The organism is Streptomyces sp. CB02261, assembly GCF_001905665.1.
Lineage (GTDB): Bacteria > Actinomycetota > Actinomycetes > Streptomycetales > Streptomycetaceae > Streptomyces.
Genome location: NZ_LIVX01000009.1, coordinates 1 through 230,686 on the forward strand (window position 1 = coordinate 1; position 230,686 = coordinate 230,686).

Sequence of the window (230,686 nt, forward strand, 5' to 3'; positions counted from 1 at the left end):
GTCGTGCTCCTCGGAAGGCCGGTACAGGTCGAAATCAGCAGAACCTGACACGCTCATTCACTCCCACGCTTGCTAACTACCGTTAAGTAACTCAAATGGTAGGGCGTGCCCCGGCCCGGTACCAGGGCCCGACTATGCTCGGGCAGGCATTCCGCCCGACGTTCCCTGGAGACCCGCATGGCCCTGAAGATCACCGTGATCGGCACCGGCTACCTCGGCGCCACCCACGCCGCGGCCATGGCGGAGCTCGGCTTCGAGGTGCTCGGCCTGGACGTCGTCCCCGAGAAGATCGAGCTGCTGTCCTCCGGCCGGGTCCCGATGTACGAGCCGGGTCTCGAGGAGCTCCTCGCGAAGCACGTCGCCGGCATCGAGGGATCGAGCGGGCGGCTGCGGTTCACCACCTCCTGGGAGGAGGTCGGCGCCTTCGGCGACGTGCACTTCGTCTGTGTGAACACCCCGCAGAAGCACGGCGAGTACGCCTGCGACATGAGCTACGTGGACGCCGCCTTCGCCTCCCTCGCCGGAGTCGTACGCGAAGGGGCCCTGGTCGTCGGCAAGTCGACCGTGCCCGTCGGCTCGGCCGAGCGGCTCGCGGGCGTGCTGCCGGAGGGTGTGGAACTCGCCTGGAACCCCGAGTTCCTGCGGGAGGGCTTCGCCGTGCAGGACACCCTGCACCCGGACCGGATCGTCGTCGGCGTGCGCGGCGAGCGGGCGGAGAAGACGCTGCGCGAGGTCTACGCCGTACCGGTCGGCGAGGGTTCGCCGTTCGTGGTGACCGACTTCCCGACGGCCGAGCTGGTGAAGACGGCCGCGAACTCCTTCCTCGCCACCAAGATCTCCTTCATCAACGCGATGGCCGAGGTCTGCGAGGCCGCGGGTGGCGACGTCGCCAAGCTGGCCGAGGCCATCGGCCACGACGACCGGATCGGCGCCAAGTTCCTGCGGGCCGGCATCGGCTTCGGCGGCGGCTGCCTGCCGAAGGACATCCGGGCCTTCATGGCCCGCGCCGGCGAGCTGGGCGCCGACCAGGCGCTGACCTTCCTCCGCGAGATCGACTCGATCAACATGCGGCGGCGCGGCCAGATGGTGGAGATGGCGCGGGAGGTCCTCGGCGGGAACTCGTTCCTGGGCCGCCGGGTCGCCGTCCTCGGCGCCACCTTCAAGCCGGACTCGGACGACGTCCGCGACTCCCCCGCGCTGAACGTGGCCGGTCAGATACACCTCCAGGGCGGCCAGGTCACCGTCTACGACCCGAAGGGCATGGAGAACGCCCGGCGCGTCTTCCCGACCCTGGGGTACGCGGACTCGGCGCGCGAGGCGGTGCGCGGGGCGGACGTGGTGCTGCATCTGACGGAGTGGCGCGAGTTCCGCGAGCTCGACCCGGCGGAGCTGGTCGACGTGGTCGCGGCGCCGGTGCTCCTGGACGGCCGCAACGCGCTGGACGCGGAGCGCTGGCGGGCCGCGGGCTGGACGTACCGGGCGATGGGCCGCCCGCGCGCCTGAGCGCGGCGGAGTACGGCGTACCACGGCGAGGAGGGGGCGTTTCGGCGCCCCCTCCTCGTGTGCGTACGGGCGGCCCGTCAGGCCGCGGCGGACCGGAGGCGCTTCGTGCGGGCCAGGACTCCGTCTGCCGCAGCGCGCGGACGGCGCGGGCCGTCTCGTCGAGCGGCGGGGGCTCCTCCGGGGGGTCGAGCTCGCCGGCGGCGGCCGGGGCGGCGGAGAGGCCGGGAGGGTCGTCCAGCAGGTCCGCCATGGTCTTGCTCCGAACTCGGGCGATGCGGTACCGCCCCGCCGAGTGCGGCGGGGCGGTACCGTCCGCCGTGCCACCGGCCCTGTAGGGGAGCGCGGCGGACTGAGCCGTCCGGGTGACCTGCCGGTTACGGAGCGCCGACCGCGTCGAGTGCGTCGATGGTCGCGTTCGAGGGTGCCGTACGGCTCCTCAGGTCGCGGGAGACCGCCTCCGCGTCACGGAGGGCGCGGACCGCGTTGGACCAGGTCAGCTTGGCCAGGTCGGGGCGGGACCAGCCGCGGTGCAGCAGCTCGGCGATGAGGTTCGGGTAGCCGGCGACGTCGTCAAGGCCGGCCGGGGTGAAGGCCGTCCCGTCGTAGTCTCCGCCGATGCCGATGTGGTCGATGCCGGCGGCCTCGCGCATGTGGTCGAGGTGGTCGGCGACCGTGGCGGCGGTGGCGACCGGGCGCGGGTTCGCCTCCTCGAAGGCGCGGTGCAGCCTCATCGCCTCGGCGGTGGTGTCGAGGTGGTCGAAGCCGTGCGCCCGCAGGTTCTCGTCGGCGCGGGCGGTCCACTCGACGGCCGCGGGGAGGATGAACTTCGGCACGAAGGTGGCCATCGCGACGCCGCCGTTGGCGGGCAGCCGCTCCAGGACGTCGTCCGGGACGTTGCGGGGGTGGTCGCAGACCGCGCGGGCCGAGGAGTGCGAGAAGATCACCGGCGCCGCCGTGGCGTCGAGCGCGTCCCGCATGGTGGTGGCGGCGACGTGCGACAGGTCGACGAGCATGCCGGAGCGGTTCATCTCGCGGACGACCTGCCGGCCGAAGGCGGACAGCCCGCCGACGCCGGGCTCGTCGGTCGCCGAGTCCGCCCAGTCGTTGTTGTCGTTGTGGGTGAGCGTCATGTACCGCACCCCGAGGGTGTGCAGGGCGCGCAGCGTGGCGAGGGAGTTGTTGATCGAGTGGCCGCCCTCGGCGCCCTTGAGGGAGGCGATACGGCCCTGCCGCCGGGCCGTCTCCATGTCGTCCGCCGTCAGGGCGGGCGCCAGCTCGGCCGCGTACCGCTCGATGAGCTGGTCGACCACGTCGATCTGCTCCAGGGTCGCGCTGACCGCGTCGTCCCCGGTGAGCCGGCAGGGCACGTACACCGACCAGAACTGGGCGCCGACGCCGCCGGCCCGCAGCCGCGCGAGGTCGGTGTGCAGGGCGCCGGTCTGGTCCGCGCCGATGTCCATCCGGTCCAGGTCGTACCGCACGTGCTCGCGGAGCGCCCACGGCAGGTCGTTGTGACCGTCGGCGACGGGCGCGGAAGCCAGCAGCTCCCGCGCCTCCGCCAGCCGGTCGGCAGCGCTCACTTGCCGAAGCCGAAGGAGTCGGCGCCCTCGACCTTGGCCCGCAGCCGCTTGCCCTTCTCGGTCGCCTGGTCCTTCAGCTCCTGCTGGAAGTCGGTCATCCGGGTGAGGAGCTCGGGGTCGTGGGCGGCGAGCATCCTGGCCGCGAGCAGGCCCGCGTTGCGCGCGCCGGCGACGGACACCGTGGCGACGGGGACGCCGGCCGGCATCTGCACGATGGAGAGCAGTGAGTCCATGCCGTCGAGGTACTTCAGCGGCACGGGCACGCCGATCACGGGCAGCGGGGTGACGGAGGCGAGCATGCCGGGCAGGTGGGCGGCGCCGCCCGCGCCCGCGATGATCGCCTTCAGGCCGCGGCTCGCGGCCTCCTCGCCGTACGCGATCATCTCGCGCGGCATCCGGTGGGCGGAGAGGACGTTCACCTCGTAGGGGATCTCGAACTCGTCGAGGGCCTGCGCGGCGGCCTCCATGACGGACCAGTCGGAGTCGGATCCCATGGCGATGCCGACGACGGGGGAGGTGCTGATGCTGCTCACTCGGTGATCGTTCCTCGCAGGTAGCCGGCGGCGTGGCGGGCGCGCTCCAGCACGTCGTCCAGATCGTCGCCGTAGGTGTTGACGTGCCCCACCTTGCGGCCGGGCTTCACGTCCTTGCCATACATGTGGATCTTGAGCTGCGGGTCCCTGGCCATGCAGTGCAGGTACGCGGTGTACATGTCCGGGTAGTCGCCGCCCAGGACATTGCACATCACGGTCCATGTCGCGCGCGGCCGCGGATCGCCGAGAGGCAGGTCGAGAACCGCCCGGACGTGGTTGGCGAACTGCGAGGTGATCGCGCCGTCCTGGGTCCAGTGGCCGGAGTTGTGCGGGCGCATCGCCAGTTCGTTGACGAGGATGCGGCCGTCCGTGGTCTGGAACAGCTCGACGGCCAGATGGCCCACGACGCCGAGTTCCTTGGCGATCCGCAGCGCCAGCTCCTGCGCCTGCCCGGAGAGCTCCTCGGACAGGTCGGGAGCGGGCGCGATCACGGTGTCGCAGACGCCGTCGACCTGACGGGACTCGACGACCGGGTAGGCGACGGCCTGGCCGTGCGGGGAACGGACGATGTTCGCGGCGAGTTCGCGCGCGAAGTCGACCTTCTCCTCGGCGAGGACCGGGACCCCCGCGAGGAACGGGTCGCGGGCGTCCTCCGGCGTACGGACGAACCAGACGCCCTTGCCGTCGTAGCCGCCGCGCACGGTCTTCAGGATGATCGGGAAGCCGCCGACCTCGGCGGCGAAGGCCGCCGCGTCCTCGGGGTCCGCCACGATGCGGTGCCGCGGGCTCGGCGCGCCGATCTCGTCGAGCCGGGCGCGCATCACCCCCTTGTCCTGGGCGTGCACCAGCGCGTCGGGCCCCGGGCGGACGGGGATGCCGTCCGCTTCGAGGGCCCGCAGGTGCTCCGTGGGGACGTGCTCGTGGTCGAAAGTGATCACGTCACATCCGCGCGCGAAGTCACGCAGCGTGTCCAGGTCGCGGTAGTCGCCGATGACGACCTCGCTCACCACCTTGGCCGCGGAGTCCTGCGGGGTGTCGCTGAGGAGCTTGAACTTGATGCCGAGGGGGATACCCGCCTCGTGGGTCATACGGGCGAGCTGCCCGCCGCCGACCATGCCTACTACGGGGAACGTCACCCTCTTAGGGTATCCGCACCATCTGAGAACACTCGTCCGGCTGTGGTTTGGCACAAGAAAACCAGGGGTGAGGCCCGGGTTCCCGGGGGTTTACGAGCTACCCGGGCGGGTGACAGGGCGGCTGGTTAGCATGGTTGGGTTGACGTCATCCGGACGTCACCCGGACGGACGGGACAGAGCCATCACCATGAGTGAACCTGGCGCGCTGCGCACGCGACTCGACCTGCTCGTCCGCGAGGTCGCGAAGTTCGGGGTGGTCGGCGGTCTGGGGGTCCTGGTCAACCTCGGCGTCTTCAATCTGGTCCGGGGCACCACGGACATCCCGATGGTCCGGGCCAGCCTGATCGCGACCGTCGTCGCCATCGTCTTCAACTACGTGGGGTTCCGCTACTTCACGTACCGCGACCGGGACAAATCCGGGCGGACGAAGGAGATGTCGCTGTTCCTGCTGTTCAGCGTCGTCGGCATGGTCATCGAGAACGGCGTGCTCTACGCGGCGACGTACGGCTTCGGCTGGGACGGCCCGCTGGCGAGCAACTTCTTCAAGTTCTTCGGCATCGGGATCGGCACGCTGTTCCGCTTCTGGTCCTACCGCACCTGGGTCTTCCGGGCCCTGCCCGCCAAGGAGGCGGTCCAGACCGCCGAGTCGTTCCTGGAGCAGGCCCCGCGCCAGGTGGCCCGGCGGCAGCCGGACCGCGTCTGACCAGCCCTTTCGTCTGACTTTCCGGCTCCGGGGCCGGCGCCCTCACCGTACGGGGCGGTCCCGCGCGTCCTCCGAGACGCTTCTGACCTCGCGGCTCAGGAAGAGCGCGAAGACCGGCGGCTGCTCCTTGAGCAGTTCGAGCCGGCCCCCGTCCGCCTCCGCCAGGTCCCGGGCGACCGCGAGGCCGATACCCGTGGAGCTGCGGCCGCTGACGGCCCGCTCGAAGATCCGCGCGCCGAGGTCGGCCGGGACGCCCGGCCCCTCGTCGGTGACCTCGATCACGGACTGGTTGCCGATGACCCGGGTCCGCAGGGCGACCGTGCCGCCGCCGTGCATGAGCGAGTTCTCGATCAGGGCCGCGAGGACCTGGGCGACGGCGCCCGGGGTGCCGACGGCCCGCATCCCCTGCTTGCCCGAGTGGACGATGGCACGCCCCGCGCTGCGGTAGGCCGGCCGCCACTCCTCGATCTGCTGCTTGACGACCTCGTCCAGGTCGAAGGCGATGGCAGAGCCGGTGCGGGGGTCCCTGGAGTTGGTCAGGAGCCGCTGGACGACGTCGGTGAGCCGCTCGACCTGGGTGAGCGCGATCGTCGCCTCCTCCTTGACCGTGTGCAGGTCGTCGGCGAGGGCCACCTCCTCCAGGCGCATGGAGAGCGCCGTGAGGGGCGTACGGAGCTGGTGGGAGGCGTCGGCGGCGAGCCTGCGCTCGGCGGTGAGCATCCGGGCGATGCGCTCGGCGGAGGCCTCGAGGACGTCTGCGACCCGGTCCAGCTCGGGCACCCCGTACCGCTTGTGCCGGGGGCGCGGGTCGCCGGAGCCGAGGCGCTCGGCGGTCTCCGCGAGGTCGGTGAGCGGGGAGGTGAGCTTGTTCGCCTGCCGTACGGCGAGGAGGACGGCGGCGACGACGGCGAGCAGGGCCACGGCGCCGATGATCAGCAGGGTGCGGCCGACCTCGGCGGTGACGGTGGAGCGGGACTCCTCGACGATCACGGTCTCGCCCCGCTCGCCCTCGGCGACGCCCCGGATGACGTCCCCGGTGGGGCGGGTGCCGATCTCGATCGACGGCCGGCCGGGGATGCGGATCTCGGCGAACCGCTTGGCGCCGCTCTGCTCGGCGAGGATGTCCGGGTTGACCGGCTCGCCGCCGAAGAGCCGGCTGTCGACGATGGAGGCGAGCCGCACCGCCTCGGTGTCCACGCGCTCCTGGGCGGTGCTGGTGATGGTGCGGGTCTCCACGATGACGAGGGAGACCCCGAACACCGAGATGACGACGAGCACCACGGCGAGCGTGGAGTTGATCAGTCGGCGGCGCATGGTGTGAGGGTGGCTCAGCTCTTCTCGAAGCGGAAGCCGACACCGCGCACGGTGGCGATGTACCGGGGGTTCGCCGCGTCGTCGCCGAGCTTCTTGCGGAGCCAGGAGATGTGCATGTCGAGGGTCTTGGTGGAGGACCACCAGGTGGTGTCCCAGACCTCGCGCATCAGCTGGTCGCGGGTGACGACCCGGCCGGCGTCCCGGACCAGGACCCGGAGCAGGTCGAACTCCTTCGCCGTGAGCTGGAGCTCCTCCTCGCCCATCCAGGCGCGGTGCGACTCGACGTCGATGCGGACGCCGTGGGTCGAGGGGGCGACGGCGGGCTCGCTGGAGCCGCGCCGGAGCAGGGCCCGGACCCGGGCGAGGAGCTCGGCGAGCCGGAAGGGCTTGGTGACGTAGTCGTCGGCGCCCGCGTCGAGCCCGACGACGGTGTCGACCTCGTCGGCCCGGGCGGTGAGCACCAGGATCGGGACGGCGTGCCCGTCGGCGCGCAGCCGCCGGGCGACCTCCAGACCGTCCATGCCGGGCAGGCCCAGGTCGAGCACGACCAGGTCCACTCCGCCCTGGAGTCCGGCGTCGAGGGCGGTCGGACCGTCCTCGCGGACCTCGACCTCGTACCCCTCTCTCCGCAGGGCGCGGGCCAGCGGTTCCGAGATGGAGGCGTCGTCCTCGGCGAGCAGTACACGGGTCATGGAGTGATGGTAGTCCGCACGGGTGGCGGGCAGGAGCGAGATCGACAGGGAGCGGAAGCCCCTTGGAGATCTTGCGACCATCCTGCACATGACCTTGGAATGCGCTTGTACGGTTGCACTTCTACCTGTGATCCATCTCTCAAGTCCTTCCATATCCGACCCTGTCGTGTCGTATGGTGGCGAGACGTCTGTAGCGGTAATCGGGGACCTTTGGCCAGCTTCGCGCGCCAAGGTCCTCTTTCTGCGTGAGGTCGGCCTCGCCGAACCTTGGAGACGGCGAATGACCTGTGGGCCGGGTCCCGGGGCGCGACGACGCATCTCCCGGGGCGTGGATCCCGACGAGGGTGCGACCACCCCCGCCGGTGCCGGCCTCCCCCACCGGGCGCACCACGCTCACAAGGCGCGCGTCCCGACAGAGCAAGGATCGACATGGCGTCCAGCCTGACGACGGCTTCGAGCGGAACCTCCGGTTCCGAGAAGACGTTCCTCGGCCACCCCCGCGGCCTGGCCACCCTCTTCTTCACCGAGATGTGGGAGCGTTTCTCCTACTACGGCATGAGGGCCCTTCTCGTTCTGTACCTGGTCTCCGGCGGCGCGGACGCGGCCACGGGCAGCCAGGGCGGCGGCCTCGCGATGACCGCGGCCACGGCCACGGCCATCTACTCCGTGTACGTGTCGATGGTCTACCTCATGGCCATGCCCGGCGGTTGGTTCGGTGACCGCGTCTGGGGCGCCCGGAAGACCGTCACGATCGCCGGTTTCGTCATCATGGCGGGCCACGCCTCGCTGGCCCTTCCCGGTCAGGCGATGTTCTTCGTCGGTCTGGCGCTCGTCGCCGCCGGCTCCGGTCTGCTCAAGGCCAACATCTCGACGATGGTCGGCCACCTCTACGACGGCCCGGACGACCCGCGCCGTGACGGTGGCTTCACCCTCTTCTACGTCGGCATCAACCTCGGCGCCTTCATCGCGCCGTTCGTCGTCGGCACCATCGGCGAGAAGGTCAACTGGCACCTCGGCTTCATCCTCGCCGCCGTCGGCATGGGTATCGGCCTCGCCTGCTTCCTGGCCTTCACCAAGAGCCTGAGCCCGACCAGCAGCGTCGTCCCGAACCCGCTGTCGGCCGAGGAGCGCAAGCGCATCCTGTTCAAGGTCGCGCTGGTCGTCGTGCTCGCCGCCGTCTTCTACGGCGTCGTCGTCGGCCTCGACCTGTTCACCCTGAACTGGGCCCTGGTCCCGCTCACCCTCGCCGGCCTGATCATCCCGGTCGCCGTCCTCGTCCGCATCAAGCGCGACAAGGACCTCGACAAGTCCGAGCAGTCGAAGATGAACGGCTACATCTGGTTCTTCGTGGCCGCCGCCATCTTCTGGATGATCTACGACCAGGGTGGCTCCACCCTGTCGCTGTTCGCCGACGACAAGACCGGCACGCTCTTCGGCTACGACCCGTCGGCCACCTGGTACCAGGCGCTCAACCCCATGTTCGTCATGGCGCTGGCGCCGGTCTTCGCCTGGCTGTGGCTGTGGCTGGCCCGCAAGAACCAGGAGCCGAACACCATCGTGAAGTTCGCGATGGGTCTGGTCCTGGTCGGCGCGTCCTTCTTCGTCTTCATCGTCCCGATGGGCATGGCGGGCGACGGCTCCCTGGTCTCCCCGATGTGGCTCGTCTCGATCTACATGATCCAGACCATCGGTGAGCTGTGCCTCTCCCCCGTCGGCCTCTCCGTCACCACGAAGATGGCGCCGAGGAAGTACGCCTCCCAGATGATGGGTGTCTGGTTCCTCGCCGTCACCGCCGGTGACTGCACCACGGGTCTGCTCTCGCTGGCCGGTGTGGACCTCAACGGCACCGGGATCATCGCCCTGCAGGCGGCACTCGCCGTCGGCGCCGGCTTCGCGGTCTTCATGTACCGCAAGAAGGTCCAGGCGCTCATGGGCGGCGTGCACTGACGCCACCCCGCTCGTACGAAGGCCGCCGCACCGGACCGGTGCGGCGGCCTTCGCCGTCGTGTCACCTCCTGAGCCGCGCCCACGGGGTGAACGTGAACACCGCGCCGCCGAGCAGGATCACCGTGCCCGCGACCAGGGCGAGGGCGCGCAGGGCGCCGTCGCTCTCGGCGCCGGTCTCGGCGAGGTTGCCGCCGTCGGAGCCGCCGGACGGCGTGCCCGAGCCGCCGCCGGAGGGGTCCGCGCCGCCGCCGGACGCCCCGCCCGCCTGCTTGCTCGTGTCCAGTTCGAGGGAGGCCTGGACGGCTCCCTTCACCTGGCACGGGATCTCCATCTCGGAGCTGCCGAGGGTGACCTCGATGGTCAGCGTGCCGGGGCTCAGCGTGGCCTTGCCGGTCGCGCCGGGTTTGTACGTGCCCTTCATGTCCGGCAGGTTCACCGGATCGCCCATCTTCAGGGCGGTGGCGTTGGGCGGTCCCGTCACGTTCACGGTGCCGCTGTCCGCTCCGCCCACCTTGATCGCCATGGAGGCCTTGAGGGCACCGGCGGGCAGGGGGGCGGGGCTGTCCATGACGCCCTTGGCGGTCTTGACGGTGAGGTCGTAGGAGCCGCCGTTCTTCTTCGCGTCGATCGTCACCTTGGACGTGATGGCGTCGGGGCCGGGGGCCTGGCAGCCGAAGCCGACGGAGACCTCCTTGCCGGGGAACGAGGTCCGGCCGCCGGAACCTCCGCCGGAGCCGGAGCCGCCGCCGGTGCTTGAGCCTCCGCCGGAGCCGGAGCCACCGCCCGAGTTGGAGGATCCTCCCGAGCTGCCGGTGCCGTTCGAACCGCCGGTGCCGTTCGTACCGCCCCCGGTGGTCGCGCCACCCGTCGTGGCTCCCGTCGTCCCGCCGGTCGTGCCTCCCGTCGTCCCGCCGCCTCCCGCCGTCACCTTGATCGTCGCGCCGACCGGTACCGCCACCTTCGGCGTGCACTTCGTGTCCGTCGACAGCGGTTTGGACACGTTGATCGTGTACTTGCCGGGCGTGAGGGTGATCTCGCCGGCCTTCTCCAGCTTCAGCCTGCCCTTCATCTCGGGCAGCACCATCGGGCTGTTCTTGGGGATCGGCGGGTTCTGCCGGGGTCCTTCCATCGCGACGGTGCCGGTCGCCGCGCCGCCCACGGTGAGGACACCGGTCGGCTTGACCGTGTCCTTGCCGAGGTCGAGCACGTCGGGGTTCTTCGACGCGGCCTGGACCGTCTTCCAGACGATCTCGACCTCGTCGCCGACCCTGGCCTCCGCCGGCGCCGTGATCAGCACCTTCGTGGTGCCCTGCACGGGCGGAAGCCCGGAGATGGACGGCGGGATGCACTCCGTCCCGTACGCGACCTCGGCGGCCTGGGCGGGGCCGGCGGAAATCAGGATCCCCGCGCCGCCGAGCATCAGCGCGACTCCGGCCGCGCTCATCCTCCGTTGCGTGTTCACGCATGTCCCTTCGTCGTCGGGCTGCTCTCTGGGGCTGACGGTGCGGAGTCAGGTCGGAACCACGGCAGGGCCGCGGTCGGTTCGTCGTCCCCCGGGCCTCGCCGCGCGGGGACGGGGGTACGGGGACGCCACCGGCGGCGCGCGGGCCGGGGCCGGCCGGGGCTCGCGGCGGGGCGCGCGGCGGGCCGGACGCGGTCCACCACGGCCATCCCGACCCGGAACAGGGCCGCCGGTACGACGACGGCGAGCAGCAGCCAGAACAGCGTCACGCCCCAGGGCCTGCCGACGCCCCACGGCTGCTCGGCCAGGACCTTCCCCCCGTACCGCACGGAGACCTGGTAGTCGCCGTGCGCGCCCGCCGTGAGTTCCACCGGGAGCCGGACGAGGGCCTTCCCGCCGGGTGCGACCGTGCCGCGCCACTGGCGCTCCTCGTACTGCGGCGCGAAGACGCCATGGCTGGAACCGACCTGGAAGACGGGGTCCTTGACGGGTGCGGAGCCGAGGTTGCCGACGGTGAGGACGACCTCGCGGCGCGGGGGCGCCCCGAACCAGGTGAGGAGCCCGCTGGAGCCGTCGAGGCGGACGGCGGCGAGGACGGCGAGCCGCCCGTCGCCCGAGGCCTCCGGGAGCGGTGCGGTGGGGTGCCCGGCGACGGTGAACGCGCGGTCGACGGCGTCCTGCTGACCGGTGACCCCGGCGACGTGCACGACGCAGGGGCAGGGTTCGGGGGGCTCGGCGACGGGGAGTTTCGCGCTGAACCCGCCCCGGGCGTCGACGGTGGCGGCCCGGCCGTCGGTGTTGGCGCAGGAGTTGGTGCCGCCGACGACGCCCCTGCCGGGGGCGGACCGGCCGCAGATCAGGAGCATGAGCAGCGCGCCCGGTTTCCAGCCGCTGCCGCTGACGGTGATCTCCCCGCCCTTGCCGCCCTCCGTCTGCGAGAGCTCCACGGCGGGACCCGGGGCGGCCGCCGCGGGGGCGGCGGGGAGGAGGGCGAGCGCGAGGGCGGTCAGGAGTGCCGCGGCCGTGCGCGCCCGCCGCGTGGTTCCGCCGGGTCTCATGGTGTCGCTCCCGTCGACGCTCGCCGGGTACGGGACCTGCCGCGCCGCCGTACCGCGTACCCGCCGCCGCCCGCCGCCGCGAGCAGCAGGCCGGCCGCGCCGGTGAGCGCCGGGCCCGAGGCGAAGGAGGCCTCGGCGCGGGCGGTGGCCGGGGCGGCGCCCGGGGCGGTGGCGGTGAGCCGGACGGTGACGGCGTCGAGGACGGGCGGGTCGGGCCAGGGTTCGGTCCGGGTGGTCCGCTCGCCGGGGCGGAGGGTGAGCGGCAGGGGGCGGCCCGGCCGGTCGAGGACGGTGCCGAGGACGCCTTCGGCGTGGACCGCGAGGTGCGGGGCGAGGACGGTGGTGCCCCGGTTGACCAGGGTGTACCGGAGGGCGCCGGACACGGTGTCGACGTGGACGTCCTCGACGGTGAGGGCGGCGAGCCGGGGGCCGCTGACCCGCAGCCGCAGGTCGACGCGTATCTCCCGGCCCGCCGCCAGGGCCCGTACGGTCCCGCGGTGCTCGCCGGGCGGGGTGTCGGCGGTGACGGTCACGGCGAACGGCACGTCCGCCCTGGTCCTGGCCGGCACGGTCACCGCAGGGGCGGCGAAGGACACCGGCGCGCCCTGCCCGCTGAGCCGTACGGTGAGCGGGCGGGCGCCGGGGTTGGTCAGCGACAGGGTGTCCTGGAGGACGCTGCCGGCGGGGCCCTCCAGATAGGCGTACGGGCGTCCGGCGGCGGGCGCCGCCGTCCAGCCCTGGGCTCCGGGGGGAGCCGCCGCGACCGCGCCGACGAGGGCGGCCGCGGCGGCGGCGAGACCGGAGCGTGCCGCCGTCCGCATCAGCGTGCCGTGCGCCGGGTGAGCCAGAGGACTCCGGCGGCGCCGGTCAGCAGGACGGTGCCGCCGAGGGTGCCGAGGGCCGGGGCGGAGTCGAGGGGCCCGGTCCTGGGGAGTTCGGCGGGCGGGGCCTCCTCCTCCGCGGCGGGCGGCGGAGGGGTGTCACCGCCGGAGACGCCGGTCACGTCGAGTACGAGCGAGGGCCTCGGTTCGTTGCTCGGCCTGCAGACGGCCGCGTCCATACCGAGGGCGTGCACGGTGAGCGTCCCGGCGGTGAAGGTGACCCTGCCGTTCTTCTTCGGTGTGTACGTGCCCGTCAGGGTGCCGATCCTGATCGGGGTGTCGGGCGGGACGGCGGCCGTGTTCGGCGTTCCCTCGACCTTGACGGTGCCGGAGCCGGCGCCGCCGAGGACGAGTTCGGCGCGCGGGGTCATGACGCCCTTGGGGAGTTCGACCGGGCTGTCGGAGACGCCCTTCTCGAACGACATGGTGATCGTGTAGGCGCCGCCGTTCCTGACGGCCTTGATGTCGACGGGCGAGACGGCGCTCTTGGGTCCGATCTTCGTCTCGCAGGCGTAGGCGACGTCGACGACGGTCGCCCGTGCGGTCGGCGCTCCGGTCAGCACGGCCGTGCCCGCCATCGCGACCGCGGCCGTGAGCACGGCGGCCGCTCTCCTCCGGTTCGGCTCATCGGACACCAGGGCACCCCTCACCGCGACGTAACTGACGGCCTTTCAGATGTGGCGTCAAGGTACGCCCGAGGCCTCACGGAGGGAAGGCAGGGGAGTGGGTGGACTTGTGAAAGTCCTAGACGGGTGAGGCGAGTTCGGCCCAGACCGTCTTACCGGGGGCGCCCGGGGTGCGCTCGATGCCCCAGTCGAGGCAGAGACGCTGCACGATGAACATGCCGTGGCCCCCCGGGCGGCCGGACCGGTGCGGGGTGCGGGGCGCGGGCTGGCCGGCGCCCCGGTCGGTGACTTCGAGGCGCAGGACCTTGGCCAGGCGCAGGACGCGGAGGGACTCGGGGCCCTCGGCGTGCAGGCAGGCGTTGGTGACGAGCTCGGAGACGACGAGGAGGACGTCCTCGGCGGCGGCCCTGCGGTCGGCGGTGGCGGCCGGCAGCCAGCCCCACTCGCGGAGCGCGGTCCGCGTGAAGTCTCGGGCGAGCGGCACGGTGCCGCTGGTCTCGCCGAGGGCGATCGTACGGACGTCGGAAGCTTGGTCCATCAGCGCTTCACCTCACCGATCGACGGGACAGAGGGCAGGACGTGCGGGCGGTGCGGGTGCGGCTCGCGGGGTCGCGCCCGGCAGGGAGGGCCTGGCCGGGGCGAGCGGAGGGAACTCAGTGGGGCAGTGCTGTGGCGAGTGTCTCGTGCACGGTGAAGACGGCCTCCGCGCCCGTGATCTGGAACACCCGGGCCACCGCGGGCCGCATCCCCACCAGATGCACCCCGCCGCCGGCGGCGTCCGCCCTCAGTCGGGCGCCCAGCAGGACGTTGAGTCCGGTCGAGTCGCAGAACTCCAGACCCGAGCAGTCGACGACCAGCCGCGTACGGCCCGCGTCGAGCGCGCCGTCCAGGGGAGAGCGCAACAGCTCGGCGGTGTGGTGATCGAGCTCACCCACCGGTGCGAGGACCTCGCTCCCGTCCACGGTCCGGACTTCGACCCGCAGCCGCGCGGGCGGTGCGCTGCCGATGTTCTCGCGGTCCATGGCCGTGCCTCTTCTCGCTCTCGCGGTGCCGACTGACAGATCTCGAACCCTACAAGCGAGGCACCCCTCCGTGCACACGGGGTGTACCACATATCAGGGCAAAGCGGATTGTCGACACTTGCGACCTTGCGCGTCGAGCAGGTAGGGCTAGAGGAGAACACCCGAGACGACCGGCTTCGGAGGCGCCCACACACCGCAGTAGAAGCACCACGAAGGAGACCCATGTCACCCCGGCTCGACGCCCCGCGTACCCCCGACGCGCCGTCGGCAGCAGTCCCCCTGGACCGACCCGGCCACCCCATGAACCTCTCCCCTCACGCCGTCCGGCTTCCGGAGCAGCTCACCGAGCAGCCCCTCGACCGGATCGGACCGGTCGACGCGCGCGCCCTGTCGAAGCAGCTCTTCGCCCGGCTCGCCGAGCTCGAAGAGGGCACCCACGACCACTCGTATGTCCGCAATACGCTCGTCGAACTCAATCTGGCCCTCGTCAGGTTCGCCGCCTCCCGCTTCGGCACCCGCAGCGAGCCGATGGAGGACATCGTCCAGGTCGGCACCATCGGCCTCATCAAGGCCATCGACCGCTTCGAACTCTCCCGCGGCGTCGAGTTCCCCACCTTCGCGATGCCGACGATCATCGGCGAGATCAAGCGCTTCTTCCGCGACACCTCCTGGTCCGTGCACGTACCCCGGCGGCTCCAGGAACTGCGGCTCGACCTCGCCAGGGCCGGTGACGCGCTCTCCCAGCGCCTCGACCGCGCCCCGACGGCCGCCGAGCTCGCCGAGGAACTCGGCATCTCCCCCGAGGAGGTCGTCGAGGGCATGACCGCGAGCAACGCCTACACCGCGGCCTCGCTCGACGCGCAGCCCACCGAGGAGGACGGCGGCGGCGGCGAGGCCGCGCTCGCCGACCGGCTGGGCTACGAGGACCACGGCCTCACCGGGATCGAGTACATCGCCTCCCTCAAGCCGATGATCGCCTCGCTGCCCGCCCGCGAGCGGGAGATCCTCTCCCTGCGCTTCGTCTCCGGCCTGACCCAGTCGGAGATCGGCGCGGAACTCGGCATCTCGCAGATGCACGTGTCGAGGCTGCTCTCCCGCACCCTCGAAAGGCTGCGTCGCGGTCTCACTCTGGAGGAATGACCTCCACCGCCTCCCCCGAGCGGCGAAGATGGCTGCGGAAAGGGCCCGTTCACGGTCGACCGACCCGGGACGGGCCCTTCCGCCGTGACCGGACGGCCTTGTTGACGGGCCGTCCGGATTGGGCCACATTGAGCCCGGGGGTTCAGGGGGGAATCACATGGTTTCTGCGTACGCGGAACTGGAAGAGCGGATGCGCGACAGGCTGGGGGGCCGGGAGTGCCTCTACGTGCCGTCGTGCCGCTTCGGTCTCTATCTCGCGCTGCGCCACTGGTGCCGTCCCGGCGGCCGGGTGCTGATGTCCCCGGTCAACGACGACGTCATCCTCTTCGTCGTCCTCGCCGCCGGGCTGCGCCCCGTACAGGCGCCGCTCGACCCCCGGGACGGGTCGATCGACACGGCCGCGGTACCCGACTCCGTATGGCAGGACCTGTCCGCCGTACTGACCACCAACCTGTACGGGAACCCCGACCCCGCCCCCGAACTGCGCGCCCACTGCGACCGGTCGGGAATCCCGCTCATCGAGGACGCGGCCCACGCCATCGGCTCCTCCGTGGGCGGGCGACCGGTCGGCACGTACGGCGAGGCCTCCGTCTTCAGCCTCTCGAAGCACACCGCCGCCAAGGCCGGCGGCTTCCTCGCCCTCGCCGACCCGGCGCTGCGCGGGGAACTCGCCGCCGCCCGCGACGCCCTGCTCCACCCGACCCGCGCCACCGCCGAACTCGCCCACCTGACCCGGCCGTACGCCGAGGCCGCCCTGCGCGGGCTCCGTCTCACCCAGGCCGCGCGCGCGACCGTCCGGCTGCTCGGCCTGGAGGAGCGGGAGGAGATCCGGATGCCGCTCCGCGCCGACGAGTTGACGCGGGCCCTCCCGGCCGCGCCCGCGCTCGACCCCTTCCACTCCTGGGTCCGGGTCGACATGCACGACTACCGCCTCCGGCCCGGCCCCGGCAGGCTCCGCCGCATCGCCCGCAGGCTCGCCCGGCTCGACGGCGTCCTCGACGCCCACCGGGACGGCACCGCCCGACTCCTGGCCAGCGAGTACGGCACCCCCGGCAGCCCACCGGCGCAGCCGCTGTTCCGCGTACCGCTGCTCGTCGAGGACCGGGGCACCGCCGTCGCCGCCCTCGCCCGGCACCGGATCACCACCGGCTACGTCTACGACCCGCCCCTGGACCGGTACGCGGGCGAGGCGTTCACCGACCCCTCCCCCGCCCCGGAGCCGGCCGCCTGGTTCGCCCGGCACGCCCTGCCCGTGGACCCGCGCCGCGCCGACCAGGTCCTCGCCGTCCTGCGCGCCGCCCGCATCCGCCCCGCCCACCTGTCGCCGGCCCCCGAGGGCGCCCGGTGAGCGAGACCGTACGGCTGCGGGGCGCGGACCGACCCGAGGCCGGTGGTGAGCCCTCGGGCACACCGCCGGAGCCTCCGGCCGGCCCGGCGGACGGCGTCGAGGCGAAGGGCGACCGCTCGGCCGAGGGCACGGGCTCCGGCGACGAAGGCTCCCTGTTCCGCAACGCCTACGCGCTGATGCTCTCCACCGGCGTCTCCGCCGCCCTCGGGCTCGGCTTCTGGCTGGTCGCGGCCCGCTACTACACCGAGGAGGCCGTCGGGCAGGGCTCCGCGGCCATCGCCGCCCAGCGGATGCTCGCCTCCCTCACCGCGACGACGCTCACCGGCGCCGTCGTCCGCTACGTGCCCCGGGCCGGCCGCGCCACCGGACCGCTCGTGGTGCGCCTGTACCTCGTCAGCACCGTGGTCGTCGCCGTCGCCTGCGGCGTCTTCCTGATCACCCTGGACTGGTGGGGCCCCTCGTACGCCCCGCTCGGCACCCTCTCCGCCGGCCTCTTCTTCACCGCGTCCAGCGTCGGCTGGGCCCTGCTCACCCTCCAGGACGGCGTCCTCACCGGGCTCAGACAGGCGATCTGGGTGCCCGTGGGCAACGCGGTCTTCACCGTCGGCAAGCTGGTCCTCCTGGTCCTCCTCGCCGCCACCGTGCCCGCCCTCGGCGTCTTCGTGTCCTGGTCGGCGGCGATAGCCCTGTCCGTGCTGCCGATCGGCTGGCTGGTCTTCCGGCGGCTCATCCCCCGGCAGGCCCGCGCCGACCGGGACCGCGAACCGCCCAGCCTCCGCGAGATCGGCCGCTTCATGGCCGGGGACTCCGTCGGCGCGTTCTTCAGCCTCATCATGATCAACCTGCTGCCGGTGATGGTCGCCGTCCGCTTCGACGCCGCGCACAACGCGTTCTTCTACACGGCCTACACGCTCGGCGGCACGATGGAGTTCATGGCCATCAACATGGCCACCTCCCTCACCGCGCACGCCTCCCACAGCCCCGAGTCCCTCGCCGAAGGCGTCCGGGGCGCGCTGCGCCGCATGACGCTGCTGCTCGTCCCCGTCGTGCTCGTCCTCGTCGTCTTCGCACCGCTGATCCTCACCCCCTTCGGCGGCGACTACGCCGAGCAGGGCACGACCGTGCTCCGGCTGCTCGCCGCCGCCGCGCTCCCCCGGGTCGCCGTCGAGCTGTACATCGGCGTCCTGCGCGTCCAGGGCCGTACGGGCGTGCTCGCCGCCCTCCAGGGCGCCATGTGCGTCCTGGTCCTCGGCAGCGCGGCCCTCCTCCTGGGACCCTTCGGCATCGCGGGAGCCGGGTACGCCGTGCTGGGGGCGATGACCCTCATGGCCCTGGTGTCCGTACCGGGCCTGCGGGCCGCCCTCAAGGGCCACGTGCCGGCCGAGGAGCCGAAGCGGGCGGCGCGGGTGCGGGAGCGCGCGGAGGACGACTACGGCACGAGCTGGGCGCGCGAGAGCGCCTACCTGCGCGGCGCGCACGACTCCGTGACGCCGGCGTTCGGCATCCCGGTGTACGTACCGCCGCAGCGTGCGGAGGACGTGGGGGGCGGCGCTGGTGGGGCGGGGGCGCGCACGGACGAGGCGGTGGGACGCTCCGGGAGGCCTGCCCCCACGCCCCCGCCCGCGTCGGGGCACGCGCCCGCGCGGGACCGGCAGACCGTGCGCCCGCCCCTGTCGGAGGCCTGGCGGTGGGCGCTCCTCGCGCTGGCCGCCGTCCTCTTCTGGCTTCCGCTCGCCCGCTCCGGCGCGCTCGACGTGGAGCGGCTCTCCGGGACCGGTCTGCTCACCGCGCTCCCGCCCGTGACGCTCCTCGCCGGGCTGCTGCTCGTCGCCCTCCAGGGGGCCGCCGTCGGACTCCGCGCGTTCCGGCCCTGGTTCGCCGGAACGGTCCTGCTCGCCACCTTCCTCGCCCTGCACACGGCGCCGCCCCTCCTCGGCCTGCGGCCGGCCGACGCGGGCGGGCCCGGTGCCACGCTCCTGGGCGAGGGGGTGGGCAGAGCCGTCGCCCCGATCGCGCTCCAGGCGCTGAGCCTGCTGCTCGTGGCGGTGCTGCTGCGCGTGGTCGGCGTGGGCGCGCGGGTCACGACGGGGGTGGTGTGGGTGCTGGTCTGGGCGGGCTGGGCGGGGCAGCAGGCCTTCGCCACCGCCCCGCTGCCGCTGTTCCTCGGCCTGGCCGGGGGCACGATGGCGGTGTGCGCCTTCCGGGGCCTGACGACGGGCAGGGGCTGAGCCGGAGACGGCGGGCCCCTGCGGGCGGGGGCCGTCGTCTCAGCCCTTCGGTACGTCCTGCCGGAAGTACGGGTCCTGGCCGGCGATCCGGTAGCCCTCCAGACCCGGACCGGAGTCGACCGTCAGGTCACAGCCGGGCCCGGGGACGGCGCGGTTCCAGTGCACGTACGCCTTCACCTCCGGCAGCGTCGGAGCGACCTCGGGGATGGCGGTGTACCAGTCGCGCTGCCGCTCGGGCCGCTTCGGGTCGGGGGCGGTGGAGAACTCGGAGAGCATGACGGGCTTGTCGGCGGAGATGTTCTTCCGCAGCCATTCGTAGCTGGGCCGCTGACTCCGGTCGAAGTCCAGCCAGTTCGTCGAGCCGTGGCAGAGGTAGTAGTTGTACTGGTCCATGCCGATCCAGTCGACGTAGTCGTCGCCGGGGTAGAGGCGTTTCATCGTCGCCGCGCTCCCCAGGTAGCCGGAGACCGTCCAGACCCAGACGACGTTGTCGGCGCCGAGTTCCCGGAACCGGTCGTGGATGTGGCGGTAGGCGGCGACGTACTCGGCGGGGGTGCCGGCCCCCTCCTTGATCCGGGCGTCGGCTTCCTGGTCGAAGGAGAGGAAGACCCGCTTGCCGTAGTCCTTGATGCGGCGGATCTGCGGGTCGAGGATCTCGGTGTCGTACTGCCCGGACGCGATGTTCTTCCAGCCGAGCTGCGTCTCGGTGTAACCCGCGTGGTGCGGTTCCTTCCACACCGTGGACTCCCAGGCGAGCATCAGCATCCGGTCGCGGCCGAGAGCACGCTCGTCTGGAGTGAGGAGGGTTCCGTCGAGCTCGTTGCCCGACATGTCGTGGTACGTGTAGACGAGGTCGAGACGACGGCCGATCTTCCTCTCGAAGGCGAGCACCGGCCGGGTCAGCGAACTGTCTTCGTCGTACGGGATGTAGGCGCCCCACCAGGCCCCGCAGGGGGCGACGAGCCGGGCGTCGGCGGCGCACCGGTCGTCGCCGCTCTCGGCGACGGTCGCATACACCCCTATGCCGGCGGTCAACGCGCCGACGGCGGCGAGCGCCACCGCGAGCCGTCCGGCCGGGCTGCCGCCCCTGGTGTGCCGACCGGTCATCGGCCCCCACCGTGCCCTCGTTTGCGGAACCTGCGGAACCGGAAGGAGCCGGAGCCCTCGGGTTCGACCGCGCCGCGGGTGGCGGCCGGCAGGGGCAGACCCGGAAGCAGGGCGACGACGGTGGAGAACGCGGCGAGCGGGACGAGGAACGCGGTCACGGAGAACCCTTCGACCAGGAAGAGGACGGTGGCGGTGAGCGTGGCGAGGGAGAGGCTGAGCGGCGCGGCCAGCGCGAACGCCTCCAGACGGGCGCCGGGGCGCAGTCCGCTCGGCTGCGGGTGGAGCAGCGCGAGCCCGGGTCCCAGACAGACGAAGAGCAGCACGGGCAGCCAGCGCAACGGCGAGCCGCCGGGCAGCAGGGTCGCCGCGTACGCCACCCATCCTGAGACGGCGACGGCTCCTCTGATCCGGTTCTGGGTCATCTTCACGGTGTACCGCCCGAGGTGGCCGGGGTCGCTGTGGACGCCGGGGTGTAGGCGAGGACGACCCCGTACGGGGTCTCCTCGACGGTCTTGAAGAGCGGGGACGCCTTCAGACGGGTACGCAGGGTCTCGAAGCCCCCCGACGGCAACAGGCCCTCGCCCGCCGTGTAGATGTCCTGGGTCCGGGTGAGGACGACGTGGGCCGTGGTGCCGGGCGGGATCCCGTCGGCGAGGTAGCGCGCCGGGTCGGCGAGCATCTTCTCGTTCTCGGGCAGCTCCTGCTCGGCGAAGAACCAGTGCTCGACCTGGTCGTAGCGGTGCAGAGCCTGCGGGAAGGAACCCGCAGTGGCGAGGAGCAGCCCGCCCTCGGGCAGCCGGTCGATGGCGCGGGTGACCAGCTCCGTCTCGGCGGGCGGGGTGTAGTACATCGTCTCCTTGCCGTAGTACGAGGGCAGGAAGCCGGCTGTCAGGGCGACGAGGACGACGGGCAGGGCGACGGCCGCGATGCGACGCCGGACGAGAGCGCCTCGGCTCCGGGGGGCGCCGGCGGCGGGGACCAGTGCCGCCGCGGCGAAGAACGCGGCGCCCGGCAGCCCGAACAGATAGACCCGGAACAGCATTTCGCCGCCGTAGTCGTTCACGGCGAAGAGCGGGACGGGGGCGATCGAGACAAGCAACAGCGGCAGCGCGCTGTGCGTCAGCCGGCGACGGCCGAGCACGGCGATTCCGGCGAGCACGACGACGGCGAGGGCCATGGCGATGTTCGCCTGGCCGGCCAGCTCGGGTCCGGGACCGGTGAGCTGCCCGGCGTATCCGGCACGGGAGTTCTCGGTGAGCCGGCCGATCGATTCGCGGAGCGTGCCCAGCATCTCCAGGAACAGCGGCCGGCCCATGGTGAGATTCCACGTCAGCATCAGTAGTCCGGCGACGACGAGGAGGCCGTAGTTGCGGTAGCGGCGGGTGAGCGCGAGCACGAACAGCGCGGCGCACAGCATGACCGGCGTGAGCTGGTGGACGGCGTTGATCGCGAAGATCAGCGGGGAGATGATCGCCACGCACACCGCGCGCTGCCGCACGCCCGTGGGCGGCGGCACGGCGGTCGCGGCCGGGTCGAGATACGCCCGGTCACGCAGTCGGCCGGCCGACCCGGGCCGGACGAAGTGCCGCATCACGACGGCGAGTACGGTCAGGTGCAGGATGTACGCGAGGCCCTGCGGCGCCAGGTAGTCCTGGCCGACCCAGTTGGCGAGTTGGAAGATCCAGACGGCGGTCCACACCAACCGCCAGTCCTCGGCGAAGGTGCGGTAGATGAGCACGAGCAGGGGCAGGGCGATCAGACCGAGGACGATCGGCGCCCAGTTGAGGTAGACGGCGGTGCTCTCGACGCCGAAGGCACGGACCAGCGCCGCGTTCAGGGTGAAGAACCCCGGCCACTGCTCGTAGGCGGACATGTTCCCGGACAGGCCGGCGTTCGGCCGCAGCTCACCGGCGCCGAGGATGACGTTGACGACGGCGTCGTGCTTGGAGGCCCAGGGGTAGCGCACGGAGTCGTACAGGACGGCCGGGGGCGCCTTCAGCGCGACGAGCAGGGCGACGCAGTAGGCGAGCGGCCAGGCGCGCGAGGTCCCGGCGCGCCTCAGCGTCAGCAGGAACCCGGCGGTGAGCACGAGCAGGGAGGCGTGGAAGGTGACGGGCAGCCGGTCCAGGAGCCCGTAGTCGCCCATGGTGCGGAAGTCGATCTCCGGCAGTGCGGAGACCCACAGGCCGAGGCCGAGCACGAGAAGGGCGACAGGCAGCCAGACGAGGTCTGCCAGTGCGGGACGCCCCGGGAGCGTTCCCCGACGGTCGCCGACGGGCGCGGGCACGCCGCTCCGAGGCGAAGTACCGCGCTTTGGTGACACGTTGCCCTGGGGCGGCACGAGGGTCTCCGGCGGCTCACTGCTGCCGGACGTCCGGCTGCTCTCCGAGAGCACACCGCTCTCGGACGTCCCGTTGCTCTCCGGTGGCACATCACTCTCCGGCTTCGGTGTGAACAGGTTCTTCGTCACCCCGCGAACTCCGCTCCGCGCACCAGCGCGCGCGTCCGGCGGTACATCCGCCACCCGACCGTCGCCGGCGAGTCCGGGTACGGCGCGGTCTTCTCGCCCCGGCCCTCCATCCACCGCTCCACGTCGGCCGCGGTGTGGGTGCGGCGCACGATGAGCCGGGCGATGCGGTAGAGCTCGTCGCGGCGGGAGCTCAGCGCGTGCCGGACGGCGACGGCCGAGGTGTAGCCGGCGGCCGCGGCGGCGCGGCGGACGGCGGGGCTGTTGTAGCCGTGGGGGTAGGCGAGGTGCCGTACCTCGTGGCCGAGGGTGTCCTCGAGGACCGCCTTCGACTCCCGCAGTTCGCGCCGGAGGGCCCCCGGGGCCAGGGTGTCGAGCTGGGCGTGGGTGGCCGTGTGGCCGCCGACCTCCATCCCGTACTCCTCCAGGCGCGGGGCCTGCGCCAGGGTCATCATCGGCGCGGGCGGAAGCAGGCACGGCCGGCCCCGGGTGATGGCCCCGGTGGTGAGGTACGCGGTGGACGGCAGGCCCCGGGAGGCGAGTGCCTCGGCGGTCGGCCCCACCAGATCGGCGAAGCCGTCGTCGAAGGTGATGACGACGGGCCGGTCCGGCAGCGCGGCACCGGAGGCGAGGTGCGCGGCCAGGGTGCCGACGGTGACCGGGGTACGGCCGCTGGCGACGATCGCGTCGAGCTGGGAGGCGAACTCCCCCGGGGCGACCGTGAACTCGGCGATCCAGTCCGGCGGGTCGTCCATCACGGCGTGGTAGAGCAGGACGGGTATCCGGGTGTGGAGCGGGACGTTCGTCATCGGCCCGCCCCCTTCAGCTGAGCGGCCTGCGCACGGGCCTTGGCGTATCCGATCGGGCCGTAGAGCATGCCGCGTCGCTCCAGTCGGGAGAGGCTGCGAGGCCAGGGGTGGTGGTGGGTGCCGTGCTCGCCGGGGACGCCGCCCTCGGGGGTCTCCCCGCGCCGGGCGGTCATCGCGCGCGCGTGGGCGAGGCCGCGCGGCAGCCGGGTGAGCAGCGCGGGCAGCAGCCGGGGGTGGCGTACCAGGGTCGCGGTGAGATAGGCGGTGAGGCCGGCGCCGTAGCCGTACGCCTGGTTCCGCAGGTCCTGCCAGGTGTCGCGGTGGTGGTGCCAGACGAGGGCCTCGGCGGTGTACCGGAGCCGGAAGCCGGCGGAGAGGACGGCGACGAAGGCGTACAGGTCGTCGCCGCCCCTGGCCGCCGTCCCGGTGCCCGTCGCCGGGTCGAAACCGCCGGCCTGCCGGAGGGCTGCCGCCCGGAACGCCATGTTGGCGCCGGAGCCGAAACTGCCCGCGGTGAACGGGAAGAGCGGTTCGTCGGCGGGCGGTTCCGCCGGGTCGTACAGCCGGGGCTCGAAGCCCTTGGCGAACCCTCCGTGCGATTCGAGGAGGATCTGGGCGGGGGTGGCGAGCCGGGCCGGCAGGATCAGGCCGGTGACGCAGCCGAGCCCGGGATCGGCGGCGAACGGCTGGGTGAGCGCGGTCAGCCAGTGCGGGTCGGCGATCACGTCGTCGTCGGTGAAGGCGAGGACCTCGCCCTCGGCGGCGGCGGCACCGGCGTTGTGGGCGACGGCGAGCCCCGGGGTGTCCTCCCGGACGTACCGGACGCGGTCGGCGTACTTCCGGGTGACCAGGTCGTGGGTGTCCGTGGTCCGGGGCGCGTTGTCGACGACGACGATCTCGACGTCCGGGTGGTCCTGGACGAGGAGCGAGTCGAGGGCGCGGGCGAGCTGCTCGGGGCGCTCGCGGGTGGCGACGACGACGGAGGTACGGGGCGGGGTGAGCCCCTCGCGGGCCCGGGCCGGGAGGTCCGTTCGGCCGATCGGCCACGCGGCGGCGAGGCGTTCGGCGTCGGTGCGCGGCCCGGTCTCCGCGAGCCGCGCGCGGGCGAGCGCGCCGAGCACCTCGGCGGGGTCATCGCCGTCCGCCACGGTGCCGAGGACGGTGGCGGCGGGCCGCCCCTCGACCCGGACGAGGGCGTAGACGGCGCCCGCCCGGAGGGCCGGCCCGCCGGGCACGGGCCGGAGGGAGAGGACGGGCCCGTCCGGCCCGGCGAGATCGAGCTCGACGACGGAGATCGGACGGGGCGGTGGGCTGCTCAACGGGGATCCCCCAGGGAGGTACGGCGGTGGGGTGGGAGGGCGGGCGGGCGGGGTACGACGGCGGGGTCTGGCGGTGGGGGGCGACGGCGGGGTCTGGCGGTGGGGGGCGGCGGCGGGCGTCTGGGCGGGGGCGGTGGGGTCGGGCAGTGGGGTGGGCGGGGGCGGTGGGGTCCGGCAGTGGGTCGTGCGGCGGCGGCCGGCTCGACGGCTACGAGGAGGGGGCGGTCGTGGCCGGTCGGGATACGCGCCCCGCGGGCACCCACCCGCTCCACCCGCGACCCCGGAACCGACCCCGCTCCCGGCCCCCGTCCGCCACGGCTACCGGTTCCCCCGCAGCCGGGCGACCCCGTTGAGCGTGGCGCGGGCGCGGGCGGCGAGGGCGGGACGGTCGCGGACGAAGCGGTGGACGCGCCGGGCGGGCTCGCGCCCCAGCCAGTGCAGGGCGGCCCGAGCTTCCGGGACGTAGACGGCCCCCTCGTACACCGTCAGCTCACCGGTCTTGAGGGCGTCCTTGTACTCGGCGTCGCCGCGCCCCAGGTCGAGCAGCCCGATCCCGGCGGCGGCCGCCGCCTCGGCCATCCGCAGGTGCAGCACGAGGCCGGGCGAGTACTTCGCGAACTCGGGGTCGTACGCGGGGAACCAGCAGGAGAGGACGGTCGCGGACCGCAGCCCGAAGTGCGCGGCGATCGGCCGCTCCCCCACGTACAGCACGGACAGCACACCGGAGCAGCCGGGCGTCCGCTGCTCGTGGAGGCGCCGTACGAGGGTGGTGATCCACTCCTTGGCGAAGCGGTCACCACGGCCGGTCCTGCGGTACTGGGCGGACTTCCAGTCCATGAGGGTGCGCAGGGCCGCCGGATCGCGCTCGTCGAAGACGAACCGCACCTCGCCGTCGGCCTGGCGGCCGAGCCGGCGCTCCTTGGCGAGAGTGGTCCTGAGGAACTTGGGCGACTGGGCGCGCAGCAGCGTCTCGTAGGCCGCGTACCCCTCGCCGACGTCGATCACGGGCGAGGCGAAGGACTCGGAGGCGGCGCCCGCGAAGACGGGCTGGCCGTCCTCCAGGTTGTCGAACTCCCAGACCGCGATGCCGCAGGCGCGCAGCACCGCGCGGGCGCCGGGCCGCAGTCCGGGACGGAGGACGGCGCCCTGGCTGTCGGAGACGCCGAAGCCGATGGCGCGGCCCTGGCCCAACGGGCCCTTCTCGAAGGGGAAGAAGCCGACGGGCTCGTCCCCCTCCCACCACACGGCGACCCGCGACCGGGGCCGCACCTCGGCCACCGCGCGCGTGAACTCCGGTTCCATGAAGGGGTTCGCCGGCGCGCCGGACTTGGCGCGCAGCTCCCGCCACGCCTCGATCTCGCGCTCGCTCAGCTCCCCCGGCCTCGCGATCCGCACACGAAAAGCGCTCACCTAGCCGACCCCCCGGTCTTCCCCCTGAGTGCTATCAGGACAGGACGGTACCGGTCCGGAACCCTCCGAGACAGGGATACTCGGTCTTTCCACGACGAAGCGGGCCCGGCGGTCCGGCGCGGGCGGCCAGGCCGTCCGGCTCACCAGCCGATCTGGACGTCCCCCAGGACCTCGCCGCCGATCAGGGCGGCGAGGCCGGCCGCCCTGGCGGCGTCACCCGGCTTGCGGACGTGCACGAAGACGGTGTGGTGGGCGGTCCTCTCCGTCCACTGCGCCTCGTCCGCGTGGAAGACCACCTGCACGCCGTCGTACTGGGCGGAGGGGGAGCCCTCCGCCTCCGGATCCTCAGGCCACAGCCCGCGCCAGTCCATCGACGCGGGCCCGTCGCCCAGACCCCGCAGGAACTCCTCGTCGACGCTCCCGACGGGCACGTCGGCGGCCACCACCAGCGGCAACTCCGCCTGGATGGCGGCGTCCGTGGCGGTCGCCATGTCGGGAGGGCACGGGACGCAGGCGCCGGTGTCGGGATCGAAGGCGGTCTCCGCGTGGTCGACCGTCGCGCCCGGCAGCAGCGCGACCATCCGGCGGGCCTCCGCCACCGTCCTCACCACGGTCTCGACGTACATCGCCGCCTCGACGCGCGCCAACAGCCCGACGAGCCGCCACGCGCGCGCGTACGCCTCCCGGGCGTCGGTGGTACGGAAGACGGCGTACGCCCGTGAGTGCCCCATGCCCACCACGATGGCACGCCGCCCGGGACCGTCCGGACGCGAGCGCCCCCGGCTACGGCTTCCGCTTCACGTCGGTGACGCGGACGTCCTCCGTCTCGGGGGCCCCGAAGGGTTCGACGAGCACCTGGTCGGGGGTGCCGGTGACCTCCAGGGCCAGGTTGCCGCCCATGAAGCGCAGGTCGATCCGGGCTCGGGGCGCGCCTCCGTGGTCCGGCATCCGGTGGATGCGCGACGGCGGGTAGTCCAGGCTCGTCAGCTTCTTCTTGAGCGCCGGGTAGTCGGCCGGGCCCGCGCCGTCGAACGCCGTGCGGACGCGCGCGGCGTGGGCGTCACCGGCGCACTTGTCGACGGCGGTCAGCGGCACCTCCTCGACGGGCCCGGACCGGGTGGGCGCCGGCTCCGGGGCGGGCGGCGGCTCGGGGGCGCCCGAGGGGACCGAGAGGTCACCCGGCTCCTCCGGCATCGGCCGGCCCGGCAGGTTCTGCGGCGGGGGCACGTCCTCCGGGGGCACGGAGGGCGGCTGCGGCAGACCGCCGGGCACACAACCGTCCAGGACGCGGGACGACAGCGCCAGGAAGCGCATCTCCGGGTCGGGGTGCTCCGCCAGGGCGTCCGACGGAAGCGACCGCACCGGAGTCGGCGTCGGCTTCGGCTTCGGCTTGGCGCCGGGCTCCACGGCGGACGCCCCGGCAGTGGTCCTGCCGGAGGGGTCCGCCGTGCCGCAGGCGGTCAGGGCCATGCCTGCGAGCGCGGCTGCCAGGACGATCTTCGCGAAGCGGTTCCGCGTTCTCATAGTTCCCATGCGGGAATCATGCGAGCGGCGCCCGGTCGCCCACATGAGTACCCGTACTCAACACCGGCCGTGAGCAACTGGACTGTCGCCTGCCGCTTCTGATGTCACGTCATGGCGTCAGGCCACGCGCGCGCCCCTTCGCCACACCTCCGCCACCAGCGGGACCCCCGGCCTGTACGCCAGGTGGACGTGGGACGGGGCGTCCAGGATCGTCAGGTCCGCCCGGGTGCCGGGGGTGAGGCGGCCCACGTCGGTGCGGCGGAGGGCGGCCGCGCCGCCGGCCGTGGCGGACCAGAGGGCCTCGTCGGGGGTCATGCCCATGTCCCGTACCGCGAGGGCGATGCAGAACGGGACCGACGAGGTGAAGGACGAGCCCGGGTTGCAGTCCGTGGAGAGGGCGACCGTCGCGCCCGCGTCCAGGAGGCGGCGGGCGTCCGGCCACTGGGCGCGGGTGGAGAACTCCGCGCCCGGCAGCAGCGTGGCGACCGTCGACGAGTGCGCCAGGGCGTCCACGTCCGCGTCCGTCAGGTGCGTGCAGTGGTCCGCGCTCGCCGCGTCCAGCTCCACCGCCAGCTGGACGCCGGGGCCGTACGTCAGCTGGTTGGCGTGCACCCGGGGGTGGAGGCCCTTCGCCTTGCCGGCGGTGAGGATCGCGCGGGCCTGGTCGCCGTCGAAGGCGCCCTTCTCGCAGAAGACGTCGATCCAGCGGGCGTACGGGGCGCAGGCGTCCAGCATCTCGCCCGTCACGAGCGCCACATACGCCGCGGGGTCGTCCGCGTGGTCCGGGGACACGATGTGGGCACCGAGGTAGGTGACCTCGTCGGTGTGGGCGGCCGCGATGCGGAGGGCGCGGGCCTCGTCCTCGACGGTCAGGCCGTAGCCGGACTTCGTCTCGAAGGTGGTCGTGCCCTGGCGGAGGGCCTCGTCGAGGTAGCGCGTCAGGTTGCGCTCCAGGTCCGCGTCGCTCGCCGCGCGGGTCGCCGCGACCGTGGTGCGGATGCCGCCCGCCTTGTACGCCTGGCCGGACATGCGGGCGTTGAACTCCGCCGTGCGGTCGCCCGCGAAGACGAGGTGCGAGTGGGAGTCGACGAAGCCCGGGACGACCGCCCGGCCGCCGGCGTCGACCCTGTTGTCAGTGGCGGGTGCTTTGCTGGATTCACCGACCCAGACGACACGGTCGCCTTCGATGACGACGGCCGCGTCCTGGATCAGGCCCAGGGGGGTTCCATCACCGAGGGAGGGGTCGTTGGTGACGAGACTGGCGATGTTGACGATGGCCGTGGCGGCCGTCGCCACGGGGCTGTTCGCGCTCGTGGGGGCGGAGGTCGCCGCCGGGTTGTTCCTCGCCGCGGGGCCGGTGTTCATGGTGAGGGGTGTCTCCTTCAGCCGCGCAGGGCGGCGATCGAGTCGGCGAGGGCCCGTGCCACGTCCGGTACGGAGGAGTGGGCCCCGTCCCGTACGACATGGCGTCCGGCCACGACCGTGTGCCGCACGTCCGCGGCCGACGCGGCGAATACCGCCGTCTCGGCTGCCAGACGCGGTACCGGTCCCGCTGTCCTGACGCTGTCCAGGGCGATCGTCGTGAAGTCGGCGAGCGCGCCCGCCTCCAGGGTGCCCGCGTCCGCCCAGCCGAGGGCCGCGTGGCCGTCGGCGGTGGCCGCGCGGAGCAGTGCCGCCGCCGTCCAGTGACCGCGGGTGCGGGTGCGCAGGCGCTCGTTCAGTTCCATGGCCCGCGCCTCCTCCAGGAGGTCGATGACCGCGTGGCTGTCGCTGCCCAGGGACAGCGGCGAGCCCGCTCGCTGGAGCGCCACGGCGGGGCCGATGCCGTCGGCCAGGTCGCGTTCGGTCGTCGGGCACATGCAGGTGCCGGTGGTCGACGAGCCGAGGAGGGCGATGTCGCCGTCCGTCAGATGGGTGTTGTGGACGCCCGTGGTGCGGGCGCCGAGGACACCGTGCTCGGCGAGGAGCTGGGTGGGGGTCATGCCGTGGGCCGCGAGGCAGGCGTCGTTCTCGGCGGTCTGCTCCGACAGGTGGACGTGAAGGGGCGCCTCCCGGTCCCGGGCCCACCGGGCCACCGTGGCGAGCTGGTCGGCGGGGACCGCCCGGACGGAGTGGATCGCCGCTCCGATCCGTACGCCGTCGCGGTCCTTCAGGCGCTCGACCCGTTCGGCCCAGGCGTCCGCCGTGCCGTCGGTGAAGCGGAGCTGGTGGTGCTCGGGCGCCGCGCCGAAGCCGGAGGAGAGGTAGGCGGTGTCGAGGAGGGTGATGCGGATGCCGGCGTCGGCGGCGGCGGCGATCAGGGCCTCGCCCATGGCGTTGGGGTCGGCGTACGGGGTGCCGCCGGGCGCGTGGTGCAGGTAGTGGAACTCGCCGACGGAGGTGATGCCCGCGAGCGCCATCTCCGCGTACACGGCGCGGGCCAGGGCGAAGTAGGTGTCGGGGGTGAGGCGCTGGGCGACGGTGTACATGACCTCGCGCCAGGTCCAGAAGGTGCCGGAGCCGACCTGGACGGTGCCGCGCAGGGCGCGGTGGAAGGCGTGCGAGTGGGCGTTGGCGAGGCCGGGGACCGTGAGGCCCCGGAGGACCACGGCGCCGGGCGGGGGCGTGTCGACCCCGGTGCGCACGGCGCTGACGCGCCCGTCCCCGAACCCGGGCCCGGCGGTGGAGCCGCCCGTGGACACGTCCAGGGCCACGCCCGGCTCGACGTTCGCGCCGAGCCAGGCGTGCTCCAGCCAGTACGTCGTCAGCGGCACGCCAGCTCCTCCAGTACGTCGGCGAGTGCGAGGACCCCGGCCACGCAGTCGTCCTCGGCCGCGAACTCGGCCGGGGAGTGCGAGACGCCGGTGGGGTTCCGTACGAACAGCATGGCGGTCGGGATCGATTCGGACAAAATACCCGCGTCGTGTCCGGCGCCCGTGCCGAGGACCGGCACCTTGCCCGCGGTCCCGTCCCCCAGGATCCTGGACAGCTCGTCGCGCAGGGCGTGCGAGAAGTCCACGACCGGGGTGAAGGACTCCTGGACGACGGTGAGGTCGATGCCGTGGCGTTCGGCGTAGGCGCGCGCCTCCGTCTCGATGCCGGTGACGACCTGGTCCAGGGAGGCCTGGTCGGCGGCGCGGGCGTCGAGCCAGCCCCGGACCAGGGACGGGATGGCGTTGACGCCGTTCGGTTCGACGGCGATCTTGCCGAAGGTGGCGACGGCGCCGGCGAGTTCGGCCTCGCGGCGGGCGGCGAGGACGGTCTCGGCGTAGGTGAGCATCGGGTCGCGGCGGTCGACGAGCCGGGTGGTGCCGGCGTGGTTGGCCTCGCCCGCGAAGTCGTACCGCCAGCGGCCGTGCGGCCAGATGGAGGAGGCGATGCCGACGGCGTCCCCGGACAGGTCGAGGGCGCGTCCCTGCTCGACGTGCAGTTCGACGAAGGCACCGATGCGGGAGAGGCGCTCCGGGTCGGGGCCGATCGCCTCGGGGTCGTACCCGGCCGCCTCCATGGCCTGCGGAAGGCTGGTCCCGGAGGCGTCGCGCAGTTCGTACGCCTGCTCCTTCGTCAGCCGGCCGGCGGTGAGGCGGGAGCCGACGCAGGCGAGGCCGAAGCGGGCACCTTCCTCGTCTCCGAAGTTGGTGATGGCGAGCGGCCGCTTGAACCGGACGCCGCGGGCGCGCAGTTCGTCGAGCGCGGCGAAGGCGGAGACCACGCCGAGGGGGCCGTCGAAGGCTCCGCCGTCGGGTACGGAGTCGAGGTGCGAGCCGGTGACGACGGCGTTCCCCGCGGTGGGGTCGCCGAGCCAGGCCCACTGGTTGCCGTTGCGGTCGGTCTCGACGTCCAGGCGGCGGGCCTCGGCCTGCATCCGGAACCAGAGCCGGCAGTCGGCGTCGGCCTCGGTCCAGGCGTGGCGCCGGTAGCCGCCGGAGGCGGCGCTGCGGCCGATGGGCCGCAGCGACCGCCACATGGCGTGGAAGCTCGCGCTCACGCGGAGCCGCCCTGACCGGCCGCGCCGCCGTCGTGCGCCGCGTCGCCCTCGCGCATCGGGACGCGGACGCCCTTCTCGTCGGCGACCCGCTCGGCGATGTCGTAGCCCGCGTCGACGTGGCGGATGACGCCCATGCCCGGGTCGTTCGTCAGGACGCGGCGGATCTTCTCGCCGGCGAGGGCCGTGCCGTCCGCGACCGAGACCTGGCCGGCGTGGATGGAGCGGCCCATGCCGACGCCGCCGCCGTGGTGCAGCGACACCCACGAGGCGCCGGAGGCGACGTTGACCATGGCGTTGAGGAGCGGCCAGTCGGCGATCGCGTCGGAGCCGTCGAGCATGGCCTCGGTCTCGCGGTACGGGGAGGCGACCGAGCCGCAGTCCAGGTGGTCGCGGCCGATCGCGAGGGGAGCGGCGAGGGTGCCGTCGGCGACCATGTCGTTGAACATGGCGCCGGCCTTGTCGCGCTCGCCCTGGCCGAGCCAGCAGATGCGGGCCGGGAGGCCCTGGAAGTGGACGCGCTCCCCGGCCATCTTGATCCAGCGGTGGAGGGACTCGTTCTCCGGGAACAGGTCCAGGATCGCCTTGTCGGTCTTGTGGATGTCCGAGGCCTCGCCGGAGAGGGCGGCCCAGCGGAACGGGCCCTTGCCCTCGCAGAACAGCGGGCGGATGTAGGCCGGGACGAAGCCGGGGAAGGCGAAGGCGCGCTCGTAGCCGGCCAGCTGGGCCTCGCCGCGGATGGAGTTGCCGTAGTCGAAGACCTCGGCGCCCGCGTCCATGAAGCCGACCATGGCCTCGACGTGGCGGGCCATCGACTCGCGGGCCCGCACCGTGAACCCGGCCGGGTCCTTCGCCGCGTACGTCGCCATGTCGTCGAAGGCGACGCCCACCGGCAGGTAAGAGAGCGGGTCGTGGGCGCTCGTCTGGTCGGTGACGATGTCGATCGGGGCGCCCTCGGCCAGCATCTGCGGGACCAGTTCGGCGGCGTTGCCGAGGAGGCCGATGGAGAGCGGGCGGCGGGCGTCGCGGGCCTCGGTGGCCAGCTGGAGCGCGTGGGCGAGCGAGTCGGCCTTCACGTCGAGGTAGCGGTGCTCGATGCGGCGCTCGATGGCGCGCGGGTCGACGTCGACGCAGATCGCGACGCCGTCGTTCATCGTCACGGCGAGGGGCTGGGCGCCGCCCATGCCGCCGAGGCCGGCGGTGAGGGTGATCGTGCCGGCCAGGGTGCCGCCGAACTTCTTGGCGGCGACGGCGGCGAAGGTCTCGTACGTGCCCTGGAGGATGCCCTGGGTGCCGATGTAGATCCAGGAGCCGGCCGTCATCTGGCCGTACATGGTGAGTCCGAGCTGCTCCAGGCGCCGGAACTCCTCCCAGTTGGCCCAGTCGCCGACGAGGTTGGAGTTGGCGATGAGGACGCGCGGGGCCCACTCGTGGGTCTGCATGACGCCGACGGGACGGCCGGACTGGACGAGCATCGTCTCGTCCTGCTTGAGGGTGCGCAGGGTGCGGACCATCGCGTCGAAGGAGCGCCAGTCGCGGGCGGCCTTTCCGGTGCCGCCGTAGACGACGAGCTTGTCGGGGTGCTCGGCGACCTCGGGGTCGAGGTTGTTCTGGAGCATCCGGAGGGCGGCCTCCTGCTGCCATCCCAGGGCGCTCAGTTCCGTACCGCGCGGGGCCCGTACGGGGCGGGGTCCTGACATGGCGGTGCCTCCTCGAATGTCGTTCAGATATTCACATCCTCGCGTTATGAATAGATGTAGTCAACAGGGCGACTTCCCCGCGTGGCGGTGAGGACATCGGTGAGGATGGACCGCATGGCCTCCTCCCGTCGCGATCTCGCCGTCCGAGCCTCCGTCGATCAAGGACTCCTCACCCCCGCCGAGCCGGTCGTCGCGCTCCTCGACACCGCCGGCATCCGCGCCTCCGCCACTGCCCTGACCAGCGCGTTCGCCGCCGTCACCGACGCGCCCGTGCTGCACGCCTTCGCCGTCAAGGCCGCCCCGCTCGTGCCGGTCCTGCGCCTGCTGCACGAGGCCGGACTCGGCGCCGAGGTCGCCAGCCCCGGCGAGCTGGCCCTCGCGCGCGCCGCCGGGATCCCGTCCACCCACACCGTGCTCGACTCGCCCGCCAAGACCCCCGCCGAGCTCCGCCAGGCCCTCGCGCTCGGCATCGCCGTCAACGCCGACAATCTCCAGGAGCTGGCCCGGCTCGACGCCCTGGTCGCCTCCGCGCCCACCGCCTCACCGCTCGGCCTCCGGGTGAACCCGCAGGTCGGAGCCGGTTCCATCGGCTCCCTCTCGACCGCGACGGCCACCTCCAAGTTCGGCGTGGCCCTGCGCGACGAGGGCGCCCGCGCGGCCGTCGTCCAGGCCTTCCTGGACCGGCCCTGGCTGACCCGGCTGCACACCCACACCGGCTCCCAGGGCGTCCCGCTCGCCCTGATGGCCGAAGGGGTCGGAGAGGCCTACGCCCTCGCCGAGGAGGTCAACCGCGCGGCGGGCCGGCAGCGGATCGACACCCTCGACATCGGCGGCGGGCTGCCGGTCAACTTCGACTCCGACGAGGAGACCCCGACGTACGCCGAGTACGCCCGGCTGCTCGCCGACACCGTCCCCGGCCTCTTCGACGGGCGCTACCGCCTGGTGACCGAGTTCGGCCGCTCCCTGCTCGCCAAGCACGGCACGGTCCTCGCCCGGGTGGAGTACACCAAGAGCTCCGGGGGCCGCCCGATCGCCGTCACCCACGCGGGCGTGCAGCTGGCCACCCGAACGGTCTACGCCCCCGAGTCCTGGCCGCTGCGCGTCCTCGCGTACGACTCCGAGGGCCGCCCCCACACCGCGGAGAGCACCGTCCAGGACGTCGCGGGCCCCGCCTGCTTCGCCGGGGACCTGCTCGCCACCAGCCGGAAGCTGCCGCTGCTGTCCCCCGGCGACGTGGTGGCCGTACCGGACACCGGCGCGTACTACTTCGCCCACCACTACGCGTACAACAGCCTGCCCCGGCCCGGCGTCCACGGCTTCACGGTGGCCGACGACGGCGCGGTCACCTTCGCGACGGTACGGACGCCCCAGACGCTCGCGGAGATCGTCGCCGATTCGGGCGGGGCGCACGCCGACGCGCTGGTGCGGCAGCCGGGGCCCGGGACGCCGTCCGGTAGCGGAGGCCCCGCGGTCCGGCTTCCATGAAGCCATGACTGGAACCGGTACGGACACCCCCTCCGTCGTCGTCGAGCGCCGGGTCGACGCCTCCCCCGGCCGGGTCTGGGAGGCGATCACCGACCTGCCGGACATGCCCCGCGTCCTCTCGGGCGTCGAGAAGGTCGAAGTGCTCACCGAGGGCGGCTTCGCGGTGGGCACGCGTTGGCGCGAGACGCGGCGGATGCTGGGCAAGGAGGCCACGGAGACGATGACCGTGACGGAGTGCGAGCCGCCCGACCGGTACGTCGCGGTCGCCGACTCGCACGGCATGCACTACGTCTCCGAGATCACCCTCACGCCCGACGGGGCGGGGGCCACCCTCCTGCGGATGACGTTCTCCGCGCGGCCGGCGCACGACCGCACCCCGGGATTCCTCACCCGGCTGATGGCCCGATTCGGCGCGAAGGCCGTCGCCAAGGCGCTCGCCAAGGACCTGGCCGACATCGCGCACGCCGTGGAGTCACGCCTCTGACCGGCGGAGAAGCCGCCGGAAGCCGGCCGTGAACCCCGCGGGCCGCCCCCCGCCCGGCCGATGATCCTTTGGATCAAATTCCGTCAGAGGCTGGCATGTTCCGATGGAAAATGCCAGAACGCCTCCCCCGGAGCGCAGCGTTCAGTAACGTCACCGTCACTGCCGCACGTTCGCACGCCGCATCGGGAGGGGAATCCGCGTGCCCGGAATCGACGAGTGCCTTCTGGAGGCCATGGCCCTGCCGGGCGCTCGCGGAGCCTCCCTGGTCGACTGGACCAGCGGGCTCGCCCTCGGGACGGCGGGTGACTCACCGGTCGGCGACCACGAGACCACGGCCGCCGAGACCGCCGAACTCGCCCGTTCCGCAGCCGAGTTCGACACCTTCGTGGCGGCCGGCGACAGCGCGGGGGACGGGCCGCCCGTCGAGGACCTGATCGTCACCACCCGCGCCGGCTACCACGTCCTCCGCTTCGTCCACACCTCCTTCGACAGCAGCGTCTTCCTCCATCTCTGGCTCGATCGCGACACCGGAAACCTCGCCCTCGCCCGGCACCGCCTCCGCGACCTCGCCGAGAGGCTGGTCCTCGGATGAGCGCCGTCGCCACCCCCGTCTCCCCCATGCTGGTCCGGCTCGCCGCCGAGAAGGCCACCGGGGCCCTGCTCCGCGACCACGGCACGCTCTACCTCGTCGACGGCCGCGTCGTGCACGCCGAGAGCCCCGCCGCCCCCGGCGTCGACGTCCTCCTCACCACCGGCGGGCGCCTGCCCCGCGAGGGCTGGGACGAGGCCGTCGACCGGGCCGGCGCCCACCGCGCCGTCGGCCGCTTCCTCGTCGACAGCGGCCGGCTCCACGACGGCGAGCTGGAGATCTGCCACCTCGGCGCCGTCTTCGACGCGGCCTTCTTCGCCCTCTCCCCCGCCAGCGGACCGACCCGCTTCCGCTACGGGGTCGGGCACTGGTTCGGGACCGTACGACCGGTCTCCGCCGAGGCCGTCGAACGCGAGACGGTACGCCGCCGCGAACTCCTCGACGCCGTCTGGCCGTACGCCTCCGTGGACACCGCCCCGGTCGTGCCCCGCCCCGCCGCCCCCGGCCAGACCGTGGGCACCCGCCAGCGCGCCCTGCTCGCCGCGGCGGACGGCGAGCGGACCCCGGCGGAACTGGCCCGGCTGCTCGGCAGACCCGCCTTCCACACGCTCCTCGACGTACGGCGGCTCGCCGCCGCCGGGCTCGTCGAGACCCCGCTCGACCCGGGACCCGAACCCGCGCCACCGCCCCCCGTACCGGCGCTGCCGGTGGCCGACCCCGACATCGCCCTGCTGCGCCGGCTCCGTGACGCCCTGGAGGCACACCTGTGATGAGGCGTGCCCTGCGCCTGCGCGCCGAAAGGAAACAGCTCATGACGGCAGAAGCCGAGGTCCTCGGCGAGCTCAGACGGCTGCGGGCCCGACTGCCCCAGCTGACCGGCGCGCTCGCGGCCAGCGCCGACGGCCTCGTCCTGGCCCACGACACCGTGGACGGCGAGGCGGAGAGCGTCGCCGCGCTGACCGCCGCGGCCCTCGGGGTCGGCCAGCGCCTGACCGACTCCACCGGCCAGGGCCGCTTCCGCGAGCTGCTCGTACGCGGCGACGACGGCTACGTGGCCACCTACGCGGCGGGCGGCGCGGCCGTCCTGACGCTGCTGGCCGAGCCCCGGATCAACGTGGGGCGGCTCCATCTGGAGGCCCGCAGGTCCAGCGCCCGGATAGGCGAACTCGTCGACGGCGCGCTGGAGCGCAGAGACCTGAACCGACCCGCACACCAACCGAACCCGTAACCCGAGAAGGAAGAAGTACGACACCATGGCGAACACCGAGACCTCCCTCAAGGAAGCGGCCTCCATCGACGGCGCGATCGGCGCGGCCCTCGTCGACTACACCAGCGGCATGGCGCTCGGCACCATCGGCGGCGGCAAGGACCTCGACCTCAACGTGGCCGCGGCCGCCAACACCGACGTGGTCCGGGCCAAGGTCCGGGCGATGGAGATGCTGGGGCTCAACGACGAGATCGAGGACATCCTCATCACGCTCGGCCAGCACTACCACCTGATCCGGCTGCTCAAGGGACGCGGCACCAACGGCCTCTTCCTGTACCTGGCGCTCGACAAGAGCCGCGCCAACCTGGCGATGGCCCGCCACCAGCTGAAGAAGATCGAGAACGAGCTGGACGTCTGACCCGGCCACCGGCGCGCGCGTGGGGGCCTATTCGACGAACAGGCCCCGCGCCGCCGCCTTCGTGTCGAACTCCTCCAGGCGCGCCTGCGCGTCCGGGAGTCCGTCGGCCATGGCCTCCAGGAGGACCCGGCCGAGCATCATCGGCGCGCAGGCGGTGTCGAAGGCGAGCCCGGTGCCGACGGCGGCCGGGATCAGCAGGTCGCTGTGGGCGGCGACCGGCGCGAACGCCGACTCGGCGACGGTCACGACGGTGAGCCCGGCCGTCCGCGCGTACTCCAGGGCCTCGACGACCTCCCGCGGGTGCCGGGGCAGCGCGAAGCACAGCAGGGCCGTGGCACCGGCCCGTACGGCCGCGTCGACGCGGTCCGTGAGCATCGACCCGCCCTCGTCGAGGAGGCGGACGTCGGGGTGCACCTTGGCGGCGAAGTAGGCGAAGCCACGCGCCTGCGAGGAGGCGGCCCGCAGCCCGAGGACGAGCAGCGGCCGGGAGCCGGCGAGCAGCCGGCCGGCCCGCTCGACGGGCGCCGGGTCGGCGAGGAGCCCGGCGAGGTGCCTGAGGTTCTCGATCTCGGCGAGCACGGCCGTCTGGTACTCGTTGAACGTCTCCCCGCCGTCCCCGCCGCCGGCCTCGGGCGGCGCGACCTCGCGGAGGTGCCGGCGGAGCGCCGGGTACCCGTCGAAGCCGAGGGCGACGGCGAACCGGGTGACGGACGGCTGACTGACCCCGGCGAGTTCGGCGAGCTCGACACTGGACAGGAACGGCACGTCACCGGCGCGCCGCACCATGCAGTGCGCGATCCGCCGCTGCGTCGGCGTCAGCCGGTGCCCCTCGAAGAGCGCCTGCAGCCGGCCGGCCGGGCTGTCGCTCATGCCGCCCCTTCCCGTATTCACCCACCAAAAACTCTGCATAAGGATATGCAGCCGGGTGACGGGAGGGAAAGGAGTAGCGCGGGGACCGCCGCACCCCCGTGACCGGGGGGCGGGACGACGGCGGTCCCCGCGAGGGACGCGGGCCCGGGTCAGGACCGGTCTCCGCGTCCGCGACGTCTGTGGAGGCCCGGGAGCCGCTCCGGAAGTCCGTGACGCCGACAACCACCAATGTGCCGGACGAGTGTTAAGCGGGTGCTGCCGATACGTGTCGCCCTCGTACCGGTTGTACGAACTGCTTCACGGACGGCCGCACGACCTACTTCGTGCCGCCGTTGGCCAGGAAGGCCAGCAGGTCCTGACGGCTGACGACACCGGTCGGCTTGCCCTCGACCAGGACGATCGCCGCGTCGGCCTCGCCCAGGACGGACATCAGGTCGGCGACGGGCTCGCCGGAGCCGACCTGCGGCAGCGGCGCGCTCATGTGGCGCTCCAGCGGGTCCTCCAGGGAGGCGCGCTTCGTGAAGAGCGCGTCGAGGAGCTCGCGCTCGACGACCGAGCCGACGACCTCGGCGGCCATCACGTCGGGGTGGCCGGCGCCGGGCTTGACGATGGGCATCTGGGAGACGCCGTACTCGCGCAGCACCTCGATGGCCTGGCCGACGGTCTCGTCCGGGTGCATGTGGACGAGGGAGGGCATGACGCCCTCCTTGTGGCGCAGGACGTCCGCGACGGTGGCGGTGGAGGTGTCCTCCAGGAAGCCGTGTCCGGCCATCCACTCGTCGCTGAAGATCTTGGACATGTAGCCGCGCCCCGAGTCCGGCAGCAGGACGACGACGACGTCGTCGGGGCCGAGCTCCCTGGCGACCTCCAGGGCGGCGACGACGGCCATGCCGCAGGAGCCGCCGACGAGGAGGCCCTCCTCCTTGGCGAGGCGGCGGGTCATCTGGAACGAGTCCTTGTCGGACACGGCGACGATCCGGTCCGTGACGTTCCGGTCGTACGCGGTCGGCCAGAAGTCCTCGCCGACGCCCTCGACGAGGTACGGGCGGCCGGAGCCGCCGGAGTAGACGGACCCCTCCGGGTCGGCGCCGATGACCTTGACGGAGCCGCCGCTGACCTCCTTGAGGTAGTTGCCGGTGCCGGAGATGGTGCCGCCGGTACCGACGCCCGCCACGAAGTGGGTGATCTTCCCGTCCGTCTGCTCCCAGAGCTCGGGACCGGTGGTCTCGTAGTGGGAGCGCGGGTTGTTCGGGTTGGAGTACTGGTCGGGCTTCCAGGCACCGGGCGTCTCACGGACCAGCCGGTCCGAGACGTTGTAGTACGAGTCCGGGTGCTCCGGGTCGACCGCCGTGGGGCAGACGACGACCTCGGCGCCGTACGCCCGCAGTACGTTGATCTTGTCGAGCGACACCTTGTCCGGGCAGACGAAGATGCACTTGTAGCCCTTCTGCTGGGCCACGATCGCCAGGCCGACGCCGGTGTTGCCGGACGTGGGCTCGACGATGGTGCCGCCGGGCTTCAGCTCTCCGCTCTGCTCGGCCGCCTCGATCATCCGCAGCGCGATGCGGTCCTTGACCGAGCCGCCGGGGTTGAAGTACTCGACCTTGGCCAGGACGGTCGCCTGAATGCCCGCTGTGACGTTGTTGAGCTTCACCAGCGGGGTGTTGCCGACGAGGCTGATCATCGAGTCGTGGAATTGCACCGTAATCTCCGGGGTCTCCGTAATGGTGTGGCCAGCGTATGCGTAGTCGGAGCGGGTTACGGGGCAGTTAGACCCTGAACGGCTTGAAGGAGGTGACGGCCTCATGTCGAGGGCGAGGGTGGCGCGGCGGATCGCGGCGGGCGCGGCGTACGGCGGCGGGAGTATCGGGCTGCTGGGGGTGGCGGCCGTGGGCGTCCTGCTGGCCGAGATGCAGCTCGCGAAGCGGACGGTGGGCGGGGGCGCGGCCCCTCTGCCGCCCGGCGCGGACGGCCTGTACGGGCGCGCGTTCGGCACGGACGACCCGCTGCGACTGGCCCTTCTGGGTGATTCCACGGCTGCGGGCCAGGGAGTGCGCCGCTCGGGCCAGACGCCGGGCGCGCTGCTCGCCTCCGGGCTCGCGGCGGTGGCCGAGCGGCCGGTGGTGCTGCGGAACGTGGCGCTGTCCGGGGCGCGCTCGGACGATCTGGAGCGCCAGGTGTCGCTGCTGCTCGCCCAGCCGCTGGGGCCGCCGGACGTGTGCGTGATCATGATCGGGGCGAACGATGTGACGCATCGCATGGCGCCGACGGAGTCGGTACGGCTCCTGGCGTCGGCGGTGCGGCGGCTGCGGACGGCGGGGGCGGAGGTGGTGGTCGGCACGTGCCCTGATCTGGGGACGATCGAGCCGGTGTACCAGCCGCTGCGCTGGCTGGCCCGGCGGGCTTCCCGGCAGCTGGCGGCGGCGCAGACGATCGTGGTGGTGGAGCAGGGCGGGCGGACGGTGTCGCTCGGTGACCTGCTGGGCCCCGAGTTCGCGGCGAACCCGCGCGAGATGTTCGGGGTGGACAACTTCCACCCCTCGGCGGAGGGGTACGCGACGGCGGCGATGGCCGTCCTGCCGACGGTGTGCGCGGTGCTCGGGGTCTGGCCGGAGACCGACCGCCTCGAGCCGGCGCGCCGGGAGAACATGCTGCCGGTGGCGAAGGCCGCGGCGGAGGCGGTGCGGGAGGCGGGTACCGAGGTGACGGGGGCGCGGGCCCCGTGGGCGCTGCTGAAGCACCGGCGGCGGAGGAGGCTGCCGGCCGCGGAGACCCCGGCCCCCGCCCCGGAGGACGCCCAGACGTGACGCTCTCTCCCGGGCCGTACGGGTGGTGCGGGTGGGGACGGAGGGGCGGGATGACTGAGCGCTCGCTTAGAAAAGAGGCCCGCGTCACACCGTCTGGGCGGTGACCACCGCGGTACGTACGGGTAACTTCCCTTTCAGTCCGCCCCCTCCGCACCCTCATGGAGCCGTGATGCCCGAAGCCGTGATCGTCTCGACCGCCCGTTCCCCCATCGGCCGGGCCTTCAAGGGCTCCCTGAAGGACCTGCGGCCGGACGACATCACCGCGACCATCGTCCAGGCCGCCCTGGCGAAGGTGCCCGAGCTCGACCCGCGCGACATCGACGACCTGATGCTGGGCTGCGGTCTGCCCGGCGGCGAGCAGGGCAACAACCTGGGCCGGATCGTCGCCGTGCAGATGGGCATGGACCACCTGCCGGGCTGCACGATCACCCGCTACTGCTCCTCCTCGCTGCAGACCTCCCGCATGGCGCTGCACGCGATCAAGGCGGGCGAGGGCGACGTCTTCATCTCGGCCGGTGTCGAGATGGTGTCCCGCTTCGTGAAGGGCAACTCGGACTCGCTGCCCGACACGCACAACCCGTTCTTCGCCGAGGCCGAGGCCCGCACCGCCGAGGTCGCCGCCTCCGAGGGCTCCACCTGGCACGACCCGCGCGAGGACGGCGTCGTCCCGGACGCGTACATCGCGATGGGCCAGACCGCGGAGAACCTGGCCCGACTCAAGGGCATCAGCCGCCAGGAGATGGACGAGTTCGGCGTCCGCTCGCAGAACCTCGCCGAGCAGGCCATCAAGAACGGCTTCTGGGAGCGCGAGATCACCCCGGTGACGCTCCCCGACGGCACGGTCGTCTCCACGGACGACGGCCCGCGCGCCGGCGTCACCCTGGAGGGCGTGCAGGGCCTGAAGCCGGTGTTCCGCCCCGACGGCCTGGTCACCGCCGCCAACTGCTGCCCGCTGAACGACGGCGCCGCCGCCCTCGTGATCATGTCGGACACCAAGGCCCGCGAGCTCGGCCTCACGCCGCTGGCGCGGATCGTCTCCACCGGCGTCTCCGGCCTCTCCCCCGAGATCATGGGCCTCGGCCCGGTCGAGGCGTCGAAGCAGGCCCTCCAGCGCGCCGGCCTGACCATCGGCGACATCGACCTGGCCGAGATCAACGAGGCCTTCGCCGCCCAGGTCATCCCGTCCTACCAGGAGCTGGGTCTGGATCTGGACAAGGTGAACGTCAACGGTGGCGCGATCGCCGTCGGCCACCCCTTCGGCATGACCGGCGCCCGCATCACCGGCACGCTGATCAACAGCCTGCAGTTCCACGACAAGCAGTTCGGTCTCGAGACCATGTGCGTCGGTGGTGGCCAGGGCATGGCGATGGTGATCGAGCGCCTGAGCTGACCCCGCGGGTCCGGGGCCTGAACGGACCGTTCCGCCCGCGCGCCTCTCCGGGCGGCCCCGGCGCCAACCGCCCCGCGTCCGAGCCGTGACCGAATCTCCCCCAGGATGTGACCTACGTCCCGGGGGAGTTCGTTTTCCCAGGTCAGAGTGGTTTCGGGACTAAACACCTGGCAGAAATACCTGTCCAATTCGTGACGTAATGCACTGACAACAGGCCCCACCCCAGGACAAGCTGATGTAGGAAGTCGGGGGATCGACTCGGAATCGGGAGTACGTCAGTGAGCACCATGCCTCTTGCCCTGCTGCTGACCACGGCCGCTGCCACGGCCGTGGGCGCTGCCGCCCTGCACGCCGTCCACGGTCTCCGCAAGCAGGTCACCGCCCTGCGCGGCGAACTGGCGGCCGGGCGCGCCGTCACCGTTCCCGCCGCCCGCGCGACGCCCGCCGCGGAGATACGGGCCGCGGTCGCGGACGCGCTGGCCGAGGAACGCGAGCGCGAGCTCGCGGAGGCGCGTGCCTTCTGGGCCGCGCAGGAGGCCCGTGACGCGGCCGACGCCCCGTCGCTGCTCGGCGGCCTCGGCGGCCCGGCGGAGGACGGCTCCTTCTTCATGCCGCGCCAGGCCGACTTCGTGGGTCTTGAGGCGATGGCCCTGGAGGCCATGGAGGCGGAGGCCGCCTCGCTCGACGGCCCCGACGCGTTCGACGTCTTCGACGAGTACCCGGAGGACTCGGCGGAGCTGGCGGCGGCCCGCCGCCGTCACCCCTCGCACCCGGACTTCGTCCCGGTGCAGACGCCGGTCGTCACCGACCACGAGCGGACGGTGTCCCGTCTGGAGGAGCTGGCCGACACCGGCACGGCGCTGACCGACGTGCGGCCGGGCCCGCTCGGCACGCTCGACGTGTACGTCTTCGCGGACGGCACGACGCTCTGTATGACCCCGGGTCACCGCGAGACCGCGGAGCGTCTGGCCGAGGCCCTGCGCTCCGGGCGCACCCCGGTGCTGCTCGGCGGCTCGGGCGTCTCGGGCGCCTTCGCCCTCACCTTCTCGTACGGCGATTCGGACGAGGAGAACGTCTACATCCTGGCGGACCGCGTCATCGCCTCGCTGTAGGTCCGAGACCCCCGGCTACAGCCCCGAGCGTTCCGCCGCCTCACGTACCAGCCTCACGGCCTCGCCCAGTTCCCCCTCGCGGGAATCGGCCGGGGCCGTTCGCAGGATCTCGGCCAGATCGTTCCCGGCGACGACGAGCTGGTCGGCGACGGTGAAGACGCCCGCGTCGGGCATGAGCGCGGGCTCCCGCTCGGGGTCCTCGGCGCGCTGGGCCCGCACGGCGAGCTCGCGGGCGAGGGCAAGTCCTTCGGCCGCCGCGCCGCGCTGGAGGCGGCTCTGCGGGGCGGCCCGCAGCCGGTCGGCGAAGCGCTCGACGGCGGCGGTCAGTTCACTCGTATCGCGCACCCCGCGACCCTACGCGCCGTCCCGGCCCCCTTGCCAACGGGCGAACGCTTCGGCACGGTGACGTGAAGGAGTACGAGGAGCACACGGTACGACGCGTCCGGAGGCGCCGATGTCCCACACATTCTCCGCTGAGACCCACCGCAACATGCTGGCCCGGATCCCGCGCCGCACCGGCCGTGAGATCGCCGACTGGATGCGCACCGTCGACGAGGGCCCTTCCCTCCTCCGTTTCGAGGACCGGGTGAACTGGCTCCGCGGGGCGCACGAGCTGACGTACGGCCACGCGAAGGCGATCCTGCACGAGTACGACCTGCGGCGGGCGGCCCGCAGGCTGCTCTGATCCGGCCGCGGGCCCGCCCCCGGCTCACCTCACGTGACGGCCGAGGAAGTCCCGGACGAGTGCGGCGATCTCCTCGCCGTGGGTCTCCAGGGCGAAGTGCCCGGCGTCCAGGAGGTGGATCTCGGCGTCCGGCAGGTCGCGGGCGAAGGCCTCCGCGCCGGCGGGCCCGAAGATCTCGTCGCCGCGCCCCCAGGCCGCGAGCAGCGGCGGGCGGTGGGTGCGGAAGTACTCCTGGAAGGCGGGGTAGCCGTCCAGGTTGAACTGGTAGTCCCAGAAGAGCTGGAGCTGGATCTCCTTGTTGCCGGGCCGGTCGAGGCCGGCCTGGTCGAGGGTCCAGGTCTCGGGGGCGATCCGGTCGAGGCGGTCGGCGGGTACGCCGTGGGTGTACTGCCAGCGGGTGGCCTCGGCGGTCAGCAGCTCCCGCACCGCCGCCTCGTTCGCCGCGCGGTCCCGGGCGTGGGCGAAGAGCACGTCCCAGAAGGGCGTGAAGCCCTCCAGGTAGGCGTTGCCGCTCTGGCTGACCAGGGCGGTGACCCGCTCGGGGTACCGGGAGGCGATGCGCAGGCCGATGGGGGCGCCGTAGTCCTGGAGGTAGAGGGCGAACCGGTCGGCGCCGAGCCGGTCGAGCAGCTTCAGGGTGATCTCGGTGAGCCGGTCGAAGCTGTACGTGAAGTCGTCGACGGCGGGCGCGGCGGAGGCGCCGAAGCCGATGTGGTCGGGGGCGATCAGGTGGTACGCGTCGGCGAGCTCGGCGATCAGACCCCGGTACATGTGCGAGCTGCTCGGGAAGCCGTGCAGCAGGACGAGGGTGGGGTTCGCCGGGTCGCCGGCCTCCCGGTAGAAGACGTCGAGTCCGTCGACGGTGACGGTGCGGGTGCGCTGGGCGAAGGCGGACATGGCTGACTCCCCGTTTCGGGTGTGCGGTTCCGACCGGGAGAACGATCGTTCTCCCGATGCCCTGTAGGCTACGAGAACGATGGTTCTCCACGCAAGGGGTGATCGGACGATGGACGCGGAATCCGCCGAGCTCAAGGTGCTCGACACCGCCGGGCGGCTCTTCGACGAACGCGGGGTGCAGGCGGTCGGCATGGACGCCATCCGCACCGCGTCCGGCGTCTCGCTCAAGCGGCTCTACCAGGTCTTCCCCTCGAAGGACCTCCTGGTGGAGGCCGTCCTGCGGCGCCGTGACGAGGCCGTGCGCGCCGCCCTCACCGCGCACGGCGAGCGGGTCGCCGACGGGCCGTACGAGCGGGCGCTGGCGGTCTTCGACTGGCTGGCCGGCTGGTTCGCGGAGCCCGACTTCCGGGGGTGCGCGTTCATCAACACCTTCGGCGAGCTGGGCGGGGTCACGCCCTCGGTCGCCGCCCTCGCCCGCGACCACAAGGAGGCCCTGCGGGCGTACTTCGCCGAGCAGACGGACGCCCTCGGCGCCCCGCCCGTCCTCGCCGGCCAGCTGTCCCTGCTCGCCAACGGCGCCATGGCCGTCGCGGGCATCACCGGCTCCCCCGAACCGGCCGCCCAGGCGAAGGCGGCCGCCCGCGTCCTCCTGGACGCCGCCACCCGCTAGACCGGCCCGGACACACGGAAGGGCCCGCCCGGCGTGAAGCCGGACGGGCCCTTCCCCCGAGTCAGGGGTACGTCAGTCGTCGCCCTGCAGGATCGACAGCAGACGCAGCATCTCCAGGTAGATCCACACCAGGGTCATGGTGAGACCGAAGGCGGCCAGCCAGGCCTCCTCGCGCGGCGCGCCGTAGTTCACGCCGTCCTCGACCTGCTTGAAGTCGAGGGCGAGGAAGCAGGCGCCCAGGATGACACCGATGACACCGAAGAGGATGCCGAGGCCGCCGCTGCGGAAGCCGAGGCCGTCACCGCCCGCGAAGACGGAGAACAGCAGGTTCACCACCATGAGCAGCATGAAGCCCATGGCGGCGGCCATGACGAAGCCGTAGAAGCGTCGGTTGACGCGGATCCAGCCCATCTTGTAGGCGATCAGGACACCGGCGAAGACCGCCATCGTGCCCAGGACCGCCTGGATGACCACGCCGTCGGCGATGTACGTCGAGACGGCGGCCGAGATCACTCCGAGGAAGACACCCTCGAAGGCCGCGTAGCCCAGGATCAGCGCGGGCGACGCCTTGCGCTTGAAGGACTGCACGAGCGCCAGCACGAGCGCGACCAGGGCGGCGCCGATGGCGATGCCGTAGGACTTGCCCAGGTTGGCCGGGTCCACCGGCAGCAGGAACCAGGAGAGGACGGCGGTGAGCACGACCGTGCCGAGCGTCATGGCCGTACGGCTCACGACGTCGTCGATCGTCATCACGTCGCCGCGGGCCTGCTGGGGCGCGCCGAGCTGCGTGTCCTGCGGGGCGTACGGGTTGGTCGCGTACGGGTTCGTCGCACCTTCGGCATACGGGTTGCCGGTGGCGTACGGGTTCGCTCCGACGGCGGGGCCCCCGGCCTGCGGCTGCTGGCCGTTGAAGCCCGCGGTGCCGGTGTCGCGGCTGAACCCCCGTCGCGAGAAGACCGGGTTGCTGCTCCTCATCTCACTCCTCCATGGCGTGCCGCATGTGCGCGGCCTCTCGTCAAGAGTAATGCGTAGGCAAAAGAAACTCTCTAGTGCTCGGGGAGGATCTTTTTCCGCGCGCGCGAGGGTGCGCGGGCGGCCGTCGTGTGAGGGGAGCGGCTTCGCCGGGCCGCAGGCTCGGACCTGGGGCTCGGGTGGTGCCCGGAACCGGACTCGAACCGGTACGGCCCGAAGGCCAGCGAGGTTTAAGCTCGCCGTGTCTGCATTCCACCATCCGGGCGTCGCGAAGCTCCGCGTTGGCACATGAGCCTATCGGGACGCTTCCCTCGTTCAGCGGAACCGTCCGTCCGATGTTGTCTTATTTTATTGACGTCTGAGGGTGCGTCAGTGCAGGTGGGAGCCATTTCGCCAAACTGTGACAGGGGTCGCAGGCGCAAAGCCGCACCCCCCGGAATGACGAAAAGTCGTCGCACTTCTGTCACGTCGGCCGGACGCCGCCGCGAGCCGTCCGTCAGGGACGCCGTCATACCTCAGGAGGACGATCCGGACCCCCGGTCCGACTCCAGGCTGCCCCGGGAACGGGCACGTGGACGGACGCCCGGGCCCGGAACGCTCGACACGATGGAGGGGTTCCCGCAACAGCCCCGCAGTGACAGGAGTCCCTCGTGACCACCACCCCCACCGTGTCCCGTGCCACCGCGGTGGCCGCCCGCGCCTCGGATCTCTCCAAGGTCTACGGACAGGGAGAGACCCAGGTGGTCGCGCTCGACCGGGTCAGCGTGGACTTCCGTCAGGGCGAGTTCACCGCGATCATGGGCCCCTCCGGCTCCGGCAAGTCGACCCTCATGCACTGCGTCGCCGGTCTCGACTCCTTCTCCTCCGGTTCGGTCCGGATCGGTGAGACGGAGCTGTCCACACTGAAGGACAAGCAGCTCACCCAGCTCCGCCGGGACAAGATCGGCTTCATCTTCCAGGCCTTCAACCTGCTCCCGACGCTGACGGCCCTGGAGAACATCACGCTGCCGATGGACATCGCGGGCCGCAAGCCCGACAAGCAGTGGGTCCAGCAGGTCATCGACATGCTCGGCCTCTCCGCCCGCCTCAGCCACCGCCCGACCGAGCTCTCCGGCGGCCAGCAGCAGCGCGTGGCCGTGGCCCGCGCCCTCGCCTCCCGCCCCGAGATCATCTTCGGTGACGAGCCCACCGGAAACCTGGACTCCCGCTCCGGCGCCGAGGTCCTCGGCTTCCTCCGCAACTCGGTGCGCGAGCTGGGCCAGACCGTCGTCATGGTCACCCACGACCCGGCGGCCGCCTCCTACGCGGACCGCGTCATCTTCCTCGCGGACGGCCGGATCGTCGACGAGATGCTGCACCCGTCGGCGGACGGCGTGCTCGACCGCATGAAGGCCTTCGACGCCAAGGGCCGCACGAGCTGACGCCCCCCGCCGGAACCGGACCCGAACCGGTCCGGCCCGCGTCGCCCCGCCCTCCGCCCCCCTTTCCTTCAGGACACACCCATGTTCCGTACCGCCCTGCGCAACGTCCTCGCGCACAAGGCGAGACTGCTGATGACCGTCCTCGCCGTGATGCTCGGCGTGGCCTTCGTCTCCGGCACCCTCGTCTTCACCGACACCCTCTCCCAGGCCTTCCGCAGCCAGTCCGCGAAGAGCTACGACGACGTGGCCGTCGCCGTCAGCATGCACCCGAGCGAGGCGGAGGCCCAGAAGACCCCCGGCCTGTCCCAGGCGGTCGTCGACCGCGTCGGGAAGCTCGACGGGGTCGCCTCCGTAACCCCCCGCGTCGACGGCTTCGCCGGTGTGCCCGACAAGGACGGCAAGCTGATCGGCGTCGGCTGGTCCAACAAGGGCACCAACTTCGCCCCCGGCAAGGACGGCAAGGACCGCGCGTACACCTTCGTCACGGGCAGCGGGCCGGTCCGGGACGGCCAGGTCGCGCTCGACAGGGACTCCGCGGACAAGGGCGGCTACAAGGTCGGTGACACCGTCCGCGTCGCCACCAACGGCCCGGTGAAGGAGTACGTGCTCTCCGGTGTCTTCACCACCGAGGACGGCGCCGTCAACGCCGGCGGCAGCCTTGTCCTCTTCGACACCTCCGTGGCCCAGAAGCTCTACCTGAAGCCCGGCTTCTTCCGCGAACTGACCGTCACCGCCACCCCCGGCACCGACGCGGACACGCTCGTCCCCGAGGTCCTGAAGGTCGTCCCGAAGGCGGCCACCGCGCAGACCGGCCAGGCCCTCGCCGACCAGGAGGCCAAGGACATCGAGGCCGGCCTGGGCGCGCTCAACCAGGTGCTGCTGGGCTTCGCGGGCATCGCCCTGTTCGTCGGCGTCTTCCTGATCTCCAACACCTTCACCATGCTGGTCGCCCAGCGCACCAAGGAACTGGCGCTGATGCGCGCGGTGGGTGCCTCGCGCAAGCAGATCACCCGCTCCGTCCTGGCCGAGGCCGGTCTCGTCGGCCTGGTCGCCTCCGCCGTCGGCTACGTCCTGGGCATCGGCATGGCCGTCCTTCTCCGCTCGGCCATGAGCGCCTTCGAGATGAAGCTCCCGGACGGCGACCTCGTCCTCGGGACCACCCCGGTCCTCTCCGCCTTCGCCGTCGGCGTCCTCATCACCATGTTCGCCGCCTGGCTGCCGGGCCGCCGCGCCGCGAAGATCCCGCCGGTCGCCGCCATGAACAGCGTGCACGCGACCCCCAACGCCAAGTCCCTCGTCGTACGGAACGCGATCGGCGCGGCCGTCACCGCGCTCGGCGCCGTGCTCATCGTGCTCGGCGCGGGCCAGGGCGGCGACGACGGCCGGATGCTCATCGCGGGCGGCGCGTTCCTCACCCTCATCGGTGTGATCGTGCTGATCCCGTTCCTGTCCCGGCCCGTGATCGCCGTGATCCGTCCGGTCTTCGTGAACTTCTTCGGGGTCTCCGGCAAGCTCGCCGGCCTGAACGCGGTCCGCAACCCGCGCCGCACCGGCGCCACCGCCTCCGCCCTCGCCATCGGCCTCACCCTCGTCACCGGTCTCTCGGTGCTCGGCTCGACCGTCGGCACGGCCCTCGACAAGATGACGGTCGACCAGATCAAGGCCGACTACATGATCACCATGGCGAGCGGTGACGGCCTCAGCAAGGAGGCGCTGGCCGCCCTGGAGAAGGCTCCGGGCGTCACGGCGGTCTCCCCGCAGCAGGCCGGCGCGCTGGAGATCAAGGGCGACTTCGTCTCGGCCTCCGGCGTCACCCCCGGCGCCATCGAGAAGGTCCTCAAGGTCACCGTCGTGAACGGCTCGCTCGCCTCCCTCGGCGAGGGCAAGATCGCCGTCGCGGACAAGACGGCGGCCAAGCGCGGCCTGAAGGTCGGCGACACCGTCCCGGTCGAGTACCTCGACAAGGTCAAGGGCAAGCTCACCGTCGGCGCGGTCTACGAGGACAGCGAGTTCCTCTCGCCCGTCATGATCGACCACAAGGTGATCGACGCGCACGAGCAGCAGGCCCACACGCCGCAGATCTTCGTCGCGACGGAGGGCGGCCCGTCCGAGGCGCACGAGAAGGCCCTGTCGAAGGCCCTGGGTGAGAACCCCGCGATCACCGTGATGGACAAGAAGGACATCCGCGACGCGTTCGGCGGGCAGATCAACATGCTCCTGAACATCGTCTACGGCCTGCTCGCGATGGCCCTGGTCATCGCCGTCCTCGGTGTCGTCAACACCCTCGCGATGTCCGTCTTCGAGCGGCAGCAGGAGATCGGCATGCTGCGGGCGATCGGTCTCGACCGGCGCCGTGTGAAGCGGATGGTCCGTCTGGAGGCCGTGGTCATCTCGGTGTTCGGCGCGGTCGTCGGCATCGGCCTCGGCTCGTTCCTCGGCTGGGCCATCGGCGAGACCTTCAAGAACAGCCTGCCGGGCTACGCCCTGGTCCTGCCCTGGGACCGGATCGGGATCTTCCTGGTCCTGGCCGCCCTGGTCGGCGTCCTCGCCTCCCTGTGGCCGGCCCGGAGCGCGGCGAGGCTGAACATGCTGGCCGCCATCAAGGCCGAGTAGGCACCGCGCCCCGGACGAAGGGCCGGCCTCCCACCCCGGGAGGCCGGCCCTTCGCCGTACGTCAGGCCTTCTCGTTCCAGACGCGCGGCCGCAGCGCCGTACCGCTCCGCCCCGACACCGGGGTCTTCACGGCGAGGAACTGGTTCACGCCGATCCGGTTGCGCTCGAAGGAGACGGCGGAGGCCGCCATGTAGAGCCGCCAGATCCTGGCGCGGCCGGGCGAGGTGAGCCGGACCGCCCGGTCCCACTCGCGCTCCAGGTTGGCGACCCAGCGGCGCAGGGTGAGCGCGTAGTGCTCGCGGATCGCCTCCACGTCCCTGACCTCGAAGCCGGCCGCCTCCAGGGTGCTCAGCGTGCGGCCCATCGGGGCGAGTTCGCCGTCGGGGAAGACGTACGCGTCGATGAAGGGGTCGACCTCGTACGCCTCCTCGTCGGGCTCGGGGCGCCGGGAGATCTGGTGGTTGAGGAGCCGTCCGCCGGGCTTCAGGAGCCCGTACAGGATGTCGGCGTACTCCCGGTAGCGGACCTCGCCGACGTGCTCGGCCATGCCGATCGAGGAGATCGCGTCGTACGGGCCGTCGGCGACGTCCCGGTAGTCCTGGACCCGGATCTCGATCCGGTCCGTCAGGCCCTCGTCGGCGATGCGCTTGCGGGCGTACGCGGCCTGCTCGCGGGAGAGGGTGATGCCGACGACCCGGGCGCCGTACTCGCGGGCGGCGTGGAGGGCCATGGAGCCCCAGCCGCAGCCCACGTCGAGGAGCCGGTCGCCCTCCTGGAGGTTCAGCTTGCGGGCGATGAGGTCCAGCTTGTCCCGCTGGGCGTCCTCGAGTGAGCCGTCCGGCGTCCAGTACGCGCAGGAGTACACCATCGACGGGCCGAGGACGATCTCGTAGAAGTCGTTGCCCACGTCGTAGTGGTGACTGATCGCCTGCTTGTCGCGCCGCTTGCTGTGCCGGCCGCCGCTGCGGCCCCGGATCTCCTCGGCCGGCGGCCGCGGCAGCAGCGGCAGCGGTCCCGCGAGCCGCAGCAGCGACCGGGCGGCGGCGCGGAGCCTCGGGTCGCGTACGGAGTCGAGGAGGCCCCTGGTGTCCTCGGCGCGCTCCCACAGGATGCCGGAGAGGCCGTCCAGGAGCGCGTAGAGGTCGCCCTCGACGTCGAGCTCACCCGCCACCCAGGCGCGGGCCAGGCCCAGTTCGCCGGGCTTCCAGATCATCCTGCGCAGGGCGCGGCGGTCGCGGACGATGAGGACGGGGCCGCCCACCGGGCCGGCTTCGCTGCCGTCCCAGGCTCGCAGTCGGACCGGGAGCGGTCCTCCGAGGAGTTCCTCGGCGAGAGTCGCCAGCCGCGACGCGGCATCGGCCATGGTGCACACCTCCGTGATCTCGTGCCCCAGAAATGCTCGTCACCAAGGGAACACCGTCCGTAGGCATTTCCAGTCCCGCCGCAACGCAATCCGTCCGGAAAACACGCGAAGGGCCGTCCGCACCACGGATGGCGGACGGCCCTTGCGGGGGTACTGCGGGTCCTGCTGGTACTGCGCTCACCGCGGCCGCGGTCAGGAGGCCTTGGCCTTCTCCTGCACCGGGGCGGCCGGGGCGGGGGCGGGCTTGGCCGCCTCGTAGAACTCCTCGCGCGGCGTCTCGATGGCGCCGAGGGAGACGACCTCACGCTTGAGGAACATCGCGAGGGTCCAGTCGGCGAAGACGCGGATCTTGCGGTTCCAGGTCGGCATCGCCATGCCGTGGTAGCCACGGTGCATGTACCAGGCGAGACGGCCCTTGAGCTTGATCTTCACCTTGCCCATGACGATCATCGCGACGCCCTTGTGCAGACCGAGTCCGGCCACCGCGCCCTTGTTGGCGTGGCTGTACTCCTTCTGCGGGAAGCCGCGCATACCGGCCACCACGTTGTCGCCGAGGACCTTGGCCTGGCGCAGGGCGTGCTGGGCGTTCGGCGGGCACCAGGCGTTCGGGTTGCCGGCCTTGCGGCCGACCATGTCCGGGACCTGGGCGTTGTCGCCGGCGGCCCACGCGTAGTCGAGGCCGTTGATCTGGAGCTTCTCGTTGCAGTCCACGTGGCCGCGGGGGCCGAGCGGCAGACCGAAGCGGGAGAGCGCCGGGTTCGGCTTCACGCCGGCGGTCCACACGATCGTGTTGGAGTCGACCTCGAGGCCGTTCTTCAGCACGACGTGGCCGTCGACGCAGGAGTCCATGGAGGTCTCGAGGTAGATCTCGATCCCGCGGCTCTCCAGGTGCTCCTTGCCGTACTGGCCGAGCTTGGGGCCCACCTCGGGGAGGATCTTGTCGGCCGCGTCGACCAGGACGAAGCGCATGTCCTCGCGCGACACGTTCTGGTAGTACTTCGCGGCGTCACGGGCCAGGTCCTCGACCTCGCCGATGGTCTCCGCGCCGGCGAAGCCGCCGCCCACGAAGACGAAGGTCAGCGCCTTGCGGCGGACCTCCTCGTCGGTGGTCGAGTCGGCCTTGTCGAGCTGCTCGAGGACGTGGTTGCGCAGGCCGATGGCCTCCTCGATGCCCTTCATGCCGATGCCCTGCTCGGCGAGGCCGGGGATCGGGAAGGTACGGGAGACGGCGCCCATCGCGATGACGAGGTAGTCGAAAGGCAGCTCGTACGCCTCGCCGACGAGCGGCGCGATCGTGGCGACCTTGCGGTCCTGGTCGATGGTGGTGACCCGGCCGGTGAGCACCTCGGCTCCGCGGACGACGCGTCGCAGCGGGACGACGACGTGGCGCGGAGAGATGCTGCCGGCGGCGGCTTCGGGGAGGAAGGGCTGGTAGGTCATGTACGACCGCGGGTCGACGACCGTGACGGTCGCCTCCGCGTAGCGCATCTTCTTGAGGATGCGCCGAGCTGCGTACAGGCCTACGTACCCGCCGCCTACTACGAGGATCCTGGGACGCTCCGTGGTGCTCATGCCATCGAGTATCCACCCCGTCTGAGGGGGGTGCTCGTGCGCCCCTTCACAAGCTCTCCGGGTACCTCTGCTACACTGCGCCGCCCACGTGATCCATGTCATGGTGCTGCAAAGGAACCGGGGTGCAGGGGCGAACGTTGTTCACCCCTTGTGAACTGGCCCGGAGAGCCGCCGTTAACGCTGAACCGCAGGGCCCGTTCACGCGATGGAAACATCGAGCGAATCGGCCTCCGCACCTGCGAAAGGGCCCCGGAGCACCCCTCGGAGGGCCCAACGGCCCCCTTCGGACGCCCTCGGGGCCCTTTTCCTTGTGAAGAACTTCACGAACTTTCCCGACGGGGGTGCCGTCGGCAGGCCCGATAGCCGCCTTCTATGCCACGGATAGGGCGATCCCATCGAGGATGTCGTGCTCGCTGACGACGACCTCGGAGGCTCCGACGCGCTCCACGATCTCCCTCAGGACGAGCGCTCCGGCGATGATCACGTCGACCCGGCCCGGGTGGATGACCGGGATCGCGGCCCGTTCGTCGTGGGTGGAGGCGAGCAGCCGCTCGGTGACCTCGGCGACCTGGGCGGCGGAGATCCGGGCGTGGTGGATCTTCTCGGAGTCGTACTCCGGGAGCCCGAGCGCGATCGCGGCGACCGTGGTCACCGATCCGGCGAGGCCCACGAGGGTCCCCGCGGTGGCGATCGGCACGGTCTCGGCGGCCAGGTCGAGCGCCGCGCGGACGTCGGCGCGGATCGCGTCGGCCTCCTCGGCGGTCGGCGGGTCGTGCCGGACGTGCCGCTCGGTGAGCCGGACGCAGCCGATGTCGACGGAGCGGGCCGCCTCGACGTGCCGGTTGCCGGTGACGAACTCGGTGGAGCCGCCGCCGATGTCCACGACGAGGTACGTCTCCGTGCCGTGCAGTTCGCCGGTGGCGCCGGTGAAGGAGAACTCGGCCTCCTGGTCGCCGGTGATGACCTCGGGCTCGACGCCCAGGATCTCCACAACCCCGTTCACGAACTCGTCGCGGTTCTCGGCGTCGCGGGAGGCGGAGGTGGCGACGAAGCGGAGCCTCTCGGCGCCGAGCTCCCTGATGACCTCGGCGTACTCGCGGCAGGCCGCGAAGGTGCGCTCCAGGGCCTCGGGGGCGAGCCGGCCCGTCCTGTCGACGCCCTGGCCGAGCCGGACGATCGTCATCCGCCGGTCCAGCTCGACGAGGTCGCCCGTCTCGGGGTGCACGTCGGCGACGAGCAGGCGGATGGAGTTCGTACCGCAGTCGATTCCGGCGACCCGGGTCATTCCGCGGTCTCCTTCTCCTCGCCGCACGGCGTGACGCAGGGCCCCTTCGCCCACCACTCCGGCAGCATCGCGAGCGCCTCGTCGCCGAAGGGGTTCACGCCCGGGCCGGCGGCCAGCGAGTGGCCGACGAGGACGTGCAGGCACTTGACCCGGTCCGGCATGCCGCCGGCGCTCGGGAAGCCTTCGAGGACCTCGATGGCGTCACGGCGGGCGATGTAGTCCTCGTGCGCGGCCCGGTAGGCGGCGGCGAGCTCCGGGTCGGTGGCGAGCCGGGCCTGCATCTCCTTCATGACCCCGTTGGCCTCCAGGGTCCCGATGGCCGAGGCCGCCCGGGGGCAGGTCAGGTAGTACGTGGTCGGGAACGGCGTGCCGTCGGGAAGCCGGGGCGCGGTCTCGACGACGTCCGGGTTGCCGCACGGGCAGCGGTGCGCGATGGCGCGCAGGCCGCGGGGCGGCCGGCCGAGCTGGAGCTCGAAGGCGGCGATGTCCGCCTCGGTGGGCTCGGTGCGTTCGGTCTGCGGAGGGGGCGTTTCCATGTCTGCCTTGCTCGTCAGGTCGTTTCGGGCTTACGGACGGTCGGCGTGGTCGACGCCGTCCCAGAGGTTGTCGTACCAGGGGCGGTCCGCCGCGCCCTGGTCGGTGCGGGGCCGCTGCTCCGCGCCGGGGTCGTTCACGGTGAATCCGGTCTCGCCGGGGAGCACGTAGTGCAGGTGCTCGCGGGCGAGGCGGCGGACGTAGGCCGGGTCCTGGAGGCGGGCCTTCTCGTCCTTCAGTTCCTCGACCCGCCGGGCGGCGTCGGCGGCCTTGCGCTCCTGCTCGGCGATCTCGCCCTGCTGGGAGACGTAGCTCCGCATGGGGTAGGCGAGCGCCACCACGAGGGAGCAGACGACCAGGGCGAGGAAGGCCGCGCGGCCGGTGAGCCGGGAGCGGCGGGCCTGGCGGCGGGTCTGGGAGCGGTAGACACGGGCGGCGGTCTGCTCGCCGAGCAGCCTGATCCGGGTCGCGGTCGAGAACCGGTCCCGGTCCTTCGCGGCCATGTCGTGTCGCCTCCCCTGTTCACGCGGACGTCCCCGCACACGGTACGTGACCGAGTGCGGGGACGGACGGAACTACCAGGTGTGAAGCTGTCAGCCCTTGCGGTGGCGCGTCAGTTGGCGGAGCGGAACCGCGGGAAGGCGCTGCGGCCGGCGTACACCGCGGCGTCGTCGAGGATCTCCTCGATGCGCAGCAGCTGGTTGTACTTGGCGACGCGCTCGGAGCGGGCCGGGGCGCCGGTCTTGATCTGGCCGCAGTTGGTGGCGACGGCGAGGTCGGCGATGGTGACGTCCTCGGTCTCGCCGGAGCGGTGGGACATCATGCACTTGAAGCCGTTGCGCTGGGCGAGCTCGACGGCGTCCAGGGTCTCGGTCAGCGAGCCGATCTGGTTGACCTTGACGAGCAGGGCGTTCGCGGAGCCCTCCTCGATGCCGCGGGCCAGGCGCTCCGGGTTGGTGACGAAGAGGTCGTCGCCGACGAGCTGCACCTTGGAGCCGAGCTTCTCGGTGATGGCGTTCCAGCCGTCCCAGTCGTCCTCGAAGAGCGGGTCCTCGATGGAGACGAGCGGGTACGCGGAGACGAGCTCCTCGTAGTACTCGGTCATCTCGGCGGCCGAGCGGGACTTGCCCTCGAACTCGTACGAGCCGTCCTTGTAGAACTCGGAGGCGGCGCAGTCGAGGGCGAGCGCGATGTCCTTGCCCGGGACGTAGCCGGCTTCCTTGATGGCCTCGAGGATGAGGTCCAGGGCGGCGCGGTTGGACTCCAGGTTCGGGGCGAAGCCGCCCTCGTCGCCGAGGCCGGTGGACAGGCCCTTGCGCTTCAGGACGCCCTTGAGGGTGTGGTAGACCTCGGTGCCCCAGCGGAGGGCCTCGGAGAAGGACTCCGCGCCGATCGGGGCGATCATGAACTCCTGGATGTCCACGTTGGAGTCGGCGTGCGACCCACCGTTGAGGATGTTCATCATCGGAACGGGCAGCAGGTGCGCGTTCGGGCCGCCGAGGTAGCGGAAGAGCGGGAGGTCGGAGGCCTCGGAGGCGGCGTGCGCGACGGCGAGGGAGACGCCGAGGATGGCGTTGGCGCCGAGCGAGGACTTGTCCGGGGTGGCGTCCAGGTCGAACATGGCCTGGTCGATCAGGCGCTGCTCGGTGGCGTCGTAGCCGACGAGCTCCGGGCCGATCTGCTCGATGACGGCGAGGACGGCCTTCTCGACACCCTTGCCCTGGTAACGGTTGGGGTCACCGTCGCGGAGCTCGAGGGCCTCGAACGCACCGGTGGAGGCGCCGGACGGAACAGCAGCACGGCCGGTGCTGCCGTCGTCGAGGCCGACCTCGACCTCGACCGTGGGGTTGCCTCGGGAGTCCAGGATTTCCCGGGCTACGACGACGTCGATGGACGGCACGAGCATCTCCTTCTGGGATGTGACGCGGGATGTGACGCAAGGTCGGTGCAGGGTCGCTTGGCCTTGCGGCAAGAGCCTAACCGGCGCGGGGGCTCCGGCCTGCCGGGCGCCCGCCCCCTGGGACGAAAAAGGACCCAAGGGCATGCATCTCGGGACGAAGGACCCCAGATCTACTGGACGGTAACCATCAGGTCCTCCCGAACGGGTGTGCCGGGGCACAGCCACGCCCCGAGAAGGGGCCCGCGCGGGTCCTCCCGAGAACGGGGGAACCCCGGACCGACGCGCACGGGGGAAGGCGCGCCGGCCCGGGGTGGTCACCGCGGGAGGGTCATGGGGACCGCGTGAGCCGCCGGACTCACGCGGACCGCCGGGCTCACTTCAGGTGGAGCTGCTGGCCCGGGTAGATGAGGTCGGCGTCCTCGACGACGCCCTTGTTCAGCTCGAAGAGCTTGGCCCAGCCGCCCTTGACGGCGTGCGCCTGGGCGATGGTGCCGAGGGTGTCACCGGCGACGACCTTGTACTCGCCGTCACCCTTCTTGACCGACTTGCCGGTCGGGGTGGTGACGGTCTTCTTGGTGGCGGCCTTCGGCGTGGCCTGCGGGGCCTGCTGCGCGGACTTCTGCGGGGCCTTGCGCTGCTCGCTGCGGGTGGTCGGCTGCTCGGCCTTCCGCTCCTGCTTCTGCGGGACGGACTCGGCGGAGCCGCCGTCGTAGGAGGCGTTGGAGAGGCCCACGCCACAGCTCGGCCAGGCACCCTTGCCCTGGCCCGCGAGGACCTTCTCGGCGATGGCGATCTGCTGCGACTTCGACGCCTGGTTGGCGGTCGAGGCGTAGGCGGTGCCGCCGTACGCGGCCCAGGTGGAGGCCGAGAACTGCAGGCCGCCGTAGTAGCCGTTGCCCGTGTTGATGGACCAGTTGCCGCCGGACTCGCACTGGGCGACGCGGTCCCACTCGGAGGCCGTGGCGGCCGAGGCGGTGCCCGCGGTCATCAGCGGGGCGGCCACGGCGACACCGGTGACGCCGACGAGCGTGACGACCTGGGTGGCCTTGGAGGGACGGCGGTGTTTGCCCTTGCCGGAAAACAGCATGGAGATTCTCCTCACCGACGCCTGTGAGGTGAGCTGTCGGGTTCGGGCCGGAAAGTTGCCCGGCCGCGTGTCCTAGCACGCGGCTTCACCCCAAGCCGGTCTTCGGCCGTCTTTCTCAACGGCCGGGACCGGCACTTACCTTGGGTCCCCCACTCCTGCCTTCGGCGCTTACGCGACGACTGTTCCCATCGGCCGACGGCAGGATTCGGCGTTTCGGTCGACGGGGCCCGCGGTGGCGAGCGGTGACGACCGTAGACACAGACCCACCGGAAGTTCAAAGAGGCGCATTGCGGAAATATCGCCCCTGCTTGCCTTCCGATGAGTGGCATTTGTGCAGGTGAGAGGTGACGGGAGCAAACATCGCGGGCGGGACACGCCAGTTGGGGCGAAGAGACCCATGTCTCACTTGCCCAGAACCGGACATACGCCCCCGAATCAACCGGCCGCCGCGACCGAACCGTCCGTCAGATCGAGGCTCTGACCAGGGAGGATGAGGTCCGGGTCGATGCCGACCGTCCGCCGGTTGGCGTCATAGAGGGCGGTCCAGCCCCCGGGGAGCTCCTTCTCCTGCGCGATGTCCGACAGGCTGTCGCCCGGCTGAACGGTGTACGCGCCCGAAGTGCCCTGACTGTCCGTTGCGTCCGACTTCTTCGCGTCGTCGACCGGTGTCACGGCGAGGGGGCTTTCGGTCAATGTGTTGCTGGGCGAGGCATGTCTACCCGATTCGGATGAACTGTCCGGCTTGCCGGTTTCCTCCGGCGCGGCGTCACCGCGGTGCTTGCCGGTGCCGGGGGCGGCCGACGCCGCGTCACCTTCCGGCGCGCCGGGCGTAACGGACACATCGGGCGTTCCGGGCATGACGGAGGTGTCAGGAGTGCCGGGGGTGACCGGAGTGACCGGCGCCGCCGGGTCGGTCGAGCCGGACGGGACGCCCGGCGTGCCCGGGGCGGAGGGGCTCACCGGGGCGGTCGGCGCGACGGGGTTCACCGGCGTGACGGGCGCGGCGGGCGTGACGGGCGCGGTCGGGGCGGTCGTCCCCGTGGCCGGCTTCGCGGCCGCAGGCGCCTCCGTGGCGCCCGAGGAGGCCTCCGGCAGCCCCGAGGTCCGGTTCGACTCGACGACCGGCCCCGTGGGGTCCTTCGGGACGGACGTCGGACCGGGGTCCACGCCGGGGGCCGTGCCGTCGTTGGTCAGGCCGGCGATCGGCGCGCAGGTGGCCCACTCGGTGGAGCCCTTCGAGAGGGCCTTCTCGGCCACCGCGATCTGCTGGGCCCGGCTGGCCAGGTCGGCGCTGGGCGCGTACGCCAGGCCGCCGTGCCGCTCCCAGCTGTCCTGGGTGAACTGGAGCCCGCCGTACATGCCGTTGCCGAAGTTCGCGCTCCACTGACCGCCGGACTCGCACTCGGCGACGCGGTCCCACGTGGCGGCGTCGGCGGCGGAGGCGGACCCCGTGGCGAGCAGCGGCAGCGCCATGGCGGATCCGGTCACACCGGCTGCGACGACGATGGCGGGGGCCTGACGGGGGCGACGGTGTCGTCCGTTCCCGGAACGCATAGGAGCGCCTTTCGCGTGACGGCTGAGAGTGCGGTGAACGTAGCGGTATTCGAACGCTCGTCACAAGTCGATGGCCGCACGATCACGCGAAGATCACATTTCTGATACGCCGTCAGCGTGATGGAGCGGTACGGACGCGGAGAACTCCACCGGAAGCGTGCGCAATCCACGCATGATGAGCCCGCCGCGCCACCGCAGTTCGGCCGGATCGGCGGCAAGGCGCAGGTCCGGAAGGCGCGTCAGAAGGGTCGCGAGCGCCGTCTGCCCCTCCAGCCGGGCGAGCGGCGCCCCGAGGCAGTAGTGGATGCCGTGCCCGTACCCGAGATGCTGGTTGTCGCTCCGGGTGAGGTCGAGCGTGTCGGGCGCCGTGAACCGCTGCGGGTCCCGGTTCGCCGCGGCCAGCACGACGAGCACAGGGTCACCCGCCGGGATCTCCTGCCCGCCGATGGTCAGCGCCCGCGTCGCGTACCGCCAGGTCGCCATCTCCACGGGCCCGTCGTACCGCAGCAGCTCCTCCACCGCGGTCTCCAGGAGCCCCGTCTCGCCCGCCGCGATCGAGGCCTGGAGCCGCTCGCGCCGCTCGGGGTCGCGCAGCAGCGCGTAGACGCCGTTGCCGATGAGGTTGATGGTCGTCTCGAAGCCGGCGAAGAGCAGCACGAAGCACATGGCGGTGGCCTCGGCCTCGGTGAGGTGGTCGCCGTGGTCGCTCGCGCGGATCAGCCCGGAGATCAGGTCGTCGCCGAGGTCCTGGCGCTTGCGGTGGATCAGCTCCGCGAGATAGCCGCGGATCTTCTTCACCGACCGGGCGACCCCGCCGCGGGGCCCGCCGCCGTGCCGGATCATCATCCCGGCCCAGTCCCGGAAGTCGTCCTGGTCCTCCCGGGGCACGCCGAGCAGATCGCAGATCGCGTAGATGGGCATGGGGAAGGCGAACTCGTGGATGAGGTCCGCGCTCCCCCGCTCCGCGCCCCCCTGCCGGGAGACGATGTCGTCGATGAGCCGGTCGGTCAGCTCCTGGACGCGCGGGGCGAACTCGGCGACCCGGCGCGGGGTGAACGCCTTCGACACGAGCCGCCGGAGCCGGGTGTGGTCCGGCGGGTCGATGTTGAGCAGATGCGTCATGAGGCCCGCGCTGCGCTCGCCGGGGATCCCGGTCTTGCCCGGCTCCGCGTGGTGCACCGGGTTCTTGGAGAGCCGCTGGTCGGCGAGGGCCTGCCGGGCGTCCGCGTACCGGGTCACGAGCCAGGCGTCGACCCCGCTCGGCAACGTCGTCCGGTGCACCGGCGCGTGCTCCCGCAGCCAGGCGTAGGCGGGGTACGGATCGCTCGCGAACTCCCAGGTGAAGAGCTCGGGAGCGGGGTGCGCGGCGGGCGGGGGGGCGGGGACGGGGCCGGGGGTGGTGCTCACCCCCCGACCGTACAGGGCGGCTCCGGCGGTGAGGTGTGTGGAGATCCTGTGATCACGAAGGGGGGCCGTGCCCTAGATTCGTGTCGGTGGATCCCCAGATGCTCAGAAGCACGTTCGCGGTCGTCGAACGACGGGCCGAACACGCCGTCACCTTCTTCTACTCGCATCTCTTCTGGCACAACCCCGGCATGCGCGCGCTGTTCCCCGAGGACATGCGCCCCCAGCGGGACCGGCTCTTCGCCGCGCTCACGCACGTGGTGTCCCACCTCGGGGAGCCGGGGCTCCCCGCGTACCTGGGGCGCCTGGGCCGCGACCACCGCAAGTTCCTCGCCTCCCCCGCGCTCTACGCCGCCGTCGGGTCGAGCCTGCTCGCCGCGTTCGCGCACGCCGCCGGATCCGCCTGGACGCGCGAGGCCGAGAAGGCCTGGGCCGAGGCGTACGGCCATGTCGCCGATCTGATGCTGGCGGGCGCCGACGAGGCGGCGGAGGCGGGGGAGCCGGCCTGGTGGGACGCGGACGTCGTCCGGCACGAGCGGTACGGCGAGGACCTGGCCGTCCTCACCCTGCGGCCCCGGCAGCCCCTGCCGTTCCTGCCCGGCCAGTACGTCAGCGTCAGCTCGCTGCGCGTCCCGCGCGTCTGGCGCACCTACTCCCTGGCGGACGCGCCCCGCCCGGACGGCACGGTGGAGCTGCACGTGAGCCGGGTCCCGGGCGGCTCCATGAGCACGGCGCTCGTCGAGGAGACGGGTCCGGGCGAGACCCTGCGGCTCAGCGCCCCCGGCGGCGGCCTCACCGCGCGGGGCGCGCCGGGCGGACTCCGCACCTATATATGCGCGGGTACGGGCTGGGCCCCGGTGCGGGCGCTGCTCGCGCAGGCGGCGGAGGCCGAGCCGGAGCTGACGGGCCGGCTGTTCGTCGTGGCGCGCGCCAGGGAGTACCTGTACGGGCGGCGGGAGGCCGAGCGGCTGAGAGGACGGCTCCCCGGCCTCAGCGTCACCTACATCACCTCGGCGCCAGGCCATCCCAGGGACCAGGCGACCGAGCGGCTCCTGCAGTCGCTGCGGGCCTGCGTCCACTGGGCCGCGCACGAGGTGTACCTCGCCGGGCCGCCGGGCTTCCTCACGGAGGTCACGGAGGCGCTCGTGGAGCTGGGCACCGACCCGGCCCGCGTCCACCACGACGCCCTGCCGCCCGTGGACGGCCTCACCGTCCGCCCGGCCTCCGCGGCCGAACGCCTCCTGGCCCCGCCCCGACCCCCCTGGCACGACCCGCAATCCCGCGCACCCAGGCCGTAGGCCGGGCCCCGGCCTCAGGCCGCGACGCCCTGCGAGCCCGAGTGCTGAGCCCGCACCCCGAGCCCGAGTGCTTAGCCCGCACCCCGAGCCTCAGGCCGTGACGCCCAGCGCAACCCGCGCCCCCGGCCTCAGACCGCGACGCCCAGCGAGCCCGAGTGCTTAGCCCGCACCCCGAGCCCGAGTGCTTAGCCCGCACCCCGAGCCTCAGGCCGCGACGCCCCGCGCAACCCGCGCCCCCGGCCTCAGGCCGTGACGCCCTCCGTCGCGCGGATCGCGTCGCGGTAGGCCCGGGCCGCCGCGCGCAGGGCCGCCTCCGGGTCCACGCCCTCCGTCTCCGCACGGGCGGCGAGGGCGAGCAGCTCGTACCCGATGCCCTCGCCCTTCGGCAGCGGCACGTCGAGCCCGGCCGTCCGCACCCGGCTCGCGAGCTTCGTCGCGAGCGCGAGTCCCGGCTGCCCCAGCGGCACCCCGTCGGTCACGGACTCCCGCTGCTTCTCGATCGCCTTGGTCCGGAGCCAGTGCGCGCGGACGTCCTCCGGCGTCTCGGCGGTCTCGTCGCCGAAGACGTGCGGGTGGCGGAGGATCAGCTTCTCGACGAGCGTCCCGGCGACGTCGTCCACGGAGAAGGGCTCCTCCGGGTCCTCCTCGGCGATCCGGGCGTGGAAGACGACCTGGAGCAGCACGTCCCCGAGCTCCTCGCGCAGCTCGCGCCGGTCGCCGTCCTCGATCGCCTCGACGAGCTCGTACGCCTCCTCGATGGCGTACTTGGCGAGCCCCCGGTGGGTCTGCCGCGAGGACCAGGGGCACTCGCGCCGGATGCGGTCCATGATCTGCACGAGGTCGAGGAGCCGGGCGCCGGGCAGGTCGTACGAGCCGGGCAGCAGCTCCAGGTCCGGCATCGTGAGGCGGCCCGAACCGGCCAGCCGGGCGAGGCCGTCGGTCAGCGCCCGGTCGCCCTCGCCTGAGGGGAGCAGCAGCACCGTGCGGTCACCGGCGCAGGCCTCGACGAGTTCCTCGGCGGTGGGCCTGAGGTGCTCGACGGTGACCCCGGCCTCCCGCAGGTACGGCAGCTGGGGGTGGTGCTCGTCGGGGCAGAGCACCCGGTCCGCGCCGCGCAGCGCCTGCCAGGCGGGCCAGGACAGGAGTCCGGGCGCCACACGGTGGCTGGCGGTGAGCAGGACGACGCGGCCGGGGCTCTCAGATGTCACCCCTCGAACCTACCGCTCAGCCGGCGGCCGGGGCGGCGCCGGGGTCCTGGCTGATCTGCCGCAGCCAGGGCGCGGTGGTGGCGCCGAGCCGGACCTGGGCGTCGTCCCAGGCGCCGTAGCGCGGGTTGACGTCGATGGCGAGGGCCTTGGAGGCGGCGGAGAAGACGTCCGTCAGCTTCTTCTGGCCCTCGGGGGTGTCCGTGACGCCCAGCTTGGCGGCGATCTTGTTCATGAGGACGTTGCGGCGGACGACGTCGTCGATCTGGCCGGGGGCCACGCCCTGCTCCTGGAGGAGGGCGCTCGCGAGCCGCTCCTCGCCGCCGCTCTGGCGGACGAAGGCGGTCCTGGTCTGCTGGAGTTCGGCGCGGGTGGCGGTGACCCCGTTGTCCGCTGCGACCTTGTCGACGACCCGGTCGAAGATCATGACGTTCAGCGTGCGGCGGGACAGGTCCCCGGTGGCCTGGACGAGCTGGGCGGCCTGCGGGGAACGTTCCTGCGCGGTGCGCACGTCCTTCACCTGGGCCTGGAGGCTGGAGACGTCGATCCGTTCGCCGCCGACGACGGCCGCCGCTCCTGGGTGGGCGTCACTGCCGCAGGCGGTGAGCAGCGGGGCCGCGGCGAGGAGCGCGGCGGAGACGGTGAGCGCGGTGCGGCGGTGCAAAGGAGCCTCCCGGGCGGTCGTGCGTCAGTGGAACGACCTTGCGGTGATCGATGGTAGGGAGTCGCCGGGGCCGGAGCCACTACTTCGGTGCGACTGTTTCCCACAACGACTCACCCGCACGCCGGGTGTCGGCCCGCACCACGCCTGTCTCGGGTCCCTCGTGGCCCGCGCGTGTCCCCGCGGCCGTCCCTCCGGAGGGCCCCTCGTGGGTCTCCTGCACCAGGTAGTGGGGCCGTCGCTTGACCTCGTAGTAGATGCGGCCGACGTACTCGCCGATCAGTCCGACCATCACCATCTGCACGCCGGCGAGGGCGGTGACGGCGACGAGGAGGGTGACGTAGCCGGGGGTGTCGACGCCGTTGGCGAGGGCGTCGACGACGATCCAGGCCGCGTAGCCGAGGGCGAGGAGGACGAGCAGGAAGCCCAGGTGGACGGCGGCCCGCAGCGGCTTGTTGTTGAAGGAGAGGAGGCCGTCGAGCCCGTAGTTGAGGAGCTTGCCGAAGGTCCACTTGGAGCGGCCCTGCTCGCGGACGGCGTTCTCGTAGGAGAAGGTCGTGGTGCGGAAGCCGACCCAGGAGAAGAGGCCCTTGGAGAACCGGTTGTACTCGCCGAGGCCGAGGACCGCGTCGACGGTACGCCGGGACAGGAGCCGGAAGTCCCCGACGCCGTCGACGAGCTCGACGTCCACGAGCCGGTTGATCGCCCGGTAGTAGAGGCGGGCGGTGAGGGTGCGGGTGACCCGGTCGCCCTCGCGGGTCCGGCGGGCGACGACCTGGTCGTATCCCTCGGCGTGCAGCGCGACCATGCGGTGCACCAGCTCGGGCGGATGCTGGAGGTCCGCGTCCATGATCACGACGGCGTCGCCGGCGGCGTCGCGGAGCCCGGCCAGCATCGCCGCCTCCTTGCCGAAGTTGCGGCTGAAGGAGACGTAGCGGACGTGGCGGGGGTCGCGCGCGGCGAGCTCCTGGAGGAGGGGAAGCGTCCCGTCCCGGCTTCCGTCGTCCACGTAGACGATCTCGAACTCCCCGTCGAGACGGACGAGTTCGGCGGTCACGTGGTCATGGAAACGGGCGAGGACGTCCTCTTCGTTGAAGCACGGGACGACGATCGAGAGCAGCACGCCGACCACGACAACGGAGCGCGGTGACCCGGCCGGTCCACGGGGATGGCCTTCAGTCGACCATTCGATGAACTGGGCGGCGGCGCCCGGTTCCTCCCGTCCCGGCGCTGGCATATTCGGACCGTCATGTCGCACACCAGTCGCTCGCCCCGGTTCTCCGCGCCTCTCCCCATGCTCCTCGCCGCCCTCCTGACGGTGGCCGCCGTCTGCGGCGGGGACGCCGCCGCCCGGGTCTTCCCCTTCGGGCCGCGCCACCGGGCCGTCAACGACCTCGCGAACCAGTTCGTGCCCTTCCACGCGCACCTGTGGGACCTGCTGCGCGGCCGGGCGGACGGCGGGCTGCTCCTGGACTGGCGGGCGGGCTGGGGCACGAGCTTCCTCCCCGACTACGGCACCTATCTGTCGAGCCCGCTCGCCCCGCTGGTCGCGCTGTTCCCGCGCGGGGACATCGAGTACGCGGTGTACGCGGTCACCGTCCTGAAGACGGCGGTCGCGGCGGCGGCCATGACCTTCCTGCTGCGTCGGCTCGGGCCGGGCGCCTGGTGGTGGGCGGCGGTCCTGGGAGCGTCGTACGCGCTGTGCGGCTGGTCGCTGGCGGAGGGCACGTACAACCCGATGTGGCTGGACGGCCTGATCGCCTTCCCGCTGCTGTGCCTGGTGGGCGAGTGGGTACGGGAGGGCCGGCGGCCGCTCCTCGGCCCGCTGGTGGTGGCCGTGTGCTGGGCGGCGAACTTCTACACGGCGTACATGGCGGCCCTGGGCGCCGCGCTCGTGCTCCTGGTCCGCCTGGCGGCGACGGACTCCTTCCGGTGGCGGACCGCGGGCAGGGCGGCGCTGACCGCGGCCCTGGGGACGGGTCTCGCGGCGCCCGTCCTCGTCCCCGTCCTCCTCGGCTCGCGCCACGCCCACCCGGGCCTGGTCCGGGAGTTCGACCCGGCGCCCGCGACGGACGTCCTGGCCCGGCTGCTCCCGGTGACGTACAGCTTCGCGACCCCGGCGGCCTTCGTCTGCACGGCGGTGCTGCTGCTCGTGGCCACGCTGCTGTTCCGCCGGGACCTGCCGGGCCGGGAGCGGTGGCTGTGGGCGGGGCTCTGCGCGGCGGTCACGGCCTCGATGCAGTGGGGGCCGACGCATCTGCTCTGGCACGCGTTCGCCACGCCGAACGGCAGCCCGTACCGGCAGACCTTCGTCCTCTCCGGGGTCCTCGTCCTCGCCGCCTGGACGGGCCTCACCCACGGTCCCCCGGACCGCCGGTCGCTGCTCGGCGGGGCGGCCGTCGTCCTGGCCCTGACGGCGGGGGCGCTGCCCAGCCCCTTCGTCACCGGCTGGGCGCTGCTGCTCGCGGGCATGGGCCTCGCGGCGGTGGCGAGCGCGCTGCTGCTGCCGGGGCGGGGGCGGTACGGGGTGCTCGCCGCGCTCCTGGTGACCGGCACGCTGCTCGGCCAGTCGGCGGCGACGACGGCGTACGCCGACCGGGAACGGACGGCGCGGCTCGACGACTACCCGCCGTGGGGCGTGGAGCACGCGCGCCGGGCGGCGGCCCTCGCGGCGGCCGACGGCTGGCCCGCGTACCGCACGGACCCGGGCCTGCCCCGGGTCGCGGGCAACGATCCCCTGCTGCTCGGCGGGCAGGGCGCCGCCTACTACAGCAGTCACACCCCGGCAGTCCTGACGGAGACGCTGACCGCGCTCGGCGGAGGCTGGACCTCCCGGGGCCGGAACCTGCTGAGCCTGGACAACCCGGTGACGGACGCACTGTTCGGAGTGGGGGCGCGGTGGCGGGACGGCGCGGTCGCGCGCACCGGCGCGTACCTGCCCCTGGTGACGGTACGGCCCCCGGGACCGGCCCCCGTCTACGGCCCGTCGCCCTTCCGCAACCAGGAACTCCTCCTCGGCGCGCGGGTGTACGGGGCTCCGCACGCGGGCGCGTGCCCGGTCGGCACCGAGGTCTTCCTCTGGGCCCCCGACGCGACGGGCCCGGCCCGCCTGGGCGACCGGGAGACCCGGCTGCTCGGCGGCGGGCCGAAACGGCGCGCGGCCCTGACGTCCCTGGGCGTCCAGCGCGTCCCCGGCCTGCGGCCGGTCCTGCCGGGCCCCGGCGGTGCACTCGGCTGCCTGGACCACGAGCGCCTCCGGGCGGCGGTCGCGGCCCTCCGCGCGCGGGCGGCGACCTCGGTCCGGGTCACCTCGGACGGGATACGGGCCGACCTCCCGCCCGGCACGACGGGCACGGCCGTCGTGGCGGCCCCCCGGATCGCGGGCTGGACCTGCGAGGGCGGCCCCGCCACGTCCTACGCGGGCCTGCTCGCCGTCCCGGTCTCGGACGCGTCCTCGGTCTCCTGCTCCTTCCGTCCCCCGGGCCTCCGGGCGGGCCTCGCGACGGGCGCGCTGGCGGCGCTGCTGCTCGTGGGGGTGGCCGGGGCGGGTCAGCGGGCGCGGGCGGGTGGCCCGGTCGGTGGGGCGGGCCAGCGGCGCGGGGCGGGTCATGCGGTAGGCGGGCCGGGGCGGGTGGCCCGGTCCGTGGGATGGATCAGCGGGTCGGGGCGGGTGACCCGGGCGGCGGGGCGGGTCAGCGGCGCGGGGCGGGTCATGCGGTAGGCGGGCCGGGGCGGGTGGCCGGGGCGGCGGGGCGGGTCAGCGGGCCGGGGCGGGTGGCCGGGGCGGGTCAGCGGGCCGGGGCCCGCCTCTCCCAGCGGATCTCGCCGTCCTCCACACGGTCCGTCGGGCTGAGGCCGGCCGCGCGGGCCACGGCGGCGGAGGCCGTGTGGTCCGGGTGGACATGGGCGACGACGGTCCGCACGCCCCGCCCCAGGAGCAGGCCGACGAGCCCTTCCGCCGCCTCGCGGGCGATCCCCCGGCCCTGCCAGGGCACGCCGACCACCCAGGCGACCTCGGCGGTCAGACCGCCGTCCGTGACGGTCGCCTGCACGGTACCGACGAGCCGGTCCTCCGGCCGGAGCCGCAGCACCCAGTTCCGCCAGACGACCGCCGGGTCGGGCGATCCGGCGACCAACCGCTCGTACCGGGCCCGCAGTTCGGCGGGGCCGAGCGGGACGCCGCCGATGAAGGAGTGCAGGGCGGGATCGCCCAGCACCTCCGCCATCTCCTCGGCGTGCCGGACGGCGAGCGGTTCGAGGGCGAGCCGGTGCGTGGGGGACCGCTGGCCGTCGGCGTCGATCGCCGCCTGGGCGCCGTCGTCGCCGACGACTATCCGGGGTGAGGGCATGCCGGGAACCTACCGCGACGGGGTCATGGCCCGACGGCTCAGCGCCTGAACCGGCGGACCAGCAGCAGGCCGGCCACCGTGCTCAGCACGGCGAGGGTGGCCGCCGCGTAGGTCCGGGCGCTCGTCCCGCTCTCCGCGAGACCGGGGGTCAGGGGGGTGGTGGGGGCGGTCGGGTGCGGGGACGTCGACGGTGCCGGGGTCTCGGGCCGCGTCGGGGTCGGGGTGGGGGTGGGCTTCGGGGTCGGGCCGCCGTCGCAGGCCAGGTGCGCCGAGAACGGGACGTGGTGGATCTCGCCCGCGTTCGCCGGGGCCCGTGAGGTGCGCTGGGCGCCGCCCCGGCCCCTCGCCGCGCGGGTGTCGAGGTCGTCGAGGGGGCCCGCCGTCAGGGAGCGGACGACGACGGCGCCGTCGATGGCGTCCGGGTCGCGGTCGGTGAGGTGGGCGCGGGGGGCGTAGATCGTTCCCTCGACCGTGCCGCCGCCCGCGATCGTGAGGTGCGTGGCGTCCGCGAAGTTCCACAGGACGTAGGGGGCGCCGGGACGGCCGACCCCGGCGAGGTCGGGGACGTCCCAGGTGAGGACCGACCCGGTGCCGGTCGTGTCGACGTCGATGACGAGCGGGCCGGAGGCGGTGGGGCGGCGCGGGAAGGTGAGGGCGGAGAGCCGGTTCAGCTGCTCGCCGGTGAGGCGGAGGACGTTCGTCCGGTCGCCGTCGAGGGTGACGCGGCCGGTGCCGGCGGGCGCGACGGTGGGCGCGCAGCCGGCGAGCGCGTCGGCGCGGTCGCGGTGGGCGCCGAAGAGGGCGGCGGGGTCCAGGAGGCCGGGGGCGGGGCCGACGGAGGCGGCGGGCTGCCGGGTGGTCAGTTCGATGCGGGGCGTGGAGTCGTGGCCCGTGCCGGTCGCGGTGACCCGGGTGTCGGCCGCGGCCCCGTCGGCGCCCCGCGTGACGACGTCGCCGCCGGTGAGGTCGCCGATCTTCACGTGACCGTCGGACAGGACCTTCAGGACGCCGACCGAGCTGCTGGCGGCGTACGCGATCCGGCCGCCGACCAGGAGGGCGGTCGGCCGGGCGTCGCCGGGGGCGGTGAAGGTCCCGGCGGTCCGGCGCCCGAGGGTGAACCCGGGCCCGAACGACAGGTCGCCGCCGACGGCGACGGGTCCCTCGGTCCCCGTACTGCCGAGCAGGGCGTCCTGCTCGGTGACGACGCCGAAGCCGTGGTTCCCGGCGAGGGGATCGCCCACGTCGACCGTGGCGGCGGCATGCGCGTGCGGTGCGGCCGCCCCGGCGGGGAGGGCGGCCAGCGCGCCGGCGGCGCATACGGCGGCGCAGGCGGTGAGCCGGAGGGGCCTGCTCGACTTCGTCATGCGAGGAACATGCGCCCGCCCCGCCGCCGCCGCCGGTCGGACACGCCTGGACGCCGGTCAGATGCCGTAACGAATCCACGCGCGGGAGCGGCGCGGGCTCCTGGCTGCCGCGACGCGGTTCGGGCGGGCGCCGATCAGGCCGGTGCGATCCGGTGCGTCCCGGTCGGCGCCGCCGAGGCCGCCGATCAGGCGGCCGTGCTCCGGTTCGACCGGGCGGCCGCCAGTTCGGCGTTCGCGCGCTCGGTGATCAGGGTCAGCACGCGGCCCGCGGCGGCGAGGTCCTCGGCCGGGATGCCGGCGTACAGCCGGGTGGAGATCTCTGCGGACTCGGCGCCGGTGGTCTCGTACAGCTCCCTTCCGGCGTCCGTGAGCCGCAGCCGGGACGTGTCCGCCGGGTCCGCCTCCAGCAGGTGGGCGTCCGTCAGCTCGTCGATGACGCGGAGCGCGTCCGAGGTGTCGCTCTTCAGGGAGCCGGTGACGGCGTCGGCGAGCGCGTCCCGGCCGACGGACGCGCCGGCGGTCCCCCCGGCGAGGACGACGGCCCGGAGCGTCACGCTCTGCTCGAACGTGATGCCGTGGCGGGTGAGGACGCCCTCCAGGAGGGCGCGGGCGGCGTAGTGCGCCAGGGCGATGACCCGTCCGTCGGTCGTGGGCGCGGTGGCGGGTGCGGTGGTGGTGGTGGGTGCGGTGGTGGTCATGACTGCTCCTCGTTCTCGGTGGGCGGATCGAGAGGTGCGTCGAGCAAGGTCGCGAGGTCGCGGGTGAACTGCCGGGCGCGCGGGTCGTCCTGCCCGCCGAGCGGTGCGAGCAGCTGGTCGAGGAGGCCCTGGACGACCCGGATCGCGCGGCGGGTGACGTCGCGCCCTTCCTCGGTGAGCGTCAGCTGCATGGCGCGCGGGTCGTCCGGGTCCCGGGTGCGGGTGACGAGTCCGGCGGCCTCCAGGGCGCGGGCGAGTTTGGAGACGTACAGCGCTTCGAGCCCCGTGTGGTCGGCGAGGCGGCGCTGACTGGGCCGCAGCCCGGCGCGCGACATGCCGTACAACGACGCCATCAGCGCGTACTGGGCGTGGGTCAGGCCCAGCGGTCCGACCGCCCGGTCGACGGCGACTCGCCACTTCATCGACAGGCGCCAGACCAGGAACCCTGCCGTAGCTCTTTCGGCTGCTTCACTCACACGAGATACCGTACATAGCTACTGTAGCCATGGCTACTATCTTTCTCGAAACTTTCCCGGCCTAGGTCGCAACCTCGGGTGGCGACGCACGTCTGGTGGGTTGAAGGCGCCCTTCAGACCGTGTTTCCGTCCCACTCCTCGGGAGAACCCCATGTCCAGCCACGCCAAGCGGACGTTCCGCGCCCGCCCCCGGATCCTGGGCGCCGTCACCGGTGTCGCCCTGCTCCTCGGCGGCGGCTTCGCCGCGCAGGCCGTCGCCGACTCCGGAGCGAAGCCCACGCCCGCCCCCGCGCCCGCCGTGCCGGACGCCGCCCCGGCGGCGGACGGGGACTCGGCCGCAGCCCCGGCCCCCGCCGCCCCGGCCCCGGTCCCCGCCCCGAAGGTGGTCGAGGCGGGCAGGCCCACCGCCGCACCCGCCCCGGCCACGCCGGCGCCCGCCGCTCCCGCGCCCGCTCCCGCGCCCGGCGTCGCGGTGAAGCCCACCGCCGCACCCGCGCCGGCGGCTCCGGCCGCTCCGGCCGCCCCCGCCCCGTCCGTGCGGCCCGACGCCGGCCCCGCCCCGGCCCCCGCGCCCGCCCCGGCCCAGGACGCGCCCCGCGTGGTCGCCCCCGGCACCGGCATCGGGAAGTAGCACCAGCACCACGGAGCGGGCGGCCGGGCCGGGCTTCCACGGCCGCCCCGGCCGCCCCTCCGCCGACGCAGTGAGGACCTCGCCGTTGTCGTACGCCATACCCGCCGCCGCACCGCCGACCTGGTGGTCCCGGCTGCTCGCCCGCATGTCCTCCCGCACCGGGAACGCACCGGCGTGGGAGCGCCGGCCGCGGGACCTCGGCCACGCCCCCGGCGCTCACGAGCCGCCGCCCACGCTCACCGACCTCTACCGGGCGCGCCGGCTCGACATGGTGCGGCTCGCGCTGTTCCTCGTCGACGACCTCCCCACCGCCGAGGACGTCGTCCAGGACGCGTTCGCCGCCGTGTGCAGGACGTACGGCACCTCCCTCCGCGGACTCCAGGACCCGGGCGCGTACCTGCACACCGCCGTGGTCAACGCCGCCCGTTCCGTACTGCGCAGGCGCCGCACCGCGCGCGCGTACACCCCGCCCCACCCGGGTGCCGGCGCACCCGTCGACGAGGGGCTGCTGCTCGCCGAGGAGCACCGGCACGTCCTCGACGCGCTCGCGGAGCTGACCCGGCGCCAGCGCGAGGTGCTGGTCCTGCGCTACTGGTCGGAGCTGACCGAGGCACAGATCGCCCAGGCGCTCGGCCTTTCGCGCGGCACGGTGAAGTCCACCGCGAGCCGCGCCCTCGACGCCCTGGAGAAGAAGCTGGAGGCGGGCCGATGAGACCGCTGACACCGCACGACGAGGACCGCCGCTCCCCCGTCGAGGACAGGCTGCGCGCCGCGTTCGCCGCCCGGGCCGCCCTCGTCACCCACCGCGACCTGCGGCGCGACGCGCCCCCGCGGGGGCGCGCCTGGGGCGCGCGCCGGGTGCGCGGGGTCGTCCTCGCCGGGCTCGGCGCCGCCGTCGCCGTGGCCGCCGCGTATCTGCTCGTCCTGGCGCCCGGCGGTCCGGTCACCCCCGCTCCCGTGCCGCCCGCCCGCTCCCCCGGCGTCGGCGTGCCGACGACACCGCCGACACCGCGGCCGGCCGCCCCGCCCACGCCGTCCGTGGCCGGGTCGGGCGCCCCGGGGCCGCTGGGACTGCCGTAGCCGGTGAGGGCATGGCAAAGGGCCGGAACCCCCCGTGGGATCCGGCCCTTTCCCGGCCTCGCGGCGCGCGACCGCTTCGCGCGGACCGCCCGACTACTTCGCGGGGACCGCTTCGAGGCAGAGGACGAACTTGTCCGAGTTCAGCTGCTGAGCGAGGGCCGTGACCTCCGCGCCGCACTTGTTCACGTCGAAGGTGTCGTCGTGGACCTTGACGACCTTGTACAGGTCCGGCTTGCCGGAGGAGCAGTCCGTGGTCTCGACCTCGGGGGCGTTGTCCGGGCCGGTCACGGTGACGCACTCGCCGGTCTGCGCGTGCACCGGGGCGTCGCCCGTGAGGTGCGGGAGGCCGAGCTTCACGGCGATGGCGACGGCGATCGCGATGACGACTCCGCCGACCTTCTTGAGGATGCGGCTGCCCTTCTTCGCGGGGGCGGCGGGCTGCTGCTCGGGAGCGGCGGGCTGCTCGGGAGCGGGGGGCGCGGACGGCGTCGTCATGTGATGTTCCTTGCGAGCGCGGACATGATCAGACGCGAACGTTACATGCACCAAAACGGGCAAAAAGGATCACGAAGATCCACTTGCTGATCAGTTGCACAGTCGTGACTCTGTCGTTCCGTCAGGAACCCGGTCCCAGCCGCCGTTGGTGCTCAAGCACGCGCCGCACGTCCACCGGAAGCGGGTGATACGGGCCGTACGCGCGCTCGGCGTCGAACAGCAGCCGCTGGAGCTGGTCCTGCCCCGCCGTGTGCTCGCCCGCCGCCACGAGGAGCAGCGCGATCCGCTGCCGGATGTCGAAGACCCGGGCGGCATCCCCCTCGTAGTACGGCAGGACCGCCCGGAACTCGGCGAGCGCGGCGGCCGTCTCCCCGAGCTGCTCCAGGCACAGGCCCGCGTCGTACCGGAACTGCACCGCCTGCGGGTCCGCCGGGCCCGCCTCCGCCTCGCGGTCCGCCGCGAGGCGGCGCAACTCCGGCAGGGCGCGCCGGTACTGACCGTCGTCCATCAGTGTCGACGCGTACTGCTTGCGCAGGATGCGGACGACCGGCGAACGCTCACCGTGCTCGGCCGACGCGGCGGGAAGGATCCCGCCGAGGACGTCCACGGCCTGCGTCAACGAGCCCTCCCCGAGCAGCCGCTTGACCTCGTCGACGGCGGCGGCGACATCGGGCCGGGGCGGCGCGGGCGGAGGAGTGGGGGCGACCGGCGAAGGGGTGGGCATGGCCGGTGCCTGGACCGCCGGCACGGGGACCGCCGGTGACGGGACCGCCGGTGTCGGGACCGCCCCCGCGGGTGCCGTCGGGCGGTCGGGCCAGGGGGCGTGCGGGCGGAGGAACGGCCGGGTCGGGTCCATCGGTCCCGCCGGGGCCCCGCGCGCGGGGAGCAGCGGCAGCAGGTGCTCGTACACCTCGTGCGCGCCGGACGGGCGCTCCCGCGGGTCCTTGGCGAGCAGCCGCAGCACCAGCGCCTCCAGGGACTCGGGGACCTCGGGCCGCAGCTGCCGGAGCGGTACGGGAGGCTCGTACAGGTGCCGGTGGAGGACACCGAGCGCGGTGGACCCCGCGAACGGCACGTCGCCGCTGAGGAGTTCGTGGAGCAGGACCCCGAGGGCGTACAGGTCGGTGGACGGGCCGACGGCGCCGCCCATGGCCTGCTCGGGCGCCATGTACGAGGGGCTGCCGATGGGGGAACCGGTGTGGGTGAGCCGCGTGGTGTCCGCGTCCAGGACGGAGGCGACGCCCAGGTCGAGGACGACCACCGAGCCGTCCGGGCGGACGATCACGTTCCGCGGCTTGAGGTCGCGGTGCACGATGGGCACGGCGTGGACGGCCGCGAGCACCGCGCACAGCTGCGCGGCGACCGAGACCGCCCAGGGCCACGGGTACGGGTCGTGCTCGGCGAGGTGGTCGGCGAGGTCCGCGCCCTCCACGTACTGCATGACGAGATACAGGTCGTCGCCCTCGCTGCCCGCGTCGTGCACGGTGACGAGACCCGGGTGGGCGACGCGCGCGGTCACCCGGCACTCCCGCACGAAGCGGCGCCGCAGCTCGTCGGCGGCGGTCGCGGGTCCCGCCATGGTGGCGGGCCGGAGCAGCTTCACCGCGACCCGGCGGTCCAGCCTCCCGTCGTACGCCGTCCAGACCTGGCCCATGCCGCCCTGACCGATGACGGTGGCGAGCTCGTAACGCCCGCCGATGACACGCCCGTTCACGCCCGGCCTTCGCCCTCTCCGCGGGTACGGAGGAGATCGCTCAACTCGTCCAGCTCGGCTCGGACCTGGTCGATCCGCTGCCCGCCGGGCGGCTGGGGCGCCGGCACGTGCCCGATCGGCTGATACGGGTACGGCGGCCGCGCGGGCGGCGGCGGCACCACGATCACGACCGGGGCGGGCTGGTGGTGCCGGATGTCGACCACCAGGAAGTAGCAGGTCACGATGGCCATCTGGACGAGCAGGGCCACCATGCCGGCGGTGTTCATCCACGTGCCGGCGAACCGCTGCTCCAGCGGCACCACGCAGGCGATGTTGAGGACCAACTGGCCCCAGAACAGGACCCAGTCACGGCCCGACCGCCGCATGATCGCGATCCTGAGCATGGCCACCCACGCGAGGAAGCCCAGGGACAGGACGACCAGGACCGTGAGGAGCACGCGCACGGTGATGGTGGCCGCGGACGGGCCGGTGGCCCGTACCGGCGCGGGCAAGGGTGTGGGCGCGGGTGTGGGCACCTGACCGTACATACGACGCTCCCCCAGACGGATGATCAGGCTAAGAGAGTAAGACGCGCACGGCTCCTGCTCCACGCCCTTACGTCACCGGGGCTCCACGCCTGTACGACCCCGGGTTCGCGCCGGTACGTCACCCCGGTCCCACGCCCGTCCGGCTCCGGGTCCCACGCCCGTCCGGCTCCGGGTCCCACGCCCGTACGAACCCCGGTTGCACCCCGGTACGTCACCCGGGTTCCACGCTCCCGTCGGCGAGCCCGTCGTACAGGCCCTGCACCAGCTGCTCGCCCAGGCGGGCCGCGAGCCGCAGGGCCTCCTCGAACTCGGCGAGGGACTTGAAGTGGGCGCCGTGGCGGCGCTGGTCGGCGAGGGGCAGCCGGGGCAGCTGGAGGCGGCGCACGTCGAGCCTGGTCGCGGTCGACGCGAAGCTGCTGGCCTGCCGGTTGTTGGCGGTGCCGCGCAGGAAGCCGGCGAGGAACCAGGGGTCGAGCGCGGCCGGATCGGGCCGCAGCAGCTGGAGGTTGCGGCCGAGGGCGGCGCCGGCGGTGGCCGCGTCCACGACCCGGGCCACGGAGCCGCCGCCGAGGACGGGGACGACGACGTCGCCCTCGGCCACGAGTACGGGCTCCTCGGCGGGGGCGCCCGCACCGGAGGCCGCACCGCCCGGCAGGGTGCCGGAGGGGGCGCCGCCGGACAGGACGTCGTGCTCGGTGAGGACGGGGACGTCGTCTCCGTCGGAGGCCGTTCCCGAGCCGCCGGTACGGAGCTGGAGGGCGCCGGTGCGGGCCAGTTCGCCGACGGTGGTGAGGGGGCGGGGCCCGGAGCGCGCGGGGACGGGGCTGGGAGCGAGGCCCTGGGTCCTGCGCAGCGTCTCGTCCAGGCGGGCTCGGACGGCGGCGAGTTCGGGGGCGGTGCCGCCGGCGGCGGGGGCGGTGAGGTAGCGGGCGGGCGCGAGGTCGACCTCGTCGTCGAGGAGTTCGATGACGGGGACCGCGCGGGCCACGGACTCCTCGCCGCCCCGTCCGGCCCAGGCGTCGAGGACCGTGGTGCGCAGGGTCGCCCACGGCAGTTTGTCGCGACCCGCGTCCGGGACGAGCCCCGCGGTGTCCACGAACAGCGTCTCCGCCGGCGGCCGCTGGTCCCCGCCCGGCCGGACGAGGACCCAGAGGTGGAGCGGGATGCCGTACGGGGGCGCGGCGCCGGCCGGCAGGGCGACGACGGCCCGGAGCGCGCCGCGGCGCAGGAGGTCGGCGCGGATGCGGCGGCCCGAGCGGCGGGAGGCGACGGCGGGCGGCATGAGGAGGACCGCGGCCCCGTCGGTCCGGAGCCGGGCGAGGGCGTGCTGCACCCAGGCCAGCTCGGATTCGGTACGGGCGGGGAAGCCGTACTCCCAGCGTGCGTCGTAGGCGAGTTCGTCGTGACCCCAGGCCCGCTCGTTGAACGGCGGGTGGCACAGGACCGCGTCGGCGGCCAGGTCGGGGAAGGCGTCGGCACGGAGGGTGTCGGCGGTGGCGGCGCGGATGTCGGCGTCACCGTGGAGGGCGAGCCGCAGGGCGGTGAGGGCGGCCAGGTCGGGGTCGGTGTCCTGGGCGAACAGCGCGGTGGCGTGCGGGACGGCGCGCAGCAGGCCGCCGGTGCCGGAGGCCGGGTCGACGACGGTGGCGAGGGGTCGGCCTTCGGGGGCCGCGGCGGCGGCGAGCTCCGCCATGAGGTCGGCGAGCGGGGGCGGGGTGAGCGTGTACTGACGGGGATTGGCGTCCAGGTGGCGGCCGAGCAGGAACTCGAAGGCCTCGCGCGGGCCCCCCAGCTCGTCGGCGAGCTCGACGGCGGCCCGCAGCAGGGGGACGGCGGGGACCGTCTCGGACGGGGTGGGGGTGCGGACGGCCCTCGGCACGCCGAAACGGGCGGTGAGGGTCTCTTCGAGGGCGGTGGGGAGGACCTCCGCGAGCCGGGCGTCGGGGAGCGCGCCGAGCGCGGTCCAGGCGCGGGGGCGCTCGCGGCGCAGGAGCAGGACGCAGCCGGCGTGGACGAGGGCGGCGACGGTGCCGGAGGGATGGCCGGCGAGCTGCTGCCAGACCCGCTCACGCAGCGGGACCTCCGCGAGTTTGCCCTGGTCGCGGAGCCATTGCTCGATCTCACCGAGGGCGAACGAGGGGCTGGTCTCCGTCCCTCCGACGGGCTTGGGGAAGTCGGCGTGGCGGCGGCGCCAGTTGCTGACGGCGGCCCTGCCGACGCCTGCGAGCCGGGCGATACCCGCGGCGGTGACCTCTGTCGTGCTGTCTTCGGGCACCTGGCCGACTCCCCTCGTACGTGTGCGAACACACCGAGCATACTGCGCACCCTCGTTCACAGCGTGAGCGAACTCAGAATCCGTGAACAGTGTTGACTCGGTTCACAGTCTCTGTTGTGATTACGTCATCGAACACGGAGTCCTCACAGCGCCCCGGAAGGTGCCACAGCCATGTCTCAGCAGCAGCGCAACTGGTTCGCCCGCCACAAGGTCCTCACCGCCGCCGGCGCGGTCGTCGCCGTCATCGTGATCGGCGCGGCGGTCGGCGGGGGCGGCGACAGCGAGTCCCCCACGGCCGGCGCGAAGCAGGAACAGCCCGCGAAGCAGGGCGGCGACGCGAAGGCCCCAGAGGGCAAGGCCCCCGCGGCCCCGGAGAAGAAGGCCGTCACGATCGACGGCGACGGCGACTTCGAGGTGGGCGCGGACGCGAAGCCCGGCCTCTACCGCTCCACGGGCAACAAGGACGCGGGCTGCTACTGGGAGCGCGCCAAGGACGCCTCGGGAGAACTGGAGTCGACCCTCGCCAACGACAACGTGACGGGCACCGCCTACGTCGAGATCAAGGCCTCGGACAAGCTCTTCAAGTCCTCCGGCTGCGGGACGTGGGAGGCCGTCGACCCGAAGGCGAAGGGCACCCCGCAGACCACGCTCAAGGGCGACGGCGGCATGTTCAAGGTGGGCGTCGACATCGCCCCTGGCACCTACAAGTCCACGGGCAACAAGGACGCCGAGTGCTACTGGGAGCGCTCGAAGGACGCGAGCCACGGCACGGACTCGATCCTCGCGAACGACAACGTGACGGGCACGGCGATCGTGAAGGTCACCGCGAAGGACGCCTACTTCAAGACCTCGGGCTGCGGGGACTGGGTGAAGGCGGGCTGAGCCGGACCACCGCCCCGGCGCGACCCGGAGCCACGGTCCGGGTCGCCGGAGAACGAAGAAAGCCCCGCCGAACGCCTCGGCGGGGCTTCCCCGTGCCCCCCCTCGGCGGCCCCACGGGCCGGCCGCTAGAAGAACGTCATGTCCCAGTCGCCCGAGATCAGGGCGCGTACGGACTCCTCGAACCCGTTCGCGACCCGCTGCACCACCCCTTCACCACCGAGGACGATGTCACCGTTCTCCGCCAGGAGAACGCTCTCCCCGGTACTGAAGGCGACGCCCACCGGAAGCGCCGACATGCCCAGGCGCTTCTCGTAGAACCGGAGGTTGAACTCAGCCGCGGCCTCCTCGACGGAGATCGTCAGCGAGGACTCGTCCCCGGTGACGTGCGACGGCCAGAAGACCGTCGTCTCGCCGTACTCCCGGAGGAACGCCACGAGCGCGTCGGTGACGCCGAACCCCGCCTCCTGATAGGCCAGGCGGGCGGCCTCGACGTCCACGGCACCGCAGACGACGCGCGATGCCCCGGTAAACGCCCGCCGGAGAGCCTCTTCCCTCGCCGCGCTCCGGTGGCCACTCATCACGCCTGAACTCCACTGATCATCGCGAACTGCTCGTCGACGGATCATAGGCCGAGGCGCCAGTTCCCGTCGCTTACCGGTACGTGCGTACGGTGCCGATCATCGCCTCCGTCTCGGACGGCCGCCCGGCCTGCTCCCCTGCCCTGCGAATCTGGCTGTCGGTCAGGCGCTTCGCCACCTCGACCGCCCCATGGACGACGTCCGCGTCTCCCGCGCCGATCGCCGCCAGGTACCAGCGCATCGCCTCGGCGTCCTGGCCCGTGGCCACCAAGAGGTCCCCGAGCGGGGTGTACGCCTCGTCGAGGCCGCCCTCGGCCGCCGACCTCAGCAGGGAGGCCACCGTTCGCACGTCACCCTTGCCCCACCACAACTGGGCCAGGTTGAACTGTGCGTACCCGTCCCCCGCCTCGGCCGCCGCCCGGAACAGGCTCTCCGCCCGCTCCAGGTCCTGGACCACCCCGAGGCCGTTCGCGTACAGGAAGCCCAGGCTGCGTCGCCCCACGGCGCTGCCGCGCCCGGCGGTCCGCTCGAACCAGGTGGCAGCGGCGGAGGGGTCCTCCTCGACGTCGAGGAGGACCCCTCCCCAAACGTTCTGCGCGCTGATGTCACCCGCTTCGGCCGCCGCGCGCAAGGCCGGCAAAGACTCGTCGAGCCGGTCGGCGAAAGCGGGGTCGTCGCCGCGGGAGTCGAGGAGGTCCTTGACGCTCCGCGCGACGTCGGAAAGCTGTTCGACCATGGCACAGGACCCTATCGTCGTCCCGCCTGCCCGCAGGGACGGAGCATGCTCTACTCGGCGACCCCGAAGGCCCTCAAGGTCTCGTACGCGGCCAGCCGCTCGGCGAAGTTCGGGGAGCGGCGCGGTGCCACGGCGACGATCGAGTCGAACGGCGTCCCGTCGAAGCGATCGACGGCGATCTGCGCGAAGAGAGGCAAAGCCTGCGCGTCCACGTCGGCGATCCGGTCCCGGTGGAGCAGGAACTGCGTCTCCGGATCACGGCGCACCAGATGGCCGGGAACGTAGTACAGATCGGCCTCGGCGAACTCCGCCTCGCTGATGTCGAGCGCCCACTCCGTCGCGGGATCGGCCTCGGCGTAATACCGCAGCGCCCCTGCCAGAAAGGCCTCCCGGACATCCTCGGACAAGCCGAAGTTCGGCGAGGTCGCCATCAGCGGACCGATGCGCCCCCGCAGGGTGACCCGACGGAACACGCAGCCCGTCAGATGCGTCAGCGACGACAGGGCCAGCCCGTCCACGCGTACGTCCTCGAACCGGACCCCGTCCGCGGCGGACCGCTTCACCGTGAGCTTCTCCGCTACGACGTTCCGCACCACGAGCCCGAACCCGGGGTCGTCGAACTGGGCCACCGAGCACCCGTGGAACTCGCACCTCACGAACTCCACGTCCGCGAGCTCGCGGCCGGAACCGATGACCTTGCGGCCCTGGAACTTCTGCTTCTCGATGCGCACGCCCACCGCCTGATGAGGAGCCCGCGGACCGGGCGACACCCTAACGCCGTTATAGCCCTGAAGCGACTGCACCCCCGTCACGGTCTAGCGTTCGGCAGGGGATCGACAGAGGTCTACGGAAAGGCGGACGGTGGCGCTGTCCTTGGCAGAGGCTCTCCTGCGACTCGACGACCGGGCATCGGCGAAACGCCGCTCGGCCGCGCGGCGGCTCCACGCGCTGGCGGACGAAGCGGCGGGCCCGGCGCTGTTCGAGGCGCTGCGACGCGAGGTCGGCAATCGCCGCACCTGGGAGACGAAGTACGAGATGGTCATGGCGCTCGGGGCGTGCGGTCACGTGCCCGCCGTCGGATTCCTGTCCGAACTGGCTCAGCGGCCCACGGACGACACCGCGCTCTATGCGGCCCTGGGGGACGCGATCGTGCGACTGCGAGGTCCTCAGGAAGGATTCGCCGCACCACTGGAATGGTGCCTGGACAGCGGGAATCCCCTGCTCATCGACGGCGCTCTCCACGCCGTCGCCGCAGTACGCGCCCCCTTGGACGCCGCGACCGTCGACCGCGTCCTGGACGTCCTCGATCCGCTGGACCCCTACGACGGACTGCGCTACTGGGCCGCCGTCGCGGCGGCGGAATGGCCCGGCGACCGGGTGACCACGTTTCTGGCGACCTGTGCCGCCGGCCCCCGCGCGGACGTGGCCGACGCGGCGGCCACGTCCCTGGAGGCCCGGCGCCGACGGCTGGAGGATCAGACCTGAAAAACCGTCTCCTCCGGCCGCCACCAGCGCGTCGGCCCCGTGCTCCGTTGCGCCCCCCGGCGGCCCCTAGGCCCGGAGCCAGCGCTTCAGCGCGTTGCGGTACTCCATGGACGACTCGCCCGCGGCGAAGCGGACGTCGTACGAGCCCGCCGCCGACAGGTCCGCGTCGGCGGCCAGCAGGCGGGCGGCGAGCTCCGACTGACCGGCGCACTCGAACGCCACCCAGCTGGTCCACTCATCGGGCGCCTCGACCCCGTGGCGGTCGAACTCCAGGGCCACGTCGATCGCCGCCGCCATGACGTCCGCGACCCCCGCCTCCCCGGACCGGTGCCAGGAGGCCAGTCCCTCGACGGCCCGTACGGCCGCGTCGACCGCCGGGGCACTCGCGTGCGCCACCGGCGAGACCTTCCGCCGCACGGCCGCGAGGAGCGGTACGGATTCGAGCTGGAATTCCCGCTCGTCCCCCGTTCCGCTCTCCTCTCGCCAGCCGGACTCCACCATCTGCGTGACGGTGAAGGATTCCTCCCTGGCGGCGAATTTCTCACAGAAGGGCGAGACGACCGAACTCACCCGGGTCGCCACCGCCAGAGCGAGCCACCGCTCTCCCCGCCGCTCGGGCCCCACCCCTACTCCTTCAGACATGCGAGCAAGCCTGCGTCGAGCGCCTGCTCGAGGATGTTCTCCCGCGCCTCGCGCCGGTCGTGACTCGTCCCCCGCGCACCTCGCTGATCCATGCGAGCTGCTCGTCGACGGCCCTGCGGCAGAGGTCGTTCTCGTGTTCGTCCTCGACGCTGACGACCCTTCCCAGCGCCGCGAAGGACAGCACCGACTCGTAGAACGAGGAGAGGGCCTCCACGAGCTCCTCCGCGTCCCGACCGACGAGGAAGCCCGCGTACTGGGCGACCCCCTGACTCAGGGAAGCGGCCGCGAAGGGAGCCTTGCCGTCCTCCCAGTCATAGCCCTCAAGGAACGGCTCGCGCCGGGCAGGAGTGAAGTCCGCGACATTCCGGACGGATCGGAACTCTTCCAGGGCGCGCCGGCAGAAGGCCACCGTCTCCTCGACGAAGAGGTCCTCCAAGGGCCGACCGAAGACGTCGAGGGTCGCCTCGAACACCCTCAGTCCGAGAACACGAAGGGGCTCGGGCGGCAATTCCAGCAGATCATCCGCGAGTCGGCCGACCTCGACGTCCCACAGAGTCACCGCTTCCCCTCGGGGCTTTGCTCGGCGGCCGACCAGGCTCCTCGGAGCCCACCCAGCCGTGCTTCGAAGTGGTCGAGACAGCCCCACCGAGCGACTCGGAGGGACTGTCCGGATCGTCCTCAGCCCTGGAAGAAGAACCGCGGTGCGTGCTCCGCATCGTCCGGGCAGGAGAAGACGTTCATCGAGCCCCAGCGGCCGACCGTGACGTGCGTCGGAATGTTGGCGTCCATCGCGTCGGCCGTCGCCTGGTCCTCCAACGGGATCCAGCTGCGGCTGCCGGCATCCCATTCGCGGCTCGCCACCGTGAGCAGCAGGTCCATCGGACGGCCGCACGCGCACACCACCGGACCCGCGTCCGTGGAGTTCCAGGCGGCGAATCCGCCCGTCTTCCAACCCGGGGCGACCGACAAGTCGGACCAGTACAGGACCGAGTCCTCGTCCTGTTCCTCCTCGTCGCCCTCCCATTCCTCGATACGTGCCTGGAGATCCGCCGGCAGCAGGTCGAAGTCCTGGTGCTCGACCACAGTCTCCGGGTCGAGGACGCACGGCGAGGGGACGTAGCCCTCCGACCCGACCACCACCGGCTCCGGCTGGTCGGCCAGCACCTCACCGACCTCGGCCGCGCTGCGCCACAGCAGCCGCACCGCCGGCTCGTGCTTACCGTGATGCGCGTCGAACGGGCACCAGAGGACCTGGAGCAGGTCCCGATCGGCAGGACCCCCGAGTCCCGGAACGTCCCTGCGGTACAGCTGCGCCACAGCCAGCAGCGGGATGGGGTCCGTGTCCTCCAGCCATGGGGCGTGTCGCCCACGCTTGAAGGAGCTCAGGATCTCCCCCTCCTCAGCCGTCGGACCCGGCTGAGCCCCGGGCGCGGGCGTCCTGCCCCACGCCTCGGCAAGGATGCGGCGGGTGGTCCGCACGTCCTCCGTCCGGTCGCCGTAGCGGCGCCGGTGAGGCTCCGTGCACACCGGCCACGGCTCGTCCGCGGGCCACAGGAAGGGGCCGCCCACCGAGCTGTCCCCGACTCCGGGCGTACCGGGCCTGGGGTGCAGCCGCGTCGCTGTCGCACGGTACGCCGCGAGCTCCGGAAACAGCGCTTCGGCGTCGACGGGGCGGGGCGGGGTCGTGCGGGTCATGGAGCTCCTCAAACAGTACGGGCGCAACAGGTTAGTACCTGTTGCGCCCGTACTCATGTGGGGAGCCCCTCTTCCTCCTAGTCGTGCCTCACCTCACCGGCGTCCGCACACCGGCGGCCGGATTGTCCAGGAATCCGCTCAACTGGAACCCCCGGTTACCGAAGGCCTCGAACTCCAGCCTGATCGGGATCGGATTGCCCGCGCCGTAGATGGGCTTGACCGAGTACTGCACGGTCTCGCCCTTCTTCACCGCGTTGTAGATGGGTGCCTCGATCAGGTCACGCATCAGCGGGCTGTTCACCGGATCCTGGGTCAGGGTGACCAGGTTCCTGCGGGCGTACTTGCCCTTTCCGGCACCGCCGAGGCGACCGGCGAGGAGATGACCGCGCGCCTCGTTGAAGTTCGTGCCGTGGCCACGCCAGCCGGGTGTCCGGGTCTTGCCGGCCTCGGTCCCCTTGTCCAGCATGCTGGGCGTGACCGAGGCGTCGATGCCCTGCGGACGCCCGAGGTCGTCCAGGCCGCGGTAGCGCACCTGACCGCCCCAGGCGAACTGGTCCTGCTTCGCCTTGGCGTTGCAGTTGTGGACCAGGAGCGCCGCGTCGCCGGCCACCACGAAGTACGTGTGGAGACCGTCGACGGTCAGGTCGTACGTGACGGCCGTGTCGACGTACATCCGGGTGTTCACGACGACGGCCGAGGAGCCGTCGGCCGTCTGCAGCCGGTCGCCGCCCTTCAGGTCCATGGCGCGCTTCCACGTGTTCGTGGACGCGTCGTAGATCTGGTGGAGCGCCGTCGTCTGCAGCTTCTTCTCGCCGCTCACGGTCTTGACGGTCACCGTCACGTAGTCACGGTCGTGATTCGTGACGTGGACCTTCGTGACCTCGTGCGTCTCCTTGGCCTTCTTGCCGGGTTCGGAGGTCAGGACCTTGTCGCCGGTCTTCACCTTGCTGATCGGCTTGACCTCGCCAGACGCGAGGACCACGGGCGTCGCACCGGTGAAGCTGTGGCAGCCTCCGCCCTTCGCGGTCGCGGCGCCGAAGACACCGCCCATTCCCGCGCCGATGGCCGTGGCCTTCGCCGCGCCGCCGACGCTGCAGCCCTCCTCGCTCCTGACGCAGGAGGTGCCGTACTCGACCGCACCCGTCGCCGCGCCTTCGGCGGCGCCCTCGGCGGCGCCGGAGACGATCTTGCCGAGGGTGCCGGACATCAGCTTCCCCGCGGCGTTCGCCGCGAGCCTGCCGCCCACGCCGCCGACCGCGCCGGTGAGCGCGCCGACGCCGACAGCCATCGCGAAGCCGCCCAGCGTCTTCGGACCGTCGCTCATCGCGTAACCGACGGCGTTGCCCGCGGCTCCCGCCAGAGCGGCGCAGCCAATGGCACCGACACCGGCCGTGAGCGCGGTACAGCCGGCGAAGACCGCGATGCCGACGGCGACCGAGGCGATGGTCGAAGCGTGTTGCTTGACGAAGTTGGCCGTCGCCTTGGCCGCCTTCTTGACGGCCTTGCCGACCTTCTTGGCCGCCTTGACCACCTTCTTGGCGACGTGTTTGACCGCCTTGGCGACCCTCCGCACGGTCTTCTTGACGTGCTTGACGACCTTGTGGACGACGCGTTTCACCCGGTGATACGTCCTCTTGACGTATCTCTTGACCTTTCTGACGCTGTCGGCGACGTACCGGACGGCCTTTCTGACCGCCCGCTTGGCCCGCTTCACCACCTTCTTCACGGCCCGCTTGACGGCCTTCGCCGCCCTCTTGACGACCTTGGCGGCCTTCTTGACCGTGGCCTTCGTCTTCTTGTAGGCCGACTTGACGGTCTTCTTGACCTTCTTGGCGACCTTCTTGACGGCCTTCTTCGCCCACTCGAACCAGTGGCCCGTGGGGTCGACACCGGTCAGCGGGTTGCCGTTGGCGTACGCGTAACGGTTGGCCCCGATGGAGTTCGGGAGACCGCCCGTGGCGACCGTGTCACGGCTGTTGAACTGGCCGGTCTGGGGCGAGTACCAGCGCGCGGCCATGTTGACCTTGGACGTCTCCGGATCGGTCCAGCCCGACTGATAGCCGAGTGCTCCGAGCATCCCGGAGGTCTGCAGGACCTTTCCGAACGGTGAGTACGTCGTCGATCCCGTCAGCGCCTCACCCGTCGCGGTGAACTGCGCCACCACGTCGTCGTGCATGTCCGTCAGGGCGAGCACCGACGACACCGCCGTCTTCACGCCCATCAGTGAGCCGTCGGCGTTGCGGCTGTAGGACGTCACACCGTCCGAGGCCACGTCGTTGCCGGCGCCGCTGTACTGGAAGGAGTGAATGGCCGCGCCGGTCTCGTCCTGGGCTGAGAGCAACCGGTCCATGCCGTCGTAGGCGTAGGTGCGGTCCCCCTCCTGGATGACCCGGTTGAAGGCGTCCGCCTTCACCTGCGTCGTGCGGCCGCCCTCGTCCGTCACCGCGCTCATCGTGCCGCGAGAGGTGTAGGCGTAGGAGCTGTGGCCGTCGGACGTGAGGCGGTTCCTGGCGTCGTACGTGTACGTGTCGCCGCCCACGCGGGTCCGGTTGCCGGACGCGTCGTAGCCGTAGGCCTCCGTCGTCGTCCCGTTGTTCCAGGACGTCAGACGGTTGGCCCAGTCGTACGTGTACGTGTTTGTCGTAGCGCCCGCGACCCCCTTGGTGATCTTGGACGTCTCGTTGTCGTTGGCGTCCCAGCCGTAGGTGGTGGAGGCGAGCTCCTTGCCCGACGGCGAGATCAGCCGGTCGCTGGTGAGTCGCTGCAGCGCGTCGTAGCCGAAGCTGCGCTTCGACTTACCGGCACCGTAGTCGATCGATGTGACCTCGTCGTTGACGCCGTAGGCGTACGTCGCCGTCGTGCCGGTCGCACCGTCGTTGACGGTCTTGAGCCGGCCGGCGGTGTCGTAGCCGTACGTCGACGCGCCCGAGGCGTCCGTCCGCGCGGTCATCGCGCCGTCGCCGTTCCAGGCGAACGACGAGGATCCCGACGGGCCGGAGGCCGACAGGAGCAGGCCCCGGTCGTCGTAGGTGAAGGTGTTCTTGGTGTCACCCGCACCCGCGACGGCCGTGATCTGGTCGTCGGCGTCGTAATCGTAGGTGTGGTCGACCGTGACGGCCTCCGCACCATGACCGGACTGCCGCACCAGGCGGCTCTTCACGTCGTACTCGTAGGTGACACTCACGCCACCCGGCGAGCGCATCTCCTTGGCACGGCCCGACGCGTCGTACACCGCGGTGAACGTGCGGTCCGCGAGGTTCGGGTGCGTCGGCGTCGACGGCTCGATGGTCGATTCCGGCATGCCCCACGTGTTGTACGTGGTGATGAACGGGTTGCCTCGTCCGTCGGTGAACCGGGTGAGATTGCCGGCCACGTCATAGCCGTACGTCGTGGTGATCGACTCGGTCGCTGAGACCGGCTCCACCAGCTTCGTGACGAGACCTGTCGGGTCGTACGTGAAGGTCTTCGTGTGACCGCGGTAGTCCGTCAGCGTGACCGGGTTGCCCATGCGGTCGTACGTGGAGGAGCTGGTGCGCAGCGTGTTGCCCTGCGCGTCCAGGTCGCTCGTCGCGACCAGCAGCCCGAATCCGTCGTAGGTGTTACGGGTGCTGGTGCCGTCCGGGTCCGTCGAGGTGAGGACCTGGCCGTCCATGTCGTACGTGAACTTGGAGGTGTTGCCGGCCCCGTCGGTGGTCTCGATGACCTCGCCCACCGAGTTGTACTTGTACGACTCGGTGACTCCGGTCGCGGAGATCGTCCGGGACAGCTCGCCGCCCGGGGCGTTGTACTCGTTGATGTCCGTGTACGCCCGCTGGGTCGGCTGGCGCACGATGTCCGTGCTGGTGACCGGCCGCTCCAGGTAGTCCCAGGTGGTCTCCTGCCGGGCACCGCTCGGTCGGGTGGCCGAGAGCTGGTCGCCGTTGGTGTCGTAGGTATACCTGGTGGTGCCGCCGCCGGGCTCCGTGACCGAAGCCAGGTCGCCGAGCTGCGTGTAGCTGTAGGTGGTGCGGTTGCCGAGCGGGTCGATCTCCGCGGTCACCTGGCCGAGCTTGTTGTACTCGTTCCAGGACGTGGCCCGCATCGGGGTGGAGGTCCCCGGCGCCACGTACTCTGGCGAGGTGTTGGAGGCCTCCTGCCCCTCGGCGTCGTAGGCAGTCACCGTCACGTTGCCGAGCGCGTCCGAGGACTCGGTCGGCTCACCGAAGGTGTTGTAGCCGGTCATGGAGACGGGGCGGACGGAGACCGGGGTCCCGCCGTTCTGCTCCGCGTTGACGGCCGGCTCCGTGACGGAGGTCTGCTGACCCGCCTCGTCGTAGCCGTAGTCGGTGCTGTTCCCGACCTCGTCCGTCATCTGGACGGGCAGGCCGCGCTGGTCCAGCTTCCAGCTGGTGGTGCGGACGCTGCTGCCGGCAGCCGGCAGGGTGCCGCCCTTGACAGCGGTGATCTGCGCCGCGGTCAGGGCCTCGGAATAGACCTGGACGTCGTCGAGACCACCGAGGTGGTTCTCGGCGTAGGCGTCCTTGTACCAGCGGCGGCCCAGCTGCAGGGGTCCGGTGGACTCCCACGGCGTGGTGAAGGCGGCCGGGGTGCCCGTCGCGACACCGTTCACGTACAGCCGGAGCTGCGCGCTCGCCTGGTCGTACACGCCGACCAGGTGGGTCCACGTGTTGACCGCGACCGCGGCGGTGCCGGACGAGACCCGGACGATCGCCGGATCGTAGGTGTCGGTGGCGTGCCGGTTGAAGGTCCAGCCGGAGGCCGTCGAGTAGTACAGCTGGAAGCCGCTGGCCTCCTCGCCGTCCTGGGCGACGAACGTGCGGTTCGCCGCGGTCGACGTCAGCTTGACCCAGGCGGAGACCGTGAAGCTGCCCGCCGTGTTCACCACGGGGCCCGAGGTCTGCGCCCACGAGTTGGCGTCACCGTCGAAGGCGGCGCTGCCGCTCCGGTCGGTGTTCCAGTGCATACCGGTGCCGTGGGTGCCGGTGCTGTTGCCGCCGGAGGAGTCCGCCAGGCCGAAGCCGGTCGTCTCGTCCAGCTTGTAGCGGGCCACCGGGGCCGTGGTGCCGTCGTGGACGGTGTTGCCCGTGACGTTACCCATGCCGTCGTAGCGCGTGTCCGTGGTGGAGGTGTCGCCCGTCGCCGGGTCGTACTCCGTCTCGGTCACCACGTTGTCGTCCGGGTCGTACGAGACCTTCGTCGACCGCGCGAGCCCGTTCGGGTCGAGGACCGAGGAGGTCGTACGGTCGGACGCGTCCACCGTGAAGGTGGTGCGCGTCTGGCCGTCGTCGGTGATCTGCTCGATCAGGTTGCCGGCGGCGTCGTAGGTGTTCGCCTGCTCCGTGAAGGACTTCCCGGCCTGCGGGTCCTTCCGGACCACGGTCGCGGAGAGGCCGTCGTCGGTGTAGGTGTACGCCGTCACCCACCCCATGGCATCGGTGATGGATGCAAGGCGACCCGCCGGGTCGTACGCCCGCGACTCCTGGACCAGGGTCGTCGGCGGCGACGGGTTGTACGGGTCGCCCGTGTAGTTCAGCAGGTTGGTGGTGAGCGGCCGCTGTTCGGCGTCGAAGGTGTAGGTGTTGACGTTCCCCGCGGGGTCCGTCTCCTTCACCTTGTTGCCGTAGGCGTCGTACTCGAACGACGTGGTGTCGCCGCCCGGGTCCGTCCTGGTCGCCATCCGGTTGTACGCGTCGTACGTCATCGACGTCGTGCGCGCCGTGTCGCCACCGGTAAGGTCGACGACCGACTGGGACAGGATGTTGCCGTCCGCGTCGAACGCCGTCGTCGTCCGCGCCTGGTGCACCGCGCCGGTGACCCGGTTGGTGACCTTCGGGTCGGTGTCGGTGACGACCTGGTCGTTCTTGTCGTACGTCTGCGAGGACGTCAGTCCCGCGGGGTGGGCGTCGGAGATCTCGGTCTTGCTGATCTGCCGGCCGAGGTTGTCGTACGTATACCGCACCTTGGCACCGTTGGCGTCGGTGATCTCCGCGAGGTCACCGTTCGCGTAGTACGTGTACGACGTCTTCTTGCCGCCCGGGGTCGTGACCTGGGCGACGAGCCCCGCGGGGGCCTTCGCCGTGCCGCCCTCCATCGCCGGGGTGGCGGTGGTGGTGTACGTGGTCGTCGCCGTGCGGCCCGCCGGGAATCCGGGGACCGGCGGCGTGGTGACCGCGGTCAGGTTGCCGGCCGTGTCGTAGCTGTACGACGTCTTGTACGTGTCGTCCGTCGGGCCCGACGACCGCCCGTCCCGCTCGGTGAGCACGAGGTCGTTACGGAGGTCCATCGGCGGGAAGGCCGTGGTCGCGTCCGGGAAGTACGTGTAGTACTCCGTCGAGCACTTGCCCGCGGCCGTGTTCTGGCAGGTGGTCTGGGAGACCGCGTTGCCGCGCACGTCGTGGCCGGTGATCGAGCGGTTGCCGTTGGCGTCCGTGATGGTGTGGAGGAAGCCGCCGGTGTCGTAGCCGTAGGTGGTGCGCTTGCCCTCGGTGTCGATCGCGGTGAGCAGGCGGTTGCCCATCTCCGCGTCGTACACGTAGGTCAGCGTCTTGTTGGTGGGGTCGGTCAGCTTGACCGTGCGCACCGGGGCGATCCCGGAGGACGCCTTGTAGCCGGACCAGTGGGTGGCGACGTCGGCGTCGGTCAGGCCCTTGGCGTGGACCGCGACCTCGGCGATGGAGCCGGTGAAGTAGCTGACGGCGCCCGGCGAGCTGTACCAGTTGGTGCCGAAGCCGGCGCCGACGAACGTCCGCGACGTCGTCTGGTCGCTGGGGGCGCCGGTGCAGGTGCCCTGCTTGACGCCGTCGAGGTAGAGCGTCTGCGTGGTGCCGGCGGCCGACAGGACGGCGTGGTGCCACTTGTCGTCCGTGACCGTGCCCGTGGATCCGAGCGTGGCCGCGCCGTTGCAGGTGGAGCTCCACCAGTGGCCGTGCAGCTTGTTGTCCGCGCCGACGTAGAGCAGGTTGCTCCAGCTGCCGGTGACCCCGCCCGGGTTGTTCGGGGCGACGCTCTGGTCGCTCATGATCACGCCGGGCTCGGCCGTCTTGAACCACAGCTCGACCGAGCGGTCCGGCTTGGCGTGCAGCGGGCCGTACGGGATCTCCACGAAGGAGCTGGTCCCGTCGAAGGTCGCCGCCGTCACGTCGTCCGCGCCGAAGGGGCCTTCGGCGCCCTGGGTGACGTTGTTGTAGGTGCCGAAGCCGGTGTTGACCTGGTTGGCGGCCTGCGCCGCGGCCTGGGTGTCGTCCAGGCGCCAGTAGCCGGCCGGGGCGGTCCCCATCACCGAGGAGCGGTAGACCTGCGAGGAGCCGGTGATCGTGGCCGGGTTGAGCTTCCAGGTGCCGCCGTTGCCGTCGGTGGCCTGGAGGACCAGGTCGTCGGTGGTGCCGTAGACGACGGAGGTCTGGGTCTTGCCGCCGGGCGTGGTGATCGTCTGCAGCAGTCCGGCGGACCGCTTGGCGGCCTGGTGCTGCGTGGCGATCACGGCCGCGCTGAGCGGCTCGGAGTAGACGGCCACCTCGGCCATCTGGCCCGCGAAGTGCCCGAGCTGGTCGTTCGGGTTCATCGACGGCCAGCCGTCGGTGTTCACGCCGGCGCCCAGGGTGATGTAGGGCTGCACCCAGTCGTTGATGGTGCCCGCGAGGGAGCCCTGCGCGACGCCGTCCAGGTACAGGGTCTGGGTGGTGGCCATGCCGGTGAGGACCGCGTTGTGCCACTGGCCGTCGGTGACGGTGGCGGTGGACGTGATCGTCGACATGCAGCCGGGCGACATGGCGAGGCAGCCGCGCAGCTTGCCGTCCATGCCGACGTAGACCGCCGGGGTGTTCTTCGTGGTGTTGGCGACCGGGTTGGGGTCGCTCAGCGGCTTGTCACCGTAGTAGAAGAGGACACCGCCGGCCTGCGTGGTCTTGAACCACAGCGAGACCGTCGTGTAGGAGGGCGTCGCGCCGGGGGCGCTCGGCATCTCCACGTACGAGGTCGTGCCGTTGAACGTGGCCGTCTTCTGGGTGGAGCCGGCCAGCACCGAGGAGCTGCCCAGCGTCACGTTCCTGTACGTGCCGTTGTAGCGGCCCTGGTTGGCGGAGATCGTGTCGGACGCGAGCGTGCCGGAGGTCTCGCCGAGCCGCCAGTAGGCGAACGGGTCGGCGTCCAGGACCGTGGTGCGGTAGTGGTTGCCGGTGGCGTAGGTGTACGTCGTGCACTTGGTCCAGTCGGCCGGCGGGCACACCTTGGTGAGCTGGTCACCGGTGTAGCCGTACTGCCAGGTCTGGACCGTGGTGGCGTCGCCCGCGGTCGACGGGTCGGTGAAGACCGTCTGGACGTGCGGCACCGTCGCGCCGGCCGGGGTGAACCAGGTCAGGCCCAGCGAACGCTTGGACGTGGTGTTCGTGATCTTCGTCAGCTGGCGCGAGGCGTTGTACTCGAACGTCTCGGCGCGTCCCGCGAAGTCGACGATGCCGGAGATCGCGTAGACCCCGGTCTTCCCGGTGGGCTGCCTGAGGGAGTAGGCGGTGAAGTCCTTGTCCGTCAGCTTGTAGCCGACGGGTGAGGTCGTCACCGCCTCCAGGCGCGCGTACCGGCCCAACGGGGGCACGAACGTGCCGTCGGTGTTGCGGCCGAAGGCGACCTGCTCACCGCCGGGGTAGGTGATGACCACGCTGGTGACCGTGCCCGCGCCGTCCTTGACCTCGGTCGCCTTCATGTCGGCGATCGTGGACCAGCCCGCGCCGAAGGCGCCGTCGATCCGCGGGTCGAGGCTGTTGTAGGAGCGGTCGATCTCCAGGGACGGGCCGATGACGGGGACGTCGGCGTCGGTGTCCTCGGTCGTGTAGTTGCCGTCCGACGGGTCGAACTCGTGGCCGTCGGTGTTCTGCGCCAGACCGGAGGTGACCGGCGGCTGGGGGACGGCGGTGGTGAAGCTGCCCGAGTGGACGATCTCCGTCGTGCCGTCGCTGACGCCGACGAGCCACTCGTAGTTCGTCGACCACTTGAGCTTGCCCGCCGGGATCTTCCAGTTGCTCTTGGTCAGAGCGCCGGAGGAGACGACGAGGGTGGTGCCGTCGTAGACCTCGTAGGTGTACGACAGCGGGCTCGGGCCCTTGTCGGCGTCGCTCGCGTAGACGAGCAGCTCCGGCTGGAGGGAGTTGGCCTGGAAGTTGTCCGGCGGGTACGAGGCGTTGACCTGCGGCGCGGTGTTGGCCGTGTACGTCAGGTCGAGGGCCGGGCGGAAGCCGGCGGTCGCCGAGTTGTCGGAGTGGAACTTCTTCCAGTGCAGCATGTCGTTGGTCGGCGCGGTGAGCGCCAGGCCGTAGTTCGCCGCGCCGCCGGCGACCTGGTTGAACCAGGTCGTGTTGAGGGACACCGGCATCTTCACGCCGACGCTCGCCGAGTTCCCGGTGTTGGAGCAGGAGGCTCCGGGGGCGGGCGTCGCCGAGCCCATGGCCGCGCCGAAGGCGGGGCCGGGGTAGCTGGTGACACCGGACGGGGTCCAGGACTGGGTGACGGGGTGCACCGAGAACGACTGGGCGGCGCAGGTCGAGGACCAGAGCGCGTAGACGTTCAGGGTGGCGGCGGTGACCCGCTTCCCGGCGAGGGTGGTGCCCAGCGAGGAGAACTGCAGGAACGAGTTGGTCTTGTTCGTACCGGAGTCGTACGAGCCGACCTTGATCTGCGTCTCGGTGGAGTGGTCGCCGCCGATGGTGTTCTGCGTGTACGTCGAGTTCGACGCGGTCACCGTCGGGTCGACGGTCACCGGGTAGACCCGGGCCGGGTCGTCGAGCCACGTGCGGTCCGCGGTCATCCGCAGGGCCGGCTCGCCGTCCACGGTGATGAGCTCGTAGGTCACGGCCCGCGACTGGGCGGGGTCACCCGAGCGGGGGTCGATCTTGGAGTCCTCCATGAACGCGTGCGGGATGGTCGCGGTGACCTTGCCGTTCGCGTCGGTGAACTCCACGTCGCCGTCGGCGGCTATCCGGGGGGTGAGCCCCTTCACCGCGAGCGGGAAGACCCAGGAGTTCGCGGCCCGCGGCGAGCGCAGGACGATGTTCTCCTTGAAGCCCTCCGCGAGCGGCACGAGCTGCACGTCGGTCTCGGGCAGGACGCCCGGGTAGGTCACCGTGCCGTTCGCGGCGACGGTGGGCTCGGACCCCGCGGCGTCCTTCAGCGCGTACGCCAGCGAGCGGCCCGCGCCGAAGTCGACCGAGGCGAGCTGCTCGTCGGCGGCGTCCGGGGCGAACTCCACGTCGAGCGAGTTCGCGCGCTGCTGGAGCCGGCCGTCGGTGTCCTCGGTCAGCCGGGTGTCGATCGGCTTCCACGAGCCGTCGGCGCCCTTGAAGTTCGCGCGGCCGGGGAAGTGGCGCACGGTGGTGGAGCCGTCGGCGTTGACGTAGAAGTCCGAGGTCGCCGTCGACTTCTTCGCGTCCCGCTTGCTGGTGCGGGCGTCGAAGCTCTTGGCGTCGCCCCGGGCGGCGCCGGTCTTCGACGTGCCGGGGCGGTCGGTCTCCCGCTCGAACGGGTCGAGTTCGCCCTTGCCCTTGCCCGGCTTGCGCCCGGCCTCGCCTTCGAGGCTCGTGGCGTCGGCGGAGGCGTGGTGGCTCTTGCCACGGGCCGTGCCGCCCTGCTGGTCAGGGGTGTCGAGGGGGTTCTCGTGGAGCCACTTCCACAGGCCCGAGAGGGACATCTGGGGCATGCGCACCGGTTCGAGCGTGACCCCCAGGGCGAGGGCCGACTCGGTGGTGAGCATGAGGAAGAACGAGATGAGTACGGAAAGAGCCGTAGCCCTCAGCCTGCGTCTGCCGGTGCGACCCGGTGGGAACAGGCGAGGGCTACGGACCCGGCGTATACGCATGGGCCAGCCTTTACTAACGCGATGCTTACAAAGCCTCGCGAGCCTGCCCGATGACGGTTCACCAGTTCGCACCAGGGTAGCGCTTTTTACCGTCCCTTTACCCAAGGGATGGAACTCTTCCGGATTGTCCCCGCCCCCGGTCCCGCGCGGGCGACCGGGAGCCGTCAGCCCTCGGCGACCAGTCGCTTCAGCGTCGCCGTGATGTCGCTCTTCAGGGACGCTCCGGGCGCCACCCGGACCAGGTTGTCGTGCGCGGCGCCGCCCTCCTGGGCCACCGTCACGAACCGGACCTTCGGATTCTTCTCCACCGCCGCTTCGGCCGCCGCCACCTGCGGGGCGCCCGAGGCGACGACGATCTCGCAGTCCCGCTGCACCAGACCGTTGAGGAACGGGCGGGCGTTCGCCACCGACTGCTCGCCCATCACGGGCACGAACGTCACACGGATGCGCTTGTCCACGGACGCCGCCTGCATCCCCTCCCACACCGGGGCCGCGGGCGCGCCCGACACGATGCCCCGCTCGTCGGTCAGCAGGCAGGCGTCGTAGTCCTGGTAGGCGCGGGCCCGGGGGTCGGGCGGGGTGCCCCGCTCCTCCGACTGGGCGAACATCCGGGCGCCCAGGAGTCCGAGGACCAGGACCAGGACGGACCCCAGCGCCCAGCCGACCCGGCCGCGCAGCGCCCCCGCCCCGGCGGCGAGCACCCCCGAGACCCTGGTCCCGGACTGCGCCGCTTCCTTCCTGGCCGCCTGCCGCTCCGTCTCGCGCCAGGCACGACGGGTCTTCATCGGCCGGTCTCCCTGGCGAACAGGCAGTGCGCGGCCGCACCGACGGTGGAGGTCGCGAGCAGCACCAGGTCGAGGAGGTACGGGAAGCCGTGCGTCTCCTCGGGGGTCAGCGCGATCTGGAAGCACCAGCCGACCGAGACCGCCGTGAAGAGCAGGGCCGCCAGCCAGTCGCCGCGCGTCCCCCGGCGCAGGGCGAGGGTGAGCGACGGGACGAACCCGAGGACGCCCAGGCTCAGCGGCGGGACGAGCGCGAGGGCCGACCGGGCCCACCGGCCCGGCAGCTCCTTGGGCCGCGGGGACTCCGCGCCCTTCTCCCAGTGGACGGCCTCGTTCACGATCGTGGGACCTCTCGCGGATGCGCGCGCCGGGGCGCACGGGTGTACGGCAGGGGACGCCGTACGGTACATCCCCGGCCGTGGAGATCACCCTCCGGGCCCTCGCTCAGACGGCGAGACGGTGCCTGACCCACACGTTGGGCTCGACGTAGACCGCGTAGCCACGCGCGGCCTCGCAGTGGACGGGGACGAGCGCGCCCTCGACCTCGACCGGGCCGTCGGTGTCGAAGGGGAGGCCGGTCCACTGCCGCCACTGCCCGACGGATCCGGCGACGGTCATCGAGGCCGGTGCGACCGCCTCGATGACGCCGCCGGCGCGCACGTGGACGCGGAGCCACGGGTCGTGCGGCAGGCCGTCGGCCTCGCGGGTACGGAAGGCGTACTCGTGGATGGAGGCGTCGGCCTCCAGGTGCTTGCCGTTGGGGCGGACGGGCGCGACGAGCTCGGAGAAGCCGCGCGCGGTGACGTTGGCCCGCATGGCGGCCAGCATCCGGTGCGAGACGCCCTGGCCGAGGGCGGTCGTGTCGACCGTGATCTCGATGGCGCTGACGGTGTCGGCCTCGCGGCCGTGCTTCAGGTCGGAGAACGCCCAGAGCAGCACCTCGTCCCAGCCCCGGGCGGGCAGCTCGCGGCGGCCGTCCATGTCCAGGCGGAAGGGGACGCTGAAGCCCCGGGCGACGACCTTGCCGTCGGCGTCGGTGGCGACGAGGACGAACTCGGGGAGGTGGCGCACGATCTGCCCGATGTTCGCCCAGCCCACCGGGTCGTACATCATGAACTCGGGCCAGAGGTCACGCATGCCCCACATCGGCCCTTCCAGCTCGGGGCGTTCGGCGAGGGTCGATATGTTGAGGTCCATGGGGGCAGGGTAAAGATCGCTTCCGACCCGGCCAACCGGTTTTCCCGGCGAGGGCCCCCGCCACGGAAGGTCCTCCGTCCGCACGGCCCCGGCCACGGAGGCTTCTTCTTCCGCACGGCCCCCGGCCACGGAAACCTCTTCGTCCACGCGGGCCCCGACCACGGCAGGTTCTCCGTCCGTGCGGGGCCCCGACGACGTAACGTTCCTCCGCTACGGAAGCCTCTGCTGCGGGCAGGTCCTCAGGACCCGCTTCATCGCGTCCCGCTCCCCGGCCGTCACCCACACCCCGTACTTCTTCTTCACCGCGATCTGCCGGGCCACGTACGCGCAGCGGTACGCCTTGTTCGGCGGCAGCCAGGTCGCCGCGTCGCCGTCGGACTTGCGGCGGTTGGTGACGGCGTCGACGGCGAGCAGGTTGAGCGGGTCGTTGGCGAAGCGGCGCCGGGTCCCCGCGTCCCACTTCCCCGCGCCCTTCTGCCAGGCGTCGGAGAGGGCGACGACATGGTCGATGTCGACCTTGCTGCGGCCGCGGACGTAGGTGACGGCGGTGCCGGTGTACGGGTCCTCGGCGAGGGTGCCGGAGGCGACCTTGCAGCGGCCGTCGGTGAAGCGGACGCCGGTGAGGTCGCGCTTGAGTATGTCGTCGCGGGTGCCGCAGCCGTTGCCGTCGACGTCGGCCCAGGCGCGGCCGAACTTCTCCCGCTCGTAACCGGTCTTCGGGGCCCGGCCCTTGACGGTGAGCGTGTCCACGGCGGCGAGGGCCGTGCCGCGGGCGGCGGGCTTCCCGCCGGCGCCGCCGCCGGCGCCCGGGGCGTCGGCCCCCGGCGTGCACGAGGTGGTGAGGAGCGCGGCGACGGCGAGTGCCGAGGCGGTCAGGGTCCTTCGGTACGTCAACACGCTGGAATCGTAGGCCGGACGGTCGCGGCCCGCCGCGTCCCTCCCGTGAACCCTCACACCTTGCCGATGCCGAGCGTGTTCTCGGCGGGCAGCAGGCCGGAGCCGATCGCGGCGAGCCAGGGGGTGCCGAGCAGGTCGGCGAGGCGGTTCGTGGCGTCCGGGCCGAGGGCGGTCCAGGGGGCGGCGGCCGCCTCGTCCGTGCGCCGTTCGACCTCCGCGCGCAGCGCCCGGCCGGTCTCGGTGGCCGTCCCGTCCGGGTGCAGGAGCCCCCGGGCGGCCAGCCGGTCGCGGGCGGCGGACCATTCGGCGGGGCTCCAGCCACGGCTCTCGAAGACGGGTTCGGGTGCGGCGCCGATCGCCGCGAAGGACACGAGCGTCTCGACCGGGTCGAGGCCGGCGGCGGCGACGGCGGCGAGGTGTCCGTCGCCCCGGTGTTCGCGCAGGATCGTCGCGGCCTGCCAGAGGACGAGGTGCGGAGCCGTGGGCCAGGGCAGTCGGGCGTTGGCCTCGGCGAGCGGGCGGGCCCCCGGGCCGGACGGGCCGGAGGGCACGGCGGTTTCGGCGGCGCGCCGGGCGAGGGCGGCGGCCTCGGCGAGGTCGGGTCCGGTGACGGTGTCGTCGCCCAGGACGGCCCGGTAGGTGCGGTCGACGGCACGGAGCCGGGCGGCGAGGACCTCGGCCGGGTCGGCGGTGTCCCAGACGGCGGGGACGTACCGGGCGACCATGGCGGGGCTGAAGCTGTGGAAGGCGGAGGTCACCCGGTCGCGGCCGGGGGTGCCGAGGGGCGCGGCGCGCCAGGCGAAGTAGCTGGGCCAGCGCTCCCCGGTGTCGTAGCCGAGGGCGGCGGCCTCGTCGAAGGCCTCGGGGGCGTAGTAGAGCAGGGCGTGCAGGGGTTCGAGCAGGTGCCACATCTGACGTACGCGTCCGGATTCCACGACGTGCTCCCTTCACCGCATCTTGTCACTGACAAGATGGTGCGCCGACGCGCCCGAACTTGTCAATGACTAGATGAGGGATACGCTGCTGCCATGACGAGCCGGAGCACCTACCACCACGGCGACCTGCGGCAGGCCGTCCTCGCCGCCGCCCTCGACGTCATCGCCGCCGACGGCCCCGGGGCACTGAGCCTGCGCGACCTCGCGCGCCGCGCGGGCGTCTCCCACGCCGCGCCCGCCCACCACTTCAAGGACCGCACCGGCCTCCTCACGGCCGTCGCCGCCCAGGGGTACGAGCTCCTGGCCGAGGCCCTGGCCGCCGCGCCCGACCTGCGGGAACGCGGAGTGCGCTACGTCCGCTTCGCGGTCGAGCACCCCGCCCACTTCCAGGTCATGTTCCAGCCGGACCTGCTGCGCGCCGACGACCCGGACCTCCTCGCCGCCAGGGAACGCGCCTCCGCCGGCCTGCGCTCGGGCATCGCCGAACTCCGCGACGTCCCCGACGCCCGCACGGCGGGCGTCGCCGCCTGGTCGCTCGCCCACGGCTTCGCGACCCTGCTCCTCACCCACAACGTCCGGGACGCGGTGGGCGACCGGGACCCCGAGGAGTACTTCCGCGACCTCGCCGGCCTGCTCTTCACCGGCCAACTCCCCCCAGGAGACGGCGAGAAGTGAGCGGCACCCGGCCCGACGTCCGGGAATAGCAGGCGTCAGCCCGTAATTGACGCAAGCATGCAATCTACGAACACCCTGCGCCGCGCCGCCCTCGCCCTCGTCACCACCGCCGCCCTCGCCTTAGCACCGACCGCCCTCGCCGAGACCGGGCACCACGGCCCCGCCTGGCGGGCCGCCTGGGCCGCCTCGCCGCAGTCGCCGACCGCGCCCCTCGGCCCCAACTGGTCGCAGCAGGGCTTCGACAACCACACCGTCCGCCAGGTCGTCCGCGTCACCACCGGCGGCACCCGGGCCCGGATCGAGCTGACGAACCGTTACGGCTCCACCCCGCTGCGGATCACGGGAGCCACCGTCGCCCGCTCCGGAGAAGCCGGTGCGATCCGCCCCGGCTCCCTGCGCCACCTCCGCTTCGACGGCCGCCCCGCCGTCACGATCCCGGCCGGCGGCACCCTCCTCAGCGACCCCGCCAACCTCCCCGTCGAGGCCTTCGGATCGGTGACCGTCACCCTCTACCTGGCCGGCGAGACGGGCCCCGCCACCTTCCACCACTTCTCCTCGGCCACCAGTTACCGCGCCACCGGCGACCACCGCGCCGACGTGACCGGCGGCGCCTTCACCGAGTCCAGCGCCTCCTGGTACTTCCTCTCGGGCGTCGAGGTCACCGGCGGCCGCGACACCGCACGGCGGAACGGTGTCGTCACCTTCGGCGACTCCATCACCGACGGCGTCGGCTCCACCCAGGACACCGACCACCGCTACCCCGACGAGCTCGCCGAACGCCTGGCCGCCGCCGGCCGCCCCCGCGCCGTCCTCAACCACGGCATCGCCGGCAACCAGGTCGTCAACGACACCACCTGGGCGGGCGAGAAGGCCCTGACCCGCTTCCGGCAGGACGTCCTCACCGAACCCGGCGTGCGGACCGTCGTCGTCCTCGAAGGCATCAACGACATCGGCGGCAGCACCGTGGACTTCCCCGCCGCCGCCACCCCCGACGTCTCCGTCGAGCAGCTGATCGCGGGCCACCGCACCCTGATCCGCGAGGCCCACGCCAAGGGCCTCAAGGTCATCGGCGCGACCCTCACCCCGGTCAAGGGCTCCTTCTACGACACCCCGGCCAACGAGGTCAAGCGGGACGCCTTCAACGACTGGGTCCGCACCTCGGGCGCGTACGACGCGGTCGTCGACTTCGACCGCGCGGTGGCGGACCCGGCCGACCCGGACCGCATCCTCCCCGCGTACGACTCGGGCGACGGCCTCCACCCGAACGACGCCGGGTACACGGCGATGGCCAAGGCCCTGGACCTCGACGAGCTGTGACCGCCCGTCCCCCGGCCGGTTCCGTCGAACCGGCCGGGGACGGCCTCAGGACCCGAGGATCGTCGTCAGGAACTCGCCCGTCCACGCGAGGAGTTCGCGGCCCACCACCGGCTTGCCGCCGATCTTGCCCGTCGTCGGGCGCGGGACCAGGATCTGGTGGACCGCCGGCTTGATCACCGTGCGCGGGTGGAGCCGCTTCAGACGCAGCTCCTGCGACTCGCGCAACTCCACCGGCGCGAAGCGGATGTTGGGGCCCTGGAGGACGATCTCGCCCACCCCGCACGCACGGGCCAGCATGCGCAGGCCCGCCACCAGGAGCAGGTTCTCCACGGGCTCCGGCAGCTTGCCGTAGCGGTCGGTGAGCTCCTCCCGTACGGCCCTGATGTCCTCCTCCGAGTTCGCCGAGGCGATCGAACGGTACGCCTGGAGCCGCAGCCGCTCCCCCGGCGCGTAGTCGTGCGGCATGTGGGCGTCCACCGGAAGCTCGATCTTCACCTCCAGCGGGGCCTCCTCCTCCGCGCCGCCCTCCATCTGCGCCCGGTAGTCCGCGACCGCCTCGCCGACCATCCGCACGTACAGGTCGAAACCGACGCCCGCGATGTGACCGGACTGCTCGCCGCCGAGCAGATTGCCCGCGCCCCGGATCTCCAGGTCCTTCATCGCCACGTACATGCCCGCGCCCATCTCCGTGTGCTGGGCGATCGTCGCGAGCCGCTCGTGCGCGGTCTCCGTCAGCGGCTTCTCCGGCGGGTACAGGAAGTAGGCGTACCCCCGCTCCCGGCCACGGCCGACCCGGCCGCGCAGCTGGTGCAGCTGCGACAGACCGAAGTTGTCGCCGCGCTCCACGATCAGGGTGTTGGCGTTCGAGATGTCGATGCCGGACTCCACGATCGTCGTGGAGACGAGGACGTCGAACTTCTTCTCCCAGAAGTCGACCACGACCTGTTCGAGGGCCGACTCCGACATCTGGCCGTGCGCGGTCGCGATCCGCGCCTCGGGCACGATCTCCCGCAGCCTGGCCGCCGCCCGGTCGATCGAGTCGACCCGGTTGTGGATGTAGAAGACCTGGCCCTCGCGCAGCAGTTCACGCCGGATCGCGGCGCCGATCTGCTTCTCCTCGTACGGGCCCACGAAGGTGAGGACCGGGTGCCGCTCCTCCGGCGGGGTGGTGATCGTCGACATCTCACGGATGCCGGTCACCGCCATCTCCAGGGTTCGGGGGATCGGGGTCGCCGACATGGTGAGGACGTCGACGTTGGCGCGGAGCTTCTTCAGCTGCTCCTTGTGCTCCACGCCGAAGCGCTGCTCCTCGTCGACGATGACCAGACCCAGGTCCTTGAACTTCGTCTCGGACGAGAAGAGACGGTGGGTGCCGATGACGATGTCGACCGAACCGTCCCGCAGCCCCTCCAGGGTCGCCTTGGACTCGGTCTCCGTCTGGAAGCGGGACAGGGCCCGGACCTTCACCGGGAACTGCGAGTAACGCTCGCCGAACGTGCCGAAGTGCTGCTGCACGAGCAGCGTCGTCGGGACGAGCACCGCGACCTGCTTGCCGTCCTGGACCGCCTTGAAGGCCGCCCGCACCGCGATCTCCGTCTTGCCGTACCCGACGTCGCCGCAGATCAGCCGGTCCATCGGGACCGTCTTCTCCATGTCCTCCTTCACCTCGGCGATGGTGGACAGCTGGTCGGGGGTCTCCGCGTACGGGAAGGCGTCCTCCAGCTCCCGCTGCCACGGGGTGTCGGGACCGAAGGCGTGACCCGGCGCCGCCATCCGGGCGCTGTACAGCTTGATCAGGTCGGCCGCGATCTCCTTGACCGCCTTCTTCGCGCGCGCCTTCGTCTTCGTCCAGTCCGCGCCGCCGAGCCGGTGCAGGGTCGGCGCCTCGCCGCCCACGTACTTGGTGACCTGCTCCAGCTGGTCCGTCGGGATGTACAGCCGGTCGCCGGGCTGGCCGCGCTTCGCGGGGGCGTACTCCACCAGGAGGTACTCGCGGGTCGCGCCCTGCACGGTCCGCTGGACCATCTCCACGTACCGGCCGACACCGTGCTGCTCGTGCACGATGTAGTCCCCGACCTCAAGGGTCAGCGGGTCGATCGTCTTCCGGCGCTTCGCCGGCATCCGCTGGCCGTCCTTGCCGGCCGCCTTCTGGCCGGACAGGTCGGTCTCGGTGAGGACGGCCAGCTTGAGCGCCGCGTCCACGAAGCCGTAGTCGATGGAGCCGCAGGCCACGTGGACGACGGCCGGGGCGATCTCCGTCAGGTCCCCGGCGAGCCGGGCCGCGATGCCCTCGCCGCCCAGGACCTCGACCGTACGCGCCGCCGGACCGTGGGCCTCCGTCACGTACACCGTGCGCCAGCCGTCGGCCAGCCACCCCTTGGTGTCGGCGAGCGCCCGCGCGGTGTCGCCCCGGTACGACTCCGGGGCGTGCATGCCGAGCGTCAGGGTGTCCCCGTCGGCGTCACCGGCGTCCGCCGCGAACGGCGACACCGACCACCACGCCATGCCCAGTTCGCGCGCCCGGTCCCGTACGTCCGCGATCCCCCACAGCGAGGCCGCGCCGACGTCGATCGGGGCGACGCCGCCGCCGGCGGTCGCCGCCCACGAGGCCTGGAGGAACTCCTGGCTGGTGGCGACCAGGTCCGAGGCCCGCGTCCGCACCCGCTCCGGGTCGCAGACGACGGCCATGGACCCCTTGGGCAGGACGTCGAGCAGCAGCTCCATGTCGTCGACCAGGACCGGCGCCAGGGACTCCATGCCCTCGACCGCGATGCCCTCGGCGATCTTGTCGAGCAGCTCGCCCAGCTCGGGGTGCTCCTCGGCGAGCACCCGCGCCCGCTCCCGTACGTCCGCCGTCAGGAGCAGCTCGCGGCAGGGCGGCGCCCACAGCCCGTGCTCCGCGACCTCCAGGGACCGCTGGTCGGCGACCTTGAAGTAACGGATCTCCTCGACGTCGTCGCCCCAGAACTCGATCCGGAGCGGGTGCTCCTCGGTCGGCGGGAAGACGTCCAGGATGCCGCCGCGCACGGCGAACTCGCCGCGCTTCTCGACCAGCTCCACCCGGGAGTACGCCGCCGCCGCAAGGCCCTCCACGATGTCGTTCAGGTCCGCCGTCTGCCCGCTGCGCAGGCTCACCGGCTCCAGGTCCCCGAGGCCCTTGACCTGCGGCTGGAGTACGGAGCGGATGGGCGCGACGACCACGTCGACGGGGCCCGCGGCCGGGTCGTCGTCCCTCGGGTGGGCGAGGCGGCGCAGCACGGCGAGGCGTCGGCCGACGGTGTCGGAGCGGGGCGAGAGGCGCTCGTGCGGCAGGGTCTCCCAGGAGGGGTACTCGACGACCCGGTCCGGGTCGAGCAGCGACCGCAGCGCGGCGGCGAGGTCCTCGGCCTCCCGGCCGGTCGCCGTCACCGCGAGCACCGGGCGCCCCGAGTCCCGGGCGAGCGCGGCGATGGCGAAGGGCCGTGCGGCGGCCGGCCCGACCAGGTCCACGTGCGGACGGTTGCCGTCGGCGGCGGCCTTCACCGCCTCGGCGAGGGCAGCATCCTTGACGACGACATCAAGCAGGCCGTGCAGGCTCATGGACTTCCATCCCGGGTTCGTACGACGGGGGCGGGCAACGCGAACAGCCCGACACGTCATACGGGCCGGGGTGCTCCCGGACGCGCGGGGCCCGGGCACCCCCAGCCTACGACGCCCGACCGACACCCGCCCCCGAACCCGCCCGCGCCGGACGCGACGGAGTGCCGCCCCCCGTGGGGGGCGGCACTCGAAGCGGCCGCGCCGCTAGTCGCTCGCGATCGCGTTCAGGACGTTCATCCGGCCCGCACGGAACGCCGGGACCAGCGCCGCGAACAGCCCCACGAACGCCGACCCCACGAACACCGTCAGGATCGTCGGCCACGGGATCTCCAGGACCCCGAGCCCCTCCAGGGCCAGGAGCTTCTGGGCGGCCGTGCCCCAGCCCATGCCCAGGCCGAGGCCGAGCAGGGCGCCGAAGAGCGCGATGACCACCGACTCCAGGCGGATCATGCGGCGCAGCTGGCGGCGGGAGAGGCCGATGGCCCGCATGAGGCCGATCTCGCGGGTCCGCTCGACGACCGAGAGGGCGAGGGTGTTCACGACGCCGAGGACGGCGACGACGATCGCCAGGGCGAGGAGCCCGTACACGATGTTGAGCAGCTGTCCGACCTGGTCCTTCAGCTCCTCCTTGTAGTCGGCCTGGTTGCTGACCTTGTACTGCGGGTAGGGCGCGAGGGCGTCCTTGAGCGCCTGGTACGTCCGCGTCTCCTGGCCGTCCTTCGCGGAGGCGAGGAGGAACCCGGTCTGCGGCATGCGGTCGGCGGGGACGTGCCGGGCGGCGGTCGCGATGTTCGTGTACATCGCGCCCTTGTCGACGTTGGCGGCGTCGGAGGTGATCGCCACGACCTTCAGCTTCGCCGTCGCGCCGCGCTTGAAGGCGACGGTGAGGGTGTCGCCGACCTTGACGCCGTGTTCGGTGGCGTAGTCGCTGCCGACGGACATGGCGCCGGGGCCGTAGGCGTCCGCGAGGCGCCCTGCGGTGGTCTCCCGGCGCAGGTCCCGCGGGTACGTCGGGTCGGTGGCGGCGAGGCCGTGCTCGTAGGGCTTGCCGTCGGGGCCGGTGATCGTGGCGTCGACCCAGATGTACCGGGTGACGTGGTCGAGGCCCGGGGTCTTCTCCACGGCGGTCTGCGCCTGCGGGACGATCGGCTGTCCGGTGGCGTTCTGCACGATGTAGTCGGCGCCGACGGACCGGTCGAGTTCCTCGGTGGCCGAGGCGACCATCGAGGAGCCGACGACGGACAGGCAGGCGACCAGGGCGAGGCCGATCATGAGGGCGGCGGCGGTGGCGCCGGTGCGGCGTGGGTTGCGCAGCGCGTTCCGCTCCGCCATCCGGCCGACGGGGCCGAAGATCCGCAGGACGACGGCGCCCAGGGCGCGGACGACTCCGCCGGCGAGGAGCGGGCCGACGACGATGAACCCGAGGAGGGTGAGGACGACGCCGAGGCCGAGCCAGAGGGACCCGGGTCCGGCCTCGTCGGCGCGGGTCGCCGCCACGAGGGCGGCCGCTCCGGCGGCGGTGAGGGCGAGGCCGATCCCGCCCCGTACGCGGCCTGCGCTGCCGTCGGCGGGGGTGCCCGCGTCGCGGAGCGCGGCCATCGGGGAGATCTTCCCGGCGCGGCGGGCCGGGATGTAGGCGGCGAGGACGGTGACGACGATGCCGAGGGCGAGGCCGACGGCGGGGGTCGTCCACTTCACGGTGAGGTCGCGGGTGGAGAGCTCCATGCCCATGGAGGACATGAGTTCCATGAGTCCGACGGCGAGCCCGACGCCCGCCGCGACCCCGGCGACCGAGCCGACGACGCCGAGCAGCACCGCTTCGACGAGGACGGAGCGGTTGACCTGCCGGCGGCTCGATCCGATGGCCCGCATGAGGCCGATCTCGCGGGTGCGCTGGGCGACCAGCATGGAGAAGGTGTTGACGATGAGGAAGATGCCGACGAGGAAGGCGATTCCGGCGAAGCCGAGCATCGCGTACTTCATGACGTCGAGGAAGCCGGCGACGTCCTCGCGGCCGGCGTCGGCGGCCTCGGCGGCGGTCTGGAGCTGGTAGCCGTCGCCGACGGCGGCGGCGATGTTCGCCTTGAGGGTGTCGTCGCTGACACCGGGCTTCGCGTCGGCGGCTACCTGGGTGAACAGGCCTTCCTTGCCCAGGATTTCACGCTGCGCGGTGGGGGTGTCGAAGTAGACGACGGTGGCGCCGGGGTTGGTGACCTTGAAGTCGACGATGCCGGAGATCTTCGCGGTGAAGTCACCGGTGACGGAGATCGTCCGCAGTTCGTCGCCGAGCTTGAGGCCGTGCTTCTCGGCGGTGGCGCCGTCGACGACCACGTCGGTGGGGCCGCGCGGCTCGTGGCCGGAGACGATCTCCACCGAACGCAGCTCGTTCGGGCTCCAGTTGACGGCGATGGTCGGGGCGCCGCTGGTGGGCCCGACGTTCCTGTTCCGCGCGTCGACGACGGTGACGCTGGTGGAGGCGACGGCGCCCTGGGCGGCCTGGACGCCTTCGGCCCCGCGGACCTCCTCGACGACGGAGGCGGGGAAGGCGTCGGGGCGCCCGCTGTCCGGGCTCTCGTCGCCCTTGTCGTCGTTCTTCGCGCTGAGGGTGACGTCGGAGGCGGTCGACGCGAAGAGCTTGTCGAACGTCGTGTTCATCGTGTCCGTGAAGACGAGCGTCCCGGAGACGAAGGCGACGGAGAGGAGGACGGCGACGGCGGAGAGCGCCATCCGGCCCTTGTGGGCGAAGAAGTTGCGCAGGGAGGACTTGAGGACGCTCATGACGTCCGCCCGCGCGCGTCGAAGTCCTTCATGCGGTCGAGGACGGCGTCGGCGGTGGGCCGCTCCATCTCGTCCACGATCCGCCCGTCGGCGAGGTAGAGCACGCGGTCGGCGTAGGAGGCGGCGACCGGGTCGTGGGTGACCATGACGATGGTCTGGCCCAGTTCGTCGACGGAGGTGCGGAGGAAGCCGAGCACCTCGGCGCCGGCCCGCGAGTCCAGGTTTCCGGTCGGCTCGTCGCCGAAGATGATCTCGGGCCGGGCGGCGAGCGCGCGGGCGACGGCGACGCGCTGCTGCTGGCCGCCGGAGAGCTGGTTCGGGCGGTGCTTCAGCCGGTCGGAGAGGCCGACGGTGTCGACGACCCGGCGCAGCCACTCGGCGTCCGGCTTGCGGCCCGCGATGTCCATGGGGAGCGTGATGTTCTCGATGGCGTTCAGGGTGGGCAGCAGGTTGAACGCCTGGAAGATGAAGCCGATCCGGTCCCGGCGGAGCTGGGTGAGCTTCTTGTCCTTGAGCCGGGTGATCTCGGTGTCGTCGAGGTGGATCTCGCCGCTGGTGACGGTGTCGAGCCCGGCGAGGCAGTGCATCAGGGTCGACTTGCCGGACCCCGAGGGGCCCATGATCGCGGTGAACTGTCCGCGGGCGATGTCGACGTCGACGGAGTCCAGCGCGACGACCCGGGTCTCCCCGGAGCCGTACGCCTTGACGACCTGACGCGCCCGCGCGACGACGGCCGTACTTCCTCCCGTACCCCCGTGCTTGGGGATGGTCACAGCCGTGGTCACGGTTCTCTCCTAGGAGCAGTGGGTGGGTTTGTAAGGTCAAGTTAAGAACGCCCGACCCCCCGTTCTCCTCCTCCGCCGGTACGAACGGCCCCTGGCCCGTATGGGGGAGAGGCCCCTAGGGGTTCCTCCACCCCTGGTACGGATGAGACTCTGTCCGCGGCCATTTAGGTGTACGAAGAAAGGAACTGCGCGGTGACCGAGTCCTCCCCGACACCAGCCGGAACGGCCGGGCCCACCGCGTCCACCGCCCCCGACGCAGGACAGGCCTCACGCCGCCGTCCCGTCGTCCTCGCGCTCATGCTGGCCATGGGTCTCGCCGCCCTCGACGGCACGATCGTGTCCACCGCCGTCCCCCAGATCGTCGGCGACCTCGGCGGACTCTCCGTCTTCTCCTGGCTGTTCTCCGGCTACCTGCTCGCCGTGACGGTCACCCTGCCCGTGTACGGGAAGCTCAGCGACACCTTCGGCCGCAAGCCGGTCCTCATCGCCGGGACCGTCCTCTTCCTCGTCGGCTCCCTGCTGTGCGCCGCCGCCTGGGACATGGCCTCCCTGATCGCCTTCCGGGTCGTCCAGGGCCTCGGCGGCGGGGCCCTCCAGGGCACCGTCCAGACCATCGCCGCCGACCTCTACCCGCTGAAGGAACGTCCCAGGATCCAGGCGAGGCTGTCCTCCGTCTGGGCCGCCTCCTCGGTCGCGGGACCGGCCGCCGGCGGCCTCCTCGCCGGATACGCCGACTGGCGCTGGATCTTCCTGATCAACCTGCCCGTCGGCCTGCTCGCCCTCTGGCTGATCCACCGTCACCTCGTGGAACCGGCCCGCAGAGAACAGGCAGGCGGGGAACAGGCCGGCGGGGAAGGGGCACGGGGGGAACAGGCACGCGGGGAACAGGCCCGCACCCGAGCGGGCGGACCGGTGCTGAAGCGGGCCGAGCCACGCGCGCGCGTGCGGATCGACTGGGCCGGGGCCCTCGCGATCTTCGCCACCGGCGCGCTGCTGCTCACCGCGCTCGTCCAGGGCGGCGTCGCCTGGCCCTGGCTCTCCGCCCCGTCCCTCGGCCTCCTCGGCGGGGCCGCCGCCCTCGGCGCCCTGACCGTCGTCATCGAGCGGCGCGCGGCCGAACCGATCATCCCCGGCTGGGTCTGGCGCCGCCGGACCATCGCCGCCGTCAACCTCTCCCTCGGCGCCCTCGGCCTGCTCATGGTCGCCCCGACCGTCTTCCTGCCCACGTACGCCCAGTCCGTCCTGGGCCTCGGGCCGATCGCCGCCGGGTTCGTCCTCTCGGCGTGGACCCTCAGCTGGCCCATCACGGCCGCGCTCTCCAACCGGGTCTACACCCGCATCGGCTTCCGGCTCACCGCCGTCCTCGGCATCTCGCTCGCGCTGGTCCTGCTGCTCGCGTTCCCCTTCCTGCCGTTCCCCGGGGAACCCTGGCAGCCCGCCCTCCTGATGCTGCTGCTCGGCGGCGCGCTGGGCCTCTTCCAACTGCCCCTGATCGTCGGCGTGCAGTCGACCGTCCCGTACGAGGAACGCGGCACGACCACCGCCTCGGTCCTCTTCTGCCGCCAGGTCGGGCAGAGCCTCGGCGCGGCCCTGTTCGGCGCCGTCGCCAACGGCGTCCTCGCCGCCCGCCTCGGCGGCACCGGCGACCTGGACGCCCTGGCCCGCTCCCTGGACGATCCCGGCTCCCTCACCGCCGAGGCCACGGACCACCTGCGGCGGGCCGTCGACGCGGCGGTGGACTACGTGTACCTGGGCGCGGCGGCGGCCGCCGCACTCGCCCTCCTGGCCCTCCTGACGCTGGCCCCCCGCCGCTTCCCGGTCCTGGACGAGGGGGACCGCCGCGGCCCGGAGTGAGGACCGGGGCCGCCCGGACCCCCCGGACCGCCCGGCCGCCCGGACCGCCCGGACCGCCCGGACCGCCCGGCCGCCCGGACCCCCCGGACCCCCCGGACCGCCGGGACCGCCCGGCCGCCCGGACCGCCCGCCGACGCCGACGGAGCCGACGCACCGGATACGGAGGGACTCAGCCGCGCTCGCGAAGGTACGCCTCCAGTTCCGCGGCGCCGGTCAGCATCGCCCTCCCCCGCGCGGAGAGCCGCCCGTGCCAGTCGCCCAGCGCGGCCTCCAGGGGTGCGAGCCCGCCGGCCGCCCGTACCTGCGCGATCAACGGCGCGATCTGACCGAGGAGGTAGCCGCCCCGCCGGAGCTGGTGGACCAGTCGGGCGTCCCGCACGTCGGCCTCGCCGTACACGCGGTACCCGGTCCGGGGGTCGCGGCGGGGGCGCACGAGCCCGGCGCGTTCCCACTTCCGCAGCGTCGCGGGCCGGATGCCGAGCTGCTCCGCCAGCGGCCCCACGAACGTCTCACCGGACTCGGGCGGCGCGGCGGGCTCCAGGTCGCGGAGGGCGCTCTCCACGGCCTCCAGGGTCCGCCGGTCGTCGAGGAGTTGGGCATGGCTCTCGTCGAGGGCACGGAACGCCTCGTCGAGCGCGCCCCGGTTCACAGCCCGCATGATCGCCGTCGCCGTCTGATGCCCGTGGCCGGGCACGAGCGCCAGGAACGCGTCCAACGCACGCGCGTGCAGCGTGGTGTAGGCGCGGTATCCGGCCGGGGTGCGGTCGGCGGCCGGAAGGATGCCGGCCTCCTCGTAGTTCCGGACGGCCTGCGTGGACAGACCGTGCCCCCGCGCCAGATCGACCGGCCGCAGCCGACCCGCCGTTTGAAGGTTACGCCCCACCGAGCCCCCCGCATCGAGGAAAAGTCTCCACCGAAGGTTCAACGATACCGTTGAAGGCATGGCCACTGACATCAAGGAGACCACCCACCCCGTCGACGCCGCCGCCGTCATGCGCGTACTCCCGGCCCGGCCCCGGCTCCTCGCCCTCGGCGAGCCCACCCACGGCGAGGACGAGCTGCTGGACCTGCGCAACGACCTCTTCCGGCAGCTCGTCGAAGAGGAGGGCTACCGCACGATCGCGATCGAGAGCTGCTGTGTGCGAGCCCTGATCGTGGACGACCACGTCACCTCGGGTACCGGAACACTCGACGAGGTCATGGAGCACGGATTCAGCCACGACTGGGGCGCCTCCGAGGCCAACCGCGCCCTCGTACGCTGGATGCGCGCCTTCAACGAGGACCGGCCCGCGCCCGACCGGCTGCGCTTCGCGGGCATCGACGGCCCGCTGGAGATCACCGCCGCCGAGAGCCCTCGCCGGGCCCTCACCGCACTCCACGACCACCTCGCCGCCCGGGTCGACGAGGCACTCCTCCCCTGCACCGGGGAAACCCTCGACGACCTCCTCGGCGCCGACGACCGCTGGACCGAACCGGCCGCGATGATGGACCCGTCCCGGTCCTTCGGACGGTCGCCCGAGGCCGGGGAGCTGCGGCTGCTCGCCGACGAACTCGTGGCCCTGCTCGACGCGCAGACCCCGCACCTGCTCGCCACGACCTCACGGGACGACCACGACAGGGCCCGCCTGTACGGCGCCACCGCCCTCGGCCTGCTCCGCTACCACCACGCGATGGCCGACCCCTCCCCCGCCCGCATGACCCGGCTGTGCGCGGTACGGGACGCGATGATGGCCCGCAACCTCCTGGCCGTCGCCGCCCGGGGCCCGGCCCTCGTCCACGCCCACAACTCCCATCTCCAGCGGGAGAAGAGCTCGATGCGGTTGTGGGAGGGGCCCGTGGAGTGGTGGGGCGCCGGGGCGCTGGTGAGCGCCGAACTCGGCGAGGAGTACGCCTTCCTCAGCACCGTCCTCGGCACGATCCGGCACCAGGGAGTGGACGCGCCGCCGCCGGACACCCTCGAAGGACTGCTGTACGCGCTCCCGGACGACCGCAGCGTCGTCGACGCCCGGCGCCTGGCAGCCACCCTCGACAGCACACGGCTGACGCCCCGGGTCTCCCCGTGGTTCGGCTACGCCGCCTTCGACCCGGCCCATCTGGCGGACAGCGACGGCCTGGTGTTCGTCAGGGACGTCCGCCGCGCCACGGAGTGACGACAGAGCCCTGCCGGTCCGACACGGACGGGCAGGGCTCTTCGGCGTACAGGGGCCGGCTGTACTACTCCGCCGAGGCGAGCCCGACGAACCCCGCCCACGCGTCACGCGAGACCCGGAGGGCCGGACGGGCCACGTCCTTGGAGTCACGGATGTGCACGGCTCGCGCGTCGGCCGCGACCTCGATGCACTGGCCGCCCTCGGTTCCGCTGTAGCTGCTCTTGAACCAGGCGAGGGGCTCAGCGTTGTTCATAGCTCTCCCAGCAACTTCTCGATGAACGCCAGCGACTCTCGCGGGGTGAGAGCCTGTGACCGGATAATCCCATAGCGCGCGGCGGCAAGGACGGTCTGTTCCGGGTCGGTTGCCATGGAGCTGGTGTTCTGCGCCTCGACGTAGAGGAACTTCTTGCCGTCCTTCCGCGTGACGACCGTGAACGGGCCGTTCACACCCGCGTTGTCCTCGCAGTCGGTCGGCATGACCTGGAGCTCGACGTTCCGTCGCTGGCCGACCAGGAGCAGGTGCTCCAGCTGCCCGCGAAGGACCGACTTCCCCCCGTACCGGTGGCGAAGTACCGACTCATCCATGACGAAGCTCAGCAGAGGCGCGGGGCGCCGGTCGAAGATGACCTGCCGTGCCAGTCGGGCCGTCACTCGCTGCTCGATCGTTTCCTGGTCCAGCGGCGGGCGCCTCATGGCGAGGAGACCCCTCATGTACTCCTCGGTCTGGAGCAGACCGTTGACCACCATCGTGTCGTACATCAGCAGCTCTATGGCCTGCTTCTCCAGCTCGGCCATCCCCTGGAAGAACGCCGGATACTGCGCCTTCTCCAGCTGGTCCTTCCACACCCGCAGCAGCCCGCCCGCGTCCAGCACCTCGTCCGACCGGTCGATCGCGCGCGGGGGCGGGATCCTCCGGCCCTGCTCGAACGAGGCGATGGTGGACGCCGAGTAGCCAAGCCGCTTGCCGAACTCCTCCCGCTCCATCCCCGCCCGCGTCCGCAGCGTCTTCAGGCTCTGTCCGAACGCCGCCACCACGCCCTGGCCGGACTTGTCCGCCGTCTGGCCCGCGTCCGCCTCGGGCCCTGTCTCCGGCGCCGCACCCGCCTGTTCCTCCGCCATCGCACCCCGCCTCTCGTACGTGCACCGACGCACCGCGTACAAGGCGGTCGCGTCGGTGCGTCACCACTGGTCACGCTACGCCACCAAGAGGACCTTGGGAGGCATGACGAGCAACAACCAGAGCCCCACGGGCACCGACCAACTCAGCTCCATCTCGCCTTACTTGGGTGGCCGGATCTTCGCCCTGCGTTTCACGTCCACCACGCGGGGTGCGCGGCTCGCGCGGCGCCTCGTCGGCGTGCGGCTGGACGAGTGGGGTGTCCCGTACGGGACGGGGGCGCACGAGACCGTGGTCCTGGTGGCCGCCGAGCTGGCGGCGAACGCGGTGCGGCACGGGCACGTGCCGGGGCGGGACTTCCGTCTGCTGCTGCGGGTCACGGACGGGCCCCGGCCGGTCGCGCGGATCGAGGTGAGCGACACCCGGGCCGAGCGCGTACCGCCGAGGCCCGGCCGGCTCCCCGGCCCCGGTCCGGAACTGACGGACGGGGGCCGGGGGTTGCTGCTCGTCGAGGCACTGGCCGACCGATGGGGGTGGTGCCCGAGGCTCCGGGCGCCGGGGAAGACGGTGTGGGCGGAGTGCGCGCTCGACTGAGGGAACGGGTCAGAAGGCGGCGTCGTACGGCACTCCGTTGGTGACGTCGGTCCTCAGGCCGGCCTTCAAGGGCGCCTTCCAGTCGCCCGTACCGGCGTAGAACGTGGCTCCGCCGGCCGAGGCGATGAGGTCGGCGCGCCCGTCGCCGTTGGCGTCCCCGACGCCGACGAGGTCGGTGAAGCCGCCCCAGCCGCCGCCCACGCGGGTGCGGGGGGCGAACGTACCGTCACCCTTGCCGAGGTGGGACCAGAGGACACCGGCCCTGTCGCGGGCGAGGAGGTCACCGGCGGGGCCTCCGGCGATGTTCCCGACGGCGACGACCTCGTTGTAGACGCCCCAGCCGCCACCGAGGCGCTTGCGGGCGGCGAAGGGCGTGGTGGCGTTTCCGGTGCCCGGGTGCAGCCAGAGGACTCCGGCCTTGTCGGTGGCGACCAGATCGGGCCGGCCTTCGCCGGTGACGTCGCCGCCGGCGGCGATCCGGTCGTACACCTGCCAGCCGGCACTGACCAGGGTCCGGCCGGAGAAGGGCGTGCCCCGGTCGCCGGTGCCACGGTGGAGCCACAGGGCGCCGGAGCGGTCGCGGGCGAGGACGTCGGGCGCGGACGTGCCCGCGATGTTCCCGGCGGTTTCGAGCCGGTCGTAGACCTGCCACCCGGCGCCGATCCGCGTCTGGCCCGCGTGCCGGATCGAACCGCCCACCGCGACGGGCTGCGACCGGTACGACCACAGGTCGCCGCCGGGCACCCGGGTGAAGAGGTCGGCGGAGCCGTCGCCGTCGAAGTCGTGGGGCGCGGCGGGCCGGGTCACGGTGAACCGCCCGGTGGTGACCAGCCGGGGACCGATCCCCTCGTCCGGCACGGCGACGATCTGCCACTCGTACTCGCCGGCACGGGCGGGGCCCGACAGGCCGTACGGGCTCTCCAGGTCCCTGCCGTCCCAGCGCCAGGCGAATCGGCGCGGCGTCCCGGCGGTGAGACCGTACGGGTTATGCCACCTGAAGTCGAAGGACGCCCCGCTGCGCACATGGGTCAGGGTCAGGGTCACGTTGCTGTCGGCCCGCGACAGGTCCCAGCTGAGGGGCACACCGCGCGCGACCTGGTCGCCGGTGAGCGTCTTCGGGGCGGCGGAGCCGAGGAGGGTGACGACCGTCGACTGCCGGGTGGACGCGACCAGTTCGACGTCCGGTCGGCCGCCGTCGTCGCGCGGCGAGATGCGGTAGAGACCCTCCCCCTGCTCGGGGGTGCCGCCGCGCACCAGGAGGCTGCCGCCGGGGCCGGGGACGGCGGACGAGTGGGCGGTGAGGAGCTGGGCCTTCTCACCCGTCTCGACGGACTCGGCGGTGAAGGGCCGCGACTGGAGTTCGGACCAGCCGTTGGGGTTGACGGTGGCCTCGATGTGCACCTGCTGGCCCTGGGCGATCCAGCCGCCGACGAGGTGGAGCGCGTCGTACGAGCTGCCGCTCGCCTTGATCAGCTTCCGCTCGGACGTGCCGCGCCGGTGGACTCCGAACCAGTCGGTGGTCCCGTCGTGCTCCCGCCACACCGCGTGGGTGTCGGAGATCGCGTTCTGCCACTGGGCCGGGCCGCCGGCATCCTGCGCCTGCGAGAACACGGTCGTCGCCGTGGTGAGGTCGACGACCGCCTTGGTGAACGGTATGTCGTCACGGTCCCAGCAGTCGAAGACCGCCGCGTCGGCGGTGTGGCCGCCGTGGATGCTGGGGTAGCAGTCCTCGGGCAGCCCGGTGATCGGACGCTCGAACAGCTTGCCGTTCTCGAAGGCGAGGAGGCCCGTTCGGTGGCTGTCCTCGTCGGTCGGCACGAGAACGGCGAGCCGGGAGCCGAAGACGCCGGCGAAGCTGTATCCGGGGCCGAGCCGGTCGAGGTCCACGACGATCGGGGCGGCCGCCGCCGAGGCGGGCGTCGACATGTCGTGGAGCTGCACGACGCGGCTCTCCGACAGGTAGGTGCGGTCACCGGTGACGACGAGGTCCGAGGACGCGTCGGCGGCGACGGCTCCGGGCAGGACCGCCGAGGAACCGTCGGCGTACCAGGTCCAGCGGACCTCGGGCTTGCTGCCACGGGTCTTCGACAGGAAGCCGCTCGGGCCCGCGCCGACCACGTCCGCGTCGCGCGGGAACGGCACGGTGGCGGTCTGCTGCTCCTGCTGCGTGGCCGCCGGCGCGGCCGCCGTGGCCGGGAGCGCGGTGAGCGTGCCGCCGGTGGCGGCGAGGACGACGGTGACGGCGGCGGCGGCGAGACGCCGGCCGCTCGTACGTGCGTGATTCAAGTAGGTGTTCCCTCCCCTGGGAGACGGGAGGCTATCGGACGGACGGCGCCCGCCTTCCGGCGGCTGCCGCTACACGCCCCGCCGCTGCCGGGGCGATACGCAGAACGGGTGGCCCGCCGGGTCGAGGACCACCCGCCACAGGTCCGGGCGGGGCTGGTCCGGCGGGATCGTGGCGCCCCATTCCCTGAGGCGCTCCACGGCCTCGTCGAGGTCGTCGACGTCGAAGTCGAGGTGGAGTTGCTGGGGTGTGCCGGACGCCGGCCAGGTCGACGGGCGGTGGTCCTCGACCCGTCGGAAGCCGATGACCAGACCGTCCGCCCCCACAAGCCCCGCGAAGCCCTCGTCGGAGCGCTCGTGCAGGGGCAGCCCGGTGGCCTTCGCGTAGAAACCGGCCAGCGCGAGCGGGTCGGGGCAGTCCAGGTTCACGGCCGTGAGTGTCATCCGCATGGCCGAGAGCCTAGGACCGGCCCTTCTCGCCGTCGCGGGAATTCCCGAGCGGGCGGGCGGTCCTCCCCGGCGGCCTGGGCCGCCTGGGAGGTGGCGGGGGGGATTACGGGGTGATCCCCCGGGGCCGCCGGATCGGTCAGGCGAGGCTGGAGTAGGCGGGGCCCTCGCCCGGGCCGTCGTAGAGCTGCGTGGTCACCCGCGTGAAGGACGTCTCCCAGCCGCCGGTCGCGCGGTAGAGGTACGTGCTCTCGGCGCCGTAGCCGATCAGGTCGGGGCGGCCGTCGCCGTCCACGTCACCGGCTCCGACGAGCTGGCCGAACATGTTCCAGCCGCCGCCGACGCGGGTGCGCGGGGCAAAGGTCCCGTTGCCCTTGCCGAGGTGCAGCCACAGCACGCCGGAGGTGTCGCGGGCGACGAGATCGCCGGCGGCGCCGCCCGGCGATGGTTCAGCTGTCCTCGTCCGCGCGCGCGTCCCCGTCGGGGTCCGGTTGCGGCCGCGCGTCCGCGTCCGTCTCGCGCCCGGGTTCCGAGCGGCGACCCGGCTCCGCGCGGCCGCCGGGCTCCGCGCGACCACCCGGCTCCGCGGGGCCCGGCACCGTCGGTTCCGTCGCCCTCCCCGTCAGCGCCGCCAGCGCCGCGCGGATGTGCTCCATGTGCGCGTGGATGTCGTCCCGCGCCTCCTCGTGCTCCCGCAGGACCCGTTCCGTCTCGCGCTCGATCCGCTCCGCCGTCAGCCGCGCCGCCGCGAACATCTCGCCCGCGCGGGCCTCCGCGTCCTCCTGGCCGTGCCGGGCCTCCTCCTCCGTCTTCGCCAGGAACCTCCGGGCCTCCGCGAGCCGGCCCTCCGCGGCGGCGAGCAGCTCCGCGTGCCGGGCGTCCAGGGCCGTCGCCTCGCCCTCCGCCGCGCGCTCGGCCTCCTCCCGTACGGCGGTCTGCTCCGCGTGCTGGTCCGCCAGGAGCTCCGCCGCGCGCCGCTCCGTCGCCTCGAAGACCTCCCGGGCCGCGCCCCGCAGCTCCGCCGCCTCGCGGTCCGCCTCCGTCGTCAGCTCCTCGGCCCGCTTCCGCGCCGCCTCCAGCGTCGCGCGGGCCTCCGCGTCGGCCGCCGCCCGGACACCCTCCGCGTACGCCCGCGCCGCCTCCGCCGCCTCACGGCCCGCCGTCTCCGCCGCCTCCGCCAGGGACTGCGCCTCCGCCTCGGCCTCACGTACGAGCGTCTCGTCCTCCAGCTCGGCGAGCTCCAGGATCTTCCGCGCCCGGTCGCTCAGGGACTCGTACCGCTGCGGCGGAAGCGCCTCGACGACCGCGCGCAGCCGGGCGAGCTCCGCCTCCATCTCCTTCTCCAGGACCGTGAGCCGCGCGGCCCGCTCCCAGGCCCCGTCACGGTCCTCGGACAGTGCGGCCAGGTGGCGGTCGACCTGCTCGGGGCGGTAACCGCGCCCCCGTCCGACGGCGAAACTCATCCCTGACACCCCTTCCGCGTGACCCGAACGTCCAGGATGCGCCATCAGAACGGACAAAAGGCGCCCAACGTGCACACACGTCGAGCGCCCTTCATCACATCCGTTCAGCCGCCCCTACAGGAGGCTGCCCCGTCAGCCCCTACAGCAAGCCGTCCCACATCTGCTCGAGCAGCACCGACCACCAGTTCTCCGGGGACGACAGCGCCGCAGGGTCCAGCATCGCCAGCTGCGCCTGGAAGTCGACCGTCCAGCGGCCCGCCTGCTCCGGGTTCAGCCCGAACCTCAGCCGCCACATCCGGCCGAGCAGCGCCATCGAGCGGGTGAACTCGGGCAGCCCCGTGTTCACGAACTGCGGCGGCACCACCTGCCCGCCCGGACCGGCCTCCACCGGCACCGCCACGATGTGCGCGGTCCCGTACTGGACACACAGCGCCCGCCCGAAGTCCGAACCGAGCACCAGGTACGAACTGGCGTCCGGCGCGGCCTGGACCTGCCGCTGCGCCGCCAGCTCGGCCAGCGTCGGCACCACCGGCACCGCCGGCTGCGCCCAGAAGAACGGCCCGAAGTCCGCCGGCAGACCCGCCCACACCAGCGTCCGCGCCACCAGCTCCGGCACCCCCTGACGGGACACCGCGCGCTGGTCGAAGCGGAGCACACCGGGACCGAACGCCCCGGCCAGCTCCTGCGCGATCGCCTCCGGCGGCACCGGCGGCGCGGGCTGCACCTGCGGCAGCGGCGCCCGCACCGGCGCGGGCCGCGCCGGACCGTCCGCGACCTGGTGCAACTCACCCTGATGGGTCAGGAGTTGCCGCATGCCCTGCTGCCGGCCCGTGTGATCACGGCCGTACGGGGCGATGCTGGTGATCCGCGCCTGCGGCCAGGTCTCCCGGATCATCCGCGCGCAGTAACCGCCCGGCAGCTCACAGGACTCCAGCTCCGTGTGCAGTTCGAGCACCTGCTGCGGCGGCACGTTCATCGCCCGCAGCTCGTGCAGGATCTGCCACTCCGGATGCGGGGTGCCCGGCGCCGAACGCCGGATGATCTGCGCCTCGGAACCGTCGGGCGCGCGGTAGCGCAGCACCGCCTGGTAGCCGGGGCCGACCGTCGGCTGCCCCGACGGCTGCGGATAGCCGTACGCCGGCGGCACGGGCGCGGGCGGCGGCGTCTGCCCCCCGTGCGCGGGCGGCGGCGTATGTCCTCCGTGCACCGGCGGCGGCGGAGCCGGCGGCCCCGGAGGCTGCGGCGCCGAAGGCCCGCCAGGACCCGGGTGGGCCAGCATCGTCGCGGCATGCGCCACCCCGCCCGCGGGCGTGCCGGGCACACCCGGCGGCGGCGGGGGCGGCGGAGGCGCGCCCGGACCGCTCTGACCCGGGTGCGCCAGCATCGTCGCGGCGTGGTGCACCGGCTGCGGCGGCGTCGGCGGACCCGGCGGCGCCGGAGCGGGCGGCGGACCGGGAGCCCCCGGCCGGGCCGGCGGCCCGGGCGGCTGGACCCCGTCGGGGCCGAGCTGCGACACCAGCTGCGTGGGGATGTAGGCACCGGCGCCCGACGAGGCTCCCGGCACCCCGGGGGCTCCCGGCGGCGGCGGAGGCGTCGCAGGGCCACGCCCGGCCTTCGGCGGCAGCGCGGCCTTGCTGGTCGCGGCGTCCGCGATGTCCCCGGCACCCGGCGCGGACGGCGCGGGCGGCGGCACTCCCGGACCACCCTGACCGGCCGGACCAGCCTGCGGCGGCAGCGGCGAAGGGCCCGGACCGGGAGGACCGGGAGGCGCCGCCGTCACACCGGCCGGCGGCGGCGCGGCCGGGTCGAGCCGGGGCGCCACGGCGGTCGGAGGCAGCGCGCTGCCCCCCTTCATCAGGGCGGTCGGCGCGTCGGCACCCACCTGCGGCGACGGGGCGTCCTCGTCGTCCGTCCCCGACAGCGGCGGCGCGAAGACGGTCGCGGGCAGCGGCACCGCCCCGTCCGCACCACCGGCGCTCGCGTTGGCGTCGACCCACGGACCGCCCACGGAAGCGGCCGGACGCGGAGGCGCGACCGGCGGGACGGCGGGCGTCTCGGCCGGGACACCGTCCATCGCCGTCGGCTCGTACGCGACGCCCTCCGCCGAAGCCGAAGCCGACGACGGCGACGGCGACGGCGACGGCGACGGCGACGGCGAGGGCGTGGCCGAGGACGGCGCAGGCGTGACCGAAGACGGCGCGGGCGCAGAGGGCGTGGACACGGACGCAGAGGGCGTGGACGACGGCGACGAAGCCCCCGCACCCACACCCGCACCCGCATCCGCACCCGCCACCGACAGCGCCGACGACCCCGACGAGGGGAAGCCCGACGACGCCACCGAAGCCGACGGCCCCGCCGAACCCACCGGCTCCGACGCGTCGTCCGTCGACGCCGAGAAACTCCCGCTCTCCTGCGACGCGTTCGGCTGCTTCGGCAACCCGATCCGGTCCGCCGCGTCCTGCAACCACTCCGGCGGACTCAGCAGGAACGACGTCTGGTTCAGATCGATCCGGGCCGCCGGCACGGCCGCCTGGGCCGGAATCTCCTCCGCCGCCCCGTACTCCTCCTCGTACCGCCGGATCACCTCACCCACCGGCAGCCCCGGCCACAGCGTCGCCTCACCGCTGTCCCGGGCGATCACCAGGCGCTGACGCCCACCGTCCGACGTCGGACCGCCCTCGCGGTCCTCCGCCCACACCACGAAACCCAGCTCGAACTCCCGGACCCGCACCTCACGGTGCTGGTACGACGGCAGCTCGCCGTTGATCCACTCCTCGGCGCGCTCCTGCGCCTGCGCGAACGTCACCACAGCCCACTCACTCCCCCACCGGGACCACGGGCACCGCACGCGCGAAGCCACCGTCCACCATCAGGTTCGCCACCGTCTCCAGCTCCGGCGGATTGCCCGCCAGCCGCTGCAGAAACGCGTCGAAGTCCGCACCGCAGGGCAGCAGCAGACGCTCCACCCGCTCCGCCACCGACCAGCCCGCCGCCACCTCGCCGGAGTCCCGCGCGTCGTCGTACGCGCAGAACCACACCGAACCGACCGCCTCACCCCGCACCTTCAACGCGATCAGACCGCCCTGGACGAACGCAACGCCCAGATAGTCCTTCGTCAGATGGTCCCGGAGACACTTGTTGACGTAGACGAGGTCGTTGACCCCCGCCTCCTCCCGCACCGTGAAGAACGGCTGGTCGACCAGGAGCCCCAGCTCCGCGTCGAGCGCCGCACCCACCGGGGCGCAGCCGCCCGCGGCCTTCAGGAACGAGCGGTACGCACCGGGCAGCCGGTAGCCGAGGTCCTCCTCGACACCCTGCAGCTGCTGCTCCGACACCGACACCAGACCCTTCGGCAGCCCGAAGTGCGCCGGCCGGGTCTCCTGCAGCGGACGCGTCCCCCGCTTCAGGTGGTCCACGGCCGCCGTCGCCACCCCGCCGTGATGCCGCAGCAGGGCCTTCACCTCGACCGGCACCAGCTCCATCCGGCGACTGCGCGCCACGTGGTGCCACGTCCACCCGTGCGGCGTCGCCACCGCCGGAATCGTGTCCCACAGCTCATGACCGGTCGCCGCCATCGCCGCGTTCGCCGACACGTAGTCCGTGAGCCGCAGCTCGTCGACCCCGAAACCCTCCGGCGGGTCGGCGATCTCCGCCGCCGCGCGCGCGTACGGCGAGAAATCCGGGTGACCGTACTCGTCCACCCGTACCCCTCTCGGGTGACGGGAGGCGCGGACCGGGTCCGGGAAGTGCACGACCTGCCCGGCGTAGGCCGCGTTCGGTGGCGCGGTGTCCTGCCCGAGCCGACCTGTCGTCATGGCGGTTGCCCCCTGCACTGGCGTCGCTGCCTGCTACTACCCGCAGCCGCTGGCTGCTGCTGACTGATGCCGCACAGCCTATGCGCTGCCACAAGAGCCCGAACCGGCCCGATCCGGCGGTCACGAAGTGTCACGACCCCATGACAGGTGCACCATGATTCCGACACACCGAAGCCACGTTTCGCCGCCCCAGCTTCCCCATATGGCTCCCTATTTGGCAGGCTGTCCACGCAACTCGGGGGATTGCAGGAGGGGAAGACCAGCACCATGCCAGCAGCACCGACACCCACACAGGGTGACCCACGCCTCAACTGGAGCAGCAGCGCCGAGGCCACGCGCGCGCCGTTACTGCGACACCGCCGCGACGGCATCCTCCCCACCGTCGGGGCCGCGCTCTCCGTACGCGGCGAGACCCTCACGTGCACCGCCGGCCGAGGCGACCGCCCGCCGGCCCTGCACGCCCTCGTCCAGGACTTCCTGGACACCCTCACCAGCAGCCAGCGGGAACGCTTCACCGGCCGCTGCCCCGAGGCGATCCTCCTGTCCCGGCACCTCGCCGCCACGGAGACCGGCCGCTCCAAGCGCGCCCAGCGCAAGCCCCTCACCCACGGGGAGGCGCGACGCTCGCTCAAGAACGCCAAACTCACCGCCCGCCGCATCCGCGAGGACGGCGACCCGCTCCACGGCAGCTACGCCGCCCCCTGCCGCTCCTGTACGGCGATGCTCGCCCACTTCGGCGTCCGCGCCGTCGACCCCACCACGCCTGTCGAGAACGGCTGACCGCACACCCATGCCCGACCACCTCAGCACCACGCGCTTCCCCGTCAACGTCGACGCCGCCCTCCGCGAGGCCGGCTGGCAGCCGGGCCGCTGGGACATCAAGCTCGCCGAGGAGTGGGCCGACACCCTGCGCGCCCACGTCTCCCCCGCCGGCCACCGGCACAGCGTCTTCCCCGCCGTCGTCGAGGCCTGGGCCGAATTCGGCGGACTGCGCATCACCGCGCCCGGCCACGGCCGGCAGATAGCGCCCGCCGCCGTCCGCTTCGACCCCCTCGCCGGACTCCACCTCTCCCGCACCCTCGCCGACCTGGGCCGCGCCCTGGAGACCGAACTCGCACCGCTCGGCGAGGAGGGCGACCACCAGGCCATCCTCGCCATGGACATGGAGGGCAGGGTCTACAGCCTCGACCACGCCGGCGACTGGTACCTCGGCAAGGACATCGACGCGGCACTCTCCACCCTCGTCACCGGCGCCCAGCCCACCCGCCTCACGGCCGGCTAGCCCCCGGCCGGGACCCGTCGGCAACAGGCCAGACCCCGACCTACAGGCCCCGCGGTCGGCAACGCTCAGACCCCGACCGACGGCCCCCGGTCGGCAACGGTCAAACCCCGACCGACGGGCCCCCCGTCGGCAGCACCGCCGACACCTTGAACCCCCCGTCGTCCGTCGCCCCCGAGACGAACACACCCCCGAGCCGCAACACCCGCTCCCGCATCCCCACCAGACCGTTCCCCCCACTCGGCAACCGGACGTCCGCCGCACCCGCGTCCGAAGGACACGGACCGTTCTCCACCTGCATCGCGACCTCGGCCTCCCGATGCGCCAGACGCACCACGACCTTCGCCCCCGCCGCATGCTTGTGGACGTTCGTCAGCGCCTCCTGCACCACCCGGTACGCCGTCCGCTCCACCTCCGGCGGATACGCACGCGCCTCACCGATCACCACGAACTCCACCACCGCCCCCGCCAGCCGCGACTGCTCGCACAACCCCTCCAGGGCGTCCAGACACGGCCCGTCCCCCTCCGCCGCGGCCTCGGCGGCCGCAGCGGCCGCCCGCCCGACAGCAGCCAGCGGCGGCACGGCCGGAGCCGCCGGAGCAGCCCCCTCCCGAAGCACCCCCAGCATCTCCCGCAACTCCGTCAACGCCTGACGCCCCATGTCCCCCACAAGCGCCGCGTTCCTCACCGCCTTCTGCGGATCCTTCAACGCCACCGCCTGCAACGCCGCCGCGTGCACCACCATCAACGACACCCGGTGCGCCACCACGTCGTGCATCTCCCGCGCGATCCGCGTCCGCTCCTCCTGCCGCGCCCACTGCGCCCGCTGCTCCGCCCGGTCCGCGAGCAGCGACAGCTCCTGCTCCAGACTGTCGGCCCGCTCCCGCAAGCTCTCCATGAGCCGGCGACGGGCCCCTATGTACAGGCCGAAGAGCAGCGGCGGAGCGTTCAGGCCGAGGGTCATGAAGAGCGAGACGACCGGCACGTACCAGCCACTCGGGTCGAAGTCCCGCGCGTCGACGTCGGCCTGGGCGACGTCCTGCCGCAGCCGGACGACGGTCACGACGAACACGGCCACCGTCGACATCCCGGCGAGCACGGCCGTGATCCGCCGGGGCACCTCGGAGGCGGCGAGCGAGTACAGCCCGACGATCCCCATGAGGTAGCCCATCTCGGCGGGCGCCACGGCGATCGACACGAGCACGACCCCGACCGGCCACCGCCGCCGCACGAGCAGCACGGACCCGACGACCAGCCCGAACAGCACCCCCACGGGCACCGGCAGGCCGGCCTCCCCGGCGAACCCGACACCCTCCAGCGCGCACTCCAGCGCGGACACGACGGCGAGCCCGACATCGAGGACGACACTCCTGCGTCTCCCCCACCACCACCAGCCCCCGACGCCCCCAGCGCCCCGATCCGCCCCCGTTGTGGTCATGCCTCCACCCTACGGGCGAGCCCCTTTCCCGAGCGCGCGACGTCAACGCTGCGCACACCTGTCCCTCGAACTGTTGAATCGCCAGCGCTTTCGACCCGGACGTCCGCATTCCGGACGACGGTGTTCGCATGACCACCGAGATGAGCCGGTACGCCGACTTCGAATCCCTCCGGGAACAGGCCGTCGCCCTCCGCCGCGAGGGCCTCAGCCGCCGCCAGATCCGCGACCGCCTGCAGATCCACAACAACGACCTCCTCAACCGCCTGGTGAACGGCGAGCCACCCCCGGACTGGACGAAACGCCCGAACGCCAAGGACGACCTCCGCGCCCGCGCGAGGGAGCTCCGCCTCCAGGGCATGACCTACGACCAGATCCAGGTGGAGCTTGGCTGCTCGAAGAGCTCGATCTCGCTGTGGGTGAGGGACCTGCCGAAAGTGGATCGCAGAACCCCTGCAGAGCAGGGCAGGGAGGCAGCGCTGAAACGATGGGCTCACGAAGGCCCCCTTCGCGAGGCCGCGCGCAATGCGGCTATTCGCGAGGCACGGGAGGCAGTCGGGACCCTCAGCGATCGAGAGCTCTTCTTGGCCGGAGTGGCCCTCTACTGGGCGGAAGGATCCAAGAGCAAGCCCTATCGCCGCGACGAAACCGTCGCCTTCATCAACAGCGACCCCGGCGTCATCGGCGTCTACCTCGCCTGGCTCGACCTCTTGCAGATCCCACGCGAGCGGCTTCGGTTCCGGGTGATGATCCACGAGTCCGCCGACGTGAGCGGAGCGGAGCAGTACTGGGCAGACCTCGTCGGAACCTCGAGGTCACAGCTACAGAGGACGACGCTCAAGAAGCACAACCCGAAGACAGTCCGCAAGAACACCGGGTCCGACTATCGGGGATGCTTGATCATCCGGGTGTCCGCCGGCTGCGACTTGTACCGTCGCATCGAGGGGTCCTGGTACGGCATAGTGGGGGCCACCACGCCAACGGACTGACGAATTGTCCGTTTTGGCAGGCAATGCCATCCCCTGTGGTGTAATTGGCAACACGGGTCACTTTGGATGATTTGTTCCAGGTTCGAGTCCTGGCAGGGGAGCCACACGCCACGGGTCCTGACCATCACGGTCAGGACCCGCACTCATGTCCGCCCCCCGGCCCCCCGGTATCCTTCGTGCGTCCACCACCCAAAGCCGAAGGGCATTCCCGTGAGCGCCAATCGCCCGGCAGCCGTCGTCGTCCTCGCAGCGGGTGAGGGCACCCGCATGAAGTCGAAGACCCCCAAGGTCCTGCACGAGATCGCCGGACGGTCGCTCGTCGGGCATGTCGTGTCCGCCGCCCGGGAGCTGGAGCCCGAGCACCTCGTCGTGGTCGTCGGGCACGCCCGGGAGCAGGTCAAGGGGCACCTGGAGGAGCACTACGCCGGGACCCGGACCGCCGTCCAGGAGGAGCAGAACGGCACCGGGCACGCGGTGCGGATGGCCCTGGAGGAGCTCGGGCGGGCGCCCGAGGGGACCGTGGTCGTGGTCTGCGGCGACACCCCGCTGCTGTCCGGGGAGACCCTGCGGGCCCTGGCCGGTACGCACGCGGCCGACGGCAACGCCGTCACCGTGCTGACCGCCGAGGTGCCGGACTCCACCGGCTACGGGCGGATCGTGCGCGACGCCTCCGGCGCCGTCACGGAGATCGTCGAGCACAAGGACGCCTCCGAGGCGCAGCGCGCCATCCGTGAGATCAACTCGGGCGTGTTCGCGTTCGACGGGCAGCTGCTCGCCGACGCCCTGGGCAAGGTGCGGACGGACAACAGCCAGGGCGAGGAGTACCTCACCGACGTGCTGTCGATCCTGCGCGAGGCCGGCCACCGGGTCGGCGCCTCGGTGGCGGCCGACCACCGCGAGATCCTCGGGATCAACAACCGGGTGCAGCTCGCCGAGGCCCGTTCGCTGCTGAACCGGCGACTGGTCGAGCGCGCGATGCTGGCCGGTGTGACCGTCGTGGACCCGGCGTCGGTGTTCGTCGACGTGACGGTGACCTTCGAGCCCGACGCGGTGATCCTGCCGGGTACGCAGCTGCTCGGTGTCACGCACATCGGCGAGGACGCCGAGGTCGGGCCGAACACGCGTCTGAAGGACACCACGGTCGGCCGGGGCGCCCGGGTGGACAACACGGTGGCGGATTCGGCCGTCATCGGTGACAGCGCCTCCGTGGGGCCGTTCGCGTACCTCCGTCCGGGCACGAACCTGGGCGCGAAGTCCAAGGCGGGCACGTACGTCGAGATGAAGAACGCGACGGTCGGCGAGGGCACCAAGGTCCCCCATCTGTCGTACGTGGGCGACGCGACGATCGGCGAGTACACGAACATCGGCGCGGCAAGCGTCTTCGTGAACTACGACGGTGAGGCGAAGCACCACACCACGATCGGTTCCCACTGCCGGACGGGCTCGGACAACATGTTTGTGGCTCCCATCACGATCGGGGACGGTGCGTACACCGCCGCCGGGTCCGTGATCACGAAGGACGTGCCGGCCGGTTCGCTCGCCGTCGCCCGGGGCCAGCAGCGGAATATCGAGGGTTGGGTGGCACGGAAGCGGCCGGGAAGCGCCGCCGCGCAGGCCGCTCAGGCCGCCTCTGAGGACTCCGCCGGCGAAAGCTGACCGGAAACGGGTACGTCGAACTCGGCGTACCGTGATACGTGCACACAAATTCGGCTGGCTCGCACACGCGCACGACAGCTCGTGGATCGCGACCAGACAACACGTCTGAGGAGACAGTGCTGTGACCGGGATCAAGACGACCGGCGAGAAGAAGCTGATGCTCTTCTCCGGCCGCGCCCACCCCGAGCTGGCCGAGGAGGTCGCGCACCAGCTGGGCGTCGGTCTCGTTCCCACCAAGGCGTTCGACTTCGCCAACGGTGAGATCTACGTCCGCTTCCAGGAGTCGGCCCGTGGCGCGGACTGCTTCCTGATCCAGAGCCACACGGCTCCGATCAACAAGTGGATCATGGAGCAGTTGATCATGGTCGATGCTCTGAAGCGGGCTTCGGCCCGGAGCATCACGGTGATCATCCCGTCGTACGGCTACGCCCGTCAGGACAAGAAGCACCGTGGCCGCGAGCCGATCTCGGCCCGTCTGGTCGCGGACCTGCTGGAGACGGCGGGTGCGGACCGCATCCTGACGGTGGACCTGCACACGGACCAGATCCAGGGCTTCTTCGACGGCCCGGTGGACCACCTGTCGGCGCTGCCGGTGCTGGCGGACTACGTGGGTGCGAAGGTCGACCGCTCGAAGCTGACGATCGTGTCTCCGGACGCGGGCCGTGTGCGGGTCGCCGACCGCTGGTGCGACCGTCTGGACGCCCCGCTGGCGATCGTGCACAAGCGTCGTGACAAGGACGTCGCCAACCAGGTCACCGTGCACGAGGTCGTCGGTGACGTGAAGGGCCGCGTCTGTGTCCTGGTGGACGACATGGTCGACACCGGTGGCACGATCTGCGCCGCCGCCGACGCGCTGTTCGCGCACGGCGCGGAGGACGTCATCGTGACGGCCACGCACGGCATCCTGTCGGGTCCGGCGGCGGACCGGCTGAAGAACTCGAAGGTGAGCGAGTTCGTGTTCACGGACACGCTGCCGGTGCCGGGTGCGCTGGAGCTGGACAAGATCACGGTGCTGTCGATCGCGCCGACGATCGCGCGTGCGGTGCGTGAGGTGTTCGAGGACGGTTCGGTGACGAGCCTCTTCGAGGAGCACTGAGTCTCCCGAGCGTCGTGTGTAAGGGCCGTTTCCCCGTTCGGGGGAGCGGCCCTCCGCCGTGTTTCGGTGATCGAATTGGGTGGTAGGGGGGTCGGCCGGTAGACTGCCGTAGTTGCTCGGCGAGGGAGGCCGTACCCGTACGGATGTACAGGGTCACGGCGGTCCGTTATCGACGCGCTCTTCGTAGCAGGCCATCGCCAGTCGTGGCCGGGTGACCACTTTTTTCGTCACCTTTCTACGAGGAGTGCACCATGTCCGAGGTCAAGCTCGCCGCTTCCGTCCGTTCCGAGTTCGGCAAGGGTGCCGCCCGCGCCATCCGCCGTGACGGCCAGGTTCCGGCCGTCGTCTACGGCCACGGCTCGGAGCCGGCGCACGTGACCCTGCCGGCCCACGACCTGGCCCTGGCCCTGCGTACGCCGAACGTCCTGCTGTCCCTGGACGTCGACGGCAAGACCGAGCTGGCGATCCCGAAGGCCGTCCAGCGTGACGCCATCAAGGGCTTCCTGATCCACGTCGACCTGCTCCTCGTGCGTCGTGGCGAGAAGGTCACCGTCGAGGTCGTCGTCGAGACCGAGGGCGACCTGGCCCCGGGCAGCTTCCTGGTCGAGAACGTGCTGAACACGCTTTCCGTCGAGACCGAGGCCACGCACATCCCGACCTCCGTCACCGTCTCCATCGAGGGCCTGGAGGCCGGTAACTCCATCCTCGCCAAGGACATCGAGCTGCCGTCCGGCACCACCCTGGTGACCGACCCCGACGCCGTCGTCATCCAGATCCTGGCCGCGCAGGCCGAGGAGCCGGCCGCCGAGGGCGAGGCGGCCACCGAGGGTGCCGAGGCCTGAGCCTCGGGCTCTGCCTGACGGGCTCTGCCCGTCGTGACGGGGTGACGGGCCGGACGGCCCGTCACCCCGTTTCTCTTGTACGGAAGTACGGGAGTACGGATGACGGATGTACGGACGCGCGTGGACGGACACGAGGAGACCTGACGCACATGACGGACGACGCGAACGCCCCCTGGCTGATCGTCGGGCTCGGCAATCCGGGGCCGGAGTACGCGGCCAACCGCCACAACATCGGCTTCATGGTGGTGGATCTGCTGGCGGACCGGATGCGCGGCTCGTTCAAGCGGGCGCAGAAGGCGCAGGCGCAGGTGGTGGAGGGCCGGATGGGTCCGCCGGGGCCGGAGAGCCGTCGGGTGGTCCTGGTGAAGCCGATGTCGTACATGAACCTGTCGGGCGGTCCGGTGACGGCGCTGCGTGATTTCTACAAGGTGCCGACGGCGCGGGTGGTGGCGGTGCACGACGAGCTGGACATCGACTACGGGGTGCTGCGGCTGAAGATCGGCGGCGGGGACAACGGGCACAACGGTCTGAAGTCGATGACGAAGGCGATGGGTGCGGAGTACCACCGGGTGCGGTGCGGGATCGGGCGTCCGCCGGGGCGGATGCAGGTCGCGGACTTCGTCCTGAAGGACTTCTCGTCGGCGGAGCGCAAGGATCTGGACTGGTTCGTGGACCGGGCGGCGGATTCGGTGGAGTGCCTGGTGGCGGAGGGTCTGGAGCGGGCCCAGTCGGCGTACAACTCGTAGCCCTCTGGTCATCGGAACGTACGACTGTACGATCGCGGGTCATGACGCACGTCCGTAACGCCGCCATGGCCCTGGTCGCCCTTCTGCTGCTCGTCGCGGGCGCGTGGGCGTCCTGGAACTCGGCCCAGCACGTCCTGCTCTCCAAGGGCCGGGAGCACGGCACGCTGACGGTGACCGGCTGCGGCGAGGAGACGTGCAGCGGCCGGTACGCCCCGGAGGAACCCTCCTCGCCGCGGCGGACGCTGACGATCGCGCGATCGGTCGCGGCGGAGGAGGGCGCGACGATCCCGGTGGTGGTGAAGCCGGGGACGGACGAGGGTGTGCGGACGGGCTGGGGCGGCGGTCTGCACGCGTGGCTGCCGCTGGGCGGGGCGTTGTTGCTGGCGGCTCCGTTGATAGGGGGCGGGATGCGGCTGCCGCGGGTGGCGTGGTCGGCGGCGGCGGTGGGTGGTGCGCTGCTGGTGGCGGCGTTCCTGGCGCTGTGAGGGTGTCCCTCCGGTAGGGCCCGGTCGGTTTCCGGCTCTGGGTCAAGGCTCACTCACGGCGACGGATAGGCTGCCCCTCTGCCACCCCCCACGGCATCCCTCATCCACAGATGGACGATTGCTCATGCGACGCTCCCTCATTCCCGCCGCCGCGCTCGTCGCGGCCATGGCGGGCTCCCTCGTCCTGGCGCCGGTGGCCTCCGCCTCGCAGGGGCCGAAGCCGCTGCCGCTGCACCAGATCGAGGATCTTCCGCTGACCGCCGAGGAGTTCGGCGGCGACGGCGACTGCCCGCCGGTCCCCGCCGACAAGGACGGCTGGCACTTCGTGCTGCCCGGCAGCGGCAAGGGCGACGACTCCGCCGTCTTCACCAAGCTGACGGTCGAGTTCGAGCCGGGTGGCACCCAGACCATCACGGTCTTCGGTCCGCCGAGCGACAAGCACGCGTACGCGATCTCGGAGCCGGGCGCGAAGCTGGTCTCGGCCACGGCCGAGGTCTCCGGCGTGGTCGAGCAGGGCTGGTTCAACCTGTCGCACACCTGCGCGGCGGACACCACCACCCCGACCGGCACCCCCACCGGCACCCCCTCGGGGACGCCGTCCGGGACGCCGTCCGGGACCACCTCGGGCACACCGTCCGCCACCCCGTCCGAGACCACCTCGGGCACCCCCTCGGGTACGCCGAGCGCGTCCGAGTCCTCGACCGGGACCCCGGGCTCCTCGGAGACCCCCGGTGGTACCGGGTCGCCGTCCGCGACCGCCCCCGCGGGTGAGACCGGCGGCACCGGCGGTACCGGTGGCGACCTGGCCGAGACCGGTTCGAGCGCGCCCGTGGGCGTTCTCGCGGCCGTGGCCGTGGCCCTCGCGGGCGCCGGCGCGTTCCTGGTGACCCGCCGCCGCAAGGCGGCCCAGCAGGGCTGACGCACCCCGTCGTGACGGTGCCCCCGTGGAGAGTCTCCACGGGGGCACCTTCGTGTCGGCGGGCAGGTGTCAGCCGGTGTTGCGGAGACCGGCCGCGACGCCGTTGACGGTGAGGAGCAGGGCCCGTGCGAGCAGCGGGTCCGGCTCTTCGCCGCGCTCGGCGGCGCCGCGCTGGCGGGCGAGCAGGGCGACCTGGAGGTAGGAGATCGGGTCCAGGTAGGCGTCGCGGATGGCGAAGGTCTGCTGGAGGACCGGGTTGGAGTCCAGGAGCTTCTCGCCGCCGGTGATCTTGAGGACTTCGGCGACGGTGAGCGCGTGCTCGGCCTCGATGGTGTCGAAGACGTGCTTGAGCTCGTCGGGGACCAGGGTGTCGACGTAGTGGCGGGCGATCCGCAGGTCGGTCTTCGCGAGCGTCATCTCGACGTTGGAGAGGAAGTTGCGGAAGAAGTGCCACTGCTCGTACATCTCGCCGAGGACCGGGTCGAGTCCGGCCTCGCGCAGGGCCTTGAGGCCGGAGCCGACGCCGAACCAGCCGGGGACGATCTGCCGGGACTGGGTCCAGCCGAACACCCAGGGGATGGCCCGCAGGCCGTCGAGGGAGACGCCCGAGCCGGGGCGGCGGGAGGGCCGCGAGCCCAGGTGCAGGTCGGCGAGCTGGTCGACCGGGGTCGAGGCGAGGAAGTACGTCGGCAGGTCCGGGTCCTCGACGAGCCTGCGGTACGCGGTGTGGGCGGCGTCGGAGACGGTGTCCATGGCCGCGTCCCAGCGGGCGAGGGACTCGTCGGACTGGCGCGGGGCCGTGTGCAGGGCGGAGGCCTGCAGGGTGGCGGCGACGGTCAGTTCGAGGTTCTCGCGGGCGAGCGAGGGGATCAGGTACTTGTCGGAGATGACCTCGCCCTGCTCGGTCACCTTGATCTCGCCCTCCAGGGTGCCCCAGGGCTGCGCGAGGATCGCGTCGTGCGAGGGGCCGCCGCCGCGGCCGACGGTGCCGCCGCGGCCGTGGAAGAGGCGGAGGCGGACGCCGTAGCGGTGGGCGACGTCGCGCAGGCGCCGCTGAGCGCGGTGGATCTCCCACTGGGAGGTGGTGATGCCGCCGAACTTGGAGGAGTCGGAGTAGCCGAGCATGACCTCCTGGACGTCGCCGCGGAGCGAGACGAGGCGCCGGTAGGAGGGGTCGGCGAGCATGCCGTCGAGGATGACGTCGGCGGCCTTGAGCTCGTCGGTGGTCTCCAGGAGCGGCACGATGCCGATCTTGGCCCAGCCGGCGTGGAGGTCGATCAGGCCGGCCTCGCGGGCGAGGACGGCGGCGGCGAAGACGTCGTCGGCGCCCTGGCACATCGAGATGATGTACGACTCGATGACCTCCGGGCCGAAGCGCTCGAAGGCCTCCTTGATGGTGTGGAAGACGCCGAGGGTCTTCTCGCCGGCGGCGTCCAGCGGGGCCGGGGTCGGGGCGAGGGGGCGGCGCGAGCGCAGCTCCTTGGCGAGGAGCTTCTGCCGGTAGTCGCGCGGCATGTCGGCGTACCGCCAGGACTCCTCGCCGAGGCGGTCGAAGAGCTGGCCGAGGGCGTGGTGGTGGGCGTCGGCGTGCTCGCGGACGTCCATGGTGGCGAGCTGGAGGCCGAAGGCCGACAGGGTGCGGATGGTGCGGTCCATCCGGCCGTCGGCGAAGAGGCCGCCGCGGTGCTCGCGCAGGGAGGTCTGGATCAGGGTGAGGTCGCGGACGAGTTCGGCGGTGCCGAGGTAGTCGCGGCCGTCCTGGTGCGGGGTGCCGTGGGCGAGGCGTTCGCGGGTGTTGACGAGCTTCTGCCGGATGCAGGTGGCCTTGAGCCGGTAGGGCTCCTCGGCGTTGAGGCGCTTGTAGCGGGGGCTGATCTCCGGGAGGAGGTCCAGGTCGTGCTGGAGGGAGTCCAGGAGTTCCTGGGTGGCTCCGGTGTAGCGGATGGAGTTGGAGAGGAGTCCCCGGAGGTGGTCGACGAGTTCGAGGGCGTCGGTGATGCCGTGCTCGTGCTGGAGGATCAGGACGTCCCGGGTCACCTGGGGGGTGACGTTGGGGTTGCCGTCGCGGTCGCCGCCGATCCAGGTGCCGAAGGTGAGCGGGCGGGTGCCGGAGGGCAGTTCGACGCCGACGCGCTCCAGCTCGGCGGCGAGGTCCTCCAGGACGTCGCCGACGGCGTTGGCGTGCAGCTCGTCGAGGTAGTAGATGGCGTTGCGGGCCTCGTCGGCGGGCTCGGGGCGGACGACCCGGAGCTCGTCGGTCTGCCAGATGAGGTCGATGTTCTCGGCGAGCCGCAGGTCGACGCGGCGCCGGTCGGCCTCGATGACCGGGGTCTCCAGGAGGGCGGCGATCCGGCGGAGCTTGTTGAGGACGGAGCGGCGGGCGGCCTCGGTGGGGTGCGCGGTGAAGACGGGCCGTACGTTGAGGTTCCGGACCGTCTGGCGTACGTGCTCGGGGTCGCCGTCCTTGAGCATGTCGGCGGTGCGGGCGAGGAGGCCGCCTTCGGCGGCACGCTTCTCGCGCATCTCGCGGCCGCGGTGGACCTGCTCGGTGACGTTGGCGAGGTGGAAGTACGTGGAGAAGGCGCGGACGAGCTTGGCGGCCGTCTCGAGTTCGACGCCGCGGAGCAGCTCGGCGGCGGCCTCGCCGTCCTCGCGGGTGAGGCTGCGGACCCGCTCGACGAGGTCGAGGAGGTCGTGGCCCTCCTGGCGGACGAGGGTCTCGCCGAGGAGATCGCCCAGTCGGCGGATGTCGGCGCGCAGCTCGGCGCTGGCGGTGGGGGTCTGGTCGGCACTGCTCACAGGTGCGGCTCCTTGCAGTGTTTGAGCACGTCTGGAGGGGTACTGGAGGCTTGCGGACCGCGCTGTCCGACGCACCCAGGATAGGTGTCCGTCTTCTCGGTGGCGGCCTCGCCCCTCTTGCCGCGCGCCCCGGCGCTGCCATACTTACGACGCCGTAGGTTACGGAGTCGTAGCCTCGCTTGTGTATCGCGGTATTTTCGCCCGTTTTCCCCCACCCTCACCCTCACCCCCAGGGGACACCCATGACCACTAGCCCAGAGGTGACGTCGTCCTCCGAGGCGCCCACGTCACCCGATGCGCCGGACGCGGCCGGGGCCCTGCCCTCGGCCACGCTCGGCGGGGACAGCAAGGGTTCGATCGAGCAGGTCACGCTGCTCCTCTTCATCGTGGTGCCGTTCGTGGCGCTGCTCGCCGCGGTGCCGCTGGCCTGGGGCTGGGGGGTGAGCTGGCTGGATCTCGGGTTGATGGTGGCGATGTACTACATCGGCTGCCACGGGATCACGATCGGTTTCCACCGGTACTTCACGCACGGTTCGTTCAAGGCGAAGCGGCCGCTGCGGATCGCCCTGGCGATCATGGGGTCGCTGGCCGTGGAGGGGCCGCTGGTGCGCTGGGTGGCGGATCACCGCAAGCACCACAAGTTCTCGGACGCGGAGGGCGACCCGCACTCGCCGTGGCGGTACGGGGAGACGGTCCCGGCCCTGATGAGGGGCCTGTGGTGGGCGCACATCGGGTGGATGTTCGACGAGGAGCGGACGCCGCAGCACAAGTACGCCCCGGATCTGATCAGGGACCCGGCGATCCGGGGGATCTCGCGCCACTTCCTCTCCTTCACGATCCTGTCGCTCGCGATCCCGCCGCTGGTGGGCGGTCTGGTGACGATGTCGTGGTGGGGCGCGTTCACGGCGTTCTTCTGGGGCTCCCTGGTGCGGGTGGCGCTGCTGCACCACGTGACGTGGTCGATCAACTCGATCTGTCACGCGGTGGGCAAGCGTCCCTTCAAGTCGCGGGACCGCTCGGGCAACGTGTGGTGGCTCGCGGTCCTTTCGTGCGGCGAGTCCTGGCACAACCTGCACCACGCGGACCCGACGTCGGCGCGGCACGGGGTGCTGCGCGGCCAGGTCGACTCCAGCGCGCGGCTCATCCGCTGGTTCGAGCAGCTGGGCTGGGCGTACGACGTGCGCTGGCCGGCGAGGGAGCGCATCGAAGCCCGCCGCCAGAGCGCGTCCGCAGACGCGGCATGATGGAAGACGTGGCGATCGACGGCAGGACCAGCGGTACGGGCAGCGGCGAGCAGAAGCCCCGGCGTGGGCGCCGGGTGCGGATGACGGGCGCGGAGCGCCGGGAGCAGCTGCTCGACATCGGCCGCACGCTGTTCGCCGCGAAGGGCTTCGAGGGCACGTCGGTGGAGGAGATCGCGGCGAAGGCCGGGGTCTCCAAGCCGGTGGTGTACGAGCACTTCGGGGGGAAGGAGGGGCTGTACGCGGTCGTGGTCGACCGGGAGATGCGCCAGCTCCTCGACGGGGTGACGGGCGCGCTGACGGCCGGGCATCCCCGGGAGCTCCTGGAGCAGGCGGCGTTCGCGCTGCTCGACTACATCGAGAACTACACGGACGGCTTCCGGATCCTCGTACGGGATTCGCCGGTGGCTCAGTCGACGGGGACGTTCGCGTCGCTGATCAGTGACATCGCCACGCAGGTCGAGGACATCCTGGGCCTGGAGTTCAAGGCCCGCGGTTTTGATCCGAAGCTGGCTCCGCTGTACGCGCAGGCCCTGGTGGGCAGTGTGGCGCTGACGGGCCAGTGGTGGCTGGACGTCCGCAAGCCGAAGAAGGCGGAGGTCGCGGCGCATCTGGTGAACCTGGCGTGGCACGGTCTGGACGGCCTGGAGGCGAAGCCGCGGCTGATAGGGCACCGGAAGGCCTGACCGGAGCGGTTCCGGAAGGTAAAGCTCTGGCGTGCGCTTTCCGCGAGGGTAGACTCGCGTTCAACATCCGGGGGGGGTGTTCCGCCGTTCGGGCGAGGTCGTCCGCGTGCGCGTCCGCGTGCACCGACGCCGTCCGGGCCCCCGCGCGAGCCCCCGGCCCGGGTTCCGTGTGCACTCTGATCCCTGGGGGGGATCTTCTTGTTCTCTTCTCGCTTCACCCGTGCCCGCCGTCTGGCGGCGTGCACGGCTCTCGCCGTCTCCGCGGGCATGCTGCTCGCGACTCCCGCGTCGGCCGGTTCCCCGGCGCCGCGCCCGCACGCCGAGGCGGACCGTCCGGCCGCCGCGCTGCCGCTGATGCCGCGCACTCCCGCCGCGAAGGCCGACGCCCGCGCGGCGGCGACCGAGGCCGACGAGCCGGTGGTCGCCGGGCCCCGTTCCGACGTCGACGGCGACGGCTTCAGCGACCTGGTCGTCCGTGAGCCCGACGGCACGCTGGCGTTCGTCACGCCGACCACTGCGACCGATTTCCTCCGTACCGGAGGGGTGGACCAGTTCGTCCAGGACATCGTCCCGCTGGGCGACCTGGACCTGAACGGCGGCAAGCCGGAGATCCTGACGCTGTCGGTGCTCGGCGCCGTCGAGCTGTACGGGGACGCCTCCACGACCGACGTCGCGCAGCGCCGCTGGTACGGCGGCGGCTTCAGCATCTACAACAAGCTCTTCTCGCCGGGCGACGTGGACGGTGACCGCCGCGCCGACCTGATGGCCCGCACCCACGACGGTTCGCTGTTCCTCTTCCTGGCCTCCGGCGACCGGACGTATCCGTTCCAGGAGCGGGTCCAGGTCGGCTACGGCTGGCAGGTCTACGACCAGATCGTCGGCGTCGGTGACAACGACGGCGACGGCAAGGGCGACGTCATCGCCCGTACGCCCGCCGGGAACCTGAACTTCTACGGCAGCACCGGCAACCCGCTCAAGCCGTTCAAGGCGCCGCGGAGCATCGGCTTCGCCTGGGACATGTACAACCAGATCCTGCCGGTGGACGACCAGGACGGTGACGGCGACACCGAGGTCTGGGCGCGGCTGAAGGACGGCACGCTGCGGGCGTACGGCGGCTCGGGCACCGGCTCCTACGACACGCTCGAGACGATCAGCGACCCCGGCGGCTGGGCCGGCGTCTCCCAGTTCGGTGGCGCGGGCAACATGCCCGCCCAGGGCAAGGAGGAGATGCTCGCGATCGACAAGGCGGGCGTCCTGTACTGGTACCACACCCTCAACAACGGGAAGCTGAGCACGCGTCAGCAGCTCGGCACCGGCTGGGGCGGGGTGAACCTCACCAACGTCTCCTCGTTCGACCCGAACGGCGAGTCGGACGTCGTGGAGATCTACGCCGGCCGGCTGTACGTCGAGGGTGACGACTTCGGCGGCGGCTGGAACGCGTTCAACCTGCTCGCCGGTCCGGGTGACCTGAACATGGACGGTTCGGGCGACCTGCTGGCCCGCGACCGGTCCGGCAACCTGTACCTGTACCCGACGACGCGCACCGGCTCCACGTTCCACGCCCGGACCCTGGTGAGCGGTGGCTGGCAGACGTACAACTGGTTCTTCGGCGCCGGTGACTACACCAACGACGGCCGGGCCGACCTGCTGGCCCGCACCACGACCGGCACGCTCTACCTGTTCCCGGGTACGGGTGTGCGGGCGAAGCCTTTCAAGCCGAGGATCAAGCTGGGCGAGGGCTTCAACGCCTACTCCAAGCTGGTCGGCACGGGTGACCTGACGGGTGACGGCAAGGGCGACTTCGTCGCGGCCACGCCCGGCGGCGACCTGTACCGCTTCGACGGCGGCGCGGCGAAGAACTACTTCGCCCCGCGCGTCAAGATCGGCTACGGCTACCAGACCTACCGCGGTCTGTACTAGTCGTACCGAGCACCACACGTCACCGTGAACGCCCCGCACCGGTCCTCCGGTGCGGGGCGTTCCGCGTGGGTCAGGCGCCGGTGCGGGCGATCACGAAGACGCGGCGGAACGGGAAGACCGTGCCGTGCGGGCCCGGCGGGTAGGCCTCGCGCAGGAGGGCGCGGTACTGGCCGAGGAAGGCGTCGGCGGCCTCCCGGTCGTCGCCCAGGGCGGTGAGGACGGGCCGCAGGGCGGTGCCCTTGACCCAGTCGAGGACGGGGTCCTCGCCCTGGAGCAGCTGGCAGTACGTGGTCTCCCAGACGTCCGTCTCGCAGCCGAGGTCGGCGAGGCGGGTGAGGTAGTCGGCGGTGTCGAGGATGTGGACGAAGCGGCGGCCCTGGTCGCCGACGCGGTCGCGCCACTCGGGGGTCTCGCAGAGTTCGCCGAGCAGGGCGTGGCTGGGCGAGGTGAAGTTGCCGGGGACCTGGAAGGCGAGGGTGCCGCCGGGGCGCAGTCCTTCGATCCAGCGGGGGAAGGACTCGGGGTGGTTGGGCACCCACTGGAGGGCCGCGTTGGAGACGATCAGGTCGTAGGGCTCGGTGGGGGTCCAGTGGGCGGCGTCGGCGGCCCGGAAGTCGAGCCAGCCGCCGCCGTGGGTGGTGCCGGCCCAGTCCTTCTCGGCGCGTTCGAGCATCTCGGGCGAGAGGTCGAAGCCGGTGATGTGGGCGTCGGGCCACCGGTCGGCGAGGAGGGCCGTCACGTTGCCCGGGCCGCAGCCGAGGTCGGCGATCCGGGCGGGCCGGCCGCGGGCGGGAAGATCCGGTATTCGGGCGAGCAGGTCGAGGAACGGGCGGGTGCGGTGGCCGGAGTGACGGAGGTACTGCTGCGGGTCCCACGTGGGTGCGGCGGATGCCACGGAATGCATGTTCGAAGCCCCCTTGCTGGAACGAAAGACCGAAGCGGAACGGAGTTCCGGCCGGGTCCCTTCCCCATAGTCCAGCCGAATATATCTCGATATCAAGATGCTTGACGTCGATAAACTCGAACACAAGAGACTTTATGTCAACAGACCCTTTACACTGATCGTCATGGAGGACGAGGTCGACCGACTGGTCGCAGCATGGCGCCGTGAGCGCCCCGACCTCGACGTGGAACCGCTCGAGGTGCTCAGCCGCGTCTCCCGCCTCGCCCGGCACCTCGACCGCGCCCGCCGGCTCGCCTTCTCCGAGCACCAGCTGGAGCCCTGGGAGTTCGACGTCCTGACCTCCCTGCGCCGGGCCGGCGCGCCCTACCAGCTCTCCCCCGGCCAGCTCCTGACGCAGACCCTGGTCACCTCCGGCACCATGACCAACCGCATCGACCGGCTCACCAAGAAGGGCCTCGTCGAGCGGCTCCCCGACCCCAGCGACCGGCGCGGGGTCCTCGTCCGGCTCACCCCGGAGGGCCGTGACCGCGCCGACGAGGCACTCGCCGGGCTCCTCGCGCAGGAGCGGGCCATCCTGGCCCAGCTCTCCCGCGCCCAGCGCGGCGAACTGGCCGCGCTGCTACGCCGGCTGACCGCCCCGTTCGACAACATCCCCGGCTAGCGGGGCCTCACCCAGCTGCGCCGGGCCGACGCCCGCCCGGCGGGCCAGCGCCACCGCCGCCAGGGTCGAGTGCACACCCAGCTTCCCCAGCACGTTCTGCATGTGCGTACGGACCGTGTGCGGCGACAGGAAGAGCCGCTCGGCGACCGCCTTGCGGCCGAGGCCCGCGACCATGCAGCGCAGCACCTCCCGCTCGCGCGGGGTCAGCGACTCCACGAGCCGCTCGCTGTCCGTGCGGTGCTTGCGGGCCGCCGTCAGCTCCCGCAGGACGCCGGTGAGCAGCGCCGGCGGCAGATGGGTCTCGTCCCGCAGCACACCCCGGACGACCGCGAGGAGCCGCTGGAGGGAGCAGTCCTTGGCGACCCAGCCGGAGGCGCCCGCCTGGAGGGCGAGGGCGGCCCGCCGCGGGTCGTCCTTCTCCGCGAGGACGACGGTACGGACCGCGGGCTGGACCTGCCGCACCCCGGCCACCAGGGAGATCCCGTCGACGGCGCCCTCGGCGTCGTCCGGCACCGCCCGGGCCACGAGCGCCCCCTGGGGCGCCGCGCCGAGCTCGGCGTCGACGAGCAGCACGTCGAACCTGCGTCCCTCCGTGACACCCCGCTCCAGGCAGCGCAGGGCGGCCGGGCCGCTTCCCGCGGCGGCGACGTCGACGTCGGGCTCCGCGGCGAGCGCGGCGGCCAGTGATTCGGCGAAGACGCGGTGGTCATCCACCACCAGGACACGGATACGTGCCACGGACACCCCCAAGGGTCGAGGAACGGACCGACGCGGGCACGGCGCCGGGGGCGGGCCCGTCGCTCGCGCGGCCGCCGCCGTGCGATGACGAATACCCCGCTCCCCCGCGCCGTACCCGACCGGGTCTCGCCCCCTGAACAGCACCGGCCCCCACCGGCGCTGCCCCTCAGAGTAGGGCGGGGGCGGGGCGGTGGGGGCCGTTTGGCGGAACTGTCCGAAGTCGTGCGTACCTGATGGGTGATCAGAGCCGGCGGGCACCCGCCGCCGGCACGGCCGGGAAGACACCGGGGGTCGCGTATCCGGCCGCGGCGAAGGCCTTCACGACGGCGGCCGCGACCTCGTCGGCCCGGTCGGTGTCGACGAGGACGAGGGCCGAGCCGCCGAAGCCGCCGCCCGTCATCCGGGCGCCGAGCGCCCCGGCGGCGTTCGCCGCCTCGACGACGAGGTCCAGTTCCGGACAGGAGACGCGCAGGTCGTCCCGGAGGGAGGCGTGCCCCTCGGTGAGGACGGGACCGACGGCGCGGGTGTCCCCGGCGTCGAGGAGCGCGATCGTCCGCTCCACCCGCGCGTTGTCGGTGACGACGTGCCTGACGTACCGCACAGTCGTCTCGTCGCTCAGACGTCCGAGGCTTTCGGGGAGATGCGCGGCGCTCACGTCGCGCAGGGCCTTCACCCCGAGCGCCCGCGCGCCCGCTTCACAACCGGCGCGCCGGTCCGCGTACGCGCCGTCCCCGAGCGCGTGCTTCACGCGGGTGTCGACGACGAGCAGCCGCAGCCCCTCGCGCGCCAGGTCGAAGGGGACCTGGCGGAAGGAGAGGTCCCGGGTGTCCAGGTGGAGGGCGTGGCCCTCCTCGGCGCAGGCGGAGGCCATCTGGTCCATGACCCCGCAGGGGACGCCGACGAAGGCGTTCTCGGCGCGCTGGGCGAGCCGGGCGAGCTCGGGCCGGGAGAGGCCGAGCCCGAACAGGTCGTTCAGGGCGAGCGCCGTGACGACCTCGAGGGCCGCGGAGGAGGAGAGTCCGGCGCCGGTCGGCACGGTCGAGGTGAGGTGGACGTCCGCGCCCGTCACCGGGTGTCCGGCCTCCCGCAGGGCCCAGACGACGCCGGCGGGGTAGGCGGCCCAGCCGCCGCCGGAGAGCGGTTCGAGGGCGTCGACCCCCAGCTGGACGATGCCGCCGTCGATGTCGGCGGAGTGCAGGCGCAGCACGCCGTCGTCGCGGCGGGAGACGGCGGCGACGGTGGTGTGCGGCAGCGCGAGCGGCAGCACGAAGCCGTCGTTGAAGTCGGTGTACTCACCGATGAGGTTGACCCGCCCGGGGGCGGCCCAGACACCGTCGGGGGCGGCGCCGTACAGCGCCTCGAAGTCGGCGGCGACGCTCACGGGCGTGCTCCTTCCTGCTGCTGCGCGAAGGCCCAGGCGTCGGCGACGACGGCCGCGAGGTCGGGCCGGGACGGCGTCCAGCCGAGGCGCTCGCGGGCGGCCTCGGCGGAGGCGACGAGGATCGCGGGGTCTCCGGGGCGGCGCGGCGCGGTGATCTCCGGGACGGGGTGGCCGGTGACCTTGCGCACGGTCTCGACGACCTCGCGGACGGAGAAGCCGTTGCCGTTGCCGAGGTTGCAGATGATGTGCTCGTCCGGGGTCATGGCGTCGAGCGCCAGGAGGTGGGCCTCGGCGAGGTCGGCGACGTGGATGTAGTCGCGGACGCAGGTGCCGTCCGGGGTCGGGTAGTCCTCGCCGTACACGGAGATCGCCTCGCGGCGGCCCAGGGCGACCTGGAGGACGAGCGGGATCAGGTGCGACTCGGGCTCGTGCCGCTCGCCGAGCGAGCCGTACGCCCCGGCCACGTTGAAGTAGCGCAGCGAGACGGCGGCGAGCCCGTGGGCGGCGCACTCGGCGCCGATCATGTGGTCGACGGCCAGCTTGCTCGCCCCGTAGGGGCTGGTGGGGGCGGTCGGCTCCGACTCGGTGATCGGCACGGTCCTCGGCTCGCCGTAGGTGGCGGCGGTGGAGGAGAAGACCAGCTTGCGGACCCCGGCGGTGCGCATGGCGGCGAGCAGGGCCAGGGTGCCGCCGACGTTGTTCTCCCAGTACTTCTCGGGCTTGGCGACGGATTCGCCGACCTGGGAGAAGGCGGCGAAGTGCAGGACGGCGTCGTAGCCGGGGTCCAGCCACTTCGCCGCGTCCTGGATGCGGCCCTGGACGAACTCGGCGCCCTCCGGGACGGCCTCGGCGAAGCCGGTGGAGAGGTCGTCGAGGACGGTGACCCGGTGGCCGCGCTCCAGGAGGTGGGCGGCGACGACGCTGCCCACGTATCCGGCCCCGCCCGTCACCAGGTACTTCTTCGCGTCCGTGCTCACTTGGCGGTCGCCACCTCTCGCAGTCGTCGGGCCGCGTCCTCCGGCCGTACGTCGTTCATGAACGCGCCCATGCCGGACTCGGTGCCCGCGAGGTACTTCAGCTTGCCGGAGGCCCGCCGGACGGTGAAGAGCTCGAGGTGCAGTCCGAAGTCCTCCCGCCGGGCGTCCGTGAACGGCGCCTGGTGCCAGGCGGCTATGTAGGGCGTCGGCGGCTCGTCCGGGCCGAAGATCCGGTCGAAGCGTCTCAAGAGTTCCAGATAGACCTGTGCGCACTCTGTGCGCGCCGCGCCGTCGAGGGCGAGGAGGTCGGGCACCCGGCGCTTGGGGTGGAGGTGCACCTCGTACGGCCAGTGGGCGGCGTACGGGACGAAGGCGATCCAGTGCTCGGTCTCCAGGACGATCCGCTCGGCGTCGGCGCGCTCCCGCTCGATGACGTCGTCGAAGAGGTTCCGTCCGGTCTCGGCCCGGTGCTCGTCGAGCCGGCGGCGCATGGCGGCCGTACGGGGGGACACGTACGGGAAGGCGTAGATCTGTCCGTGCGCGTGGGGCAGGGTGACGCCGATCTCCGCGCCGCGGTTCTCGAAGCAGTAGACCTGCTCGACGCCCGGGAGCGTGGCGAGCGCGGAGGTGCGGTCGGTCCAGGCGTCGAGGACGAGGGCGACCCGCTCCTCGGAGAGGTCGGCGAAGGACGCCGTGTGGTCGTCCGTGAAGCACACGACCTCGCAGCGGCCGACCCCGCCGGAGAGGGACGGGAAGCGGTTCTCGAAGACCGCGACCTCGTAGCTCTCCTCGGGGATCTCGCTCTCCCGGCCGTCGCGGGCGGGGCAGAGCGGGCAGGCGTCGGCCGGCGGGTGGTACGTGCGGGCCTGGCGGTGCGAGGCGATGGCGACGGGGTCGCCGGTGAGGACGTCGTACCGGATCTCGGACCGGGAGACGACGGCGGTCAGGGGACGGGGGTCGACGGCGTCGCGGACGGTGCTCTCGTCCGCGTCGTAGTAGATCAGTTCGCGCCCGTCGGCGAGTGTGGTGACGGTCTTCTTCACGGCGATGCCCTCCGGGCGGATCAAACAGAACCACGCACAAGGAATCATATTCCAACAACACCGTCAACGACAGAGCTCCGGTCCCGCCACCTGGCGGGACCGGAACCCCGGAACACCTCGGATCAGACCGGCCGCCGCGGCCCCGGCACCGCACGGTCGAGCAGCCCCGTACGGGCCGCGAGAGCCGCCGCCTCCAGGCGCGAGCCGACCCCCAGCTTCATCAGGACCCGCTGCACATGCGTCCGTGCCGTGCTCGGCGCGATCCCCATCCCCGCCGCGATCAGCTGGGTGTCCTCCCCCTCCGCGACCCGGACGAGGACCTCCACCTCCCGCTGCGTGAGCAGCCGCAGCAGCCGCAGCCCCTCGTCGTCCGGCTGCGCCGAGGGATGCAGAAGCTCCGCGAACGCCGCCCGCAGCAGCTGCGGCGCCACCGCCGTCTCCCCCGCCCGCGCCTTCACGAGCGCCCGCTCCACGCCCTCGATCCGCTCGTCGTGCCGGACGTAGCCCGAGGCCCCGGCCGCGAACGCCGCCGCGATGCCCCGCGGCGAGGGCACGGGACCCAGCACCACCACCGCCACCTGCGGCCGCTCCCGCTTGATCCGTACGACCACGTCGAAGGCCCCCGGCTCGGCGGGCGCCGCCGTGCCCAGGAGACAGACCTCGGGCGCCCGGCTCACCACCAGCTCCGCCGCCCCCGCCACCGGCGCGGCCGCCGCGAGCACCCGGTGCCCGCGCAGCTTCAGCGCCGAGGCCAGTGCCTCCGCGAGCAGGCGGTGCTCGTCCACCACCACGAGGCGTACGCCCATCCCGGTCATCCCCCATCCTCCGTGCCCGCCGTCCCCCGGCACGCCTGACCCGGCAAGGTACACGCTCCCCCGCCCCCTGCCGAGCCAACCGGATCATCCGCCGACGCGACACGACGTCACATCACCCGCACCGGTGACACGGTGGCGCCGGATCAGCCGGGCGGCATGACGGTGCGGGCCCCTCCGGCATGCCGGAGGGGCCCGCACCTGACGCCGTTCCGCGGGTGTCAGCCCTTGGCGTTGTACGAGACGGCGAGGTGCTCCTGGTAGGAGGCGCCGCCGTCACGGGTCTTGCTCACGTACGTCCGCGACAGGAAGAACCGGCCGTCACCGTAGAGGTACTCGCTGCCGGTGACGCCGAAGCTCCGCTCCGTCTCCCGGATCGACTTCTCCGACGGGTTCTCCAGAAGGAGGGTCTCCTTCATCGTGCCGCCGTTGATGGACACGACCCGGCCGCCCTTGTCGTACGGGGGCACCTTGTACGCGATCAGGTCGCCGCCGTCCATGCGCAGCGGGACCAGCGTGTACTTGTCGCCCGCGTCCGCCTTCTCCGGCACCGTCCGGCCGGTGGCCAGGTCGAAGGCGATGATCTCGTTCGTCTCGTCGCCGTACTCGCCGCTCGCGCCCTCGTGCTCCTCGGTCGGCACGTAGAGCCGGCCGTTCCCCACGAGCGCCTGCGTGCAGGACTCGACCTTCGTCGAACGGCAGCGGGCCGCGTACTGGTCGGCGTCCGCCGTGATCTTCGCCTTCAGCTTCCCGGTCTTCTCGTCGATCGAGAAGAAGTCCGAGATGCCGCTGCCGTCACCGGCGCTGTCGCCGACGTCGGCCGCGACGACCAGGGGCTTGGTGGACACCACCGACGCGTACTTCACACCGGTCGGCATCTTGTACTGCGAGAGCGGCGCGCCCGTCGTCGGGTCCAGGTTCTGGATCATCACGTACTGGCTGTCGTACGAACCGCACTTGCGGACCGCGACGAGGCCCTCGCCGCCGCCGTACCCCAGGTCGTAGCAGCTCTGCTTGTCGGGCTGCGGCTTCCAGCGCGCGTTGCCGTTGGCGATGTCGAAGGCCGCGCCCCCGTCCGTGCCGCCGGCCGCGACCGTCTTCCCGCTCAGCGTGATCTCGCTGAACCGGGCCTTCTGGTCACCGGCGGACCCACCGGTGACCGAGGTGGACCACAGCAGCTTGCCGGTGTCGAGGTCGACCATGCCGACCTCGGTGCAGAGCTGGTAGTAGCGCGGCGCCACGCGCTTGCTGGCCTCGAAGAGGATCGGCACCTTGTGGTCGGCGGTCATGTGCCGGGACGCGCCGCAGACCTGACCGGTCAGCGGGAGCGTCCACAGGACGGTCCCCTTGTCCAGGTCGTAGCCGACGACGGAGTTCACGCCCGTCTTCACGAACGCCTTGTCGGTGATCCAGGAACCCGACACGTCGGTGGTGTCCGGCACCTTCGGCAGGGCGAGCCGGAAGGCCTGCTTCGACTGGGTGACCGCCGGCGCCTTCTCCTTGCCGCCGCCCCCCAGACCGTTCGAGCCGCCGCCGGACCCTCCGTCGGTGCCCTGCGAGGTTCCGGCCGTGCCCTTCGCCTCGCCGCCCGGGTCCTCACCGCCGCCGGAGTTGGCGTACCAGATGCCCGCGCCGACGATCAGGACGACGGCGACGCACGCCGCGATGATGATCTGGAGCTGCGCCGACAGCTTCTTGCCACCGCCCGGCGCCGGGGCCGGCTGCTGGTAGCCGTCGTAGGCGGCCTGGGGCTGGGTCGGGTAGCCGTACGGCGGCTGGACCGGCTGCTGGTAGCCGCCGTAGGGCTGCTGCGGCTGCTGCGGCGCCGTCGGGTAGCCGTACGGCTGCTGCGGAGGCGCAGGCGGCTGCTGCGGATAGCCGTAACCCTGGTCCGGCTGCTGCGGGTAGCCGTACCCCGGCTGCTGCTGCGGGTAGCCGTAACCAGGATCGGGCTGCTGCTGCGGCGGGGGCGTCGGCGCGCCGAAGCCACCCTGCGGGTCCGGCGGCTGGTTCGGCGGGGGCGGGGGTGGCTGCGTCATCGGTCCGTGTACCTCACTTGCTGAAGGCCATCATCGTCTTGACCTGCTTCTCGGCCTCGTCGTTGGTGGCGGACACGCGCCCGCTCGCCACCACGAAGGTGCCCGCGCCGTAGGCGTAGCCCGCGCTGTAGAAGCTGCTCTCGACCTGCGCCGACGACGCCGGGTGCTGGAGCAGGATCTTCGGCGCGCCGCCGGTCGGGGCGATGGTCGCGACGGCGCCGCCCGTGTCGTACGACGGGTCGACGTAGACCAGGACCTGGCCGCCCTCCATGCGCAGCGGGATCATCGACTGCTTGCCGGGAGCCTTGGAGCGCCACTTGGCCTTGCCGGTCTTCAGGTCGAAGGCGATGACCTCGTTGGGCGTGCCGTACGAGGTCTCGGTGGCCATGTAGAAGGTGTTCGCGTCGGCCGCGACACCGGTGCAGCCCTCCAGGTTCCGGCCGAAGATGACGAACCCGCCGCCGCACGACGGGGCGAACTTGTCCTTGCCGCCCTGGATCTGCGAGCGGAGCTTGCCCTTCGCGTCGAGGGCGAAGATGGTCCACTTCTTCTGCTCGCGCTGGGTGGCGGAGACGACCAGCGGGTCGACCGAGTAGACCTTGTCGACCTCCCAGTTCGCCTCCAGCTGGAAGGTGTACAGGGGCTTGCCGGTGGCCGGGTTGACCCAGCCGACCGCCTGGACCTTCTTGGCCGTGCTGCCCGAGGGGCAGTCCATGGCGGCGATCAGCCTGCTGCCGCCCGCGTACGCGAAGGGCTTGCAGCCGCTGGTCGGGCCGGTGAACAGCTGCTTGCCGTCGGCCAGCGAGAAGCCGTAGGCGCTGCTGGTGCCCGCCACCGTGACCGTGTTGCCGCTGATGGCCAGGGTGTTGTCGGAGAAGGCGAACAGGCCCTTGGGCTTGGGCACGGCCTTCTTCCAGCCCGCCTTGCCCGTCTTCAGGTCGACCATCTGCAGCTGGCTGCACTTGGCGCCGTCCTTGGCGCTCTCGGCGTAGCCGAAGACCATGACGCCGTTCGCCGACGGGTTCGCGGGCGCCGCGCACAGCTCGAACGGCAGGTCGACGTTCCACTTGGTGGAGCCGTCGCTCAGGCTGTAGCCGGAGACGCTCTTGTACATGGCCTTGACGACGGTGTCGCCGACGATCCACGGGCCGAAGACGTCGGCGCCGTTGCGGGGCAGGTCGACGTTGTTCTTCAGCAGCCAGTTGATCTTGGCCTCGCCGTCCTTGCGGCCGGCGTTGAGGTCCTCCTCGCCGTTGGCGCCGTCTCCGGAGCCGTCGCCCTTGTCCACCGACTCGGTGGGCGCGGGGGCCGCGGAGGAGGTGGCGGTCGTGGGCGGACCGGCGACCGGGTCCTTCTCGTCGTCCCCGCCGACGACGGCCCAGGTGGTGACGGCGGCCACCAGGACGGCAGCGGCGGCCACGGCCGCGACGACACCGGTCCGGCCCTTGAGCCCGCCGCCGGACGGCGGCGGGGTCGGGGCGCCCGGGTAGCCCGGCTGGGTGGGGTAGCCGCCGTACGGGTTCTGCTGCTGGCCGTACGGGCCCGGCTGCTGCGGATAGCCGGGCTGGCCCTGCTGCGGGTAGCCGTACGGCTGCTGCGGCGGCTGCCCGTACGGGCCGGGGGCCTGCTGCGGGTACCCGTAACCGGGCTGCGGCTGCTGGCCGTACGGGCCGGGCGCGGCCGGCGGCGTGCCGGGCGGGGACTGCGGCGGCGCGGGCGGCACGGGCGGCATGCCCGGGGGCTGCCCGTGGTGGGGACCCTGGTTCGGGTCCTGAGGGGCTCCGAAGCCCCCCGGCGGCTGGTTGCTGGGCGGCTGGGTCATCAGCGGTTCCCCCTTGACGTGAACGGGTTTTCTTTCTACCACTCACGCCGTGGCGCAAAAGCGACCGGTCCGACCCTTGTACCCAAGGGAGGACCGGCCTGTGATGCCCTTGTTATGCGTCCTCGGCCAGTTCGAGCCAGCGCATCTCCAGTTCCTCGCGCTCGGCGACGAGTTCCCGCAGCTCCGCGTCGAGCTTCGCGACCTTCTCGAAATCGGTGGCGTTGTCGGCGATCCGCGCGTGCAGTGTGGCCTCCTTCTGGGAGACCTTGTCGAGCTGCCGCTCGACCTTCTGCAGCTCCTTCTTGGCGGCGCGGGCGTCCGCGGCGGAGACGCCCGCCTTCTGCGGGGCGGCCGCGGCGGCGGGCGCCGGAACGGACGCCTCGATCATCTTCCGGCGCCGCTCCAGGTACTCGTCGATGCCGCGCGGCAGCATCCGCAGGGTCCTGTCGCCGAGCAGCGCGAGCGTCTTGTCCGTGGTGCGCTCGATGAAGAACCGGTCGTGGGAGATGACCACCATGGAGCCCGGCCAGCCGTCGAGGAGGTCCTCCAGCTGGGTCAGGGTCTCGATGTCGAGGTCGTTGGTGGGCTCGTCGAGGAAGAGGACGTTCGGCTCGTCCATCAGCAGGCGCAGCAGCTGGAGACGGCGGCGCTCACCACCGGACAGGTCGCCGACGGGCGTCCACTGCTTCTCCTTGGTGAAGCCGAACTGCTCACAGAGCTGACCGGCCGTCATCTCGCGGCCCTTGCCGAGGTCGACCCGGTCACGGATCTGCTGGACGGCCTCAAGGACCCGCAGACTCCCGGGGAGTTCGGTGACGTCCTGGGAGAGGTAGGCGAGCCGGACGGTCTTGCCGACGGTGACGGAGCCGGCCGCGGGCTGGATCTCGCCCTGGCTGACGGCGGCGTCGGCGAGGGCCCGCAGGAGTGAGGTCTTGCCCGCGCCGTTGACGCCGACGAGACCGATGCGGTCGCCCGGGCCGAGCTGCCAGGTGAGGTGCTCCAGGAGCGTCTTCGGACCGGCGGTGACGGTCACGTCCTCCAGGTCGAAGACCGTCTTGCCGAGGCGGGCGTTGGCGAACTTCATCAGCTCGGAGGTGTCGCGCGGCGGCGGCACGTCGGCGATCAGCTCGTTCGCGGCCTCGATGCGGTAGCGCGGCTTGGACGTACGGGCGGGGGCGCCGCGCCGCAGCCAGGCCAGCTCCTTGCGCATAAGGTTCTGCCGCTTGGTTTCCTCGGTGGCCGCGATCCGCTCGCGCTCGGCGCGCGCGAAGACGTAGTCGGAGTAGCCGCCCTCGTACTCGTGCACGTCCCCGCGCTGCACGTCCCACATGCGGGTGCAGACCTGGTCGAGGAACCAGCGGTCGTGGGTGACGCAGACGAGCGCCGAGCGCCGGGTCTGGAGGTGCTGGGCGAGCCAGGCGATGCCCTCGACGTCGAGGTGGTTGGTGGGCTCGTCGAGGACGATCAGGTCCTGGTCCTCGATGAGGAGCCGGGCGAGCGCGATGCGCCGCCGCTCACCGCCGGAGAGCGGGCCGATGACGGTGTCGAGCCCGTGCTCGAAGCCGGGCAGGTCGAGCCCGCCGAAGAGCCCGGTGAGGACGTCCCGGATCTTGGCGCTGCCGGCCCACTCGTGGTCGGCCATGACGCCGATCACCTCGTGCCGGATGGTGGCCTTCGGGTCGAGCGAGTCGTGCTGGGTGAGTACGCCGAGGCGCAGTCCGCCGCTGTGCGTGACCCGGCCGGTGTCGGCCTCCTCCAGCTTCGCCAGCATCCGGATGAGGGTGGTCTTGCCGTCGCCGTTGCGGCCCACGACCCCGATCCGGTCCCCTTCGGAGACACCGAGCGAGACCCCGTCGAGGAGGGCACGGGTTCCGTACACCTTGCTGACGGCCTCGACATTGACCAGGTTGACGGCCATTTCACTCCTGTACGGGGGGATCGTTCGACATCCCAGAGTAGACGGTGGCCCGCCCCCTCACTCTCGGTGAGAAAGCGCCCGGTCTTGCGCCGCACCCCTGGTTGTGGGCAGGCGTTCCGCGGGGCGGAACGGGTGGGCACAACCCACGACGGCGCCGCACACCTGGTCGCGGGTCAGGTCGGCAGGGCCGTCGCGCCGGGGGCCGGGGACGTCGCGACGCGGGCCGTGCGGCACGTGCCCGAGGCGGTCAGCGCGGCGGCGACCGCCCGCCCCGCCTCCACGTCCTTCACCAGGAACGCCGTCGTCGGCCCCGAGCCGGAGACGAGCGCGGCGAGCGCCCCCGCCTCGGTGCCGGCCGCCAGGGTCGCGGCCAGCGACGGGCGCAGGGAGAGCGCCGCCGCCTGGAGGTCGTTGGCGAGGGCGCCCGCGAGCGCCGCGGTGTCGCCGGTGCGCAGGGCGTCCAGGAGGTCCGGGGAGGCGGCCGGCTCGGGGATCTCGACGCCCTCGGTGAGCCGGTCGAACTCGCCGAACACCGTCGGCGTCGACAGCCCGCCGTCCGCGACGGCGAACACCCAGTGGAAGGTCCCGCCGACCGGCAGCGCGGTGAGCTTCTCGCCGCGTCCGGTGCCGAGCGCCGCCCCGCCGATCAGGCTGAACGGCACGTCCGAGCCGAGCTCCGCGCAGATCTCCAGGAGCTCGTCCCGCGTCGAGCCCAGGCCCCACAGCGCGTCGCAGGCGAGCAGGGCGCCCGCGCCGTCCGCGCTGCCGCCCGCCATGCCGCCGGCGACCGGGATGTCCTTGGCGATGTGCAGGTGGACGTCCGGGGAGATGTCGTGCCGTGCGGCGAGCAGTTCGGCGGCCCGCGCGGCCAGGTTCGTGCGGTCCAGCGGCACCTTGTCGGCGTCCGGGCCCTCGCAGGTGACGGTCAGTTCCGAGGCCGGCGTCGCCGTGACCTCGTCGTACAACGACACCGCGAGGAAGACGTTGGCGAGGTCGTGGAAGCCGTCGGGCCGGGCCGCGCCCACCGCCAGCTGGACGTTGACCTTGGCGGGCACGCGCACGGTGACCGGGCGGGGGGTACTCACGCCTTCGCCTCCGCGATCCGGGCGAACTCCTCCACCGTCAGCGCCTCGCCGCGCGCCTGGGGCGAGATGCCGGCCTTCACCAGGGCCTCCTCCGCCGCCGCGGGCGAGCCCGCCCAGGTCGCGAGGGCCGCGCGCAGGGTCTTGCGGCGCTGCGCGAAGGCCGCGTCGACGACCGCGAAGACCTCCTGCCGGGTGGCCGTCGTCGCGAGCGGTTCGGCGCGGCGGACCAGGGAGACGAGGCCGGAGTCGACGTTCGGCGCGGGCCAGAAGACGTTGCGGCCGATGGACCCGGCCCGCTTGACCTCGGCGTACCAGTTCGCCTTCACCGACGGCACGCCGTACACCTTGTTGCCGGGCTTGGCGGCGAGCCGGTCGGCCACCTCGGCCTGGACCATGACGAGGGTCCGCTCGATGCTGGGGAACCGCTCCAGCATGTGGAGCAGGACCGGCACGGCCACGTTGTACGGCAGGTTGGCGACGAGCGCGGTCGGCGCCGGGCCCGGCAGCTCCTGGACGTGCATCGCGTCGGAGTGGACGAGCGCGAAGCGGTCGGCGCGCGCCGGCATGCGGGCGGCGATCGTGGCGGGCAGCGCGGCGGCGAGGACGTCGTCGATCTCGACGGCCGTCACCCGGTCCGCGGCCTCCAGGAGGGCCAGGGTGAGGGAGCCGAGTCCCGGCCCCACCTCCACGACCACGTCGTCGGGCCGCACTTCGGCCGTGCGGACGATCCGCCGCACGGTGTTGGCGTCGATGACGAAGTTCTGGCCCTTCTGCTTCGTGGGGCGCACGCCGAGGGCGGCGGCCAGCTCACGGATGTCGGCGGGGCCGAGGAGGGCGTCGGGGCTTTCGGGGCCGGTGGTGGTGCTCACCGGTACAGCCTACGGCCGTCCGTGGCGCTCATCGGTACAGCCGCCGCCCGCAGTGGGGCCACGGACTCGCCCCCCGCTGCACGTAGAGCTTCTTGGCCCGGAAGGTCTGCTCGGCGGCGGGCGCGTCCTGGGCGACGCCGCTGCCGCCGAGGGAGCGCCAGGTGCCGGGGTCGAACTGGTAGAGCCCGCCGTACGTCCCGGAAGGGTCGACCGCGCCCGGCCGGCCGCCGGACTCGCAGGCGGCGAGCGCGCCCCAGTCGAGGCCGTCGGCGCCGGCGACGGAGGTCGGCATGGGGCGGGTGCCGACCCGCACCTTGCGGCTGACCGGTTCGCGGACGATCTCCTCGCCGGTGCGGCGGGGCTTCTGCCGGACGCCGTTGACGGTGCGGATGCTGTAGGTGACCCGGCGGACGCCGGTGACGCCCTGCCGTTCGACGACCTCGCTGCCGGCGAAGAGCTCCGGGTCGCGGGTCCGCTCGACGGCGTACGGGATCGCCTCCTCCCGTACCTGCCGGGAGCCGGTGATCCGCAGCACGGAGACGGTCTGGCCGTCGCGGGGGAAGGAGCCGGGGGCGACGGAGGTGGCGTCCTGCCCGGAGAGGGTGATCCCGGCCTCGGCGAGGGCTTCGCGGACGGTGGCGGCGTTGGTGCGGACGGTCCGCTCGCGCCCGTCGGCGAGGAAGGTGATCGTCCGCTCGGTGCGGACGTCGAGGGAGAGCCCCTGGCGGGAGATGGCGGCGGCGCGGGAGACCGAGAGGTACGCGCCCTCGGCGCGGACCCCGAGCTGGCGCAGGGCGCCCTCGACGGTGCGGGCCGTCGTCCACACCTGGCGGCGCTGTCCGTCGAGGGTGAGGGCGACGGGCCGCCCGTACCGGACGACGACCTCGTCGCCGTTGGCCAGGGCCTCGCCGGGGGCGGGCGCGACGATGTCGTGAGCGCCGACGGCGACCCCTTCGTCGGCGAGGAGTTCCTCGACGTCGTCGGCGAAGGTGTGGAAGGTGCGGGGGACTCCGTCGACGGAGAGCCGGACGGCCTTGTCGTCGGCGACGAAGGCGCTGGTGCCACCGGCGAGGAAGGCGACGACGAGGGCCTGCGGGACGAGCCGCCGCAGGCCCTCCCCGGCGGGGCCGGAGGCCTTGCGGCGGCGGGCGGCGCGCCGGGACGCGGCGCGGGAGCCCTGCCCGGGGACGGCGGGGGCGGCGGGCGGCACGAGGGGTGCTGCCAGCGTCGGCTGCTCGTGCACGGGCAGGGTCGCGCCCGCGCCTCGCCGTCCGGCTCGGTGACTGCCCTGGGAAGTGCTCACGAGGCCGGGACCCTAGCCCCGACTCCCGTCACCCAGCAGAACGACCCGACCACGAAACGTAATCGTTATGGAGTGGCGGCCGGTATCGGCGGCCCGCGTCAGTAGTCGAAGGCGCGGGCGGTGTTCACGGCGATCGCCTCGGCCATCTCGTTCTCCCCGATGCCCCGCACCTCCGCCATCGCCCGGAGCGTGACCGGGATCAGGTAGGGGGCGTTCGGGCGGCCCCGGTAGGGCGCCGGGGTGAGGAAGGGCGCGTCGGTCTCGACGAGGACGAGGTCGAGCGGGGCGACGGCGAGCGCGTCCCGCAGGTGCTGGGCGTTCTTGAAGGTGACGTTGCCGGCGAAGGACATGTAGTAGCCCTTGGCGGCGCAGATCTCGGCCATGGCGGCGTCGCCGGAGTAGCAGTGGAAGACGGTCCGTTCGGGGGCGCCCTCCTCGTCGAGGACGCGCAGGACGTCGGCGTGGGCCTCGCGGTCGTGGATGACGAGCGCCTTGTCGTGGCGCTTGGCGATCTCGATGTGGGCGCGGAAGGAACGCTCCTGCGCGGCGATGCCCTCGGGGCCCGTACGGAAGAAGTCGAGGCCGGTCTCGCCGACCCCGCGCACGTACGGGAGGGCGGCGAGGCGGTCGATCTCGCCGAGCGCGTCGTCGAGGGCCGCGTCGCCGCCGCCCTCGCGCGCGCCCTGCCGGGACCAGCCGTCGGGGTCGCCGAGGACGATCCGCGGGGCCTCGTTGGGGTGCAGGGCGACGGCGGCGTGCACGTGCTCGTGGGCGGCGGCCGTCTCTGCGGCCCACCGGGAGCCCTTCACGTCACAGCCGACCTGCACGACGGTGGTCACGCCGACCGCCGCGGCCTTGACCAGGGCCTCCTCGACGGTCCCGGACTGCAGGTCCAGATGGGTGTGCGAGTCCGCGACCTCCACGAGAAGCGGTTCGGGCAGCGGCGGCGGGGCGTCCTTGGCACTCATGCCCCCGATCGTACGAGGGCCATGAGTGCGCGCGTGCGGGGTGTGCGCCCCGTCAGGAGCCGCTCACTGGCGGCGCCGGAAGGGGTGCAGGAGGTCCGACAGGTGCCAGTGGTGCGGCACCGGAGGCCTCTCGGCGTCGTCGTCCTCGGTCAGCTCCTGACCGATGGGTCCCGCCATCGAGACGGGCTTGGTCGCCCTCGCCCCCTGGTGGTGCTTCTCCGTCGCCGCGATCAGGTCGAGCACGGACGACACCTGTCCCGCGCGCATGATGCGGACGACGTGGCCGCCGCAGTTCATGCAGGTGGGGCTGGACAGCGGGGACGGGACCCGCTCCCCCTCGGCCTTGTAGACGACGAACTCGTGGCCGGCGGCGTCGACGTGGTGCTCGATGTCGTACGCCTGCTCCCAGCCGTATCCACAGCGCATGCAGGCGAAAGCGTACGCCTCATGGGCGACGGATATGCCGGTGCCGGTGATCTCGCTCATGCCAGCTCCTCTCCACTGATCAGTGGACGCCTTTTCGGGCCGGAGCGCATCAGCGGGGGACGAACCATGGAAGGCTTTTGGCTCTTCCCTTGCCGAGCGCCCTGAGAAATGTCCCGGCGCCGGGTTCGGCTTTACCTTTCAGCGTAGATCAGCACAGCTCGCCCCCGCCTCCCCGCCGCGGACCGGTGGCCGGTCCGCGGCGGGAGCCGTCAGGCGACGCTGTTGAACGTGGTGCCCTCGCCCGCGAACAGCGACGTCGTCCGACGGCTGAAGGGGGCGTCGACGACGCCCGTCGAGCGGTAGACGTACGTGCCGCCCGCCCCGTACGCGATCATGTCGGGGCGTCCGTCGTTGTCGAGGTCGCCGGCACCGACGAGCTGGGAGAAGACGCCCCAGCCGCCGCCGATCCGCACGCGGGGGGCGAAGCCGCCGTTGCCGTTGCCCTGGTGCAGCCAGAGGACGCCGGAGGTGTCACGGGCGACCAGGTCCCCGGCGGCCGTGCCGGCGATGTTCCCGACGGCGGTGACCTGGTTGTAGATCTGCCAGCCGGGGCCGATCTTCACCCGCGCGGCGAACGGCTTCGCGTAGTCGCCGGTGCCCTTGTGCAGCCACAGGGCGCCCGCGCCGTCCGTGGCGACCAGGTCGGGACGGTTGTCACCGTCGAGGTCCGAGCCCGCGGCGACGGTGTTGTAGACCTGCCAGCCCGGGCCGGCGTTCCCCCGGGGCGCGAACGTGCCGTCGCCCTTGCTCAGGTGGACCCAGAGCACGCCGGAGGTGTCGACCGCGAGCACGTCGCCGTGGGCGGCGCCGCCCACGTTGCCGGCGGCCTCGATGTGCTTGTAGATCTGCCAGCCCGAGCCGGCCTTGGCGCGCTGGGCGCTCACGACCTGGCCGCCGACCGGCCGGTCCCGCAGGTCGTCGCGCCACAGGCCGCCGGCGGCGTCCCGGGAGAGGACGTCCGTGGAGCCGTTGTTCGTGAAGTCGTGCGGCTCGGCCGTGCGGACCACGTTCATGAGCCAGCCCTGGTAGACCGGCTCGCCGGTGCCGTCGAGGGACGTCGCCTCGACCTCCACCCCGTACGAGCCGTTCGGCGCGTCCACCCCGTCGATGGTGCCGTCCCACGTGAAGGAAAAGAGGGTGCCCTCGGCGGGGGCGTTCACGCGCGTACGGAACTCCTTGCCCGTGACGGTGTGGGTGAGCGTGAGGTCCAGGTGGGCCTCGCGGTACGACAGCGTCCACCCCAGCGTCGCCTTGCCGCCGGACGCGTCCAGGTTCACCGTGGCGGGCACGTGGACCTGCTCGATCGTCAGCGCGGGCAGCGGGCCCTCGTCGGCCACCTTGGTGACCGCCAGGCCGCCGTCCGTCGCTGCCTCGACGCGGAAGAGGCCCTCGCCGTCGGAGGCCCGGCCCCCGTGCACCACCACGGTGCCGTCGCTCGCTTCCATGGCGCCCGAGCCGGAGTCCAGGAGGTCGCCGGTCTCGCCCGTGGTCAGGGAGACGGCCCGGACGGGCGTCTCGGGGTTGCCGTACACCAGCCGGTCGCCCACGAGCGAGAAGTACCACTCGGCGGTGTGCGGCCCGAGGACGGTCCGCTTCACTTCGCCCGTCGTGCGGTCGACGGACCGGACGACGCCCCCGGTGCCGGCCTCGTACTCGTACCAGGCCGCGTGCGAACCGGAGAACATCAGCCCGCCGTAGCCGCGCCCGCCCTCGGCGGCGGCGTACGTCGCGGTCACCGTCCCGGCCGCCGCGTCCACCAGGGCGCGGCCGCCGGTCCGCGCGCCCTCCGGACCCGTCTCGTACCCGACGAGGACGGAGCCGTCCCGGGCCGTCGAGCCGAAGAACTCGGTGGCGTCAGCGGGCAGCCCCGCGATCGTGCGGCTGGTCGTCGTGGCGCCGTCCTTGCCGACGACGCGCAGTTCGACGCCGGCCTCCGTCGTCACCTGCGCGAGCACGCTCGTGGGGCTCAGCACGGCCACGAACGTGCCGTTCAGCGCGCCGAGGTCGATGGCGACGCCCGGGGCGGACGGGTCGGCCATGTTCCGCAGCGTGAGCGACCGCATCTCGGAGGCCCAGCTGTGGTCGCCGAGGACGACCACGTCGCCGGCTCCCACGACCCACCCCTTGGACTCCGGGAGCGAGGTCCGGGTGCCGTCGTACGAGGTCCAGAGCACCTTCCGGGCGGTGTCGGAGCCGAAGTGGTACGTGAGGAAGCCGGAGGTGCCCACACCCCCGAGCTCGGTGCCCTCGGGGAAGACGGGCAGGGCGGTGGACTGTTCCGCCGAGGCCGCGGCCGATCCCGCGACGGCGCCCGCGTCCGCGGCGAGGGCGGCCGGGGCGGTGGCCAGCGTGCCGGCGCCGAGGGTGGTGACGGCGAGGACGGCGGTGACGGCCAGGGCGAGACGGGTGGAACGGAACTGCAAGGTGAACCCCCACGAGAAGAACGGACACGGGGAGTGCCGTGCACGATCAGACTCGCGATCGGGTCGAGTGGTTGTACGAGAAGTACGGCGAATCGTTCGACACGGCCCGAACACCACCGCGTCCTCCTCAACGCGGTCGGGCAATCCTTCGCCGCGCCGCCGGGCAGGCCTCGGCCGTCTCGGCCTCAGCGACGCGGCGGGCCCTCGGCCGTCTCAGTCCTCAGCGACGCGGCGGGCCCTCCGCAGGGCCGCCGGACGGTCCGCCGCCGACTCAGCTTCCCGGCGCGGCCGGCCCCCGTGTGCCGGCCGCCGGGCAGCCCTCCGCCGCGCGGCCGGGCCCTCCGCAGGGCCGACGGACGGTGCTCGGCCGTCTCAGTTCTTCGGCGCGTCGCCGGTCAGCCCTTCGCCGGGCCGCCCGGCCCCTCCGCGTTCTTCGCCGCGACGACCGCGTCGAACACCTCGCGCTTGGGCAGCCCCGCGTCGGCGGCGACCGCGGCGATGGCCTCCTTGCGCCGCTCCCCCGCCTCCTCGCGCACCCGCACCCTGCGCACCAGCTCCTCGGCGTCGAGCTCGGCCGGGCCGGTCTCGGGGGCGCCCTCGACGACGACGGTGATCTCGCCGCGTACACCTTCGGCGGCCCAGGCCGCGAGCTCGGCCAGCGGGCCGCGCTTGACCTCCTCGTACGTCTTGGTCAGCTCGCGGCAGACGGCGGCCCTGCGCTCGGCGCCGAAGACCTCGGCCATAGCGGCGAGCGTGTCGTCGAGCCGGTGCGGGGCCTCGAAGTAGACGAGGGTGCGGCGCTCGTCCGCGACCTCACGCAGCTTCCCGAGGCGCTCGCCGGCCTTCCTCGGCAGGAAGCCCTCGAAGCAGAAGCGGTCCACGGGCAGCCCGGAGAGGGCCAGCGCGGTGAGCACGGCCGAGGGGCCGGGGACGGCCGTCACCTTGATGTCCTGCTCGACGGCGGCGGCGACGAGCCGGTAGCCGGGGTCCGACACGGACGGCATGCCCGCGTCGGTCACCAGGAGCACGCGGGCCCCGCCGACCAGGGCCTCGACCAGCTCCGGCGTACGGGCGGACTCGTTGCCCTCGAAGTAGGAGACGACCCGGCCCGAGGTGTGGATGCCGAGCGCCCGGGTCAGACCCCGCAGCCTCCGGGTGTCCTCGGCGGCCACGATGTCCGCGTTCTCCAGTTCGGTGGCGAGTCGGGGCGGAGCGTCCGCGATGTCACCGATGGGGGTCCCTGCGAGTACCAGCGTTCCTGTCACACGGGTCATCCTCCCAGCCCGGACGGGCGACGCGCACAGGCGCGTTCCCTACGATGGCGCGGTGACCAGTACCGCACCCGAGACCCTGGAGGGCCGGCACGCCGTGGCAGAGCCCTCTTCGTGGCAACAGCGGCTGCGGCGTTTCGGCTATGTGCCGCCCGCCGGAAGCGCCGCACCCATCGGGCTGCGGGAGCGGCTCGTCCCCTCGTACACCCGTCCCTCCGAGCGCGTCCTGTCGCTCCTCGGCATCGGCGGCGACCGCGCCGAGAGGCTGTGGCGGCTGACGGCCTGGGGCGGTCCGCTCCTGGTCACGGCGGTCGCCGGGCTGCTGAGGTTCTGGAACCTGGGCAAGCCGAACGCGGTGATATTCGACGAGACGTACTACGCCAAGGACTCCTGGGCCCTGATCAACCAGGGGTACGAGGGGTCGTGGCCGAAGGACATCGACAAGACGGTCCTGTCGGATCCGGGCTCGGTGCTCGTGCCGACCGACCCGGGCTATGTCGTCCATCCGCCGATGGGCAAGTGGGTGATCGGCCTCGGCGAGAAGATGTTCGGCTTCGAGCCGTTCGGCTGGCGCTTCATGGTGGCGCTGCTCGGCACGCTGTCCGTGCTGATGCTGTGCCGGATCGGCCGGCGGCTCTTCCGCTCGACGTTCCTCGGCTGTCTGGCGGGCCTGCTGCTCGCCGTCGACGGGCTGCACTTCGTGATGAGCCGCACCGCGCTGCTCGACCAGGTGCTGATGTTCTTCGTCCTGGCCTCCTTCGGCTGTCTGGTCCTCGACCGGGACCGGACCCGGAGACGGCTCGCGGGCGCGCTCCCGGAGGACGAGGAGGGGGTGCTGCGGCCCGACGCGGAGATCGCCGAGTCGCTGCGCCTGGGGTGGCGGCCGTGGCGGATCACGGCCGGTGTGATGCTGGGCCTGGCGGCGGCGACCAAGTGGAACGGCCTGTACGTCATGGTGGCCTTCGGCCTGATGACGGTCCTGTGGGACGTCGGCGGGCGGCGCACGGCGGGCGCGGTCCGCCCGTACCTCGCGGTGATCAGGAAGGACCTCGTGCCGGCGTTCGTGTCGGTGGTGCCGGTGGCGATCGCCACGTACCTGGTGACGTGGACGGGCTGGATCGTCAGCGACAAGGGCTACTTCCGCGACTGGGCCGCCAAGCAGGACAAGATGGACGGCGGCGGGACCTGGAGCTGGCTGCCGGACTGGCTGCGCAGCCTGTGGCACTACGAGACCGAGGTCTACACGTTCCACGTCGGTCTGACGTCGCCGCACACGTACGAGTCGAACCCCTGGTCGTGGATCGTCCTCGGCCGCCCCGTCTCGTACTTCTACGAGTCCCCCGCCCCCGGCACCGCGGGCTGCCCGTCCACCACGAAGGAGAAGTGCGCCCAGGAGGTCCTGGCCCTCGGCACCCCGCTCCTGTGGTGGGCCGCCTGCTTCGCGATCCTGTACATCCTGTGGCGCTGGGCCTTCCGCCGCGACTGGCGCGCGGGCGCGATCGCCTGCGGCATCGCGGCCGGCTGGGTCCCCTGGTTCCTCTACCAGGAGCGCACGATCTTCCTCTTCTACGCGGTCGTCTTCGTGCCGTTCCTGTGTCTGGCGGTGGCGATGATGCTGGGCGCGATCATCGGCCCGGCGGGCTCGTCGGAGAGACGCCGCACGTTCGGCGCGGTGGCGGCGGGCTGCCTGGTCCTGCTGATCGTCTGGAACTTCATCTACTTCTGGCCGATCTACACGGGCACGCCGATCCCGATAGAGCAGTGGCGGGGGCGGATGTGGCTGGATACCTGGGTCTAGCCGCGTAAGACGAAACGAAAGGGGGGCGCGACCAGTGGTCGCGCCCCCCTTCTTCGTCGCCGCCCACCCGAGCGGGACCGCGAGGTGGTCTCTCTCGGCTACGCCCTGTCGATCGAGAACACGACCCGGACCCCGTCGGTCGAGTTGATCCGCTCGTTGAGGCCCCAGATGCGGCCCGTCGACGGGGCGTATCCGAGGTTCTGGGTGTAGACGGGCGAGGTCGTCAGGACGTGCGGGGCGGCGTTCGCGGCCGTCTTGTGGATGCAGGAGTACCGCGCGCCCGACGCATCGCCCGAGCCGCCGCCCACCCCGGTGGGACAGTCACCGGCGAGGAACCAGCTGGTGCCGTCGGTGGCGGCGCCCTGCATGGCCCAGATCGGGGAGGAGTACGCGACGGTGGCGTGCCCGTAGGGCAGGGCGGTGTTGGCGTCGAGGGCCCAGCGGACGACCCGGCCGCCCGCGGCGCCCGGCTTGTACTCGGCGGACACGAGGCCGTCCTGGCCGGAGCGGTCCAGGCTCAGGGAGTTGAGGCAGGGCCGGTCCTTGGTGGCGGGGTCGGTGGAGCCGGCCACGCAGGCGCCACCGTCGGAGGTGGTGACGTACTGGCCGATCATCGGCAGGGCGTAGTTGCTCCAGCGGGCCGACGAGGTCGTGCCGGTGACGCCGACCGCGTCGGTGCTGGAGTTGACCTGCCAGATGTGCCGCAGGTCGTACACCTGGAGCCAGCGCCCGTTGGCGACGAACAGCTTGTTGCCGTACCAGACGACGCCGTCGCTGTGGCTGGAGACGCCGGTGAAGCTGCCCTTGCCGTTCGCGTCGACCGTGGGGCGCACGAGGAGCAGGTGGTTGTAGCGGATCTGCCCGCCCTCGGTGTTCACGAGGCTGACCCGGCTGAACTCGTTGGCGACATGGGCGCCGCCGGTCTGCATGCCCCGGCTGAAGTGCCAGGAGGCCAGGAAGGCGGTGCGGCCGTCCACCTTGCCGTCGGGCTGGGCGTCATACGAACCGGTGAGGCCCTGCGGGGTCCAGCCGCCCGCGTCGGTGTACGAGTTGGAGGTGTCGTCGCCCTTGTCCCAGCAGAAGCCGCCGGGGCTGAGGGAGGCGGAGAGGCCGGTGGCGTGGCACAGGCCGTTGCGGCCGGTGCGCCCGCCGGAGGTGAGGACCTCGGTGGCGTTGCGGACGGTCACGGCCCCCTGGGCCTCGACGGCCTTGATGGCCGCGTCGTTCTCGGCGAACGTGTTCCCGGCCCGCAGCTGGAACGAGGCGACGGTCGCCGCGTCGACCTGCCCGAAGGGCATGGCGGCCTGCGCCGGGCCCGCGGCCACGAGGCCCGAGGCGACGGCCAGGAGGGCGGCGCCGAGCACGGCGAGATGTCTACGGATTGTCTGAGCCATGCCACGAGATCCTAGGTGGTGGTCAGGCGTCGGCCGGCTTGGCGAATTCCTCGATCAGGACCGGGTACTGCTCGCCGCCGTGCCCGGCGGCGATCGCGCGGTCGGCCATCGCCTTGAACAGCTTCGGCAGTTCCGCGTTGATGCCGACCGCCTCGCTCTCCTCGATGAGGTGGGCCATCGCCCGGGCGTCGGTCTCCAGGGCCGACACCTCCGCCGGGAAGGAGCCGCGGTCGATCTGCTCGGCGTACCCCGGGAGCCAGTCGGCGACCCCGGCGGCGATCTGGCGGGCGAACGGCGCGTACGTCGCCGCGTCGACGCCGGCCGTCCTGAGCAGGGCGGTGCCCTGGAGCCAGGCGTTGAGGACGCTCCACATCATGGCGAGGCCGGCGACGTCGTACAGGGACGCGAGCCCGTGGTCCTCGCCGAGGTGGGTGACGGTGCCGAGCGCGCCGAGCGGGGCCGCGTACTCCTCGAAGACGGACCGCGGCCCGCTGTGCAGGATCACCGCCTCGGCGGTGCCGATCACCGGCGGTACGGCCATGACGGCGCCGTCCAGGTAGTGGGCGCCGCGCTCCTGGGCCCATCGGGCGGTCTCCCGGGCCTGGGCCGAGTCGCCCGAGGTCAGGTTGACCAGGGTCGTACCGTCCAGGTCGACGTCGCCCGTTCCGAGCAGGTCGCGCACGGCCCGGTAGTCGGTGACGCAGACGATCGTCAGGGTGCCCGGCCGGACCGCCGCGCCGACGGTCGGGGCGAGCCGGGCGCCGTCCGCCACCAGCCGGTCGGCCTTGGACGGGGTGCGGTTCCACACGGTCGTGGGGTGTCCGGCCCGCAGGAAGGCGCCGGCGAGTGCCCGGCCCATCAGGCCGAGTCCGAGGACGGTCACGGGAGTAGGGGACGCGGAGGGTGTGTTGTCGGTCATGACGGCATCGTCGACGTTGATACCGGTGTGAAGGTCAAGGGAGGCTTCGGTGCGGATCGGGGAGTTGAGCCGGAGGACGGGCGTCCACACGCATCAACTGCGCTACTACGAGGCCCAGGGCCTGCTCGACGCCGGGCGGCGCGCGAACGGCTACCGCGAGTACGACGAGGACGCCGTGCTGCGGGTGATGCAGATCCGGCACCTCCTCGGTGCGGGGCTGTCCTCCGAGGACATCGCGTATCTGCTGCCCTGCGCGGTCGGGGAGACCCCCGAGCTGCTCGGCTGCCCCGAGCTGCTGGCCGCGATGCGGTCGCGGATGCGGCGGCTCGACGATCGGATGGAGCAGCTGGCGCGCTCGCGCGAGGCACTCGCCGTCTACATCGACGCGGCGGAGCGCATGAGCGCCACGAACTATCCGCCCTTCGACGGTTCCGGCGTGGAGCCGGTGTCCGCCTGACCGTCCCCGGCGTCCCCTCCCGCCCATGTGACGGATGTGTCGATAGTTGCTCGACACAACCAAGGGGCGCTGCTTGACTGGACGGCCACCTGGGGAGGGGAACCGCAGTCATGCGCAGTGGAGCCAAGGTCGCGATCGTCGGGGGCGTGTTCGTCGTCGTGGCGGGCGGGGTCGGGTACGGGGGCTACAACCTGTGGAACGGGGTCACGGGCGGTGACAGCACCGTGGGGACCAAGGCGGAGTCCGCGCCGAGAACAGGGCCCGTCACGCCCGAGGAGGTCGAGACGACCGCCCGGGACTTCCTGGCCGCCTGGGCGGCCGGGGAACCGGAGAAGGCCGGACAGCTGACGAACGACCCGGTGACGGCCGAGCCCGCCGTCGCGGCCTACCGGGAGGGCGCGGCCGTCACGGAGGCCGTCATCACGCCGGGGGCGGCCGTGGGGGCGAAGGTCCCGTTCACGGTGAAGGCGACCGTCACCTACGAGGGCGTGTCGAAGCCCTGGTCGTACGCCTCCGAACTCACCGTGGTGCGGGGGCAGACCACCGGCCGCCCGCTGGTGAAGTGGCAGCCGGCGGTCCTCCACCCGAAGCTGACCGCCGCCGGCACCCTGCGTACGGGCGAGGCGAAGGCCCCCACCGTGAAGGCCGTCGACCGCAACGGCGACGAACTGTCCCTGACGAAGTACCCCTCGCTCGCGTCCGTCGTCGCCGATCTGCGCACCCGCTACGGGGCGAAGACCGGCGGCACGGCCGGCATCGAGACCTGGATCGACTCGGGCAGCGAGGCCGTCCCCGACACCCCGGTCCTGGTCCTGCGGAAGGGCAAGCCGGGCACCCTGAAGACCACCATCGACCCGGAGGTCCAGGCGGCGGCCGAGAAGGCGGTCAAGGCCTACGGCAAGGCGGCGGTGGCGGCGATCGAGCCGTCGACGGGTGCGATACGGGCGGTCGCCAACAGCCCGGCGGCCGGCTTCAACACGGCGTTCCTGGGCATGCAGGCCCCGGGCTCCACGATGAAGATCGTCACGGCGGCGATGATGATGCAGCAGGGTCTGGCGGCTCCCGGCGGCCGGGTCGAGTGTCCCGCCGACGTCACCTGGAAGGGCGTCCCCTTCCACAACCTGGACCACTTCGAGATCGACGGCGGCACGTTCACCGAATCGTTCCGCCGCTCCTGCAACACCGCCTTCATCAAGGCGCTCGGCCCGCTCAGCGACAAGGACGTCGAGGACAGGATCCTCGGCGAGACCGCCCGCCGCTCCTTCGGCATCGGCCTCAGCTGGCAGGTCGGCGTCCAGACCTGGGACGGCGAGGTCCCCGAGTCGTCCGGGGGCGAGACGGCCGCCTCGTACATCGGCCAGGGCAGGATCAGGATGAACGCCCTCAACGTGGCCTCGCTCTCCGCGACCGCCAAGAACGGCGGCTTCCTCCAGCCGTACCTGGTGGAGAGGAGCCTCGACGACCGGGAGTTCGCCCGGGCCGAGCCGCTCTCCCCCGAGGTCGCGTCGGGGCTGCAGACGTTGATGAGGGCGGCGGCGACGGGGAACGGCACCGCGGCGGAGGCGATGGCCGGCGTCCCCTCCCCGAAGGGCGCCAAGACCGGCTCCGCCGAGGTCGACGACCAGGCCACGTCCAACAGCTGGTTCACCGGCTACTCGGGCGACCTCGCGGCGGCGGCGGTCGTGGAGGCCGGCGGCCACGGCGGCGACGCGGCGGGCCCGGTGGTCGCGAGGGTCCTGAAGGCGGGCTGAGGACGGGGTGACCGTGCCGTCGCGCGGGCCCGTACGGGATGGGGCGGCTCGCGGGCGCGGGGCGCCGGCCGTCGCGCGGGCCCGTAGGGGGGCGGGCGGCGCGTAGGGGGGCGGGCGGCGCGCGCCTCGGGACCCGGGCGTACTCCCGCGGGCCCGTACAGGGCCGGGCCGGAACCCGGTCGCGTGCCCCGTACACCGACCGCTAGCGTGCGGGCATGACCGCTGATGACACCGTGTCCGCCGCTCACCCCCAGTTCGCCGCCGCGCTCCAGGAGCTGGGCCTGGAGGTCGAGATCCGGCGCTTCCCCGACGAGACCCGTACCGCTCAGCAGGCCGCCGAGGCCATCGGCTGCGAGGTGTCCGAGATCGTGAAGTCGCTGATCTTCGCCGCCGACGGGGTCCCGGTCCTCGTCCTGATGGACGGCGCGTCGCGGGTGGACGTCGAGCGGGTACGCCAGGAGCTGGGCGCCGAAAAGGTGACCCGGGCCGACGCGAAGGCGGTCCGGGAGACCACCGGGTACGCGATCGGCGGCGTGCCGCCCTTCGGGCACCGGACGCGGACCCGGGTCCTCGCCGACCGGGCCGTCCTCGACCACGACGTGGTGTGGGCGGCGGCGGGCACCCCGCACACCGTCTTCGCGATGGACCCGAAGTCGCTGGTGGCGCACGCCGGCGGCGCCCTGGTGGACGTCCGCGAGCCGTCGGCGTGACCCCCCTCGTCACGCTCGCGGTCCTGATAGCCGCCGTCACGCACGCCGGCTGGAACGCCATCGCGCACGGCATCAAGGACCAGCTGGTCTCCTTCACGCTGATCTCCGGCGGCGGGGCGGCGATCGGCATGGTCACGGCCCTGTTCGTGCCGCTCCCCGCGGCCGGGGCGTGGCCGTACCTGATCGCCTCGGCGCTCCTCCACGTCGGCTACTACGCCCTGCTGATGCGCTCGTTCACGCTCGGGGACTTCGGCCAGATGTACCCGATCGCACGCGGTACGGCCCCGCTGGTCGTGACCGTGCTCGCGGCGGTGTTCCTTCACGAGGTGCCGGACGGCTGGCAGTTGCTCGGAGTGGCGGTGGCGTGCGCGGGCCTGACGGGCCTGGCGCTGTGGGGCATCCGCGGCAAGGGCGCCCGCCCGCACTGGCCGGCGCTGCTCGCGGCGGGCGCGACGGGCCTGTCGATCGCCCTCTACACGGTCGTCGACGGCGTTGGGGTCCGCGCCTCCGGCACCCCGCTCGGCTACATCGCGTGGCTGATGATCCTGGAGGGCCTGGCGATCCCGGCGTACGCCCTCTGGACCCGCCGCGCGGCCCTCCTCCCCCAGCTCCGCCCGTACGCGACACGCGGCCTCCTCGGCGCGGCCCTCTCGGTCGCCGCGTACGCCCTCGTCCTCTGGGCCCAGACGAAGGCCCCCCTGGCCCCGATAGCCGCCCTGCGCGAGTCGTCGATCATCGTGGGCGCGGCGATCGGCGCGCTCTTCTTCAAGGAACGCTTCGGCGGCCCGAGAATCGCGGCGGCGGGCCTGATGGTGGTGGGCATCGGCCTGATGCTGCACGCGGGGTGAGGGGGCGGTGTCAGGCCGACGGCCCGTCCGTGGGATTCCGTCACCCCGGTCCACCGCCCACGGGCAGCTCCGCCCACACCAGTTCGCCGGGTCCGCACTGGTCGTCGACGCCCCACTCCGCGGCGAGGGCGTCGACCAGGGGGAGCCATCAGCCGCCGTTGGCGCCCTCGACCGGCAGCGCCATAAACGGCCTCCGCTCGGACGCGTATGGACCTCGATGCGCGGAGCGTCCGACACCCGGTTGAAGCGGGTCTCGATCTCTCGGCCCGGCACCTGACCGTGGCGTACGGCGTTCGTCAGCGGCTCCGAGAGGACGACCGAGGCGGCGGCCTCGACGGCGCCCCGTCCCACCGTTCCGAAGTCCGTCGGACAGCACCGAGCTGCTGTCTGGGCTTGCGGAAGCAGACGACTGAGACGTCGTTCGCAGCCGGCTCCGCGCCAGGCTCGCCCCGGTCGCCCCCCTCTCAGCCGTCCCCGCGCCCGGCGTCCCGGCCCGAGCCGACCGCGCCGGCCGGCTCCCCCCGCCTCGCGGCGGTGGCCGTGCGCCTCCGTGCGGCGACCGCGGCGAGCAGCACACCGACCGCGATCACCATGAGGCCCCGGAGCCACACCTCGGCTTCGATCTGGGTGGCGAGCACGACACACGAGATCGCGCCGAGGACGGGGAGCGCGGTCGGGGCCCGGAAGTGGTCGGACTCGCCCGGGTCCCGGCGCAGGACGAGGACCGCGGTGTTCACGATGAGGAACACCACGAGGAGCAGCAGGACGAGCGTGGACGCCAGTTCGGCGACGCTTCCGGTCAGAGCGAGGAGCATGGCGAGGCCCGTGGTGACCGCGATCGCGACCCAGGGCGTACGACGGCCCGGCAGGACCTTCGTCAGTCCGGCCGGGAGCAGTCCGTCGCGCGCCATGCCGTAGGCGAGCCGGGACGACATGATGCCGGTGAGCAGCGCGCCGTTGGCGACGGCGATCAGGGCGACGGCGCTGAACAGCCAGGTCGGGACGCCGCCCGCTGCCTTGACGACCTCGAGGAGCGGTCCGCTCGACGCGGCGAGCCGGTCGGTCGGGACGGCGGCGGAGGCCGCGATGCCGACCAGTACATAGACGACGCCCGCCGTCGCGAGTGCGCCGAACAGGGCTCGGGGGTAGGAGCGGCGCGGGTCCCGGGTCTCCTCCGCGACGTTCACCGACGTCTCGAACCCGACGAAGGAGTAGTACGCCAGCACGGCACCGCTCAGCACGGCCGCCGCGGCGCCCTTCTCCGAGGTGCCGAGCTGGAGGAGACGGCTCGGCTCGCCCTCGCCGCGTGCCAGCAGCCAGGCACCGAGGACGACGATGACGGCGAGTCCGCCCACCTCGATGACGGTGGCGACGACGTTCGCGCGGGTCGATTCCTTGATGCCCCGCGCGTTGACCAGGGCGAGAACCGCCAGGAAGAGCACGGCCACCCCCGCGGTCGGAAGCGTCACGAACGCCGACAGGTAGTCGCCTCCGAAGCCACGCGCGAGGGCCGCCACGGACACGACCCCCGCGGCGAGCATGCAGAAGCCCGCGACGAAGCCGACGCCCGGGCCGAACGCCCGCGTGGCGTAGTGGGACGCCCCGCCGGCCCTCGGGTATTTCGTCGCCAGCTCGGCGTAGGAGGCGGCGGTCAGCAGAGCGAGGAGGAGGGCGACGGTGAGGGGCACCCACACGGCGCCGCCCGCGTCGGCGGCGACCTGTCCGATCAGGACGTACACGCCGGCGCCGAGGACGTCGCCGAGGATGAAGAAGAAGAGCAGCGGAGTGGTGAGGGCACGCTGGAGGGAGGGCTCGGTCGCGGCCGTCGGAGGCGCGGTTCTACCGGTCGACATGTCGCCCCGTGTCCCCTGGATGACCGGAAGAACACCCCTCCGACCAGCCCTTCACCCCCCGAGACGCGCATCCGGGTGCGGTGGAGGGGATTCACCATCGCGGAGCGCCACCAGCGGCCGACGCAAGGGAGCTGAGCGTGGTCACCCCGTAGAAGGAACGCACCACCGCGGACACGGACCATGCGCCGGGCCCGCCGGGGACACCGCCCCGGACCCGTCCCGGCACCGGCTCCGGAACGGCCTCGGGGACCCCGTACGGCACCGCCCCCTCATGAACGCCCTATGCCCCCCCACCGCGGCCCGCGACCCGTCACCGCCGCCTACCGCCCCCGTCCCCCGTCCCCCACCACCTCCGCGAAGTGGCTGTTCACCGCGAGCAGTCCGCCGTCCACGCGCAGGACCGTGCCCGTGATCCAGGACGCGTCCCGGGAGGCGAGGAAGGCGACGGCGGCGGCCACGTCCTCGGGGGTGCCGACGCGGCCGAGGGGGTAGACGCGCTCGGCGAGGGCGGCGAGTTGGGCTTCCCTGCCCGCCCAGGCCCTCGTCGCGATCGTGCCCGGGTTGATCTGGTTCACCCGCACCCCGCGTGGCGCCGCGTGGCCCGCGAGCGTGCGGGTGAAGCTCGCCAGGCCGGCCTTCGCGGCGCTGTAGGCGTGGCCGTCGAAGTCCATCTCCGCGTTGACCGAGCCGATGGTGACGATCGCCCCGCGCCCGCCGGCCGCCGCGAGGTGCGGCAGCGCCGCCCGGGAGCAGCGGACCGCGCCCATGAGGGTGACGTCGTGCTGTGCGGTCCAGCCCTCGTCGGGCTCGTCCTCGAAGAGGTCCGGGTCCGGGGCGACGGGCGCGAGGGCGTTGTTGACGAGGACGTCCAGGCCGCCGAAGGCCTCCACGGCGTACGCGACCGCCGCCTCCACCGAGGACCGGTCGGCGACGTCGCAGTGCCGGGACCTCGCGCCGGGGATGGCCGCCGCCGTCCTTCCGGCCTCGTCCTCGTCGATGTCCGTGACCAGGACCCTGGCGCCCTCCTCCGCGAGGCGCCGGGCGCTGGCCGCGCCGATGCCGCGCGCCGCGCCGGTGACCAGTACCGCGTATCCGTCGAACCGCCGGGTGAGTTCCATGGGCCGATCTCAGCACCGAACGGCCCGTCCGCACCAGCGGCCCCGACTGTGTCACCTCGCCCTCGCGCGGCGGGCCGTCGATCGACTAGCGTCGCGAGGTCGTCCTGAAGCGCGGGGCGCGCGGCTGTGTGGGGGGATCGGAACGTGGCTCAGCTGATCGCCGTGGCGATCATCACGGTGCTGGCTGTCATCAGCCCCGGCGCCGACTTCGCGATGACCGTCCGCAACAGCTATCTGTACGGGCGGACGGCGGGGGTGCTCGCGGCCGTGGGGATCGCCCTCGGCGTGCTCGTCCACGTCACGTACACGATGCTGGGCGTGGGTCTCCTGGTGTCCCGTTCGCCGATGCTGTTCACCGCGATGAAGCTGGTCGGCGCCGCGTACCTGGTGTACATCGGCTACAAGACCTTCGTCGCGAAGTCCCGGGTGGACGTGGACCTTTCGGACGACGCCGGCCTGTCGAAGGCGGGGGCGCTGCGCACCGGCTTCCTGACGAACGCGCTCAATCCCAAGACGATGCTCTTCGTCCTCAGCACGTACACGCAGGTCGTCAGCGCCGACACCCCCGTCGTCCAGCAGATCGGCTACGGCCTGTTCATGTCGTTCGCGCACCTGGTGTGGTTCGGCCTCGCCGCCGTCCTGTTCTCCCAGGAGAGCCTGCGGGCCCGGCTGTTGCGGCGCCAGGCCGTGCTGAACAAGGTCATCGGTACCGTCCTCGTCGGCCTCGGCATGGTGCTCGCGCTGACCCCCGCCGTCGCCTGACCCGGCCCCGGCGACGGGCGAGCGGGGGCGGGCGGCGGAGGCGGGCGGCGGCGGCCGGTGTCAGTCCGTCGACACCCGCTCCACGCGCGGCTCCGTCAGCGACCGGTAGTCCTCCGTCGACAGCGCGAGCGACCGGTCGAGGCGGGCCGCGTTGAAGTAGAACTCCTCGTGGACCAGCAGGCCCGGGTCGACGAACAGGTCGAGGCGCTCGTCGAAGGCGAACGGCAGGATGGTGCCGCTGGGGGAGCCCGCGAGTTCCTCGGCGATCTCCGGTGAGGCGAAGGAGACGTACGTGCCGCCGTAGAGCGCCTTCACGGCCGCCAGGTCGATCCGCTTGTCGCCGGGGACGACGACGAGCGCGAAGCGCTTCTCCTTCTTGCCGATCTTCACCATGGCGATGATGCACTTGGCCGCCTGGGCGGGTGCGTGGCCGCGCAGCGCGCTGACCGCCTCGGTGGCGCCTTCGGGGGCGTGCTCGATCACCCGGTAGGAGGCCCCGTGCTCGTCGAGGAGCGCGAGCAGCTTCTCGTACGTGTCGTGCGTCGGTCCTGCGGTCATGCGTCCTGCTCCCCTTACGGCGTGCCGCGTGCGGCTGACGGGCACTGCTGCGTGCTGTCCCGGTGGGTCTTCGGCGCGTCGACCCTACGCGCCGGCCGGGAGCGCCACCGACTTCACCGCCCGCACCAGCGACTGGGCGCGCGGGTCCGCGGTGACCGTCTTGCGCATCCCGTTCGTCACGTATCCGAAGGCGATGCCGGAGTCGGGGTCGGCGAAGCCGAGGGAGCCGCCGCGGCCGGGGTGGCCGAACGACGACGGGCCGAGGAGCGGTGACGCCGGGCCGTGCAGCATGTGCCCGAGGCCGAAGCGGGTGCTGACGAGCAGCACCTCGTCCGGGCCTGCGGACGCCTCGGTCCGTGCCAGCGCGCGGGTCTCGGGCGTGAGGAGGCCGCCGAGGGTGGCGGCGTAGAAGGCGGCGAGGGCGCGGGCGGTCGACACCCCGGCCGAGCCGGGGAGTTCGGCGGCCCGGTAGACGGGGTCGTTCTCGTCGGGCTTGGGGTCGATGACTCCGAAGGCGCGCCGGGTGAGGGAGGCCGGGTCCTTGTAGGCCTCCGACACGGAGCGCTTGGGGCGGAGCTTGAGGGCGCCGCCGCCCGCCGGTTCGATCTCCTCGACGGGGCCGATCCTGCCGACCCGGTGGGCCTCCGTCCCGGGCAGTCCGATCCACAGGTCGAGGCCGAGCGGGCCGGTGATCTCGTCGGCGACCCAGCGGCCGATGGTGCGACCGGTGACGCGGTGGACCAGGCCGGAGAGCAGCCAGCTGAAGGTGTGGGCGTGGTAGCCGTGGGCGGTGCCGGGCACCCAGACGGGCGCCTGGGCGGCGATGGCGGCGGTGGCCGTCGCCAGGTCGGCCGCTTCGGCGAGCGTGAGGGGGCGGTCGAGGACGGGGACGCCGGCCCGGTGCGCGAGGAGGTCGCGTACGGTCACCCGGTCCTTGCCGGCCGCCTTGAAGTCGGGCCAGTACGCGGAGACCGGGGCGTCCAGGTCGAGCAGGCCTCGCTGGTGCAGCAGCAGGGGTACGGCGGCGGCGACGCCCTTGGTGGCCGAGCGGACGACCTGGGCGGTGTCCTCGGTCCACGGGTCGGTGCCGTCGACGTCACGGCTGCCCGCCCACAGGTCGACGACCTTCACCCCGTCGCGGTGGACGGCGACGGCCGCACCGCGCTCGCCGCGCTGCTCGAAGTTGCGCAGGAACGCGTCCCTGACCGGCTCCCAGCCCGCCGCCACCGTGCCCTGGACGTCCACCTGTGCCACGCTCCCTCTCGTTCGACCGGCTCCCATGGTGCAACGCCGCCGGTGGGGGACCGATTCCGGGGTCTCAGGCCACGGACGCCGGGACGAAGCCGAAGGGCAGTTCCAGGCGGTGCCGGGCCATCAGCTCCCCGTCGGCGAGGATGTCGCCGGTCCTGCCGTCGGCGGCGATGACGCCCTCGCTGAGGATCACCGCGCGCGGGCAGAGCTCCAGGGCGTACGGCAGGTCGTGGGTGACCATGAGGACGGTCACGTCGAGGGAGCGGAGGATGTCGGCGAGCTCGCGGCGGGACGCCGGGTCCAGGTTGGAGGACGGCTCGTCGAGGACGAGGATCTCCGGTTCCATGGCGAGGACGGTCGCGACGGCGACCCGGCGGCGCTGCCCGAACGACAGGTGGTGCGGCGGCCGGTCCGCGTACTCCGCCATGCCGACCCGCTCCAGGGCCCGGGTCACGACGGCCTCCAGGTCGGCGCCCCGCAGGCCCGCCGCCGCCGGGCCGAAGGCCACGTCCTCGCGGACGGTCGGCATGAACAGCTGGTCGTCGGGGTCCTGGAAGACGATGCCGACCTTGCGCCTGATCTCGGCGAGGTGCTTCCTGCCGACGGGGAGCCCGGCGACGGTGACGCCCCCGGCGCCGCCGGTGAGGATGCCGTTGAGGTGGAGCACCAGGGTGGTCTTGCCGGCGCCGTTGGGGCCGAGGAGGGCGACGCGCTCGCCGCGCCCGACGGTCAGGTCGACGCCGAAGAGGGCCTGGTGGCCGTCGGGGTACGCGTACGCCAGGCCGCGGACGTCGAGCGAGGGTGCGGTGGTCATCGGAGCGTCCATCCCAGGAGGCAGATCAGGAGTGCGGTGAGCGGCACGGTGGCGGCGTAGGCCCATTGGGCGCGGGTGGCGGTCACCTCGTCGATGACCGGCATGGTGCCGGTGTAGCCACGGCTGATCATGGCGAGGTGGACCCGTTCACCGCGTTCGTACGAGCGGATGAAGAGGGCGCCCGCCGACTTGGCGAGGACGCCCCAGTGGCGGACGCCCCGCGCCTCGAAGCCGCGTGAGCGGCGGGCGACGGACATCCGGCGCATCTCGTCGGTGATGACGTCGCCGTACCGGATCATGAAGGAGGCGATCTGGACGAGCATCGGCGGCAGCTTCAGCCGCTGGAGGCCGAGGAGCAGGGCCCGCAGTTCGGTGGTGGAGGCGAGGAGCACGGAGGCGGCGACGCCGAGGGTGCCCTTGGCGAGGACGTTCCAGGCGCCCCACAGTCCGGGGACGCTCAGCGACACCCCGAGGACGGTCGTCCGCTCGCCGGGGACGACGAACGGCATGAGCAGCGCGAAGGCGACGAACGGGATCTCGATGAGCAGCCGCTTGAGCACGAACCCGGCCGGGACGCGGGCCTTGGCCGCCACGCCCGCGAGCAGCAGGGCGTAGAGGGCGAAGGCCCAGACGGCCTCGCGGGGCGTCGAGACGACGACCACGACGAAGCCGAGGACGGCGGCGAGCTTCGTGTGCGGGGGCAGGTCGTGGACCGGCGAGCGGGCGTGCCGGTAGAGCTTGTGCGCGTGCCCCGCTCCCATGTCAGACCGCTTCCGTACGGCGGCGGCGGACGACCCAGAACGCGCCGGTTCCGACGGCGAGGGTGGCGCCGACGCCGATGACGCCGGCCAGGCCGCCGGAGAGGCGGGGGGCCTCGATGCCCTTGACGCCGTAGTCGGCGAGCGGGGAGCCGGCGGCCGCGTGGTCCTCGGCCTTGGCGTCGAAGCCCTTGTCGGCGGCGACCTTCTCCAGGCCGTCGGGGCTGGCCGAGGCGTAGAAGGAGACGAAGCCGGCGAGGACGAGGGCGGTGACGACGCCGCCGATCCACAGCTTCTTCGGGGAGCCGCCGGTGGCGGGGGCGGCGGCCGGTGCCGCGTCGACCAGCTCGCCGTCGACGCGGAGCTTGAGCGGGGCGGTGAGGCCGCGGGCGCCGTACACGAGGTCGGGGCGGACGGCGATGACCGCGCCCACGGTCAGCATGGTGATGGTGGCCTCGCCGATGCCGATGAGGACGTGGACGCCGACCATGGCCGTGAGGACCTTGGTCACGGGCACCTCGGTGGTCCCGCCGATCGCGTAGAGCAGGGTGAAGGCGGCGGCCGACGCGGGTACGGAGACGAGCGCGGCGACGAAGGAGGCCGCGGTCACCGAGGCGCGGGTGCGGGGCAGCACGAGGACGAGGCCGCGGAAGAGTGCGTAGGCGACGACGACCGTGACGACGCCCATGACGGTGATGTTCACGCCGAGGGCGGTGAGGCCGCCGTCGGCGAAGAGGATGCCCTGCATCAGCAGGACGACGGCGATGCACAGGACGCCGGTCCACGGGCCGACGAGGATCGCCGCGAGCGCACCGCCGAGGAGGTGGCCGCTGGTCCCGGCGGCGACCGGGAAGTTGAGCATCTGGACGGCGAAGACGAAGGCGGCGACGAGCCCGGCGAGCGGGGCCGTCCGCTCCGCCCCCTGGCCGTCGTCCAGCTCGCGGCGGGCGCCGCGCAGGCTCACGGCGACGGCGCCGGCGGCGACGACACCGGCGGCGACCGATACGGGGGCGTTGATGAATCCGTCAGGTACATGCACGTACCGAATGATGAGCGCTCCTGCAAAGAGCTTGCAAGAGCGCACAGGTCACAGAACGGCGGCGCCCGGTCGCGCGACCCGCGCCGGGCCGCGTCGGGCCGCTCGCCCGGGCGCGCGGATCCGCCCCGGCGGTGCGTGACGCCGCACACACATGCCGCCACCGAGGCTTGCGCCGTGCGCCCACTGGGAAGAAGTGGAACATTAGTCGATAAGAGGACAAACCGTGAGGAGCCCCCCGATGGCCGCCGCGCACGACCGGGAAGTCGACGACCACGCCAAGGGCCGGATCATCAGCGACGCACCGCTCTCCCGACCCGTCCCGGTGGCCCTCCGCTACGATCCGGCCTCCTCCCCCGCGACCGTCCGCTTCGTCTTCCCCCACGGCGTCGAATGGTCCTTCCCCCGCACGCTCCTGGAGCACGGACTGCGCGCCCCGGCCCGCCGCGGCGACATCGAGGTCTGGCCCTGCGGCCGGGTGCAGACGGTCGTCGAGTTCCACGCGGACGACGGGGTCGCCGTGGTCCAGTTCGACACCGCCGCCCTGCTGCGCTTCCTCCGGCACACGTACGCCGCCGGTGCGTCGATGACGACACACTGACGGCGTACGGGCGAACGGCGGACGGAGGTCAGGCCTTCACGGACCTCAGGCCCTCACGGACGTCAGACCTTCACGGACGTCAGACCTTCACGAGGTCCGGCTTCGCGGCGCCCTCCGTGGAGATGTGCTCGGCGAGACCCTCGCCCTCCACGTCCACGTTCGGCAGGATCCGGTCCAGCCACTTCGGCAGCCACCAGGCCTTGTGGCCGAGGAGCGCGAGCACGGCCGGGACGATCGCCATGCGGACGACGAAGGCGTCGAAGAGGACCGCCACGGCCAGGCCGAAGCCGATCATCTTGATCATCTGGTCCGTCATGCCGATGAAGCCGGAGAAGACCGCGATCATGATCACCGCGGCGGCGACGACCACCCGGGCGCTGTGCCGGAAGCCGGTCACGATCGCCTCGCCGGGCCGCTCCCCGTGGACGTACGCCTCCCGCATGCGGGTGACGAGGAAGACCTCGTAGTCCATCGCGAGACCGAAGACGACGCCCACCATGAAGATCGGCATCATCGACATGATCGGGCCGGTCTGCTCGACCCCGAAGAGGCTGCCGAGCCAGCCCCACTGGAAGACCGCGACGACCGCGCCGAGGGCCGCGACCACCGAGAGCAGGAAGCCGAGGGCCGCCTTCAGGGGGACGAGGACCGAGCGGAAGACCAGGGTCAGGAGCAGGAAGGCCAGGCCGACGACGAGCGCCAGGTACGGCACCAGGGCGTCGTTCATCTTCTGCGAGAAGTCGATGTTCATCGCGGTGGCGCCGGTGACGAGGACGTCGTCACCGGTGGCGTCCCGGATGTCGTGGACGAGGCCCTCGGTGGCGGTCGAGGACGGCCGGTCCTTCGGGATCACCGTGATCATCGCGGCGTCGCCGGCCTTGTTCGGGGTCGCCGGGGTGACGGCCGCCCAGCCTTCGAGGCCCTTGATCGTGGAGACCGCCCGGTCGGCGGTGGCCTTGTCGCCGTCGACGACGACGAGCAGCGGGCCGTTGAAGCCGGGGCCGAAGCCGTCCGAGAGCGCGTCGTACGCCCGGCGCTCGCTGGTGGAGGTCGGCTTGGCGCCGTCGTCCGGGAGGCCCATCTCCAGGGAGGCGGCGGGCAGCGCGATCGCACCGAGGCCGAGGACGCCGACGACCAGCACCATCACGGGACGGCGGATGACGAAGCGGGCCCAGCGGGTGCCGCCGTTCGGCTTGTCGCTCGCCGTCGCGGTGCCCTTGCGCTGCTTGCGGCCGACGACCTTGTCGCCGGCGAAGCCCAGCAGGGCCGGGATCAGGGTGAGCGCGATCAGTACGGCGATCACGACCGTGCCGGCGGCGGCGAAGCCCATCTTCGTCAGCATCGGGATGTTGACGACGGCCAGGCCGACCAGGGCGATGACGACGGTGAGTCCGGCGAAGACGACCGCGGAACCGGCCGTGCCGACCGCGCGCCCGGCGGCGTCCTCCTTGTCGCGGCCCTCGGCGAGCTCCGCGCGGTAGCGGGAGACGATGAAGAGGGCGTAGTCGATGCCGACGGCGAGGCCGATCATCATCGCGAGGGTGGAGGTGGTGGAGCCGAGGTCGAGGACGTTCGCGAGCGCGGTGATCGACGAGACGCCGATGCCGACGCCGATGATCGCCGTGAGCAGCGGGAGTCCGGCGGCCACGAGCGAGCCGAAGGTCAGGACGAGGACGATGCCCGCGATGACGACGCCGACGATCTCGCCCGCGCCGGTCGCCGGCATGGTCTGGAGCGCGTCGCCGCCGACCTCGACGGTCAGCCCCTTGCCCTGCGCGTTCTCGCCGGCCTGGGTCAGGGCCTCGCGGGTCTCGTCGGTCAGCTCCATCGCGTTGACCTTGTACGCGACGGAGACGTAGGCGGTGGAGCCGTCACGGGAGACGGCCTGCGCGGTGTAGGGGTCGGTGACCGAGACGATCTGGTCCGAGCCCGACTTCAGCGCGGAGACGGTCTCCTCGACGACGGCCTTGTGCCCGGCCTCGGTCATCTTCCGGCCCTCGGGGGCCTTGAAGACGATCCGGGCGGTGGCGCCGTCGGCGCCGGCGCCGGGGAAGCGCTCCTCGAGCAGGTCGAAGGCGCGCTGAGCCTCGGTGCCCGGTATCGAGAAGGAGCTGGAGGTCGCGACGGGTGCGGTGGCGGCGCCGATCCCGGCGACCGCCAGGAGGGCCACCCAGAGGAGGGCGACGAGCCGTCGGCGCCGGAAGGCGGAACGGCCCAACTTGTACAGGAACGTGGCCACGGGGGCGTACTCCCAATCTGGGGTGGGACAGGGCATGGGGAGCCGGCCCGACGGCGTGAGCGGTGCGACGTCAGGTGGAGACGGGTGGAGCTCGGTGGAGCCGGTGGTGCCGGGGAGGTGGTTCAGACGCCGAGTGAGGGGAGCACGACGGCGTCGACGTAGGCGCTGAGGAACGCCCGGTCGACCGGCTGATCGTCGATCAGCGGCCGGGCGACGAACGCACCGATCAGCATGTGGGGAATGAGCTTCAGCGCCGGGTTGGCGGCGTCGACCTCTCCCCTGCGGACCGCTCGGCGCAGCACTTCGTCGAGACCGTTCATCTCGGGTTCGATGAGCAGCTCGCGCAGCGCCCGGTGCAGTTCGGGGTTGGTGTGGACGGCATGGGCCAGGCCCCGCATCAGCGCGGAGTCCTTCTCCATCTGGCAGTCGTCGGTCCGTGCCATCAGCTCGTGGAAGTCGCCGCGCAGCGAGCCGGTGTCGATCTCGGAGAGGTCGGCCGGCTTGTTGGCGCGCAGCGCCCTGGCGACCAGCTCGGGCTTGCTCCCCCACTGGCGGTAGAGGGTGGCCTTGCTGGAGTGGGTGCGGGCGGCGACGGCGTCCATGGTGAGGGCGTCGTAGCCGACTTCGCGGAGGAGGTCGAGCACGGCTGCGTACAGCTCGGACTCCCGCTCGGGAGTGAGTCTGCTGCGTGCCATGGCCGGTGTCTCCGATCCGACGAGGAGCGAACGAAACGGTTTCGTACAGTACGAAGATACCCCCGCCCCCAGCGAAACGAAACCGTTTCGTACGTGTCGTGGGCCACAGCGGGCCCGTATCGGCGTCACACCCCTCCAGACGCCGGCGTCCACGGACGAGTTGCCCTGCGACACATGTACGAGTTGCCACGTCCCCTCCGCGCGGAAAGCATGGGGAGGTGAGTCACGACGTCGCGTACCTCCGATTTCCGCACCTCCACGACGACCTGCTGTGCTTCGCCGCCGAAGACGATCTCTGGATCGCCCCGCTCGTCCCCGAGGGCGACCGCCCCGGCCGGGCCTGGCGCCTGACCGTCGACCGGACCCGGGTCGGCCACCCGCGCTTCTCGCCGGACGGGCGCCGGATCGCGTACACGAACTGGCGCAGCCTCGACCCGGAGATCCATCTCGTCCCCGTCGAGGGCGGGCCCGCCCGGCGGCTCAGCTACTGGGGCTCCACCGACACCCGGGTCTGCGGCTGGACGCCCCCCGACAAGGACGGCCGCTCCGACATCCTCGCCGTCTCCTCGCACGGGCAGCCCTTCTCGTACTACTCCTGGGCCTACACCGTCCCCACCGACGGCTCCCCCGGCAAGCGCCTGCCCTGGGGCCCGGTCTCCGACATCGCCGTCACCGACGACCACGAGGGCGAGCGCCGCAGCCTCCTCCTCACCGGCAAGCCGCCGCACGAACCGGCCGCCTGGAAGCGGTACCGGGGCGGCGCCACCGGACGCCTCTGGCTGCACGGCGAACGGCTGCTGCCCGACATCGGCGGCCACCTGGACTGCCCCATGGCCGTCGACGGCCGGATCGCGTTCCTCTCCGACCACGAGGGCGTCGCCAACCTGTACTCCTGCCGGCCCGACGGCGGCGATCTGCGCCGCCACACCGATCACGACGAGTTCTACGCCCGGCACGCCTCCAGCGACGGCCGCCGGGTCGTCTACCAGCACGCCGGCGACCTGTGGATCGTCGACTCGCTCACCGCCGACTCCCGCCCCCGGAAGCTGGAGGTGCGGCTCGGCGGCCAGCGCGTCGGCCGGCGCGCCTACCAGGTCCCCGCCGCCCACCACATCGACGCCCTGTCCGTCGACGAGACCGGCCGCGCGAGCGCCGTCTCCGTGCGCGGCAGCCTCTACTGGCTGACCCACCGCGACGGCCCGGCCCGCACGATCATCGACGAGCCGGGCGTCCGCGTACGGCTCCCCGAGATGCTCGGCAGCGGCGGCCAGGTCGCGTACGTCACCGACGCCGAGGGCGAGGACACCGTCGAGGTCGGCTATCTGCCGCGCGCCAGCGGCGCCCGACCCCCGCGCCGCCTCGCCTCCGGAGACCTCGGCCGCGTCGAGGAACTCGTCTCCGACCCCGACGGCGAGCGGATCGCCATCGCCTCCCACGACGGACGGCTCCTCCTCCTCGACGCGACCGAGGAGTCCACCGGTGAGGTCACCGAACTCATCAGGTCCGTCAACGGGCCCGTACGCGACCTCGCCTTCTCCCCCGACGGCGACTGGCTCACCTGGTCCCACCCCGGCATCGGCCGCTCCCTGCGGTCCATCAAGATGGTCCGGATCTCCGGCCCCGGCGCCCGGACCGTCGTCGACGTCACCAACGGGCGCTTCGAGGACGAGAACCCCGTCTTCACCCGGGACGGCCGTTACCTCGCCTTCCTGTCCTGGCGGGGCTTCGACCCGGTGTACGACGTGCACACCGGCGACCTGTCGTTCCCGCTCGGCTGCCGCCCTTACCTCGTGCCGCTCTCCTCCGCCACGCCCTCCCCCTTCGCACTGCTCCCCGACGGGCGGCCGGCGGCCGGCGGCCTCGACCCCGCCGACGACGACACGGACACCGGCGACGGCACCGTCACCGTGGAGATCGAGGGGCTCCCCGAGCGGGTCACCCCCTTCCCCGTCGCCGCCTCCAAGTACTCCGCCCTGCACCCGGTCAGCGGCGGCGGCCTCGTCTGGCTGCGCTGGCCCATCTCGGGCGCGCTCGGCGAGACTTTCGCCAACCCGGCCGACACCTCGGGCCGCCCCACCCTGGAGCACTTCTCCATCGTCAAGGCCCGCAAGAGCGAACTCGCCAAGGACCTCGACTGGTTCTCGGTCAGCGGCGACGGCACCCGGCTCGTCGTCGCCGACGAGGGCGACCTGCGGGCCGTACCGGCGACCGAGCCCGGGGACGGCGACTCCACCGTCTACCTGGACCTGCGGCGCATCCTGCACGAGGTCGACCCGGGCGCCGAGTGGCGGCAGGCCTTCGACGAGGCCGGCCGGATCGTCCGCGCCTACTTCTGGGAGCCCGGCATGGGCGGGGTCGACTGGACGGCCGTCCTCGACCAGTACCGGCCGCTCCTCGAACGGGTCGCGTCCCCCGACGAGTTCGCCGACCTGCTCCGCGAGGTCATGGGCGAACTGGGCACCTCCCACGCGTACGTCACCCCCGCCCGCCGCAACGAGGGCCCGCCGCACTACCAGCGGCCCATGGGGCTCCTCGGGGCGAACCTGGTGCCCCGCGAGAACGGCTGGACCGTGAAGCGGATCCTGCCCGGCGAGTCCTCCGACTCCAAGGCCCGCTCCCCGCTCGCCGGCACCGGCATCCGCGAGGGCGCGATCCTCACCCACGTCGACGGCCGGCCCGTCGACCCGGTCGCCGGCCCCTACCCGCTGCTCTCCGGCACCGGCGGCACCACCGTCGAGCTCACCTTCACCCCCGCCGAGGGCGAGGGCCGGGCCCGCCGCGTCGCCGTCGTCCCCCTCGTCGACGAGCGCCCGCTGCGCTACCAGGACTGGGTCGCCAAACGCCGGGCGGTGGTACGGGAGGTCAGCGGCGGCCGCTGCGGCTACCTCCACATCCCCGACATGGGCGGCTCCGGCTGGGCCCAGTTCAACCGCGACCTGCGCATGGAGGTCTCCCGGCCGGCCCTCATCGTCGACGTGCGCGGCAACGCCGGCGGCAACATCAGCGAGCTCGTCATAGAGAAGCTCACCCGCAGGATCCTCGGCTGGGACCTCACGCGGAACGCCCAGCCCGTCGCGTACGCCTCCAACGCCCCGCGCGGCCCCGTCGTCGCCCTCGCCGACGAGGCCACCTCGTCCGACGGCGACATGATCACCGCCGCGTTCAAGCTCCTCGGCCTCGGCCCCGTCGTCGGACAGCGCACCTGGGGCGGTGTCGTCGGCATGACCGGCCGCCACCGGCTCGGCGACGGCACCCAGATCACGGTCCCGATGAACGCGGCCTGGTTCCCCGAGTACGGCTGGTCCCTGGAGAACCACGGCGTCGAACCCGACCTCGCGATCCTGCGCACGCCCCTCGACTGGGCCGAGGGCCGCCACGCCCAGCTCGACGACGCGGTCCACGTCGCCCTCGCGCTCCTCACGGAGACCCCGGCGGCGAGCCCCCCGCCCTACGAGGACCTCCCGGACCGCTCGCGCCCGAAGCTGCCGCCGAGGCCGGACACCCCCTAGGACGTGCCCTGGGACGTCATCCTTCAGGAAGTCAGGACGACGAGCTCTCCCAGGTCCATCTCGTAGGAGGTCCCGGCCCGTCCGTCGATCGTGACGCTCCCGACCGCCCCGAAGCCGACCCGTCCGAGCACGGCCCTCGACCCCTCGTTGTCGAGGGTCGTGACGGCGGTCAGCCGGCTCAGCCCGTACTCCTCGCGCGCCAGCCGGCACACCTCCCTGACCCCGGCCGTCGCGACGCCGCGCCCGGTCGCCTTCTCGGCCACCCGGTAGCCCAGCTCGGCGCCCCCGTCGGCGACGTCGACCAGGTTGAACCGGCCGAGGATCTCCCCGCCCTCCCCCACCAGCACATGGAAGTGGATCGTCCCGGCCATCTGCTCGTCGAGGAGCGCCCGGTGCCGCTCCTCGAAGTGGGTGAAGTACGCGTCGCCCCGGTCGGGCACGGACGCGGCGAAGTACCCCCGGTTCTCCCGCTCGAACACGAGCAGGGCGGGGGCGTGATCGGATCGCAGTCGCTCAAGTACGGCCATGGGCGCCACCGTACGAAGACCGGCCGCTCGACGCGTCCGGTTTTCCGGCCCCCACGCGCGCGAAGGCGCACCCGGTGTCGCGGGTGCGCCTCGCTCACGGCAGGCCGGCGTCAGACGCCGGGCTGCCGGTCCATGCGGTCCCGGTCCGCGCGGTCCCGGGCTTCCTGCTGGGCCTTGCGGGCCTCGTCGGCGGGGCGCTCGCGGCCCTGGGAGGCGCGCTCGGACGCTTCGTCCTTCGCCTTGCCCATGGCCTCCTTGGCCTGCTGCTTGAGCTGCTCCGCCTTGTCCTTGAACTGGTCCTGCATGCCCATGGAAGTTCCCTCCTGGAAGGGTGGTGTGATCGGGAGGGGGCGGTGTGCCCCCTGGCCTCGACCAGCGTGGCACGGGCGAACATTCCCCGCATTTCGATCAGTTACGGACCGTGAGGACCGCCGCCGGCCTCCTCCGTCAGGCCTTCTCCGTCCGCGCCCGCTCGTCGGCCGCGCCGCCCGCGCCCACCAGGCCCTTCGACACCGAGCCGAGCCGCGGCTCGAACCGCTTCATCTCCCGCTGCCCGACGGTGGCGATGAGACCGGGCAGATAGCCGCGGACCGACTGCATCCCGCGCAGCCACCACTGCGCGTACACGTGCGCGGAGCGCCGCTCGATGCCCGCCACGATCCGGTCGACGGCCGGGCCGAGGGGGTACGTGCGGTTCGAGGGCCACGGGAGGCGCTGCCGCAGCTCCTTCATCACGTCGTCCTGGTCGGCGCCCCGCACCATGTCCGTGTCGGTCCAGGAGAGGTAGCCGACGCCGACCCGCACGCCCTTGTACGCGACCTCGGCCCGCAGGCTGTGCGCGAAGGCCTCGACGCCGGACTTGGAGGCGCAGTACGCCGTCATCATCGGCGCCGGGGTGAGCGCGGCGAGCGACGCGATCTGGAGGAAGTACCCCCGGGACTCCATGAGGACCGGCAGGAACGCCCGGCCCGTCACCGCGCCGCCGATGAGGTTGACCTCGATGACCCGCCGCCAGGCGTCGGGGTCGGAGTGGACGAACGGCCCGCCCGCCGCCACACCGGCGTTGGCGACGACGATGTCGACCTTCCCGAACCGCTCCTTCACCTCGGCCGCGACCCTGGCCATCGCCTCGTGGTCGGTGACGTCGGCGTGCCACCAGTCGGCCTCGGTGTGCAGCCGCCCGGCGACCTCCTTGAGCAGCTCCGGCTCCAGGCCCACGAGCGCGATCCTCGCGCCGCGCGCGGAGAGCTTGCGGGCGAGGAGTTCGCCGACGCCGCGGGCCCCTCCGGTGATGACCGCGACCTGTCCTTCCAGGCTCACCCTGCTCATGCCTGCTCCTTCTCCTTCGGCTGCTCCCCGGACTTCACGCCCAGGTACGTGAGGGTCAGTTCGCGGATCTGCGCGGTGACGGCCTCGGGGGCCTCCACCGGTGTCATGTGGCCCATGCCGGCCAGTTCGACCAGACCCGTGCAGTGCGGCAGCGCCTCCGCCATCGCCCGGGAGTGGACGGCCGGGGTGAGCCGGTCGGCGGTTCCGACGAGCACGGCCACGGGCAGCCGCAGCTCCCGCAGCGCCTCGCCGAGATCGAGCCCGGCCAGGACCTGCGACCAGCCGTACCGGGAGGTGCGGGGGCAGGCGTGCACGATCCGCGCGCAGGCGTCGACGCGGTCGGGCGCCGAGCCCGGTCCCATCGTCGCGTACCTGAGGATCTTCTTCGAGACGGCGTTGACCGGGCCGAGCGGCGCCTTCGCGCCGAGGACGGCCTTGGTCAGCCGGGTGCGCAGGCCGCCGGGCCCCAGCGGCACCACGGTGGACTCGGCGGTCAGCCGGGAGGGCCCGGTGGAGCAGAGCAGGACGGCGGCGGCGTGCTGCCGGAAGCCGGGGCGCGTGGCGGCCGCCATGATCGTCATGCCGCCCATGGAGTGGCCGGCCAGGACGGCCCGCTCACCGGGGCCGAGGGTGGCCGCGAGCACGGCCTCCAGGTCGTCGGCGAGCGCGGTCGTCGAGTATCCGCCGGGGCCGGGCACCGGGGAGCGGCCGTGGCCGCGCTGGTCGTAGGCGATGACTCGGTGGTCGGCGGCGAGTGCCCGGATCTGCTCGGCCCAGAAGGTGGTCGAGCAGGTCCAGCCGTGGGCGAGGACGACGGCGGGGGCGCCGTCGGGGCCGTACACCTCGACGTGGATCCGGGCGCCGTCGGCGGAGACGGCGGTGAGTTCGCGGGACACGGGCAGCGGGACGAGGCGCCGGCTCACTTCGCGGCCTCCTTCGTGCGGGACCCACCGGTCGTCGTCGCGGGCGGGGCCGGCCTGGGGGCGCGGAGGATCTCGTACTCGGAGAGGTCGACCTGCCGGGTCTCGCGCCGGAACTCCCCCGTGGTGCCGGGCCACAGGGTGGTGTTGCGGCCGTTGGCGTCGAGGTACCAGCTCTCGCAGCCGCCCGCCTTCCACACGGTCCGCTCCATCCGGGCCTGTACCTTGCGGTTCCAGGCGCCGACGGCGGAGGGCCGGACGGCGAGGGCGGCGCGTCCTCCGAGCACGTTCAACTGGCGCAGGTAGTCGGCCATGTAGTTCAGCTGGGACTCGATCATCAGGATCATCGAGGAGTTCCCGAGGCCCGTGTTGGGGCCGATGATCGTCATCCAGTTGGGGAAGCCGGCGGCGGTGGCGCCTCGCAGCGACTCCATGCCGTCCTTCCACGCCTCGGCGAGCGAGAGGCCGTCGGCGCCGATGACCCGTGGGGCGATCGGCATGTCGGTGACGTGGAAGCCGGTGCCGAAGATGATCGCGTCGACCTCGGTCTCGGTGCCGTCGGCGGCGACCACGGTCGAGCCGCGCACCTCGCGCAGGCCGGAGGCGACGACGTCGACGTTGGGCTGCGCGACCGCCGGGTAGTACGTGCTGGAGAGCAGGATCCGCTTGCAGCCGATGCGGTACGAGGGGGTCAGCTTGGCCCGCAGGACGGGGTCCTTGATGGACTTGGCGATGTTGGCCTTGGCGAGCCGCTCGACGAGCCCGAGTTCGTTGGGGTGCTTGGTGAAGGCCCCGACCTGGAGTTCGCGGATGCCCCAGAGCAGGCCGCGGCGGAGGGTGCCGGTGACGGGCAGGGCCCGGTGGAGCCAGCGCTCGGGGCCGCTGATGGCCCGGTCCATGCGGCGCATCACCCAGGGGGGCGTGCGCTGGAACAGCGTCAGTTTCCCGACCTGGGGCTGGATGGCGGGCACGATCTGGATGGCGGAGGCGCCGGTGCCGATCATGGCGACGCGCTTGCCGGTGAGGTCGTAGTCGTGGTCCCAGCGGGCGGAGTGGAAGACCTTGCCGGGGAAGTCGGCGAGCCCGGGGATGTCGGGGATCTTGGGGTCGGAGAGCGGCCCGGTCGCGGAGACGACGACCTCGGCGCTGAAGCGGCCGCCGCTGGTCTCGATCTCCCAGCGGAGCGCCTCGGCGTCCCACTCCATCCGCAGCACCTCGTGGTTCAGGCGGAGGTGGGGACGGAGCCCGAAGGTGTCCGTGACATGCTCCAGATACGCGCGGATGTGGCGCTGTCCGGAGAAGGTCCGCGGCCAGTCGGGGTTGGGCGCGAAGGAGAAGGAGTAGAGGTGGGAGGGGACGTCGCAGGCGCAGCCGGGGTAGCTGTTGTCCCGCCATGTGCCGCCCACGGAGTCGGCCCGCTCCAGGACCACGAAGTCGGTGATCCCCTCGCGGCGCAGCCGGACGGCGGCGCCGAGGCCACCGAATCCCGATCCGATCACCGCCACCCGTACGTGCTCGTGCTTCGCCATGCCGCCTCCCGTGCGCCCGGCCAATCACGCCAGCAATCACTGGCACAATCGGGACTGTAGAGCAGCGCCATACCGAGCGGTAGGGGTACGGCAAGGGAAAGTTACCGGCGGTACAACATAGGCTGGCGGGCGTGGCAGAAGGATCAGGCGAAGGACCGGGACAGGACGCGGGCGCACGCACAGGCACGGGCGAAGGCCCCCGGGCGGCGGACGGGGACGTCACCGCGCGCGCGGGAGCACGCGAGTACCGCGTGGAGGAGCTGGCGGCCGCCGCCGGCATCACCGTGCGCACCCTGCGCTTCTACCGCGAGCGCGGCCTGATCCCCCCGCCCCGCCGCGAGGGCAGGATCGCCTGGTACGACGAGCAGCACCTGGCCCGGCTCCGCACCATCGCCGCCCTCCTGGAGCGCGGCCACACCCTCAACGGCATCGCCGACCTGACCACCGCCTTCGAGAGCGGCCGGAACGTCCGCGAGGTCCTCGCCCTCCCCGCGCCCAGCGAGGAGGAGCCGGTCCGCCTGACCCCAGAGGAACTCGCCGACCACTTCGCCGGCGAGGTGACCCCGGAGAACCTCGCGGCCGCCCTCGACCTCGGCTACCTCGTCACCGACGGCGAGGAGATCATCCACATCAGCCGCCGCCTGCTCGACGTCTCCGCCGCCCTCGTCCGCGAGGGCGTCCCGCTCGCCGAGGTCCTCACGGCGGGCGCCCGCGTCCGCGAGCACGCCGACGCCCTGGCGGAGCTCTTCACCGACCTGCTGCGCACCCACACGGCCGAGGACGACCTGTGGCGGCTGCGCCCACTCGCGAAGAGCGTGGTGGAGGCCGAACTCTCGATGGCGCTCGACCGCCGCCTGCGCCCCACGCCCCCCGAGACTCAGGCGCCGTAGCGGCGCCCGGGACGCCGTCGCCGTGACGGCCGGGGGCGCCGTCGCCGTGGCGGCCGGGGCAGGGGGCCCGTAGCGGGCCCGGGGACTACAGCTCGTAGACGGCGGTCACGGGCGCGTGGTCGCTCCACCGCTCCTCGTGGGTGGCTGCCCGCTCGACGTACGCCTTCACGGCCTTGGCGGCGAGACGCGGGGTGGCGATCTGGTAGTCGATCCGCCAGCCGCTGTCGTTGTCGAAGGCCCGCCCGCGGTAGGACCACCAGGAGTAGGGCCCCTCCTGCTCGGGGTGGAGCGCGCGCACGACGTCGACGTATCCGCCGTCGCCCTCGTCGAGCACCCGGCCGAGCCACTCCCGCTCCTCGGGGAGGAAGCCGGCGTTCTTCCTGTTGGCCCGCCAGTTCTTGAGGTCGGCCTCGCGGTGGGCGATGTTCCAGTCACCGCAGACGACGACGTCCCGGCCGTCGGCGGCGGCGCGGCCCCTGAGCTCCTTCAGGTAGGGCAGGAACTCCCCCATGAACCGCATCTTCTCGTCCTGGCGCTCGGTGCCGACCTCGCCGGAGGGCAGGTAGAGGCTGGCGACGGTCACACCGGGCAGGTCGGCCTCGACGTACCGGCCGCTGCCGTCGAACTCACCGGACCCGAAGCCGACGCGCACCCGGTCGGGCTCGCGCCGCGTGTAGAGGGAGACCCCGGCGCGGCCCTTGGCGGCGGCGGGCGCGTGCACGGTGAACCAGCCCTCGGGCGCCCGTACCTCCTCGGGCAGCTGGGACGCCTCGGCCCGGACCTCCTGGAGACAGACGACGTCGGCGGAGGTCCCGGCCAGCCACTCGACGAAACCCTTCTTGGCGGCGGCGCGGAGCCCGTTGACATTCACGCTGGTGACAGTGAGCATCCCGGGAGAATACCGACACCGCCGCACCGCATACATGTACGATACTCCGCATGAACATCCAGCCCACGCGCTATGACCACCCCGACGCCGTCAAACTCAACGACGCGGTCCAGGCGGAGTACGCCGTCCGCTACGACGACGAGGGCGATGTCACACCGCTGGACGCCGGGATGTTCGTCCCTCCGCGCGGCCTCTACCTCCTCGCGTACGCCCCCGAGGGCCACCCCGTGGCCACCGGCGGCTGGCGCACCCAGGACAAGAACGACGAGGGCTACGAGGACGGCGACGCCGAGCTCAAGCGCATGTACGTGATCCCCGAGGCCCGCGGCCTCGGCCTGGCCCGCCGCATCCTGGCCGCCCTGGAATCCGACGCCCGCGCGGCCGGCCGCACCCGCATGGTCCTGGAGACGGGCATCGCACAGCCGGAGGCGATAGCCCTCTACACCTCCAGCGGCTACGAACCCTGCGCCAAGTTCGGCCACTACCGGGACTACCCCACCAGCCGCTGCTTCGCGAAGCCGCTGCGCTGACGGCGGCTCAGACCCCCCTCGCCGCAGCGGAAAATCATGGCGGCGATGGCACACCCATGCGATAGAACACGTGCAGCCGCGCAAGCCCGGCCCACAGTCGGCCGGGCGGGCAGCGGCACCACGCCGATCTCTTGGGGGGACTGAAATGTTCAGAACACGGGCGGCCCTGGCCGCCGCAGGCACCGCGGCGTTCCTGGCCGCCGGCATTCCGGCGGCACACGCGGCGGAGGGGCAGGCGCCCACCGTCCAGTGGGCCTCGAGCGTCGCGGACGACCTCGGCACGCTCCAGGTCTCGATCAGCTCCGACAGCGCCGTCACGGGCATCACGGCCCACATCGTCTCCGCCGCCACGGAGCAGGAGGTCGCCGTGGTGGAGACCGAGGCCTTCGTCCTCGGACACGGCACCACGGACGACGGCGTGTGGCACACCAGGGAGCCTCTGTCCCTGCCCGCTCTCGGCAGCTACACCGTGCACGTCGAGGCCACGGACGCCGACGGGGACCACGCCACCAGGAACTCCGCCGGCACCCTGGCGTACTACGTCCAGGCGGTGCTCGAAGACGTGCGCAGCGATCGCACCGAGGTCGACATCGACAACCGTCAGGTACGTGTCGACGGCGTCCTGAAGGGACGCCGTCCGGACACGCGGCAGCTGGAGCCGCTGGTGGACCATCCCGTGGACATCGACGTGGACTACTGGACCGAGAACACCCCCCGCACCGACGCGGAGGGACGCTTCTCCGGCACGGTCACCGTGAACGCCGCCGCGCAGATCCAGGCCGTCTACCGGTACGCGAACGAGTACCCGTACGTGCTGTACGGAGCGTCCCAGGAGATCCCGATCGGTGTCCGGCAGGTGGCCACGCGCTGGGTCGTACAGAGTCCTGCGGAGCCCCGGACGATCGACTTCGGACAGGAGGTCACTCTGACGGCCACGCTGGAACGCGAGACGCCGCAAGGCTGGAAGCCGTTCGCGGGCCAGAGCGGCGGTGTCCTCTTCGAACCCTCGGGCGGCGGCCAGTCCGCGGGCGTGGGGGGCTTCACCACGGACGAGGACGGCAGGGTCTCCTTCCCCCACACTCCCTGGGAGACCGGGACCTTCCTCGTGACGTCACGCACCGAGGACCCCTTCATCGCCCCCGCCTCGGTCAACAGCCCCCTGATCACCGTGCTGCGCTCGTCGGCCTTCACGCGCTTCTCCGCTCTCCGCACGGCGGACCACGGCGTACACGTCGAGGGTGGGATGGACTTCACCGACGGATGGACGCCCGCCACCATCCTGGTACGTGTGCAGCACTCCCGCGACGGCGAGACCTGGACGGACGTGACCACCGTCGAGGCGTACTGGTCCGGCCAGGACTACGCCTTCTCCGCCGACATCGCCGACACGAAGCCCGGCTACTTCCGAGCCCGTTTCGACGCGACGAACGCGTTCCGCGCGGCCACCTCGGACACCGTCCGCCCCACCCGCTGAGCACACCTCCCACCGGGCCCGGCCGGTGCCCCCGGAGCACACGACCTGGGGCCCGTGCCGGGCAGGCCGGCACAGGCCCCGCACAGGGTGCGGCGGCTGCCGGGATCGTTGTCGGTGGTGCCGTGGATGATCGGGCGCATTGACACACGGTTCCCGCGATGACTTCCGCTCTCTCGCCCTGCAGCACCTGTGGCCCGAGGTCGCCGACCAGTGGATCAAGCTGCTCCGGCCAGGCGTGCGGCTCGAGGCAGCGGTCGGTTCCGACAGGGTGGTCGGGCGGCTCGGTGGGCTCCCGGCGCTGCCTGCGGCGTCGGCGTGGCCGGTGTGGGAGGGGCACGGCCCCCTGTCCTTCGTGGCCTCGGTCGACTGCGCGAGTCTGCCGGCGGACGCGCTGGACATCGCACTGCCCGAGGCGGGGACGTTGCTTTTCTTCTACTTCGACGGGCAGCTGGACGACGGCGATGCGCTCGTCCTGGCCGAGGACCGGGAGAGCTGGGCGGGCGCCCGCGTGCTCCACGTGCCGGCGGACGAGCAGGCAGCGGAGCATGAGGCTCCCGCGGGGCTCACGCCGTATCCGGCGGTGCCGCTGACCGCTCGGGTGGAGATGACGGCGACCGAGCCCTGGCATCCGTCCGTCCGGGACGCCTTCGCTCCGGGTGCCCCGCTGGGGAACCGGTACGACCATCCCGTCTGCTCGCAGGACTTCCTCGACGCGCTGTGGGAGTTCGACGAGGTGGTGGGGCATCAGATCGGCGGCCACGCCCACTCGGTGCAGAACCCGGTCGAGATCGAGATCGCGGAGGCGGTCCTGGACTGCGGGGCGTCCTGGGCCGACCCGCGGCTGTCCGAGGAGGCGGGCGCCTGGGTGCTGCTGGCCCAGTTCGACAGCGAGGACGCCGCGGACATGATGTGGGGCGATGCCGGAGCCCTGTACTGGCTGATCCGCCCGGAGGACCTGGCCGCGCGCCGCTTCGATCGGGCGATGTTCACCTGGCAGTGCAGCTGATGCCGGCCGCACCTCCCGCCTGGGGAGGCCCAGGTGGCCCGTGCCCACGGCGGATTCCAGCAGGGGTACGGCGAGGGACATGCCCGCTGCTCTGCGACATCGGCCGCGAGCCGCCCACGCTGTTGTCCCGCTGGGAGGACGAGGGCCAGGCTGCCCGGTTCGCTCCCGCCGCCCTCACGGCGCTCTGCGGCACTCGTGACCGGCGCGCCCTCGCGAGGCTGGCCACTCTGCCGGCTCCAGCGGGCAGCTCCCGTGCCGATGTCGTAGCGCTCGTGGCGGCGGCTGCTCAGCGACGACCGCGAAGGCCGGGTGTCGGCGCTGGACCGGCTGGCGTCCTGGCTGCCCGGCGTCGCGGAGAAGGCAGCCGGCCCCCACGTGGATCTTCGATCTCCGGGACCGGCCCTCCTGCCGGACCTCGTCTTCGACGACGTGGCATCAGGGATCACGGCAGAGCGTGAAATGCCGTGAAACGACGGAAATCCCGCCCGATCTTGCGATCGGACGGGATTCCCGGTGTCTGTGGACCTGTGGGGATTTGAACCCCAGACCCCCTCGATGCGAACGAGGTGCGCTACCAGACTGCGCCACAGGCCCTTGCGACGTGTGAAACATTAGCATCCCGACCGGCTCAGGCAAAAATCCGTTTCCTCGCAGGTCAGCAGGGGGCCGTCGCGGGCCCCCTGGGTCACTCGTTGGCGGCGCGGGGGCGGTCGTCGTCCGCGTACTGGTCGAAGAGCGGGGTGCGGCCGTGGTCGCGGGAGCGGCGGGGGGTCGCGGGGCGCTGGCGGGGGGCCGGGGGCGGGGTGGGGGCCGGGTCGGCCGCCGTGGAGGAGCGGGCGGCGCTCCAGGTGTCCGGGTCCGTGATGTCGATGCCGCTGGTGGCGCGCGGGGCGACCGGGGCGGTGACGTACGTGGGGAGCGGGACGGGCACCGGGTCCCAGCTGTCGCCGCGGGCCGGGCCGCGGTCGCGCTGCTGGTCGACCCACTCCGCGTGGTCGGTCTGCTCGACCAGCGCGCGCCGGTCCGCCTCCTGCGGGGAGGGGGCCTGGGAGGCGTCGGGCGCCGGTTCGGGTGTGGGGGCCGGGCGCCGGCTCTCGCGCAGCCGGGCGGCCGCCGCTTCGGCGCGCCGCCGGTCCATCACGTAGACGAAGCGGCGCCGCTCCTGGATCCGCAGGTGCACGATGTACGCGCTGAGCAGCAGCGCGGGGACGGCGGGCGCCCACAGGAAGGCGACCCCGCCGACGGCCGCGACGACCGCGCCGAGGGTGAAGGCCGCGAAGAGGAGCGTCGTGGTGCGGCGGCGGCGTGCGAGGACCTTGCCGCGGCGGGCGCGTTCGGCGGCGGCTCCGGTGGCGGGGCGGGCCGGCTCCGGTCCCGGGTCCGGGGCGGGCTCCGGGAGTTCCAGGCGCGCCTCGGTCCTGGCCGCGGGCGCGGAGAAGGCCCGGACGTCGACCGAGCTCAGATGCTCGGTCTCCGCGTCCGGGTCCACGTCGGGCGTCGGACCCTCCGCCGTACGGTCCCGCTGCTTGAGCTCCTTGGCGTACCGGCGCTCCATGCCCGCCCGTCCGGAAAGCAGCCGGATGGCGGTGCTGAAGCGTTCCGTCGGACGGGCTTCGTTCAGCTCGTCCTGCCTGCGGAGCCACATCGGCACCAAGTAGGCGGCCCAGGCCCCGACGATGACTGCGTAGATGAGGCCGCTGCTGCTCACGCATCACACGGTAGAGGGGTTCGCGCGACGGCATCGGCCAATTGGGCCGGTGTGTCGCACGATCTGGCTGATATCACTGAACTTTTTTGTGATTGTTCAGATCGATTGGGCGTCAACTACCGATTAAATTCGAACACTTATTTTATTCTCGCCTGATGCCAACGGCGCAACAGCCCCTCCGGCACCTCCTCCACCGTCAGCGCGAAGACCAGATGGTCCCGCCACGCGCCGTCGATATGGAGATAGCGGGGCCGCAGCCCCTCCTCGCGGAATCCCAGTTTCTCCACGACCCGGCGCGAAGGCCCGTTCTCCGGGCGGATGCACACCTCCATACGGTGCAGCCCCACCGCGCGGAAGCAGTGGTCGACGGCGAGCGCGACCGCCGTCGGCATCACCCCGCGCCCGGCCACCTCGCTGTCCACCCAGTACCCCACGTGCCCCGAGCACATGGACCCCCAGGTGATCCCGGCGACCGTCAACTGGCCGACCAGCCGCCCCCGGTACTCGATGACGAAGGGCAGCATCCGGCCCGCGTTCGCCTCCGACCGGAGGTGGCGGACCATCTGACGGTACGTCGGCCGCTGCGGGGCCGGTGCGCCCGGGGGCGGCGGCGGGACCGTCGCCTCCCAGGGCCGCAGCCACTCGCGGTTGCGCCGGTTCACCTCCCGCCAGGCCGCGTGGTCGCGCATCCTTATCGGGCGGAGCACCACGTCGCCGTCCGCGAGGACCACCGGCCAGGACGGGATCACGACGGTCTCGGGTGGTCGCCGCCACGGATCTGGTCGACGGCGTGCCGGAGCAGCGGCTCCAGGACGGCGAGCCCGTCCCGTACCCCGCCGGTCGAACCCGGCAGGTTCACGATCAGCGTGCCGCCCGCGACGCCCGCGAGGCCCCGCGACAGCGCCGCCGTCGGCACCTTCTCCCGGCCGTACGCGCGGATCGCCTCCGGGATGCCCGGGATCTCCCGCTCCAGGACCCGGCGGGTCACCTCGGGGGTCTCGTCGGTGGGTGAGATGCCCGTCCCGCCGGTGGTGACGATCACGTCGTACCCGGCGGCGACCCCGGCGCGCAGTGCCGCCTCGACGGGCTCGCCGTCCGGCACGACCTGGGGGCCGTCCACGGCGAACCGCATCCGGGTCAGGCCCTCGGCGATCAGCGGACCGCCCTTGTCCTCGTACACGCCCGCCGACGCCCGGTTCGACGCGGTGACGACCAGCGCGCGGTAGGCCGCCGCCGGAGTCTCCCGGGGCTCCGCCGGCTCCTCGTGCTCGTGCGCCCCCGCCACCCGGCCCGCGCGCGTCACGCCTCGTCCCTCGTCCAGTGGCCCGACTTGCCGCCCGTCTTCTCCTCCACCCGTACGTCGGAGATGACCGCGCCCTTGTCGACCGCCTTCACCATGTCGACCACGGTCAGGGCCGCCACCGAGACCGCCGTCAGGGCCTCCATCTCGACGCCCGTGCGGTCCGTGGTCTTCACCGTCGCCAGGATCTCGACCGCGTCGTCCGTGACCGCAAGGTCCAGGGTCACGCCCGAGACGGCCAGCGGGTGGCAGAGCGGGATGAGGTCCGGGGTCCTCTTGGCGCCCATGATCCCGGCGATGCGGGCGGTCGCCAGGGCGTCGCCCTTCGGGACGCCCTCGCCGCGCAGCAGCTCGATCACGCGCGGCGAGACGAGCACCCGCCCGCTGGCCCGCGCCGTGCGGGCCGTGACGTCCTTCGCCGATACGTCGACCATGCGGGCCGCGCCCGCCTCGTCGATGTGGGTGAGACCTTGCTGCGTGCTCATCGCCGTGACACTCCCGGTCGCTGTGTGGGACGACACCGTACCCCCACCCTCGCCTCCTCAGCCGAGGAGGACCACTTCCAGCTCGGTGCCCGGCTCCACGCTCTCCGTCTCCTCCGGGACCACCAGCAGGCAGTCCGCCTGCGCGAGGGCCGCGATCAGATGGGAGCCGGCGCCGCCCACCGGGGTGACCGTGCTCGCCTCGGGGTCGTACGACCCCCGGAGGAACTGCCGGCGCCCGGCGGGTGACGACAGCGCCTCGTCGGCGACGAGCTCCGCCCGCACCCGGGGCCGGTGCAGGTCCTCGACGCCCATCAGGGCACGGATCGCGGGGCGCACGAACAGCTCGAACGAGACGTACGACGAGACCGGGTTGCCCGGCAGCGCCAGGAGCGGGATCTGCTCGGCGCCGATCGCGCCGAAGCCCTGGGGCTTGCCCGGCTGCATGGCCAGCTTGCGGAAGTCGACCTGCCCGTCGGCGGTCAGGGCCTCCTTCACCACGTCGTACGCACCGACGCTCACCCCGCCCGTGGTCACGATCAGATCGGCCCGGATCAGCTGGTCCTCGATGGTGGAGCGCAGCGACTCCGCGTCGTCGGCGACGGCGCCCACCCGGTAGGCGAGGGCGCCGGCGTCCCGCGCGGCGGCGGCGAGCGCGAAGCTGTTGGAGTCGTGGATCTGGCCCTCGCCCAGCGGCTCACCGGGCTGGACCAGCTCGCTGCCGGTGGACATGACGACCACCCGGGGGCGGGGCCGCACCCGGACCGTGCCGCGCCCGATGGCGGCGAGGAGCCCGATCTGCGGCGGCCCGAGGACCGTGCCGGCCGCCAGCGCCAGCTCCCCGGCCCGCACGTCGCTGCCTCGCGCGCGGACATGGGCGCGGGCCTCCGCGGCGCGGTGCACCCGGACCTCGCCGGCCGCGCCCTCGGGGGCGGCGCTCGCGGCGGTCATGCCGGTGGCGGCGCCCCCGCCCGTACCGCCGTCGGTCCACTCGACGGGGACGACGGCCTCGGCGCCGGGCGGCAGCGGGGCGCCGGTCATGATGCGGGCGGCCTGGCCGGGGCCGACCTCGGGCAGGCCGTCCGCGCCCGCCGCGACGTCACCGACGACGGTGAGGACGGCGGGGAACTCCTCGGTGGCCCCGGCGACGTCCGCGACCCGGACCGCGTACCCGTCCATGGAGCTGTTGTCGAAGGGGGGCAGCGCGACCGGCACCGTCACGTCCTCGACGAGGACGCAGCCCTGCGCGTCGAGGAGTTGCAGCTCGATGGGTTCGAGCGGGCCGACGGCCGCGAGGATGTCGGCCAGGTGCTCGTCCACCGACCACAGACCGCGGGCGGGACCGGCGCACGGGTCACCGGCCCCCGTCCCGTGGTCGTGGTCGTCGTGGGGCGGCGACGGTGCCGTGCTGCTGCTCAAGGTCCTACATCTCCTCGCTGACGTATCTCCGGAGCCAGGCCCGGAAGTCCGGTCCCAGATCTTCACGTTCGCACGCGAGTCTGACAATGGCACGCAGATAGTCACCGCGGTCACCGGTGTCATAGCGGCGGCCCTTGAACACGACGCCGTGCACCGGGCCGCCGATCTTCTCGTCCGAGGCCAGCTTCTGCAGGGCGTCGGTCAGCTGGATCTCCCCGCCGCGCCCCGGCTCGGTCTCCCGCAGCATCCCGAAGACGGCCGGATCCAGTACGTAGCGGCCGATGATCGCGTAGTTGCTGGGCGCCTCGTGCGCGTCCGGCTTCTCGACCAGATCCGTCACCTTGACGACGTCCGAGTCGATGGTCGCCTCGACGGCGGCGCAGCCGTACAGGTGGATCTGTGAGGGCTCGACCTCCATGAGGGCGATCACGCTGCCGCCCTCCCGCTCCTGGACCTCCACCATGCGCGCGAGGAGGGGGTCGCGCGGGTCGATCAGGTCGTCGCCGAGGAGGACGGCGAAGGGCTGGTCCCCGACGTGCGGGGCGGCGCAGAGCACGGCGTGGCCGAGGCCGCGCGGCGCGCCCTGGCGCACGTAGTGCATGGTGGCGAGGTCGTTGGACTCCTGGACCTTGGAGAGGCGTTCGTCGTCGCCCTTCCGGGTCAGGGCCTCCTCCAGCTCGTAGTTCCGGTCGAAGTGGTCCTCCAGGGGACGCTTGTTCCGGCCGGTGATCATCAGGACGTCGGAGAGGCCCGCCGCGACGGCCTCCTCCACGACGTACTGGATGGCCGGCTTGTCGACGACCGGCAGCATCTCCTTCGGCGTCGCCTTGGTGGCCGGGAGGAAGCGGGTACCGAGGCCGGCGGCCGGGATGACAGCCTTGCTGATCCGGCCGAGCCTGGGGAGCGACTGATTCATGCGGTGCACCTTAGCCGTTCGGAATGAGAGGAAGATGTGGGTTCGGTTAACTTCCTCCGCATAAAGCCAGTTACCAGAGTTTTGTGAACACACACGAGGCCGTCATGTCATCCGAGTTGTCCGAGAAGACCCTGCTCCGCGGTCGCCTTCTGGCCGGCCGCGCCGCGCTGGACGCCGAGTCCCTGGCCGGCACGGCCGCGTCGTTCGCCCGGCACGGACTGGAACTCGGCGAACTCGCCGAGGCGTCCACCGTCGCCGCCTACGTGTCGGTGGGCCGCGAGCCGGGCACGCGCGCGTTGCTCGACGCGCTCCACGCGCGCGGGGTGCGGGTGCTGCTCCCCGTCCTGCTCCCCGACAACGACCTGGACTGGGCCGTGTACGAGGGCCCCGAGCGGCTCGCGAAGGCCGGGCGCGGGCTCCTCGAACCCGTCGGGCCCCGGCTCGGCCCCGACGCGGTGTGCGCCGCCGACGCCGTCCTGCTGCCGGGCCTGGCGGTCGACGGGCGCGGGATGCGGCTCGGGCGGGGCGGCGGCTCGTACGACCGGGTGCTCGCCCGGCTCACGCGCGCGGGTGCAGACCCGGCCCTGGTGGTGCTCCTCTACGCGGACGAGGTGGTCGCCCGGGTCCCGGAGGAACCGCACGACCACCCCGTGCACGCGGTGGTGACCCCGGACGGGGTCACCCGCTTCCCTGCGCCGCCTACGGCTTGAGGACCAGCGTGTCCTTCGTCGCCGCGTCGACCGCCGCCTTGCCGTAGGCCCAGTCGTAGAGCTCGCCCTTGGCCCAGGCGTCGGTCTGGTCGGTGTAGTTCGAGTGGAAGGCGTGGCCCGAGGCCCCGGTCAGGTTGATCCACCGGGACCTGTCCCAGTCGCCGACGTTGACCACCATCCGCATCGACGGCACCCAGATGACCTCGTAGCCGCCGGCCGCGTTCCAGCCGGTGGCGTCGACGGCCGCCTCGCCGCCGCCCAGGTTCCACGGGCCGCGGTTGAGGAGCTGCTGCACGACGCCGGGTCCGGCGGTGCCGAGGGTCTGGTTCTTCAGGGTCAGCTGGTGGAGGCGGCCCCAGCTCCAGGTGGAGACGTCCTTGCCGAGCTTGGCCGTCAGCTCCCAGCGCGCGTCCTTCATGGCGCGGGCGAGCAGCTGGTCACGGGTCTCGGTGGCCGAGTCCAGACGGTTGCCGGGGGTGGTCCACCACTCGCTCTTCTCCTGCTTGAGGAGCGGGCGGACCACCTCGTACCAGCGGTCTCCGCCGTCCGGCTGCGCCGTGTCGGGGTCGCGCTGGCCGCATTCCCGTACGAGCTTGTTCTGCTCGTCGACCGGGCCGGTGGCATCGGCCGGGCGCACGTTGATGCAGTCGCCCTCGACGCGCAGCTCCTTGGGCAGCTTGTTGCCGAAGGCGAGCTTGAGGACGTTGCGCCAGACCGCGTTGAAGTAGGCGGCGGCGGCCGAGTCGGGTTCCTGGGTGTAGTCCCAGCCCTCCAGGAGCTTCTGCGCCTCGCGGACGTACGGGTCGGAGATGTCGATCTTCAGCAGGAGCGGGTTGAGCAGGGTCGCGATCTCGCTGCGGTTGTCCGTCTGCATGGTCCGCATGTCGTCCGGCGAGATCTTCCCGCCGTCCTTGATCTTCGACTCGATGAGGTCGTTGATCCGCTGGCTGCGCGAGCCGTAGCCCCAGTCCTTGGTGAGGAGGTCGGGGTAGGTCGTGGAGTCGATCACGGCCTGGTTGGCGGTGACGACGTAGCCGCGGTCGGGGTTGTACTCGTAGGGCAGCTGCTCGTAGGGGATGTAGCCCTTCCACCTGTACGTGGAGTCCCAGCCGGGCGCGGGCAGGGTGCCGTCGCCCTTGGAGCGCTGCGGGATCTTGCCCGGGGACTGGTAGCCGATGTTGCCCTCGGTGTCGGCGTAGACCAGGTTCTGGGACGGGACCTCGAAGTTCTTCGCGGCGGCCCGGAAGGTGGTGAAGTCCTTGGCGCGGTCGAGGGCGAAGACCGCGTCCATCGACCTGCCGGGCTGGAGGGCGGTCCACTGGAGGGAGACGCCGTAGCCGGTGCCGCGGTCGGGGGCGGCGTTGCCGACGGGGGCCTTCTGGCCGACCTTCTCCATCTCGGTGGAGCGGTCGGAGACCAGCGGGCCGCGCTCGGTGGAGCGGACGGTGATCTTGCGGTCCTTGCCGCCCGCGACCTTGATGATCTCGTCGCGGACCGTGAAGGGCTTCACCTTGCCGTCGACGAGGTAGCCGTCGGGGCCGATCTTCTCCAGGTAGAGGTCGGTGACGTCGGCGCCGAGGTTGGTGAAGCCCCAGGCGATCTTGTCGTTGTGTCCGATGATCACACCGGGCATGCCGGAGAAGGTGTAGCCGGCGACGTCGTAGCGGCAGGTCGCCGAGACCGAGCGGCAGTGCAGGCCCATCTGGTACCAGAGGGACGGCAGCTGGGGCGCGAGGTGCGGGTCGTTGGCGAGCAGCGGCTTGCCGGAGGTGGTGTACCGCCCGGAGACGACCCAGGAGTTCGAGCCGATGCCGTTGCCGTTGGGGCCGAGGAGGGCGGGGACGCCGTCGAGGACCTCGGAGAGCGCGCCCAGCTGGGACTGCGCACCGGAGGAGTCGGAGTCACCGGACCCCGAACCGCCCGGCCCGTTGCCCGGGGTCTCCCCGGTGGTCGCGCCGTCGGTCTCGTCGGCCTTCGCCTTCGGGTCGAACTCTCCGCTGTCCTCGTCGACCGCGCCCTGCGAGACGATCGGCTGGTGCAGCGCGTACGGGTACTCCGGGTACAGCTGCTTGATCTGGCTCGCGCTCAGCCGGCTCGTCATCAGCGAGCGGTCGATCTCGTCCTGCATGTTGCCGCGCAGGTCCCAGGCCATCGCCTTGAGCCAGGCCACCGAGTCGACCGGCGTCCACGGCTCGATCGCGTAGTCGTTGGTCAGGCCGAGGGCCGCGTACTCGACGGAGACGTCCTCGGGCTTCCGGTCCTTCAGATAGGCGTTGACGCCCTCCGCGTACGCCTGGAGGTACTTCTTCGTCTCGGGCGACAGGATCTTGTCGTACTCCTGCTGCGCGACCCGGCGCCAGCCGAGCGTGCGCAGGAACGAGTCGGTCTCGACCTGGCCCTCGCCGAACATCTCCGAGAGCCGGCCCGCGGTCACGTGCCGCCGGACGTCCATCTCGTAGAAGCGGTCCTGCGCCTGGACGTAGCCCTGGGCGCGGAAGAGGTCCGTCTCGGTGTCGGCGTAGATCTGCGGGACGCCGTTCGCGTCGCGCTTGACCTCGACCTGGCCCGAGAGCCTGTCGAGCCGGATCTCGCCCGTGGTCTGCGGGAACGAGGCCCGGACGGTGCTCACACCCCAGTACCCGCCGGCCCCGACGCCCGCGACCAGGGCGAGGACCAGGACGAGGAGGATCAGGCGGGCGCGCCGCCCTTTCTTCTTGGCGGGAGGCGCGGTCGTGTTGGAGGGCATCGCTGTCCTTCGAGGGGCAGGGTGGTCCTGGAGTACGGGAGCAACCTTAGGCGCAGCGTCCGGACGGCCCGGACGCGGTGTCAGGAACAGAACCGTACTGACGAGCGAGCGCGCGCAAAGAAGGCGTCAAGAAAACGTTAAAGATTAGGTAAGGTAACGAAGTGTCGGCCGCTGGAGGAACGATCCAGCTGCATGTGAGGGGAAGGAACGGCCACTGACTGTCCACGAGCTCAACGAACTCCTGCTCATCAGCTCCCTCGTGCTGCTGATCGCGGTCGCGGCCGTCCGGATCTCGTCCCGCAGCGGACTTCCCAGCCTGCTGCTCTACCTCGGCATCGGCATCGCCATCGGCCAGGACGGCATCGGCAACGTCGCCTTCGACAACGCCGAGCTGACCCAGGTCATCGGCTACGCCGCCCTCGTCGTGATCCTCGCCGAGGGCGGCCTCGGCACGAAGTGGAAGGAGATCAAGCCGGCGCTCCCCGCCGCGGTCGTCCTCTCCACCCTCGGCGTCGCGGTGAGCGTGGGCATCACGGCCGCCGCCGCCCACTACCTCGTCGGCCTCGACTGGCGACAGGCCCTGATCATCGGCGCCGTCGTCTCCTCGACCGACGCCGCCGCGGTCTTCTCCGTGCTCCGCAAGGTGCCCCTTCCCTCACGGGTCACCGGCGTCCTGGAGGCCGAGTCCGGCTTCAACGACGCCCCCGTCGTCATCCTCGTCATCGCCTTCTCGACCACGGGGCCGATCGACGAGTGGTACGTCCTCGTCGGCACGATCGCCCTCGAACTCGCCATCGGCGCCGCCGTCGGCCTCGCCGTCGGCTTCCTCGGTGCCTACGGGCTGCGGCACGTCGCCCTGCCCGCCTCCGGCCTCTACCCGATCGCCGTCATGGCCATCGCCGTCGTCGCCTACGCCGCCGGCGCCATGGCCCACGGCTCCGGCTTCCTCGCCGTCTACCTCGCGTCGATGGTCCTCGGCAACGCCAAGCTGCCCCACGCGCCCGCGAACCGCGGCTTCGCCGAGGGCCTCGGCTGGATCGCCCAGATCGGCATGTTCGTCCTGCTCGGCCTGCTCGTCACCCCGCACGAGCTCGTCCACGACTTCTGGCCCGCCGTCGTCATCGGCCTGGTCCTGACCGTGGTCGCCCGGCCCATGGAGGTCCTGGTCAGCCTGCTGCCCTTCCGGATCCCCTGGCAGGAGCAGGCCCTCATGTCCTGGGCGGGACTGCGCGGAGCCGTCCCCATCATCCTCGCCACCATCCCGATGGTGACGGAGGTCGAGGGCAGCGAGCGGATCTTCAACATCGTCTTCGTGCTCGTCGTCGTCTACACCCTCGTCCAGGGCCCCACCCTGCCCTGGCTCGCGCGGGCACTGAAGCTCGGCGACTCCTCGGGGGCCTCCGACCTCGGCGTCGAGTCCGCCCCGCTGGAGCGGCTGCGCGGCCACCTGCTCTCCGTCGCCATCCCGGACGGCTCCCGGATGCACGGCGTCGAGGTCGCCGAGCTGCGGCTCCCGGCCGGAGCGGCCGTCACCCTCGTCGTACGGGAGGAGAAGAGCTTCGTCCCCGGGCCCGCGACCGTCCTGCGGCGCGGCGACGAGCTCCTCGTCGTCGCCACCGACCCGGTACGGGACGCCACCGAGCGGCGCCTGCGCGCGGTCGGCCAGGGCGGCAAGCTCGCCGGCTGGCTCGGGACGGGAGGCGCCACGGCGGCCTCCACGCCCTCGGACACGGCGCCGCGCTTCCACCGCCACGGGCACCACGAGAGGAAGCCGTCCGGCTGAGGCGGGGCGGTCCCGGCCCAGGGGGCGGCCCGGGCGCACCGGGCGTGGCTGACCGGGCGGCCCGGGCCCGCCCACTCCCAGACCCAGGCCCGACGAGCGGGCATCCGGTCAATCCGAGGCATCATTTCGGGGGCGGGAGCGTTTTCTCAGGCGGGAAGACGCTCCTCCCTGTACCATGAAGGCACACCTGATCGAACCAACTCTGCCTGACGCAGAGCTGGCGCGACCGTATGGCGGCCGTGGCGCCCCTCCGCAGTGGGGCCGGCCCGGTATCTACCGCAGTGACGCGCATGAGGACAGCTCTCGGCGACACCCGCACCACCGTGCCGGGACGCGCTACCAGGCGGCAGAAAGGCCAGGACCGTGGCGTCCACGGTCAACTCGGACAAGCGACCCGGCTACGGCCGGCTGCTGCGCACACCCGGTGCGCTGTCCTTCCTGCTCCCCGGCTTCGCCGCACGGCAGCCCTTCGCGATGCTGACCATCGGCATCGTCCTGCTCGTCCAGCACACCACCGGCTCCTTCGGCAGCGCCGGCGCCGTCGCCGCCGTCACCGGCGTCTCCATGGCGCTGTTCGCTCCGCAGAGCGGCAAGCTCGCCGACCGCTTCGGCCAGCGCGCCGTCCTGGTCCCCGGTGTCCTGATCCACACCGCGTCCGTCTCCCTGCTCGTCACGCTCGCGCTGACCGGCGCCCCGCTCTGGGCGCTGTTCCTGGCCGCCGTACCCGCCGGCGCCTCCGTGCCGCAGGTCGGACCGATGGTCAGGGCCCGCTGGGCCGCGAAGCTCGACGGCACCCCGCTGATGCCGACGGCCGCGGCCTTCGAGTCGGTCACCGACGAGTTCACCTTCGTCGTCGGACCCGTCCTCGCCACCGCCCTGTGCACCGGCGTCCACCCGGCCGCCGGACTGATCGCCGAGGCCGCCCTCACCCTCGTCGGCGGACTGTTCTTCGCCGCCCAGCGCGCCACCCAGCCCGCCTTCGGCGTCACCGCGGCCGCGTCGGCCGAGCCCCACCGCTCCGCCCTCTCCATCCCCGGCGTCCGCGTCCTCATCGTCGCGTTCCTCGGCATCGGCTCCGTCTTCGGCGGCATGCAGGTCTCCCTCACCGCGTTCACCGAGGAGATCGGCAACCCCGGCGCCAACGGGCTCCTGTACGGGATCTTCGCCGCCGGCAACATGCTCGCGGGCATCGCCATGGGCGCCGTCGCCTGGAAGACGGGGCCCCGCCGCCGCCTGATCCTCGGCTACGCCGGACTCACCGTCGCCGCCTCCCTGCTGTGGACCGCCCACTCGGTGCTGCTCCTCGGCGCCCTGGGCCTGGTCGTGGGCCTGTGCATCGCCCCGGCCCTGATCACCGGCTACACCATCGTCGAGACCCTGATCCCGGCGTCCGCCCGCACCGAGGCGTTCACCTGGCTCACCGGCGCCGTCGCGCTCGGCCAGGCCGCGGCCGTCACGGTCGCCGGCCGGCTCGCCGACGCCCACGGGTCGAGCACCGGATTCCTGGTGCCGCTGGCGGGCACGGCGCTCGCCCTCGCCACGCTCCTGGCCCTGCGGTCGCGGCTCGCACCCCGCGAGACGAGCCGGGTCGCGGCACGTGGTATCGGTCACCGCGTGCCGGTGACGGTGGACTGATCCCGCGGAATACGTCACTATGGATCGTCGTTAGCACTCGATGAGTGTGAGTGCCAGGAGGAAGACAAGTGCCGACCTACCAGTACCAGTGCACCGAGTGCGGCGAGGGCCTCGAGGCGGTGCAGAAGTTCACCGATGACGCGTTGACCGAGTGCCCCCAGTGCAAGGGCCGCCTGAAGAAGGTGTTCTCGGCCGTCGGCATCGTCTTCAAGGGTTCCGGCTTCTACCGGAACGACAGCCGCGGCTCGTCGTCCAGCAGCTCGCCGGCCGCTTCGAAGTCCACGACCCCCGCGTCCACGTCCTCGACGTCGGACGCGAAGCCGGCCGCGTCGACCGCGTCGTCGTCCGCTTCCTCCTCCTCGACGTCCTCGTCGAGCACCGGAAGCTCGGCCGCCTGACCCAGCCTTTCCCCGAGAGCCCCGTCGCATGCGACGGGGCTCTCGGCATTCCGGGACGTTCCCTCCGGAGGGTGAGGGAGTTGTCCACAGGCTCGGGGTGATCCCCAGGCCGGAGCGGGGACGCGGCGCGACCGGGACAGTGGGAGCGCGGGCCACAGGGGCCCCTTCCGACCAGAACGGGCGGTGCTCCACGATGACGACGTCTCCCTCCCCGTACTCCTCCACTGCCTCCCCGTACTCCTCCGCTCCCTCCGCCTCCCTCACTTCCTCCGCCTCCCTGACCTCCTCCGCTCGCCCCTCCGTTCCGGCGCCGTGCGCGGTGCCGGACTTCGAGCCCCTACGGGTACGGGGCGCCCGGCGGCGGCTGCGCAGGGCGCTGCGGCGGCGGGGGCGGTGGGCGCCGGCGGTACTGCTGACGCTCGCCGCCGTCGCGCTCGCCGTCGCGAGCGGCGCTCCGGCGCCTCCCCCGCCGGGGACCGGAGGGGCTCAGCTCCCCACGGCCGCCGCCCGCGCGCGCCCGCCCGTCGCCGTGCGTCCGGTGTCCGCTCCGGTACGGATCGCCGACGCCGCGACCGTACGGCTGCTGCGCCCCGGCGACCGGGTCGACGTGATCGCCGCCGCCGACTCGCCGCTGGGCACGGAGAGCGAGGCCCGGGTGGTGGCGAAGGGCGCCCGTGTGGTCGACGTCCCGCACCCGGACGAGACGCGGTCGGACGGCGGGGCGCTCGTCGTCCTGTCCGTGCCCCGGTCGACGGCGGCGGCACTCGCGGGTGCCGGTGTCACCTCCCGGCTGGCGGTGACGATGTGCTGATTCGCACGGGCACCCTGTCGAGTCACCGTCCCGTGTGTACCGATTGGACGCCCCCGCGCCGCGCGCGGCCTAATGGCTGGGCAGACAGCAGTACGAGCGACGAAAGGCACCTCGGTGACCGAGAACAAGGAAAGTTTGCTGGCGGGCTTCAAGGCCTTCCTGATGCGTGGCAACGTGATCGACCTGGCCGTGGCCGTCGTCATCGGTGCCGCCTTCACCAACATCGTGAACTCGGTGGTCAAGGGCATCATCAACCCGGTCGTCGGCGCTTTCGGCACGAAGAACCTGGAGAGCTACGCGTCCTGTCTGAAGGACCCCTGCCGGGTGGTCGACGGCGAGATGCAGGGCATCCAGATCCAGTGGGGCCTGGTCCTCAGCGCGGTCCTGAGCTTCCTCATCACCGCGGCCGTCGTCTACTTCCTGATGGTCCTGCCGATGGCGAGGATCCTCGCGAAGCGCGCCGCGCACGACAAGGCGAAGCAGGGCGTCGCGGAGACCATCGAGATCACCGAGCTGGAGGTCCTCAAGGAGATCCGCGACCACCTCGTCGCGCAGCGCGGCCCGCTCACGGGCGCCACGCCGAGCTCCAACGGTTCGGGTTCCGGAGCGGCCTCGGGGACGCACTCCACCTCCTGACCGGCACGGCAGGCCGGGATCAGAGGTGGTGCGGCGGCTTCTCGTCGAGGAAGCGCGCGAGGTCGGTGGCGCTGTCGCCGCCGGCCGGAGGCCGCTCGCCCCACCCACGGTCCGTGTCGTCCGCGGACTGCTGGTCCAGCGGATCGTCGAAGACGAGTACCGGCTTCGTCTCGTTCGTGGGATGCGGGCCGGACCGCTTCGCGTCTCGCGGGCCGTGGGCGGGGGCGGTGCTCATGACTTCAGGGTACGCCCGCGGGCCCGCACCGTACCCCGCTGATCCGGGGGCGCCGGGGTCCGGACCGCGGTCCGCCGTCCAAGGGCCCTTCGCTCAGCGGTCCTTCGGGTCCACCACCCACAGGCCGAGCACCACGAGGAACGACAGGACGAGAAAGCCCGCGCCCCACCAGGCCGTGCCGGTGTCGCCCGTCATCCACTCGTCCACCAGGATCGTCAGCCCCCAGAGCTGGCCGATGACGACCGTGAGCGCCAGCGCCAGACGGGCCGACAGCTTCGAGGAGCGTTCCGGTTCCTGTTCCGTGCCGGCCCCCGGTCCCGGCCCGGTGTGCCGGATGCGGGGGTCGCCGTACCCGCTGGTGGCGCGGATCTGCGGATACCGCTCGTGCACCGGCCGGTTCAGCCGAGGCTGCGCGCTGCCGGGGGTGTACGCGGGGGGCCGGGGGGCCTCCGGGTCCTGCGGGAAGGGGGTCTCCGTCATGTGCGCTCACTCCTCCGCGCCGGCTTCCCGGTCGGGGCGCCGGCGCCGAAGCCGGGACAGCCCGGACGGTCGTCGCCGTTCTGGCGGCAGAAGCCCTCGACGGCGCTCTCGCCCGACCGGGCGGTGCCGACGGCCCAGACGCTGCCGTCGGCCTGCTCGACGAGCAGCACCTTCGGCAGGCCCCTCGGCGGCGGGCCGGCGGCGACCTCGCCGGTGCGGGCGTCGAAGACGCCCTCGTGGCAGGGGCAGTACAGCTCGCCCTCGCTGCCCCGGTCCCTGCGCCACAGCACGGCGCAGGCGAGGTGGGTGCAGACGGCGGAGTAGCCGGCGAGGGTGCCGTCCTCCATGCGGAGGGCGATGGCCCGGTCCTCGTCGCCCGGGTAACGGAAGGCGAGCGACTCCCCCGGTTCGATCCGGTCGGCGATCTTCCTGACCTCGGTGGCGCCTTCGGCGTCCCCGTGCCGGTGGAGGATGCCGGAGGCGACGGCGACACCGCCGACGGCGAGGCCGCCGGAGACGGTCGCGACGATGCGCAGGTAGTCGCGGCGGGTGGTGAGCGAGTCCGCGGAGATCCGGTCGTGGAGCGCCTCCCTGGCCGCGTCGGCGCCGGTGTCCGCGGTGGGCGGCTGGGGGTCGGTGACGCTCAACGGACATCCCTTCCATTGATCTCGACGACGGGGAGCCCGCCGGGGACCGGCCACTGGACCTTGTCGGCGGGGACCACCATCGCCACGCCGGTGGAGACGGTGGTGGTGCCGAAGGTGAAGGAGTCGACCACCTGGACGCCGGGGCGTTCGGCCCGGAGCTCGTCGAGGGTTCCGTAGAAGAGGGCGCCGGTGGGGCAGACGGTGGCGCACATCGGGGCGAGGCCGTAGGCGGTGCGGTCGTAGCAGAGGTTGCACTTCATCTGGAGCTTCGCCTGGAGGTCGATCTTGGGGACGCCGAAGGGGCAGGCGTTGACGCAGTTGGCGCAGCCGATGCAGCGAGTGGTGTCGGCCTGCTGCACGACGCCGTCGGCGGTCACCAGGATCGCGTCGGCGGGGCAGACCTCGGCGCAGGGGGCGACGGGGTCCTCGCAGTGCATGCAGACGGTGGGGAGGGAGGCGACGGAGTGGCCCTCGTCGGGGTAGTCGAGGTGGATCATCGACTTGCCGCGGTGCGAGTCGCATTCGCGGCAGGCGGAGACGCAGGCCTGGCAGCCGATGCAGCGGCCCGGGTCGATGAAGATCGTGCGGCCCATCATGTGCGGTTCAGCTCCTCTCCGAGGTGCCGCGGCCCTGGGGGGAGGTGGGGGGCAGCGGGTCGGTGCGGGAGACCTGGGTCTCGGGGTAGGCCTGCCGGCCGGGGGCGGTCGGCGGGGCGGGGACCTCGTCGATGTGCGGGGCGGCCTCGATGCGGGCGGCGCAGACCTTGTACTCCGGGATCTTGGAGCGCGGGTCGAGGGCGTCGATGGTGAGGGCGTTGGCCGCGGTGGGGACGGGCCAGTGGTACGGGACGAAGACGGTGTCGGGGCGGATGGCCTCGGTGACGAGGGCCGGGAAGACCTCGCTGCCGCGGCGGGTGACGACACGGACGGGGTCGCCGTTGCGGAAGCCGTGGGAGGGGTGGACCTCGACCCAGGGGCGCGGGGTCTGTTCGACGAGGGCGCCGAGGCGGCGGGTCTGGTTGCCGGAGAGGAAGTGGGCGACGGTACGGCCGGTGGTCAGCGACAGGGGGTACTCCTCGCTGTACGGGTCCATCGGCGGGTGCCATTCGACGACCTGGAGGTGGATCTTCCCGTCCGGGTGGTAGGTGCGGCCGTCCTCGAAGAGGCGGGGGGTGCCGGGGTGTTCGGTGGTGGGGCAGGGCCAGGCGATGCCGCCGGTCTCCTCCAGGCGTTCGTAGGTGATGCCGTAGTAGTCGTTGACGGTCCCGGCGGAGGCGACGCGGAGTTCCTCGAAGACGGAGCGGGAGTCGGGGAAGGCGAACTTGTCGCCCGCGCCGAGCCGGCGGGCGAGTTCGCACATGACCCAGGTGTCGGTGCGGACGCCGGCGGGGGGTTCCTGGGCCTTGTTGTGCTTGACGACCCGGGCCTCGGCGTTGGCCATGACGCCTTCGTCCTCGGCCCACACGGTGACGGGGAAGACCACGTGCGCGTTGGCCGCGGTCTCGGAGAGGAAGAAGTCGAACTGGGCGTGGAACTGGAGGGTGTCGTAGCCGTCCTTGACGGTGGCGTAGTTGGGCAGCGACACGAAGGGGTTGTTGCAGATGCCGACGAGTCCGCGGATCTCCTTGCGCTGCATCTGCCAGACCATCTCCATCATGGAGGTGCCGGCGAGGGGCAGCTCGGTCTCGTCGATGCCCCAGATCTCGCAGATCTGGCGGCGGTGCTCGGGGTTGGTGATGGAGCGGCCGCCGGGGAGGAGGTCGGACTTCTGACCGTGCTCGCGACCGCCCTGGCCGTTGCCCTGGCCGGTGATGGTGCCGTAGCCGGCTCCGGGCTTGCCGATGTTCCCGGTGGCGACGCACAGGTTGATGATGCTGAGGCAGTTCTCGACGCCCTGGGAGTGGTGCTCGACCCCGCGGGCGTGCCAGGCCATGGACCTGCCGGCGCCGGCGAACATGCGGGCGACCTGGACGATCTGCTGCTCGGGGACGCCGCAGATCTCGGCGGCGCGGGCGGGCGGGTAGGCGGCGACGGTCTCCTTCACCTCGGCCCAGCCGGTGGTGTGGGCGGCGAGGTACGCCTCGTCGGTGAGGCCCTCGGCGACGACGACGTTCAGGACGGCGTTGAAGAAGGCGGAGTCGGTGCCGGGCTTGAGGGCGACATGGAGGTCGGCGGTGCGGGCGACGGCGGTCTCGCGGGGGTCGACGACGATCAGGGTGGCGCCCCGGTCGCGGGCTCCCCACAGGTACTGGGTCATGACGGGGAAGCACTCGCCGACGTTGGAGCCGGCGATGAGGAGGCAGTCGGTGAGGAGGATGTCGGAGAAGGGGTTGCCGGCGCGGTCGATGCCGAAGGCGAGCTTGTTGGCTCCGGCGGCGGAGACCATGCAGAGGCGTCCGTTGTAGTCGACGTGCCGGGTCTTGAGGGCGACCCGGGCGAACTTGCCGACGAGGTACGTCTTCTCGGAGTAGAGGCTGGCGCCGCCGAGGAGACCGAAGGCGTCGTTGCCGTACTCGCCCTGGATGCGGCGGATCTCGGCGACGGTGTGGTCGAGGGCCTCCTCCCAGCTGACCTCGCGGAAGGCCTCGTCCCGGTTGCGGCGCATGAGCGGCGCGGTGAGCCGGTCGGGGTGGTTGACCTGCTGGTAGGCGTTGATGCCCTTGGGGCAGAGGCGCATCCGGTTGATGTCGTGGTTGCGGGGTTCGACGCCGAAGACCTTGCCGCCGCGGTCGACCCGGAGGTACATGCCGCACTGGACGCCGCAGAAGCAGCAGTGGGTGGGGACGAGGGTCTCGCCGTTCTGGTCGGCGTGCCAGCGGTCGGCGGGGATGCCGCCGGCGTCACGGAAGGCACGGGTGCCGGGCGGGGCGAGGGAGGGGTCGAGCGACAGCGTCCGGGCGGACGGGGCGGCGGGGCGGGACCCGGAGGCGGTCGCGGCCTGGGGCGCCGGGTCGGTCGCGGGGCGGGGCGCCGGGTCGGTCGCGCTCACTTGAAGCCCTTCTTCACGTGGTCGAGGTAGGCGTTGCCGCGCAGGACGCGCTTGCAGCGGGGGCAGTACTCGGCCCACGCGTCGAAGCCGAGGTCGAGGTCGCGCATGGTGCCCCTGAGGTTCTCCACGTACGGGGCGGTGTCGATGGGCTCGTGGCAGCGGCGGCAGGTGAGGGCCTGCTCGTCCTTGCGGCGGGAGGTGTACTTGAAGAGCTGCATGCCGACGGCGGCGGGCCGCTGCACGATGTGGAAGAACTTCCCGAAGGGGATGTAGATGAGGGTGAAGACGACCGCCACCATGTGGAGGATCGCGAGGAACTCGTAGCCTCCGCCGTGCAGGAAGATCGACGAGAAGGTGAGCAGCAGCCCGGTCACGGAGATGACGACGAGGGCGATCAGCGGCACCAGGTCGTAGGCGAAGCGCTGGCCGGTGACGGCTCCGCGGTCCTTCATGCGGCGCCGGAGGAAGTAGGCGGCGCCGGCGATGACGAGGACGGCGGCGATGTCGAGGCCGTGGAACATGAGCCAGCCGACGATGCTGAGCGCGTCGAAGCCGATGATCCTGAAGCCCCAGATCCGCATCTCGTAGCCGGGGCCCGAGCCGGTGGCGGAGGTGAAGGTGAACCAGCCCCAGGTGAGCGGGAAGGTGATCGCGGCGGCGAGCAGGCAGCCCCAGAAGATGAGCTGGTGGGCGGCCCAGCGCGCGTGGGAGCGGGCGCCGAGGAACTTCTGGAAGCCGAGGTAGGTGGCGATCATCCGGGGCAGGGCGGTGGGCGCCGTGCGGAAGTTCGCGACGGAGAAGAAGGAGCGCCAGCCCTGTTTGAAGAGGCGGCGGGCTCCGGGGGCGGAGACCCAGACGGTGTAGCGGTAGGCCACACCGAAGGCGAGGAAGACGGTGGCGACGGCGTAGGGCAGGAGGGCCGAGTCGAAGTCGCGGAGCAGACGGCTGCCGAAGACGATCGCGAGGATCAGCAGGACGGAGACGACGGCGCCGGCGAGGGAGGCGCGGCGGCGCACGGCGGCCGGGGTCTGCGGCGGGGGTACGGCGGCGGCCGGCGCTCCCGTGGTGTGGGCGCCGGGTTCGCCCGGCGGGGGTGTCGCTTCGACTGTCTGCGGTGGCTCGGTCACGCGGCCACGGTAAAGCCATACAGACCCCTTTGCCCGTTTTGCACCCGTCTGGCGGGGAGGCGTCGCTCAGACGGCGTGCAGGCCGTGGGAGCGGAACACCTCCCGGACGCCGGCCAGCTGCCCGGGGGTCGGTGACGGCGTGTCGTGCAGGGTGAACGGCATGGCGAGTGCCTGCCACTTCGCTTCGCCGAGCTTGTGGAAGGGCAGGACGTCCACGCGGGAGACGTTGCCGAGACCCCCGGCGAAGGCGGCGATCCCCTCCACCTCGGCCGGGTCGTCGGTGAGTCCCGGGACGAGGACGAAGCGGACGTGGACCTCCTGGCCGAGGTCGGCGAGCCGCCGGGCGAAGTCCAGGGTCGGCCGCAGGGGACGGCCGGTGACCTTCCGGTACGTGTCGGGGTCCCAGGCCTTGATGTCGAGCAGCACCAGGTCGGTGTCGCGCAGCAGGGCGTCGGTGGCACGGTCGCCGAGGAAGCCCGAGGTGTCGAGGGCGGTGTGGAACCCGAGCTCGTGCTTCAGGCGGTGGAGGAGCTCGCCGGTGAAGACCGGCTGGAGGAGCGGTTCGCCGCCGGAAACGGTGGCTCCGCCCCCGGAGGCGGAGATGAAGCGGACGTACTTGCCCGCCTCGGCGATCACGGAGTCCGCGGAGGTGCGCGTGCCGTTCCGCATCCGCCAGGTGTCGGGGTTGTGGCAGTAGAGGCAGGTGAGGGGGCAGCCGGAGAGGAAGGTGACGAAGCGGGTGCCGGGCCCGTCGACACCGGTGGACAGGTCCCAGGAGTGGACCGACCCCTCGGAGGGCCGCCGGGTCGCTGCGGCGGCGGGGGTGACGGCGGGGGTGACGGCGGGAGTGACGGCGGGCCCGGGGGCGAGGTTGGTCATGGGCATCGGGACACGGCCTACAGGGACCCGTGGAAGGTGCGGTTCAGGACGTCGAGCTGCTGCTCGCGGGTGAGCCGGACGAAGTTGACCGCGTATCCGGAGACCCGGATGGTCAGCTGCGGATGGTTCTCCGGGTGCTCCATGGCGTCCCTGAGCACCGCACGGTCGAGGACGTTGACGTTCATGTGGAAGCCGTCGCTGGCCATGTACCCGTCGAGCACGCCCGCGAGGTTCGTGATCCGCTCCTCGGGGGTGCGGCCCAGACCGTCGGGGGTGACCGTGTGGGTCAGCGAGATGCCGTCCTCGGCGTCCTCGTACGGGAGCTTGGCGACCGAGAGGGCCGAGGCCACGTAGCCGTGGGTGTCGCGGCCGTTCATCGGGTTGGCGCCCGGCGAGAAGGGCTCACCGGCGCGGCGCCCGTCGGGGGTGTTGCCGGTCTTCTTGCCGTAGACGACGTTGGAGGTGATCGTCAGGACGGACTGGGTGTGCTCGGCGTTCCGGTACGTGGGCTGCTTGCGGACCTTCCGCATGAACTCCTCCACCAGCCCGACCGCGATCGCGTCGACGCGCTCGTCGTTGTTGCCGAACGCCGGGTGGTCGCCGTCCACGAGGTAGTCGATGACGAGGCCGGTCTCGTCCCGGACCGGGGTGACCCTCGCGTACCTCACGGCGGCGAGGGAGTCGGCGGCGACCGCGAGACCGGCGATGCCGCAGGCCATGGTGCGGCGCACGTCGCGGTCGTGGAGGGCCATCTCGACACGCTCGTAGGCGTACTTGTCGTGCATGTAGTGGATGACGTTCAGCGCGTGGACGTAGACGCTCGCGAGCCATTCCAGCTGCTCGTCGAACTTGGCCATGACCTCGTCGTAGTCGAGGACCCCGGAGGTCAGGGCCCCGGTGGCGGGCCCGACCTGGGCGCCGGACTTCTCGTCCCGGCCGCCGTTGATCGCGTAGAGGAGGGTCTTGGCGAGGTTCACGCGGGCCCCGAAGAACTGCATCTGCCTGCCGACGGGCATCGCGGAGACGCAGCAGGCGATGGCGGTGTCGTCGCCGAAGCGGGGGCGCATCAGCTCGTCCGACTCGTACTGCACGGAGGACGTGTCGATGGAGACCTTCGCGCAGAACTCCTTGAAGCCCCGGGGCAGCCGCGGCGACCAGAAGACGGTCAGGTTCGGCTCGGGGGCCGGGCCGAGGTTGTACAGGGTCTGGAGGTAGCGGAAGGAGGTCCTGGTGACCAGTGGCCGGCCGTCCTCGCCCATGCCGGCGAGGGACTCGGTGACCCAGGTGGGGTCGCCGGAGAACAGCTCGTCGTACTCGGGGGTGCGCAGGAAGCGGACGATGCGCAGCTTGATGATGAAGTCGTCGACGAGCTCCTGGGCCTGCTCCTCGGTGAGGAGACCGGCCTCGATGTCGCGCTGGAGGTAGACGTCGAGGAAGGTGGAGGTGCGCCCGAGGGACATCGCCGCGCCGTTCTGCTCCTTCACGGCGGCGAGGTAGGCGAAGTACAGCCACTGGATCGCCTCGCGGCCGGTGGTGGCGGGGCCGGAGATGTCGTGCCCGTAGGAGGCGGCCATCGCCTTGAGTTCGCCGAGGGCGCGGATCTGCTCGGCGAGCTCCTCCCGGAGCCGGATGGTCTCCTCCAGGGAGCGGTTCCCGGCGGGAAGGGCGTCGAGTTCCTCCTTCTCCTGCTTCTTCACCTCGACGAGGCGGTCGACGCCGTAGAGGGCGACCCGGCGGTAGTCGCCGATGATGCGGCCGCGGCCGTAGGCGTCGGGGAGTCCGGTGACGACGCCGGCCTTGCGGGCGGCGCGGATCTCGGGGGTGTACGCGTCGAAGACGCCGGCGTTGTGGGTCTTGCGGTACTCGGTGAAGACCTTCTCCAGGTCCGCCGAGACCGGGTATCCGTACGTCTCCAGTGCCCCGGCGACCATGCGCCATCCACCGTTCGGCATGATCGCGCGCTTCAGCGGGGCGTCGGTCTGCAGGCCGACGATCAGCTCCTTGTCGCGGTCGATCCAGCCGGGCGCGTGGGCGGTGATGGTGGAGGGCACGTCGTACGAGACGTCGTGGACGCCCCGGGCGCGCTCCTCGGGGAACCGGTCCGTGAGCGCCTTCCACACGGCGGAGGTCCGCTCGGTGGGGCCCGCGAGGAAGGAGCCGTCGCCCTCGTACGGCGTGTAGTTCCGCTGGATGAAGTCGCGGACGTCGACGGCGTCCCGCCAGAGCCCGCCCTTGAATCCCTTCCAGGCCCGCTCGTTCACCGTTGCCTCAGCCGGGGTCGCCGTCATCGCCCGCACCGCCTCTTTCGATCGGCTTTTCGCTTGCCTCCATTGCACGCCTTCTGATCGATCATTCCGGTCGGCAAGGGTCACCTCCCGACGGTCTTAGGTCCCTCCCCGGGCACGCGGAAAGGCCCCGCCGTGGCGGGGCCTTTCGTGCGGGGGCGGCTCAGCTCGGTGACTCGGCGTTCCCGCGGGCGTAGAACCACCAGGCCACGACCATGCAGCTGAGGTAGAAGGCGACGAAGCCCCACATCGCGCTCGTCACCGCCATCGAGCCGAAGGGGGCCGGGATGAAGAAGAAGCCGAAGGCGGCGACGGCCGAGGTGAAGCCGGTGACGGCGCCGGATTCCCTCTCCGCCCGCTTCAGCGCCCCGGCGTGCTCCGTCGATGGTCGCCGGGTCCCGCCGGTGGAGGGCCGGTCGGCGGGCCGGGACCGCCTGAGGTCCCGTCAGGCCCGCATCCCGTCTGCGTGGCAGACGAGCGGGCGGGCCCGGGGCTCTGATGTGCTGGGGTCATGACACAACCGTTCCTGCCCCTCACCGCCCGCTCCCGCGAGGAGTCCCACCGGGCCGCCACGCCCCTGGAGCTCTTCTTCGACCTGTGTTTCGTCGTCGCCGTCGCCCAGGCGGGCGCGGAACTCGTACACGCGGTGGCCGAGGGGCACACCGGCGAGGGGATCATCGACTACGCGATGATCTTCTTCGCCATCTGGTGGGCCTGGATGAACTTCACCTGGTTCGCCTCCGCCTACGACAACGACGACGTCCTCTACCGGATCGTCACCCTGGTCCAGATCGCCGGCGTCCTCGTCCTCGCCGCCGGCGTCTCCCGGGCCTTCGCCGAGCACGACTTCCTCGTCGTCTACCTCGGCTACCTCGTCATGCGGCTCGCGCTCGCCTCCCAGTGGCTGCGCGCCGCCCACCACGCCACCGACCGGGCCGAGAAGACGATGTGCCGGCGGTACGCGGGCGGGGTCCTCGCCTGCCAGGTCGGCTGGCTCGCGCTGCTCCTCACGCCCGAGGCGGCCCGCCCCTGGGTGTTCCTCGTGATGGCGCTGGCCGAGATGGCCGTACCGCTGTACGCGGAGAAGGAAGCGCCCAGCACCTGGCACCCGCACCACATCGCCGAGCGGTACGGCCTGTTCACCATCATCGTGCTCGGCGAGACCGTCGCCGCCGCGACCGTCGCCGTGAAGTCCGGCATCGTCGAGAACGACGCCCTCGGCGAACTGCTGCCGATCGCCGCCGGCGGTCTCCTGCTCGTCTTCGCCGCCTGGTGGATCTACTTCGTCGTCCCCGCCCACGACCGGCTGACGTCGAGCCGCCAGGGCTTCCTGTGGGGCTACGGCCACTACGTGATCTTCGCGTCGGCCGCCGCCGTCGGCGCCGGCCTGGAGATCGCCGTGGAACAGGCCGTGGGCAAGGCGCACGTCTCCACGCTCACCGCCTCCGCGGCGGTGACGATCCCGGCGGCCGTGTTCCTGCTGTCCGTGTGGCTGCTGCACGCCCGCTACTTCAAGGTCGGCCTCGCCCAGCAGCTCGTCCTGCCCGTCTCCGCGGGCGCGATCCTGCTGTGCTCCTTCGCGGGCCACTGGGCCGTCCTGGCCGCCGGCCTGGTCGCCGCGGCCACGGTCGCGGTGGGCGTGACCCTGACGGCCCGCAACCCGGCGACGAGGACGGGCTCTCGGGCGGAGACCGGCTGAACCGGCGCGCCCACGGCGGCCGCGCCCCCGTGGTAGGCAGGGGGCATGACACAGCCCGAGGGGACGCACGGCCAGGACTCGATCACCGACGTCGGCGGACTGCGCGTGGGGCACGCGCGCGTGGAGGGGCCCGGGGCCCTCAGCGGCACCACGGTGGTGCTGGGGCCCGAGGGCGGGGTCGTCGCCGCCGTGGACGTACGGGGCGGAGGGCCGGGGACGCGGGAGACGGACGCCCTGGACCCGAGGAACGTCGTCCAGCGCATCGACGCGGTCGTCCTGACCGGCGGCAGCGCGTACGGACTCGACGCCGCCGCCGGGGTGATGGCCTGGCTGGAGGAGCGGCACCGGGGCGTGCGGGTGGGGCCCGAGCCGTCCCATGTGGTGCCGGTGGTGCCCGCCGCCTGCGTCTTCGACCTGGGCAGGGGCGGCGACTTCACGGCCCGGCCGGACGCGGCGACGGGACGGGCCGCGGTCGAGGCGGCCGACGCGGGCGGCGACCACGCGCGCGTGGAGACGGGCGCGGTCGGCGCGGGCACGGGCGCGGTGGTCGGCGGCCTCCGGGGCGGGGTGGGCACGGCGAGCACGGTCCTGGAGTCGGGCGTCACGGTCGGCGTCCTCGTGGTGGTGAACGCGGTGGGCTCGGCCGTCGACCCGGCCACGGGCGCGCTGTACGGGAGTTACGGCGACGGCGGCCCGCCCGCCCTGCCCGAGCCGGCGGTGCACGCGGCGGCGGTGCGGCGCCTCGCCGAGGCGCACGCGGCGAGCGCCCCTCCCCCGCTGAACACCACGCTGGCCGTCGTCGCCACGGACGCGGTGCTGACCCGGGCCCAGGCGCAGAAGGTCGCCGGCACGGCACACGACGGCATCGCCCGGGCCGTGCGCCCGGTGCACCTGATGAACGACGGCGACACGGTCTTCGCCCTCGCCACCGGCGTGCGGGACCTGCCGGACGGCCCCGGTCCGCTCGCCCTGAACGAGATCCTCGCGGCGGGGGCGGACCTGGTGACGCGGGCGATCGTGCGGGCGGTGCTCGCCGCTCCCGGGGGCCTGCGCGGGCCCAGCGGGGACTTCCCCTCGTACGGCGAGCTGTACGGGACGGGGGCCGGTGCGTACTCCCCGCGAGCGGACGGGAGTTGAGGGAACTTCCCCCGCGCGCCCTTCGTTTTCCGGAACCCCGGACACGATGTCAGACCCAGGGACTACGTTAAGCAAGCACCGAGTGACATGCGGCGACGGCCTGGAGACCCTCTTGAACGATCCGCAGGATCCTCACGATCCGTACGAGACGACCGAGACGCACGTTGAGCGGCTCCTCGGCCGGGCGCTCAACTCCTTCGACCTGCCCGACTCGACCGTCGAGCGCCTCGGCACGGCGCTCGCCCACTCCAGCGCGCTGCACTCCTCGCACCACAGCGCGTCGCTGCGGCGCACCACCTGGCGCCACACGTATCTGCTCGCCGACGGCGGCGCGCTCTCCCTCTGGGAGCTCACGCACAACGCGGGCCGGGACGGGGCCGAGCAGCACGAGCTGTACGCCGAGGAGGCGGAGGCCCGCCTCGCCGCCTCCCGGCTCCCGACCGGGCCGCCGACCGGCTGGAGCGCGGAGCGTTCCGGCGGCCGCGCCCTCGACGAGGACGGGGACGAGGACCTGGCGCTGCTCGGCGCCCTGCTCGCCCGCCCGATACCGGCGCAGCCCCGGATGTACGTGCCGGACGACTCCGCCGACCACGCGCGCCGCGTCCTGCGGCGCGCGGAGAACGCGGACCGGCCGGGCGAGCGGACGGCCCGCCGGCTCCGGCTGGCCTTCGCCCACCACATCACCCAGGCCTTCGGGCGCCACTGCCCCGCGGAGGGCGGCCGGGACGCCGGCTACACGCTCTACGAGCACCAGTTCCTGCTGCTCGACGGCAGCGAGGTCAGCCTCTGGGAGGTGGAGCACACGTCGACGCCGGACGGCCGGCACATGTGCGAGGTGTACGAGTCCGAGCGTGCCGCCCGCGACGCGATGGAGTCCCGCTCCCGGGTCCGCTGACACCCCGCGCGCACGTGCTGGTGCGCGCGTCCCGCGCCGGTCAGGCTCCCCCGGGGGTCAGACCGGCGCGGGGACGGCGGTCTCGGCGAGCTTGCCGACGGCGAAGGCCCGGTTGGCCCGGGTCTGTTCGCGGTACGTCTCCGGCAGGTCGGGGAGGGTGAGCAGCCGGTCGCAGGCGTCCAGCGAGGCGGCGTGGTCACCCACCCAGTACGCGGTGATCGAGTACTCGAAGAGCAGCCCCCAGCGGTAGACCCACGGCTGGGTGAAGAGCAGGTCGTCGGGGTGCTCCCGGTCCAGGACGGCGGAGACGACCGCGTGGGCGGCCTGGTAGCGGCCCATCTTCCGGAGCCGCGCCGTCAGCTCGTAGCAGGCTTCGAGGCGTCCCGGCCGTGACTCCCAGGCGCGGGACAGGGCGTCCATCGCCGCGGGCCAGTCGCCGGCCTCGGCGCGCAGGACACCGGACTGGAGCAGGGAGTAGTAGACCTCCTCGCCCCAGCCGCCCATGGCCGCGCGCCGCTCGTAGAGGGCGACGGCCTCGGCGGGGCGGCCCATGTCGCGCAGGGTCTGCGCGAGGTAGAAGACCGTACGGGGGTTGGCCGGGTCGCGGTCGAGCTCGGCGCCGAGCAGCCGGGCGTCCCGCTCGAACTTGTCGTGCCGGGAGCCGCCGTCGGCGTGGTCCTGGACGACGAGGGCGTCCATGTTCTCCTGGACGTGGTCCCGGTCGGCCGTCAGGTACTCATGGGTGACGCCCTCGTACCGCCACGGCAGGTCACCTCTGACCAGGCGTTTGATGCGGTACTCCAGGGCCCCCTCGTGGCGGATCATGTACGCGTCGGCGGTCAGCGGCGGCAGCGGGCCCTCCTGCCGGAGGACGTGGTCGGCGTCGAGGAGCAGCAGGTACTCGGCCCGGCCCCGGGCGTGCGCGATGTTCAGGCTGCGGTTGTGGCCGAAGTTCACCCACGGTTCCTCGCACAGCTCGCCGGGGATGCCGGCGAGGGCGGTCCGGATCAGCTCCTGGGTCCCGTCGGTGGACCCGGTGTCCGAGATGACCCAGGTGGCCACGAGACCGCGTACGGAGGCCAGGCAGCGCTCGATGACGGCGGCCTCGTTCTTGACGATCATGCACAGGCAGATGGACGGCTGCACGGCAACACCACTTCCGGTGGGGGCGGGAGGAGCGGTCGGGCGGAGCGATCGGGGGGCGACCCTACGGACGACTCGCCGACGCGCTTGGGCGGCGCGCCGTCGGGCCGTCCGAAGTTCGCCGTGGCGTACGCATCCATTCGGTTGTCCGCGATAGGCCATGGCGTTGGGAGTGCCGCGAGACCGTCAAGCCCCGGCCTGGGCGATCCGATGATCCGATTACGGGAGCGACACCTTCGCTCCCTTCTCGATCTCGCTCACACCGGCCGCGGTGCCGGTGGAGGAAGGAGCATGCATGCGTCCTGACGCCAGGACCCGGTCCAAGCTCGGTCCCGTGCCCCGACGTCGCACATGGCTCGGCGGCGGCGCCGTCGCCTCCGTCACCCTCGTGCTCACGGGATTCGCGTCCCCCGCGGTGGCGGCCTCGTGGGAGGGCGCTCCCGGTACGACGCTCGTGGGGCCGCCCCCGGACGGCCACTGCGAGGAGCGGCCGCACCACCAGGACGGACCGCCGCCGCAGCAGCAGGACGGACCGCCGCCGTGGGAGCAGCAGAACGGCCCCCGCTACATGGGTCAGGACGGCTCGGCGCCGACCGCCGACCTGCGGGAGTTCCTCGACCACCAGATCCGGCCGCTGATCGAGGGCGCGCAGTTCCGGACCATGCCCGCGGCTCCGGTCGGCGGGGACGACTGCCCCGCGGGTCCGGCAGGACCGACGGGCCCGACCGGCCCGCCCGGCCCTGAGGGACCGACGGGCGACACGGGTGCGACGGGTGCCACCGGTGCCACGGGCGCCACCGGAGCGACCGGCCCGACGGGCGCCACGGGCGCCACCGGAGCCACCGGAGCCACCGGCCCGACGGGTGCCACCGGTGCCACGGGTGCCACCGGCCCCACCGGTCCCTGCATCGACATCGACACCTACGCCCCGTCCGCCACCGAGGACTTCCAGGCCGCGCTCTACGACGGCAACGCCTTCGTCGGCAAGGCGGACACCCTGGGCGGCGAGATCGAGTGGCAGGACCTCAGCAACGAGACCGCCGTCGGGGACGACCCGGCGAACCCCGACTACCCGGCCGACGCCTGCGGCATCGCCATCGAGGCGCGGGGCAACAACGCCTACGTCAAGCTGATCACCACCACCGGCGCCGTGTGGCAGACACACGGCGACATCGAGAACAACACCTTCGTCTGGGACGAGGACTGGGACCTGCAGGAGCCCCCGACACCGGTCGCGACCCGCGCGTTCCGGTTCAAGGGTGACCTGAGGCACGCGGGCGTGGTCAACCGCGGCTGACGCCGGACGGACAGCGAAGAGGGGCGGTGCGCCAGGAAAGCGCACCGCCCCTCTCCCCTTGGTCATGAGGTCATGAGGTCATGAGGCCAAGACGGCGAAACCTCAGTGGGTCAGCGCCGGTTCCTTCCCGACCACGACACCGGCGTCACCGTCGTCGTCACCGCCGCCCTCCAGGTGCTGCTTCGGCTTCGCCGGCAGGGCGAACATGACCAGGAAGATCACCGCGAGCACGCCCGCGACCCAGCCCATCGCGTTCTGGAAGGCGTCCGTGAACGCCGCCCCCGCCTCGGCCGGGGACTGCGGGCGGGGCTTCTCGTCGATCACGCCGAAGAAGACCACCGACACCAGGCCGAGCCCGAGCGCGTTGCCCATCTGGCCCGTCGTGTTGATCAGGCCCGAGGCCGAACCCGCGTGCTCCTTCGGCACGTCCGAGAGGACCGCGTCCGTCAGCGGCGCCACGATCAGACCCATGCCCAGGCCCATGACCACCAGCGGCGGGATCATCTGCCAGGACGTGATCCCGGATCCGTACCGCCCCGCCTCGAAGAGGTAGAGCAGAACTCCCGCGACCATCGTCAGGGCGCCCGCCTGGAGCACCTTCCGGCCGAAGCGCGGCACCAGCTTCTGCACCGACATCCCCGCGGCCACCGACACCGCGATCGAGAACGGCACCCCGGTCAGGCCCGCCTTCAGCGCGGTCCAGCCGAGACCGACCTGCATGTACAGCGTCCACACCAGGAAGAAGATGCCCATCACGACACCGAACGTGAGCTGCACCGCGATGCCCGCCGCGAAGCTCTTCACCTTGAACAGCGACAGCTCGACGAGCGGCGAACCGTCCTTCGCCGTCTTGTACTTCTCGTACGCGACGAAGGCGCCGAAGACGACCAGGCTGCCGGCCATCATCAGGTGGCCCCACAGCGGCCAGTCCAGCTCACGACCACGCGTCAGCGGATAGATCAGCATCAGCAGCGCGCCCGTCACCAGGAGCACACCGATCATGTCGAGGCGGAGCGCCTTCGGCGCCTTCGACTCGGTGATGAACTTCCGGCCGAGGAGCAGGCCCGCGACGCCGACCGGCAGGTTGATGAGGAAGATCGGGCGCCACTCCAGGCCCGCGATGTTCCACTGCGTGAGCAGCGCGCCGAGCAGCGGTCCCGAGACCGCGCCGAGGCCGATGATCGCGCCGAACATCCCGAAGACCTTGCCGCGCTCGTGCGCCGGGAACGTGACGTGGATGATCGACAGCACCTGCGGCACCATCATCGCGGCCGCCGCGCCCTGGAGGAGCCGGGAGGCGACCAGCATCTCCGGGTTCGCCGCGAAGCCGCAGAGCGCGGAGGCGAGGGTGAAGCCCGCCGTGCCGAGGAGGAAGAGGCGCTTGCGACCGTAGATGTCACCGAGCCGACCGCCGGTGATCAGGCCCGCGGCGAACGCGAGTGCGTACCCGGCGGTGATCCACTGGATGGCCCCGAAGGAGGCGCCGAGGTCCCGCTCGATGCTGGGGATCGCGATGTTGACGATCGTGGCGTCGACCAGGTCCATGAAGGCGGCGGTCATGACGATGGCGAGGGCGATCCAGCGCCGCTTGTCGCTCGTGTCGGTGGGCGCCGCGTCCGTGACGGCGTCGTGTGAACTCATACGAAGAAGATAAGAGTCATCTAGGTCAGCTCGTGTCCTAGATCGGCCTCATCCTGGAGGACATGACGGACACCCCGGCACGACTCCTGAATCTGCTCTCGCTCCTCCAGACCCCGCGCGAGTGGCCCGGAAGCGAACTCGCCGAACGGCTCTCGGTCTCCCCGCGCACCATCCGCCGCGACATCGACCGGCTCCGTGACCTCGGTTACCCCGTCGAGGCGACGCTCGGAGCGGTCGGCGGCTACCGGCTCGTCGCCGGTACGGCCATGCCGCCGCTGCTCCTCGACGACGAGGAGGCCGTCGCCATCGCGGTCGGCCTGCGGGCCGGGGCCGGGCACGCGATCGAGGGCGTGGAGGAGGCGTCCGTACGGGCCCTGGCGAAGCTGGAGCAGGTGCTGCCCGCGCGCCTCAGGCACCGGGTCTCCACCCTCCAGAACGCCACGATCCCGCTGACCCGGGGCGACGGGGCGACGGTCGCCCCGGCCACGCTCACCGCCCTCGCGGGCACGGTCACCGGCCGGGAGAAGCTCCGCTTCGGCTACCGGGCGGGCGACGGGGCGGAGACGAAACGCCTGGTCGAGCCCTACCGGCTCGTCTCCACCGGGCACCGCTGGTACCTCGTGGCGTACGACCTCGGGCGCGAGGACTGGCGCACCTTCCGGGTCGACCGGGTGAGCGAGCCGCTCGCCACCGGCGCCCGCTTCACCCCGCGCGAACTCCCGGCCGGCGACGCGGCCCAGCTGCTCGTCCGCTCGATGTCCCGGGCCCAGCCCGAGGTCGACCTGGACGTCTCCTTCGAGGCACCCGCCGACTTCGTCACCGCGCGCCTCCCCTCCCACCTGGCCCCCACGGCGACGGGCCCGACCAGCTGCCGCCTCCACGCCCGTGTGACGGACTCGGTCGAGTGGCTTGCCCTGCGCCTGGCCCTGGTGGACGCCCCCTTCACGATCCACGGCCCGGCCCCCCTCCACGCCTACGTGGAGGACCTGGCGAGCCGCCTCGCCGCGTCGACACGCGGGTAGCGGCACGGGGCAGAGTCGGCAGGCAGGACCCGCCACGGGGCAGGCGGCCGACACGGGACAGGGGCCGCCGACACCGGGCAGGGGGGCCGGCGCGGGACAGGAGGCCGACACGGGGCAGGGGCCGCTGGACGGCCCCTGCCGGGTCAGGCCACCGCGTCGAAGCCCGTGTCGCGCGCCATCCTCTTCAGTTCGAGCAGGGCGTGCTTCTCGATCTGCCGGATCCGCTCCCTCGTCAGACCGTGCTGCTTGCCGACCTCCGTCAGCGTCCGCTCGCGGCCGTCCTCGATCCCGTACCGCATGCGGATGATCGACGCCGTCCGGTGGTCGAGCTTGTCGATGAGGTCGTCGAGCTCCTCGCTGCGCAGCAGCGTGAGCACCGACTGCTCGGGGGAGATGGCCGACGTGTCCTCCAGGAGGTCACCGAACTGCGTCTCGCCCTCGTCGTCCACCGACATGTTCAGCGAGACCGGGTCACGCGCCCAGTCCAGGACGTCGATCACCCGCTCGGGCGTCGAGCCGAGCTCCGTGGCGATCTCCGCGGGCTCGGGCTCCCGGCCGTTCTCACGGTTGAACTCGCGCTGCACCCGCCGGATCCGGCCGAGCTCCTCCACGAGGTGGACGGGGAGCCGGATCGTGCGGGACTGGTCCGCGATGGACCGGGTGATGGCCTGACGGATCCACCACGTGGCGTACGTGGAGAACTTGAAGCCCTTCGCGTAGTCGAACTTCTCGACCGCGCGCACCAGGCCCGCGTTCCCCTCCTGGATCAGGTCGAGCAGCGGGAGTCCGCTGCGGGGGTAGCGCCGGGCGACGGCCACCACGAGCCGCAGGTTGGACTTGATGAAGAGGTCCTTCGCCCGCTCGCCCTCGGCGACGAGCGCTTCGAGCTCCTCGCGGGCCGCGCCGCCCGCCTCGCTCTCGACCTCCCCGTCCAGGATCTGCTGGGCGTACACGCCCGCCTCGATCGTCTGGGACAGCTCGACCTCCTTGGCGGCGTCGAGCAGGGGCGTGCGCGCGATCTCGTCGAGGTACATGCCGACCAGGTCGCGGTCGGCGATCTCCCCGCCCACGGCGCGAACGCTGCTCGCCCGTGCGGCCCCGCTCTTGGCGGAGGTCTGACGACGGGCGACGGCACGGGTTGCCATGCGTGCTCCCTTGCTGAGTAGGTCGCGACACCCTTTCGGGTGCCCTGCATCCGACGGAAACAACGACTGGAATCAGGACAGAATTCCCACCCGCCTGATGGATTTTCGCGATCATGCAGTATCCTGCGCGGCCGCCGCCCCTGCGGGCATGACTCCGGAAGCCACGGAGGCGCAGGTCAGACCGGGCACGGAGGATGCCCCGACGCCGCTCGCGGGGTGGACGACCACACTGTCGGTGAGACCGCGATCACATGCGGCGCCGTCTTTCCAGACGCCCGCATGGCCCAAGGGGTTGCCCGGGACCTCGGGCGGACCCCGCACCCCCGAAGGCCCAGGGCGCCTCGGCCTCGCGGTCTAGGTCCCGCGACCGTTACGCCGCGCCCCTTCCCCGCCCTAGCGTCCTCGTCCATGAGCGACTCCACCGGCACCCTCGACGAGGCCCTCGAACGCCTCCACACCACCGGCCCCGAGCGCAACGGCCGACTCACCAACCACGCCCCGATGGCCGTCGAGGCCCTGGTCCACCGGGGCCAGGCCCCGGCCGTGCACCGATGGCTGGATCGCTACGCCCACAAACTGGAGGAACCACCGCCGCCCTCGCGCCCCGTCACGGCCGACGACTGGCGCGAGGCGCTCGGCGACCCGGCGCGGGCCACCGACTGGACCCGCTTCTTCGCCCGCGAGCTCGACGGGCGCCCCTGGCGGGAGGTCCTCGCGGAGTGGTGGCCCCGGCTGCTGCCCGGCATCGCGGGCGGGTCGACGCATCCCGCGATCCGTACCGGCCACGCCGTACGGACCCTCCTGACGACCCCGGAGACGGCCCCGCGCCGCGCCGAGCTCGCGCACGCCCTCGGCTACTGGGCGGCCCGCCACCAGCCCCTTCCGGCGCTGACCCCGCTGGCAGCCGCGCCCACGGCGGCCGCCGCCCTGGACGCCGTACCGCCCGTGTCCGTACAGGAGGGCGGGATGCCCGCGCGGCTCGGCCGGCTGACCGGGTTCCCGGTGTGGGGGACGGCGCCGGACCCGGACACCGCGCGGGAGCGGCTCGTGGAGCTGGTGGCGGCCGCGACGCACCGATACGCGACCCACGGCCACGGTGAGCCGATCATGCTGGTGCACGCGGCGACCGCGCCGAACGCGGTCCTGCGCGCCCTGCCCGCGCTCCCCCGCGAGCTGTGGGCGCCGAGCCTGGCGGCGGCGTGGGCGGCGGCGGCCGCGGTGACCGCCGCGTACACGCCCGCCGTGGCGGCGTCCCCCGCGCCGGCGACCCTCACCCCCGAGGAGGTCTTCGAGCGGGCGGCGGCGCACGGCGACGACCACACGATCAAGTTCACCGACACGGCGCTCGACGTGGGCGACCCGCTCGCGCTCGCCGCCGCCCTCCGCTCGGTCGAGCTGAATCCGCCCGTGTTCTGACGGGCGGGGCTCCTGAGGAGCCCAGCTCCCGACGGCTCAGCTCCTCAGAAGCTCAGCCGAACTGGACGGACCGCTTGGCCAGACCCATCCAGAACCCGTCGATCACCGACCGCTGAGCGTCGAGGTCGCCGGCCGCGTCCGCCGCGCCCATGGTCACGAAGAGGGGCGCGAAGTGCTCCGTACGGGGGTGGGCGAGGCGTCCGGCGGGCGACTTCCGCGTGAAGTCGAGCAGGGCGTCGACGTCGTGCGCGGCGAGGGCCTCGTGGCCCCAGGCGTCGAACTCGGCGGACCAGCCCGGCACACCGCCGCCGGGGTGGCGGAGAGCGGCCAGGTTGTGGGTGAAGAAGCCGCTGCCCACGATCAGGACGCCCTCGTCGCGCAGCGGGGCGAGCCTGCGCCCGATGTCCATGAGCCGGCGCGGGTCGAGGGTGGGCATGGAGATCTGGAGGACGGGGATGTCGGCGGCCGGGAACATCTCGACGAGCGGCACGTAGGCGCCGTGGTCGAGGCCCCGGTCGGGGATGTCCTGCACGGGGGTGCCGGGCGCGCGGAGCAGCTTGCGGACCGCCTCGGCGAGGGCGGGGGCGCCGGGGGCCGCGTAACCGACCCGGTAGTAGTGCTCGGGGAAGCCCCAGAAGTCGTACACGAGGGGGACGGTCTCGGTGGCGCCGAGCGCGAGCGGCGCCTCCTCCCAGTGGGCGGAGACCATGAGGATCGCCGTGGGGCGCGGGAGGTCCGCGGACCAGGCGGCGAGCTGTCCGGGCCAGACGGGGTCGTCGGCGAGGGGCGGGGCGCCGTGGGACAGGTAGAGGGCGGGCATGCGTTCCAGCGTGGCGTCCATGGCGACGACCTCCGGCATCCGTCTACGTAGTTATTGAAACTTCAAGCTCAATACCTGCAGCATAAAGGTATGTAGTTCAACTTTCAAGGATGAGTCGTACGATGGGAACCATGGGAGACATGACCGCACCCCGCTGGCTCACCGACGAGGAACAGCACGTCTGGCGCGCGTACCTGCACGCCACCACGCTCCTGGAGGACCACCTCGACCGCCAGTTGCAGCGCGACGCCGGAATGCCGCACATCTACTACGGACTGCTCGTCCAGCTCTCCCAGGCGCCCCGCCGCCGCCTCCGGATGACGGAGCTGGCCAGGAGTGCCAAGATCACCCGCTCCCGGCTCTCCCACGCCGTCGCCCGCCTGGAGAAGAACGGCTGGGTCAGGCGCGAGGACTGCCCCTCCGACAAGCGGGGCCAGTTCGCCCAGCTGACCGACGAGGGGATGGACGTCCTGCGCCGGACCGCTCCGGGCCATGTGACGGCCGTGCGCCAGGCCCTCTTCGACCGGCTCTCCCCCGAGCAGGTGGAGCAGCTCGGCGCGATCATGCGGGTCATGGCGGAGGGCCTCGAACCCCAGGGCCCGGACGCGGACCTGCCCTGGCTCCGCTGAGCGCACAGCTCGCGGAACCAGGGCAGGGCAGGTCGGCCTGGAGGCCGGGTCCGTGGCCGAGGACCGGGTCAGTGGACGATGACCGGCACCTTCAGCTCGTCGTCCGCGCCCTCGCCGGACGCGGCGACGGCCCCGGTGTCCGGCTTCCCGGTGTTGATCAGGACGAAGGCGATCGCGGCCGAGACGACCAGGATGCCCACGGCCCACCAGATGGCCGCGGTGTAGCCCTCGACCATGCCCTGGAGCTGGAGCAGCCTCTGCGCGGCCGGGGTGGTCGCGCCCGCCGCGTTGTCGGTCAGGTACGCGGTGGTCGCCGAGGCGGCGATCGTGTTCAGCAGGGCCGTACCGATGGCGCCGCCGACCTGCTGCGAGGTGTTGACCATCGCGGAGGCCACACCGGCGTCACGCGGGTCCACGCCGAGCGTCGCGAGCGACATGGCCGGCATGAACGCCGTACCCATGCCCAGGCCGAGCAGCAGCTGCGCGGGCAGGATCAGACCGGCGTACGAGGTGTCGATCTCCAGCTGCGTGAGGAGCAGCATGCCGACGCCCGCGGTCAGGAAGCCGGGGGCCATGAGCAGGCGCGGCGGGACCCGCGTCATCAGACGGGTGCCGATCTGGGTCGAGCCGATGATCATGCCCACGATCATGGGCAGGAACGCGAAGCCCGTCATGACCGGCGAGTAGCCCTTCACGACCTGGAGGTAGTACGTCAGGAAGAGGAAGAGGCCGAACATCGCGATGACGGCGAGACCGAGCGAGAGGTAGACACCGCCGCGGTTGCGGTCGGTCAGGACCCGCAGCGGCAGCAGCGGGGCCTTGACCCGCGACTCGACGAGGACGAAGACGCCGAGGAGCACCACCGAGCTCACGAACATGCCGATCGTGCCGGCGTCGCTCCAGCCCTCGGACTCGGCGCGGGTGAACCCGTACACGAGCGCGACCAGACCCAGGGTGGACAGGATCACGCCGGGGATGTCGAGCGTGGAGCGGTTGCGGCCGCCGGCCGGCTCACGGATGACGAGGTACGCGCCGACCGCGGCGACGATCGCGAACGGGATGTTGACGAAGAAGGTCCAGCGCCAGTTCAGGTACTCGGTGAGGAAACCGCCGAGGATCAGGCCCACGGCGCCGCCACCACCGGCGATCGCGCCGTAGATACCGAAGGCCTTGGCGCGCTCCTTGGCGTCGGTGAAGGTCACGGCGAGCAGCGAGAGCGCGGCGGGCGCGAGGAGCGCGCCGAAGGCGCCCTGGAGCGCGCGGGCACCGAGCATCATCGCCTCGCCGTTCGCGGCGCCGCCGAGGGCGGAGGCGGCGGCGAAGCCGATCAGTCCGACGACGAAGGTGCGCTTACGGCCCCACAGGTCGGCTATCCGGCCGCCGAAGAGGAGCAGACCGCCGAAGGCGAGGGCGTAGGCGGTGATGACCCACTGCCGGTTGCCGTCCGAGATGCCGAGGTCCTGCTGCGCGGAGGGCAGGGCGATGTTCACGATCGTCGCGTCGAGCACGACCATCAGCTGGGCGAGGGCGATGAAGACGAGCGCTTTCCAGCGGCCCGGGTCGGCGTGGGTCACGGTGTGGTCGGGGATTTTCGGCATGGGTGTGGCCACCTCTTGGCGCGTACGGTGAAAAAAGGACGTAAAGGGTGTGCGGGTTAGACAAGCAGGTGCGGGTGAACGCCCGCGCACGTCGTCATGACGTCCGCGACGGGCAGGTGTCGCGTCTCAGGTCCTCCAGGGTGGCGGCCGTGCCGGGCAGCTCGGAGCGCGCGGGCGCTTCCAGGCCGTCGAGGAACAGCTGCAGGTGGCGGTGGACGAACTGGTCGAAGCGGGTGCCGCAGGCCGTTCCCGGCAGCGGGCGGGTCAGCTGGGACACCGCCACCATCAGGTCCCCGACGCCGACGTCGGGTCGGAGCCGGCCGGACCGCTGGGCGCGGTCGACGAGCGCCTGGACGGCTTCCTCGACGCGTTCCCGTTCGACGGTCAGGTCGGGATGGTCCTGGTCGAAGGCCCCGTCGAGCATCGGGCACAGGGCTCCGATGCGCTCCTCGGCGGCGGCGTGGGTGAAGCGCCGGAGGGCGGCGAAGGTGTCGCCCTCCTCCTCGGCGGCCCGGACGGCGATCTCGGTGACGCGGCGCATGATCGAGAGGACGACCTCGTGGACGAGGTCGGCGCGCTCGGGGAAGTTCCGGTAGAGCGTGGCGTTCCCGACGCCGGCCCGGCGCGCGATCTCGTCGTACGGCACCTGGGGGCCGAACTCGACGAACATCTCGCGCGCCGCCGTCACGATCCGCTCGCGGTTGCGCAGGGCGTCGGCGCGCGGGCGGGGTACCCGGCGGGTCGGCGCGGTGTCGGCGGTACCGGTCACGCCACGGCCTCCTCACAGTCGTCACTGGCATCCGGGGAAGGAATCCCCACTTCTTGGAACGCAGGCGTAAACGGGGACGCGCTCCCCGGTTATTTCCCGGGCCGGCTGTGACCCCGGTCACAGGTCGCAGGTCACCGCTCACCGGTCAAGGGTTCCGGCCGGAATACCCACGATCGGGCCACCCGGCGCGCGCGTCCGAACCGCGCGTCACAGGCTGATCGGACAGCGCGGCCCCCGCGAGACCCGGAGGGAGCCGAGCAGCCGACCTGCCCCCACCGGAGAGGCGCCCGTATGCAGCACCCCCGCCGACGGATACGCAGACCCGTCGCCCTGGCCGCGACCACGGCGCTCTCCCTCGCCCTCCTCGCCTCCGCGAGCACCACCCTCCCCGGACCGGCCCCCGCCACCGCCGGCCCCGTGGCCGCCGCGCCCGACGCCGCCCAGCTGGGACCGTGCCGCATCGCCACCACGTTGGGGGTGCAGATGTCGGAGGGGCTGCCCACGGCCCCCGGCTACGTGCGCTCCACGGGCCAGGTCAAGGCCCTCAACCTGATGGTCGACTTCCCCGACGTCCCCGGCGACGGCACGGCGATGGGCCGCTTCCGCGAGTTCTTCCCGCAGACCGCCGACTGGTTCCGCACCAGTTCGTACGGGCGCCTGACGTACCGGGCCGAGACCCCGATACCCGACTGGCTCCGGATGCCCCGGGCGTTCTCCTCGTACGGGATCGAGCGCGGCGCTCCGTACGAGCCGGGCTACCGCGCCCTCGTCGAGGACATCGTGATCGCGGCCGACCCGAAGGTGGACTTCAGCGCCTACGACCTGGTCAACATCCTGGTCACGCCCAACGCCGGCCCCTCGGCCCTCGACACCGTCCTGTCCGTGACCTTCTCCGGCAACGACGACGCCCCCTACGCCGACGGCGTGCCGCTCGCCAACACGTCCTTCGTCTACAGCCGCCAGGACGACGGCTCCGGCAGCTTCGCCGAGACCGGCTACCGGGTCCTGCCGCACGAGAACGGCCACGTCTTCGGCCTGCCCGACCTCTACACGGCGGACGGCGGCGGGACCGTCGGGCACTGGGACATCATGTCCGAGGACTGGGGGGCCAACAACGACCTCCTCGGCTGGCACAAGTGGAAACTGGGCTGGATCGACAACGACCAGGTCGCCTGCGCCTCCCGCTCCGGCACCGTCGACCAGACCCTCACCCCGCTCGCCGTCAAGGGCGGCCCCAA

General features: G+C 72.5%; 197 protein-coding genes, 3 tRNA genes, 1 pseudogene and 1 riboswitch (1 of these 202 cut by a window edge). Of the genes and pseudogenes, 71 read left to right on the forward strand and 130 right to left on the reverse strand.

Features of this window, described 5'->3' with window-relative positions; translation table 11 throughout:
- Nucleotides 1–177 precede the first annotated feature (177 nt).
- Nucleotides 178–1,503, forward strand: coding sequence for a UDP-glucose dehydrogenase family protein (locus tag AMK29_RS26800; RefSeq protein ID WP_073817923.1), 1,326 nt, complete (start codon nt 178–180; stop codon nt 1,501–1,503).
- Between the two features lie 374 nt (nt 1,504–1,877).
- Here the strand turns inward: AMK29_RS26800 and AMK29_RS26805 are convergent, their stop codons facing one another.
- The 3 genes from AMK29_RS26805 to AMK29_RS26815 are packed head-to-tail and all read right to left on the reverse strand — an operon-like array spanning nt 1,878 to nt 4,752.
- Entirely contained in the window at nt 1,878–3,083 is a 1,206-nt protein-coding gene (locus tag AMK29_RS26805) for a dipeptidase (RefSeq protein WP_073817926.1), read from the reverse strand.
- On the reverse strand, nt 3,080–3,577 hold the full coding sequence (gene purE, locus AMK29_RS26810) for a 5-(carboxyamino)imidazole ribonucleotide mutase (protein WP_073818383.1): 498 nt from the start codon (nt 3,575–3,577) through the stop codon (nt 3,080–3,082). Before purE ends, AMK29_RS26805 begins: the two co-directional genes overlap by 4 nt.
- 35 nt (nt 3,578–3,612) lie before the next feature.
- Complete coding sequence (locus tag AMK29_RS26815; RefSeq protein ID WP_073817927.1) at nt 3,613–4,752, reverse strand: 5-(carboxyamino)imidazole ribonucleotide synthase; 1,140 nt, start codon at nt 4,750–4,752, stop codon at nt 3,613–3,615.
- Nucleotides 4,753–4,939: 187 nt separating this feature from the next.
- Between AMK29_RS26815 and AMK29_RS26820 the strand changes: the two genes are divergently transcribed.
- Nucleotides 4,940–5,455: a GtrA family protein gene (locus AMK29_RS26820; protein ID WP_073817930.1), complete on the forward strand. Its 516-nt coding sequence runs from the start codon at nt 4,940–4,942 to the stop codon at nt 5,453–5,455.
- Between the two features lie 42 nt (nt 5,456–5,497).
- Here AMK29_RS26820 and AMK29_RS26825 read toward each other — a convergent pair whose 3' ends face one another.
- Together AMK29_RS26825 and AMK29_RS26830 are read right to left on the reverse strand one after the other, a co-directional pair.
- Nucleotides 5,498–6,769, reverse strand: a complete 1,272-nt coding sequence (locus tag AMK29_RS26825; RefSeq protein ID WP_073817932.1) for an ATP-binding protein — start codon at nt 6,767–6,769, stop codon at nt 5,498–5,500.
- Nucleotides 6,770–6,783: 14 nt separating this feature from the next.
- Nucleotides 6,784–7,461, reverse strand: a complete 678-nt coding sequence (locus AMK29_RS26830) for a response regulator transcription factor (protein ID WP_198942343.1) — start codon at nt 7,459–7,461, stop codon at nt 6,784–6,786.
- Nucleotides 7,462–7,890: 429 nt separating this feature from the next.
- Between AMK29_RS26830 and AMK29_RS26835 the strand changes: the two genes are divergently transcribed.
- Nucleotides 7,891–9,408, forward strand: coding sequence for a peptide MFS transporter (locus tag AMK29_RS26835; RefSeq protein WP_073817934.1), 1,518 nt, complete (start codon nt 7,891–7,893; stop codon nt 9,406–9,408).
- 61 nt (nt 9,409–9,469) lie between these two features.
- On the opposite strand, the gene AMK29_RS26840 is transcribed toward AMK29_RS26835, so the two are convergent.
- From AMK29_RS26840 to AMK29_RS26865, 6 genes are all read right to left on the reverse strand, one after another.
- On the reverse strand, nt 9,470–10,852 hold the full coding sequence (locus AMK29_RS26840; protein WP_073817937.1) for a hypothetical protein: 1,383 nt from the start codon (nt 10,850–10,852) through the stop codon (nt 9,470–9,472).
- A 14-nt stretch (nt 10,853–10,866) separates the two neighbouring features.
- A complete protein-coding gene (locus AMK29_RS26845) occupies nt 10,867–11,928 on the reverse strand; it encodes a hypothetical protein (RefSeq protein WP_073817938.1) in 1,062 nt (353 codons plus the stop codon).
- The gene (locus tag AMK29_RS26850; RefSeq protein WP_073817941.1) at nt 11,925–12,749 is read right to left on the reverse strand and encodes a COG1470 family protein; all 825 of its coding nucleotides are present in this window, start codon (nt 12,747–12,749) and stop codon (nt 11,925–11,927) included. Before AMK29_RS26850 ends, AMK29_RS26845 begins: the two co-directional genes overlap by 4 nt.
- Nucleotides 12,749–13,387 (reverse strand): peptidase, encoded by a 639-nt coding sequence (locus tag AMK29_RS26855; RefSeq protein ID WP_073818386.1) that lies wholly within the window; start codon nt 13,385–13,387, stop codon nt 12,749–12,751. The genes AMK29_RS26850 and AMK29_RS26855 overlap by 1 nt, the downstream gene beginning before the upstream one ends.
- A gap of 166 nt (nt 13,388–13,553) precedes the next feature.
- Nucleotides 13,554–13,973 carry an ATP-binding protein gene (locus AMK29_RS26860; RefSeq protein WP_073817942.1) on the reverse strand — a complete coding sequence of 140 codons (420 nt, stop codon included), beginning with the start codon at nt 13,971–13,973 and terminating at the stop codon, nt 13,554–13,556.
- A gap of 115 nt (nt 13,974–14,088) precedes the next feature.
- Nucleotides 14,089–14,457, reverse strand: a complete 369-nt coding sequence (locus AMK29_RS26865) for an STAS domain-containing protein (protein WP_073817945.1) — start codon at nt 14,455–14,457, stop codon at nt 14,089–14,091.
- A 222-nt stretch (nt 14,458–14,679) separates the two neighbouring features.
- Here AMK29_RS26865 and AMK29_RS26870 point away from each other — a divergent pair, with 222 nt between their 5' ends.
- From AMK29_RS26870 to AMK29_RS26880, 3 genes are all read left to right on the forward strand, one after another.
- Nucleotides 14,680–15,597: an RNA polymerase sigma factor SigF gene (locus tag AMK29_RS26870; protein ID WP_073817946.1), complete on the forward strand. Its 918-nt coding sequence runs from the start codon at nt 14,680–14,682 to the stop codon at nt 15,595–15,597.
- 157 nt (nt 15,598–15,754) lie between these two features.
- Nucleotides 15,755–16,945, forward strand: coding sequence for a DegT/DnrJ/EryC1/StrS family aminotransferase (locus AMK29_RS26875; protein WP_073817949.1), 1,191 nt, complete (start codon nt 15,755–15,757; stop codon nt 16,943–16,945).
- Nucleotides 16,942–19,173, forward strand: coding sequence for a lipopolysaccharide biosynthesis protein (locus AMK29_RS26880; RefSeq protein WP_073817951.1), 2,232 nt, complete (start codon nt 16,942–16,944; stop codon nt 19,171–19,173). The genes AMK29_RS26875 and AMK29_RS26880 overlap by 4 nt, the downstream gene beginning before the upstream one ends.
- A gap of 39 nt (nt 19,174–19,212) precedes the next feature.
- Here AMK29_RS26880 and AMK29_RS26885 read toward each other — a convergent pair whose 3' ends face one another.
- From AMK29_RS26885 to hutU, 12 genes are all read right to left on the reverse strand, one after another.
- Entirely contained in the window at nt 19,213–20,280 is a 1,068-nt protein-coding gene (locus AMK29_RS26885) for a glycoside hydrolase family 26 protein (RefSeq protein WP_198942344.1), read from the reverse strand.
- The gene (locus AMK29_RS26890; protein WP_073817953.1) at nt 20,277–20,702 is read right to left on the reverse strand and encodes a hypothetical protein; all 426 of its coding nucleotides are present in this window, start codon (nt 20,700–20,702) and stop codon (nt 20,277–20,279) included. The genes AMK29_RS26885 and AMK29_RS26890 overlap by 4 nt, the downstream gene beginning before the upstream one ends.
- Before the next feature lie 2 nt (nt 20,703–20,704).
- The gene (locus AMK29_RS26895; RefSeq protein ID WP_073817955.1) at nt 20,705–22,567 is read right to left on the reverse strand and encodes a hypothetical protein; all 1,863 of its coding nucleotides are present in this window, start codon (nt 22,565–22,567) and stop codon (nt 20,705–20,707) included.
- A gap of 179 nt (nt 22,568–22,746) precedes the next feature.
- A complete protein-coding gene (locus AMK29_RS26900; RefSeq protein WP_073817958.1) occupies nt 22,747–23,556 on the reverse strand; it encodes a polysaccharide deacetylase family protein in 810 nt (269 codons plus the stop codon).
- On the reverse strand, nt 23,553–24,875 hold the full coding sequence (locus AMK29_RS26905; protein WP_073817959.1) for a glycosyltransferase: 1,323 nt from the start codon (nt 24,873–24,875) through the stop codon (nt 23,553–23,555). Before AMK29_RS26905 ends, AMK29_RS26900 begins: the two co-directional genes overlap by 4 nt.
- A gap of 318 nt (nt 24,876–25,193) precedes the next feature.
- Nucleotides 25,194–26,285 carry a GNAT family N-acetyltransferase gene (locus AMK29_RS26910; RefSeq protein WP_073817962.1) on the reverse strand — a complete coding sequence of 364 codons (1,092 nt, stop codon included), beginning with the start codon at nt 26,283–26,285 and terminating at the stop codon, nt 25,194–25,196.
- A 140-nt stretch (nt 26,286–26,425) separates the two neighbouring features.
- Nucleotides 26,426–27,016: a hypothetical protein gene (locus AMK29_RS26915; protein WP_073817964.1), complete on the reverse strand. Its 591-nt coding sequence runs from the start codon at nt 27,014–27,016 to the stop codon at nt 26,426–26,428.
- A 52-nt stretch (nt 27,017–27,068) separates the two neighbouring features.
- On the reverse strand, nt 27,069–27,818 hold the full coding sequence (locus AMK29_RS26920; protein WP_143202949.1) for a hypothetical protein: 750 nt from the start codon (nt 27,816–27,818) through the stop codon (nt 27,069–27,071).
- Nucleotides 27,819–27,926: 108 nt separating this feature from the next.
- On the reverse strand, nt 27,927–29,174 hold the full coding sequence (gene hutI / locus AMK29_RS26925; RefSeq protein ID WP_073817968.1) for an imidazolonepropionase: 1,248 nt from the start codon (nt 29,172–29,174) through the stop codon (nt 27,927–27,929).
- A gap of 17 nt (nt 29,175–29,191) precedes the next feature.
- A complete protein-coding gene (locus tag AMK29_RS26930) occupies nt 29,192–30,562 on the reverse strand; it encodes a formimidoylglutamate deiminase (protein ID WP_073817970.1) in 1,371 nt (456 codons plus the stop codon).
- Nucleotides 30,553–31,755 carry an allantoate amidohydrolase gene (locus AMK29_RS26935; protein WP_073818389.1) on the reverse strand — a complete coding sequence of 401 codons (1,203 nt, stop codon included), beginning with the start codon at nt 31,753–31,755 and terminating at the stop codon, nt 30,553–30,555. The genes AMK29_RS26930 and AMK29_RS26935 overlap by 10 nt, the downstream gene beginning before the upstream one ends.
- A 17-nt stretch (nt 31,756–31,772) precedes the next feature.
- Complete coding sequence (gene hutU / locus AMK29_RS26940) at nt 31,773–33,473, reverse strand: urocanate hydratase (protein ID WP_073817972.1); 1,701 nt, start codon at nt 33,471–33,473, stop codon at nt 31,773–31,775.
- A gap of 105 nt (nt 33,474–33,578) precedes the next feature.
- Between hutU and AMK29_RS26945 the strand changes: the two genes are divergently transcribed.
- The 6 genes from AMK29_RS26945 (at nt 33,579) to AMK29_RS26970 (ending at nt 37,656) form a co-directional block, all read left to right on the forward strand.
- The gene (locus tag AMK29_RS26945; protein ID WP_073817974.1) at nt 33,579–34,958 is read left to right on the forward strand and encodes a hypothetical protein; all 1,380 of its coding nucleotides are present in this window, start codon (nt 33,579–33,581) and stop codon (nt 34,956–34,958) included.
- Nucleotides 34,959–34,962: 4 nt separating this feature from the next.
- Complete coding sequence (locus AMK29_RS26950) at nt 34,963–35,442, forward strand: SRPBCC family protein (protein WP_073817976.1); 480 nt, start codon at nt 34,963–34,965, stop codon at nt 35,440–35,442.
- 199 nt (nt 35,443–35,641) lie between these two features.
- Nucleotides 35,642–36,034, forward strand: coding sequence for a hypothetical protein (locus AMK29_RS26955; RefSeq protein ID WP_073817978.1), 393 nt, complete (start codon nt 35,642–35,644; stop codon nt 36,032–36,034).
- Complete coding sequence (locus tag AMK29_RS26960) at nt 36,031–36,801, forward strand: hypothetical protein (protein WP_073817980.1); 771 nt, start codon at nt 36,031–36,033, stop codon at nt 36,799–36,801. Before AMK29_RS26955 ends, AMK29_RS26960 begins: the two co-directional genes overlap by 4 nt.
- A gap of 41 nt (nt 36,802–36,842) precedes the next feature.
- Nucleotides 36,843–37,259, forward strand: a complete 417-nt coding sequence (locus AMK29_RS26965) for a roadblock/LC7 domain-containing protein (protein ID WP_382617629.1) — start codon at nt 36,843–36,845, stop codon at nt 37,257–37,259.
- A gap of 25 nt (nt 37,260–37,284) precedes the next feature.
- Nucleotides 37,285–37,656, forward strand: coding sequence for a hypothetical protein (locus AMK29_RS26970; protein WP_073817983.1), 372 nt, complete (start codon nt 37,285–37,287; stop codon nt 37,654–37,656).
- Between the two features lie 27 nt (nt 37,657–37,683).
- Here the strand turns inward: AMK29_RS26970 and AMK29_RS26975 are convergent, their stop codons facing one another.
- Nucleotides 37,684–38,526: a MurR/RpiR family transcriptional regulator gene (locus tag AMK29_RS26975; RefSeq protein ID WP_073817985.1), complete on the reverse strand. Its 843-nt coding sequence runs from the start codon at nt 38,524–38,526 to the stop codon at nt 37,684–37,686.
- Nucleotides 38,527–38,842: 316 nt separating this feature from the next.
- A complete protein-coding gene (locus AMK29_RS26980; protein WP_073817987.1) occupies nt 38,843–40,228 on the reverse strand; it encodes a cystathionine beta-synthase in 1,386 nt (461 codons plus the stop codon).
- A gap of 118 nt (nt 40,229–40,346) precedes the next feature.
- On the opposite strand from AMK29_RS26980, the gene AMK29_RS26985 reads away from it, so the two are divergent.
- From AMK29_RS26985 to AMK29_RS26995, 3 genes are all read left to right on the forward strand, one after another.
- Nucleotides 40,347–41,333 (forward strand): SGNH/GDSL hydrolase family protein, encoded by a 987-nt coding sequence (locus AMK29_RS26985; protein WP_073818391.1) that lies wholly within the window; start codon nt 40,347–40,349, stop codon nt 41,331–41,333.
- A gap of 169 nt (nt 41,334–41,502) precedes the next feature.
- Nucleotides 41,503–42,723: an acetyl-CoA C-acetyltransferase gene (locus AMK29_RS26990; protein WP_073817988.1), complete on the forward strand. Its 1,221-nt coding sequence runs from the start codon at nt 41,503–41,505 to the stop codon at nt 42,721–42,723.
- A gap of 278 nt (nt 42,724–43,001) precedes the next feature.
- Complete coding sequence (locus tag AMK29_RS26995; RefSeq protein WP_073817990.1) at nt 43,002–43,835, forward strand: hypothetical protein; 834 nt, start codon at nt 43,002–43,004, stop codon at nt 43,833–43,835.
- Between the two features lie 15 nt (nt 43,836–43,850).
- Here the strand turns inward: AMK29_RS26995 and AMK29_RS27000 are convergent, their stop codons facing one another.
- Entirely contained in the window at nt 43,851–44,180 is a 330-nt protein-coding gene (locus tag AMK29_RS27000; protein WP_073817991.1) for a hypothetical protein, read from the reverse strand.
- A gap of 109 nt (nt 44,181–44,289) precedes the next feature.
- On the opposite strand from AMK29_RS27000, the gene AMK29_RS27005 reads away from it, so the two are divergent.
- Nucleotides 44,290–44,520: a DUF4287 domain-containing protein gene (locus AMK29_RS27005; protein WP_073817993.1), complete on the forward strand. Its 231-nt coding sequence runs from the start codon at nt 44,290–44,292 to the stop codon at nt 44,518–44,520.
- Nucleotides 44,521–44,544: 24 nt separating this feature from the next.
- On the opposite strand, the gene AMK29_RS27010 is transcribed toward AMK29_RS27005, so the two are convergent.
- Entirely contained in the window at nt 44,545–45,417 is an 873-nt protein-coding gene (locus AMK29_RS27010) for an alpha/beta fold hydrolase (protein WP_073817994.1), read from the reverse strand.
- A 109-nt stretch (nt 45,418–45,526) separates the two neighbouring features.
- On the opposite strand from AMK29_RS27010, the gene AMK29_RS27015 reads away from it, so the two are divergent.
- Nucleotides 45,527–46,087: a TetR/AcrR family transcriptional regulator gene (locus tag AMK29_RS27015; RefSeq protein ID WP_073817996.1), complete on the forward strand. Its 561-nt coding sequence runs from the start codon at nt 45,527–45,529 to the stop codon at nt 46,085–46,087.
- 72 nt (nt 46,088–46,159) lie between these two features.
- Here AMK29_RS27015 and AMK29_RS27020 read toward each other — a convergent pair whose 3' ends face one another.
- Nucleotides 46,160–47,062: a Bax inhibitor-1/YccA family protein gene (locus tag AMK29_RS27020; RefSeq protein ID WP_073817998.1), complete on the reverse strand. Its 903-nt coding sequence runs from the start codon at nt 47,060–47,062 to the stop codon at nt 46,160–46,162.
- Between the two features lie 177 nt (nt 47,063–47,239).
- Nucleotides 47,240–47,324: transfer RNA gene (locus AMK29_RS27025), tRNA-Leu, on the reverse strand.
- 385 nt (nt 47,325–47,709) lie between these two features.
- On the opposite strand from AMK29_RS27025, the gene AMK29_RS27030 reads away from it, so the two are divergent.
- On the forward strand, nt 47,710–48,480 hold the full coding sequence (locus tag AMK29_RS27030; protein WP_073817999.1) for an ABC transporter ATP-binding protein: 771 nt from the start codon (nt 47,710–47,712) through the stop codon (nt 48,478–48,480).
- Nucleotides 48,481–48,561: 81 nt separating this feature from the next.
- Nucleotides 48,562–51,093: an ABC transporter permease gene (locus AMK29_RS27035; RefSeq protein ID WP_073818001.1), complete on the forward strand. Its 2,532-nt coding sequence runs from the start codon at nt 48,562–48,564 to the stop codon at nt 51,091–51,093.
- 61 nt (nt 51,094–51,154) lie between these two features.
- On the opposite strand, the gene AMK29_RS27040 is transcribed toward AMK29_RS27035, so the two are convergent.
- From AMK29_RS27040 to AMK29_RS27080, 9 genes are all read right to left on the reverse strand, one after another.
- Nucleotides 51,155–52,456, reverse strand: coding sequence for an SAM-dependent methyltransferase (locus tag AMK29_RS27040; protein WP_073818003.1), 1,302 nt, complete (start codon nt 52,454–52,456; stop codon nt 51,155–51,157).
- Between the two features lie 192 nt (nt 52,457–52,648).
- Nucleotides 52,649–54,028, reverse strand: coding sequence for an NAD(P)/FAD-dependent oxidoreductase (locus tag AMK29_RS27045; protein ID WP_055599388.1), 1,380 nt, complete (start codon nt 54,026–54,028; stop codon nt 52,649–52,651).
- 370 nt (nt 54,029–54,398) lie between these two features.
- Nucleotides 54,399–55,313, reverse strand: a complete 915-nt coding sequence (locus AMK29_RS27050) for a Ppx/GppA phosphatase family protein (protein ID WP_073818004.1) — start codon at nt 55,311–55,313, stop codon at nt 54,399–54,401.
- Nucleotides 55,310–55,849: a DUF501 domain-containing protein gene (locus tag AMK29_RS27055; RefSeq protein WP_073818006.1), complete on the reverse strand. Its 540-nt coding sequence runs from the start codon at nt 55,847–55,849 to the stop codon at nt 55,310–55,312. Before AMK29_RS27055 ends, AMK29_RS27050 begins: the two co-directional genes overlap by 4 nt.
- A 30-nt stretch (nt 55,850–55,879) precedes the next feature.
- Entirely contained in the window at nt 55,880–56,350 is a 471-nt protein-coding gene (locus AMK29_RS27060) for an FtsB family cell division protein (RefSeq protein WP_073818007.1), read from the reverse strand.
- Between the two features lie 110 nt (nt 56,351–56,460).
- Nucleotides 56,461–57,753 (reverse strand): phosphopyruvate hydratase, encoded by a 1,293-nt coding sequence (eno, locus tag AMK29_RS27065; RefSeq protein ID WP_073818009.1) that lies wholly within the window; start codon nt 57,751–57,753, stop codon nt 56,461–56,463.
- Nucleotides 57,754–58,120: 367 nt separating this feature from the next.
- Nucleotides 58,121–58,834 (reverse strand): LysM peptidoglycan-binding domain-containing protein, encoded by a 714-nt coding sequence (locus AMK29_RS27070; RefSeq protein WP_073818011.1) that lies wholly within the window; start codon nt 58,832–58,834, stop codon nt 58,121–58,123.
- A 3-nt stretch (nt 58,835–58,837) separates the two neighbouring features.
- A riboswitch (cyclic di-AMP (ydaO/yuaA leader) is annotated at nt 58,838–59,011 on the reverse strand.
- A 258-nt stretch (nt 59,012–59,269) separates the two neighbouring features.
- Nucleotides 59,270–60,322 carry a LysM peptidoglycan-binding domain-containing protein gene (locus AMK29_RS27075; protein WP_274535649.1) on the reverse strand — a complete coding sequence of 351 codons (1,053 nt, stop codon included), beginning with the start codon at nt 60,320–60,322 and terminating at the stop codon, nt 59,270–59,272.
- A 159-nt stretch (nt 60,323–60,481) separates the two neighbouring features.
- Nucleotides 60,482–61,795 (reverse strand): cytochrome P450 family protein, encoded by a 1,314-nt coding sequence (locus tag AMK29_RS27080; RefSeq protein ID WP_073818014.1) that lies wholly within the window; start codon nt 61,793–61,795, stop codon nt 60,482–60,484.
- A gap of 98 nt (nt 61,796–61,893) precedes the next feature.
- Between AMK29_RS27080 and AMK29_RS27085 the strand changes: the two genes are divergently transcribed.
- Nucleotides 61,894–63,090, forward strand: coding sequence for a globin domain-containing protein (locus AMK29_RS27085; RefSeq protein ID WP_073818016.1), 1,197 nt, complete (start codon nt 61,894–61,896; stop codon nt 63,088–63,090).
- Nucleotides 63,091–63,332: 242 nt separating this feature from the next.
- Here the strand turns inward: AMK29_RS27085 and AMK29_RS27090 are convergent, their stop codons facing one another.
- The 3 genes from AMK29_RS27090 to AMK29_RS27100 all read right to left on the reverse strand — a co-directional run bounded on the left by AMK29_RS27090 (nt 63,333) and on the right by AMK29_RS27100 (nt 66,079).
- Nucleotides 63,333–64,298 (reverse strand): nucleoside triphosphate pyrophosphohydrolase, encoded by a 966-nt coding sequence (locus AMK29_RS27090; protein ID WP_073818018.1) that lies wholly within the window; start codon nt 64,296–64,298, stop codon nt 63,333–63,335.
- A gap of 16 nt (nt 64,299–64,314) precedes the next feature.
- Nucleotides 64,315–64,959, reverse strand: a complete 645-nt coding sequence (locus AMK29_RS27095) for a SurA N-terminal domain-containing protein (protein ID WP_073818019.1) — start codon at nt 64,957–64,959, stop codon at nt 64,315–64,317.
- A 79-nt stretch (nt 64,960–65,038) separates the two neighbouring features.
- On the reverse strand, nt 65,039–66,079 hold the full coding sequence (locus AMK29_RS27100) for a glycosyltransferase family 2 protein (protein WP_241845725.1): 1,041 nt from the start codon (nt 66,077–66,079) through the stop codon (nt 65,039–65,041).
- Nucleotides 66,080–66,205: 126 nt separating this feature from the next.
- Between AMK29_RS27100 and AMK29_RS27105 the strand changes: the two genes are divergently transcribed.
- Nucleotides 66,206–68,677: a YfhO family protein gene (locus AMK29_RS27105; protein ID WP_079197165.1), complete on the forward strand. Its 2,472-nt coding sequence runs from the start codon at nt 66,206–66,208 to the stop codon at nt 68,675–68,677.
- 67 nt (nt 68,678–68,744) lie between these two features.
- Here AMK29_RS27105 and AMK29_RS27110 read toward each other — a convergent pair whose 3' ends face one another.
- The 4 genes from AMK29_RS27110 to AMK29_RS27125 all read right to left on the reverse strand — a co-directional run bounded on the left by AMK29_RS27110 (nt 68,745) and on the right by AMK29_RS27125 (nt 71,843).
- On the reverse strand, nt 68,745–69,305 hold the full coding sequence (locus AMK29_RS27110) for a GNAT family N-acetyltransferase (protein WP_079197166.1): 561 nt from the start codon (nt 69,303–69,305) through the stop codon (nt 68,745–68,747).
- 38 nt (nt 69,306–69,343) lie between these two features.
- Nucleotides 69,344–70,669 (reverse strand): collagen-binding domain-containing protein, encoded by a 1,326-nt coding sequence (locus AMK29_RS27115; protein ID WP_073818023.1) that lies wholly within the window; start codon nt 70,667–70,669, stop codon nt 69,344–69,346.
- A 185-nt stretch (nt 70,670–70,854) separates the two neighbouring features.
- Nucleotides 70,855–71,367, reverse strand: coding sequence for a MarR family transcriptional regulator (locus AMK29_RS27120; protein ID WP_073818024.1), 513 nt, complete (start codon nt 71,365–71,367; stop codon nt 70,855–70,857).
- A complete protein-coding gene (locus AMK29_RS27125; protein ID WP_073818026.1) occupies nt 71,364–71,843 on the reverse strand; it encodes a MarR family winged helix-turn-helix transcriptional regulator in 480 nt (159 codons plus the stop codon). The genes AMK29_RS27120 and AMK29_RS27125 overlap by 4 nt, the downstream gene beginning before the upstream one ends.
- A gap of 151 nt (nt 71,844–71,994) precedes the next feature.
- Here AMK29_RS27125 and AMK29_RS35995 point away from each other — a divergent pair, with 151 nt between their 5' ends.
- The 3 genes from AMK29_RS35995 to AMK29_RS27140 all read left to right on the forward strand — a co-directional run bounded on the left by AMK29_RS35995 (nt 71,995) and on the right by AMK29_RS27140 (nt 73,554).
- Nucleotides 71,995–72,474 (forward strand): hypothetical protein, encoded by a 480-nt coding sequence (locus AMK29_RS35995; RefSeq protein WP_073818027.1) that lies wholly within the window; start codon nt 71,995–71,997, stop codon nt 72,472–72,474.
- An 85-nt stretch (nt 72,475–72,559) separates the two neighbouring features.
- Nucleotides 72,560–73,186: an RNA polymerase sigma factor gene (locus AMK29_RS27135; RefSeq protein ID WP_073818029.1), complete on the forward strand. Its 627-nt coding sequence runs from the start codon at nt 72,560–72,562 to the stop codon at nt 73,184–73,186.
- Nucleotides 73,183–73,554, forward strand: a complete 372-nt coding sequence (locus AMK29_RS27140; protein WP_073818031.1) for a hypothetical protein — start codon at nt 73,183–73,185, stop codon at nt 73,552–73,554. The genes AMK29_RS27135 and AMK29_RS27140 overlap by 4 nt, the downstream gene beginning before the upstream one ends.
- 93 nt (nt 73,555–73,647) lie before the next feature.
- Here AMK29_RS27140 and AMK29_RS27145 read toward each other — a convergent pair whose 3' ends face one another.
- The 4 genes from AMK29_RS27145 to AMK29_RS27160 form a co-directional block, all read right to left on the reverse strand.
- Complete coding sequence (locus AMK29_RS27145; RefSeq protein WP_073818033.1) at nt 73,648–74,049, reverse strand: LppU/SCO3897 family protein; 402 nt, start codon at nt 74,047–74,049, stop codon at nt 73,648–73,650.
- 121 nt (nt 74,050–74,170) lie between these two features.
- Nucleotides 74,171–75,763 (reverse strand): serine/threonine-protein kinase, encoded by a 1,593-nt coding sequence (locus tag AMK29_RS27150; RefSeq protein WP_073818035.1) that lies wholly within the window; start codon nt 75,761–75,763, stop codon nt 74,171–74,173.
- The gene (locus AMK29_RS27155; RefSeq protein WP_079197167.1) at nt 75,760–76,290 is read right to left on the reverse strand and encodes a hypothetical protein; all 531 of its coding nucleotides are present in this window, start codon (nt 76,288–76,290) and stop codon (nt 75,760–75,762) included. The genes AMK29_RS27150 and AMK29_RS27155 overlap by 4 nt, the downstream gene beginning before the upstream one ends.
- A gap of 211 nt (nt 76,291–76,501) precedes the next feature.
- Nucleotides 76,502–78,565 carry an N-6 DNA methylase gene (locus tag AMK29_RS27160; protein ID WP_073818036.1) on the reverse strand — a complete coding sequence of 688 codons (2,064 nt, stop codon included), beginning with the start codon at nt 78,563–78,565 and terminating at the stop codon, nt 76,502–76,504.
- A gap of 171 nt (nt 78,566–78,736) precedes the next feature.
- On the opposite strand from AMK29_RS27160, the gene AMK29_RS27165 reads away from it, so the two are divergent.
- A complete protein-coding gene (locus AMK29_RS27165) occupies nt 78,737–79,447 on the forward strand; it encodes a hypothetical protein (protein WP_073818038.1) in 711 nt (236 codons plus the stop codon).
- Nucleotides 79,448–79,572: 125 nt separating this feature from the next.
- Here AMK29_RS27165 and AMK29_RS27170 read toward each other — a convergent pair whose 3' ends face one another.
- The 3 genes from AMK29_RS27170 to AMK29_RS27180 form a co-directional block, all read right to left on the reverse strand.
- Nucleotides 79,573–79,944 (reverse strand): SUKH-3 domain-containing protein, encoded by a 372-nt coding sequence (locus AMK29_RS27170; protein WP_073818040.1) that lies wholly within the window; start codon nt 79,942–79,944, stop codon nt 79,573–79,575.
- A gap of 154 nt (nt 79,945–80,098) precedes the next feature.
- On the reverse strand, nt 80,099–80,761 hold the full coding sequence (locus AMK29_RS27175) for a tetratricopeptide repeat protein (RefSeq protein ID WP_073818041.1): 663 nt from the start codon (nt 80,759–80,761) through the stop codon (nt 80,099–80,101).
- A gap of 50 nt (nt 80,762–80,811) precedes the next feature.
- On the reverse strand, nt 80,812–81,492 hold the full coding sequence (locus tag AMK29_RS27180) for a hypothetical protein (RefSeq protein WP_143202950.1): 681 nt from the start codon (nt 81,490–81,492) through the stop codon (nt 80,812–80,814).
- 142 nt (nt 81,493–81,634) lie between these two features.
- Between AMK29_RS27180 and AMK29_RS27185 the strand changes: the two genes are divergently transcribed.
- Nucleotides 81,635–82,246, forward strand: coding sequence for a HEAT repeat domain-containing protein (locus AMK29_RS27185; RefSeq protein WP_241845726.1), 612 nt, complete (start codon nt 81,635–81,637; stop codon nt 82,244–82,246).
- A gap of 66 nt (nt 82,247–82,312) precedes the next feature.
- On the opposite strand, the gene AMK29_RS27190 is transcribed toward AMK29_RS27185, so the two are convergent.
- From AMK29_RS27190 to AMK29_RS27235, 9 genes are all read right to left on the reverse strand, one after another.
- Nucleotides 82,313–82,888 (reverse strand): hypothetical protein, encoded by a 576-nt coding sequence (locus tag AMK29_RS27190; protein WP_143202951.1) that lies wholly within the window; start codon nt 82,886–82,888, stop codon nt 82,313–82,315.
- Nucleotides 82,881–83,447 (reverse strand): hypothetical protein, encoded by a 567-nt coding sequence (locus AMK29_RS27195; RefSeq protein WP_073818047.1) that lies wholly within the window; start codon nt 83,445–83,447, stop codon nt 82,881–82,883. The genes AMK29_RS27190 and AMK29_RS27195 overlap by 8 nt, the downstream gene beginning before the upstream one ends.
- A gap of 119 nt (nt 83,448–83,566) precedes the next feature.
- Entirely contained in the window at nt 83,567–84,583 is a 1,017-nt protein-coding gene (locus AMK29_RS27200; protein WP_073818049.1) for a hypothetical protein, read from the reverse strand.
- Between the two features lie 88 nt (nt 84,584–84,671).
- On the reverse strand, nt 84,672–95,321 hold the full coding sequence (locus tag AMK29_RS27210; protein ID WP_241845727.1) for a LamG-like jellyroll fold domain-containing protein: 10,650 nt from the start codon (nt 95,319–95,321) through the stop codon (nt 84,672–84,674).
- 269 nt (nt 95,322–95,590) lie between these two features.
- The gene (locus AMK29_RS27215) at nt 95,591–96,211 is read right to left on the reverse strand and encodes a BMP family ABC transporter substrate-binding protein (protein WP_073818050.1); all 621 of its coding nucleotides are present in this window, start codon (nt 96,209–96,211) and stop codon (nt 95,591–95,593) included.
- Nucleotides 96,208–96,546 (reverse strand): hypothetical protein, encoded by a 339-nt coding sequence (locus AMK29_RS27220; RefSeq protein ID WP_073818051.1) that lies wholly within the window; start codon nt 96,544–96,546, stop codon nt 96,208–96,210. Before AMK29_RS27220 ends, AMK29_RS27215 begins: the two co-directional genes overlap by 4 nt.
- A 106-nt stretch (nt 96,547–96,652) precedes the next feature.
- Entirely contained in the window at nt 96,653–97,405 is a 753-nt protein-coding gene (locus AMK29_RS27225) for an N-acetyltransferase (RefSeq protein ID WP_073818053.1), read from the reverse strand.
- Nucleotides 97,406–97,615: 210 nt separating this feature from the next.
- Nucleotides 97,616–98,302 carry an HNH endonuclease family protein gene (locus AMK29_RS27230; RefSeq protein ID WP_198942345.1) on the reverse strand — a complete coding sequence of 229 codons (687 nt, stop codon included), beginning with the start codon at nt 98,300–98,302 and terminating at the stop codon, nt 97,616–97,618.
- Nucleotides 98,303–98,355: 53 nt separating this feature from the next.
- Nucleotides 98,356–99,213: an SCO6745 family protein gene (locus AMK29_RS27235; RefSeq protein WP_073818056.1), complete on the reverse strand. Its 858-nt coding sequence runs from the start codon at nt 99,211–99,213 to the stop codon at nt 98,356–98,358.
- A gap of 117 nt (nt 99,214–99,330) precedes the next feature.
- On the opposite strand from AMK29_RS27235, the gene AMK29_RS27240 reads away from it, so the two are divergent.
- A complete protein-coding gene (locus AMK29_RS27240; protein ID WP_073818058.1) occupies nt 99,331–99,912 on the forward strand; it encodes a TetR/AcrR family transcriptional regulator in 582 nt (193 codons plus the stop codon).
- Nucleotides 99,913–99,969: 57 nt separating this feature from the next.
- Nucleotides 99,970–101,229, forward strand: a complete 1,260-nt coding sequence (locus AMK29_RS27245) for an SGNH/GDSL hydrolase family protein (protein WP_073818060.1) — start codon at nt 99,970–99,972, stop codon at nt 101,227–101,229.
- 45 nt (nt 101,230–101,274) lie between these two features.
- On the opposite strand, the gene mfd is transcribed toward AMK29_RS27245, so the two are convergent.
- The 3 genes from mfd to AMK29_RS27260 all read right to left on the reverse strand — a co-directional run bounded on the left by mfd (nt 101,275) and on the right by AMK29_RS27260 (nt 108,371).
- A complete protein-coding gene (mfd, locus tag AMK29_RS27250) occupies nt 101,275–104,808 on the reverse strand; it encodes a transcription-repair coupling factor (RefSeq protein ID WP_073818061.1) in 3,534 nt (1,177 codons plus the stop codon).
- Nucleotides 104,809–105,012: 204 nt separating this feature from the next.
- On the reverse strand, nt 105,013–107,586 hold the full coding sequence (locus AMK29_RS27255) for an ABC transporter permease (protein WP_073818063.1): 2,574 nt from the start codon (nt 107,584–107,586) through the stop codon (nt 105,013–105,015).
- Nucleotides 107,583–108,371, reverse strand: coding sequence for an ABC transporter ATP-binding protein (locus AMK29_RS27260; protein ID WP_073818064.1), 789 nt, complete (start codon nt 108,369–108,371; stop codon nt 107,583–107,585). Before AMK29_RS27260 ends, AMK29_RS27255 begins: the two co-directional genes overlap by 4 nt.
- Before the next feature lie 192 nt (nt 108,372–108,563).
- On the opposite strand from AMK29_RS27260, the gene AMK29_RS27265 reads away from it, so the two are divergent.
- Entirely contained in the window at nt 108,564–110,225 is a 1,662-nt protein-coding gene (locus AMK29_RS27265) for an MFS transporter (protein WP_073818066.1), read from the forward strand.
- 169 nt (nt 110,226–110,394) lie between these two features.
- Here the strand turns inward: AMK29_RS27265 and AMK29_RS27270 are convergent, their stop codons facing one another.
- Complete coding sequence (locus AMK29_RS27270) at nt 110,395–111,108, reverse strand: TioE family transcriptional regulator (protein WP_073818068.1); 714 nt, start codon at nt 111,106–111,108, stop codon at nt 110,395–110,397.
- Between the two features lie 58 nt (nt 111,109–111,166).
- On the opposite strand from AMK29_RS27270, the gene AMK29_RS27275 reads away from it, so the two are divergent.
- Complete coding sequence (locus AMK29_RS27275) at nt 111,167–112,375, forward strand: erythromycin esterase family protein (RefSeq protein ID WP_073818069.1); 1,209 nt, start codon at nt 111,167–111,169, stop codon at nt 112,373–112,375.
- A 64-nt stretch (nt 112,376–112,439) separates the two neighbouring features.
- On the opposite strand, the gene AMK29_RS27280 is transcribed toward AMK29_RS27275, so the two are convergent.
- Entirely contained in the window at nt 112,440–112,628 is a 189-nt protein-coding gene (locus AMK29_RS27280; protein WP_073818071.1) for a DUF397 domain-containing protein, read from the reverse strand.
- Nucleotides 112,625–113,494 (reverse strand): helix-turn-helix domain-containing protein, encoded by an 870-nt coding sequence (locus AMK29_RS27285; protein WP_073818395.1) that lies wholly within the window; start codon nt 113,492–113,494, stop codon nt 112,625–112,627. The genes AMK29_RS27280 and AMK29_RS27285 overlap by 4 nt, the downstream gene beginning before the upstream one ends.
- 103 nt (nt 113,495–113,597) lie before the next feature.
- Here AMK29_RS27285 and AMK29_RS27290 point away from each other — a divergent pair, with 103 nt between their 5' ends.
- Nucleotides 113,598–114,086: an ATP-binding protein gene (locus tag AMK29_RS27290; protein WP_198942346.1), complete on the forward strand. Its 489-nt coding sequence runs from the start codon at nt 113,598–113,600 to the stop codon at nt 114,084–114,086.
- Between the two features lie 9 nt (nt 114,087–114,095).
- On the opposite strand, the gene AMK29_RS27295 is transcribed toward AMK29_RS27290, so the two are convergent.
- The 6 genes and pseudogenes from AMK29_RS27295 to AMK29_RS27320 form a co-directional block, all read right to left on the reverse strand.
- On the reverse strand, nt 114,096–116,372 hold the full coding sequence (locus AMK29_RS27295; RefSeq protein ID WP_073818073.1) for an FG-GAP repeat domain-containing protein: 2,277 nt from the start codon (nt 116,370–116,372) through the stop codon (nt 114,096–114,098).
- Between the two features lie 69 nt (nt 116,373–116,441).
- The gene (locus AMK29_RS27300; protein WP_073818074.1) at nt 116,442–116,819 is read right to left on the reverse strand and encodes a VOC family protein; all 378 of its coding nucleotides are present in this window, start codon (nt 116,817–116,819) and stop codon (nt 116,442–116,444) included.
- Between the two features lie 136 nt (nt 116,820–116,955).
- Nucleotides 116,956–117,228, reverse strand: a pseudogene (locus AMK29_RS35345) (FG-GAP repeat domain-containing protein); the annotation flags it as partial.
- Between the two features lie 37 nt (nt 117,229–117,265).
- Nucleotides 117,266–118,279: a cellulose-binding protein gene (locus tag AMK29_RS27310; RefSeq protein ID WP_241845728.1), complete on the reverse strand. Its 1,014-nt coding sequence runs from the start codon at nt 118,277–118,279 to the stop codon at nt 117,266–117,268.
- 139 nt (nt 118,280–118,418) lie between these two features.
- Nucleotides 118,419–121,088, reverse strand: a complete 2,670-nt coding sequence (locus AMK29_RS27315; RefSeq protein ID WP_073818078.1) for an SUKH-4 family immunity protein — start codon at nt 121,086–121,088, stop codon at nt 118,419–118,421.
- A 7-nt stretch (nt 121,089–121,095) separates the two neighbouring features.
- A complete protein-coding gene (locus AMK29_RS27320) occupies nt 121,096–122,094 on the reverse strand; it encodes an SMI1/KNR4 family protein (RefSeq protein ID WP_073818079.1) in 999 nt (332 codons plus the stop codon).
- A 267-nt stretch (nt 122,095–122,361) separates the two neighbouring features.
- On the opposite strand from AMK29_RS27320, the gene AMK29_RS27325 reads away from it, so the two are divergent.
- Entirely contained in the window at nt 122,362–122,874 is a 513-nt protein-coding gene (locus AMK29_RS27325) for a YwqJ-related putative deaminase (protein ID WP_073818081.1), read from the forward strand.
- A gap of 10 nt (nt 122,875–122,884) precedes the next feature.
- Entirely contained in the window at nt 122,885–123,376 is a 492-nt protein-coding gene (locus AMK29_RS27330; RefSeq protein WP_073818082.1) for an SUKH-3 domain-containing protein, read from the forward strand.
- Nucleotides 123,377–123,476: 100 nt separating this feature from the next.
- Here AMK29_RS27330 and AMK29_RS27335 read toward each other — a convergent pair whose 3' ends face one another.
- Nucleotides 123,477–124,811 carry a sensor histidine kinase gene (locus tag AMK29_RS27335; RefSeq protein WP_073818084.1) on the reverse strand — a complete coding sequence of 445 codons (1,335 nt, stop codon included), beginning with the start codon at nt 124,809–124,811 and terminating at the stop codon, nt 123,477–123,479.
- Between the two features lie 128 nt (nt 124,812–124,939).
- Between AMK29_RS27335 and AMK29_RS27340 the strand changes: the two genes are divergently transcribed.
- The 8 genes from AMK29_RS27340 to AMK29_RS27375 all read left to right on the forward strand — a co-directional run bounded on the left by AMK29_RS27340 (nt 124,940) and on the right by AMK29_RS27375 (nt 131,541).
- Entirely contained in the window at nt 124,940–125,797 is an 858-nt protein-coding gene (locus AMK29_RS27340) for a hypothetical protein (RefSeq protein WP_073818086.1), read from the forward strand.
- A 29-nt stretch (nt 125,798–125,826) separates the two neighbouring features.
- Nucleotides 125,827–125,901, forward strand: a tRNA-Gln gene (locus tag AMK29_RS27345).
- A 106-nt stretch (nt 125,902–126,007) separates the two neighbouring features.
- Nucleotides 126,008–127,453, forward strand: a complete 1,446-nt coding sequence (glmU, locus tag AMK29_RS27350; protein WP_073818088.1) for a bifunctional UDP-N-acetylglucosamine diphosphorylase/glucosamine-1-phosphate N-acetyltransferase GlmU — start codon at nt 126,008–126,010, stop codon at nt 127,451–127,453.
- A 121-nt stretch (nt 127,454–127,574) separates the two neighbouring features.
- Entirely contained in the window at nt 127,575–128,549 is a 975-nt protein-coding gene (locus tag AMK29_RS27355) for a ribose-phosphate diphosphokinase (RefSeq protein WP_073818089.1), read from the forward strand.
- Between the two features lie 251 nt (nt 128,550–128,800).
- Complete coding sequence (locus AMK29_RS27360) at nt 128,801–129,391, forward strand: 50S ribosomal protein L25/general stress protein Ctc (RefSeq protein ID WP_073818090.1); 591 nt, start codon at nt 128,801–128,803, stop codon at nt 129,389–129,391.
- Nucleotides 129,392–129,540: 149 nt separating this feature from the next.
- Nucleotides 129,541–130,137 carry an aminoacyl-tRNA hydrolase gene (gene pth, locus AMK29_RS27365; protein WP_073818092.1) on the forward strand — a complete coding sequence of 199 codons (597 nt, stop codon included), beginning with the start codon at nt 129,541–129,543 and terminating at the stop codon, nt 130,135–130,137.
- A gap of 41 nt (nt 130,138–130,178) precedes the next feature.
- Nucleotides 130,179–130,622: a hypothetical protein gene (locus AMK29_RS27370; RefSeq protein ID WP_073818093.1), complete on the forward strand. Its 444-nt coding sequence runs from the start codon at nt 130,179–130,181 to the stop codon at nt 130,620–130,622.
- Nucleotides 130,623–130,746: 124 nt separating this feature from the next.
- The gene (locus AMK29_RS27375) at nt 130,747–131,541 is read left to right on the forward strand and encodes an LPXTG cell wall anchor domain-containing protein (protein WP_073818095.1); all 795 of its coding nucleotides are present in this window, start codon (nt 130,747–130,749) and stop codon (nt 131,539–131,541) included.
- 69 nt (nt 131,542–131,610) lie between these two features.
- Here AMK29_RS27375 and ppc read toward each other — a convergent pair whose 3' ends face one another.
- Nucleotides 131,611–134,340, reverse strand: coding sequence for a phosphoenolpyruvate carboxylase (gene ppc, locus AMK29_RS27380; protein ID WP_073818096.1), 2,730 nt, complete (start codon nt 134,338–134,340; stop codon nt 131,611–131,613).
- Nucleotides 134,341–134,582: 242 nt separating this feature from the next.
- On the opposite strand from ppc, the gene AMK29_RS27385 reads away from it, so the two are divergent.
- From AMK29_RS27385 to AMK29_RS27395, 3 genes are all read left to right on the forward strand, one after another.
- Nucleotides 134,583–135,584: an acyl-CoA desaturase gene (locus AMK29_RS27385; RefSeq protein WP_073818098.1), complete on the forward strand. Its 1,002-nt coding sequence runs from the start codon at nt 134,583–134,585 to the stop codon at nt 135,582–135,584.
- Nucleotides 135,584–136,267 (forward strand): TetR/AcrR family transcriptional regulator, encoded by a 684-nt coding sequence (locus AMK29_RS27390; protein WP_073818398.1) that lies wholly within the window; start codon nt 135,584–135,586, stop codon nt 136,265–136,267. Before AMK29_RS27385 ends, AMK29_RS27390 begins: the two co-directional genes overlap by 1 nt.
- Nucleotides 136,268–136,465: 198 nt before the next feature.
- Nucleotides 136,466–138,187 carry an FG-GAP repeat domain-containing protein gene (locus AMK29_RS27395; RefSeq protein WP_073818099.1) on the forward strand — a complete coding sequence of 574 codons (1,722 nt, stop codon included), beginning with the start codon at nt 136,466–136,468 and terminating at the stop codon, nt 138,185–138,187.
- Between the two features lie 70 nt (nt 138,188–138,257).
- Here the strand turns inward: AMK29_RS27395 and AMK29_RS27400 are convergent, their stop codons facing one another.
- On the reverse strand, nt 138,258–139,091 hold the full coding sequence (locus tag AMK29_RS27400; RefSeq protein ID WP_073818101.1) for a trans-aconitate 2-methyltransferase: 834 nt from the start codon (nt 139,089–139,091) through the stop codon (nt 138,258–138,260).
- Nucleotides 139,092–139,254: 163 nt separating this feature from the next.
- Between AMK29_RS27400 and AMK29_RS27405 the strand changes: the two genes are divergently transcribed.
- Nucleotides 139,255–139,752, forward strand: coding sequence for a MarR family winged helix-turn-helix transcriptional regulator (locus AMK29_RS27405; RefSeq protein WP_017241145.1), 498 nt, complete (start codon nt 139,255–139,257; stop codon nt 139,750–139,752).
- Here the strand turns inward: AMK29_RS27405 and AMK29_RS27410 are convergent.
- The 15 genes from AMK29_RS27410 to rsmI all read right to left on the reverse strand — a co-directional run bounded on the left by AMK29_RS27410 (nt 139,711) and on the right by rsmI (nt 158,890).
- Nucleotides 139,711–140,502, reverse strand: a complete 792-nt coding sequence (locus tag AMK29_RS27410; protein WP_198942348.1) for a LuxR C-terminal-related transcriptional regulator — start codon at nt 140,500–140,502, stop codon at nt 139,711–139,713. The genes AMK29_RS27405 and AMK29_RS27410 overlap by 42 nt on opposite strands.
- 229 nt (nt 140,503–140,731) lie before the next feature.
- A complete protein-coding gene (gene galK / locus AMK29_RS27415; RefSeq protein ID WP_073818102.1) occupies nt 140,732–141,871 on the reverse strand; it encodes a galactokinase in 1,140 nt (379 codons plus the stop codon).
- Nucleotides 141,868–142,848, reverse strand: coding sequence for a UDP-glucose 4-epimerase GalE (gene galE / locus AMK29_RS27420; RefSeq protein ID WP_073818104.1), 981 nt, complete (start codon nt 142,846–142,848; stop codon nt 141,868–141,870). Before galE ends, galK begins: the two co-directional genes overlap by 4 nt.
- A complete protein-coding gene (gene galT / locus AMK29_RS27425) occupies nt 142,845–143,891 on the reverse strand; it encodes a galactose-1-phosphate uridylyltransferase (RefSeq protein WP_073818401.1) in 1,047 nt (348 codons plus the stop codon). The genes galE and galT overlap by 4 nt, the downstream gene beginning before the upstream one ends.
- Nucleotides 143,892–144,013: 122 nt before the next feature.
- Complete coding sequence (locus tag AMK29_RS27430) at nt 144,014–144,697, reverse strand: response regulator transcription factor (protein ID WP_073818403.1); 684 nt, start codon at nt 144,695–144,697, stop codon at nt 144,014–144,016.
- A 227-nt stretch (nt 144,698–144,924) separates the two neighbouring features.
- Entirely contained in the window at nt 144,925–146,742 is a 1,818-nt protein-coding gene (locus AMK29_RS27435) for an outer membrane protein assembly factor BamB family protein (protein WP_073818106.1), read from the reverse strand.
- Between the two features lie 13 nt (nt 146,743–146,755).
- Complete coding sequence (locus tag AMK29_RS27440; RefSeq protein WP_073818107.1) at nt 146,756–148,564, reverse strand: outer membrane protein assembly factor BamB family protein; 1,809 nt, start codon at nt 148,562–148,564, stop codon at nt 146,756–146,758.
- A 112-nt stretch (nt 148,565–148,676) separates the two neighbouring features.
- Nucleotides 148,677–150,482, reverse strand: a complete 1,806-nt coding sequence (locus AMK29_RS27445) for an ABC-F family ATP-binding cassette domain-containing protein (protein ID WP_073818108.1) — start codon at nt 150,480–150,482, stop codon at nt 148,677–148,679.
- Nucleotides 150,483–150,655: 173 nt separating this feature from the next.
- Nucleotides 150,656–151,567 (reverse strand): 4-(cytidine 5'-diphospho)-2-C-methyl-D-erythritol kinase, encoded by a 912-nt coding sequence (locus AMK29_RS27450; protein ID WP_073818110.1) that lies wholly within the window; start codon nt 151,565–151,567, stop codon nt 150,656–150,658.
- Nucleotides 151,564–152,436 (reverse strand): 16S rRNA (adenine(1518)-N(6)/adenine(1519)-N(6))-dimethyltransferase RsmA, encoded by an 873-nt coding sequence (gene rsmA / locus AMK29_RS27455; RefSeq protein ID WP_073818112.1) that lies wholly within the window; start codon nt 152,434–152,436, stop codon nt 151,564–151,566. The genes AMK29_RS27450 and rsmA overlap by 4 nt, the downstream gene beginning before the upstream one ends.
- A gap of 28 nt (nt 152,437–152,464) precedes the next feature.
- Entirely contained in the window at nt 152,465–153,739 is a 1,275-nt protein-coding gene (locus AMK29_RS27460; RefSeq protein ID WP_073818113.1) for a resuscitation-promoting factor, read from the reverse strand.
- Between the two features lie 98 nt (nt 153,740–153,837).
- Nucleotides 153,838–154,707 (reverse strand): TatD family hydrolase, encoded by an 870-nt coding sequence (locus tag AMK29_RS27465; protein WP_073818115.1) that lies wholly within the window; start codon nt 154,705–154,707, stop codon nt 153,838–153,840.
- A gap of 63 nt (nt 154,708–154,770) precedes the next feature.
- Nucleotides 154,771–155,193 (reverse strand): hypothetical protein, encoded by a 423-nt coding sequence (locus AMK29_RS27470; RefSeq protein ID WP_073818116.1) that lies wholly within the window; start codon nt 155,191–155,193, stop codon nt 154,771–154,773.
- A 209-nt stretch (nt 155,194–155,402) separates the two neighbouring features.
- Nucleotides 155,403–157,616 (reverse strand): FG-GAP repeat domain-containing protein, encoded by a 2,214-nt coding sequence (locus tag AMK29_RS27475; protein ID WP_073818118.1) that lies wholly within the window; start codon nt 157,614–157,616, stop codon nt 155,403–155,405.
- A gap of 395 nt (nt 157,617–158,011) precedes the next feature.
- Nucleotides 158,012–158,890, reverse strand: coding sequence for a 16S rRNA (cytidine(1402)-2'-O)-methyltransferase (gene rsmI / locus AMK29_RS27480; protein WP_198942349.1), 879 nt, complete (start codon nt 158,888–158,890; stop codon nt 158,012–158,014).
- Between the two features lie 52 nt (nt 158,891–158,942).
- On the opposite strand from rsmI, the gene AMK29_RS27485 reads away from it, so the two are divergent.
- Nucleotides 158,943–160,685 carry a dolichyl-phosphate-mannose--protein mannosyltransferase gene (locus tag AMK29_RS27485; RefSeq protein WP_073818121.1) on the forward strand — a complete coding sequence of 581 codons (1,743 nt, stop codon included), beginning with the start codon at nt 158,943–158,945 and terminating at the stop codon, nt 160,683–160,685.
- A gap of 98 nt (nt 160,686–160,783) precedes the next feature.
- Here the strand turns inward: AMK29_RS27485 and AMK29_RS36565 are convergent, their stop codons facing one another.
- Nucleotides 160,784–162,079 carry a hypothetical protein gene (locus AMK29_RS36565; protein ID WP_073818123.1) on the reverse strand — a complete coding sequence of 432 codons (1,296 nt, stop codon included), beginning with the start codon at nt 162,077–162,079 and terminating at the stop codon, nt 160,784–160,786.
- Between the two features lie 22 nt (nt 162,080–162,101).
- Nucleotides 162,102–162,998, reverse strand: coding sequence for an NAD(P)-dependent oxidoreductase (locus AMK29_RS27495; RefSeq protein WP_073818405.1), 897 nt, complete (start codon nt 162,996–162,998; stop codon nt 162,102–162,104).
- A gap of 49 nt (nt 162,999–163,047) precedes the next feature.
- Between AMK29_RS27495 and AMK29_RS27500 the strand changes: the two genes are divergently transcribed.
- From AMK29_RS27500 to AMK29_RS27515, 4 genes are all read left to right on the forward strand, one after another.
- On the forward strand, nt 163,048–163,455 hold the full coding sequence (locus AMK29_RS27500) for a MerR family transcriptional regulator (RefSeq protein WP_073818124.1): 408 nt from the start codon (nt 163,048–163,050) through the stop codon (nt 163,453–163,455).
- A 110-nt stretch (nt 163,456–163,565) separates the two neighbouring features.
- Entirely contained in the window at nt 163,566–165,206 is a 1,641-nt protein-coding gene (locus tag AMK29_RS27505) for a penicillin-binding transpeptidase domain-containing protein (RefSeq protein WP_073818126.1), read from the forward strand.
- A 215-nt stretch (nt 165,207–165,421) separates the two neighbouring features.
- Complete coding sequence (locus AMK29_RS27510; RefSeq protein ID WP_073818128.1) at nt 165,422–165,916, forward strand: YbaK/EbsC family protein; 495 nt, start codon at nt 165,422–165,424, stop codon at nt 165,914–165,916.
- Nucleotides 165,913–166,764: an EamA family transporter gene (locus tag AMK29_RS27515; RefSeq protein ID WP_073818129.1), complete on the forward strand. Its 852-nt coding sequence runs from the start codon at nt 165,913–165,915 to the stop codon at nt 166,762–166,764. The genes AMK29_RS27510 and AMK29_RS27515 overlap by 4 nt, the downstream gene beginning before the upstream one ends.
- Nucleotides 166,765–167,228: 464 nt before the next feature.
- Here AMK29_RS27515 and AMK29_RS27520 read toward each other — a convergent pair whose 3' ends face one another.
- The gene (locus AMK29_RS27520) at nt 167,229–168,617 is read right to left on the reverse strand and encodes an APC family permease (RefSeq protein WP_073818131.1); all 1,389 of its coding nucleotides are present in this window, start codon (nt 168,615–168,617) and stop codon (nt 167,229–167,231) included.
- A 320-nt stretch (nt 168,618–168,937) separates the two neighbouring features.
- On the reverse strand, nt 168,938–169,735 hold the full coding sequence (locus AMK29_RS27525) for an SDR family NAD(P)-dependent oxidoreductase (protein ID WP_073818133.1): 798 nt from the start codon (nt 169,733–169,735) through the stop codon (nt 168,938–168,940).
- Nucleotides 169,736–169,879: 144 nt separating this feature from the next.
- Between AMK29_RS27525 and AMK29_RS27530 the strand changes: the two genes are divergently transcribed.
- Complete coding sequence (locus AMK29_RS27530) at nt 169,880–170,497, forward strand: LysE family translocator (protein WP_073818134.1); 618 nt, start codon at nt 169,880–169,882, stop codon at nt 170,495–170,497.
- A 60-nt stretch (nt 170,498–170,557) separates the two neighbouring features.
- On the opposite strand, the gene AMK29_RS27535 is transcribed toward AMK29_RS27530, so the two are convergent.
- From AMK29_RS27535 to AMK29_RS27555, 5 genes are all read right to left on the reverse strand, one after another.
- Nucleotides 170,558–171,055 carry a YbaK/EbsC family protein gene (locus tag AMK29_RS27535; RefSeq protein WP_073818136.1) on the reverse strand — a complete coding sequence of 166 codons (498 nt, stop codon included), beginning with the start codon at nt 171,053–171,055 and terminating at the stop codon, nt 170,558–170,560.
- 84 nt (nt 171,056–171,139) lie between these two features.
- Entirely contained in the window at nt 171,140–172,336 is a 1,197-nt protein-coding gene (locus AMK29_RS27540; RefSeq protein ID WP_073818137.1) for a serine hydrolase domain-containing protein, read from the reverse strand.
- Nucleotides 172,337–172,373: 37 nt separating this feature from the next.
- Nucleotides 172,374–173,120, reverse strand: a complete 747-nt coding sequence (locus AMK29_RS27545) for an energy-coupling factor ABC transporter ATP-binding protein (RefSeq protein ID WP_107422704.1) — start codon at nt 173,118–173,120, stop codon at nt 172,374–172,376.
- Nucleotides 173,117–173,881 carry a cobalt ECF transporter T component CbiQ gene (gene cbiQ, locus AMK29_RS27550; protein ID WP_073818141.1) on the reverse strand — a complete coding sequence of 255 codons (765 nt, stop codon included), beginning with the start codon at nt 173,879–173,881 and terminating at the stop codon, nt 173,117–173,119. The genes AMK29_RS27545 and cbiQ overlap by 4 nt, the downstream gene beginning before the upstream one ends.
- Before the next feature lies 1 nt (nt 173,882).
- On the reverse strand, nt 173,883–174,917 hold the full coding sequence (locus AMK29_RS27555) for an energy-coupling factor ABC transporter permease (RefSeq protein ID WP_073818142.1): 1,035 nt from the start codon (nt 174,915–174,917) through the stop codon (nt 173,883–173,885).
- 238 nt (nt 174,918–175,155) lie between these two features.
- Here AMK29_RS27555 and AMK29_RS27560 point away from each other — a divergent pair, with 238 nt between their 5' ends.
- Nucleotides 175,156–175,515 (forward strand): SsgA family sporulation/cell division regulator, encoded by a 360-nt coding sequence (locus AMK29_RS27560; RefSeq protein ID WP_073818144.1) that lies wholly within the window; start codon nt 175,156–175,158, stop codon nt 175,513–175,515.
- Between the two features lie 79 nt (nt 175,516–175,594).
- Here AMK29_RS27560 and AMK29_RS27565 read toward each other — a convergent pair whose 3' ends face one another.
- Nucleotides 175,595–177,754: an MMPL family transporter gene (locus tag AMK29_RS27565; RefSeq protein WP_073818145.1), complete on the reverse strand. Its 2,160-nt coding sequence runs from the start codon at nt 177,752–177,754 to the stop codon at nt 175,595–175,597.
- 122 nt (nt 177,755–177,876) lie between these two features.
- Nucleotides 177,877–178,449: a TetR/AcrR family transcriptional regulator gene (locus tag AMK29_RS27570; protein ID WP_073818147.1), complete on the reverse strand. Its 573-nt coding sequence runs from the start codon at nt 178,447–178,449 to the stop codon at nt 177,877–177,879.
- Nucleotides 178,450–178,667: 218 nt separating this feature from the next.
- On the opposite strand from AMK29_RS27570, the gene AMK29_RS27575 reads away from it, so the two are divergent.
- On the forward strand, nt 178,668–181,958 hold the full coding sequence (locus AMK29_RS27575; protein WP_073818149.1) for a S41 family peptidase: 3,291 nt from the start codon (nt 178,668–178,670) through the stop codon (nt 181,956–181,958).
- 23 nt (nt 181,959–181,981) lie between these two features.
- Here AMK29_RS27575 and AMK29_RS27580 read toward each other — a convergent pair whose 3' ends face one another.
- The 5 genes from AMK29_RS27580 to AMK29_RS27600 all read right to left on the reverse strand — a co-directional run bounded on the left by AMK29_RS27580 (nt 181,982) and on the right by AMK29_RS27600 (nt 186,263).
- On the reverse strand, nt 181,982–182,485 hold the full coding sequence (locus AMK29_RS27580) for a GNAT family N-acetyltransferase (RefSeq protein ID WP_073818150.1): 504 nt from the start codon (nt 182,483–182,485) through the stop codon (nt 181,982–181,984).
- A gap of 110 nt (nt 182,486–182,595) precedes the next feature.
- Nucleotides 182,596–182,796: a hypothetical protein gene (locus AMK29_RS27585; protein WP_073818152.1), complete on the reverse strand. Its 201-nt coding sequence runs from the start codon at nt 182,794–182,796 to the stop codon at nt 182,596–182,598.
- Nucleotides 182,797–182,932: 136 nt separating this feature from the next.
- On the reverse strand, nt 182,933–183,814 hold the full coding sequence (locus AMK29_RS27590) for an SDR family oxidoreductase (protein WP_073818153.1): 882 nt from the start codon (nt 183,812–183,814) through the stop codon (nt 182,933–182,935).
- Complete coding sequence (locus AMK29_RS27595; RefSeq protein ID WP_073818155.1) at nt 183,811–184,737, reverse strand: alpha/beta fold hydrolase; 927 nt, start codon at nt 184,735–184,737, stop codon at nt 183,811–183,813. Before AMK29_RS27595 ends, AMK29_RS27590 begins: the two co-directional genes overlap by 4 nt.
- Nucleotides 184,734–186,263 (reverse strand): flavin-containing monooxygenase, encoded by a 1,530-nt coding sequence (locus tag AMK29_RS27600; RefSeq protein WP_073818156.1) that lies wholly within the window; start codon nt 186,261–186,263, stop codon nt 184,734–184,736. The genes AMK29_RS27595 and AMK29_RS27600 overlap by 4 nt, the downstream gene beginning before the upstream one ends.
- A gap of 251 nt (nt 186,264–186,514) precedes the next feature.
- Between AMK29_RS27600 and AMK29_RS27605 the strand changes: the two genes are divergently transcribed.
- Nucleotides 186,515–187,153, forward strand: coding sequence for a MerR family transcriptional regulator (locus AMK29_RS27605; RefSeq protein WP_073818158.1), 639 nt, complete (start codon nt 186,515–186,517; stop codon nt 187,151–187,153).
- An 85-nt stretch (nt 187,154–187,238) separates the two neighbouring features.
- On the opposite strand, the gene AMK29_RS27610 is transcribed toward AMK29_RS27605, so the two are convergent.
- Nucleotides 187,239–188,042 (reverse strand): exodeoxyribonuclease III, encoded by an 804-nt coding sequence (locus tag AMK29_RS27610; protein WP_073818159.1) that lies wholly within the window; start codon nt 188,040–188,042, stop codon nt 187,239–187,241.
- Nucleotides 188,043–188,092: 50 nt separating this feature from the next.
- Here AMK29_RS27610 and AMK29_RS27615 point away from each other — a divergent pair, with 50 nt between their 5' ends.
- From AMK29_RS27615 to AMK29_RS27625, 3 genes are all read left to right on the forward strand, one after another.
- Nucleotides 188,093–188,572, forward strand: coding sequence for a GNAT family N-acetyltransferase (locus tag AMK29_RS27615; RefSeq protein ID WP_073818161.1), 480 nt, complete (start codon nt 188,093–188,095; stop codon nt 188,570–188,572).
- A 145-nt stretch (nt 188,573–188,717) separates the two neighbouring features.
- Complete coding sequence (locus AMK29_RS27620; RefSeq protein WP_073818162.1) at nt 188,718–190,046, forward strand: hypothetical protein; 1,329 nt, start codon at nt 188,718–188,720, stop codon at nt 190,044–190,046.
- 139 nt (nt 190,047–190,185) lie between these two features.
- Nucleotides 190,186–191,052: a YwqG family protein gene (locus AMK29_RS27625; RefSeq protein ID WP_073818164.1), complete on the forward strand. Its 867-nt coding sequence runs from the start codon at nt 190,186–190,188 to the stop codon at nt 191,050–191,052.
- A gap of 520 nt (nt 191,053–191,572) precedes the next feature.
- Here the strand turns inward: AMK29_RS27625 and AMK29_RS27630 are convergent.
- From AMK29_RS27630 to galU, 7 genes are all read right to left on the reverse strand, one after another.
- Nucleotides 191,573–191,646 (reverse strand) — tRNA-Ala (locus AMK29_RS27630).
- A gap of 91 nt (nt 191,647–191,737) precedes the next feature.
- The gene (sepX, locus tag AMK29_RS27635; RefSeq protein WP_073818165.1) at nt 191,738–192,760 is read right to left on the reverse strand and encodes a divisome protein SepX/GlpR; all 1,023 of its coding nucleotides are present in this window, start codon (nt 192,758–192,760) and stop codon (nt 191,738–191,740) included.
- Nucleotides 192,761–192,897: 137 nt separating this feature from the next.
- Nucleotides 192,898–193,509, reverse strand: a complete 612-nt coding sequence (locus tag AMK29_RS27640; RefSeq protein ID WP_073818167.1) for a GNAT family N-acetyltransferase — start codon at nt 193,507–193,509, stop codon at nt 192,898–192,900.
- A complete protein-coding gene (locus tag AMK29_RS27645) occupies nt 193,506–194,045 on the reverse strand; it encodes a MogA/MoaB family molybdenum cofactor biosynthesis protein (RefSeq protein ID WP_241845743.1) in 540 nt (179 codons plus the stop codon). Before AMK29_RS27645 ends, AMK29_RS27640 begins: the two co-directional genes overlap by 4 nt.
- Nucleotides 194,046–194,059: 14 nt before the next feature.
- Entirely contained in the window at nt 194,060–194,545 is a 486-nt protein-coding gene (moaC, locus tag AMK29_RS27650; protein ID WP_073818170.1) for a cyclic pyranopterin monophosphate synthase MoaC, read from the reverse strand.
- Nucleotides 194,546–194,602: 57 nt separating this feature from the next.
- Entirely contained in the window at nt 194,603–195,961 is a 1,359-nt protein-coding gene (gene glp / locus AMK29_RS27655; protein WP_073818171.1) for a molybdotransferase-like divisome protein Glp, read from the reverse strand.
- 4 nt (nt 195,962–195,965) lie between these two features.
- Complete coding sequence (gene galU, locus AMK29_RS27660) at nt 195,966–196,877, reverse strand: UTP--glucose-1-phosphate uridylyltransferase GalU (protein WP_073818173.1); 912 nt, start codon at nt 196,875–196,877, stop codon at nt 195,966–195,968.
- Nucleotides 196,878–196,981: 104 nt separating this feature from the next.
- Between galU and AMK29_RS27665 the strand changes: the two genes are divergently transcribed.
- Nucleotides 196,982–197,587, forward strand: coding sequence for a 5-formyltetrahydrofolate cyclo-ligase (locus AMK29_RS27665; protein WP_073818174.1), 606 nt, complete (start codon nt 196,982–196,984; stop codon nt 197,585–197,587).
- On the opposite strand, the gene AMK29_RS27670 is transcribed toward AMK29_RS27665, so the two are convergent.
- The gene (locus AMK29_RS27670; protein ID WP_073818176.1) at nt 197,577–200,333 is read right to left on the reverse strand and encodes a penicillin acylase family protein; all 2,757 of its coding nucleotides are present in this window, start codon (nt 200,331–200,333) and stop codon (nt 197,577–197,579) included. The genes AMK29_RS27665 and AMK29_RS27670 overlap by 11 nt on opposite strands.
- A gap of 259 nt (nt 200,334–200,592) precedes the next feature.
- Here AMK29_RS27670 and AMK29_RS27675 point away from each other — a divergent pair, with 259 nt between their 5' ends.
- From AMK29_RS27675 to mscL, 5 genes are all read left to right on the forward strand, one after another.
- The gene (locus AMK29_RS27675) at nt 200,593–202,116 is read left to right on the forward strand and encodes a potassium/proton antiporter (RefSeq protein ID WP_241845731.1); all 1,524 of its coding nucleotides are present in this window, start codon (nt 200,593–200,595) and stop codon (nt 202,114–202,116) included.
- A gap of 363 nt (nt 202,117–202,479) precedes the next feature.
- Nucleotides 202,480–203,751: an MFS transporter gene (locus tag AMK29_RS27680; RefSeq protein ID WP_073818179.1), complete on the forward strand. Its 1,272-nt coding sequence runs from the start codon at nt 202,480–202,482 to the stop codon at nt 203,749–203,751.
- A gap of 68 nt (nt 203,752–203,819) precedes the next feature.
- Nucleotides 203,820–204,149 carry an FmdB family zinc ribbon protein gene (locus AMK29_RS27685; protein ID WP_073818181.1) on the forward strand — a complete coding sequence of 110 codons (330 nt, stop codon included), beginning with the start codon at nt 203,820–203,822 and terminating at the stop codon, nt 204,147–204,149.
- A 193-nt stretch (nt 204,150–204,342) separates the two neighbouring features.
- Nucleotides 204,343–204,960 (forward strand): hypothetical protein, encoded by a 618-nt coding sequence (locus AMK29_RS27690; protein ID WP_079197174.1) that lies wholly within the window; start codon nt 204,343–204,345, stop codon nt 204,958–204,960.
- 114 nt (nt 204,961–205,074) lie between these two features.
- Nucleotides 205,075–205,596 (forward strand): large conductance mechanosensitive channel protein MscL, encoded by a 522-nt coding sequence (gene mscL / locus AMK29_RS27695; protein ID WP_073818182.1) that lies wholly within the window; start codon nt 205,075–205,077, stop codon nt 205,594–205,596.
- 19 nt (nt 205,597–205,615) lie between these two features.
- Here the strand turns inward: mscL and AMK29_RS27700 are convergent, their stop codons facing one another.
- The 8 genes from AMK29_RS27700 to pflB form a co-directional block, all read right to left on the reverse strand.
- Nucleotides 205,616–205,831 carry a hypothetical protein gene (locus AMK29_RS27700; protein WP_073818184.1) on the reverse strand — a complete coding sequence of 72 codons (216 nt, stop codon included), beginning with the start codon at nt 205,829–205,831 and terminating at the stop codon, nt 205,616–205,618.
- Between the two features lie 93 nt (nt 205,832–205,924).
- Nucleotides 205,925–206,311 carry a hypothetical protein gene (locus AMK29_RS27705; protein ID WP_073818185.1) on the reverse strand — a complete coding sequence of 129 codons (387 nt, stop codon included), beginning with the start codon at nt 206,309–206,311 and terminating at the stop codon, nt 205,925–205,927.
- Nucleotides 206,308–206,958 (reverse strand): QcrA and Rieske domain-containing protein, encoded by a 651-nt coding sequence (locus AMK29_RS27710; RefSeq protein WP_073818187.1) that lies wholly within the window; start codon nt 206,956–206,958, stop codon nt 206,308–206,310. Before AMK29_RS27710 ends, AMK29_RS27705 begins: the two co-directional genes overlap by 4 nt.
- On the reverse strand, nt 206,955–207,554 hold the full coding sequence (locus AMK29_RS27715; RefSeq protein WP_073818189.1) for a 4Fe-4S dicluster domain-containing protein: 600 nt from the start codon (nt 207,552–207,554) through the stop codon (nt 206,955–206,957). Before AMK29_RS27715 ends, AMK29_RS27710 begins: the two co-directional genes overlap by 4 nt.
- Before the next feature lie 7 nt (nt 207,555–207,561).
- A complete protein-coding gene (locus tag AMK29_RS27720) occupies nt 207,562–209,847 on the reverse strand; it encodes a molybdopterin oxidoreductase family protein (RefSeq protein ID WP_073818408.1) in 2,286 nt (761 codons plus the stop codon).
- A 95-nt stretch (nt 209,848–209,942) separates the two neighbouring features.
- Nucleotides 209,943–211,073: an MFS transporter gene (locus AMK29_RS27725; RefSeq protein WP_073818190.1), complete on the reverse strand. Its 1,131-nt coding sequence runs from the start codon at nt 211,071–211,073 to the stop codon at nt 209,943–209,945.
- A gap of 66 nt (nt 211,074–211,139) precedes the next feature.
- Nucleotides 211,140–211,952, reverse strand: a complete 813-nt coding sequence (gene pflA / locus AMK29_RS27730; RefSeq protein ID WP_073818192.1) for a pyruvate formate-lyase-activating protein — start codon at nt 211,950–211,952, stop codon at nt 211,140–211,142.
- A 17-nt stretch (nt 211,953–211,969) separates the two neighbouring features.
- On the reverse strand, nt 211,970–214,240 hold the full coding sequence (pflB, locus tag AMK29_RS27735; protein ID WP_073818193.1) for a formate C-acetyltransferase: 2,271 nt from the start codon (nt 214,238–214,240) through the stop codon (nt 211,970–211,972).
- 508 nt (nt 214,241–214,748) lie between these two features.
- On the opposite strand from pflB, the gene AMK29_RS27750 reads away from it, so the two are divergent.
- The 3 genes from AMK29_RS27750 to AMK29_RS27760 are packed head-to-tail and all read left to right on the forward strand — an operon-like array spanning nt 214,749 to nt 217,968.
- A complete protein-coding gene (locus AMK29_RS27750) occupies nt 214,749–215,936 on the forward strand; it encodes a low temperature requirement protein A (RefSeq protein WP_073818196.1) in 1,188 nt (395 codons plus the stop codon).
- A 45-nt stretch (nt 215,937–215,981) separates the two neighbouring features.
- Nucleotides 215,982–217,073 (forward strand): P1 family peptidase, encoded by a 1,092-nt coding sequence (locus AMK29_RS27755; protein ID WP_073818198.1) that lies wholly within the window; start codon nt 215,982–215,984, stop codon nt 217,071–217,073.
- Nucleotides 217,074–217,119: 46 nt separating this feature from the next.
- Nucleotides 217,120–217,968 carry a DUF6227 family protein gene (locus AMK29_RS27760; RefSeq protein WP_241845732.1) on the forward strand — a complete coding sequence of 283 codons (849 nt, stop codon included), beginning with the start codon at nt 217,120–217,122 and terminating at the stop codon, nt 217,966–217,968.
- Between the two features lie 57 nt (nt 217,969–218,025).
- Here the strand turns inward: AMK29_RS27760 and AMK29_RS27765 are convergent, their stop codons facing one another.
- Nucleotides 218,026–219,114 carry a tetratricopeptide repeat-containing glycosyltransferase gene (locus AMK29_RS27765; protein WP_241845733.1) on the reverse strand — a complete coding sequence of 363 codons (1,089 nt, stop codon included), beginning with the start codon at nt 219,112–219,114 and terminating at the stop codon, nt 218,026–218,028.
- Between the two features lie 292 nt (nt 219,115–219,406).
- Between AMK29_RS27765 and AMK29_RS36830 the strand changes: the two genes are divergently transcribed.
- Nucleotides 219,407–220,408 carry a hypothetical protein gene (locus AMK29_RS36830; protein ID WP_073818202.1) on the forward strand — a complete coding sequence of 334 codons (1,002 nt, stop codon included), beginning with the start codon at nt 219,407–219,409 and terminating at the stop codon, nt 220,406–220,408.
- Between the two features lie 102 nt (nt 220,409–220,510).
- On the opposite strand, the gene AMK29_RS27775 is transcribed toward AMK29_RS36830, so the two are convergent.
- The gene (locus tag AMK29_RS27775) at nt 220,511–222,049 is read right to left on the reverse strand and encodes an MFS transporter (RefSeq protein WP_073818203.1); all 1,539 of its coding nucleotides are present in this window, start codon (nt 222,047–222,049) and stop codon (nt 220,511–220,513) included.
- 62 nt (nt 222,050–222,111) lie between these two features.
- Here AMK29_RS27775 and AMK29_RS27780 point away from each other — a divergent pair, with 62 nt between their 5' ends.
- On the forward strand, nt 222,112–223,071 hold the full coding sequence (locus AMK29_RS27780; RefSeq protein ID WP_073818205.1) for a helix-turn-helix transcriptional regulator: 960 nt from the start codon (nt 222,112–222,114) through the stop codon (nt 223,069–223,071).
- 143 nt (nt 223,072–223,214) lie between these two features.
- Here the strand turns inward: AMK29_RS27780 and AMK29_RS27785 are convergent, their stop codons facing one another.
- Nucleotides 223,215–224,216 (reverse strand): sigma-70 family RNA polymerase sigma factor, encoded by a 1,002-nt coding sequence (locus tag AMK29_RS27785; RefSeq protein WP_073818206.1) that lies wholly within the window; start codon nt 224,214–224,216, stop codon nt 223,215–223,217.
- 408 nt (nt 224,217–224,624) lie between these two features.
- On the opposite strand from AMK29_RS27785, the gene AMK29_RS27790 reads away from it, so the two are divergent.
- Complete coding sequence (locus AMK29_RS27790; RefSeq protein WP_073818208.1) at nt 224,625–225,632, forward strand: questin oxidase family protein; 1,008 nt, start codon at nt 224,625–224,627, stop codon at nt 225,630–225,632.
- A 52-nt stretch (nt 225,633–225,684) separates the two neighbouring features.
- Here AMK29_RS27790 and AMK29_RS27795 read toward each other — a convergent pair whose 3' ends face one another.
- Nucleotides 225,685–226,473, reverse strand: a complete 789-nt coding sequence (locus AMK29_RS27795) for a dioxygenase family protein (RefSeq protein WP_073818411.1) — start codon at nt 226,471–226,473, stop codon at nt 225,685–225,687.
- A gap of 101 nt (nt 226,474–226,574) precedes the next feature.
- Here AMK29_RS27795 and AMK29_RS27800 point away from each other — a divergent pair, with 101 nt between their 5' ends.
- A complete protein-coding gene (locus AMK29_RS27800) occupies nt 226,575–227,081 on the forward strand; it encodes a MarR family winged helix-turn-helix transcriptional regulator (protein WP_073818210.1) in 507 nt (168 codons plus the stop codon).
- Between the two features lie 68 nt (nt 227,082–227,149).
- On the opposite strand, the gene AMK29_RS27805 is transcribed toward AMK29_RS27800, so the two are convergent.
- The gene (locus tag AMK29_RS27805) at nt 227,150–228,679 is read right to left on the reverse strand and encodes an MFS transporter (RefSeq protein ID WP_073818211.1); all 1,530 of its coding nucleotides are present in this window, start codon (nt 228,677–228,679) and stop codon (nt 227,150–227,152) included.
- Between the two features lie 94 nt (nt 228,680–228,773).
- Nucleotides 228,774–229,448, reverse strand: coding sequence for a TetR/AcrR family transcriptional regulator (locus AMK29_RS27810; RefSeq protein WP_073818213.1), 675 nt, complete (start codon nt 229,446–229,448; stop codon nt 228,774–228,776).
- A 291-nt stretch (nt 229,449–229,739) separates the two neighbouring features.
- On the opposite strand from AMK29_RS27810, the gene AMK29_RS27815 reads away from it, so the two are divergent.
- Nucleotides 229,740–230,686: the 5' portion of a M6 family metalloprotease domain-containing protein gene (locus tag AMK29_RS27815; protein WP_073818214.1), read on the forward strand. It continues 325 nt past the right edge of the window; 947 of the gene's 1,272 nt are visible here — the first part of the coding sequence; its start codon is at nt 229,740–229,742; its stop codon lies off the right edge, out of view.

Coding starts and splice junctions, on each gene's coding strand:
- AMK29_RS26800 (WP_073817923.1), top strand. CDS start 178: ATGGCCCTGAAGATCACCGTGATCGGCACCGGCTACCTCGGCGCCACC.
- purE (WP_073818383.1), bottom strand. CDS start 3,577: ATGGGATCCGACTCCGACTGGTCCGTCATGGAGGCCGCCGCGCAGGCC.
- AMK29_RS26820 (WP_073817930.1), top strand. CDS start 4,940: ATGAGTGAACCTGGCGCGCTGCGCACGCGACTCGACCTGCTCGTCCGC.
- AMK29_RS26825 (WP_073817932.1), bottom strand. CDS start 6,769: ATGCGCCGCCGACTGATCAACTCCACGCTCGCCGTGGTGCTCGTCGTC.
- AMK29_RS26830 (WP_198942343.1), bottom strand. CDS start 7,461: ATGACCCGTGTACTGCTCGCCGAGGACGACGCCTCCATCTCGGAACCG.
- AMK29_RS26835 (WP_073817934.1), top strand. CDS start 7,891: ATGGCGTCCAGCCTGACGACGGCTTCGAGCGGAACCTCCGGTTCCGAG.
- AMK29_RS26840 (WP_073817937.1), bottom strand. CDS start 10,852: ATGAGCGCGGCCGGAGTCGCGCTGATGCTCGGCGGCGCGGGGATCCTG.
- AMK29_RS26845 (WP_073817938.1), bottom strand. CDS start 11,928: ATGAGACCCGGCGGAACCACGCGGCGGGCGCGCACGGCCGCGGCACTC.
- AMK29_RS26850 (WP_073817941.1), bottom strand. CDS start 12,749: ATGCGGACGGCGGCACGCTCCGGTCTCGCCGCCGCCGCGGCCGCCCTC.
- AMK29_RS26855 (WP_073818386.1), bottom strand. CDS start 13,387: ATGGCGGGCACGGCCGTGCTGACCGGAGCGCCGACCGCACGGGCGACC.
- AMK29_RS26860 (WP_073817942.1), bottom strand. CDS start 13,973: ATGGACCAAGCTTCCGACGTCCGTACGATCGCCCTCGGCGAGACCAGC.
- AMK29_RS26865 (WP_073817945.1), bottom strand. CDS start 14,457: ATGGACCGCGAGAACATCGGCAGCGCACCGCCCGCGCGGCTGCGGGTC.
- AMK29_RS26870 (WP_073817946.1), top strand. CDS start 14,680: ATGTCACCCCGGCTCGACGCCCCGCGTACCCCCGACGCGCCGTCGGCA.
- AMK29_RS26875 (WP_073817949.1), top strand. CDS start 15,755: ATGGTTTCTGCGTACGCGGAACTGGAAGAGCGGATGCGCGACAGGCTG.
- AMK29_RS26885 (WP_198942344.1), bottom strand. CDS start 20,280: ATGACCGGTCGGCACACCAGGGGCGGCAGCCCGGCCGGACGGCTCGCG.
- AMK29_RS26890 (WP_073817953.1), bottom strand. CDS start 20,702: ATGACCCAGAACCGGATCAGAGGAGCCGTCGCCGTCTCAGGATGGGTG.
- AMK29_RS26900 (WP_073817958.1), bottom strand. CDS start 23,556: ATGACGAACGTCCCGCTCCACACCCGGATACCCGTCCTGCTCTACCAC.
- AMK29_RS26915 (WP_073817964.1), bottom strand. CDS start 27,016: ATGGGGCACTCACGGGCGTACGCCGTCTTCCGTACCACCGACGCCCGG.
- AMK29_RS26920 (WP_143202949.1), bottom strand. CDS start 27,818: ATGGGAACTATGAGAACGCGGAACCGCTTCGCGAAGATCGTCCTGGCA.
- hutI (WP_073817968.1), bottom strand. CDS start 29,174: ATGAACACCGGCCCCGCGGCGAGGAACAACCCGGCGGCGACCTCCGCC.
- AMK29_RS26935 (WP_073818389.1), bottom strand. CDS start 31,755: ATGTGGCGGTCGCTGCGGCCCATCGGCCGCAGCGCCGCCTCCGGCGGC.
- hutU (WP_073817972.1), bottom strand. CDS start 33,473: ATGTCAGGACCCCGCCCCGTACGGGCCCCGCGCGGTACGGAACTGAGC.
- AMK29_RS26945 (WP_073817974.1), top strand. CDS start 33,579: ATGGACCGCATGGCCTCCTCCCGTCGCGATCTCGCCGTCCGAGCCTCC.
- AMK29_RS26950 (WP_073817976.1), top strand. CDS start 34,963: ATGACTGGAACCGGTACGGACACCCCCTCCGTCGTCGTCGAGCGCCGG.
- AMK29_RS26960 (WP_073817980.1), top strand. CDS start 36,031: ATGAGCGCCGTCGCCACCCCCGTCTCCCCCATGCTGGTCCGGCTCGCC.
- AMK29_RS26965 (WP_382617629.1), top strand. CDS start 36,843: ATGACGGCAGAAGCCGAGGTCCTCGGCGAGCTCAGACGGCTGCGGGCC.
- AMK29_RS26970 (WP_073817983.1), top strand. CDS start 37,285: ATGGCGAACACCGAGACCTCCCTCAAGGAAGCGGCCTCCATCGACGGC.
- AMK29_RS26975 (WP_073817985.1), bottom strand. CDS start 38,526: ATGAGCGACAGCCCGGCCGGCCGGCTGCAGGCGCTCTTCGAGGGGCAC.
- AMK29_RS26990 (WP_073817988.1), top strand. CDS start 41,503: ATGCCCGAAGCCGTGATCGTCTCGACCGCCCGTTCCCCCATCGGCCGG.
- AMK29_RS27005 (WP_073817993.1), top strand. CDS start 44,290: ATGTCCCACACATTCTCCGCTGAGACCCACCGCAACATGCTGGCCCGG.
- AMK29_RS27010 (WP_073817994.1), bottom strand. CDS start 45,417: ATGTCCGCCTTCGCCCAGCGCACCCGCACCGTCACCGTCGACGGACTC.
- AMK29_RS27015 (WP_073817996.1), top strand. CDS start 45,527: ATGGACGCGGAATCCGCCGAGCTCAAGGTGCTCGACACCGCCGGGCGG.
- AMK29_RS27020 (WP_073817998.1), bottom strand. CDS start 47,062: ATGAGGAGCAGCAACCCGGTCTTCTCGCGACGGGGGTTCAGCCGCGAC.
- AMK29_RS27035 (WP_073818001.1), top strand. CDS start 48,562: ATGTTCCGTACCGCCCTGCGCAACGTCCTCGCGCACAAGGCGAGACTG.
- AMK29_RS27040 (WP_073818003.1), bottom strand. CDS start 52,456: ATGGCCGATGCCGCGTCGCGGCTGGCGACTCTCGCCGAGGAACTCCTC.
- AMK29_RS27045 (WP_055599388.1), bottom strand. CDS start 54,028: ATGAGCACCACGGAGCGTCCCAGGATCCTCGTAGTAGGCGGCGGGTAC.
- AMK29_RS27050 (WP_073818004.1), bottom strand. CDS start 55,313: ATGACCCGGGTCGCCGGAATCGACTGCGGTACGAACTCCATCCGCCTG.
- AMK29_RS27055 (WP_073818006.1), bottom strand. CDS start 55,849: ATGGAAACGCCCCCTCCGCAGACCGAACGCACCGAGCCCACCGAGGCG.
- AMK29_RS27060 (WP_073818007.1), bottom strand. CDS start 56,350: ATGGCCGCGAAGGACCGGGACCGGTTCTCGACCGCGACCCGGATCAGG.
- eno (WP_073818009.1), bottom strand. CDS start 57,753: ATGCTCGTGCCGTCCATCGACGTCGTCGTAGCCCGGGAAATCCTGGAC.
- AMK29_RS27070 (WP_073818011.1), bottom strand. CDS start 58,834: ATGCTGTTTTCCGGCAAGGGCAAACACCGCCGTCCCTCCAAGGCCACC.
- AMK29_RS27085 (WP_073818016.1), top strand. CDS start 61,894: ATGCTCAGAAGCACGTTCGCGGTCGTCGAACGACGGGCCGAACACGCC.
- AMK29_RS27105 (WP_079197165.1), top strand. CDS start 66,206: ATGTCGCACACCAGTCGCTCGCCCCGGTTCTCCGCGCCTCTCCCCATG.
- AMK29_RS27110 (WP_079197166.1), bottom strand. CDS start 69,305: ATGCCCTCACCCCGGATAGTCGTCGGCGACGACGGCGCCCAGGCGGCG.
- AMK29_RS27115 (WP_073818023.1), bottom strand. CDS start 70,669: ATGACGAAGTCGAGCAGGCCCCTCCGGCTCACCGCCTGCGCCGCCGTA.
- AMK29_RS27120 (WP_073818024.1), bottom strand. CDS start 71,367: ATGACCACCACCGCACCCACCACCACCACCGCACCCGCCACCGCGCCC.
- AMK29_RS35995 (WP_073818027.1), top strand. CDS start 71,995: ATGTCCAGCCACGCCAAGCGGACGTTCCGCGCCCGCCCCCGGATCCTG.
- AMK29_RS27140 (WP_073818031.1), top strand. CDS start 73,183: ATGAGACCGCTGACACCGCACGACGAGGACCGCCGCTCCCCCGTCGAG.
- AMK29_RS27145 (WP_073818033.1), bottom strand. CDS start 74,049: ATGACGACGCCGTCCGCGCCCCCCGCTCCCGAGCAGCCCGCCGCTCCC.
- AMK29_RS27155 (WP_079197167.1), bottom strand. CDS start 76,290: ATGTACGGTCAGGTGCCCACACCCGCGCCCACACCCTTGCCCGCGCCG.
- AMK29_RS27165 (WP_073818038.1), top strand. CDS start 78,737: ATGTCTCAGCAGCAGCGCAACTGGTTCGCCCGCCACAAGGTCCTCACC.
- AMK29_RS27175 (WP_073818041.1), bottom strand. CDS start 80,761: ATGGTCGAACAGCTTTCCGACGTCGCGCGGAGCGTCAAGGACCTCCTC.
- AMK29_RS27190 (WP_143202951.1), bottom strand. CDS start 82,888: ATGTCTGAAGGAGTAGGGGTGGGGCCCGAGCGGCGGGGAGAGCGGTGG.
- AMK29_RS27200 (WP_073818049.1), bottom strand. CDS start 84,583: ATGACCCGCACGACCCCGCCCCGCCCCGTCGACGCCGAAGCGCTGTTT.
- AMK29_RS27210 (WP_241845727.1), bottom strand. CDS start 95,321: ATGCTCACCACCGAGTCGGCCCTCGCCCTGGGGGTCACGCTCGAACCG.
- AMK29_RS27215 (WP_073818050.1), bottom strand. CDS start 96,211: ATGAAGACCCGTCGTGCCTGGCGCGAGACGGAGCGGCAGGCGGCCAGG.
- AMK29_RS27225 (WP_073818053.1), bottom strand. CDS start 97,405: ATGGACCTCAACATATCGACCCTCGCCGAACGCCCCGAGCTGGAAGGG.
- AMK29_RS27235 (WP_073818056.1), bottom strand. CDS start 99,213: ATGTGGCACCTGCTCGAACCCCTGCACGCCCTGCTCTACTACGCCCCC.
- AMK29_RS27240 (WP_073818058.1), top strand. CDS start 99,331: ATGACGAGCCGGAGCACCTACCACCACGGCGACCTGCGGCAGGCCGTC.
- AMK29_RS27245 (WP_073818060.1), top strand. CDS start 99,970: ATGCAATCTACGAACACCCTGCGCCGCGCCGCCCTCGCCCTCGTCACC.
- mfd (WP_073818061.1), bottom strand. CDS start 104,808: ATGAGCCTGCACGGCCTGCTTGATGTCGTCGTCAAGGATGCTGCCCTC.
- AMK29_RS27255 (WP_073818063.1), bottom strand. CDS start 107,586: ATGAGCGTCCTCAAGTCCTCCCTGCGCAACTTCTTCGCCCACAAGGGC.
- AMK29_RS27275 (WP_073818069.1), top strand. CDS start 111,167: ATGGCCACTGACATCAAGGAGACCACCCACCCCGTCGACGCCGCCGCC.
- AMK29_RS27280 (WP_073818071.1), bottom strand. CDS start 112,628: ATGAACAACGCTGAGCCCCTCGCCTGGTTCAAGAGCAGCTACAGCGGA.
- AMK29_RS27285 (WP_073818395.1), bottom strand. CDS start 113,494: ATGGCGGAGGAACAGGCGGGTGCGGCGCCGGAGACAGGGCCCGAGGCG.
- AMK29_RS27290 (WP_198942346.1), top strand. CDS start 113,598: ATGACGAGCAACAACCAGAGCCCCACGGGCACCGACCAACTCAGCTCC.
- AMK29_RS27300 (WP_073818074.1), bottom strand. CDS start 116,819: ATGCGGATGACACTCACGGCCGTGAACCTGGACTGCCCCGACCCGCTC.
- AMK29_RS27310 (WP_241845728.1), bottom strand. CDS start 118,279: ATGAGTTTCGCCGTCGGACGGGGGCGCGGTTACCGCCCCGAGCAGGTC.
- AMK29_RS27320 (WP_073818079.1), bottom strand. CDS start 122,094: ATGACGACAGGTCGGCTCGGGCAGGACACCGCGCCACCGAACGCGGCC.
- AMK29_RS27325 (WP_073818081.1), top strand. CDS start 122,362: ATGCCAGCAGCACCGACACCCACACAGGGTGACCCACGCCTCAACTGG.
- AMK29_RS27330 (WP_073818082.1), top strand. CDS start 122,885: ATGCCCGACCACCTCAGCACCACGCGCTTCCCCGTCAACGTCGACGCC.
- AMK29_RS27335 (WP_073818084.1), bottom strand. CDS start 124,811: ATGACCACAACGGGGGCGGATCGGGGCGCTGGGGGCGTCGGGGGCTGG.
- AMK29_RS27340 (WP_073818086.1), top strand. CDS start 124,940: ATGACCACCGAGATGAGCCGGTACGCCGACTTCGAATCCCTCCGGGAA.
- AMK29_RS27360 (WP_073818090.1), top strand. CDS start 128,801: ATGTCCGAGGTCAAGCTCGCCGCTTCCGTCCGTTCCGAGTTCGGCAAG.
- pth (WP_073818092.1), top strand. CDS start 129,541: ATGACGGACGACGCGAACGCCCCCTGGCTGATCGTCGGGCTCGGCAAT.
- AMK29_RS27370 (WP_073818093.1), top strand. CDS start 130,179: ATGACGCACGTCCGTAACGCCGCCATGGCCCTGGTCGCCCTTCTGCTG.
- AMK29_RS27375 (WP_073818095.1), top strand. CDS start 130,747: ATGCGACGCTCCCTCATTCCCGCCGCCGCGCTCGTCGCGGCCATGGCG.
- AMK29_RS27385 (WP_073818098.1), top strand. CDS start 134,583: ATGACCACTAGCCCAGAGGTGACGTCGTCCTCCGAGGCGCCCACGTCA.
- AMK29_RS27390 (WP_073818398.1), top strand. CDS start 135,584: ATGGAAGACGTGGCGATCGACGGCAGGACCAGCGGTACGGGCAGCGGC.
- AMK29_RS27400 (WP_073818101.1), bottom strand. CDS start 139,091: ATGCATTCCGTGGCATCCGCCGCACCCACGTGGGACCCGCAGCAGTAC.
- AMK29_RS27405 (WP_017241145.1), top strand. CDS start 139,255: ATGGAGGACGAGGTCGACCGACTGGTCGCAGCATGGCGCCGTGAGCGC.
- AMK29_RS27430 (WP_073818403.1), bottom strand. CDS start 144,697: ATGGGCGTACGCCTCGTGGTGGTGGACGAGCACCGCCTGCTCGCGGAG.
- AMK29_RS27435 (WP_073818106.1), bottom strand. CDS start 146,742: ATGACGCAGCCACCCCCGCCCCCGCCGAACCAGCCGCCGGACCCGCAG.
- AMK29_RS27440 (WP_073818107.1), bottom strand. CDS start 148,564: ATGACCCAGCCGCCCAGCAACCAGCCGCCGGGGGGCTTCGGAGCCCCT.
- AMK29_RS27445 (WP_073818108.1), bottom strand. CDS start 150,482: ATGGCCGTCAACCTGGTCAATGTCGAGGCCGTCAGCAAGGTGTACGGA.
- AMK29_RS27465 (WP_073818115.1), bottom strand. CDS start 154,707: ATGAGTGCCAAGGACGCCCCGCCGCCGCTGCCCGAACCGCTTCTCGTG.
- AMK29_RS27470 (WP_073818116.1), bottom strand. CDS start 155,193: ATGAGCGAGATCACCGGCACCGGCATATCCGTCGCCCATGAGGCGTAC.
- rsmI (WP_198942349.1), bottom strand. CDS start 158,890: ATGACCCGTGTGACAGGAACGCTGGTACTCGCAGGGACCCCCATCGGT.
- AMK29_RS36565 (WP_073818123.1), bottom strand. CDS start 162,079: ATGGCTCAGACAATCCGTAGACATCTCGCCGTGCTCGGCGCCGCCCTC.
- AMK29_RS27495 (WP_073818405.1), bottom strand. CDS start 162,998: ATGACCGACAACACACCCTCCGCGTCCCCTACTCCCGTGACCGTCCTC.
- AMK29_RS27505 (WP_073818126.1), top strand. CDS start 163,566: ATGCGCAGTGGAGCCAAGGTCGCGATCGTCGGGGGCGTGTTCGTCGTC.
- AMK29_RS27510 (WP_073818128.1), top strand. CDS start 165,422: ATGACCGCTGATGACACCGTGTCCGCCGCTCACCCCCAGTTCGCCGCC.
- AMK29_RS27520 (WP_073818131.1), bottom strand. CDS start 168,617: ATGTCGACCGGTAGAACCGCGCCTCCGACGGCCGCGACCGAGCCCTCC.
- AMK29_RS27525 (WP_073818133.1), bottom strand. CDS start 169,735: ATGGAACTCACCCGGCGGTTCGACGGATACGCGGTACTGGTCACCGGC.
- AMK29_RS27535 (WP_073818136.1), bottom strand. CDS start 171,055: ATGACCGCAGGACCGACGCACGACACGTACGAGAAGCTGCTCGCGCTC.
- AMK29_RS27540 (WP_073818137.1), bottom strand. CDS start 172,336: ATGGGAGCCGGTCGAACGAGAGGGAGCGTGGCACAGGTGGACGTCCAG.
- AMK29_RS27545 (WP_107422704.1), bottom strand. CDS start 173,120: ATGACCACCGCACCCTCGCTCGACGTCCGCGGCCTGGCGTACGCGTAC.
- cbiQ (WP_073818141.1), bottom strand. CDS start 173,881: ATGGGAGCGGGGCACGCGCACAAGCTCTACCGGCACGCCCGCTCGCCG.
- AMK29_RS27560 (WP_073818144.1), top strand. CDS start 175,156: ATGGCCGCCGCGCACGACCGGGAAGTCGACGACCACGCCAAGGGCCGG.
- AMK29_RS27570 (WP_073818147.1), bottom strand. CDS start 178,449: ATGGCACGCAGCAGACTCACTCCCGAGCGGGAGTCCGAGCTGTACGCA.
- AMK29_RS27580 (WP_073818150.1), bottom strand. CDS start 182,485: ATGGCCGTACTTGAGCGACTGCGATCCGATCACGCCCCCGCCCTGCTC.
- AMK29_RS27585 (WP_073818152.1), bottom strand. CDS start 182,796: ATGGGCATGCAGGACCAGTTCAAGGACAAGGCGGAGCAGCTCAAGCAG.
- AMK29_RS27590 (WP_073818153.1), bottom strand. CDS start 183,814: ATGAGCAGGGTGAGCCTGGAAGGACAGGTCGCGGTCATCACCGGAGGG.
- AMK29_RS27600 (WP_073818156.1), bottom strand. CDS start 186,263: ATGGCGAAGCACGAGCACGTACGGGTGGCGGTGATCGGATCGGGATTC.
- AMK29_RS27610 (WP_073818159.1), bottom strand. CDS start 188,042: ATGCTCACTGTCACCAGCGTGAATGTCAACGGGCTCCGCGCCGCCGCC.
- AMK29_RS27615 (WP_073818161.1), top strand. CDS start 188,093: ATGAACATCCAGCCCACGCGCTATGACCACCCCGACGCCGTCAAACTC.
- AMK29_RS27620 (WP_073818162.1), top strand. CDS start 188,718: ATGTTCAGAACACGGGCGGCCCTGGCCGCCGCAGGCACCGCGGCGTTC.
- moaC (WP_073818170.1), bottom strand. CDS start 194,545: ATGAGCACGCAGCAAGGTCTCACCCACATCGACGAGGCGGGCGCGGCC.
- galU (WP_073818173.1), bottom strand. CDS start 196,877: ATGAATCAGTCGCTCCCCAGGCTCGGCCGGATCAGCAAGGCTGTCATC.
- AMK29_RS27665 (WP_073818174.1), top strand. CDS start 196,982: ATGTCATCCGAGTTGTCCGAGAAGACCCTGCTCCGCGGTCGCCTTCTG.
- AMK29_RS27670 (WP_073818176.1), bottom strand. CDS start 200,333: ATGCCCTCCAACACGACCGCGCCTCCCGCCAAGAAGAAAGGGCGGCGC.
- AMK29_RS27690 (WP_079197174.1), top strand. CDS start 204,343: ATGACGACGTCTCCCTCCCCGTACTCCTCCACTGCCTCCCCGTACTCC.
- AMK29_RS27700 (WP_073818184.1), bottom strand. CDS start 205,831: ATGAGCACCGCCCCCGCCCACGGCCCGCGAGACGCGAAGCGGTCCGGC.
- AMK29_RS27705 (WP_073818185.1), bottom strand. CDS start 206,311: ATGACGGAGACCCCCTTCCCGCAGGACCCGGAGGCCCCCCGGCCCCCC.
- AMK29_RS27715 (WP_073818189.1), bottom strand. CDS start 207,554: ATGATGGGCCGCACGATCTTCATCGACCCGGGCCGCTGCATCGGCTGC.
- pflA (WP_073818192.1), bottom strand. CDS start 211,952: ATGACCAACCTCGCCCCCGGGCCCGCCGTCACTCCCGCCGTCACCCCC.
- pflB (WP_073818193.1), bottom strand. CDS start 214,240: ATGACGGCGACCCCGGCTGAGGCAACGGTGAACGAGCGGGCCTGGAAG.
- AMK29_RS27750 (WP_073818196.1), top strand. CDS start 214,749: ATGACACAACCGTTCCTGCCCCTCACCGCCCGCTCCCGCGAGGAGTCC.
- AMK29_RS27755 (WP_073818198.1), top strand. CDS start 215,982: ATGACACAGCCCGAGGGGACGCACGGCCAGGACTCGATCACCGACGTC.
- AMK29_RS27760 (WP_241845732.1), top strand. CDS start 217,120: ATGTCAGACCCAGGGACTACGTTAAGCAAGCACCGAGTGACATGCGGC.
- AMK29_RS36830 (WP_073818202.1), top strand. CDS start 219,407: ATGCGTCCTGACGCCAGGACCCGGTCCAAGCTCGGTCCCGTGCCCCGA.
- AMK29_RS27775 (WP_073818203.1), bottom strand. CDS start 222,049: ATGAGTTCACACGACGCCGTCACGGACGCGGCGCCCACCGACACGAGC.
- AMK29_RS27780 (WP_073818205.1), top strand. CDS start 222,112: ATGACGGACACCCCGGCACGACTCCTGAATCTGCTCTCGCTCCTCCAG.
- AMK29_RS27785 (WP_073818206.1), bottom strand. CDS start 224,216: ATGGCAACCCGTGCCGTCGCCCGTCGTCAGACCTCCGCCAAGAGCGGG.
- AMK29_RS27790 (WP_073818208.1), top strand. CDS start 224,625: ATGAGCGACTCCACCGGCACCCTCGACGAGGCCCTCGAACGCCTCCAC.
- AMK29_RS27795 (WP_073818411.1), bottom strand. CDS start 226,473: ATGGACGCCACGCTGGAACGCATGCCCGCCCTCTACCTGTCCCACGGC.
- AMK29_RS27800 (WP_073818210.1), top strand. CDS start 226,575: ATGGGAACCATGGGAGACATGACCGCACCCCGCTGGCTCACCGACGAG.
- AMK29_RS27805 (WP_073818211.1), bottom strand. CDS start 228,679: ATGCCGAAAATCCCCGACCACACCGTGACCCACGCCGACCCGGGCCGC.